Genomic DNA, 221507 nt, shown 5'->3' with positions numbered 1-221507 from the left:
ACTGCGCGGCCTCGGTGCACCTGTCGTTCTCGCGCTTCCTGCATCTGTTCAAGCAGGAGACCGGCATGGCGTTTCGCGCCTTCCGGGCCTGGAAGCGCGCGCGCAGCCTGCTGCGCTACGTGCGCCAGACCGGCACGCTGACCGACATCGCGCTGGACACCGGCTACCCCGACTCGACGCACTTCAGCCATTCGATCCGCCAGGTCTACGGCCTCAAGCCCAGCGACATCGTGGCCGGATCGCGCCGCCTCGCGCTGCACGACGCGGCGGGCAGCTTCAGGCAGTAGGCGCGACGAGGCCCCATGCAGATCCTCCAACTCCTGCTGTCGGGCATTGCGCAAGGTTGCATCTACGGCCTGATCGCGCTGGGCTTCGTGCTGATCTACAAGGCCACCGAAACCGTGAGCTTCGCGCAGGGCGACCTGATGATGCTCGGGGCCTTCGGTGCGTTCGCGGGCATGTCGCTGTTCGGCCTGCCGTTCTGGCTCGCGGCCATCCTTGCCGTGGTGGCGATGGCGGCTTTCGGCGTGCTGCTCGAACTGGTGGTGATCCGGCCGATCCTCGGGCAACCGCAGTTCTCCATCGTGATGCTCACGATCGGCATCGCCTACGTGGCGCGCGGGCTCATCACCATGGTGCCGGGCATCGGCACCGACACCCACACGCTTCCCGTGCCCTACAAGGACCAGATCTGGAAACTGGGCGAGCTGGTGGTCAACCTCGAGCAGCTCGCGATCATCGTCGCCACAGCCATCCTTTGCGCCCTGCTGTTCGCGATGTTCCGCTACAGCAAGCTCGGCATCGCGATGCAGGCCTCGTCGCAGAACCAGCTGGCGGCCTACTACATGGGCATTCCGGTGAAGCGGCTCAATGGGCTGGTGTGGGGCCTGGCGGCGGCGGTCGCGGCCATCGCGGGCATGCTGCTCGCGCCCATCACCTTCGTGCACGCGAACATGGGCTTCATCGGGCTCAAGGCCTTTCCGGCGGCGGTGGTGGGCGGTTTCGGCAGCCTGCCGGGTGCCATCGTCGGCGGGCTGGTCATCGGCATCGTCGAGTCGTTCGCGGGCTTCTATCTGCCCGATGGATTCAAGGACACGGCGCCGTACATCGTGGTACTGCTGATGCTCATGATCAAGCCGAACGGTCTGTTCGGCGAGAAGCTGCGCAAGAAAGTTTGATTGTTCATGCGCTTCATTTTCAAGACCAGCTACGACCAGGACATCCGCCTCGCGCGGCATGGTGGGCATGTGTTCTGGTACAGCCTGCTGGTGGCGTTCCTGGTCGTCGCACCATGGGTGATCGACGAATACTGGCTCGCGCAGCTGACCTTCGTGCTGATCTACGGGATCGTCGGCCTGGGGCTGATGCTGTTGGCCGGGTTCACGGGGCAGTTCTCGATCGGGCACGCGGCGTTTCTTGGCGCGGGCGCTTACACGCAGGGCGTGCTGACGAACGCCGGTGTGCCGTTTCCGATTGCGCTGATTGCGGCCGCTGCGCTGTCGGCGGCCGTGGGCGTGGTGGTCGCGCTGCCGGCCTTGCGCGTGAAGGGCATCTACCTCGGCATCGCGACGCTGTCGTTCGGCTTCATCGTCGAGGAGGTGTTCGCGCGCTGGGAGAGCGTGACGGGCGGCAATGCCGGCCTGCATGTGAAGGCGCCGGAAATCTTCGGCTGGTCGCTGGGCTCGGGCGATGGTTTCTACTTTCTGTGCCTGGTGGTTGCGGTGATTTCCACCTTGGGCATCCTGAACCTGCTGCGTTCGCCGACGGGGCGCGCCTTTGTCGCGATCCGCGACTCGGAGATTTCGGCGCAGAGCATGGGCATTCATCTTGCGCGCTACAAGACGATGTCGTTCGCGATCTCGGCCGCGCTCGCGGGGCTGGGCGGGGCCTTGTATGCGCACAAGCTCAGCTTCATCTCGCCGGACCAGTTCAGCATCCTGCAGTCGATCGACCTGCTGCTGATGGTGGTGATCGGCGGGCTCGGCTCGGTGCACGGCGCGTTCCTTGGTGCGATCTTCCTGATCGCGATGCCGCAGCTGATTTCGATCGGAAAGGACTGGCTGCCCGAGGCCATCGGGCAGGCGCCGGGGTTGCAGGGGCTGGTGTACGGGCTGGTGCTGATCGCGTTCGTGCTGTTCGAGCCGCTGGGCTTGTACGGGCGCTGGCTCAAGGTGCGCACATGGCTGCAACTCTTCCCGTTCTATCGCAGGGGGCTGTTCAAGCGGCAGAAGTCGTTCACCAAGTCGGATCGGCTGAGATGAGCAACGACATTCTTCTTTCCGCGAAGGAGTTGAGCGTGCGCTTCGGCGGCGTGCTGGCGGTCAACAAGGTGAGCTTCGAAGTGCGGCGTGGCGAGGTGTTCACGCTGATCGGGCCGAACGGGGCGGGCAAGACGACGGTGTTCAACCTGATCAGCCGCATCTACACGCCGACCATGGGGGAGATCACGTGGCATGGCGAGGAGGGCGGCGCCATCGCGCTGACGCAGCAGGCCCCGCATGCGATTGCCGCGCTGGGCATTGCGCGCACCTTCCAGAACATCGAACTGTTCGAGCACGCGACGGTGCTTCACAACCTGCTGATCGGCCGCCACACGCACCGGCAGACGGGTTTCTGGAGCGAGGTGTTCTTCACGCCCGCCACGCGGCTCGCGGAGATCGAGGCGCGCGAGAAGGCGGAGCAGGTGATCGAGCTGCTGGACCTGCAGCACCATCGCGACTCGATGGTGGCGGGGTTGCCCTATGGCGTTCGCAAGGTCGTCGAGCTGGCGCGCGCGCTGTGCACGGAGCCGAAGCTGCTGCTGCTCGATGAGCCTTCTTCGGGGCTCAATGTGGAAGAGACGGCGGACATGGCGTTCTGGATCCAGGACATCCAGCATGAGCTGGGCGTGTCCGTGCTGATGGTCGAGCACGACATGTCGCTTGTTTCCAAGGTGTCCGACCGGGTGCTGGCGATGAACATGGGCGAGGTGCTGGCTACCGGCTCACCTCGCGAGGTGCAAGCCGATGCGCGGGTTGTCGAGGCCTATCTTGGGACCGTGGACGACGTGAGCAGCTTGAGGAGGAGCGCGGCATGAGCGACGCAGTCCTTCAGCTTCTCAACGTAGAGAGCGCCTACGGTCCGATCAAGGCGATCCGCGGCGTCAGCCTGAAAGTCAGGCAGGGCGAGATCGTGACCGTGCTCGGTTCGAATGGCGCAGGCAAGACGACCATCCTCAAGACCATCTCCGGAATCATCGACCCCCGCAAGGGCAGCATCGAATTCCAGGGCAGGAACATCACTGCCAAGGACCCGGCCCACATCGTCCAGCAGGGCCTGAGCCACGTGCCCGAAGGCCGCGAGGTGTTCCCGCTGCTGTCGGTGAAGGACAACCTGCTGATGGGCGCCTACACCCGCAAGGACCGCGACGGCGTGGCGCGGGACATGGAGACGGTCTACACCTACTTCCCGATCCTGCGCGAGCGGGCCACGCAGGACGCTGGGCTGCTGTCGGGCGGCCAGCAGCAGATGCTCGCCATCTCGCGCGCCATCATGGCCGCGCCGCATCTGATTCTTCTGGACGAACCGAGCCTCGGGCTGAGCCCGAAGCTGACGAAAGAGATCTTCGAGATCGTCGTGCGCATCAACCGCGAGCGCGGCACCACCATCCTGCTGGTGGAGCAGAACGCCAACATGGCGCTCAACGCCGCCGACCACGGCTACGTGCTCGAGAACGGCCGCATCGTGATGGAAGACACCTGCGAACGCCTGCGCGAGAAGGAAGACATCAAGGAGTTCTACCTCGGCGTGAAGGACGACGGCGTACGCGGCGAGCGGCGCTGGAAAAAGAAGAAGACCTGGAGATAGCCGCCATGCAAGGACTCTGGGACCTCGGCACCTTCGCACCCCGGCTCGACGTCGTCGTGCCCGGCGACACCATCCCCGCGATGTTCTGGAACGCCGTGAAGCAGCGCGGCGACAACATCTGGATGCGGCAGAAGGAACTGGGCATCTGGCGCAGCTGGAGCTGGCACCAGACCGCCGACGCGGTGCGCGAGATCGCGGCCGGCCTCCAGTCCATCGGCTTTGCGCCGGGCGAGTGCGCGTCGATCCTGTCCAACACCGTCATCGAATGGGTGCTCGCCGATCTCGCGGTGCTGAGCTGCGGCGGTGTCTCCAATGGCATCTACCCGACCGACGCGGCCTCGCAGGTGCACTACCTTTGCGAAGACTCGGGCACCACCGTGCTCTTCGTGGAAGACGACGAGCAGCTCGACAAGGCGCTCGAGGTGCGCGCCGGCCTGCCGGGCCTGCGCTGCGTGGTCGTGTTCGACATGGAAGGCCTGCGCGACCTCGACGATGCGGCGGTGATGAGCCTCGACGCGCTGCGTGCGCTCGGGCGCCAGCACCTGGCCGCCGATCCGCAGGCGGTCGAGCGCACGGTTGCCGCCTGCCGCCCCGAAGACCTCGCCATCCTCGTCTACACCTCGGGCACCACCGGCAAGCCCAAGGGCGCCATGCACAGCCATGCCGGGCTCGTGTACACCGCGCGCGGCTACAACACGCTCGTCGCGCAGGACCAGACCGACGAGCGCATGTGCTTCCTGCCGCTGTGCCACATCGCCGAGCGCATGGGCGGCGAGTACTTCGCGATGTACACCGGCGCCATCCTCAACTTCGTCGAGAACCCCGAGACCGTGCCGGAGAACGTGCGCGAGATCGCACCCACGGTGTTCACGGCCGTGCCACGCGTGTGGGAGAAGTTCTATTCGGGCGTGATGATCGCGCTGAAGGAGGCGAGCCCGCTGCAGCAGGCTGCCTACAGGTGGAGCATCGGCGTGGGCGAGGAGATCGCCAACCGCGTGCTGGCGGGCGAACCGGTGAGCTCGTCGCTGAAGTTCAGATTCAGGCTCGCGCGCGTGCTCGCGCTGGACAACGCGCGCAAGCTCATCGGCATCCACCGCGCGCGCTTCCTGGTGACGGGCGCGGCGCCCATCTCGCCCGAGCTGGTCAAGTGGTATCTCGCGCTGGGCGTGCCGATGCTGGAGGTGTGGGGCATGACGGAGTCGTGCGGCGCCTCGACCGCGGTGCCGGCCACGCGCATCAAGCCGGGCTCCATTGGCCCGGCCACCGGCTACAACGAGGTGCGCCTCGACCCCGCCACCGGCGAGATCCTAGTGCGCGGCCCCAATGTCTTCATGGGTTACCTCAACCTGCCCGAGAAGACGGCCGAGACCATCGACGCCGACGGCTGGCTGCACACCGGCGACGTGGGCACGATGGACGAGGACGGGTATTTCCGCATCACCGACCGGATGAAAGACATCATCATCACGGCGGGTGGGAAGAACGTGACGCCCAGCGAGCTGGAGAACGAGCTCAAGTTCAGCCCCTACATCACCGATGCCGTGGTCATCGGCGACAAGCGGCCCTACCTCACGGTGATCGTCATGATCGATCAGGAGAACGTCGAGAAGTTTGCGCAGGACCACGACGTGCCGTTCAGCAACTACGAGAGCCTGACGCGCGCGAAGGAAGTGCAGGATTTGATCCAGGGCGAGATCGATCGCGTCAACGCCAGGTTCGCGCGCGTCGAGCAGATCAAGAAGTTCTTTCTGCTCGAAACGCAGCTCAGCGCCGAGGACGAGGAGCTCACGCCCACGATGAAGCTGAAGCGCAAGCTGGTGCAGACCAAGTACGCCGGCCGCATCGACGCCATGTACCGCTGACCTCTTTTTTGCCAACCCGAGGAGACAACGCTATGACGAAGCTCAAGACACTGACGACGCTGGCCGTGCTGGGCCTGATCGCGACGCTTGCGTCCGCGCAGCAGCAGGGCGTGAGCAAGGACGAGATCCGCATCGGCACGATCCAGGACCTGTCGGGTCCGCTCGCGGGCTTCGGCAAGCAGGCGCGCAACGGCATGCAGCTGCGCGTGGACGAACTCAACGAGCAGGGCAGCCTCAACGGGCGCAAGCTCAAGCTGTTCGTGGAAGACTCGGGCTACGACCCGAAGAAGGCCGTGCTGGCGGCGCAGAAGCTGGTGAACCAGGAAAAGATCTTCATCATGGCCGGCCACATCGGCACGGCGCAGAACATGGCGGCGATGCCGGTGCAGTTCGAGAAGAACATCGTCAACTTCATGCCGATCACCGCAGCGCGCGAAATGTACGAGCCGCTCAATCGGCTGAAGTATTCGTTCGCAGCCACCTACTACGACCAGATCCGCCTGGCCCTGCCCAAGATGATCAAGGAGAAGGGCGCCAAGAAGGTCTGCACCATCTACCAGGACGACGAGTTCGGCCTCGAGGTGCTGCGCGGCGCCGAGGCGGGCCTGAAGACCGCCGGCATGGAGCTGGCCGAGAAGACCTCGTTCAAGCGCGGCGCCACCGACTTCAGCTCGCAGGTCGCCAAGATGAAGGCCGCCAACTGCGACCTCGTGGTGCTCGGCACCATCATCCGCGAGACCATCGGCACCGTGGGCGAGTCGCGCAAGACGGGTTTCAACCCGACCTTCCTGGGCTCGAGCGCGGCCTACACCGACCTGATCCACAAGTTGGGCGGCAAGGCGATGGACGGCATCTACGCCACCATGACGGTGCAGAACCCGTACACCGACGAGCAGTCGCAGCCGCTGCGCTTCTGGGCCAACAAGTACAAGACCAAGTTCAACGAAGACCCGACCGTGTTCTCGGTGTACGGTTACGTGATCATCGATTCGTTCATCAAGGCGGCGACCAAGGCCGGGCCGAACCTCACGACCGACAGCTTCATCAAGGCGATGGACAGCATGACCTTCGAGCCCGACATGTTCGGCAGCCCGAAGAGCAGCTACACCGCCACCAAGCGCCTGGGCAACGACCTGTCGCGCCTGTCGCAGATCAAGGATGGCAAGTGGGTGGTCGTTTCCGACTATGTGACACCGTAATCCGTGTCGCTTCGCAATCCCCCTCGCCGGGGGCAACACCGGCGGCCCGGCAAAGCCGGTTCCGCGGTGTTCCGCGATGAAGGTGCGCGGCCTGGTGCAGGTTTATATTTGCGGCGAATTTCTCTGGTGAAGAGACCGCAATGCCACAGTACTGGTTGATGAAATCCGAGCCCGACGAGGTCTCGATCGACGACGCGCTCGCCGCGCCCGGCGCCACCGTGCCCTGGACCGGCGTGCGCAACTATCAGGCACGCAACTTCATGCGCGATGGCATGAAGGTCGGCGACGGCGTGCTGTTCTATCACTCGAGCTGCCCGGAGCCCGGCATCGCCGGCATTGCGCGCGTGGCCTCGGGCATCAAGCCCGACCCGACGCAGTTCGATCCGAAGTCGCCTTACTACGATGCGGCCTCGAAGAAGGACGATCCGCGCTGGCTGCTGGTGGACGTGCAGGCGCTGCGCAAGACGCGGTTGCTGGCGCTGACCGAGCTGCGCGCGAATCCGGAACTGGCCGACCTGGTGGTGCTGCGCAAGGGCAACCGGCTGTCGATCACGCCGGTCGAACCCGCGCACTGGAGAGTCATCGAGAAGATGCTGGGCTGAATGAATCAGCCCACGCGCTGCAGGATCGGAAACAGCTTCCCCAGCCCATCGGCCATCACCTCGACCGCTAGCGCCGCGAGGATCAACCCCATGAGCCGCGTCATGATGTTGATGCCCGTCTTGCCGAGCACGCGCGCAATGGGTTGCGCGAGCGAGAAGGCCACCGCGGTGGCCAGCGCCACCACCACGCCGTAGCCAACCAGCACCGCCAACTCCCACAGGTGCTGCGTCTTGTCCGCGTAGATGACCACGGTGGAAATGGTGGCCGGCCCGGTGAGCAGCGGGATGGTGAGCGGCACCACCGCGATGGACGCGCCCATGGAGGCCTTCACTTCGGTGGCGCGCAGCTCCTCGACGTTGGTCTTGCTCTCGGCCGGCTTGGCATTCAGCATCGAAAGCGAGCTCATGAGCAGCAGCAGGCCGCCGCCGACCTGGAAGCTCGCGATCGAGATGCCGAAGAAGGACAGCAGTTGCAGCCCGAGCAGCGCGCTCACCGCGATCACCACGAACGCGCTGAACGCCGACATGCGCACCGTGTGGCGGCGCTGCGCATCGCTGTAGCCCTGCGTGTAGTGGATGAAGAACGGCACGATGGCCAGCGGGTTGACGATGGCCACCAGCGTGACCAGCGGCTTGATCAGGTCCATCGAGGTGCTCATGGTCAGCGGCCTCCGGCGACGTCGAGCAGGGCCATGGTGGTGTAGCTGGCCTCGGCGGACAGCAGCCACAGGATGGCGCCCGCGACTTCCTCCGCGCTGCCGGTGCGCTGCATGGGCACGGTGGGCGCGAGATCGAAGGCGCGGTCCGGCATGCCGCCCGAGGCGTGGATTTCGGTATCGATCAGTCCGGGGCGCACTGCGTTCACGCGAATGCCTTCGGCCGCCACTTCCTTGGCCAGCCCGATGGTGAAGGTGTCGATGGCGCCCTTGCTCGCGGCGTAGTCGACGTACTGGTCGGGCGAGCCCAGCCGCGCGGCGGCGCTGGAGATGTTGATGATGGCGCCACCCGCGCCGCCGTAGCGCGTGCTCATGCGCCGCACGGCCTCGCGCGCGCAGATGAAGCTGCCGATCACGTTGATGCGGAACATGCGCTCCAGCCGGGCCACGCTCATCTCGTCGACGCGCGCCTGCACGTCGACCACGCCGGCGTTGTTGACCAGCGCCGTCAACCGGCCGAACCTGGCGTCGACCTTCTGGAACATGGCGAGCACCTGCGCCTCGTCGCCCACGTCGGCCTGCACGGCCATGGCGGTGCCGCCGCCCGCGCGGATGGTGCGCACCACCTCGTCGGCGGCCAGCGAGTTGCTGGCGTAGTTGACGGCCACCGCGTAGCCGCGCTGCGCGGCGAGCACGGCGGTGGCGGCGCCGATGCCGCGTCCGCCGCCCGTGATCAAGAGCACTTGGTCCAAAACCTACCTCCTGCAGAGAAACTGCGTGTCAGTTAAAACCGTTGGCTTGGATTACATCATCGGGGGCACGCGCATGAGCACCAACAGGACCATCGACTACTACTTTGCGCCACAGAGCCCATGGACCTATCTGGGGCATTCCCGCTTCGCGGCGATTGCCGCGGCCGCCGGTGCCGAGGTGCGCGTGCGGCCCATCGACATGGGCAGCGTGTTCCCTGTGTCGGGCGGGCTGCCGCTGGGAAAACGCGCACCGCAGCGCCAGGCGTACCGGCTGGTCGACCTGGCGCGCTTCTCGCGCCACCTCGGCCTGCCGCTGAACACCAGGCCGAAGTTCTTTCCCGTGGCCAGCGACGATGCGGCCCGGCTCATCATCGCGGTCGACATGCACGACGGCACCGAGGCCGCCATGCGCATGTGCGCGGCGGTGTTCGCGGCCGTGTGGGTGCAGGAGCGCAACATCGGCGACCCGAAGGTGCTCGATTCGCTGGTCATCGAATGCGGGCTGTCGCCCAAGCGCGCCGAGCAGTCGCAGAGCCAGGCGGTGCAGGAGCGCTACGAGGCCTACACGCAGGAGGCCATCGACATCCAGGTGTTCGGCGCGCCGAGCTACGTGATCGACGGCGAAATCTTCTGGGGCCAGGACCGCCTCGACTTCGTCGAGCGGGCGCTGCGCCCTTGACCCCCGGCGTTCATTCATTCATTCATCTATTTGCCATCAAGGAGCAAGACAACATGGGTCAATTCATCGATCTCAAGGCCAAGGACGGCTTCACCTTTCCCGCCTATGTGGCCGAGCCGGCGGGCAAGCCGCGCGGCGCGGTGGTCGTTGTGCAGGAAATCTTCGGCGTGAACTCGCACATCCGCGCGGTGGCCGACGGCTACGCGGCGGAGGGTTACCTCGCCGTGGCGCCGTCGACCTTCCACCGCGTCAAGCCGGGCGTGGAGCTGGGCTATTCGGAAGACGACATGAAGAACGGCTTCGGACTGAAGACGGCGGTCGAGGCGCTGCCGGCGCCGGGCGTGCTGCAGGACATCGAGGCGTCCATCGCCTACGCGTCGAAGGCCGGCAAGGTCGGCATCGTCGGCTACTGCTGGGGCGGCCTGCTGGTGTGGCGCGCAGCGGCGCTGCTGCCGGGCCTGGCTGCAGCCGCGCCCTACTATGGCGGCGGCATGACCACGCCCGAGGAAACGGCGCGCCAGCCCAAGGTGCCGGTGCTCGCGCATTTCGGCAACCAGGACCACTGGATTCCGCTGGACACCATCGAGTCGTTCAAGAAGGCGCATCCGGAGGTGGAAGTGCACGTGTACCCGGTCGGCCACGGCTTCAACTGCGACCAGCGCGGCTCCTACGACGCCGACGCGGCAAAGCTGGCGCGGGAACGCACGCTGGCGTTCTTTGCGAAGCACGTCGGCTGAAGCAGCGCCTCGGCGCTCTTATTTGCTTCTTCGCGCCGATTCCGGACCCACGCGCGTCTGCAGGAAGTCGAGCAGCGCGCGCAGCGCGGCGCTGTTGTGGCGCCGCTGCAGGTAGGCCGCCGACAGCCACATGTCCTTGCGCGCGTAGTCCTGCAGCACGGGCACGAGTTCGCCCTGGTCGAGGTGGGACTGCACGAGGATCGACGGCAGGTAGATCACACCGAAGCCGTGCATGGCCACGCGGATCAGCGGTGCGGCCTCGGTGCAGTCCATGCGGCTTTTCACCTGCACGTCGAGCGGCGTGCCGTTGTCGTCGAAGCGCCATACCGGCTGCTGGCCCAGCAGCGAGAACGTGAGGGCGTCGTGGCCCGACAGGTCGCGCGGATGCTCGGGCTTGCCGTGCTTCTTCCAGTAGATCGGCGAGGCGCAGACCACCATGTTCATCAGGCGCAGCTTGCGCACGATGAGGTTGGCGTCTTCCACCGGGCCGCTGCGCAGTTCGACGTCGATGCCTTCCTCGGCGAGGTCGACGGTGCGGTTGGTCAGCTGCAGGCTGATCGTCACGTCGGGGTAGTAGCGCATGAAGTCGGCCAGCAGGTTCGGAAACTCGCCGTTGCCCATGCCGTGCGGGGCCGAGATGCGCAGCCGGCCGCCGGGCTGGCTGGCGCGGTCCTGCAGTTCCGACTGGGTGAGCTCGACCATCTCGAGCATCGGGATGCTGCGCTCCAGCAGCAGCTGGCCGGCGTCGGTGAGGCTCACGGAACGCGTGGAGCGGTTGAGAAGACGCACGCCGAAGCGGGTTTCCAGCTCGGCCACGTACTTGCTGACGGTGGCCTTCGACATGTCGAGCCTCTTGGCTGCCTGGGAAAAACTGCCTTGCGAGGCGACTTCCCGAAAGGTTCTGATCAGGTCGAGACTGTCCATGTGAATGAGCCCATTGTTTCCGTTTTGGGAACGTGATGGTTCGATTCTCCGGGGTTTTTCTTAGCCGACTCCCGCGACACTGTGGTGCACGCCGACGTTGCCAGCCACGGCTGGATCGTTCCGGAACCGGCCGTCTTCTTCTACTGGCATGCCTTGATGTTCGTATTGTTTCAATAGAGGAAACACGGTGTCTCTGATCCGAGTGTTCTGGCAAGGCAGTTCGCCCGGAAACTCGCCGCACAGGCAAGCGAACCAGCAAGCCTGGTGGACGAACCATCCGACGAACACACTAGGAGAACTGAACATGAAGACCTCGCAAATCCTCGCCGCTGCCGCTCTGACCCTGCTTGCCGCTGTTGGCGCTGTTGGCGCTCAAGCCGAAACCTACCAAGGCGTGAACGCCGCCGTCTCGACCAAGAGCCGCGACGACGTCAACGCCGAAGCCGCACGCACCGCGTCGGCTCCGAACCAGAACGTCGTGCGCGGTTCGCGCGGTGCGGAAACCGTCGCCGTGTCGAAGGACCGTGCGATCGTCGAAGCCGAAGCCGTTCGCACCGCCTACGCTCCCGACCAGAACGTGAGCTCGGGTTCGCGCGTCAACAGCAAGGTGATCTCGACGATGGCCAACCCGGCTGACGCACTCCAGGCGCAGCAAGGTTCGGGCGCTATCGCCAAGTAATCGAAGCGGCCCCTCGGGGTTGCCCAAATGCAAAAGGGCCACGCGAAAGCGTGGCCCTTTTGCATTTGCCGCTGATATATGGGGGAGTCAGCGCGTGCGGGCGAGGTAGCGCTTGCGCCAGAAGATCAGCACCAGCAGCACGGCGATGACCAACATCGACGTCATCGCGATCCAGAAACCGTCGGCCTTGTGCACCAGCGGGATGAACTCGAAGTTCATGCCGAAGATGCCTGCGATGAGGTTGAGCGGCAGGAACACGGCGGTGAGCACCGTCAGCACCCGCATGATGTCGTTGGCGCGGTGGCCCTGGACGCTGAAGTGCATCTGCACGGCGGTCTCGGCGTTCTGCTCCAGCCGGTGCACGTGGTGCACCACGCGCTCGATGTGCTCGAGCACGTCGCGGCTGCGGATCATGATGAGTTCGCGCTCGCGCCGCTCGGTCTCGCCCTTGGGCACGGGCAGGGTCTCGAGCGAGTCGATCCAGTCCTGCATGGCGGCGCGCTGGTCCTCGCAGATCTCGTCCAGGTGGTGCAGCGACTGGCGCGCTTCCATCAGCGCCCCCCAGTTGGTGAAGCGGCTGCGCGGGTCGATCAGCTCGGTCTGCCAGTGGTCGAGCTGCTTGGTGAGTTCGCGCCGCAGGTCGAGGTAGCCGTCGACGATCTGGTTGATCACGCGCAGCATCAGGTCCGAAGGGCTGGCCGGCACGCGGGCCGAGGTGGCGCGCACGTCGAGTGCCGGCGCGCCGCGGTCGTCGGGCGAGCCGGCCGCCAGCAGCCGCGCGGCGAAGGCGTCGCGCACCGCGCCGTCTTCCGGGTGCACCGACAGCAGCACGCGGTCGAACGCCGCGAAGCCGACCGGACGGGTGTCGACGCGGCGCAGCACGGGCGGGCCGCTGCGGGGCAGGCGCGGCGCCGCGCCTCCCGCCGGGGCCTCCTGGCCCTGCCCGTTTCCATTGGCAAGGCGCCGGAACACCAGCACGTCGTATTGGGACGTGTAGTCGTAGTGCGAAGGCAGCTGATCGTTGAGCAGGTCGGCCACGTGCAGGTCGACCAGCTGCGTGAGGCACAGGGTCTGCAGGATCTGCTGCACCTCGGCCAGCGAGGCCCGGAATTCCTCGCGCGTGAGCGAGATCCACAGGTAGCCGCCTGCGCCGCACGCGCCCGGCACGGTCAACGGCGTCAGTGCGGAGTGCTCGCTGACCTGCGAGCGATTGATTTCGAAGATGCGCATGCCAGTGCGCGCTACTTCTGGAGCAGGCGCGCGGCGTCGAGCGCGAAGTACGTCAGCACGCCGTCGGCGCCGGCGCGCTTGAAGGCCAGCAGGCTTTCGAGCACCACGGCGTCGTGGTCGAGCCAGCCGTTCTGGGCGGCCGCCTTGAGCATCGCGTACTCGCCGCTCACCTGGTAGGCGAAGGTCGGCACGTGGAACTGGTCCTTCACGCGGCGCACGATGTCGAGGTAGGGCATGCCGGGCTTCACCATCACCATGTCGGCGCCCTCGGCGATGTCGATGGCCACTTCGCGCAGGGCCTCGTCGCTGTTGCCGGGGTCCATCTGGTAGACCTTCTTGTTGCTCTTGCCGAGCGTGGCGGCCGAGCCCACGGCGTCGCGGAAGGGGCCGTAGAAGGCGCTGGCGTACTTGGCGCTGTAGGCCATGATGCGCGTGTGCACGTCGCCGCGGGCCTCGAGCGCGGTGCGGATGGCGCCTATTCGGCCGTCCATCATGTCGCTGGGCGCCACAATGTCGACGCCGGCTTGCGATTGTGTGAGCGCCTGCTTCACCAGCACTTCAACGGTCGCATCGTTGAGGATGTAGCCGGTGTCGTCGAGCAGGCCGTCCTGGCCGTGGCTGGTGTAGGGGTCGAGCGCGACATCGGTCATCACGCCCAGTTCGGGGAAGCGCGCCTTGAGGGCGGCCACCACGCGGGGAATCAGCCCGTCGGGGTTGAAGGCCTCGTCGCCGCTGGGTGTCTTGAGGCTGGCGTCGATCACCGGGAACAGCGCCATCACCGGGATGCCGGCGGCAACGCACTGCTCGGCCACGGGCAGGAGCAGGTCGAGACTCAGGCGATCTACGCCAGGCATCGAAGGCACGGCATCGCGGCGCTTTTCGCCTTCCTGCACGAACACCGGGTAGATCAGGTCGTTGGCCGTCAGCGCGTGCTCCCGCACGAGGTTGCGGGTGAAGGCATCGCGGCGCAGGCGCCGTGGCCGCCCGGCGGGGAACATGGCCAAGGGGGAAGATGATGACGTCATATATCCAAAATTGTGCCTGAAGCGACATTTCGCGGTGCCTCCCTCGAAGAAGGCGGTTGTCTGACAACTACGGAATATCGTAGAACCAAGGTTCTAAGTTTTTTGCCTCAAATGTCAAAGAAAGTGCCTCAGTCGCTTGAAACCTTGTTTCGTCTTTGTTAAATTCTGAAGCGGGCGGCTTGCCGCTCCCCGCTTTTCCTCCCTGAGCGGGTGCCTTGATGTGTGACAGCAAAAGGGCTTCCCAGCCCGACGTGAAGACGTCGGGCTTTTTTTTGCCCGCCGTGCGGAGGCAGTGCCGCAAAACCCGGGGCCGGCGAGAGGGCGCCACTAAACTGCCGCCATGCTCTGGGTCAAATCTCTTCACATCGTCTTCATTGCAAGCTGGTTCGCGGGGTTGTTCTACCTGCCCCGGATCTTCGTCAATCTGGCGATGGTGCCGCCCGAGTCGGTGGCCGAGCGCGAACGGCTGCTGCTGATGGCGCGCAAGCTGATGCGGTTCACGACTTTCCTGGCAGTTCCGGCGCTCGGCTTCGGCCTGTGGCTCTGGCTGGGCTACGGCATCGGGCGCGGCCCGGGCAACGGGTGGATGCATGCCAAGCTGGCGCTGGTGCTGGTGGCCATCGGCTATCACCATGGTTGCGGCGTGCTGCTGCGCCGCTTCGTGGCGGGCGAGAACCGGCGCAACGACCGCTGGTTCCGCTGGTTCAACGAGCTGCCGGTGCTGCTGCTGCTGGGCATCGTGATCCTGGTGGTCGTCAAGCCGTTCTGAAACCCGGTGCACATGGTGGAGAGGCCGCACAAGTCAACCGCGCTCCCCCTGGCGCTCGCCTATGCGGCGCTGATCGTCTACGCCAGCCTTTATCCGTTCGCCGACTGGCGCGACCAGGGGATCGCGCCCTGGGCCTACCTGTCGGCGCCCTGGCCGAAGTACTGGACGGGTTTCGACTTCGCCGTCAACGTGGTGGGCTACATGCCCTTCGGATTCCTCTGCGCCCTGGCGGCGCTGCGCACGGGCCGGACTGCCGCCGTCTGGCATGCCGTGCTGCGAGCCGCAGTAGCGGGCGCGGCGATCGCCTTCGCCATGGAGACGCTGCAGAGCTACCTGCCTGCGCGCATTCCTTCCAATGTGGACCTGGGGCTCAACACGGCGGGCGCCGTCCTCGGCGCGGTGCTGGCGGCGGGGCTGGAGCGGCTGGGCGCGGTTGCGCACTGGAGCCGCGCGCGTTCGCAGTGGTTCGTCGAGGAGTCGCGCGGCGCGCTGGTGCTGCTCGCGCTGTGGCCTTTCGCGCTGCTGTTTCCGGCCGCCGTCACCTTCGGGCTCGGGCAGGTGTTCGAGCGGCTCGAAGTGGCGATTTCCGAATGGCTGCTCGACACGCCCTTCATCGACTGGCTTCCGCTGCGGCAGTTCGAGCTCGAACCGCTGGTGCCCGCGGTGGAACTGCTGTGCGTGATGCTCGGCGCGCTGGTGCCGTGCCTGCTGGGCTACCTGGTGGCGCGCTCCGTGGCCCAGCGCGCGGTCCTGCTGCCGCTGACGCTGCTGACCGGCATCGCGGCCTCGGCGCTGTCGGCGGCATTGAGCTACGGGCCCGAGCACGCATGGGCATGGCTGGACCTGCCGGTGCAGGTCGGCATGGCCGCGGCCTTGTTCGCCGGCGTGTTGCTGCTTTTCGCGCCGCGCCGCCTCTGCGCGGCACTGCTGCTGGTGGGGCTCGTGCTGCAGCTGAGCCTGCTGAACCAGGCGCCCGAGAGCGCGTACTTCGCCCAGACCCTGGCCACCTGGGAGCAGGGGCGCTTCATCCGCTTCCACGGGTTGGCGCAGTGGCTCGGCTGGACCTGGCCATTCGCCGTGCTGGCGTACGTGGTGGCCGCCTTGTCGCGGCGGAGCCGGCCCGCCGCCGCGACGGCCTGAGCGTCCGGGCAGCGGCGCCGGGAGGCGGTCACTAAAATCTGCCGATGCCCAGCTCCTCTCCCGCCAAGCCGTCCGGCTATTACGGTCGCCACATCTTCTTCTGCCTCAACGAGCGCAAGAACGGCGAAGACTCCTGCGCCATGCACAACGCACAGGAGGGCTTCGACCGCTGCAAGGCGAAGGTCAAGGAGCAGGGGCTCGCAGGGCCTGGCAAGGTGCGCGTCAACAAGGCCGGCTGCCTCGACCGCTGCGCGGGCGGGCCGGTGGCCGTGGTGTACCCCGAAGCCGTCTGGTACACCTTCGTCGACAGCGAGGACATCGACGAGATCGTCGAGTCGCACCTGAAGAACGGCCAGGTCGTCGAGCGGCTCGTGCTGCCTTCCGATGTCGGACGCTGAACTTTTCCACCGGCCCTCCGCTCGTACCCTGCGCCAATGAACTCCCAGACCGAAAAGATCAGCCTCCAGGGCGCCGCCGGCGCGATCGAGGTTCAACGCGACCAGCCTGCCGGTGCTGCGCGCGGCATTGCCGTGATCGCCCATCCGCACCCGCTGTTCGGCGGCACGATGGACAACAAGGTGGTGCAGACGCTGGCGCGCGCTTTCGTCGCCTGCGGCTGGACCACGGTGCGCTTCAACTTCCGTGGCGTGGGTGCCAGCGAAGGCGTACACGACGAAGGACGCGGCGAGCTGGAAGACATGCTGAATGTCGTGGGCCAGCTGGCGTCCGAAGGTCCGTTGGCGATCGCCGGCTTTTCCTTCGGCGCTTTCGTCGCGAGCGGCGCCGCCGCAAGACTCTGGGCCGAGCGCGACATCCGGCAGATCGTGCTGGTGGGCACGGCCGCCGCGCGCAACACCGTGGCCACGCTGCCGGCCGAGGCGCACGAGCGCACGCTGGTGGTTCATGGCGAAGCCGACGACACCGTGGCGCTCTCCGCCGTGATGGACTGGGCGCGGCCCCAGTCACTTCCTGTCACAGTCGTTCCCGGGGGCGGTCATTTCTTTCACGGACAATTGCCGCTGCTCAAAAGTCTCGTGGTCCGCCATCTGCGCGCGGACATCGCGTGAAAGCCTCGCAGGCTTGTTTTCGTCTCTTTCCGAACTCCCCATGAATCGTTTTCTTGGCGCGCTCCGCGCGCTGGTCCTTACCGCCGCTGCATCCGTCAACCTGATCGCCGTCGCCCAGGTGCCGACGCCGCCCGAAATCGCCGCGCGCAGCTACCTGCTGCTCGACGTGACCGCGAACCAGATCCTGGCGCAGAAGGACATCGACAGCCCGGTCGAGCCGGCCTCGCTCACCAAGCTGATGTCGGCCTACGTGGTGTTCGACGCGCTGCGCGCCAAGAAGATCACGCTGACCCAGACGATGCCGGTCAGCCCGCGCGCATGGAAGATGCCCGGCTCGCGCATGTTCATCGACCCCAAGATGCAGGTGCCGGTGGAAGACCTGATCAAGGGCCTGATCGTGCAGTCCGGCAACGACGCCACGGTGGCGCTGGCCGAAGGTGTGGGCGGCACCGTGGAGCACTTCGTCGAAATGATGAACGCCCAGGCCAAGGCCCTGGGCATGAAGAACACCAGCTACAAGAACCCCGAAGGCCTGACGGCCCCCGGCCACACCACCACGGCCCGCGACCTGAGCATCCTGGCGACCCGCCTGGTGCGCGACTTCCCCGAGGAAGCCAAGTACTACGCCATCAAGAAATACCGCTATCCGGGCACGCCGTCGACCAACGACACCAACCGGAATCTGCTGCTGTTCCGCGACCCGACCGTCGACGGCCTGAAGACCGGCCACACCGAAGCGGCCGGCTACTGCATGATCGCCACCGCCAAGCGCGACTTCCCGAACCTGACCGGCGGGCGCCGCCTGCTGTCGATCGTGCTGGGCACCACCGGCGAGACCGTGCGCGCCAACGAGTCGCAGAAGCTGCTGAACTGGGGTTACACGGCCTACGACGCGGTCCGCCTGTTCGACGCAGGCCAGCCGGCTGCCACCCCGGCCGTCTGGAAGGGCAAGGCCAACATCCTGAAGCTGGGCCGTCCGGAGGCCATCGTGGTCGCGGTGCCGGCCGGCACCGCCGCCAAGATCAAGACCCAGGTGTCGCGCCCCGATCCGCTGGTGGCGCCGTTCGCCAAGTACCAGCCCGTCGGTTCGCTCAAGGTCACCCTGGACGACCAGCCGGTCGCGGATGTGCCGCTGGTCGCCCTGGAGCCCGTCGAGCAGGCAGGGATATTCGGCCGCGCCTGGGATGCCGTGCGGCTCTGGATCAAGTAAATCAGTGGGATTGCAAGGCCGCCGGCAGCCAGCCGCCGCGGCTGACCTTGCTGTTTCATGCTCGTTTGCTATACTCGTGGGCTTTTCGGAAATTTCCGAAGGGTTTCACGTTTTCGTTATTCCCGGCTTCCCTGCCTTGCGTCACGACAAGGACAAGGACGGTTTCACAGCCAAGGCCGGGGCGTTTTGGGACTAATTCATTCATGCCAACCATCAATCAACTGGTGCGTCAGGGTCGAACGGTCGAAAAGATCAATTCGAAGAGCCCTGCCATGCAGAACTCGCCGCAACGTCGCGGTGTCTGCACCCGCGTCTACACCACGACGCCAAAGAAGCCCAACTCGGCGCTTCGTAAAGTTGCCAAGGTCCGTCTGACCAATGGCTTCGAAGTCATCTCCTACATCGGCGGCGAAGGCCACAACCTGCAGGAACACAGCGTGGTGCTGGTTCGCGGCGGTCGTGTCAAGGACTTGCCCGGTGTGCGTTACCACATCGTGCGCGGTTCGCTCGACCTGCAAGGCGTGAAAGACCGCAAGCAGTCGCGTTCCAAGTACGGCGCGAAGCGTCCCAAGAAGGCTTAAGCCTTCCTGTTGTCAAAAAACAAGCGGTGTTCGATGGCCTTGGCGGGCTTGTCGAACGAAGTGACCCAATCCCGGGTCGAGTAAGTGAGAGTCCTGACTGGCTCTCGCGGTATCGGAAACGATGCCAACTGAAGCAAAGAGGTTAGAAAAATGCCACGTCGTCGCGAAGTCCCCAAACGTGAAATCCTGCCGGATCCCAAGTACGGCAATGTCGAGCTGTCCAAATTCATGAACGTGATCATGGAAGGCGGCAAGAAGGCTGTTGCCGAGCGCATCATCTACGGTGCCCTCGACTTCATCGAAAAGAAGAACCCGGACAAGGACCCTCTCGAGGCTTTCACCGTTGCCATCAACAACGTGAAGCCGATGGTCGAAGTGAAGTCGCGCCGCGTTGGCGGTGCGAACTACCAGGTGCCGGTCGAAGTCCGTCCTGTCCGCCGCCTCGCCCTGTCGATGCGCTGGATCAAGGAAGCTGCCCGCAAGCGCGGTGAGAAGTCGATGGCCCTGCGTCTGGCCAACGAACTGATGGAAGCCACGGAAGGTCGTGGCGGCGCCATGAAGAAGCGCGACGAAGTGCACCGCATGGCAGAAGCCAACCGCGCATTCAGCCACTTCCGCTTCTAAAAATCAGACACAGCTTGGGCGTTGGATCTTGAGTGTCGGGCGATGTCGTCCGTACTCGAGAACCAGCGCTCAACGCATTTAACCCGAAAGTAAATCATGTCCCGCAAGACCCCCATCGAGCGCTACCGCAACATCGGTATCTCCGCGCACATTGACGCTGGCAAGACCACGACGACCGAACGTATCCTGTTCTACACCGGTGTGAACCACAAGATCGGTGAAGTGCACGACGGTGCCGCCACGATGGACTGGATGGAGCAAGAGCAAGAGCGCGGCATCACGATCACGTCGGCTGCCACCACCTGCTTCTGGAAGGGCATGGCTGGCAAGTTCGAAGAACACCGCATCAACATCATCGACACCCCCGGCCACGTGGACTTCACCATTGAAGTCGAGCGCTCGATGCGCGTGCTGGACGGCGCCGTCATGGTGTACGACGCCGTCGGCGGCGTGCAGCCCCAGTCGGAAACCGTCTGGCGCCAGGCCAACAAGTACAAGGTGCCCCGCCTCGCGTTCGTCAACAAGATGGACCGCACCGGCGCCGACTTCCTGCGCGTGCGCCAGATGATGGTCGACCGCCTGAAGGCCAACCCCGTCGTGATCCAGATCCCGATCGGTGCCGAAGAGCACTTCCAGGGCATCGTCGACCTCGTGAAGATGAAGGCCATCATCTGGGACGAAGACAAGGGCGTGACCTTCACCTACGGTGACATCCCCGCGAACCTGACCGATGTCTGCAACGAATACCGCGAAAAGCTCGTCGAAGCGGCTGCCGAAGCCAGCGAAGAGCTGATGAACAAGTACCTCGAAGGCAACGAGCTGACCGAGGAAGAAATCAAGAAGGCCATCCGCCAGCGCACCATCGCCGGGGAAATCCAGCCGATGCTGTGCGGCTCGGCCTTCAAGAACAAGGGCGTGCAGGCCATGCTCGACGCCGTCGTCGAATACATGCCGGCACCGACCGACATTCCGCCGGTCAACGGCACCGACGAAGACGAAGCGCCCGTCACCCGCAAGGCTGACGACAACGAGAAGTTCTCGGCGCTGGCATTCAAGCTGATGACCGACCCGTTCGTGGGCCAGCTGACCTTCGTGCGCGTCTACTCCGGCGTGCTGACCAAGGGCGACAGCGTCTACAACCCGGTGCGCGGCAAGAAGGAACGTATCGGCCGTATCGTGCAGATGCACGCGAACAACCGCGAAGAAGTCAACGAAATCCGCGCCGGCGACATCGCTGCCTGCGTGGGCCTGAAGGAAGTGACCACGGGCGAAACCCTGTGCGATCCCGCAGCCGTCGTGACGCTCGAGCGCATGGTGTTCCCGGAATCGGTGATCTCGCAGGCCGTCGAGCCCAAGACCAAGGCCGACCAGGAAAAGATGGGCATCGCCCTGCAGCGCCTGGCTCAGGAAGACCCGTCGTTCCGCGTCAAGACCGACGAAGAATCGGGCCAGACCATCATCGCCGGCATGGGCGAGCTCCACCTCGAAATCATCGTGGACCGCATGAAGCGCGAATTCGGCGTGGAAGCGAATGTCGGCAAGCCGCAAGTGGCCTACCGCGAAACGATCCGCAAGACCGTCGAAGAAGCCGAAGGCAAGTTCGTTCGCCAGTCGGGCGGCAAGGGCCAGTACGGTCACGTGATTCTGAAGCTCGAGCCGCAGGAAGCGGGCAAGGGCTTCGAGTTCGTCGACGCCATCAAGGGTGGTGTGGTTCCTCGCGAATACATCCCTGCGGTGGAAAAGGGCGTTGTCGAAGCGCTGACGCAAGGCGTGCTGGCAGGCTACCCCGTCGTCGACGTCAAGGTCACGCTGCACTTCGGTTCGTACCACGACGTCGACTCGAACGAAATGGCGTTCAAGATGGCCGCGATCTTCGGTTTCAAGGAAGGCGCCCGCAAGGCCAGCCCCGTGATCCTGGAGCCGATGATGGCCGTGGAAGTCGAAACGCCCGAAGACTACGCCGGCAACGTGATGGGCGACCTGTCCTCACGCCGCGGCATGGTGCAGGGCATGGACGACATGATCGGTGGCGGCAAGTCCATCAAGGCCGAGGTGCCGCTGTCGGAAATGTTCGGCTACTCGACCACGCTGCGCTCGATGTCGCAAGGCCGCGCCACGTACACGATGGAGTTCAAGCACTACGCCGAAGCTCCGCGCAACGTTGCCGAAGCCATCGTGGCTGCTCGCGCAAAGTAAGTTTTCAAGAATGCAGGGCCGCGCGGTGCGTGGCCCTCGTTGTCTGCGATCCGGTGCCGCCACGTTCCCGTGCGAGGCGAACCAGCAATCGGATGCAGACATAAAACCAACACACGGGACTGCTCTTTCAAGGATTGAAAAATGGCAAAAGGTAAATTCACCCGCACCAAGCCGCACGTGAACGTGGGCACGATCGGTCACGTCGACCACGGCAAGACCACGCTGACGGCGGCGATCGCCACGGTGCTGTCGGCCAAGTTCGGCGGCGAAGCCAAGGCCTACGACCAGATCGACGCGGCTCCTGAAGAAAAGGCTCGCGGCATCACGATCAACACCGCGCACGTCGAGTACGAAACGGCCAACCGCCACTACGCACACGTCGACTGCCCCGGCCACGCCGACTACGTGAAGAACATGATCACCGGCGCTGCCCAGATGGACGGCGCCATCCTGGTGTGCTCGGCCGCCGACGGCCCGATGCCCCAGACCCGTGAACACATCCTGCTGGCTCGCCAGGTGGGCGTGGGCTACATCATCGTGTTCCTGAACAAGTGCGACATGGTTGACGACAAGGAACTGCTCGAGCTGGTCGAAATGGAAGTCCGCGAACTCCTCGACAAGTACGAATTCCCCGGCGACGACACCCCCATCATCCACGGCTCGGCCAAGCTCGCCCTCGAAGGCGACAAGGGCGAACTGGGCGAAGGCGCCATCATGAAGCTGGCCGAAGCCCTCGACACCTACATCCCGACGCCCGAGCGCGCCGTGGACGGCACCTTCCTGATGCCCGTCGAAGACGTGTTCTCGATTTCGGGTCGCGGCACCGTCGTGACCGGCGCTGTCGAGCGCGGCGTGATCAAGGTCGGCGAGGAAATCGAGATCGTCGGCATCCGCCCGACCGTCAAGACCACCTGCACCGGCGTGGAAATGTTCCGCAAGCTGCTGGACCAGGGCCAGGCTGGTGACAACGTCGGCGTGCTGCTGCGCGGCACCAAGCGCGAAGAAGTCGAGCGCGGCCAAGTGCTGTGCAAGCCCGGCTCGATCAAGCCGCACGTGCACTTCACCGCCGAGGTGTATGTCCTGTCGAAGGACGAAGGCGGCCGTCACACGCCGTTCTTCAACAACTACCGTCCGCAGTTCTACTTCCGCACGACGGACGTGACCGGCGCGATCGAGCTGCCCAAGGACAAGGAAATGGTCATGCCCGGCGACAACGTCAGCATCACCGTGAAGCTGATCAACCCGATCGCGATGGAAGAAGGCCTGCGCTTCGCCATCCGTGAGGGCGGCCGCACCGTAGGTTCGGGCGTCGTGGCGAAGATCCTCGACATCTAAGCCGGACGCAAAGGAATCACCATGGCTACCAAGCAAAAAATCCGCATCCGCCTGAAGGCATTCGACTACAAGCTGATCGACCAGTCGGCCGCTGAAATCGTGGACACCGCCAAGCGCACTGGCGCGATCGTCAAGGGCCCCGTGCCCCTGCCGACCCGCATGAAGCGCTTCGACATCCTGCGTTCGCCGCACGTCAACAAGACGTCGCGCGACCAGCTGGAAATCCGTACGCACCAGCGCCTGATGGACATCGTCGACCCGACCGACAAGACCGTGGACGCGCTGATGAAGCTCGACCTCCCGGCCGGCGTGGACGTCGAGATCAAGCTGCAGTAATCCATTCGGCTTCGCGCCGCGGTTACTGATGAAGCCCGCCTGCAGAAATGCAGGCGGGCTTTGTTTTTTGTCTCACGAATGTGGCATCCTCGCCGGTCTGCGGCCCCCACGGGGCGGAGCGCCATGCAGCTGAAACGAGGGCAGCACAGCTATGAGACAAGGCATCTCTTTTGCGTCCGGTTTGATGGCGTGCATCGCGGCGGTGTTGTTGACCGCCTGCGGCGGCGGTGGTGGGGGAGGTGGCGGCGGTCTTCCCTTTCTGCCTGTACTTCCTGTGCCAACGACACCGGTCGCCCTGAGCGGTACGGCCACCTACGAGTCCGTGCCCAATCCCGGCGGGCGACTCGTGTACGCCGACACCTCGGTCAAGCCGGTGCGTGGCGCCTTTGTCGAAGTGCTCGATGCCACCAGCGGCAGCCAGTTGGCCACGACCTCCACAGATGACGGTGGCGCCTATGCCGTGAACGTTCCGGCGAACACGGCAATCATCGTCCGGGTGCGGGCCCAATTGACCCGCACCGGTTCGGCGCCGAGCTGGGATGTCACCGTGCGCGACAACACCCAGTCGAACGCGATCTATTCCATGCAGTCGTCGGCGTTCTCCACGGGAGGCGCGGCACTCACCCGCGATCTGCGCGCCGGCAGCGGCTGGGGTGGATCGAGCTACACCAGCCAGCGCGTGTCCGGGCCGTTCGCCGTAATGGACACGATCTACACCGCGATGCAGAAGGTGCTGTCGGTGGCGCCGGCTACGGCATTTCCGTCGCTGAAGGTGTTCTGGAGCGTGAACAACACGAACGCCAGCGGGAGTATCGCGCTGGGACAGATCGGCACCACGTTCTTCATCGGCAGGAGTTCGGGTGCGGAAATCTATGTGCTCGGCAAGGAGGATGTGGACACCGACGAATTCGATTCGCCGGTGATCGCGCACGAGTGGGGGCACTACTACCAGGCCTCCTTCAGCCGGGACGATTCGACGGGCGGCGCCCATTCCACGAGCGAACTCATCGATCGTCGGCTTGCCTTCTCCGAAGGATGGGGCAACGGCTGGTCGGGCATCGCGCTGGGGCGGAGCAACTATGTCGATTCGGGTGGACCCGGCCAGGCTCAGGGCGGCAGCCTCGACCTCACGAGGGGGCCGGCATCCAACCCGGGTTGGTTCCGCGAATCCTCGATCCAGTCGATCTTCTGGAATCTCAACCAGCAGGTCGGGTTCAGGCCGATCCACGACACGATGACAGGGTTCCAGTTCCGCAGTGGTGCGCCAGTCACGTCGATCCATCCGTTCGCGGCGGCATTCAATGCGACAGCGCCAGGCAATGCACAGGCGCTGGCCGCGCTGCTGGCTGGGCAGAACATTGCGGGCGGCAGCGATGCCTATGGCTCATCGGAAAGCAATGATGGCGGCTTGCCGATCGTGCTGCCGATGTACAAGCCGGCAGCGATCGGTGGCTCGGTTACACAGGCTTGTGTGACGAATGCCGCCGATCCGCAGCGCGATGGCAACAAGCTGGGCAGCTTTGCGTATCTGAGGTTTACGGCTCCAGCCAGCCGCAGTTACCAGTTCGTGGTCTCCCCGCCGGTGGGTGCCAGCGCCAATTTCGCGATCTATAAAGGTGGTGTGGTGAGCCGCAATACCAGTTCGGTCAACCTTTCGGCCGGCGACTATGTTCTGGTTGTCAACGATCTCAATAACTCCGCTGCTAGCACGTGTTTCAACGTAACCATTCAATAGCAGTGAGGAAGGCCACCATGAACCCTCTTTCCAGCTCGATGATTGCCGCTGCGGCATGGCTGACGCTCGCTGCCACGTCGGCGCCGGTTTTTGCGGACGGCGTGCCCGCGCCCCGAGCGGCCAAGCACGCTGCTTCTTCGCGCCATGCGCCCATGACGGTCGCGGCGCGCAAGCCCAATGATTCCGGTGTCGTGATCCAGTACAGGCTCGACGGCACGGCCCAGGTCGGCCGGCCGATTTCTGTCGTTCTGCAGTTCGACGGCGTGAGCGATCCGGCCGGGGCCACCGCGCGCCTGACGACGGATGCCGGCCTGACCCTGACGACGAGCAGCAGCCTGGCTCTCCCGGCCGGCCAGCGTACGACCGCCACCGCCACGGTGACGAGCGACCGCGAGGGCCTCGCCTACCTGAATGTCTTTGTCACGCAGAACGGCGCCATGAGCATCGTCGCGATCCCTGTGACGACCGGATCGGCGGTGCCGGCCATGAAGGGTGCCGGCGAGGTGAAATCGTCCGACGAGGGCGAAAAGATCATCTCCTTGCCCGCCAAAGAGCCAAAAGAGCCCAAATAGGGCCCCAAACGGGCGCAACAATCGCCCTTGCAACGGGCCCGCATCGCGGGCTATAATCGCTGGCTCTGCCCTTGGTGCGTCCATGCGGGCGTAGTTCGGGCAGAGATTTATCAACCTTCTTTCGCAGGCCGGGAACCTTGGGGAATCGGCCAAACGCTGTCGCCAATTGAAGTGGCAGCGGCGAAGGAAGTCTTCCATTTTTGGAGAAAACAAATGAGTCTGAGCAACTCCCTCGGGTTGCTGGGCCGCAAGGTGGGGATGATGCGTCTCTTCACCGATGACGGGGACGCAGTTCCTGTCACGGTGGTAGATGTGTCCAACAACCGTGTGACCCAGATCAAGTCCCAAGAGACCGATGGCTACGTCGCCCTGCAGGTGACGTTCGGTTCGCGCAAAGCATCGCGCGTGACCAAGCCCGAAGCCGGCCACCTCGCCAAGGCGGGTGTCGAAGCTGGCGAAATCATCCAGGAATTCCGCGTTACCGCAGATACCGCAGGTCAGCACAAGGCTGGCGGCGTGATCGCGGCCAGCAGCGTGTTTTCCGTGGGCCAGAAGGTGGACGTGCAAGGCACCTCCATCGGCAAGGGCTACGCTGGCACGATCAAGCGCCACAACATGAGCTCGCAACGCGCGTCGCACGGTAACAGCCGTTCGCACAACGTTCCCGGCTCGATCGGCATGGCACAAGACCCCGGTCGCGTGTTCCCCGGCAAGCGCATGACGGGCCACCTCGGCGACGTCACGCGCACGACGCAAAACCTCGACGTGTTCCGCATCGACGAAGCACGTCAACTGCTGCTCATCAAGGGCGCGATTCCGGGTTCGAAGGGTGGCTTCGTCACCGTGCGTCCCGCCATCAAGGCCAAGCCGCAAGCGGCTGAAGGAGCGAAGTAATGGAACTCGAACTCCTGAACGAACAAGGCCAGGCCGCGTCGAAGTACGACGCCCCCGAGACCGTGTTCGGCCGCGACTACAACGAAGACCTGGTCCACCAGATCGTCGTTGCATTCCAGGCCAACGCCCGCCAAGGCACGCGCGCCCAGAAGGACCGCGAGCAGGTCAAGCACTCGACCAAGAAGCCTTTCAAGCAAAAGGGAACGGGCCGCGCCCGTGCCGGTATGACGTCCTCGCCGCTGTGGCGTGGGGGTGGCCGCATTTTCCCGAACATGCCTGACGAAAACTTCTCGCAGAAGATCAACAAGAAGATGTACCGCGCCGGCATGGCCGCCATCTTCTCGCAGCTCGCTCGCGAAGGCCGTCTGGCCGTGGTGGATTCGCTGACCGTGGATTCGCCCAAGACGAAGCCGCTGGCAGCCCGTTTCAAGGCGATGAATCTCGAGTCCGTGCTCGTGATCGCCGAAGAAGTCGACGAAAACCTGTACCTTGCCTCGCGCAATCTGGTGAACGTTCTCGTGGTCGAACCCCGCTACGCCGATCCGGTGTCGCTGGTTCACTACAAGAAGGTGCTGGTCACCAAGGGTGCCGTCGACAAGCTCAAGGAGATGTTCGCATGAGCCGCGTGAACCCTACCGCCGCTGAACGTACGTTCGAAGAAGGCCGCCTGATGGCGGTGCTGGTCGCCCCGATCGTGTCCGAAAAGGCAACGATGGTCGGCGAGAAGTCGAACGCTGTCACTTTCAAGGTGCTGCAAGACGCCACCAAGCCCGAGATCAAGGCCGCTGTCGAACTGATGTTCAAGGTCGAAGTCCAGGGCGTGTCGGTGCTCAACACCAAGGGCAAGACCAAGCGCTTTGGCAAGTCCATCGGCCGCCGCGACAACGTTCGCAAGGCCTATGTGACCCTGAAGCCCGGTCAAGAGCTCAACCTCGTCGGGGAAGGCGCTTAATCATGGCCGTCATCAAGATGAAACCCACTTCGCCGGGCCAACGCGGCGCGGTGAAGATCTCGCGTGACCACCTGTTCAAGGGTGCTCCTCACGCTCCCCTGCTGGAACCCCAGTTCCAGAAGGCCGGCCGCAACAACAACGGCCACATCACGATCCGTCATCGTGGCGGCGGTGCCAAGCACCACTACCGCGTTGTCGACTTCGTGCGCAACAAGGACGGCATCCCGGCCAAGGTCGAACGCATCGAATACGACCCGAACCGTACCGCCCACATCGCTCTGGTCTGCTACGCCGACGGCGAGCGCCGCTACATCATCGCCCCGCGCGGTCTGGAAGCTGGTGCAACGCTGCTGTCGGGCGCCGAAGCCCCGATCCGCGCCGGCAACACCCTGCCGATCCGCAACATCCCGGTCGGCTCGACGATCCACTGCATCGAACTGCAACCTGGCAAGGGTGCGCAGATCGCGCGTTCGGCCGGTACGTCGGCAACGCTGCTGGCTCGCGAAGGCGTCTACGCTCAGGTCCGCATGCGTTCGGGTGAGGTGCGCCGCATCCACATCGAATGCCGTGCAACCATCGGCGAAGTGGCCAACGAAGAGCACAGCCTGCGCCAACTCGGCAAGGCCGGTGTGAAGCGTCACATGGGTATCCGCCCGACCGTTCGCGGCGTGGTGATGAACCCGGTCGACCACCCGCATGGTGGCGGCGAAGGCAAGACTGGCGAAGGCCGCCATCCTGTCGACCCATGGGGCAATCTGACCAAGGGCTATCGCACCCGTAACAACAAGCGCACGCAGGTCTTCATCGTGTCGCGTCGCAAGAAGTAAGGGATAGCCAATGACTCGCTCTCTCAAAAAGGGTCCTTTCGTCGATCACCACCTCGTGGCCAAGGCCGACAAGGCCGTGACGACCAAGGACAAGAAGCCGATCAAGACTTGGTCGCGCCGCTCGATGGTTCTGCCCGAGTTCATCGGTCTGACCATCGCTGTGCACAACGGCAAGCAACACGTGCCCGTGTACATCACCGACCAGATGGTCGGCCACAAGCTCGGCGAATTTGCGCTCACGCGCACGTTCAAGGGGCACCCCGCGGACAAAAAAGTCCAGAAGAAGTAAGGAACGACCATGTCTGAAACACGTGCAGTCCTCCGCGGTGTCCGCCTGTCGGTCGACAAGGGCCGTCTGGTCGCGGACCTGATCCGCGGCAAGAAGGTCGATCAAGCGCTCAACGTTCTGCAATTCACGCAGAAAAAGGCCGCTGTGATCATCAAGAAGGTGCTCGAGTCGGCCATCGCCAACGCCGAGCACAACGACGGTGCCGACATCGACGAGCTGAAGGTCAAGACCATCTACGTCGAGCAAGGTGCAACGCTCAAGCGCTTCACCGCTCGGGCCAAGGGTCGCGGCAATCGCATCAGCAAGCCCACGTGCCATGTGTACGTGACGGTCGGCAACTAAGAAGGCCTGGAAGAAATATGGGACAGAAAATCCACCCAACCGGGTTCCGCCTTGCGGTCACCCGTAACTGGTCCAGCCGCTGGTACGCAAGCGACCGCGATTTCGCGGGCATGCTGGCCGAAGACATCAAGGTTCGCGAATACCTGAAGAAGAAGCTGAAGAACGCTTCGGTCTCGCGCGTCATGATCGAACGTCCCGCCAAGAACGCACGCATCACGATCTACTCGGCACGTCCGGGCGTCGTGATCGGCAAGAAGGGCGAAGACATCGAGAACCTCAAGCGCGAACTGGGCAAGCAGCTCGGCGTGCCGGTTGCAGTCAACATCGAAGAAGTGCGCAAGCCCGAAATCGATGCGCAGCTGATCGCCGACAGCATCACGCAGCAGCTCGAAAAGCGGATCATGTTCCGCCGCGCCATGAAGCGCGCCATGCAAAACGCCATGCGTCTGGGTGCCCTGGGCATCAAGATCATGTCGGCTGGCCGCCTGAACGGCATCGAAATCGCACGTACCGAGTGGTACCGCGAAGGCCGCGTGCCGCTGCACACCCTGCGCGCCGACATCGACTACGGCACCTCGGAAGCCAAGACCACCTACGGCGTCATCGGCGTCAAGGTCTGGGTCTACAAGGGCGACACGCTGGGTCGCAACGACCTGCCGGCCGTCGAAACGCCGCGTCCTGAAGAAGAACGTCGTCCGCGCGGTCCGCGCCGTGATGGCCGCCCGGGTGGCGACCGTCCGGGTTCGGACCGTCGTGGCCCCGGCCCGCGCGCCGGTGCCCGCGGCCCGATCGGTGGCAACACCGCTCCGGCCGATGGCAGCGACAAGCCTGCAGAAGCAACCGGCGGTGCCGGTGACTCGAAACCCGCCGTTAAGCGCGTCCGCAAAGCCGCGCCAGCTGCAGCAGCTGACGGTGCCAAGACCGAGTGATCGGTCTTAGAACTACGGAGTAACAAAACATGCTGCAACCTGCACGCAGAAAGTTCCGCAAGGAACAAAAGGGCCGCAACACCGGCATCGCAACCACGGGTAACTCGGTTGCGTTCGGTGACTTCGGTCTCAAATGCACCGATCGCGGCCGCCTCACGGCACGCCAGATCGAAGCCGCTCGCCGCGCGATTTCGCGTCACGTGAAGCGCGGTGGCCGTATCTGGATCCGCGTGTTCCCGGACAAGCCGATCTCTACCAAGCCCGCTGAAGTGCGGATGGGTAACGGTAAGGGCAACCCCGAGTACTACGTCGCCGAAATCCAGCCCGGCAAGATCGTGTTCGAGATCGTCGGCGTGCCCGAAGAACTCGCCCGCGAAGCGTTCCGCCTGGCCGCCGCCAAGCTTCCGCTGCGTACGACCTTCGTCGCTCGCCAGCTCGGCGCCTGAGAGGAGAACACTGATGGCAACCCGTAAGAAAAAAGAAACCGCGGCTTCGGCCAAGGTGACGAAGGCTGCAACCCTGCGCACGAAGGACGTCGCAGGCCTGCAAGCCGAAATCAAGGATCTGCAGAAGGCCCATTTCGGTCTGCGCATGCAGAAGGCCACGCAACAGCTGTCGAACACCTCGACGCTGCGCGTGACGCGTCGCGACATCGCTCGCGCAAAGACCATTCTTGCTCAGAAGCAGCAAGAAACCCCCGCCGCCAAGTAAGGAGTGAACATGACGGAACCTAAAAAATCCCTCAAGCGCACCTTGATCGGCAAGGTGGTCAGCGACAAGCGTGCCAAGACCGTGACCGTGCTGGTCGAGCGCCGTGTGAAGCATGAGCTCTACGGCAAGATCGTGGCCAAGACGAGCAAGTACCACGCCCATGACGAAAAGGGCGAGTACAAGCTGGGCGACACCATCGAGATCACGGAAAGCCGTCCGATCTCGAAGACCAAGAACTGGGTCGTGACCCGTCTGGTCGAGAAGGCCGTTCTGGTCTGATCTCCCCGGCTCGCTACAGCCCATCCGGAAACGGCCCACAATGTGGGCCGTTTTTCTTTTTCAGGAGCACTTTCAATGATCAAAGTCGGCGACACCCTTCCCTCGGCCACCCTGCAGGAATATTCCGAAGTCGAGGGCGAAGGCTGCAGCATCGGCCCGAACGCCGTGGACGTGGCCAAGGCTTCGGCGGGCAAGACCATCGCGCTGTTCGCGCTGCCCGGCGCCTTCACGCCCACCTGCTCGGCCAAGCACGTGCCGGGCTACGTGCAGCACTTCGACGACTTCAAGGCCGCTGGCGTGGACGAGATCTGGTGCGTGAGCGTGAACGATGCCTTCGTGATGGGTGCCTGGGCGCGTGACCAGAAGACTGGCACCAAGGTGCGCATGCTGGCCGACGGCAGCGCCGACTTCGCCAAGGCCACCGGCCTCACGCTCGACCTGACCGGTCGCGGCATGGGCCTGCGCAGCAACCGCTACTCGATGCTCGTGAAGGACGGCAAGGTCGCGACGCTCAACGTCGAAGGACCGGGCAAGTTCGAAGTCAGCGACGCCGACACGCTGTTGGCCCAAGCACGCGGTTAATAAACCCGGATCCTTCGAGGGGGCCGCCGCGCACGGCCGCTCGGAGCCGCAGCCGGGGGCGAGCTAAAGCTCCACCTTCAGGTAGTGGGCCCCGGCAACGGGGTTGTGATAGTAGGGCGGTACCTCTGCGAAGCCCAAGTCTTCGTAGAGGGCGCGCGCCGATTCCATGTCGTCGAGGGTGTCGAGCAGCACGCAGCCATACCCCGCGCTGCGTGCGGCATCGAGGATCGCCTCGGCCAGTTGCCGGCCCAGGCCCAGGCCGCGAAAGCCGGGGCGCACGTACAGGCGCTTCATCTCGGCGGCGTTCGCGTAGTCCGCGCTGTCGAGCGGGCGCAGCGCGCAGCACCCCGCCACATGCGCCAGAGTGCCGTCGGCGCGCCGCAGGGTCGGCGCCTCGCGCCCGGCGTCTTCCTTCACGTTGGCCGGATCGACCAGCGCCAGCAGCAGCAGGCCGCGCGGTTCGGCGTATTCGCCCGGCAGTTGCGCCAGTTCGCCGTCGAAATCCTGAAAGTCCAGGTCGATGTCCAGCGAGGCCGCGTAGTCGCGGAAGATCGCGCGTGCGGCCTCGATCTCGTGAGCTTCTTCGGGCGTGAGCAGCACGACCGCCGGCATGTCCGACAGCGGCAGGGGGCGTGAAACAGAAAAGCTCATACGCGTAGCGAGGAAACCCAGTACGCCACGCCCGCGCACAGTGCGAACAGCACCAGCGCCAGCCAGCGCGACGCCGCGTCGTCGCGGCTCGGCGCCACCTGGCCGTTCTCGGCGGAAACCAGCTTGTCGCCCGTCACCATCGGCCGCACCAGTCGGTGCCGCTTGATCAGCACGTAGAACAGCACCGCCAGCAGGTGCAGGCTCACGAGGGCGATCACGATCCACTTGCCCTGCGCCTTGTGCCAAGCGGTGGCCAGGCTCACGAGCTCACCCGAGACGAAACGCGTGAGCGGCCCCGATGCCGAGATTTCGTCGTCCGCCATCAGCCCGGTTGTCACCTGCAACGCCAGGATCGCCAGCACCGCGAACACCGACAGTGCGCCCAGAGGCGTGTGCCCGACCAGATGGTCCGGGTGCGCTCGTCCGCGCAGATAGGCCGCCATCGACCCCGGGCCGTAGACGAAGGCCGCAAAGCGCGACCAGCGTCCGCCCACGAAGCCCCAGAGCAGCCGGAACAACAGCAGTGCGAGCACCGCGTACCCCAGGCGGAAGTGCCATTCCATGGCATCGTTCAACCCGGTGCCGATCATGCCGATGACGGCTGCGGCCAGCGCCCAGTGGAAAAGGCGTGTCGGCAGGTCCCAGACCCGCGTGCGGGCGCTGGAGCCTGAGGCGGCCGGGAAGGCAGCCACGGAAGAATCGGTCATCGAGGAAGGCGCGGAGCGCAATGCTGCGGAAGGCGCAGATTAGCAAAGTCCAGGCCCCGGCCTGCTTCGGGTTGTTGCTATGCGGCTGTCGCAGGCAGCCCCTACACTCGGCCGCAGCGCCGCGCTCGACGGCGTTTTCCCCACAACGAGGACCCCGATGACCCGACTTGCTCCGTTCGCCCTTGCAGCCGCCTGCGCTGCCCTGTCCCTGCCCGCCGCAGCGCAGTTCGCCAAGCCCGAGGACGCCATCAAGTACCGCCAGAGCGCGCTGTTCGTGATGAGCCAGCATTTCGGCCGCCTCGGCGCCATGGCCAACGGACGCGCGCCCTACGACGCCTCGGCTGCTGCGGCCAACGCCGAAATGGTCGCCGACATGGCAAAGCTGCCGTGGACGGCCTTCGGCGCCAGCACCGAGGGCGGCAAGGCCAAGCCCGAAATCTGGAAGGAAGACGCCAAGTTCAAGGAGCGCCAGGAGAAGCTAATCGCCGAAGCCGCCAAGCTGGTGACGGCCGCCAAGGCCGGCAATCTCGACGCCCTCAAGGCCCAGTTCGGCCCGACCGCAGCGAGCTGCAAGGCCTGCCACGACAGCTTCCGCAACCAGTAAGCCGTCGCTTCGCGAAAAAACAAAGGCGCTCTTCGGGAGCGCCTTTTTGCGGGAGGAGCGGAAGATCAGGCCTCGGCCAGCAGCTTCTCGATCAGCTTGTGGAGTTCGGCAAAGTCCGGCTCGCCCACATAGCGCTTCACGATTTCGCCGCGCTTGTTGACCAGGTAGGTGGTCGGCGTGAGCTTCACATCGCCCCAGGCCTGTGCCACGCTGCCGGTGTTGTCGATCGCCACCTTGAACGGCAGCTTGCGCGTTTGCGCGAAGTTGACGACATAGCTCGGCGGGTCGTAGCTCATGGCCACTGCCAGGGTGTCGTAGCCCTGCGCCTTGTACTTGTCGTAGGTCGCGATGACCTTGGGCATTTCGCCGACGCAGGTCACGCAGCTCGTGGCCCAGAAATTGACCAGGGTGACCTTGCCCTTCAGGTCTGCCGTGCTCTTTTGCGTGCCGTCGAGCAGCACGAAGGTCGAGGCCGGTGCGGCCGTGGCACCGGAGCCGAGGTACACGCCCACGCCGGCGGTCAATGCGAGGACGACGGCGGCAGCGGCGATGTATTTCTTCATGGCAACACGGAAGACAAGGGCGGCGCGATTTTAGTTCCGCCCGCCGGATCGTGCTCGCGGCCCGGCCGCGGCTCGATAATCGTTACCCGATGCCGTTTCCCGTCCTCCATTTCCGGTTCGTACTGGCAGCGGCAGCCTTGGTCGCCGCCTGCAGCCCGACCTTCAACTGGCGCGAAGTGCCGGTCGCCGAATCCGGCCTGATCGTGCTGCTGCCCTGCAAGGCCGACCGCGCGAACCGCGCGCTGCCGCTGGGTGCCGAATCGGTGCAGGTCGATATGACGGGCTGCAACGCCGGCGGTGCGACCTTTGCCATCGCGCATGCCTCCGCCAGCGGCCCCGAGCAGGCCGAGGCCTGGCTCCGCGCATGGCACGCCGCCACCCGTGGCCAGCTGGGCGAGGCGCAGGTGGCGGAAGCGCCCGCCAGCGTCCAGCGCGCGACCGCCGCGCCGGCGCCGCTGCGGCTCGATGCCCAGCCGCGGCAGCAGCAGGGCGCATCGGCGTCGGCGCCGGTACAGGTGCTCTGGTTTGCCCAGTCGCAGAAGGACGGCACCGTGGCGCTCTATCAGGCCACCGTGCTGGGCAAGCCTTCTTCGCCCGAAGCATCGAAGACCTTCTTCGAGAGCTTGCGGCTTCCATGAAGGCCGATCTGCTATGGTTTTGATAGCTACCGGGCTGACGGCACTGTCCGTCTTTCGGGGCTGCTGCGTTGTGTCGTATATCTACTTCCCCTGGGCGCCCCCGCATAATCGATGCGTCGCCCTCCGCCCCGCATGAACAGCATCCTCATCATCGCCCACTCACCGTTCGCGCACGCGCTGCGGCAGTGCGCGCTGCATGTGTTTCCCGATTGCGAGCAGGCCATCGTCGCGCTCGACGTCCTGCCCAACGTGTCGCCCGAAGAAACGCTGGCCGCCGCGCGCATCACGCTCGCGCAGCAGCTGCACACGCCGCGCTCGCAGGTGCTGGTGCTGGCCGACGTGTTCGGCGCCACGCCCTGCAACGTGGCGCAGAAGCTGGTGGACGGTGCCCGGTCGCGGCTGGTGGCGGGGGTCAATCTTCCGATGCTGCTGCGCGCCGTCACCTATCGGCACGAGCCCCTGGATACGCTGGTGCAGCGCGCCCTTGCGGGCGGCACCGCGGGCGTCATGCAGGTGGCGGTGGCGGCTCCCCAGAACCAGGCAAAAAGAAAGCACAGTGATCAAGAAATCCGTGACCATCAGCAATAAGCTGGGCTTGCATGCACGCGCATCGGCCAAGCTGACCAAGCTCGCAGGCAGCTTTCCCTGCGAGGTGTGGCTCTCCCGCGGCGACCGCCGCATCAACGCCAAGAGCATCATGGGCGTCATGATGCTGGCCGCCGGACTGGGCAGCACCGTCGAGCTCGAAACCAACGGCGAGCAGGAAGATGAAGCAATGAACGCCATCGTGCTCCTGATGGACGACAAGTTCGGCGAAGGCGAATAAGGACCGCCCCATGACTTTTGCAGTCCACGGCCTTCCCGTCGCCCGTGGCATTGCCATCGGGCGCGCGGTGCTGGTGGTGTCGAGCCGCATCGACGTGGCCCACTACTTCATCAAGCCTGAAGAAATCGAGACCGAGATCGACCGCGTGCGCACCGCGCGCAACGCGGTGGCCGACGAGCTCACCAAGCTGCAGGCCAACGTTGCGCAGATGGGCCCGAACGACACGCCGCACGAACTCTCGGCGCTGCTCGAGGTGCACCAGATGCTGCTGCAGGACGAGGTCCTCACCGGCGGTGTGAAGCACTGGATCACCGAGCGGCTCTACAACGCCGAATGGGCGCTGACCACGCAGCTCGAGATCATCGCGCGCCAGTTCGACGAGATGGAGGACGAGTACCTGCGCGAGCGCAAGGCCGACCTCGAGCAGGTGGTCGAACGCCTGCTGCACCGCATGAAGGGCACGGCCGCCGTGCTCGCGCCGAGCCCGCCGCGGCGCAAGCGCGCCACCTCCCAGGACGACGACAACGATAACGACGATCCCACCGCGGGCGACGGCATCGACGTGCCGCTGGTGCTCATCGCGCACGATCTCTCGCCGGCCGACATGCTGCAGTTCAAGAAGAGCGTGTTCGCCGGCTTCGTCACCGACGTGGGCGGGCGCACCTCGCACACCGCCATCGTGGCGCGCAGCATGGACATCCCGGCCGTGGTCGGCGCGCGCACCGCGAGCCAGCTGGTGCGCCAGGACGACTGGGTCATCATCGACGGCGACGCCGGCGTGGTGATCGTCGACCCTTCTCCGATCATCCTGGCCGAATACGGCTTCAAGCAGCGCCAGGGCGACCTCGAACGCGGCCGGCTCGCGCGGCTGCGCCACAAGCCCGCCGTCACGCTCGACGGCCAGCGCGTGGAACTGCTCGCCAACATCGAGATGCCCGAGGACACCTTGGGCGCCGTCAAGGCCGGCGCGGTGGGCGTGGGCCTGTTCCGCAGCGAATTCCTGTTCATGGGCCGCGAGTCGACCACGCGCCAGACCCGCCTGCCCGACGAAGAGGAGCAGTACCAAGCCTACAAGCGCGCGGTCGAGGGCATGCAGGGCATGCCCGTCACCATCCGCACCATCGACGTGGGCGCCGACAAGCCGCTGGACGGCAAATCGGCCAACAAGCAGGAGCACCTGAATCCGGCGCTCGGCCTGCGCGCCATCCGCTGGAGCCTGGCCGACCCGGCGATGTTCCTCACCCAGCTGCGAGCCATCCTGCGCGCCGCGGCGCACGGCGAAATCCACCTGCTGATTCCCATGCTCGCGCACGCGAGCGAGATCCGCCAGACGCTGTCGCTGATCGACTTCGCGCGTACCGAACTCGACAGCCGCGGCGCCGTGCACGGGCCGGTGAAGCTCGGCGCCATGATCGAGATTCCCGCGGCGGCGCTCACGCTGCGCATCTTCCTGAAGCACTTCGACTTCCTGTCGATCGGCACCAACGACCTGATCCAGTACACGCTGGCCATCGACCGCGCCGACGAGTCGGTGGCGCACCTCTACGACCCCGCGCACCCGGCGGTGCTGCGCCTCGTGGCCGACACCATCGCCGAGTGCCGGCGGCAGGGCAAGGGCGTGGCCGTGTGCGGCGAGATGGCGGGCGACGTGGCCTTCACGCGGCTGCTGTTGGGGCTGGGCCTGCGCAGCTTCTCGATGCATCCCTCGCGCATCCTCGCGGTCAAGCAGGAGGTGCTGCGCGCCGACACCGGCAAGCTTGAAGCCTGGGCCCAGAGCGTTCTCGACTCCGACGACCCCGCCGCCGCAATGGCGGGCTGATTCGGCTGCTCATTCGGGAAACACCGCGGAACCGGCTTTGCCGGGCCGCTGGTGTTGCCCCCGGTAGGGGGTTGGAGAAGCGACACGAAGTGCGCGCAGCCTGGGGGCGAGCTGAAACTTAACGAAACACGCCGAAACCGCGGCGAAAGGACTTGCGGCAGCGCCGCAAGCACGATCAGGTCTTCTCTTCAACCCCGAAAGAAAGACCTGCATCATGAAATCTCTCTCCCTGACTCAGCTCGTTGCCGTCGGCTCCTTCGCCATGCTCGCCGCCGCGGGCGCCAAGGCTGAAAGCTACGAGGGCGTGCAGCCCGCCGTGTCGGCCAAGAGCCGCGCCGACGTCAACGCCGAAGCCGTGCGCACCGCATCGGCACCCGACCAGAACGTGGTGCGCGGCTCGCGCGGCGCAGAGGGCATGGCCGTGTCGACCGAGCGCGCACGCATCGTCGCCGAAGCAGTGCGCGCCGCCGCCGCACCCGACCAGAACGTGACGTCCAGCTCGCGCGTGAACAGCCAGGTCGTCTCGACGATGCAGAACCCTGTCGACGCGCGCGCCGCAGCCGCCAACGCCAAGAGCAGCCGGCTGTAAGACCTCCCCCCAACGATGCCCTCGGGCGACTCGAGGGCGAGCAAGGAATCATCATGAAGCACTGGATCAAACGCACTCTTTTCGGATTCGCGGGCGCCGCGATGGTCGCCGGCAGCATTGCCGGCTGCGCCGGCCAGCGACATGGCTGGGGTGGCGACAGCGCCGACTTCCGCGCGAAGATGGTCGAGCGCGTGGGCAGCAAGCTCGAACTCGACGCCAACCAGAAGCAGAAGCTCACCGTGCTCGCCGAGAAGCTGCAGGCGCAGCGCGAAGCCATGCGCGGTGCCGGCGGCTCGGGCGACCCGCGCTCGCAGTTCAAGGCGCTGTTCGCGGGCAACAAGCTCGACCAGGCCGGCGCCGCACGCCTGGTCGACGAAAAGACCACCGCCGTGCGCAACGGCAGCCCCGAGATCATTGCCGCCGCCGCCGACTTCTATGACAACCTGAACGCGGCGCAACAGCAGAAGGTGCGCGACTTCATGGAGCGCGGCGGTCGGCGCTGGAGTCACCGTGGCTGAACCCGGCTCACCCCAAGGCTTTGCGCACTTCGTGTCGCTGCGCCACCCCCCTCTCCGGGGGCGACACCAGTGGCCCGACGAAGCCGGTTCCACGGCGTCTCCCGAAGAGGCCGCAGCGGTAGCCGCGGGCGGCGTGCGCACCCTGCTGCGCCTCGAGGGCGCAGTGGTGCTGGGCGTGGCGCTCGCCGCCTACGCCCAGTTCGGTGCGGGCTGGGGCGTGTTCGCGCTGTGGCTGCTCGCGCCCGATCTCTCGCTGCTGGGCTACCTCGCGGGACCGCGCACGGGGGCGGCCCTCTACAACGCGGCGCACTCGTACGTCGGCCCGGTGCTGCTGCTGGCGCTCGGCGTGCTCGCGGCGATGCCATGGGCGGTGGCCGGCAGCCTGATCTGGCTGGCCCACATCGGCATGGACCACGCGCTCGGCTACGGGCTCAAGTACGCGACCGGCTTCGCCGCCACGCACCTGGGCCGCATCGGCAAGGCTGATCCATGGTGAGCCGCGACGACAGCGCTTCCCATGCCGTGCACGCGCCTGCCACGCGCGCATGGATGCTGACAGAGGCGCTCGCGCTGGGCATCGCGTCGATGGTGCATGCCGGGTTCCTCGTGCCCGGCTACGCGCACCCGGCGGCCCGCACCGCCGAGGCGGTGATCGCCACCGTGCTGGTGCTGGCCTCGGTCGAAACCTGGCTGCGCCCGCACCATGCGCGCCGCGCGGCCATCTTCGGCCAGGGCTTCGCGCTGCTGGGCACGCTGGTCGGGCTCGGCACCATCATCGCGGGCATCGGCCCGCGCACGGTGCTCGACGTGGTCTATCACGCGCTGCTGCTTTCCATCCTTGTGACGGGCCTGACCTGGGCGGTGCGATGCCGGCGGGTCTGATGGTCAGCGAGGTCATCCGCCACTTTCTTGTCAGGAGGCACAATCCCGCCATGCCGCGCATCCTGCTGATCGACGACGACGAACATCTCGCCGCGCCGCTGACCACCTACTTCGCACGCTTCGGCTGCACGCTCGAAAGCGCCGTGCGCCCGAGCGAAGGCCTCGCAAAGTTGCGTGCAGGCACCTACGACGCGGCCATCCTCGACGTGATGCTGCCCGAGATGGACGGCTTCGCGCTGTGCCGCGAGATCCGCAAGGAAAGCGACATTCCCATCGTGATGCTCACGGCGCGCGGCGAGGTCATGGACCGCGTGGTCGGCCTCGAACTCGGCGCAGACGACTACGTGCCCAAGCCCTTCGAGCCGCGCGAGCTGGTGGCGCGCGTGCAGACCATCCTGCGCCGCCAGCGCAGCGCCGCGCCGCAGGCAGTGGCCAGCGGCACGCAGCACCGCGTGTTCGACGGCCTGACGATCGACCTCGACCGGCGCCAGGTGCTGCGCCACGGCGAGCGCGTGGAGCTCACCGGCACCGAGTTCGAGCTGCTCGCGCTGCTGGCGGCCGAGCCCGGCAAGGTGTTCAGCCGCGACGACATCCTCAACCGCCTGCGCGGCCACGAGGCCGAGCTCTACACGCGCGCGGTCGACATCGTGGTGAGCCGCCTGCGCAAGAAGCTGGAGCCGCTGGACTGCATCAAGACGCTGCGCAACGCCGGCTATGCGCTGGCGGTTGCGCGCAGCGAGCCTGCATGAGCGCAGTGCGAATCGCGGAGCCTTTGGCATGAACCTCGGTCGAAGGGAGCCTCGCAGGATGCGGTGGCGCGGCGAGGAGTGTCGCGACGAAATCGCACGCAGCGACTGGCACGCGAAGTGGCACGCGCGCTGGAACGAGAAGGTGCAGGGCAAGCGTCGCTGGCGCCGTTCGCTGCGCGTGCGGCTGGTGCTGATGTTCGTGCTGCTCGCGCTGGTGATGGCGGCGGTGTTCATGGGCGGCATGAAGAAGTCGTTTTCCACCGGCTGGGCCGAGGCCGCCAAGCCGATGCTGACCGACTACGCCGACCGCCTCGTGGCCGAGATCGGCACGCCGCCCGACGTGGCGCGCGCGCAGGCGCTGGTGGCGCGGCTGCCGATCACCATCCGCATCGTCGGCCCCAAGGTCAACTGGGATTCCAACCCCGGCGGCGCGAACAGCCCCGGCGGCTGGATGCACGACCGGGAAGACGTGTTCGGCGGCGACAAGTGGTTCATCCGCCCCACGGCCGACGGGCACCGCGTGATCTTCGGCTGGGCGCCCAAGCTCTGGCAGCTCGCGCCGCGCGTCATCGGCTGGGCCACGCTGGGCCTGCTGCTGTCGTGCGTGCTGCTGGGCTACGCCTACGTGAGCCGGCTGCTGCGTCCGTTGATCGACATCCGCGAGGGCGCGCAGCGCTTCGGCCGCGGCGAATTCACGCAGCCCATTCCGGTGCGCCGCAACGACGACCTCGGCGACCTCGCCGAGCGCATCAACACCATGGCCGAGGACATCCAGGCCATGCTCGACGCCAAGCGCGGGCTGCTGCTGGCGCTGAGCCATGAACTGCGCTCGCCGCTCACGCGCGCCCGACTCAACGCCGAGCTGCTGCCGAGCACGCCCGAGGGGCAGGCCGAGCGCGACGCGCTGCTGCGCGATCTGAACGAGATGCGCGACCTCATCAGCGACCTGCTCGAAAGCGAGCGCCTCGCGAGCCCGCACGTGGCGCTGCAGCGCGAGCCGGTCGACCTGGCGGCGCTGATCCGCGAGATCGCCACCGAGATGCCCGGCGCGGATCACGTGCACCTCGACCTCGCCGAAGGCTTGCCGCCGCATGGCGTGGACCGCATGCGCATCCGGCTGCTGGTGCGCAACCTGCTGGACAACGCGCTGCGCTACAGCGCCGACGCGCCCCGGCCGCCGTGCGTGTCGCTGCGCGCGGTGATCGAGGGCGAGGGCAGCCGGCAGGGCGTGGAGATCGAGGTGCGCGACCACGGCCCCGGCGTGGACGAGGAGCAGCTCGAGCGCCTGACCGAGCCCTTCTACCGCACCGACGGCGCCCGGGCGCGCGCCACCGGCGGCGTGGGGCTGGGCATGTACCTGTGCCGGCTGATCGCCGAGGCGCACGGCGGCAAGCTGACGGTGCGCAACGCGGGGCCGGGGCTGCAGATCGTCGTCAGGCTGGCTTAGAAAGAAGGGCGGCCAAAGGGCCGGCGGGTGCTGTCGCCTGCGCTACCTGCCTGCCGGGAGGGCGCCGCTACGATGCGCCTGCGCGCCAGCCCCCCTCATTCAAGGTCAAGGAGACAGCCACCATGAGCAGCCCAATCACCAACCACCAGGTCCGCCTCGCCAAGCGCCCCGAGGGCGCGGCCACGCGCGAGAACTGGAAATTCACCACCGAACCCGTCGGCGAGCCGGCCGAGGGCGGCGTGCTGGTCAAGACGCTGTCGCTGTCGCTCGACCCTGCCATGCGCGGCTGGCTCAACGACGCCAAGAGCTATATCCCGCCCGTGGGCATCGACGAAGTGATGCGCGCCGGCGGTGTCGGCCGCGTCGTCGCCTCGAAGAACCCGCAGTTCGCGGTGGGCGACACCGTCTACGGCACGCTGGGCGTGCAGGAATACATCCTCATCCCCGAAGACCAGATCAAGCGCAACGGCCTGGTGAAGATCGACCTGCGCGTGGGCACCATCACCCAGTGGCTCAACGTGCTGGGCATGCCCGGCATGACCGGCTACTTCGGCCTGATGGACGTGGGCATGCCCAAGCCGGGCGAGACGGTGGTGGTTTCCGGCGCGGCCGGCGCGGTCGGCCAGACCGTGGGCCAGCTGGCCAAGATCAAGGGCTGCCGCGTGGTCGGCATTGCCGGCGGCGCCGCCAAGTGCGACTGGGTGGTCAAGGAGCTGGGCTTCGACGCCTGCATCGACTACAAGGCCGGCGCCGGTGCGGTGCGCGAAGGCCTCAAGACCCACTGCCCGAAGGGCGTGGACATCTATTTCGACAACGTCGGCGGCGAGATCCTCGACATGGTGCTGGCGCGGCTCGCGCGCAAGGCCCGCATCATCATCTGCGGCGCCATCAGCCAGTACAACAACGCCAACAGCATGCCCGCGGCCGGCCCGAAGAATTACCTGAGCCTGCTGGTGAACCGCGCGCGCATGGAAGGCATCGTGGTGTTCGACTACGCCGACCGCTATCACATCGCCATCGCCGAAATGGCCGGGTACCTGAAGGACGGACGCATGAAGAGCAAGGAAGACGTGGTGAAGGGCCTGGACACCTTCCCCGAATCGCTCAACAAGCTGTTTGCCGGAGAGAACTTCGGCAAGCTGGTGCTGCAGGTGGCCGACGAATAGTTTCCCGAAGCCGGGTGTGGTGCTTTATTTCACGGGTATTCGAAGAAGACTATTAACTATAGTTAATCGCCACTAACTTCGTTCATTTTGCGTCCTTGAGTCAATAGACTGCGCCTGCCTTGCCGAAAAGCAGGTAGTCAATCAGTCATATCAACACTCAGGGAACGCAAAATGCAAAAGACCATCTTCGTCAAACTCGCAACGCTGGCCGTGGCCGGCATGCTGTCGCAAGGCGCTTTCGCCGCCGACGGCACCGTCAACTTCACCGGTGAAATCGTCGACGCGCCCTGCTCGATTTCGCCCAACAGCCAGAACCTGACCGTGCCGCTGGGCAAGGTGTCGCGCACCGTGTTCGGCACCGTCACCGGCACGCCGCCCGTGAGCACCGCGACGATCGGCAAGAAGTCCACGCCCGCCAACTTCACGATCGACCTGCTGGGTTGCGGCGCGACCGCCAAGGGCGCGACCGTGACCTTCTCGGGCACCGCCGACCTCGACGACGCCAGCTATCTGCGCGTGGCCAATGCCGGCCAGGTGGGCGTGGGCGCGGCTTCGGGCGTGGCGATCGAGCTTGGCGATTCCGCCGGCACCAAGATCGCGCTGGGCTCGCCGTCCGGCGAGTACGTCCTGGGCCTCGGTGACAACTCGCTGAAGTTCCAGGCTGCGTACGTCGCGACCCGGACGGCCGTGACGGTCGGCCCGGCCAACTCGGTCGCGCAGTTCACGGTTGCCTACAAGTAAGTAGCGCCCTTCGCCGGCGCCGAGCCCGGACCCCGCGTCCCCGGCCGGCGCCGGCATTTCCCTCTTTCCAGTTTTTTCCGGCGGTGCCGCGATGCGCCGCCGTGCCGGGGTGCGCGTGTTGCGCACCTCGCTCGCGCCAAGGACTTTTTCTCATGTGCAGCAACAATCGCTTCCGCTGGGCTCTTGCCGTCCTGCTGATGCTGGGTCTCCAGTGGCCGGCCGGCGCGGGCGTGATGCTCGGCGGCACCCGCGTGATCCTCGGTGAAAAGGACCGCGAAGCTTCCATTCCGGTGAAGAACACCGGCACCACGCCCTACGTGGTCCAGACCTGGATCGATGCCGGCGAAGGCAGGAACAAGACCCCGCTGCTCGTCACGCCGCCGCTGTCGCGGCTCGACCCCGGCATGGAAAACATCCTGCGCATCATGCGAGTGGGCGGCGAACTGCCGGCCGACCGCGAGTCGGTGTTCTGGCTCAACGTGAAGGAGATTCCCGAGAAGCCGAAGGAAGAAAACGTGCTGCAGATTGCGGTGCGCAGCCGCATCAAGCTGTTCTACCGGCCTTCGAAGCTCGCGGGCAAGCCCGAGGAATCGCGCGCCCAGCTCAAGTGGGCGGTCGGCGCCGGCGCGCAGGGGCAGGGCGCCGTGCTCAAGGTAGGCAACCCCACGGCCTATCACGTGACCTTCACCGCGCTGAACGTCAACGACGGCCAGCAGCTGATCAATGCCGACATGGTGCCGCCGTTCGGCGAAATGGCGTACCCGCTGAGCGCGGTGAAGACGCCGCAGGCGGTCCAGGTCAACTTCACCACGCTCAACGACTACGGCGGCGAGTCGCCCGAAGAATTCGTCAAGGTGCCCGCAGGTGCCGAGCCGGTGGCCGTGCAGGCCGAGCCGGTCCCGCTGCCCGCACGCAGTGCGAAGCCTTGAGACGCGAGGGACGAACCGCCATGCGTTGCTCACTCGCTTTCCACGCGCCGTTCCGGCTGACGATATGCGCCGCCTTGCTGGGCGCCATGGGCCTGCCCGGCCATGCGCAGCAGCAGGTGGCTGGCTCCAGCTTCAACGAAGAGTTCCTCGGCATCGGTGGCGACCAGCCGCATGCGGACCTGTCGCTTTTCTCCTTCGGCAACCGCGTGCTGGCCGGCAAGTACATGGTCGACGTGTCGCTCAACGAACGCGGCGCCGGACAAACCGAAATCCGCTTCGTCGAGAAGGACGGCAAGAACGACGCCGTGCCCTGCCTCACGCGCCCCATGCTCGACGACTGGGGTGTCAACGTGGCGGTGTTCCCCGCGCTGGCGAGCGCCGCGGACGATGCCTGCGTCGATCTGGCTGCGACCATTCCCGATGCGGCGTTCACCTATGACGGCGGCAAGCAGCGCCTGTTCGTCAGCATTCCGCAGGCGGCGCTGAAGCGCTCGGCGCGCGGCGCGGTCGGTCCCGAGAAATGGGACAGGGGCATCACCGCCGGCATGTTCGACTACCAGCTGAATTTCGCGCGCTACAGCGGCAACCGCTACCGCAACGATGCCAACCCCTTTGCGGTGCCGCAGAACGTGTTCGACGGCAACCCCTTTGCCGATCGCAACAGGAACACCCTCCAGCGCAACACCCTGTTCGCGGGCCTGCGCGCCGGCTTCAACCACGGCGACTGGCGCTTGCGCCACTTCTCGACCTACAACCGGGGCATCGATGGCCGCAGCCGCTGGCAGGGCATCAGCACCTACGCGCAGCGCGACCTCGCCTCCATCAACGGCCGGCTGTTGATCGGCGACGGCAACACGCCGGGCAACTTCTTCGACAGCCTGCCGTTTCGCGGCGTGCAGCTGTCGTCCGACGACGCAATGCTGCCCGACAGCCAGCAAGGCTATGCGCCCACCATCCGCGGCGTGGCGCAGACCAACGCACGCGTCACGGTGCGCCAGAACGGCTATGTCGTCTACAGCACCTTCGTGGCGCCGGGCCCGTTCGTCATCGACGACCTCTATCCGACCGCGTCGAGCGGCGACCTCGAGGTGACCATTGCCGAGGCCGACGGCCGGCAGACCCGGTACACCCAGGCCTTCTCGGCCGTGCCCACGCTGCTGCGCGAAGGCACCTGGCGCTATTCGGCCACCGCGGGCAAATACCGCAACGGCTATCACGGCGGCACACCGGGCACGCGGCGTTCCCTCTCGCAGCCGGCTTTCATGCAGGCGACGCTGGCGCGCGGCCTGGGCAACGAGTTCTCGCTCTACGGCGGCGCGCTGATGGCGAACATGTACCAGTCGCTGCTCGTGGGCGTCGGCAAGAACCTGCGCGATTTCGGGGCCGTGTCGGTCGACCTGTCGAGCGCGCGCACCACCGACCGCACCCCCGCCCACGGCGTGAGGACCTACGACGGGCAATCGCTGCGCTTCCTCTACTCGAAGGCCTTTCTCGATTCGGGCACCAATTTCCGCGTGGCCGGCTACCGCTATTCGACCAGCGGCTACCGCACCTTCCAGGAAGCGGTGCAGATGCAGGACCTGCAACCCTTCGAGTCGTTCAACAGCCGCCGCAACGAGGTGCGCTTCGAGCTGTCGCAGCAACTCGGCGACCAGGGCACGGTGTACGCGTCCGCACGCCAGCAGAGCTACTGGGGCACCACTGCCAAGGACCGGCTGGTGCAGCTGGGCTACTCGGGCAACTACAAGCAGTTCGGCTACAGCGTGTTCTACAACTACACCACCAGCCTGAACCGGCCGGCAAGCCGCCAGATCATGTTCACGCTGACCGTTCCGCTCGGCGACACCCGCGCCAGCGCCCAGTACGCCGTGACCCGCGACGGCGGCGGCCGCGTCAACCAGCAGGCCAGCGTCTATGGCTCGGCCTTCGACGACAGCCGCCTGACTTACAACGTGACGGCCGGCCATGCGAACCGGGGCGGCAGCGACAGCGGCAGCGCGGGTGCGAGTTACCTGTCGCCGGTCGGGCGTTTCGACGTCGGCCACTCGATGGGCCGCGGCTATGGCCAAAGCACCTTCGGCATGGCCGGTGGGGTGCTGATCCATGGCGGCGGTGTCACGCTGTCGCAGCGGCTCGGCGAAACCGTGGCGCTGGTGCAGGCGCCAGGGGCGCAGGGCGTGGGTTTCGAGTCGCAGCCCGGCGTGGCGACCGATTGGGCCGGCAATGCCGTCGTTCCCCACCTGACGCCGTACCGCCTGAACCGCCTGGCCGTCCGCACGGCCGATCTCGGCGACACGGTGGAGGTGAAGAACGCCGCGACCGAGGTGGTGCCCACGCGCGGCGCCGTGGTGCGCGCGAAGTTCGAGACCTCGGTGGGCTTCCGCCTGCTGATGACGCTGACCGACCCGGGAGGCCGCATGCTGCCCTTGGGCTCGAAGGTCGAGAACGAGGCGGGCCAGGAGGTCGGCATCGTCGGTCCCGAGGGGCAGGCTTTCGTCACTGGCGCAGGCAGCACCGGCCGCCTGACCGTGCGTTGGGGGACTGGCAAGACCGACCAGTGCGTCGTGCGCTACAGCCTTCCCGAAGAAAAGAACCCACCGCCGATCCACGAGCTGAGCGGCCAATGCGACGCCACCGCCACAGCCGCCCCCACGCCAAACGACAAACAACCAAAGGGAACGGAATGAGCCACAGCATTTCTTCTGGCCTCATGCGTATCGCCGTTGCGGCAGCGGTGGCGCTGCTCGGCGCGCAAGGCGCCTGGGCGGCGTGCACGCGCTACCCAGGCACGGCGGAGAAGTTCATCACCATGGACATGGGCAAAGTGATCATTTCCAATGATCTGCCTGTCGGAGCCGTGATTGCGAGGAAGGTGTTTCCTATTCCAACCAGGGGCACCGCGGAGTACATGTTCGACTGCACCCGTGGCGGCGGCACGCTCATCGGGGAGATGCTGCAGGGAGCACCCATGCCGAGCGATCCGACGACCTACTCGACGGCGGTGCCAGGTATCGGCATCCGCTTGTCGCGAGTGATCGACGCAACGCTGACCGTGAACTACCCGCACCGGCTTCCGCGTGGACCCGTCTACATCTACTTTCCGCTGGGAACGCAGTTCCAGGTCGAGCTGATAAAAACAGCGGCCGCTACCGGAAACGGGCCACTGGCCTCGGGGACCTATACCCGCTACCACGGTGACGGCGACGGTGTGTCGATGCTGACCACCGTGCTCTCCGGCAATGGCATCACCATCGTCACGCCGTCATGCTCGGTGGATCTGGGCTCCCGGAACATTTCGGTGCAGTTCGGAAGGGTGCCCCAGAGCAACTTCAAGGGCAGGGGCTCCACCACCGGAGACCGCAACTTCAACATCAAGCTCAACTGCCAGGCGGGGCAGAACATGCAGAACACCGTCCACCTGCGCATGGATGCCACGCCGGACCCGTCGAACGAACGAGGCGTGCTGAAGATCACGCAGGGCGGCACAGGCACTGCCACCGGCGTCGGCATCCAGGTGGTCGACAACCAGAGCCTGCCGGTCGCGTTCGGCGAAGACACGCTGGTCGGCCCATCGAAGAATGGCGACTATGTGCTGCCGTACACCGCGCGCTACTACCAGACGGGCAACAAGGTGACACCAGGGCGTGCGGACGGCACGGCCACCTTCACCCTCGACTACAAATAGCCAGCGCTCAGTTTTCGTCGGGGCGCATGGGAATGTCGCCCATCGCCTCGTCCTCGCGCAGGCCGCGCGCGGCCTTCAGCAGCTCGATCGACAGCCCTTCGCCGTGGCCCGCGAAACCCTTGGCGATGCCTTCGAGCACCGTCGACAGGCCGGTCTCGCCGTCGCTGCGCGCGTCCATGCTGATGTTCAGCACCCGGGCCGCCATCTGGCGGTAGGTGACGGCGCCCGCGCCCTCCAGCGCGGCCACGAGGTCGAGGTACAGCGCCAGGTTCAGGTCAAACACCAGCTTGGGCGTGATCTCGAAATCCTCGCTCTTGCTCTTGCTGTCCATGGGAATTGGCTCCTTTTTTTCCTTGGCCCCCACTCTAGCCAGAAAAATGCGGGCAATCCGTCGGATACAGCCTGATTCAGCGTGCGCGCGTGCCCATGATCGCGGCCAAGATGATGAGCCAGGCCGCGAGCGCGATGGTCCAGGTCAGCGGCCTGCCGGTGACGAGCAGCAGCAGCGCGGTCGAGCCCAGCGGCGTGATGTAGCTCAGGATGCCGATCTGCCGTGCGTCGCCGCGCTTGAGCGCCATGTCCCACACGAAGAAGGCCGCGCCCAGCGGACCGAGGCCGCACAGCACGAGCAGCAGCCAGTCGCGGCCCGACAGCGCCACGGAAGGTTCGAGCACCGCATGGCAGGCCAGCGAGAGCAGGCCCGAGACCAGCCCGAACAGGCCGATCGCCGAGGTCGGGAAGGCCGCGACGCGCTTCGTCCACAGCGAGTAGCTGGCCCAGACGAAAGCCGAGGCCAGCGCCGGCAGGAAGCCCCAGTAGCCGGCGACGGCCGTGGCGCCAACCCTTGCGCCGAGGATCGCGGCAGCCGCGCCCGCGAAGCCCAGCAAGCCCGCCACCAGGTGCAGCGGCCGCAGCGACACGCCCGGCAGCAGCACCGGCGCCAGCACCACCATGAGCAGCGGCCACAGGTAGTTGACCAGGTTGGCCTCGACCGGCGGGGCGTAGCGCAGCGCGATGAACAGCAGGAAGTGATAGCCGAACAGCCCGTAGATGCCCAGCGCCAGCGTGCGCGGCGGCACCTTCCATGCGCGGCGGTCGCGCAGCACGAGCGGCCAGCTCGGCACGCTGCCGATGATGAGCGCGAGGCCGGTGAGCAGGAACGGGGGCAGGTGGGACAAGGCCGTGCCGAGCGAGGCGAGGGTGGTCCAGAGCGCGATGGCGAGAAGGGCGTAGACGGTCGACGACATGGAGGCCGAGGCTATGCGATGAGGTCGTCGTGCAATGACGGTTCGTCGTCGCGCAACGACGGTATTGGGTCTTGCTCCTTCCCCCTCTGGGGGAAGGTCGGGATGGGGGCAGGCCTTGGAGCAGGTGCTGCGCCGTTTTCGACGCCGCCGTGCCCCCACCCCGGCCCTCCCCCAGCGGGGGAGGGAGAAATGCCGAAGTCAGCGCCGAAGCGCTGCCGTGAGCGCCGATGGCGAGCGATAGCCCGTTAGGCGCGCCGTTTCGGCCACGCTCATTCCGCCGAGCCGCAGCTCGCGCGCATGCGCCAGCCGCAGCGAGCGCAGCCAGTGCATCGCGCCCATGCCCTGTTCGTCGCGGCAGCGCTGCGCGAACTGGCTCGGGCTGAGGCAGGCGGCACCGGCCAGGTCGGCCACGCCCAGCGGTTCGTGCCAGCGGGCGCGGGCCCAGTCGGCGAGCACAGGCCAGTCGATGCGACGGCGGCGTGAATCCGAATGAGAGAGCGGCGCGGGGTTCCAGGCCTCCAGCAGCAGCGCGGGCCCGTTATGCAGGGCCAGGGCCGAGGCCTGCGGCTGCCGCAGGCATTGCGCCAGGTAGCGCGCCAGCGTGTGCAGCTGCGGCGCGTCGGGCGGTGCGCGCTCGGTGCAGCGGGCCCATGCCGTGTGCGTGGTGTCGAGCACCAGGCACACGCTGCCTTGCTTGCGCGCGCTGAAGTCGTGCCGTTCGCCGGGTGCGACCACCTGCGCCTCGCCCACGCCGACGCCGGCACCGCGGCCTTCCACTTCGATCTCCAGCACGCCGTCGAGGCCGATCAGCACCTGGAAATGGTCGTGCGCGTGGCTGCCGTGCGAGTCGCCGTAGTTGCGCAGCGAGAGTGCGTGGCTCGTCGGCAGGGAAGAGGCAGGGGTGTACATGTTCTTGCGTATTGTCCGCGCAGCCTCTTCGAGGCGGACAACTGCCGGCCTTCAGGCTCCTGAAGGCGCGCGCGGCGCCATCAACCGAGCCGCAGCAGCACCGCCGACGCCGCGCACACGATCAGAAACGGAATGCTGATGCGGTGGAACTCGCGCAGCCCGTGCGGCACCTTGGCCAGCCGCAGTGCGATCAGGTTGGCCAGCGAGCCCAGCACGCAGCCGAAGCCGCCCACGCTCACGCCGGCCGCGAGCGCGGGCAGGTCGTGCACGTAGCGGTCCAGCAAGATGGTGGCCGGCACATTGCTGATGAATTGCGAGGTGACGATGGCCGCGAAGTACGCGCGCCAGCCTTCGGCAATCGGCCACTGTCCCACGGTCGCGGCCACGGCCGGCAGCTCGGCGAGCTGGCGCAGGTCGACGAACATCAGCGCGATGATCGCCAGCAGCGCCCAGTCGACATCGCGCAGCACGCGGCGCTGGAACAGCAGGTAGGCGCCGAACACCACCGCCAGGCCCGCCAGCAGCCAGTGCCGGTCGAGCGCGACGACGAAGCCCACGAACAGCACGCCCGACAGCGCCAGCAGTTGCGGCCGTACCGCGGTGGGCTCGGCGGCGGGCTTGAGCGCGATCGGCGTTCGCGGCGCCAGCAGCCACACGGCCACGACCAGCCAGAGCAGCATGACGAGCACCGTGGGCGCCATCATGGCCATGAAGCCGCCGAAGCTCTCGCCGGTGCGGTGCCACAGGTACAGGTTCTGCGGATTGCCGATGGGCGTGAGGGCAGAGCCCGCGTTCACCGCCAGCGCTTCCAGCACCACCAGCCGCGCCAGCGGCAGGTGCGCCTGCGTGGCCAGCACGCGCGTGAGCGGCACCAGCAGGAACAGGCTCACGTCGTTGGTGACGAGCGCCGACAGCACGACGGCGGTGGCGGTGAGCAGCAGCGCGAGCTGGCGCAGGTCGGTGGTGCGTGCGAGCAGGCGCTGCGCGGCCGATTGCAGCATGCCGCTCCTCTCCACCCCCTGTGTGATCGCGAGCAGCCCGGCCAGGGCTCCCACGGTCTGCCAGTCGACCAGCTGGAGCCAGTCCATCGGTGCGCGCGGCCGCAAGAAGGCGAACACCACAGCCACCACCAGCAGCACCCAGAGCAGGCCATTGCCGCCGCTTTCGTGCGGCAACGGGGCGTTGTCGTCGGGGGAGGCAGGAGGCAGGGCGGGCGCAGTGTCTTTGGTCATGGGGCGGTGGTGGTCAGGGCGGAGGCGGCCGGCGCGTTCGCGGGAGAAGAACGAGGCCGGTGGCGAGTTTCGGGCATTGCCAGGGCAAACAGCGTCAGGGCACCGGCCGCAATGCCCGCGAGCATGACAAATGCGGTGCCTTAGCGGGCCTGGTGCGCGACCGTGCCCGCGACCAGGTTGCTGAGCGCAGCGCCCAGCCCCACGCAGGCCCCACCGAGGCCGAGCGCAAAGTTGAAGTGGCCGCTGCCGCGCGTCAGGTCGCCGATCATCAGTGTGAACATGGCGCCGAAGATGGCCGCGCCGATGCCGTCGAGCACCTGCAGCGCCAGCAGCACGGCAGGGCTGTCGGCCAGCAGGTAGAGCAGCCCGCGCACCGGCAGCACCGCGAAGCCGACCAGGAAGATCGGCTTGCGCGCGAGCCGCGGCGCCCAGCGCCCGACCGCGAGGCCGATCGGGATGGTCACCAGCTGCGTGACGATCACGCCGCCCGAGAGCCACAGCGTGGCCGAACTGCCGGACTGCTTGCCGACCTTTTGCGCCACCAGCGTGAGCATCGCGGCATTGGCCAGGTGGAACAGGAAGGCGCAGGCCAGCAGCACGAAGAGGCGATGGTCGTGCCAGCGCGCCGTGGAGGGTGCACCGCCGGCCTGCGCATCGGCGCCGCGCGCAAGGCGCAGGTCGATGTCCCGGTGGCGGATGGCGAGCGCCGCCGCGATGGTCGGCAGCGCCATCGCCACCGCATAGAAGAACATCGCATGCGGCCCGAAGGCATGGCCCACCCAGCCGGTGCCCAGCGCCCACAGCACCGTGCCGGCCGCCGTGATCGCGACGTTGCGGCCGACGCGGGCGTCCAGCCCCGCACGGCCCACCATGCCCAGGCTGGTGGCGGCGATGGCGGGCGCAACCAGCGTGCCGGCCGCGCCGATCAGCGACTGTCCCGCGAGGATGACGCCGTATCCCGGCCAATTCGCCATGACCACGAGGCAGCTCGCGATGAGCGCGATGGCCCCGGCGATCCAGCGCGGCTTGTGCCGCACGCTGTCGATCAGCGCGCCGGCCGGCGCCTGCATCGCCAGCCCGACCAGCGCCGAGACGAACATCACGGTGCCGATGCGCTGCGGATCCCAGGCCAGCGTGCCGGCCATGAAGACGATCAGGAACGGACCGACGCCGCCCTGGATGTCGGGCGCGAAGAAGACGAGCGCGTCGAGGGCGCGCAGGCTGCGGCGGGAGGGAGCGGTGGTGGTCATGGCGGGCCGGTGCGAGGGATCAGGAAGCGGGCGCCGGCGCCGGCGGAGGCGGCATCATCATCGGCGCGGCGGGCGGCATGGGACCGGCGCCGCGCGGACCCCAGGGGACACCGGCCCCGCCGAACACTTCGCGCACCGTGTCGGCGCTCGGGCCGAGGCTCGTCGCTTCCAGCGCGGTGCCTTGTGCGCCGCGCGTGCCCCAGCCGCGCGCATGCAGCTGCGCGCCGGGTTGCAGCTGGGCGCCGTACATCGCGCCGATGTGCGGCGGGAAGCGCACGATGGTCTTGTCGGCGAGCACCACGCCGTGCACGTCGCCGCGGTCGGTGTACAGCAGGCGCTCGATGCGGCCCCCCGCCGACATGGCGACGAGCGTGCCCGGGTCGCGCAGCGGCGGCGGGGCCATGCCCGGCATCGGCGGCTGGTCGGTTACGCTGCGGCCGTTGGCGCCGATGGTCTGCGCGCGCACCACCGGCACGCTGGGGGCGCGCCAGCCGCTGACCTGCACCGTGTCGCCGGGCCTGAGCATCTGCATCATGGCGGCCGAGAGGTGCGGTGGAAAGGCGACCTGCGTGCCATCGGACAGCAGAAGGCCATCGGCCTCGCCGTTCGGGTTGATCAGCCATTGCTGCACGCGGCCGGTGGCAACCATCTCGGCCTGAAATGCGATGGCGCCGTGCGGCGGGGGCATGGGTCCGTGCGGCGGCGCGGGTGGCCGTTGGGCGAAGGCGGCGCTGCCGGCCAGCAGGCAGGCGGCGGCGGTGAGGGCGAGGCGGGAGGTCATGAGCGGTTCCTTGTGGAATGGAGACCCCATGGACATCTCACACAACGTGCCAGCGCATGAACCCTTTGAAATCAATGACTTGCGCGCGCCGTGTGGGCGGCAGCCGCATGATCCGGGGACACCAGGCGTCCGCTTTCCGGACGCTTCGCCTCAGTCGATCCCGTACTGCGTCAGCTTGCGATAGAGCAATTGACGGTGAATGCCCAGGCGGCGTGCGGCCTCGGCACGGTTGCCCTGCGTCTGGGCCAGCGCGTGGGCGATCAGCAGGCGCTCGAGCTTTTCGACGGCGGCGGGCAGTTCGCCTTCGAGCCACTCGGCCGGCACGGTGTCGGACGCTTCGCCGCGTGGCGCGGCCCCGGGTCCGATGGCCAGGTCCGCCGCGCCGATCACGCGGTGCCGTACCAGCGCATGGCAGCGCTCCATCACGTTGCGCAGTTCGCGCACGTTGCCGGGCCATGGGTGGCTCAGCAGCCGTTGCGCGGCCTCGGCCGACAGCGCCTTCGGCGCATCGGATGCGGCCGCGCGGCGCAGGAAGTGCTCGGCCAGCGGGATGATGTCGGCCAGCCGCTCGCGCAGCGGCGGCATGCGGATCGACAGCACGTCGAGCCGGTACAGCAAGTCTTCGCGAAAGCGCCCCTCGCGCACGGCGGCGGCCAGGTCGCGGTGCGTCGCGGCGATCACGCGCACGTCGACCTTCACCGTCCGGTGACTGCCCAGCGGCGTGACCTCGCCCTCCTGCAGCGCGCGCAGGATCTTGGCCTGCACGTCCAGTGCCATGTCGCCGATCTCGTCGAGCAGCAGCACGCCGCCATCGGCCGCGCGAAAACAGCCGGGGCGCTCGCCGGTCGCGCCGGTGAAGGCGCCGCGCACGTGGCCGAAGAGTTCGCTTTCGAGCAGCTCCTTCGGAATCGCCGAGCAGTTGACGGCCACGAAAGGCCGGTCGGCGCGGGCCGAATGGCGGTGCAGCGCGCGCGCCACCATTTCCTTGCCGGTGCCGGTTTCGCCGAGGACCAGCACCGGCATCGCGCTGGCGGCGGCCAGGCCGATGCGCTTGTGCACCTCGCGCATCGCGTGGCTCGGGCCGATCAGGTCGCTGCCGTCGTCGTCCTGCGGCACACCGGAGGGCGACGCTGCCGCGTGCTGCTGCAGCGCGCGTTCCAGCACCTCGCGCACCGCCTCGCGGCTGATCGGCTTGGCCAGGTGATCGAAGGCGCCCAGGCGCATCGCCTCGATGGTGTTGCCCGCGCTCGCGAACGCCGTGAGCACGATCACCGGCGGCAGGCGCACTAGGGTGGCCTGCATGGCCGCGAGCGTCTGCAGGCCGTCCATGCCGGCCATGCGGTGGTCGAGGAACACGGCGTCGAAGCCCTCGCGCGATGACGACAGCGTTTCCAGCGCCTCGGCGCCGCTGGCCGTCGCCACCACGCCGTGGCCGAGGCCTTGCAGTGTTTCGGCGAGCGTGTCGCGGAAGGCGTTGTCGTCGTCGACGATCAGGAGGTGCGCCATGGAAGCTCCAGTTCGAAGCGGGTGCCCGGTTGCATGGGCACATGATGCAGCTCGCCGCCGTGCGCCAGCGCCACTTCGCGCGCCAGCGCCAGGCCCAGCCCGGTGCCGTCGGCGCGGCCGGTGGCAAAGGGCTCGAAGAGGCTGGCCTGCAGCGATTCGGGTACGCCCGGGCCGTCGTCGTCCACGCGGATGAGCAGCATGCGCGCATCGGGCTGCACGACGGACAGCACCACATGGCCGCCGCGCGGCGCATGGCGCACGGCGTTGTCGAGCAGGTTGTCGACGGCACGCGCAAGGTGCACCGGGTCGAACACGGCACTGGCGGGCAAGTCGTGATGCAGCGAGATCTGCACGCCGCCCGCCGCTGCCTTCGGCGCGACGGCGGCCACGCGCTCTTCGAGCCAGCGATGAAGCGCCACCTCGGCCGGTGCGAGGGCCACCGGCTGCACCAGCGCGAGCAGGCTTTGCACGAGGCCGTCGAGCCGGTCGATCTGCCCGACGATGACCTGCAGCGCCTGGCCCTGCCGCTCGGGCGCGGCGGCCAGTGCGTTCTCGGCCTTCAGCCGCATCGTGGCGATCGGGTTGCGGATCTCGTGGGCGATACCGCCGGTCATGCGGCCGAGTGCCGCCAGGCGCTGGTCGCGGCTGTGCTGCTGCGCGGCCGCGCGCACGTTCATGCGCGCCTCCTCGAAGCGCAGGCGGTAGCGGTTGAAGCCGTCGACGATGCGGTCGAGTTCGCGCACGCCGGTGCGCGGCAGCTCGGGCATGGCATCGCCGTCCGCATCGGCCTGCGCGAGCCGGGTTTCGAGGCGCTGCACATGGCGCAGCCCGCGTCGAAGGATGAAGCCGAGCCAAAGGCCCGACGCCAGCACCAGCGCCAGCAGGACGCCCAGGCCGGTGCGCAGGCTGTCCTGCGCGGCCAGCGCGCCGCTGCTGGTGCGAGTCATGGTCCACGCCGCCAGGTCGTTGCCCGGCGCGGCCAGCGGGCAGGCCGAGACGATCAGTGCCTCACGGCTGCCGCGCACCACATCGGTCTGCGGCTGCCGGGTGCGCGTCGCGAGCTGCGCCAGCTCGGCGATCAGCGGCTGCTCGGCCGCGGGCACGTCGCGCTTGACGCCGCTGCCTTCGTAGGTGGGGTAGGCATAGGCCAACTGCCCGCCGGCGGCCTGCCACACGCCGCCCTCGACATGGGGCGCCTCGATCAGCACCAGCTGCAGCAGCACCTGCAGCAGATCGACCTGCGGCTGCGCCGAGGAAGGTGCGGCCGCCGACCTGGCATAGCGCGCCGCGATCGCGCGGCACGACTGCTCGGTCGCAGCGCGCCCCGCAGCCACTTGCGCGCCGGCACTGCTGCGGTAGAGCGTGAGCATCACCACGGCCAGTGCGGCGCACATGCCGAACAGAAGCACCCAGAAAAAGACCAGCTGACCGCGAAGGGATTTCATCCACCGCGTTCACGCAGTTCGCGCTTGAGCACCTTGCCGATGGCGCTGCGCGGCAGCTCCTCGATGAAGGAGAGCCGTGCCAGGCGCTGCGTCTTGCCGAGCTGGGCGTTGGTCCATTGCAGCAGCGCGTCTTCGGTGGTGCTGTCGCCCTCGCGGCGCACCACGAAGGCCACCGGCGTTTCGCCCCATTGCTCCGACGGCACGCCGATCACGGCCACATCGGCCACCGCCGCATGGCCGCGCAGCACGGACTCGAGGTCGCTCGGGTAGATGTTGAAGCCGCCGCTGATGATCATGTCCTTCTTGCGGTCGAACAGCGTGAGAAAGCCGTCGGCGTCGAATCGGCCCACGTCGCCGGTGCGGATGAAGCGCTTGCCGGTGGCATCGAACCATTCGGCCTCGCGCGTCTTCTCGGGCTGGCGGTGGTAGCCGGTCATCATGCCGCCCGAGTGGCCCACCACCTCGCCGGCCACCTCGGTGTTGCCGCGCGGCAGTTCGTTGCCTTCCTCGTCGATCAGGCGGATGTCGCTGCCCTCGGCGGGCTGGCCTACCGTGTGCAGCTTGGTCGGGTTCAGGTGTGCTTCCAGGATGCAGGTGCCGCCGCCCTCGGTCATGCCGTAAAACTCGATCAGCCCGCCGGGCCAGCGCTTGAGCACGTCGGCCTTGAGCGCGGCGTTGAAGGGCGCGCTGGTGCTGAACTTGAAGCGGAACGACGACAGGTCGTGCGCGTCGAAGCGCGGATGCGCCATCAGCCGCTGGTACTGCACCGGCACGAGCATGGTGTGCGTCACGCGGCGTTGCTCGGCCAGCTGTAGGTAGCCGAGCGCGTCGAACTTGGGCATCAGCACCACGCAGCCGCCGAAGGCGATGGTGGGGAAGAACACCACCAGCGTGGTGTTGGAGTACAGCGGCGTCGACAGCAGCGTGACGGTGTCGGGACCGTATTCATATTTGGCGCCGCGCTGCACGTGGGCCCAGCGCATGCCGTGGCCCTGCACGATGCCCTTGGGCTCGCCCGTGGTGCCCGACGAATAGATGATGTTGAAGGGCCACGAAGGCTGCGTCTCCACAGCCTTGGGTTGCGCACCTGCCGGCGCGAGCCAGCTTTCGATGTCGCGGCCCACGTTCGAGCCGTCGAGCGCGACGCGTGCAATGCCGCCTTCCTTCGCCGGCCCGATCACCTCGGCGGCCGAGGCGTCGCTGAACAGGATGCGCGCATCGGCGTCCTCGATCATCCGGGCCAGGCTGGCGGGCGTGGAGCCGGGCGCCAGCGGGGCCACCGCGACGCCCGCGCGCAGCGCGCCCAGGAACACCGCCGCGTAGTTCACCGACGACGAGGCGCAGATGGCGATGGCATCGCCGGGCTGGAGCCCGTCGCGCTGCAGGCTGGCCGCGACGCGGTCCATGAGCGCGTCGAGTGCGCGGTAGTCCAGCGTGCGCCCGGCATCGGCCAGCGCGGCGTGGTCGGGCGTGTGTTGCGCATGGAGGCGGACCAGATCGGCAATGGCGCCGAAAGCGTGTTCCATTTCGGCTTGAACGGCAGGGTGCGTTTGCAAGGTCATTCCTTCTTCTTGAGCAGCCGGCAGGATAGCGAAATGCTGCCGCTTTCGGCCAGCTCCTTGGCGACCGCGCGGCTGTCGGAGGGCGTACCGTCAGGCCGCGCTCAGGATGGGCGGGCAACGATCCCGCGTCATCTTTTTTCAATAGACAGGGAGTCTCTCTTGCACATCATCTGGACCATCTTGATCGGCTTCATCGCGGGGCTGATCGCCCGCGCCATCCTGCCGGGCAACAACTCCATGGGGTTCATCCTCACCGTGATTCTGGGCATTGCCGGGTCGCTGGTGGCGACCTATGCAGGACAGGCCCTGGGGCTGTACGCTGCGGGCGCGGGCGCCGGCTTCATCGCCTCGGTGATCGGCGCGGCCCTGCTGCTCGGGGTCTGGCATCTCGTGACCCGGTAACAAGGAGATCTCCATGGGTTTACTCGACATCCTCCAGCAGGCCATCGGCGGCAACGACAGCCCCGAGGCCCACCTCGACAAGGTCACGCAGCAAGCATCGACCGACGAAGTCGGTGCGGGGCTCGCCGCTGCCATGCGCTCCGACCAGACGCCGCCTTTCGGCGACATGGTGGGCAAGCTGTTCGGCCAGTCGTCGCCGCAGCAGCAGGCCGGCGTGCTCAACCAGATCCTGGCCACGCTGGGCCCGGCAGCGGCCTCGGCGCTGGCCGGCGGCGTGCTCGGCCGCATGCTGCAGCCGGGGCAGACGCAGGTCACGCCCGACCAGGCCTCGCAGCTGTCGCCTGCGCAGGTGACCGAAATCGCCGCGCATGCCGAGCAGCAGCACGCGGGCTTGATCGACGAGGTGAGCCGGTTCTATGCGCAGCACTCGGGGCTGATCAAGACGCTGGGTGGCGCGGCGATTGCCATCGCGCTGGCGAAGATGAAGGAAAACGCCACGCGCGGTTGAGGCCGCGCGGCCCGGTCAGCGGGACGACGCAGGGGGCTCGGGCTGCGCCGTGTCGCCGCCGCGCTCATGCGCATCGCGCGCCAGGCTGCGCTGGTTCCAGAAGTGCATGGATGCCGCACGCTGCGGCGTCAGCTGCGTCGGGAAATGCACGAAGTGGCTGTCGGTGGTCGCGTAGATCGCAGGCGCGTCCAGCGACAGCGTGTCCACCACCTGGGCTTCGGTGACGAGGCCGTGAGCATTGAAGACATTCGCGAAGTAGGTCTGGTCGCCGCCGTTGGCGTGCACCGACGAGCGGTCGGGCGCGGCCTCGATCTGCCGGCAGACGTCTTCCACCAGCGCGTGCATCGCGGGCGTGTTGCGCACGCCGACCACGCTGGAGTTCATGTTCCAGGCCGTGTGGTCGTTGCCCACCAGCGCCTGCCGGCCGTCGACCAGCGGCTCCATGCGCAGCGACTGGTTCATGGCCAGGATGTCCGCATCGATCCACAGCAGGAACTCGTGCTCCGCGAGGTGGCGCCGCATGACGTGCGGCTTGGCCCACGAGCCCGTCAGCCCGTTGGCAAAGTCGGGCACCTTGCGGTAGAGGTGGTAGCCGTAGCCATGGCGCAGGCAGTAGCGCGCGAGGCTTTCTTCGTGGATGCGGCCATAGCTGGCGATGTGGTGCGTGTAGATGCTGACGAAGGCGATGCGCGCACCGGGGTTCAGGTGCAGGTCGTCGCCGGGCGGTGGCGCGGTCTCGGCGAGCACGAGGAAGGGCGGGCGTTCGCCGGCGGCCAGGGCCGCGGCGTCCTCGACGAGGTTCTGCACGCCGCGGAAGTCGTAGTCCAGCGCCGGCGTCCACTGGTTTGCGGCGCCTGTGCGGCGCCAGGTGGGCGCGTCGCTGGCCACCAGCGGGCGCACACCCTGGATCGATTCGTAGTAGCTGCCCGCGGGCCAGTTGGCCTGCACGTTGGCGTGGATGCCGTTGGGCAGGGGAAGGGCGCAGGGGCGGGGCGGGAAGACATGGGCGACCAGCGCGTTCTCGGGCTGCTCGTTGTCCTCCAGGATGCGCACTGACCAGTGGGAGACATGATCGACCAACTGGCGCACCTGCTCGCGCACCGCAGCCGTGTTGCGCAGCAGCAGCATGCTGGTGTTGCAGAGCGCGTCGTCGTCGGGTTGCGCGCAGACCAGCGCGTCGATGCCGTCGAACGCCTCTTCCAGCGGTCGGGGCCAGTAGACGACCGCGAACTGGTCGAGCACCAGCAGCAGGCTGCCCTCGTCGGCTTGCGCCAGGTGCTGGTAGATCGCGTGATAGCGGAAGAAGACCGGCTGGCGCGGACCCCACACGTGGGTGCTGTCGGCGATGCGGTGCGCGTAGCCGTACCGGCGCGCATAGGCTGCGTGGTTCTCGACCAGGCCCTCGACGGGGCGTGTGGCCAGCGTGGTCAGGATGGTGGCCATCTGATCCGTTCTCCCTTTCGATGTGGTCCCGCGGCGTTGGCCGCCGCTATGCGCCGGAAGCTTGCCGTACGACGCCGATGATGTACTCGATTTCCTCGTCGCCGAGCATCGGATAGAGCGGCAATGCGAGCGAACAGCCGGCCAGTTTTTCGCTGTGCGGCAGGGCGCCGGTGCCGTGCCAGGGCCGCAGCGCCTCGTGCCGGTGCAGCGGTTGCTCGTAGTAGACCCGGGTTGCGATCCCGGATGCGGCCAGCCGCGCCGCGAAGGCCGCGCGTTCGCAGGGGCCGGGCAGGGTGACGACGAAATAGTTCCACGCGTGGCCCGCCGAGTCTCGCGGCAAACCGATCGGACAGTCCGCCCAGGCCGCCATGTAGCGCGCTGCGATGGCGCGCCGTCGCGCGATGTTGTCCGGAAAGTCGTCCAGTGCGGCATTGAGCAGGCAGGCCTGCAATTCGTCCATGCGGCTGTTGTGCCCGAGGCAGTGGTGCCGGCCGTCGGCGTAGCCGTGGTTGCGCAGCAGCCGGGCCTTGCGGGCGTGCTGCGGATCCCTGAAGGCCAGCGCACCGGCGTCGCCGGCGGCGCCGAGGGTCTTGGTCGGATAGAAGCTCATCGCCGTGGCGTCGCCCCAGGTGCCGGCGGCATGGGCGCCCAGGCATTGCGCCACGTCTTCGATCAGCCACAGCTTCTCGTCGCGGCAGTAGGCGGCCAGTTCGGGCAGGCCGCTCGGGTCGCCGAAGAGGCCGACCGCGAGGATCGCGCGGGTGCGTGGCGTGCGGGCGTCGCGGAAATGCGCGAGCGTCGGCAGGAAGTCGTCCGGCGCGCTGTCGACGAAGACCGGCCGCGCGCCCGCAGCGAGCACCGCTTCCGCGCAGGCGACGAAGGTGTAGCTCGGCAGCAGGACCTCGTCCAGCGCGGCCCCTCCGCCCGCGCTTCCGATGCCGAGGCTCTTGAAGGCCAGCAGAAGCGCTTCGGAGCCCGATCCCACGGCCACGGTCTCGCGGCCTTGCAGCAGGCCGGACAGCCGTGCCTCGAAAGCCTCGGCTTGCGGACCGAGGATGTACACGCCGCTGCGCAGCACTGCGGCGAGGGACTGGGCCAGGTGCGCCGCTTTCGGCTCGGCAGATGCGGCCGACCGGAACAGCGGGATCTTCATGCGTGCAGTACCTGGCAAGCCCGGGTCACGGCCGCCAGGCCATCGGCACCCGAGGCGACGCGGCTGGCCTGGCCCAGGATGGCGCGCCTGAAGCCGTGGTACTGCCGTGCCAGGGCGTCGTCGCCGGTCGTCGTTGTCGTCGAACGCGCGCCGCTGCGCAGGTCCAGCAACTGCTCCCGGTGGCCATCGCACACCTGCAATTGAGCGATCGCCGGCGTGCTGGCGTAGCCGCTCTCGAATTCGGCGACCAACGTGCCCAGCCGCACGCGCGCGCGCACGCTGTGCACATCGATGTGCCGTGCGAGCACTTCCATTGGCGCTTCCGCGGGAATCGCGCACAGCCAGGCGAACAGGTCGAGGTCGTGCACCATCAGGTCCAGCACGCTCTCCCTGGCCATGGCAATGCGCGTCGAATAGCGGCGAAACCGCATGAACGGACGCTGGTCCTGGCGGTGGCTTGCCGCGGCATTGCGCAGCCGGGCGAGGAGCACGGCGTCGAACACGGGGTTGAAGCGCTCGATGTGGCCGGTGCTCAGGGTCACGCCGCATTGCCGCGCCGTGCGGATCATCAGGGCACCGTCGTGCCGGTCGATGCAAAGCGGCTTTTCGACCAGCACGTGGCAGCCACGCCGCATCAACGACAGGGCAAGCTCGGCGTGCGCGTCGTCGCTGGTGGCAACGGTGGCCGACGCGATGCCCGGCGGTAGGTCGTCAAGGCTGGACAGCAATGGCAGCGCCGCGAGTTCCGCGCCGGCGCGGGCCGACGACGAGCAATCCACGAGGGCGCGCAGCTGGAAGCCGCGCAGGGCGAGGAGCTTTCGGGCGTGGATGCTGCCGAAGCGGCCAAGGCCCACGATCGCATGGGCCAGTGCGGCGTCGGCCGGGCTCGCGGCTGCCGTGTCGGCGGCGATGGCGGTCGGGCTGTCGTCGCTGGCGGGCGTCGTGAAGGTCATCGAGGCATCGATGGATGTGTCATCGCATCGCGTCGCGCAGCCGATCCGCCACGGCCTGCAGATGCGCGCCGCGGATGACGTGCTTGTAGACGCCGGCCGCGACGCGTTCCTCTCCGAAGATTTCGAAGGCGGGTTTGGTGGCGGGCGCCTCCGCCAGTTCATAGCGCGTGGGCTGCGCGGCGAAGAGGCATTCCCGGCCATAAGCCTGGGCGCCGAACTCGGCGATGAAGCCCGCCAGCTCGCGCTCCAGCTGGCCGCCGAAGCTGCGCGCGTAACCGTGCATGTCGTCGAGCTTGGCCTGCAACTCGGGGCCGTCGAGCTCGACCATGACATGGCGCTCGGAAGCCAGCCGTGCCGGTGGACTCGGATGGCCCACGGTGGGATAGCCGAGCGAAACGACCGTGCGGCCGCGCGCCGCGGCGTGCGCGGCGACCTGGTTGGCCAGCAGGCGGCACAGGTCGTGCGAAGGGTTGTAGTCCTCGGCTTCGTCGGCGACGATGCAGTCGATGCCTTGTTCGACGACATGCGTCGTCAAGGCGTGCACCCACTGCGTGAACAGGCGCGTGTCGCCTTCGAGCAGCGCCCGGTAGATGTCGGCATCGGCAACCGGTTGCACCACATCCGCAATCCAGCGGGCCCCCGCGCGTGCGAGGTTGTCGATCGTCGGTTCGAGCCGCGGCACGCCGCTCGAACCGGCGCCGTTGGTCAGCACCACGAAGTCCGGCCGCTCGTTGCGCAGCCACTTCCACAGCAACAGTTCGTGCCCCGAATGGGCGGCGATCACCAGCGCCTTCATGCGCGTGGACCGCCGGGCCGGACGAGGGTTGACACCCGCCGCAGCGGTCCGGTCACACGCCACGAACGGCTGGCGTAGACCTCGCGCAACTGCGCCTGGAGCAGGGCGAGTTCGGTGCGCGCCTGCCGGGTCTGCTGCTCGGCTTCGGTCAGCCGTGCGTTGCAGTCGGCGTTCGATTGCGCCGCCTGTGCGGCCTGCGCGGCGGTCTGCATGGCGGCGAGCTCCGTCTGCCGGCGTGCCTCTTTGGCCTGGCGTTGTAGCTCTGCCTGCAGCGCGTCGATTCGAGCTTGATGCATGCGTTGATGGTCGTTGAAGGACTGCTGGATCCACCCGATGTGCTGCTGCAAGGACGCAACAGCCAGATGCGCCGCCGACGGGTTGCCGCGCCGGATCCAGTCCTCCATGTAGCGGGCCACCTCGTTCGCCCGCTGGCTCGCGGGCACCTCGATCACGGGATGCTGCAGGGCCATGCCCTGCGCGCAGCGCTCGAGCGCGCCGAGCGTTGCGTCGAGGCCGCCATGCGCACGCATCCATTCGCCGGCCTTGCCTGCATCCTCGGCGTCGTAGCGGTCGAGCTCGGCGCCCACGTTCTCCCGCGTGATCGGCCGGATCAGCAGCGCCCGGCCAAAATTCCAGCGCCGCGCGTGGGCCGCGGTGGCCGCCGTCACCATCTCGCCCATGCCCGCGCTCGGATCGAGCACCACCACCGCGTTGCCGGTGCACAGTGCCTCGGTGGCGCAGCGCCCCTTGCCGAAGACGATGTCGTAGCGGCCGTGTGCCTCGGCCGGGTCGGGCAGGTGGTTGCCGGTGCCGCTGCCGATCACGTCCAGCGACAGTCCGCGCTGCACGCAGGCGGCGCGGATCTCCTCGAGCTGCGCGTCGTGCGAGGCGTAGTTGCTGAAGACCAGCGCCGTCCGGGGCCGGGCCGGCAGCTCGCTGCGCCGCGGAAAGCGCGAAAGATCGACCCCGTTCTGGATCAGCTCGATGCGCTCGCGCGCGATGCCGAACTCGTGCACCAGGCGCTCCGCGCAGTTCTCGTCGACGGCCACATGGCATACGACCTGGGTGAACTGCGCCGGGCGTCCGTGTTCGGCGCTTCGGTCGTGGCAGATCGTGAGGACCGGCACGTCGTGGAAATGCAGCAGCGCGCGAACCGTCTCGTGGTGGGTGTTGCCGATGATCACGTTCGGCCGCGCCGCGATGTCGCTCAGTTCGGTGACGCAGGCAATCGAGGCAAAGCGCAGTTCGTCGGCCATGTCCCCGAAGGCCGTTGCAAAGATCGTGACGGCGTGGCCGCGGCGGCGCAGCCACAGCGCCAGGTCGCGGGTGAACATTTCCGCGCCTGTTCGATGCACCAGGAAGCACATGGCCAGCAGGAAGTGCATCGGCCTGCCTGACTGCGGCGCGTCCGCCGCTGGGACGGTCGCCGCGGCGTTCAATCGAGCGAGGGCGCGCCGGCCAGAACGTGTCCTGCCTGCTGGTCGGCGTGGTAGCTGGAGCGCACCATCGCGCCCACGGCCGCGTGGCTGAAGCCCATCTTGTAGGCCTCTTCCTCGAACATCTTGAAGGTGTCTGGGTGCACGTAGCGGCGCACCGGCAGGTGCGAACCCGACGGCGACAGGTACTGGCCGATGGTCAGCATGTCGATGCCGTGCGCGCGCATGTCGCGCATGACCTGCAGGATCTCCTCGTCGGTCTCGCCGAGGCCCACCATGATGCCGCTCTTGGTCGGCACGTCGGGGTGCAGCGCCTTGAACTTCTTCAGCAGGTTCAGGCTGAACTGGTAGTCGCTGCCGGGACGCGCTTCCTTGTACAGGCGCGGCGCGGTCTCGAGGTTGTGGTTCATCACGTCCGGCGGCGCGGCCTTGAGGATTTCAAGGGCGCGGTCGTCGCGGCCGCGGAAGTCGGGCACGAGGATCTCGATCTGCGTCATCGGCGAGAGCTCGCGGATGTTGCGGATGCAGTCGACGAAGTGCTGGCTGCCGCCGTCGCGCAGGTCGTCGCGGTCGACGCTGGTGATCACCACGTACTTCAGGCGCAACTTGGCGATGGTCTTCGCGAGGTTGAGCGGCTCGTCCTTGTCGAGCGGGTCGGGGCGGCCATGGCCCACGTCGCAGAACGGGCAGCGGCGCGTGCACTTGTCGCCCATGATCATGAAGGTGGCCGTGCCGTTGCCGAAGCATTCGCCGATGTTCGGGCACGAGGCCTCTTCGCAGACCGTGTGCAGGTTGCTCTCGCGCAGGATCTGCTTGATTTCGTAGAAGCGCGTGGTCGGGCTGCCGGCCTTGACGCGGATCCACTCGGGTTTCTTGAGCACCTCGCCCTGCTGCACCACCTTGACGGGGATGCGCGAGAGCTTGGCCGCGGCCTTCTGCTTGGCCAGCGGGTTGTAGTTTTCGGCGCTTTGGGCGTCGCGGACGACTTCTGTGGTGCTCATTGGTGTGTCAAGGCGCCAGGAAGGCGCCGAGCTTCTGGCTCAGCACCGTGGCGGCTTCTTCCCATGTGGTTTGGATGCCGATTGTAGAAAGGTCGACCGTCTGCAGCCCCGCATACCCGCATGGGTTGATGCGGGAGAAGGGTTCGAGGTCCATCTCGACATTGAGCGCCACGCCGTGGTAGGTGGCGTGGCGGCTCACCTTGATGCCCAGCGCGGCGATCTTGCCGAGACCGCGAAACGGGTCGCCCGCGGGCAGAGGACCAGCGAGGGCCGAACCGTTTGAAGGCGATGCTTTCAGCATCGCGTGCGAGAACGGGTCGTCGAGCCGCACATAGATGCCCGGCGCGCTCGCCACGCGGTGGCCGGTGACGCCGAAGTGAGCCAGTGTGCGCAGCACCGATTCCTCGATGCGATAGACGTATTCCTTGACGAAGTAGCCCGCGCGGCGCAGGTCGATCAGCGGGTAGGCCACCACCTGGCCGGGGCCGTGGAAAGTGACCTGGCCGCCGCGGTCGGTCTGCACGACGGGAATGGCGCCGGGGTTCAGGATGTGGTCCTGCTTGCCCGCGATGCCTTGCGTGAAGACCGGGGCGTGTTCGCAAATCCACAGCGCATCGGGCGTGTCCGCTGTGCGCTCCTGCGTGAACTGCTTCATTGCCGCGAAGGTGTCGGCGTAATCGACGCGGCCCAGCGGGCACAGCTCGATGGCGGGGACGGTCGCGGCGGCGTCTGTCATGGAATGGCCTGCCGTGCGGACAACTCGCGGCTCAAAGCACGACCTTGACCATCGGGTGCGCCGACAGCGCGCGGTAGATGTCGTCGAGCTGCTCGCGGCTGGTGGCCGTGACGGTGATGGTCACGCCGAGGTAGTTGCCGGCCTTGCTGTCGCGCAGCTCGACGGTGGTGGCGTCGAAGGTGGGGTCGAAGCGCTCGGCGATCTGGGTGATGGCGTGCACGAAGCCGTCGACCTTGGCGCCCATCACCTTGATCGGAAACGGCGAGGGGTACTCGATCAGCGATTCCTTGCGCGGATCGGGGATCGAGGTGGTTTCGGTGGTGGTCGTGTTGTCGGTCATGCCGGGGCTCCGTGTTTCTGTGCGTTGTGTTGCTTGGCCTGCTGGTAGGCCGCATACAAGCTCTGGTAGATGGGGCCGGGGCGGCCATTGCCAATAGCCTGCCCGTCGAGGGTGACGACGGGCAGCAGCTCCTTGCTGGCCGATGAGATCAGCAGCTCGTCGGCGGCGAACACTTCCTCCCGGGAGATGCGCCGCAGTTCGAATGGAATGTCCAGCGAGTTGCTCAGGCGCTCGAACAGCCCGTAGCGGATGCCGGTCAGCACCAGATTGTTCTTCGGCGGGCCCATCAGCTTGCCGTCCTTCACGATCCACACGTTGCTCGACGAGGCCTCGCTGAGCCATTCGTCGCGGAACATGATGGTCTCGGTCGCGCCGGCTTCCACGCTGATCTGGCGCGCAAGCACGGCGCCCAGCAGGCTGGTGCTCTTGATGTGGGCCTTCTGCCAGCGGAAGTCGGCCGCGGTGACGCAGGCCACGCCCTTGGCGCGGATGGCATCGGAGATGGGCGGCAGCGGGTTCACCATCACGAACACCGTCGGGCGGATGCCGCGCACCATCGCGTGGTCGCGCGGGGCCACGCCGCGCGTCACCTGAAAGTAAACGGATTGGGGTGCATCGCCGCCGGGCGCGACCAGCCGCATCACGATCTCGCGCCACTGGGCGAGCGACAGCGGGTTTTCTATCTGCAGTTCGGCGAGCGAGCGGTCGAGGCGGGCCATGTGCTCCTCGAAGCAGAAGGGCTGGCCGAAGTAGACGGGGACGTATTCGTAGATGCCGTCGCCGAAAATGAAGCCTCGGTCGAGGACGCTGATCTTCGCGTCGCGCAGGGCGGTGTATTCGCCATCGAGGTAACAAAGCGTGGCGGGCAGGGCATCGGTGATAGGGTGCATGCCGGAATTATGGTTGCGTGCGCCGCGTCGGGTTCGCGTCAGGGAATGCGGCATCGATTTGCATGCGCGACAGCGCAGGTGGCGGGACAGGCTGGGTTTTTACTTATAATCAATGGCTTTGTAGAAATTCTGGGTCGTCATCCGGGCTTCATTCGAAATGAAAAAAATCGCCCGTCAAGACTCGGAGGTCGCTGAAGACCTCGACGCAGAATTCAAGCCGTTGACCGCCGATGAGGCGCGTGAACTGCGGGCAAAGAACCCTTCGGTCTCCCCATGGCGGGTGGTCGCGGGGCAGTTGGTTGTCGGTCTGGTGGTGGCTCTGGCCGCCTGGGGACTGACGGGGAGGCAAAATCTGGGTTGGTCCGCCGCTTACGGCGCGATCGCGGTGGTCATTCCGGCGGCGGTGTTCGCACGCGGGTTGACCGGCAGGTTCTCTTCCCTGAATCCAGGCACTGCGGTGTTCGGGTTCTTCCTCTGGGAAATGGTCAAGATGGCCTTGTCCGTGGCGATGCTGATCGCCGCGCCAAGGCTGATAACGGCGCTGAGCTGGCCAGCAATGCTGATCGGCCTGGTGGTGACAATGAAGGCGGCCTGGTTGGCGGTGATGTTCTCGCCCCGGCGCCGGCAACAACGAGACGAGTAACGGAATGGCTGCTGAAAACGCTGCGGAACATGGTCAGACCGCTGGTGAATACATCGTTCACCACTTGACGCATCTGCAAAGCTCCAAGCCTGCAGGTGTGGCCGATCTTTCGGTCTTCAACTTCGATTCGCTGTTTTTCTCCATCGCTCTGGGTATCCTGGGCTGCTGGTTGCTCTGGCTGGCTGCACGCAAGGCCACGTCGGGCGTTCCGGGGCGCTTCCAGGCCGCCGTCGAACTGCTGGTTGAAATGGTCGACCAGCAAGCCAAGGGCATCGTGCACAACGCCACGAGCCGCAAGTTCGTCGCACCGCTGGCCCTCACCATCTTCGTGTGGATCTTCCTGCTGAACGCAATGGACCTGTTCCCGGTCGATTTGTTCCCGGCGATCTGGGCCAAGGTCTTCGGCATCGCGGGCGAAGACCCGCACCACGCCTACCTGCGCGTCGTGCCCACCGCCGACCTCTCGGTGACGATGGGCATGTCGGTGGCCGTGCTGCTGATCTGCATCTTCTACAACATCAAGATCAAGGGCGCCGGCGGCTGGATCCACGAGCTGTTTACCGCACCCTTCGGCAACCACTGGGCGCTGTATCCCTTCAACTTCGCCATGCAGATGATCGAGTTCATCGCAAAGACCGTCTCGCACGGCATGCGGTTGTTCGGCAACATGTACGCCGGCGAACTGATCTTCCTGCTGATCGCCCTGATGGGCGGTGCCTGGTCCGTGTCGGCCACCGGCATCGGCCTGGCCATCGGCCACATCATCGCGGGCACGGCCTGGGCCATCTTCCACATCCTGATCATCACGCTGCAAGCCTTCGTGTTCATGATGCTGACGCTGGTCTACATCGGCCAGGCCCACGATCACCACTGATCATCCGCTTTCGTTTTTTGTTTTTCGTTTTCTCTTCAACCAAAGTCCTCTAGGAGTCATCATGGAAGTTATTAGCTTTGTTGCACTGGCCGCCGGCCTGATCATCGGTCTGGGCGCTGTGGGCGCATGTATCGGCATCGGCATCATGGGCAGCAAGTACCTCGAGTCGGCCGCACGTCAGCCTGAACTCATGGGTGAACTTCAAACCAAGATGTTCCTGCTGGCTGGTCTGATCGACGCCGCTTTCATTATCGGCACCGGTATCGCTCTGTGGTTCGCAACGGCCAACCCGTTCCTGGCTCAGATCGCCAACCTGCCGAAGTAAGTCTTTCTCGTCGGACCTGCGTCGTCGTTCCCTAGTCCCCTAGCGAATGGCTTCGATTCAATCCCAAAGAGAGGGTGAAAAGTGAGCATTACCGGTACCCTGATCGTTCAGATGATCGTGTTCCTGATCCTGGTCGGGTTCACGATGAAGTTCGTGTGGCCGCCGATCGCGAAAGCGCTGGACGACCGCGCTGCGAAGATCGCCGAAGGCCTCGCTGCCGCCGACAAGGCCAAGTCCGAGCTGTCCGCCGCCAACAAGCGCGTGGAAGCCGAACTGGGCCAGGCACGCAACGAGTCCGCACAGCGTCTTGCCGACGCCGAACGTCGCGCCCAGGCCATCGTTGAAGAGGCCAAGGCCCGCGCGACCGAGGAAGGCAACAAGATCGTTGCTGCCGCACGCGTCGAAGCCGACCAGCAGGCACTGAAGGCCCGTGAAGCCCTGCGCGAGCAGGTTGCCGCGCTGGCCGTCAAGGGCGCAGAGCAGATTCTGCGCAAGGAAGTGAATGCGGGCGTTCACGCCGATTTGCTCGCCCGCCTGCAGACCGAACTCTGATAGAAGCCATGGCTGAACTCGCCACCATTGCACGCCCCTACGCCGAGGCGCTTTTCAAGGCGTCGTCGTCCGACGTCGCCGGAACCAGCGTCTGGCTCGAAAAGGTTGCCGCCATCGGGGCCAACCCGGAGCTCCAGCAGCTCGCCGACAACCCCAAGGTTACGGCCGAGCAGGTTCTCGGCGTGGTCGCCGGTGCATTCGCTGCGCCGTTGCCCGCCGCGGCCCAGAACTTCCTGGCTGCGCTCCTCGAGAACGGGCGTTTCTCGGTGCTGCCGGAAATTGCGAAGCAGTTCCGGGCACTGGCCAACGCGAAGAGCGGCTCGTCCGACGCCGTGGTCTACAGCGCCTTTCCGATCGAAGTCTCGGCTCTGGCCGGTGTGGCGGCCGCGCTCGAAAAGCGCTTCGGTCGCAAGCTCCAGGTCACGGTCCAGCAAGAGCCGGAACTGATCGGTGGCATTCGTGTGGTGGTCGGCGACGAGGTGCTCGACACCTCCGTCAAAGCGCGCCTTGAACAAATGAAAGTTGCGCTGGCGGCCTGACCGGTCTCCATCGCCTTACAAAGAAAGAAGGAAAGAGTCATGCAACTCAATCCCGCAGAAATTTCCGAACTGATCAAGAGCCGCATCGAGGGCCTCGGGGTCAGCGCCAACATCCGCAACGAAGGCACCGTGGTTTCGGTGACCGACGGCATCGTGCGCGTGCACGGCCTGTCGGACGCGATGCAAGGCGAAATGCTTGAATTCCCGCCGAGCGCAGACGGCACGCCGTCGTTCGGCCTCGCACTGAACCTCGAGCGCGACTCCGTCGGCGCCGTGATTCTGGGCGAGTACGAGCACATCTCCGAAGGCGACACCGTCAAGTGCACGGGCCGCATCCTGGAAGTGCCCGTGGGTCCCGAACTCATCGGCCGCGTGGTGAATGCCCTGGGCCAGCCGATCGACGGCAAGGGTCCGATCAACGCCAAGATGACCGACGTGATCGAAAAGGTCGCTCCCGGCGTGATCGCACGGAAGTCCGTCGACCAGCCGATGCAGACCGGCCTGAAGTCCGTCGACTCGATGGTGCCCGTCGGCCGTGGCCAGCGCGAGCTGATCATCGGCGACCGCCAGACCGGCAAGACGGCCGTCGCCATCGACGCGATCATCAACCAGAAGGGTCAGAACATGACCTGCGTCTACGTTGCGATCGGCCAGAAGGCTTCGTCGATCAAGAACGTGGTGCGCGCACTCGAACAAGCCGGCGCGATGGACTACACCATCGTGGTGGCGGCATCGGCTTCCGAATCGGCGGCCATGCAGTACGTGTCGGCCTACTCGGGCTGCACGATGGGCGAATACTTCCGCGACCGCGGCCAGGACGCGCTGATCGTCTATGACGACCTGTCCAAGCAAGCCGTGGCCTACCGCCAGGTCTCGCTGCTGCTGCGCCGCCCGCCGGGCCGCGAAGCCTACCCTGGCGACGTGTTCTATCTCCACAGCCGCTTGCTCGAGCGCGCAGCCCGCGTGAACGCCGACTACGTCGAAGCCTTCACCAAGGGTGAAGTCAAGGGCAAGACCGGCTCGCTGACCGCACTGCCGATCATCGAAACGCAAGCCGGCGACGTGTCCGCTTTCGTGCCGACCAACGTGATCTCGATCACCGACGGCCAGATCTTCCTGGAAACCAACCTGTTCAACGCCGGTATCCGCCCCGCCATCAACGCCGGTATTTCGGTGTCGCGCGTGGGTTCGTCGGCTCAGACCAACCTGGTGAAGAACCAGTCCGGCGGTATCCGTACCGACCTGGCGCAGTACCGCGAACTCGCGGCCTTCGCACAGTTCGCCTCGGACCTCGACGAAGCCACCCGCAAGCAGCTCGACCGCGGTGCCCGCGTGACCGAACTGCTCAAGCAGACCCAGTACAGCCCGCTGCCCATCTCGCTGATGAGCGCCACGCTGTTCGCGGTGAACAAGGGCTTCATGGACGACATCGACGTCAAGAAGGTTCTCTCGTTCGAACACGGCTTCCACCAGTTCCTCAAGTCGAGCCACGCACCCCTGCTGGCCACGATGGAAAAGAACGGCGCCAAGTGGGACCCGAAGCCCGCCAAGGCCGACGACAGCGACGAGAAGAAGGCTTTCAAGAAGGTCTGCCAGGACGCGGAAGCCGAACTGCTGGCCGCCGCCACTTCGTTCAAGAAGTCGTTCGCCTGATCGACGCCTTGATCGACGCAAGAAGGAGCTCTCATGGCAGCTGGTAAGGAAATCCGCGGCAAGATCAAATCGGTGGAAAACACCAAGAAGATCACCAAGGCCATGGAAATGGTCTCGGTTTCCAAGATGCGCAAGGCGCAGGAACGCATGCGCGCCGCTCGCCCCTACAGCGAAAAGATCCGTAACATCGCGGCCAATCTTGGCAAGGCGAACCCGGAGTACACCCACGCGTTCATGAAGACGACCGAGGCCAAGGGCGTCGGTTTCATCATCGTGACCAGCGACAAGGGCCTGTGCGGCGGCTTGAACACCAACCTGCTGCGTGCCGTGACGGCCAAGCTGCGCGAAGCGCAGGCGGCGGGCAACGTGGTCGAGTCGGTTGCCATCGGCAGCAAGGGTCTGGGTTTCCTCAACCGCATCGGCGCCCGCGTGGTGGCCCATGTGACGCACCTGGGCGACACGCCGCATCTCGACAAGCTCATCGGGCCGGTCAAGACGCTGCTCGACGCCTATGCCGAAGGCAAGCTGTCGGCCGTGTACCTGTGCTACACGAAGTTCATCAACACCATCAAGCAAGAGCCGATGGTGGAGCAACTGCTGCCGCTGAAGGCCGAGACGCTGCAGGTCGAGTCGGGTCATCACTCGTGGGACTACATCTACGAGCCCGACGCGCAAAGCGTGATCGACGAACTGCTGGTGCGCTACGTGGAGTCGCTGGTGTACCAGGCCGTGGCCGAAAACATGGCGTCCGAGCATTCGGCGCGCATGGTGGCCATGAAGGCTGCGACCGACAACGCGGGCAACGTGATCAGCGAACTGAAGCTGGTCTACAACAAGACCCGTCAGGCCGGCATCACCAAGGAGCTGTCCGAGATCGTGTCCGGCGCGGCTGCGGCCGCAGGCGTTTGATCGAGGCAATGCAACAGGCCGCGTTGCTGATCGGATGCGCTCTGCGCGTTCGTTAACCCAAGGCCTATTTTTAGGGGACTCTGCGCAAAATGAAGAAGATTCTTGCCCTGGTGGCGGTTGCCGCCGCCCTGACTGCCTGCTCCAAGAAGGAAGAGGCGCCCGCGCCTGCACCGGCTCCCGCCGCTGCACCCGCAGCGCCCGCTCCGGCCCCCGCTCCCGCAGCAGCGCCGGCCGCTCCCGCCGCCGCCCCGACGGCATCGGCCGACCTGCCGCAGGAGTGCAACGACTACCTCGCCAAGGTGCAGGCATGCGTTTCTTCGCAAAGCGGTGCTGCCGCCGACGCGATGAAGGCCAACCTCGACCAGACGAAGGCCACCTGGGCTTCGATGGGCGCGGACAAGGCTGCGCTGGGCCAGGCCTGCAAGGCTGCTTCGGACGCCTTCGCTGCGCAAGCAACGGCCATGAAGTGCTGATGAGCTGACGACGACAAGAAACTCAAGGGTGCCGGCCCGTCCGGCATTCTTGCAAAAGCGGCCCGTTTCGGCACCAGGACGCTTCTGCAAGAACCTGTCGCAAATTTATTGAGATCCATCCAGAAGGAAACGCCATGGCTGAAGGAAAAATTGTCCAATGTATCGGCGCCGTGGTCGACGTGGAGTTCCCGCGTGACCAGATGCCCAAGGTGTACGACGCCTTGAAATTCGAAGGCAGCGCGCTGACTCTCGAAGTCCAGCAACAGCTCGGCGACGGCGTGGTGCGCACGATTGCGCTGGGCTCGTCCGACGGCCTGCGCCGCGGCATCATCGTGAAGAACACCGGCGCACCCATCACGGTGCCCGTGGGCAAGGCCACGCTCGGCCGCATCATGGACGTGCTGGGCGCGCCCATCGACGAACGCGGCCCGGTCGGCCAGGAGCTCACCGCTTCGATCCACCGCAAGGCTCCCGCGTACGACGAACTGTCGCCTTCGCAAGACCTGCTGGAAACCGGCATCAAGGTGATCGACCTGGTGTGCCCGTTCGCCAAGGGCGGCAAGGTGGGTCTGTTCGGCGGCGCCGGCGTGGGCAAGACCGTGAACATGATGGAACTCATCAACAACATCGCCAAGGCTCACTCGGGTCTGTCGGTGTTCGCCGGTGTGGGTGAACGTACCCGCGAAGGCAACGACTTCTATCACGAGATGGCCGACTCCGGCGTGGTGAACCTCGAGAAGCTCGAAGACTCGAAGGTCGCCATGGTCTACGGCCAGATGAACGAACCCCCGGGCAACCGTCTGCGCGTGGCGCTGACCGGCCTGACCATTGCGGAGTCGTTCCGCGACGAAGGCCGTGACGTGCTGTTCTTCGTGGACAACATCTACCGCTACACGCTGGCCGGTACCGAAGTGTCGGCTCTGCTGGGCCGCATGCCTTCCGCCGTGGGCTACCAGCCGACGCTGGCCGAGGAAATGGGCCGTCTGCAAGAGCGGATCACGTCGACGAAGGTCGGCTCGATCACCTCGATCCAGGCCGTGTACGTGCCAGCCGACGACTTGACCGACCCGTCGCCCGCAACGACCTTCGCCCACTTGGACTCCACCGTGGTGCTGTCGCGTGACATCGCTTCGCTCGGTATCTACCCCGCCGTGGACCCGCTGGACTCGACCTCGCGCCAGCTCGACCCGAACGTGGTCGGCGAAGAGCACTACAACGTGGCCCGCGCCGTGCAAGGCACGCTGCAGCGCTACAAGGAACTGCGCGACATCATCGCCATCCTGGGCATGGACGAACTGGCTCCCGACGACAAGCTCGCCGTGGCCCGCGCCCGCAAGATCCAGCGTTTCCTGTCGCAGCCGTTCCACGTGGCCGAAGTGTTCACGGGCTCGCCCGGCAAGTACGTGCCCCTGGCCGAAACCATCCGTGGTTTCAAGATGATCGTGAACGGCGAAGCCGACCACCTGCCGGAACAAGCGTTCTACATGGTGGGCAGCATCGACGAGGCGTTCGAAAAGGCCAAGAAGGTCGCTTAAGAAGGAATCACCATGGCAGGCACCATTCATGTGGACGTGGTCAGCGCGGAAGAGTCGATCTTCTCGGGCGAAGCCAAGTTCGTCGCGCTGCCCGGTGAAGCCGGTGAGCTCGGCATCTACCCGCGCCACACCCCGCTGATCACGCGCATCCGCCCCGGCGCCGTGCGCATCGAAACGGCCGACGGCGGCGAAGAGTTCGTCTTCGTGGCCGGCGGCATTCTCGAAGTGCAGCCCAATGCCGTCACCGTGCTGTCCGACACCGCGATCCGCGGCAAGGACCTCGACGACGAAAAGGCCAATGTGGCCAAGGCCGCAGCCGAGGAAGCGCTGAAGAATGCGAAGAGCGACATCGACATCGCGATGGCGCAATCGGAGCTGGCCGTGATGGCCGCCCAGATCGCTGCGCTGCGCAAGTACCGCCAGAAAAAGTAAATAGGCACACCCCCAGGCTGCGCGCACTTCGTGTCGCTACGCCAACCCCCTTGCAGGGGGCAACACCAGCGGCCCGGCAAAGCCGGTTCCGCGGTGTTTTTCGAATAAGCCGCCTTCGGGCGGCTTTTTTGCGCCTGGACCGCTCCGCCATCGTCGCTTCTTTGATCTGAATTTGGTCGAAGTTCAGCCTTGTCCGGCTAAAGACCTCCGCCTAGTATTCGCCTTCGCCCCAACCAGGGTGCGGCGAAGACAAGAACACCGGAGACAAGACGCGTGGCACGTTGGAGTGGCATCACTGCGGACGAGATGCGGCTGCTGGAGACGACCTTCTGGTCGGCCGGCGGATCGCGCCATGCCATGGCCGAGCAGCTCGGCTTTTCCAAGAGCAAGGCCAACGGGCTGATCGCCGGCCTCGTCGACCAGGGCCTGCTTGCCGAAGCCGGCCTGCAGCGCTCCTCGGGCGGGCGCCGCGCCGAGAACCTCCAGCTGAATGCCGGGCTCGGCGTGCTCGTCGGCATCGACATCGGCGCCACCAGTCTCGATGTGGCCGTGCTGCGGCCCAACCTCACCGTGCTCGCGCAGCACGACGAACCCGCCGACGTGCGCGAAGGCCCGGCCGTGGTGCTGGCGCGCGTGCGCACGCTCATGCGCGAACTGCTGGCCCGCTGCAATGTAGGCGCCAGGGACGTGCTCGGCATCGGCATTGGCGTGCCCGGCCCCGTGAACTTCGAGATCGGCCAGCTCGTGAATCCGCCACTGATGCCGGCGTGGGACAGCTTCTCGATCCGCGACTACCTGCGCGAGGACTACGCGGCGCCCGTCTTCGTCGACAACGACGTGAACCTGATGGCGCTCGGCGAACTCTGGCGCCTCAAGCGTTCGCTGAGCAACTTCCTCGTCATCAAGATCGGTACCGGCATCGGCTGCGGCATCGTCTGCCACGGCGAGGTGTACCGCGGCGCGGCCGGTTCGGCCGGAGACGTGGGCCACATCTGCGTCGACCAGGAAGGCCCGCGCTGCCACTGCGGCAATCTTGGCTGCGTCGAGGCCATGGCCGCCGGCCCCGCGATCACGCGCATGGCGATGCAGGCGGCCGAAGCCGGCGAAAGCGCGGCGCTCGCCGAGTGCCTGCGCGTGCACGGGCGCATCGACGCGATCGATGTGGGCCAGGCCAGTCGCGGCGGCGATACGGCGGCTAACGCCATCATCCAGTGCGCGGGCAGCCTGATCGGGCAGATGCTCGCGTCGGTCGTCAACTTCTTCAATCCGTCGCACGTGTTCATCGGCGGCGGCATCACGCGCATCGGCCCGCTGTTTCTTGCGGCCGTGCGGCAGAGCGTGTACCAGCGCTCGCTGGCACTTTCCACGCGGCACCTCGAGATCCAGTACACGCCGCTCGGCACGCAGGGTGGCCTCGTCGGCGCGGGCGTGCTCGCGATGCACGAGACGCTGAAGGTCCGGGGAGTGGCGCCATGACGGCGGCCGGCATCGGCAAGGGCAGCGTGGCCGTCGAGTTCGACGGCGTGGTGAAGGCCTTTGGCCCCGTGCAGGTCTTGCACGGCGTGAGCTTCGCGCTCGCGCCCGGCCGCGTGTACGGGCTGCTCGGCGAGAACGGCGCGGGCAAGTCGACGCTGATGAAGATCCTCGCGGGCTATGAATCGCTGAGCGGCGGCACGCTGCGCATCAACGGACAGCCGCAGCGGTTCGGGAGTTCGCGCGACGCCGAGGCGCTGGGCATCGTGCTCATCCACCAGGAGTTCAACCTCGCGGAAGACTTGAGCGTGGCGCAGAACATCTTCCTGGGCCATGAAAAGAAGAAGGGCTGGCTGCTCGACGACGCCACGATGGAGCGCGACGCTGCCTCCGCGCTCGCCGCCGTCGGTCTGAACATCGACCCGCGCACCAAGGTGCGCCGCCTCATCGTCGCCGAGAAGCAGCTCGTCGAGATCGCCAAGGCCATCGCCCGCCGCGCGCGCCTGCTCATCATGGACGAGCCCACCGCGACGCTGACGCCGGGTGAAACCGAGCGCCTGTTCAAGCTCATCGCGCAGTTGCGTGCCGACGGCGTGACCATCGTCTACATCTCGCACAAGCTCGACGAAGTGGAGCAGGTCACCGACGAAGTGATCGTCATGCGCGACGGCCGCTTCGTCGCGCGCGCGCCCACGGCCGAGGTCACGCGCCAGCAGATGGCCAACCTCATGGTGGGCCGCGAGCTGGCCGACCTGTACCCGCCGCGCGACGTGGTCGTGGCGGCCGATGCACCCGCCATGCGCGTGCGCAACTTCAGCGTGCCCGGCTGGGCGCAGGACGCGAGTTTCGAGGTGCGCCCCGGCGAGATCCTCGGCTTCGCGGGCCTCGTCGGCGCGGGCCGCACTGAACTCTTCGAAGGGCTGCTCGGCCTGCGCCCCGCGAGCGGCAGCGTCGAGGTGCTCGGCAAGCCCGTGCCCGGCGGCAAAGGCTGGCGCAACCCGCGCGATGCCGCGAGGCACGGCCTCACATACCTCAGCGAAGACCGAAAGGGCAAGGGCCTGCACGTCAACTTCGGCCTGCGTCAGAACCTCACGCTGATGGCGCTCGAGCGCTATGCACAGCCATGGCTCAAGCCCGAGGCCGAACGCGGCGCGCTGGCCGAGGCGGTGAAGGACTACGGCATCCGCACCGGTTCGCTCGACGTCAAGGCCTCGTCGCTGTCGGGCGGCAACCAGCAGAAGCTCGCGCTCGCCAAGGTGCTGCAACCTCGTCCCAAGGTGGTGGTGCTCGACGAGCCCACGCGCGGCGTCGACGTGGGCGCCAAGCGCGACATCTATTTCCTGATCCAGCGACTCGCCCGCGAAGGGCTCGCGGTGATCGTCGTCTCGTCGGAGCTGATGGAGCTGATCGGCCTGTGCCACCGCGTCGCGGTGATGCGCGCGGGCCGGCTCGTCACCACGCTCGATGCAGGCCATCTGACAGAAGAGGAGCTCATCGCTCATGCCACCGGAACCGCAAACTCCCCCGCAGTCGCTTGAGGCCGCGCAACAGCAGCACCGCAGCGAGGCGGCGCCGCGCTGGACGCAGCGCCTGCACGGGCTCGGCCCGGTCATCGGACTCGCGCTGCTGTGCATTGCCGGCACGCTGCTGAACGGCGACTTCGCCACGCTCGACAACGCGATGAACGTGCTCACGCGCACGGCCTTCATCGGCATCATCGCGGTGGGCATGTGTTTCGTGATCATCTCGGGCGGCATTGACCTGTCGGTGGGCTCGATGGCCGCGCTCATCGCGGGCAGCGTGATCATGTTCATCAACTGGGCCGGCCCGGCGTCGGGCTCGCCGCTGCTGGCGGTGGTGATGGGCGCGGTGCTGGCGGTGGTGCTCGGCGCAGTGTTCGGTCTTGCGCACGGCCTGCTGATCACCAAGGGACGCATCGAGCCCTTCATCGTGACGCTGGGCACGCTAGGCATCTTCCGCGCCTACCTCACGTACTTCGCCGACGGCGGCGCGCTCACGCTCGACAACGAGCTGTCGGACCTCTATGCGCCCGTGTACTACGCGAGCCTCGCGGGCATCCCGGTGCCGGTGTGGGTGTTCGTGATCGTCGCGATCATCGGCGGCGTGATCCTGAATCGCACGGCCTACGGACGCTACGTGCAGGCCATCGGCTCCAACGAGCAGGTGGCGCGCTACGCGGCCGTCGACGTCGACCGCGTGAAGATCCTGACCTACGTGCTGCTCGGCGTGTGCGTGGGCATCGCCACCCTGCTGTACGTGCCGCGCCTCGGTTCGGCATCGCCGACCACCGGCCTGCTGTGGGAACTCGAGGCCATCGCGGCCGTGATCGTCGGCGGCACCGCGCTCAAGGGCGGCGTGGGCAGCATCACCGGCACCGTGGTGGGCGCGATCCTGCTCTCGGTCATCAGCAACATCCTGAACCTCACCAGCATCATCAGCGTGTACCTGAATGCGGCGGTGCAGGGCTTCGTGATCATCATCGTGGCCTTCCTGCAGCGAGGGCGCCGATAGGCCCTTTTGTTTGTTCCAGTTCCATTAACCACAAGGAGACACCCAGCATGACGACTTTCACCCGACGCATCGCACTCACGGCAGTTGCCGCTGCTGCATTCGCCAGCCTGCCCGCGCTCGCCGCGGAGAAGGTCAACCTCGGCGTTTCGATTCCCGCGGCCACGCACAGCTTCATGGGCGGCATCAACTACTGGGCCAACCAGGCGAAGAAGGACCTCGAGAAGGAACACAAGGACCTGAAGATCACGATCAAGACCGCGGCGAACGCGCCCGAGCAGGCCAACCAGCTGCAGGATCTTTCGACGGTCACCAAGATCAACGCGCTGGTCGTGTTCCCGTTTGAATCGGCTGCACTGACGAAGCCGGTCGCGCAGGTTAAGGCCAAGGGGGCGTACGTCACCGTGGTCGACCGAGGCCTGACCGACACCAGCGCGCAGGATGCGTACGTGGCCGGCGACAACACCGCCTTCGGCAAGATCCCGGCCGAGTACATCGTCAAACAGCTCGGCGGCAAGGGCAACGTGGTGGCACTGCGCGGCATCGCCACCACGCTCGACAACGAGCGCATGGACGCCTTCAACGCCGTGCTCAAGGGCAGCCCCGACATCAAGCTGCTCGACGCCAAGTACGCCAACTGGAACCGCGACGACGCCTTCAAGGTCACGCAGGACTACCTGACGCGCTTCAAGAACATCGACGCCATCTGGGCGGCCGACGACGACATGGCCGTGGGCGTGCTCAAGGCCATCGAGCAGGCCAAGCGCGACGACATCAAGATCATCTTCGGCGGTGCGGGCGCCAAGGGCATGGTCAAGACCATCATGGACGGCAAGGACAAGCGCATCACCGCCGACGTGAGCTACTCGCCGAAGTTCATCTACGACGCGATCAAGCTGACGGCCGAGGCGCGGCTGAAGGGCGAGAAGCTGCCGGCGACGACGATCATTCCTTCGGTGCTGATCACCAAGGAAAACGCAAAAGACTTCTATCACCCCAACTCGCCTTTCTGAGGGCGTCTTGCTCCCTCTCCCCTCGGGGAGAGGGCTGGGGTGAGGGCCGGCGGCGATGGCAAAGACCGTGCGCGTGCAAACGCCAATGCCCTCACCCTGACCCTCTCCCAGAGGGAGAGGGAAAAGTTTCCGGAAATGCCGAGACGATCGATGACAGACACACCTACTCGCAAACTCCGCTACGCCATGGTCGGCGGCGGCCGAGACGCCTTCATCGGCGCCGTGCACCGCAAGGCCATGGCGCTCGACGGACAAATCGAGTTCGTCGCGGGCGCGTTGTCGTCGAACCCGGACAAGGCGCGCGCCTCGGGCCGCGACCTCGGCCTGGCCGACGATCGAAACCACGGCGACTGGCAGTCGCTGCTGGCCGACGAGTTGAAGCGCCCGCTGGAAGAGCGCATCGACTTCGTGTCGATCGTCACGCCCAATCACGTGCACTTTCCGGTGGCGCAGGCCTTTGCCGAAGCCGGCTTTCACGTGGTGTGCGACAAGCCGCTGGTGCACACGCTCGAGCAGGCCGAGGCGTTGGTCGCCGCCGTGGCGAAGCAGGGCACGGTGTTCGGCGTTACCTACAACTACACCGGCTATCCGATGGTGCGGCAGGCGCGCGAGATGGTGCGCTCGGGCGAGATCGGCGAGGTGCGCAAGGTCGTCGTCGAATACAACCAGGGCTGGCTCGCCAGCCACGTCGAAGGCGGTACCAACAAGCAGGCCGACTGGCGCACCGACCCCGCACGCAGCGGCGCGGCGGGCGCCATCGGCGATATCGGCTCGCATGCCGAGAACCTCGTCGCCACCGTCACGGGGCTGCAGATCGACAGCTTGTGCGCGGACCTGAGCGCGCTGGTGCCGGACCGCTTGCTCGACGACGACGGCAGCCTGTTGCTGCGCTTCAAGGACGGCGCACGCGGCGTGCTGATCGCCTCGCAGATCAACACCGGCCTGGAGAACGACCTGCGCCTGCGCGTCTCCGGCACGCTGGGCACGCTCGAGTGGCGCCAGGAGCAGCCGAGCCAGCTGATGCATCTGCCGCACGATGGACCGAAGCGCGTGTTGACGCGCGGCGCGCCCTGGCTGTGCGAATCCGCGAAGCGCGCGAGCCGGCTGCCGGCGGGGCACCCCGAAGGTTTCATCGAGGCCTTCGCGAATGTCTACGCGGGCGTGGCGGCGGACATCCGCGCGCGGCTGGCGGGCCAACCGGCCGACCCGCTGGACGCCGACTACCCGCGCGTGGAAGACGGCGCGCGCGGCGTGCGATTCATCGAGCGCACTGTGGCCTCGGCGAAAAGCGAATTAAAGTGGACGCCCTGGTAGCGCGCTGCGCGCTGCACAGGCCTCCATGACACCTTCCGCCTCCGACGCATCTTCTTCATCGACGGCACAGCAGCCCTGGGTGGCTGCCCTGTGGCGGCGCTGCATCACACTGTTTCCGTTGAAGCTGGTCGGCAACACGGTCGCCACTCTCGGCTTCTTCCCCCTGTACTTCTGGATCATGAAGCACGCCGGCCAAGCCTGGGTGCTGCCGCTCACGGCCGTCGACCATCTCATCGCCTTCTGGCCAGCGCTGCTGCCGGTGTACCTCTCGCTCTGGGGCTACATCGCGCTGCCCGTGCTGCTGGCCAAGGACAAGCGCGAGCTGTCGAGCTTTTCCTTCGGCTGCGCGGCGATGACGGTCTTCGCGCTGCTCGTGTTCTGGTTCATGCCCACGGCGATTCCGAACTTCGCGGTCGACACCGTGCCGGGCACCTCGCTGCAGTTCCTCAAGATGGTCGACTCGGCGGGCAACGCCTTTCCTTCGCTGCATGTGTCGTTCTCGGTGTTCACTTGTGTCGCTCTCGCGCGGCAACTGCGCGAGGTGGGAGCGCCGGCGTGGCTGCGCATCGTCAACGTGGCCTGGGCCGTCGGCATCGTCTATTCGACGATGGCGGTGCGCCAGCATGTGTTGGTCGACGTGCTGGGCGGCCTGGCGCTGGGCGTGGCGCTCGGTGTCGCCACACGGCAGCGCGGCCCGGCGCTCGCACCGGTACACGCGCGACCGGCGTAGGCCGATTGCGGTATTCCGCCGCGGCGGGGTGCGCGGTACAACCCGGGCATCGTCGCCACCGGTGCGGGAGTCCGCCATGAAGATTCGTTTGTCCTCCCTCGCAGCCTGCATCGCGGCCAGCGCCGTCGCATGCCCTGCGTTCGCCCTCGACTTCCCCTCGCGCAAACCCGGCCTGTGGGAAATCCAGACCGGGGACGGCACGGGCAAGGGACCCGGCGCCGGCCACACCGTGCAGCAGTGCATCGACGCGGCCAGCGACAAGGCGCTGCGCGACATGGGCCAGGGCATGGGCAAGGACATGTGTTCGAAGCAAGAGCTGCGCTCCGACGGCGGCAAGCTGGTGATGGACTCGGTCTGCAAGATCGGCAACACGGTCGCCACCTCGCATGCCGTGTTGAGCGGCGACTTCGGCACGTCCTACCGCATGGAAAGCAAGTCGACCTACAACCCGCCGCTGATGGGCCGTGCCGAAGGCGCGAGCGTCATGGAGGCCAAGTGGATCGGGCCTTGCAAGGCCGACCAGAAGCCGGGCGACATGGTCATGTCCAACGGCATGAAGATGAACGTGCTCGACATGGCGAAAAACCGGCCGAAGAAGCCGTAGCCCGCCGCACGCCGGGTAGGCGCCGGCCCACAGCGCTTTGCGCCCGCCGTGGCGCGGCGGGAAACCGCCGCTGCGCCTACGATGGCGTGCCATGCCCGCACAGCAGGAAGAAGACCTCCTCGTCGTCGCCCGGCCCGAGGGCCTCTATTGCCCACCCGGCGACTTCTACATCGACCCGTGGCGGCCGGTGGCGCGCGCCGTCATCACGCATGCGCATTCGGACCATGCGCGCGCCGGACACGCGCACTACCTGGCCCACACCGACAGCGCCGGCACGCTGCGCGCGCGCCTTGGCAGCGACATCGACCTGCAGACGCTGGCCTACGGCGAGGCCGTCGAGCACCGTGGCGTGCGCGTCTCGCTGCATCCGGCCGGCCACGTGCTGGGCTCGGCCCAGGTGCGGCTCGAACACGGCGGCCGCGTGTGGGTGGCCTCGGGCGACTACAAGACCGAGCCCGACGGCACCTGCGCGCCCTTCGAGCCCGTGCCTTGCGACACCTTTATCACCGAGTCGACCTTCGGCCTGCCGATCTACCGCTGGCCCACGCAGGCCGTGCTGTTCGCGGAGATCGACGCGTGGTGGCGCGCCAATGCGCAGGCCGGGCGCGCGTCGGTGCTGTTCTGCTATGCCTTCGGCAAGGCGCAGCGCATCCTGCATGGCGTGGACGCCTCGATCGGGCCGATCGTGGTGCACGGTGCGGTCGAGCCGCTCAACGCGGTGTACCGGGCGGCGGGCGTCTCTTTGCCGCCCACCTTGCGTGCGGACGATGAGGGCGTCGACGCCGCATTGCTGAAGCGTTCGCTGGTGCTCGCACCGCCATCGGCGCAGGGCTCGCCGTGGATGCGCCGCTTCGGCAACTATGCCGATGCGTTCGCCAGCGGGTGGATGCAACTGCGCGGCACGCGCCGCCGAAGAGGCGTGGACCGCGGCTTCGTGATGTCCGACCATGCCGACTGGCCCGGCCTGCAGCAGGCGATTGCCGGCACCGGCGCAGAGCGCGTGTTCGTCACGCACGGCAGCGTGCAGGTGATGGTGCGGTGGCTCTCGGAGAACGGCCTCGATGCGCAGGGCTTCAAGACCGAGTACGGCGACGAAGACGATCAGGAAACTCCCTCCCCTTCCGGGGGAGGGCTGGGGAGGGGGCTCGTGGCGCTCGATGGAGGCGCCGAGAGCCCCCATTCCAACCTTCCCCCAAAGGGGGAAGGAGAAATACCGTGAGAGCGTTTGCCGCGCTGTACCGCGAGCTCGACGCGAGCACGTCTAGCCTCGCCAAGCAGGCCGCGCTGCAGCGCTACCTGCGCGAGGCCGACGCGGCCGATGCTGCATGGGCGGTTTACTTCCTGGCCGGCGGCAAGCCGCGCCAGCTCGTGCCTACCAAGCTGCTGCGCCTGCTCGCACAGGAGGCGGCGGGCCTGCCCGAATGGCTGTTCGACGAAAGCTACGACGCCGTGGGCGACCTCGCCGAGACCATCGCGCTGCTGTTGCCGCCGCCGAGTGAGGTGCACGACGTCGGTCTCGCGGGTTGGGTCGAGCAGCATCTGCTGCCATTGCGCGACGCCGCCAAGACGGCACCCGAGCAGCTCGCCGACCGGCTGCGCGCGCAGTGGCGCCAGCTCGCGGCCGAAGAGCGGCTGGTGTACTTCAAGCTCATCACGGGTGCATTCCGCGTGGGCGTGTCGAAGCTGCAGGTGACGCAGGCGCTCGCTGCGGTCGGCGGCATCGATGCCAAGCGCGTCGCGCAGCGGCTCATGGGCTACACGCACATCGGGGCACGGCCCCGGGGCGACGACTACCGCACGCTCATCGCACCCGAGTCGAGCGCCGAGCAGGTGCAGAAGACCAGCGGCCAGCCGTACCCCTTCTTCCTCGCGCATCCGTTCAACATTCCGCTCGAGCAGTTCGATGCCGTGCTGGGGCCGCCGTCCGGCTGGATCGTCGAGTGGAAGTGGGACGGCATCCGCGCGCAGCTCGTGAAGCGCGCGGGCGCCGTCTGGCTGTGGTCGCGCGGCGAAGAGCTGGTGACGGAGCGCTTCCCCGAGCTTGCCGTGCTGGGCGAGGCCTTGCCCGACGGCACGGTGCTCGACGGCGAAATCGCCGTGTGGCGCGAAGACAAGGTACAGCCCTTCGCCGAGCTGCAGAAGCGCATCGGCCGCAAGACGCTCGGCGCCAAGTTGCTGCGCGACATTCCCGTGGTGCTGCTGGCCTATGACCTGCTCGAATGGGAAGGGCGCGACCTGCGTGCGCTGCCGCAGTCGGAGCGCCGCGTGTTGCTCGACGAGCTGATCACGCGGATGCAGCATCCTTCGCTGCTGCCGAGCCCGATGCTCACCGGCACCGGCTGGCCCGATCTCGCAAGGCAGCGCGAGGCCGCGCGCACCATGGGCGTCGAAGGCATGATGCTCAAGCGCCGCGATGCACAGTACGGCGTGGGTCGCACCAAGGACGTTGGCGTGTGGTGGAAGTGGAAGATCGACCCGCTCAGCGTCGACGCGGTGCTGATCTACGCACAGCGCGGCCACGGCCGGCGCGCGAGCCTCTTCAGCGACTACACCTTCGCGGTGTGGGACGGCCCGCCCGGGCAAGCCGACCGCAAGCTCGTGCCCTTCGCCAAGGCCTACTCGGGCCTCACCGACGCCGAGATGGCGCGCGTGGACACGATCATCCGCAAGACCACGGTGGAAAGCTTCGGCCCGGTGAAGAGCGTGAAGCCGACGCTGGTGTTCGAGCTGGGCTTCGAGGGCATCGCGCGCAGCACGCGGCACAAGAGCGGCATCGCGGTGCGCTTTCCGCGCATGCTGCGCTGGCGGGAGGACAAGCCCGTAGCGGAAGCAGACACCTTGCAGACGCTCGCTGCGTTGCTTCCCTCATGACCGACCCAATGGATCCCGAATTTCTCCCTCCCCCTTTGGGGGAGGGCAGGGGTGGGGGCAAGCGGCGTATCCGGAGCCAGCGGCCTGTCGAAGGCCGCTTGCCCCCATCCCAGCCTTCCCCCAGAGGGGGAAGGAGCAAATCCAAGTCCGTGAAGCCTGCGCTCGACGCGTGGTTCGCGGCGCGCGGGTGGAAGCCTTTCAAGTTCCAGCGCGAGGTGTGGAAGGCCATCGGCGAAGGCAGGTCCGGCCTGCTTCACGCGACCACCGGCGCGGGCAAGACCTACGCCGTATGGCTCGGTGCGCTGCAGGCTTTCTCTCAGGCGCGCAAGGAAACGGCACGCCCCGCCGCCCCGCCGCTCACCGTGCTGTGGCTCACCCCGATGCGCGCGCTCGCGGCCGACACGCTGCGTGCCCTGCAGCAGCCGCTCGAAGCCCTCGGCGCCGATGTGCATCCGTGGAGCGCGGGCGCACGCAGCGGCGACACCTCGTCGGCCGAACGCAGCGCGCAGAACCAGCGCCTGCCCACCGTGCTCGTCACCACGCCTGAAAGTCTGTCGCTGCTGCTCTCGCGCGCCGATGCGAGTGAAGTGCTCGGCCATGTGCGGATGGCCGTCGTCGATGAATGGCACGAGCTGCTCGGCAACAAGCGCGGCGTGCAGGTGCAGCTCGCGCTGGCACGGCTCAAGCGCTGGAACCCCGGCCTCGCGATCTGGGGCATGTCGGCCACGCTGGGCAACCTGCACGAGGCGATGCATTCGCTGCTGGGCCATGCGGACGGCGTGCTCGTGCAGGGCCAGGTGCCGAAGAAGCTCGTCATCGATTCGCTGCTGCCCGGCACCGCCGAGCGCTTTCCCTGGGGCGGCCACCTCGGGCTCACGATGCTGCCCCAGGTGATCGCGGAGATTGCCGCGAGCAAGACCGCGCTGGTCTTCACCAACACGCGCTCGCAGGCCGAGATCTGGTACCAGGCCATGCTGGAGGCGAAGCCCGAGTGGGCCGGCCTCATTGCGCTGCACCACGGCTCGCTCGACCGCGAGGTGCGCGAATGGGTCGAGCTGGGCCTCAAGAGCGGCGAGCTGAAGGCGGTGGTCTGTACCTCGAGCCTGGACCTGGGCGTCGACTTCCTGCCGGTCGAGCGCGTGCTGCAGATCGGTTCGCCCAAGGGCGTGGCGCGGCTGCTGCAGCGCGCGGGCCGTTCGGGCCATGCGCCGGGGCGGCCGTCGCGCATCACGCTCGTGCCCACGCACAGCGTCGAGATGGTCGAAGGCTCGGCCGCGCGCGCGGCCATCGCGGCGGGGCATATCGAGGCGCGCCATTCGCCTGACCAGCCGCTCGACGTGCTGGTGCAGCACCTGGTGACGGTGGCACTCGGCGGCGGCTTCATGCCCGACGATCTGTACGAAGAGGTGCGCGACACGGCCGCCTACGAAGGCCTCTCGCGCGAGAGCTGGCAGTGGTGCCTCGACTTCGTTTCGCAAGGCGGCCCCTCGCTCGCGGCCTACCCGGACTACAGGCGCGCCGTGCCCGACGCCGAGGGTGTCTGGCGCGTGCCCGACGCGCGGCTCGCGCGGCGGCATCGCACGAACATCGGCACCATCGTGAGCGATGCGAGCATGTCGGTGCAGTACCTCGGCGGCTCGAAGATCGGCAGCGTCGAAGAGAGTTTCGTCGCGCGCATGAAGCCCGGCGACTGCTTCCTGTTCGGCGGCCGGCTGCTCGAGCTCGTACGCATCCACGACATGACCGCCTGGGTGCGGCGCGCGAGCGGCAAGCGGCCCGCGGTGCCGCGCTGGAACGGCGGGCGCATGCCGCTGTCGAACACGCTGGCCGACGCGGTGGTGCAGCAGCTGGCGCTGGCCGGCGAGGGGCGCTACGACTCGCCCGAGCTGCAATGCGTGCGGCCGCTGCTCGAGACACAGCAGCAGTGGTCGGCGCTGCCGACGCCGCAGACGCTGCTGGCCGAGACACTGGACACGCGCGAAGGCTCGCACCTGTTCCTCTATCCGTTCGCGGGCCGGCATGTGCATCTCGGGCTGGCGAGCCTGCTGGCCTGGCGTGTCGCGCAGCACGAGGCGCGCACCTTTTCCATCGCGGTCAACGACTACGGTTTCGAGCTGCTGAGCGCGACCGAGGTCGATTGGGTTGCGCTGCTGCCGCAGGTGCTGAGGCCGCCGGAAGGCGACGCGCCCGAGGCGCTGCTGCACGAGGTGCTGGCCTCGCTCAACGCGGGCGAACTCGCGCAGCGGCGCTTCCGCGAGATCGCGCGCGTGTCGGGCCTGATCTTCCAGGGCTACCCGGGCGAGAAGCGCAGCAGCAAGCAGCTGCAGGCCTCGTCCTCGCTGTTCTGGGAGGTGTTCCGCAAGTACGACCCCGGCAACAGGCTGCTGCAGCAGGCCGAGCAGGAGCTGCTCGCGCAGGAGCTCGAGATCGGCCGCCTGCGCGCCAGCCTCGCGCGCATGGCCACGCAGCAGCTCGTGCTGAAGCCCCTTGCGCGGCCGACGCCGTTTTCGTTTCCGCTGATGGTCGAGCTGTTCCGCGAGAAGCTGTCGAACGAGAACGTGGCCGACCGCATCGCGCGCATGGTCGAGCAGCTGGAAAAGGCCGCGGGCGGCGTGGTCACGGCCGGCGGCGTCGAGCGCGTGAAGGGCACGCTGGCCTTCGGCCAGGAAGGGCCGGGCAAGCCGCCGAAGCCCGTTGGGCAGCGGCGCGACCGGCGCAGGCCGTCACGCCCGTTGCCGCCGCTGTGAGCCGGTCAGCCTGCGCCGTGCGCCTTCACCCAGCGCACGATGTCCGCCGCGCCCATCGCGCCGGCCTGCCGCGCCACCTCGCGGCCGCCCTTGAAGAGCGCCAGCGTCGGAATGCTGCGGATGTTGAAGCGCGCACCCAGGGCAGGCAAGGCCTCGGTGTCGACCTTGGCGAGCCGCACCCGCGGTTCCAGCTGGGCCGCGGCCTGTTCGTAGCCCGGCGCCATCTGGCGGCAGGGGCCGCACCAGGGCGCCCAGAAGTCGACCAGCACCGGGATCTCGTTGCGCGCGATGTGGCGATCGAAAGTGGCTTCGTCCGGCAGCGCGGTGGAATGGCCGGCGAACAGCGGGCGGTGGCAACTGCCGCAGTCGGGCGCGCTGTCCAGCTGCGCCGCGCGCACGCGGTTGGTCGTATGGCAGTGCGGACAGACGATGTGCAGCGGGGGCGATTCGGTCATATGCCGGAACTGGGGACGGCCAGGGCCGATTGCAAGGCGGCCGCGGGGACCTGCGTCTTTTGCGACACTTCCAGCCCGTGAGCCATTCCGATTCTTTCCCATCGCCGTTCCCGGTCCGCTGGGCGGGCGAGCTGCTGCAGCTTTTGCCCGAGCGGGCGCTGTGGTGGCCCGATGCGCGTGTGCTGTTCGTGGCCGACCTGCATCTGGGCAAGGCCGCGACCTACCGCGCGCTCGGCCAGCCGGTGCCGGGCGGCACGACGCAGGAAAACCTTGCGCGGCTCGACGCGTTGATGGCCAGGCTAACCCCGCATCGCATCGTGTTCCTCGGCGACTTCCTGCATGCGGCGCAGGCGCGCACGGTGCTCGCCACGGTGGAGGCCTGGAGGGCGCGCCATGCCGGCGTCGCGATGACGCTGGTGCGCGGCAATCACGACAGCCGTGCGGGCGATCCGTCGGACGCGCTCGGCATCGACGTGGTCGACGAACCTTTTCTGCTCGGGCCGTTCGCCTGCTGCCACCATCCGCAGGCGCACGCCACGCACTTCGTGCTCGCGGGGCATCTGCACCCCGTTTGCAGGCTCCACGGCCCGGGGCGCGACAGCGTGCGGCTGCCGTGTTTCGTGAGCGATGCGCAGCAGGCGGTGCTGCCGGCTTTCGGCGAGTTCACGGGCGGGTGGTTGATGGAGCAGGCGCCGGGGCGGCGCTTTCATGCGGTGGGCGGTTCAGCCGTGTGGGCGCTCCCCGCCTTGGACTGAGTTTGGCTCCTTCCCCCTCTGGGGGAAGGCCGGGATGGGGGCAGGCAGGGCGCCAAGTGCGGGCGCCGCGTGCCCCCACCCCAACCCTCCCCCAGCGGGGGAGGGAGAAAGAGAAAGTCAGAGCACGACGGGCTCGTCCGGCAGTTCGTTCACGTCGATTTCGTTCTCGCCCAGCGGAAAGTGCTGCACCAGCAGGGCCGAGATTTCTTCCAGCGCCTGCGTGATCCCGTCCTCGAAGCGCCCTTCGCGAAAGGCGGCGCCCATGCGCTGCGCCATCGCGGCCCATTCGGCATCGTCGACGCGCGCATTGATGCCGCGGTCCGCCACGATCTCGATCGCGTGCTCGGCCAGCAGCAGGTAGATCAGCACGCCGTTGTTGTGCGCGGTGTCCCACACGCGCAGCTTGCCGAACAGCGTGACGGCGCGCTCGCGCGGCGGTGCATGGCGCCACAGGTACGACATCGGCAGGCCGGCCTCGACGCAGATGCGGATCTCGCCGCTGTGGCGCCGCTCGCTCGCGGCGACGCGGCCCGTGAGGCGCTCCAGCGCGGCCGCGGGCAGCGCGCGGCGAACCTCGGACTCGTCGATCCAGCGGTGGCGCCAGATGCGGCCGAGCTTCGAGAAGAAGGTTGCGTCGGTTGCCGCCATCGTGTTCACCAGTCCCCCGACGCACCGCCGCCGCCGAAATTGCCGCCGCCGCCGGAGCTGAAACCTCCGCCTCCGCCTCCGCCGCCACCGCCGCTGCTCCAGCCTCCACCGCCACCGGAACTCCAGCCGCCCCCACCGCCGCCGCCCATCCGCCCGGCACCTGCGACCAGCGAGACGATGAGCGCGACAAGCGCCGCGATCACCGCGATGACGATGCTGGTGGTGATGAGGAACACGACCACGCCGACGCCGCCCCCCACGACCACCGTGCCCAGCTTCTTGCCGAGGATGGCGCGCGCGATCGGCGCGCCGATGAAGACGCCGACGAACAGGAAGATCGCGAGGTTCTCCCAGTCGAAGCCACCGCCGCCTCCGCCGCCGTGGCTGCCCGTGTCGCGCGTGGGTTCGGGCAGCGGCTCGCCGTCGACCAGCCCGATGAGCCGGTCCACCGCCGCGTTCAGCCCGCCCGCGAAGTCGTTGCCGCGAAAGCGCGGCTTCATCTCCTCGTCGATGATGCGCACGGCCGCAAGGTCGGGCACCGCGCCTTCTAGCGCCTTGGCCGTGGCGATGCGCATCTTGCGGTCGTCCTTGGCCACGACCACCAGCAGGCCGTCGCCGACGTCCTTGCGGCCGATCTTCCAGGCGTCGCCCACGCGCTGCGTGTAGCTGGCGATGTCCTCGGGCGCGGTGGTCGGCACCATCAGCACCACGATCTGCGAGCCCTTGCGCTGCTCGAAGGCCGCGAGCTTGGTGTCGAGGCCGTTGCGCTGCGCGGCATCGAGCGTGCCGGTCTGGTCGATCACCCGCGCCGTGAGCGCGGGCACCGGCAGCAGGCCTTGCGCGAATGCGCCGCCCATCGTCAGCAGCATGAGTGCCGCCAGAAGGCGCGCGCCCCATTCCAGAAACACCGCGGAACCGGCTTTGCCGGGCCGCCGGTGTTGCCCCCGGCGAGGGGGGAGGCGCAGTGACACGAAGTGCACGAAGACTGGGGGAGTTACTTTTTCGGCGTGCTGAAGTCGACCGTCGGCGGCGTGGAAATCTGCGCCTCGTTCTGCACCGAGAAGTTCGGCTTCGGCGCGTAGCTGAAGATCTTGGCCGTGATGTTGGTCGGGAAGCTGCGTGCGAGCACGTTGTACTCCTGCACGCTCTCGATGTAGCGGTTGCGCGCCACGGTGATGCGGTTCTCGGTGCCTTCGAGCGTCACGCGCAGGTCGCGGAAGGCCTGGTTGGCCTTGAGCTCGGGGTAGCGCTCCGCCACCACCATCAGCCGCGACAGCGCCGACGAGAGCTCGCCCTGCGCCTGCTGGAACTTGTTGAAGGCCTCGGGGTTGTTGAGCGTCTCGGGCGAGACCTGGATCGAGGTGGCCTTGGCGCGTGCCTCGATCACCTTGGTGAGCGTGTCCTGTTCGAAGCTGGCCTCGCCCTTCACGGTGGCCACGATGTTGGGCACGAGGTCGGCGCGCCGCTGGTACTGGTTGAGGACCTCGCTCCAGGCCGACTTGCTGGCCTCGTCGAGGGACTGGAACTGGTTGTAGCCGCAGCCGCTCAGGGACACGACAGCCGCAAGGATCAATAGCCAGCGCTTCATCATCATTTGCATTACCTCCGCAGAAGATGCGGAAGGTAGCATAGGTGGCTCGATGTCCCTCGATCCCCTCCATGCCCTGCAGGCCGCCAACCGTGCGGTATTGCCCGTTGCTTCCGACGCCTTCGGCACGCTGCTGGTCGCCGGTGCGACCGGCGCGTTGGGGGCGGAACTGCTGCGGCGGCTCGCGGGCAGCCACCGCCATGCCCACGCGCGCGTGCTGGCGCGCGAGCCGATCCGCGACGGGCTGCGCGGCGTCGAGACCTACCTGAGCCCGGCCGAGCCGATCGCGCAATGGCCGCTCACCTCTGCCCACACGGCCATCGTCGCCTTCGACCCGCCGCGGCTGTACCACGACCGCGAGCGCGCGCTGTGGGTGCCCGAGCCCTCAGACCTGCCCGCGCTGGCGCGCTGGCTGCGCGCCAGCGGCGTGCAGACGCTGGCCATCGTGCAGCCGCACGACCAGGGCCGGCTGCCCGGGGCGCTCAAGCGCGGGCTCGCGAGCCTCGACGAGCAGGCGGTGGTGGCCTGCGGCTTCGAGCGCGTGATCCTCCTGCGCTCGGCGCGCAAGCCGGCGAACGCGAAGTTCGCCAATCCCCTCGAGCGGCTGGCCGCATGGATGCTGTCCGTCGTGCGCTTCATGGTGCCGAGCAGCGAGCAGCCGGTGCGCGCGTCGAAGGTGGCGGAGCTGGTCGACGTGGCGCTGCGCATCGCGCCGCCGGGCGTGCACGTGGCCGCGCCCGAGATGGTGTGGCGGGCCGCGCAGGGCGACATGCTGGCGGTGGCCGAGCGCTGGCTCAGTCCTGCTGCTTCAGCCGCGCCATTGGCGTAGCAGCTGCGCCGAATCGACCACCAGCCCGAGGTGCAGCGACACCATCGCCAGCGCCGCGCCTTCCAGATGCGGGTCGGTGCCGCGCACGAGGTCGCGCAGAACGATCACGCGGTAGTTGTGGTTGTTGGCGTCGAAGGCCGTGTTGAGCACGCAGCAGTCAGTGAAGCCGCCGTTGAGCACCACCGTCTCGATGCGCTGGTTGCGCAGCAGAAAGTCGAGGTCGGTCGGGTAGAACGCCGACAGCCGGCGCTTGCTGTCCACGCGCATGTCGCCGGGCTCGACGCGCGTGACCCACTCGGTCCACTTCGAGCCTTCGATGGCATGCGCGTCGGCGTTCGGAATCTCGCCCACGTGCAGCGGAAAGGTGCGCCGCCACGCTGACGGAATGCCGTGGATGTCGTCCACGCCATCGGGGCGCAGCACCGACTTGATGTGCACGATGCGCACGCCCAGCGCGCGCACCTCGTCATGAAAGCTGTCGATGGGCGCCACCACGTCGCGCGCCCGTGGCGCGGGGCAGGGGCAGTCGGGGCTGTCGTCGAGGTGGCCGCGGTGCATGTCGATGGAGACGACTGCCGTGGTCGCGGGGTTCAGGTAGTCGGCGAACTGCGCCGCGTCGAGTTCGCGCTCTTCGTTGTAGACCCAGGCCTTCATCGCCGTTCTTCTCTCACATAGGGTTGGCCCAGCGCACCGGGCTCTTCATCGGCGCCGCGCCGCGAGAGAGCGACCCACACCATCACGCCGAGCGTCACCGCATACGGCGTCATCATCACGAAGTACTGAGGCAGTTGCACGCCGGCCGCGGCCAGCTGGGGAATCAGCGCTTCGATGCAGCCGAACAGCACGGCGCCCGCCAGCGCCTTCCACGGCGACCAGCGCGCGAAGATCACCAGGCCCACCGCGATCCAGCCGCGCCCACCCGTCATGCCCGCGATCCACAGCTTGGTGCTGACCACCGAGATGTACGCGCCCGCCAGCCCCACGAGGGCCGAGCCTGCGAGCACGGCTGCGAAGCGCCATGCCGTCACTCGAATGCCGGCCGCGTCCGCTGCCTGCGGGTTCTCGCCGACCGCACGCAGCCGCAGGCCGGTGGAGGTGCGCGTGAAGAACCACGCCACCGCGCCGAAGATCGGCAGCGTGAGCCACACCATCGCGTTCTGCTCGAAGAGCCTGCCCACGCCCGGCAGCATCGACAGCGGCCACAGGCCCATTGCGCCGATGCCTTCGGTCGCGTGGTTGGTCCAGTCGGCCATCGAGCCCACCAACGCCGTGAGCCCCTGGCAGAAGAACACCAGCGCCAGCCCGGCAATCACCTGGTTCACGCGCAACCAGATCACCATCACCGCGAACAGCACCGACACCATGCTGGCCGCCAGCATCGCGAGCACCAGCGACACCGCCGGCTGCCCGATGGCGATCTGCGCGCCGATGCCGGCCAGCGCGCCGACCAGCATCAGCCCTTCGGCGCCGAGCGAGAGCACGCCCGCGCGCTCGCTGATGATCAGGCCCAGTGCGGCCAGCGCGTACGGCACGGCGAAGTCCGGCGTGCTCGCGAGCCAGTTGAGAACGATGCTGCCGCTCATGCTGCGGCCTCCCCGCCCACCCGGCGCAGCCGGTGGCGAATGAAGAAGTCGCTCGACGCCACGCACACCACGATGACCGCCTGGATCAGTTGCACCATGGAGAACGGCACCTGGTAGAACACCTGCAGGCTGCGGCCGGTGACGAACAGCGCCGCCACCAGCAGCGCCACCACCGTGGCCGCAAGCGGGTTGTTGCGCGCGAGAAAGGCGATCAGGATGCCCGAGAAGCCGTAGCCTTGATAGAAGGCCTGCGTGAGCCGCCCTTCCTGCCCCGCGACCACTGCGAAGCCCGCGAGCCCGGCCATCGCGCCCGACAGCAGCACCGCGCCATAAATCGTGCGCCGCACCGGTACGCCGTTGGCATGCGCCACGCGCGGGTTCGCATCGACGAAGCGCAGATACAGCCCCACGCGGCTCACGCTCACCAGCCACCACGCCAGCAGCGCGACCACGCCCGCGAGCAGGATCGAGCTGCCCACGCCGGCGCCCAGCTCGGGCAGGCGCTCGAAGGCGCGGAACTGCGGCGAGTAGGGGAAGTTGTCCTTCGGGTCCTTCCAGCTGCCATAGACCAGATGCAGCAGGAAGTTGGCCGCCATGTAGTTGAGCATCAGCGTCGAGATGATCTCGTTCACGCCGAGCTTCAGCTTGAGCCACGAAGGCCCCAGCACCCACAGCAGGCCGCAGCCGATGGCAGCCGCGAACATCAGCGGCAGGCGCAGGTTTTCGGGGCCGATCTGCCACATCGAGACGGTGGTCGCGCCGATGGCGCCCCAGATCATCTGGCCTTCGAGCCCGAGGTTCCAGAAGCGCGCGCGGAAGGCGATGGAGCCCGCGAGGCCGACGAGGATCATCGGCGCGGCCTGGAACAGCACGGCGCGGAAGTTCTGGCCGTCGAAGAAGGTCTGCATGACGAACTCGTTGGCGAGTTCGTCGGCTGGTACGCCCGCCGCCACGAGGATCGCGGCGGAGATGGCGAAGCCCACGAGCAGGGCAGCCGCGAGGATCAGCGCCTGCCAGCGCCAGGCCATGTGCTGGCGGATTTCGAGCGCGTAGCGGCGGCCGGCGAGCGGTGGGGTCTTGGGAGGGTGTGCCACGTCGGCTGCCAACGCCGCTTCAGCCATGGTCCACCATCGCCTGCCCGATGGCTTGCCGGTCGGCGGGCTGCGCGAATTCGCCGGCGATGCGACCGCGCGTCATCACGCCCACGCGATCGGCCAGCTGCAGCACCTCGTCGAGGTCTTCGCTGATCAGCAGCACGGCGGCGCCGCTGTCGCGCGCGGCGCGCAGCCGCGCATGCACCTCGGCGCTGGCGCGCACATCGAGCCCGCGGCTCGGGCTGTGCGCGAGCACCAGCGTGGGCGACTTGCCGAACTCGCGCGCCAGCACGAGCTTCTGCGCATTGCCGCCCGACAGCAGTGCGGCCTTCTGCGCGACCGAGCGCACACCCTGCACGTCGAAGGCGCGCACGGCTTCCTGCGTGTCGCTCTGGATGCGGCCGCGGCGCAGGCGCCACACGGGGCCGTAGCGGCCGGTGTGCACACGGCCGATGGCGTAGTTCTCGGCGACGGAAAGGCCGCCCGCGAGCGCAAGCCCGTAGCGGTCGGCCGGAATGGCGGCAATGCCAATGCCCCGGCGCGCGGATGCGGCCATGGTCTTCAGGTCGCCATGGCCTTCGAGCCGGATCTCGCCTTCGGTGGCTTCGCCCGGCAGGCCCATGATCGCGCCCGCCAGCTCGCCTTGTCCGTTGCCGCCGACACCGGCGAGGCCGTAGATTTCACCGGCGTGCAGTTCGAGATCCACGCCGTCGAGCACGCGCCGGCCTTCGGGTGAGGCCGGCGTGCGCAGTCCGCGCACGGACAAGCGCACGGGGCCACGCGATGTGGCCGAGGCCTGGAAGCCTTGCGTTGCAATCGACTCACCCACCGTGAGCTTCACCAGATCGGCAACAGAGGCTTCGTCGGGCCGCAGCGTGGCCACCGTGCGCCCGCCGCGCATCACCGTCACGCGGTTGGCGTATGTCTTCACGTCGGCCATCTTGTGCGTGACCAGCACCACGGCCGCCCCGGCGCGCGCCAGCCCTTGTACCGTCTGCAGCAGGCGCGAGGCCTCCTGGTCGGTCAGCACGGCCGTGGGCTCGTCGAGGATCAGGATGCGTGCGCCCGCGAGCAGCACCTTGAGGATCTCGACGCGCTGTTGTTCGGCAATCGACAGCGCATCGATGCGCTTCGACGGATCGATGTCGAAGCCCAGCTCGGACGCCTTGTTGCGGATGTCGCGTTCGATCTCGCGCAGCCGCTCGCCGTGGCTCTGAAACTCGGCTGGCGGCGGCGCAGTGAGCAGGATGTTCTGCGCCACCGTGAACGGCCGCACCAGCTTGAAATGCTGATGGACCATGCCGATGCGGTGCTTCGCCGCATCGCGTGGCCCGGCGAAGCGCACCGCGTTGTCGTCCACCAGCAGTTGCCCGGCCTCGGGCGCATAGAGCCCGGCCGCGATGTTCATCAGCGAGGACTTGCCCGCGCCGTTCTCGCCCAGCAGTGCATGCACCTCGCCCCAGCGCGCGGAGACGTGGGCTTCGGTCAGCGCCGCGAAGCCGTCGAAGGACTTGCGTATGCCGGTAAGTTCGAGCGCGTTGGGCATGAGGTGCGTGGCTCCGGCTTACTTCTGCGTGACCACGCCCTTGACGAACCAGTCCATCTTCCACAGGTCCGCATCGGACAGCACCGCGCCCTTGGCCACGCGCTCCTTGCCGTCGCGGTCGGCGAGCGGGCCGGCGTAGACCTGCTTGCCCTTCATGATCGCGTCGCGCTCGGCGGTGATGAGCGCGGCCTTGTCCTTGGGCACCGCAGGGCCGAAACCCGCAATGTCGGTGCCGCCGTCCTTCATCTCGATGAAGGCGCCGTATTGCGCAGGCTTCCATCCACCCGCCATCACTTTCTTCAGTTCGGGCGTCAGGAAGCGGTCCCACACCCACACCGACGAGCACAGCGTGGCCTTGGGCGCGAACTGGCGCAGGTCGCGGTGGTGGCCGGTGCCGTACACGCCGCGTTCCTGCGCGACGATCTGCGGCGTGGGGCTGTCGACGTGCTGGCCGATCACGTCGGCGCCCTGGTCGATCAGCGCGGCGGCGGCGGCGCGCTCCTTCACCGGGTCGTTCCAGGCGCCGGTGTAGATCACGTTGACGGTGGCGTTCGGGTTCATCTTCTGCGCGCCGAGCGCGAAGGCGTTGATGGTCCAGTTCACCACGCCGAAGGGATTGGCCGCGACGAAGCCGAGCTTGCCGGTCTTCGACGCCGCGCCGGCCGCCATGCCGCAGAGATACTGGCTCTCGTAAGTGCGGCCGTAGAACGATTCGAGGTTGCTGCCGTTGGTGGTGCCCGAGCCGTTGAGGAAGGCCACGTCGGGGTATTTGGCCGCCAGGTCCTTGAAGCTGTCGGAGTAGCCGAAGGCCGTGCCGATCACGATGTTGGCGCCGCGCTGGATGAACTTCTCCGCCGCGGGCTTGATGGCCGATGCATCCTCGGGCACGTTCTCCACGAACTGGATCTTCTGGCCGATCTCCTTCTCGATCTTCACGCGGGCCTCGTCGAAGGCCTGTGTCCAGCCGCCATCGTTCTTCGGGCCGAAGTAGAGCATCGCGATCTTCGGCTTGTCCTTCAGCGTGAAGCCATCGGCGGCCGCGGCGGGCAGCGTGGTGAAGAACGCGCCGCCGGCCGCGATGGTCATCGCGAGGCCCAGGCCGGGAGTGAGGGTGCGCAGCTGCTGCATGGAACTACCTTTGGTGAGGGGCTTTGAAGAAAGGGAGGGACGAGAAAATCGGAACGAGCAGTGCGCGTCACATCATGAAGTTGATGCGGAACACATTGCCCTCGGGGTCCAGCAACACCGACTGGTACCAGTTGTAGTAGGTGACGTACGGCGGCTTGACGAGCGTGGCACCCGCTTCGAGCGCAACGGGGACCATGCGGTCGACGTCGGCCCGGCTGTCGACGTCGATGTTCAGCAGGAACTTGACACCGCGCGTGTCCGAAAACTCGCTCAGGTGCAGCAGTTCGTAGGCATCGAGCGCGTTGAAGCCCAGGCTCGACTTGCCGGTGTCCAGCCCGCGGAAGATCGGCGAGCGGATCGCCTCGATCTCGGCGAAGCCGAACACGCGCTGGTAGAAGCCGCTGAGTGCGACCACGTCCTTCGCGAAGACGTTGACGTAAGACAGGTGGGCCATGCCTCAGGCCGTCACTTTGGTGCCGCCGAAGGTCGTCTGCTTGACGAACTTCGATGTGAGGTGGTCGCCCGAGGAGATGGGCGCGTACTTCGCCTCTTCGCCCGGCGCGAGGCAGCTCGGCAGGCACTCGACCATCGCGTCGTAGTTGGGCTGATGGAAGAACACCAGCGACTGCCGGCGATTGGTGCTCGCCACCTCGAAGGGCGGGTTGATCACGCGGTGCAGCGTGGACACCCACTGGTCGTTGGTCCACTGCATCATGAGGTCGGCGATGTTGACCACCAGGCCGCCTTCGACCTGCGGTACGTCGACCCACTGGCCGGCCTTGTTGAACACCTGCAGGCCCTTGTCGTCGGGCAGCACGATGGTGAGGCTGCCGTAGTCGCTGTGCGCGCCCGCACGCAGCTGGCCGGGCAGTGGCTGTTCGCGCTGCGGCGGATAGCTCAGCACGCGGAACATGCTGATGTGCCTGTCGATCTTGTCGTCGAAGAAGGTCTCGGGCAGCGAGAGGCCGAGCGCGAAGACACGCATCAGCGAGCGCGAGAGATCGCTCATCGCCTCGAAGTAGCCCTCGTAGGATTCCTTGAAGCCTTCGATGGACGGCCAGCTGTTGGGCTCGAAGTGCGGGCCGGCCGCGGGGCCGCGGTGGTAGTCGTCGTCGGGCACGTTCGAGGGACCGATGGAGAACGACTCCTTCAGGTCGCCGGGCGCGGCCTCTTCGAGGCTGTAGGAAAGGCCTTCCTCGCCCACCGCGCTGTAGCCGCGCACCGCGTCTTCGCGCGGGCGATCGACCTTGCGCTTCTCGCCCAGCGGCATGTCGAAGAACCTGCGCGAGAGCGATGACACGCGGGAGATCAGGTCCGGCGAAATGCCGTGGTTGGTGATGACGAGAAAGCCGATGCTGCGGCAGGCTTCGTCGACTTTCTTTGCGACCTCCGCCTTGCCCTCGGCGGTGCCGGCGAAGTAGGGCGCGAGATCGATGATGGGCACGGACAGCAGGGTCATGGCAGGTTCCTCATGCTTGGCATGCCTTTCGCCATGCAACGTCTGTGCCAGTTGGACCAAATGGACAAAACGCATTCGTCGCGTCAGCATGGTGCGCAACCTCGCGCCGCGAAGGCAACTGCGGCGCAAGGCGATGCACCGTGGCCTTACAGTGGTGCGCCGTTTGCCGATTCATGAACAAGAGCGAGGGAAGATGCCGAAGACCAAAGCGCTGGCCGCAAGCGCCAGCAAAGAGAGCCCGGTGCGCAAGCGCGCCAAGCCCGCGGTGCGCAGCGCGTCCGCGGTGAATCGCCGGCTGCGCCAGATCGAGGACAAGCGCAGTGCGATCCTTGGTGCGGCGCTGGGGTTGTTCTCGCGCTTCGGCCTGCACGGCACGTCGATCGACCAGGTGGCGGCGCGCGCCGATGTGTCGAAGAGCAACCTGCTCTATTACTTCGCGAACAAGGAAGAGCTTTACGTCAACGTGCTGCGCGACCTGCTGGCGCTGTGGCTCGAACCGCTGCGCGGCTTCAGCGCCGAGCAGGACCCGGGCGAGGCCATCGGCGGCTACATCCGCCGCAAGCTGGTGGTGTCGCGCGACCGGCCCGATGCGTCGCGGTTGTTCTGCCTCGAAATGATCCAGGGCGCGCCGCTGCTGCGCGACGAACTTGACCGTGAGCTGCGCACGCTGGTGGAGAAAAAATCGGAAGTGATTCGCGCGTGGATCGAGGCCGGCAAGCTGGCGCCGGTCGACCCGCATCACCTGATCTTCGCGCTGTGGGCGGTGACGCAGCACTACGCGGACTTCGGCGTGCAGGTGCAGGCGCTGACGGGCCACACGCTGGACGATGCGGCGTTCTTCGAGCAGACCGTGGAGAACGTTCAGCGCATCGTGCTGCAGGGCATTGCGCCCCGCTGAATCTTGCCTTGCTCCCTCCCCCTCTGGGGGAGGGTTGGGGTGGGGGCAAGCAGCGTGTCCATCGAGCGCTCTGCCTGCCCCCATCCCAGCCTTCCCCCAAAGGGGGAAGGAGCAATTCAAAGGCAATGCCTGCGAATGCAGAAGGGTAAGAAGCGTCAGTGCTGCGGTGGCGCAGCGATCTCGTGATAGCGCCGGTCGAAGTAGATCAAGCCTTGCGCCGCGCCGCCGATGGCGATGGCCACCGCTTCGCAGAACAGCACGTCATGCGTGCCCGCGCTCGTTGAATGCACCACGCGGCAGTCGAAGGAAACGGCCGCGTTGTCGAGCATCGGCGAGCCCGTGGTCTTGTGGCTCCAGTTGCCGGCGGCGAAGCGTTCGTCCATCGGCGTCTTGCCGCCGAACAGCGCGGAGAGCGACTGGTGCCCCGCGGCCAGCACGTTCACGCACAGCACGCCGTTGGCCTTGAACGCCGGATACACCGAGGCCGAGCGGTTCAGGCACACCAGCAGCGTCGGCGGTTCGTCGGTCACGCTGCACACGGCCGAGTCCGTGAAGCCGGCGCGGCCTGCGGGGCCGTCTGTGGTGATGATGTTCACCGCGGCGCCCAGGCGCGCCATCGCATTGCGGTAGTCGGCCTTCGGCAGGCCCGTAGGCAGGCCGGGTGGGTTCGATGCTGCGGGGTGGGAGGCCATGGCGTTCAGCATGTCGTGACTCTTTCAGGCCAGCACACAGGCCTCGTCGAAGGGCAGCCGCGCCAGGCGGCCGAACACCTTCGACGCATCGCCGTGGCCCAGGTTGATGAGGAAGTTGGTGGTCCAGTCGGTGCCCTCGAAGAAGGCGGCATCGACCTTCGCCTTGTCGAAGCCCGACATCGGCCCGGCGTCGAGGCCGACCGCGCGCGCGGCGAGCAGCAGGTAGCCCGCCTGCAGGCTGGCATTGCGGAAGGCGGTCTCGTGCGCGGCCTCGGGGCTGCCGGTGAACCAGCTGCGCGCGTCGGCATGCGGGAACAGTGTGGGCAGCTTGTCGTAGAACTTGCGGTCCCACGCGGCGATGACCGTGACGGGTGCGGTCATTGTCTTGTCGAGGTTGCCCTTGGAGAGCGCTGGTGCGAGGCGCTGCTTGCCTTCAGGCGTGCGCACGAACACGAAGCGGGCAGGCGAGCAGTTGGCCGAGGTCGGGCCGAGGCTTGCGAGCGTGTAGATCTGCTGCAGCTGTGCATCGGTGACCGGTTCGTCGGTCCAGCCGTTGTGGCTGCGCGCGCCGGTGAAGAGCAGCGACAGCGCGGCGTCGTCGAGTGTGGTGGAAAGCGTTTTGGTCATGCGGGAACGGCGGGTGCGCTGACCCGGGAAAGAAAGTCGAGCAGGCTGCGGTTGAAGGCTTCGGCCTCGGTCACGCTGTGGGCATGGCCGCCGTGCGGCATGAAGTCGAGCGTGACGTCGCGCAGGCCATCGGCCAGGCGCTGCGAGCAGGTCCAGGGCACGAGCGCGTCGTCCTTGGCTGCGGCGACCAATGCAGGGGCGGCGATGTCGGCGAGGCGCGCGTCGATGTCGAAGGCCCGCAGCGCGGCGATGCGCGCGCGCATGTTGGCTTCGCCGGGGAAATGCGCGAAGGCGTGGTCGACTTCGTCGGCGACGCGCTGCGCGTGTTCGGCGCACCAGGCAGCGGGGTACAGGAAGATCGGTTGCGCTTCCACGTATGCGCGCGGGCCGCAGGCGCCGAGCAGCGCGAGCCGCGCGTCGAAGCAGCGCGCCGAATGCGGATTGGGCCGGGACCATGCATTGATGAGCACGAGGCTCGCGATGCGCGAGGGCGCATCCAGCGCGAGCTGCAGGCCCACGAGGCCGCCGATCGCATGGCCCGCGAAGTGGCATTGCGAAGTCTTCGTGGCATCGAGGATGTCGAGCACGTCCTGCGCCATGTGTTCGATGGCATACGCATCGGGCAGCGCGGCGGGGCTGCTGCCCGTACCGCGCTGGTCGTATGCGATGACGCGGTGCCCGGCGGCGACCAGTGCGCCGAGCTGCGGCTGCCAGAAGCCCGCCGAGCCACCGAGGCCGGACGACAGCAGCACGGTGGCCGCCGCATCGGCCGGCCCATGCACTTCGTAGTGCAGCGACGGCATGAGTGTCAGGCCTTCTTGCCGACGTGTGCGATCGAGGCGATCTCGATCAGCGCATCGGGCTTCACGAGGCCGCACTGGATGCAGTAGCGCGCGGGCTTGGTGCCGGGAAAGAACTCGGCATACACCGCGTTGATCTTCGCGTAGTCGGCCCAGTCCTTGAGCATGATCTGGTTGAAGGTCACGTCGTCCATGGTGCCGCCCGCGGCTTCGACCACGCCCTGGATGATGGTGAGCACATGCCTTGCCTGTGCGCTCGCGTCGCCGACGTGGACCACGTTGTTGTCCTTGTCGAAGGGTAGCGTGCCCGACACGTAGAGCACGCCGTCGGCGAGCGTGCCGGGGACGTAGGGGGCGAGCGGCACGCCGGTGCCGGGCGGGATGATGGCTTGCTTGGGCATGAGGGGAGGCTCCTTGAAGTGAATCAGGCGATGGCCGTTTCGGCCGGTGCGGGTTGGGTGATCGATGAAGGCGCGAAGGTGCGGCAGAAGTCGTCGACCGTGGAGACCCATCCGAAGAAGGTTTCGACGTTGTAGACCGAGGCCTTCTGGATCGCAGGTCCGCCGAGTTCGTGCGTCGCGTCTTCGAGCATCACGGCGAAGTATTCGAGGTGGAAGGCATCGCGCAGCGTCGATTCGACGCACACGTTGGTCGCGATGCCGGTGAACACCAGGTGGCGGATGCCGCGTGCACGCAGCGTGCTGTCGAGCGTGCTGTTGAAGAAGCCGCTGTAGCGCGTCTTGGGCACGACGATGTCGCCGGGCTGTGGCTTCATCTCTTCGATGAGTTCGTAGTCCCAGCCGCCCTTGGCGAGGAACTTGCCCCGCAGCTCGGGCCTGGCGCGCATGGTCTTGAGCGCGTTCGACTTGTGCCAGTTCGGCGAGCCGGGGCCGCCGGCTTCGATGTACGCCGCGTCCCAGCCGTTCTGCAGGAATACAACGAGCATGCCGGCCGCGCGTGCCGCTGCGATGGTGCGCACGATGTTCGCGATGGTGCCTTGCGCGCCGGAGATGTCGAAGCCTGCCGAGTCGACATACCCGCCGATGGAGGCGTAGGCGTTCTGCATGTCGACGACGATCAGCGCGGAGTCGGTCGCGTGCAGCGCCAGCGGCTCGGGGCGCGCGGGCAGCACCTGCGGTGCGGGGGCGCCGGGCAGCCGCGGTGCGCCAACGGGGATGTTCGATGTGAGAGTCGTGTTGCGTGCGGGAGTGCTCACGTGGTGCTCCTGCTCAGGCCGCGAGGCGCTCGGGCTCGGCCTGCGAAGGCACGGGGCTCTGCACATGCGCGCGGCTCTTCATGAGCGGCTGGATGCGCTCGCCGAAGGCTTCGACGCCCTGCACGAAATCGTCGAAGGTCAGCAGCACGCCTTCGGTGCCGGGCACCTCGGCCATTTCGTCGAGCAGGCGCGCGACGGTGGCGTAGGAGCCCACCAGCGTGCCCATGTTGATGTTGACGGCGGAGGTCGGGTCGGTCATCTGGCGCACGTTGGTGTCGGCGCCCGACTTGGTGTCGGCTGCGCCCTGCTGGCCCAGCCATGCAATCGCTTCATGGTCGGCGCCGGCCTTGTAGTGCTCCCACTTGGCGCGCGCGGCCTCGTCGGTCTCGTCGGCGATCACCATCATCAGCACGTAGGTGGTGACGCTGCGGCCGGTCTTCGCGGTGGCCTCGATGAGCTTCTCGGCCGCGGGCGCGAAGGCCTTGGGCGTGTTCACGCCCTTGCCGAAGCAGAAGTTGTAGTCGGCGTATTTGGCCGAGAACTCCATGCCCGCGTCGCTCTGGCCGGCGCAGATCACCTTCATGTCGGCCTGCGGCTGCGGACTCAGGCGACAGTCGTCCATCTTGAAATGGTCGCCCTTGAAGTCGGACTGGCCGGTGCCCCAGAGGTCGCGCAGCACCTGGATGTATTCGCTGAGGTACTGGTAGCGCGTGCCGAAGAACTGGTCGCCGGGCCACATGCCCATCTGCGAGTACTCGGGCCGCTGCCAGCCGGTGACGAGGTTGAGGCCGAAGCGGCCATTGGAAATGGAGTCGATGGTCGACGCCATGCGCGCCACGATGGCCGGCGGCATCACCAGCGAGGCGGCCGTGGCAAACAGCTTGATCTTGCTGGTGACGGCGGCGAGGCCGGCCATCAGCGTGAAAGATTCGAGGTTGTGGTCCCAGAACTCCGTCTTGCCGCCGAAGCCGCGCAGCTTGATCATGGACAGCGCGAAGTCGACGCCGTAGCGCTCGGCCTTCAGCGTGATCTGCTTGTTGAGCTCGAAGCTGGGCTTGTACTGCGGCGCGTTTTCGGAAAGCAGCCAGCCGTTGTTGCCGATGGGAATGAAGATGCCGACGTTCATGGAAGCGCTCCTGTTGCGAGGTTGCGAAGCTCCTTGCATGCGCCGTGCCAGTTGAATAAGTTGTTTTGAATCAATGGGTTGGAGAAAAATCGCATCCATGTTTTGACCATTTGGTCCAAAGTGGAGCAGGCGTTCCGCCGGAATTGCGGCAGCACGGTGCGGCACGGACCAAAGCGGTGCAGTGCCGCCGTCACGCACGGCGCGGCAAAATCACACCATGCCCAAGACCCCACTCCGCGCCGCCGCGGCCATCGGCGGCACTGCCGACGACGTCGAAGCGGCCTTCTACGAAGCGCTGCAGCGCGGCGACATCGACGCGCTGATGGCCTGCTGGGCCGACGAGGACGAGGTTTTCTGCGTGCATCCCGGCGGCCCGCGGCTGGTGGGGGCCGTGGCGATCCGCGCGGCCTTCGAGCAGATGTTCGGCAACGGCGCGATCCACGCCACGCCGGCGCGGGTGCGCAAGATCGAGTCGCTCGCCAGCGCCGTGCACAACGTGCTCGAACGCATCGAGGTGCTCACGGCCGAGGGCCCGCGCCATGCCTTCGTGCTGGCCACCAACGTCTATCACAAGACCGTCCAGGGCTGGCGCATGGTGGCGCACCATGCGAGCCCGGGCAGTGCGCGCGAACCGGACGAAGCGAACGATCCGCCCCAGGTCCTGCACTGATGTCTTCCTTCGCCGCCACCTCCGGTCCCGTTTCCGCGCCCCAGCCGCTGGACTACGTGGCGCCGCGCTGGCTGCCCGGCGGCAACCTGCAGACCATCTGGGCCGCGCTCTATGCGAAGCGCTTCGACGGGCCGGCCCCGGTCTACCGGCGCGAGCGCTGGCCCACGCCGGACAGCGACTTCATCGACGTCGACTTCGTCGATGCGCCAATGCCGGGCCCGAGGCCGTTGCTGGTGCTGTTCCACGGGCTCGAAGGCTCGTCGCGCAGCCACTACGCCGAAGCCTTTGCCGCATTCGCCGCCTCTCGCGGCATGGCCTTCGCGGTGCCGCATTTCCGTGGCTGCAGCGGCGAGCTGAACCTGGCGCCGCGCGCCTACCACTCGGGCGACTTCGAGGAGATCGGTTGGATCCTCGCGCGCATGCGCGACCAGCATGCACGCAAGGGCGGCGGGCCGGTGCTGGCGGCGGGCGTGTCGCTCGGCGGCAATGCGCTGATGCGCTGGGCCTCGGAGGCGGGCGAGAGCGCCTCCGGCGTGGTGAGCGCCGTGGCATCGGTCAGCGCGCCGCTCGACCTCGCGGCGGGCGGCGAAGCCATCGGGCAGGGCTTCAACCGGCTGGTCTACACGCGCATGTTCCTCGCGACCATGAAGCCCAAGGCGCTGGCCAAGCTGGAGCAGTTCCCGGGCCTGTTCGACCGCGAGCGGCTGATGTCGTCGCGCAACCTCTACGAGTTCGACAACGTCTTCACCGCCCCGCTGCACGGCTTTCGCGATACCGAGGACTACTGGACGCGCGGCTCGGCCAAGCCGCACCTGGCCTCGGTGCGCGTGCCCGCACTGGTGGTGAACGCCCGCAACGACCCGTTCATTCCCGCGGCGAGCCTGCCGAAGCCCGGCGAGGTCGGCGCGCACGTCACGCTGTGGCAGCCCGCGCACGGCGGGCACGTCGGCTTTCCGATGGGGCTGCCGCCGGGGCATGTGCGCGGCATGCCGGAGCGGGTCGGCGGCTGGCTGGCCACGCACGTCTGAGGGCGAGCAAAATAGCGCGATGGACGACATCGTCAAACAAGCCCTCGCCAAATGGCCCAACGTGCCGCACTGCTACGGCTGGCTGGGCCTGGACGCGCGCGGCAACTGGTACATGCGCGACGACCGCACCCAGGCCATGGGCCCGTTCCGCGCGGCCAAGGGCTCGATGCTCAAGCACGACAAGCTGATCGACTTCATCCACCGCAACTACGAGCACGACGACGAGGGCCAGTGGTTCTTCCAGAACGGGCCGCAGCGCGTGTATGTGGAGCTGGAGGCCGCGCCGCTGGTGTGGCGCGTGGCCGAAAAGGAGGGCGGTGGGTTCACCGTCACGTCCCACACCGGCAAGGCGGTGGAGGTATCGGGCTGCCTGCTCGATGAGGAAGGCCGGCTCTATCTGGTCTCGCCCCTGGGGCTGGGACTGGTGCACACGCAGGACGTGGGCATCGCCGCCGAGGCGGTCGAACGAGGCCTGTGGGCGCCGGAGGCGGTGCAGGCCAGCGAACTGCCCGACCGCTTCGGCCATGTGCTGAGCCCGGCGCAGCGCCATGCCGGCACGGCTTCCGCGCCGGCGAAGCCCTGAACTCCGCAGTCTGCCGACCCGCCAATGAAGAAAGCCGGCGCAGGGCCGGCTTTTCGTGTGACCAGGGAAAACGCTTACTTGGCAGGAGCACTGGCCGCAGAGGCCGCGCCTTCAGCGGGGGCTGCGGCTGCCGGGCGGTCGGGCACCGGGAACTTGGCGCCGCCGGCATTGGCCATGTAGACCACGGCGCGGCCCACTTCGAGGTCTTCGAAGTCGCCGCCGCCTTGGGCTGGCATGGCGCCCTTGCCCTTCAGGGCATGTTCGAGGAGGGTGGCATAGCCTTGGCCGATGCGCGGGCCCCAGGCAGCGGCGTCGTTCAGGTGAGGTGCGCCGGGAATGCCGGGCGCGCCGTGGCAGGCGACGCACTGGGCCTTGAAAACGGCCTCGCCTGCAGCGAGTGGGCGGTTGGCGTCGCGGATTTCGATGGTGCCAACCTTCCTGAGGCGCTCGGCCACTTCGCGGTCGCGCGCTTCCTTGGTCACGCCGTAGAGCGCCATGTTGTCGCCTTCCGCGGTGCCGGCGGGCTTGGTGCCCGAGACCACGTAGGAGACAAGACCCACGATGATCAGGATCGGGGCAATGAAGGAGAAAAATACCGCGAGCAGCAGTTGCTTCGGGTTCTTGATCGGCCCGGTGTGGGCTTCTTCTGTGGCCTGGTAATGCGGGTCTGCGCTCATTGGCGTCCTCAATAACGGGGGCTCGTCGGGGGGCTTTTCCTAACCAACCGGCGATTATAGAGAGGCCCCTTGCCCGAAGGGACAAGGGACCACCCTTATCGAGCGCCTCGGCGCATCAACCCTTGTCGCGCGCGGCCCAGCCGCCGCCCAGCGTCTTGTACAGCGTGACCTGGTTCTGCAACTGCAGCAGGCGTGTCGTCACGGCCGATTGCTGCGCGGTGAACAGCGAGCGCTGCGCGTCGAGCAGATCGAGCGCGCTGGCGATGCCGTTGCGGTAGCGCAGGTCGGAGAGCTTGAAGCGCACGGCTTCCGCGTCGGCCTGCGCACGCTGCGCGCGCACTTGCTCGCCCAGGGTGGCGCGGCCCGCGAGCGCATCGGCCACTTCGCGGAATGCCGTCTGGATCGACTTCTCGTACTGCGCCACCGCGATCTCGCGCCCGGCCTTGGCCGAGTCGAGCGTGGCGATGTTGCGGCCGGCATTGAAGATCGGCAGCGTCACCGACGGCGCGAACGACCAGGCCTTGGAGCCGCGGTCGAACAGGCCCGAGAACTCGCTGCTCGCGGTGCCGATGGAACTCGTCAGCGACACGCGCGGGAAGAAGTTCGCGCGCGCCGCGCCGATGTTGGCGTTGGCCGCGATCAGCTGCTGTTCGGCCGAACGGATGTCGGGCCGCTCGGCCAGCAGGTCCGAAGGCAGGCCGGCCGGCACGTCGGGCATTGGCTTGATGCCGTCGAGACCCTTGACCCCGCCCGCCGTGGCTTCGGCCGGCACCGGTGCGCCCAGCAGCAGGGCGAGGGCGTTCTCGTCCTGCAGGCGCGCACGCTGCTGCTGCGCATAGGAAGCGCGCGCCGTTTCCAGCAGCGAGTTCGCGGCCTGGAAGTCGAGCTCCGACGACACGCCGTTGTCGAAGCGCATCTTCGTGAGGCGCACCGACTCCTCGCGCGTGACCATCGTCTGGCGCGTGATCTCCAGCAGCTCGTCGTCCGCCAGCAGCGTGAGCCAGCCGTTGGCGACCGACGCGATCAGGCTGATCTGCACCGCCTTGCGGGTCTCGTCCGTGGCGAGGTACTGCGCCAGCGCCTGGTCCTTCAGCGCGCGGATGCGGCCGAAGAAGTCGATTTCCCAGGACGTGAAGCCGACGCTGACGCTGTACTGCGAGGCCACGCTGCCGGCGCTGCTGTTGTAGACCTGAGCCGGGTTGGGGCTCGAGCGCGAGCCGCTGCCCGTCAGGCCGAGCGCCGGGAACAGATTCGAGCGCTCGATCTGGAACTGCGCGCGCGCCTGCTCGATGTTGAGCACCGACACCCGCAGGTCGCGGTTGTTCGTGAGCGCCGTCTGGATCAGGCCTGCGAGACGCGGGTCGGTGAAGAAGTCCTGCCAGGGCAGGTTGGCCGCGGCCTGGCCGGGCGGCTGCGCCGGGTCGCCCGGGAAGGTGGTCGGCACCGGCGCCGCGGGGCGCTCGTAGGTCGGAATCAGCGAGCAGCCGGCCAGCAGCATTGCCGCGGCGAGGGCTGTGGAAATCAGTTTCTTAGTCATGTGCTTTCTCTTCCGTGATGCCGGCGGCTTCCGCATGCCGCTTGTCGACCTCGTGCTGGCGCGCACTGCCCTTGAACAGCGTGCGCACCACGACGAAGAACACCGGCACGAAGATCACGGCAAGTGCCGTACCCGTCACCATGCCGCCGAGCACACCCGTGCCGATGGCGCGCTGGCTGGCCGAACCGGCGCCCGAGGCGATCACCAGCGGTACCACGCCCAGGCCGAAGGCCAGCGAGGTCATGATGATCGGGCGGAAACGCAGATGGGCTGCGGCCAGAGCCGCTTCGACGACGCCCTTGCCCTGCGCCTGCAGATCCTTGGCGAACTCGATGATCAGAATCGCGTTCTTCGCCGAGAGGCCGATGATGGTGATCAGCCCCACCTGGAAGTACACGTCGTTCGAATAGGCGCGCAGCATCGTGGCCAGCAGCACGCCCAGCACGCCGAGCGGCACCACCAGAATCACCGACAGCGGGATCGTCCAGCTTTCGTACAGCGCGGCCAGGCACAGGAACACCGCCAGGATCGCGAAGCCGTACAGGATGATGGCCTGCGAACCCGCGAGCTTTTCCTCACGCGACTGTCCCGTCCATTCGAAGCCGAAGCCTTGCGGCAGCTGCTTGGCGAGCTTTTCCATCTCGGCCATGGCGGCACCCGTGCTGAAGCCCGCGGCGGCGGAGCCGCTGATGCGAATCGCGGGATAGCCGTTGTAGCGCACCGTCTGCGTGGCGCCCGTGACCCACTTGGTGGTCGCGAAGGCCGACAGCGGCACCGGCTGGCCCTGCGTGTTGCTGGCGTTCAGCTTGAGCAGGTCGTCGGGCTGCATGCGTGCGGGCGCATCGGCCTGCACCACCACGCGCTGCAGGCGGCCGCGGTTCGGGAAGTCGTTGATGTAGCTCGAACCCAGGCCCGTCGACAGCGTTGCGTTGATTGCATCGAAGGTCACGCCCAGGGCGCTGGCCTTGTCGCGGTCGATGTCGATCTGCAGTTGCGGCGCGTCTTCCAGGCCGTCGGGGCGAACCTGCGTCAGGATCTTGCTCTGCGAAGCCATGCCCAGCAGCTGGTTGCGTGCGTTGATCAACGCCTCGTGGCCTGCGCCCGAGCGGTCCTGCAGCCGGAAGCTGAAACCGCTCGCGTTGCCCAGTTCGGGAATGGGCGGCGGGCTCAACGGGTAGATGAAGGCGTCGCGGATGCCCGAGAGCGCCCCGAAGGCACGTCCGGCCCGCGCGCTGGCCGAGTGGGCCGGATCCTTGCGTTCTTCCCAGTCCTTGAGCGTCACGAAGGCGAGGCCCGCGTTCTGGCCCTGGCCCGAGAAGCTGAAGCCCATCACGCCCACCATGCTCTGCACTTCGGGCTGCTTGAGGATGAAGCCTTCGACCTGCTGCATGACCGACAGCGCGCGCTCTTGCGTCGCACCCGGTGGCAGCTGCACGTTGACGATGATGTTGCCCTGGTCTTCTTCCGGCAGGAAGGAGCTCGGCAGGCGCGTGTAGGTGAACACCACCGCGCCGATGATCGCGACGTAGATGACCAGGTAGCGCGCGGCGCGGCGCAGGATGCGCGCGACCACGCTCTCGTAGCCCTTGGCCGTGCGCGTGAAGCCGCGGTTGAACCAGCCGAAGAAGCCGGTCTTCTCATGGTGGTGGCCTGCTTCCACGGGCTTGAGCAGCGTGGCGCACAGCGCCGGCGTGAGCGACAGCGCCATGAAGGCCGAGAAGCCGATCGACGTCACCATCACCGCCGAGAACTGGCGGTAGATGTTGCCGGTCGAACCCGCGAAGAACGCGAGCGGCACGAACACCGAGATCAGCACCACCGTCACGCCGATGATGGCGCCGGAGATCTGCCTCATGGCCTTGCGCGTGGCTTCGAGCGGCGAGAGCCCCTCCTCGCTCATGATGCGCTCGACGTTCTCCACCACCACGATGGCATCGTCCACCACGATGCCGATCACCAGCACCATGCCGAACATGGTCAGCACGTTGATCGAGAAACCGAGGGCGAGCAGCGAGGCGAAGGTGCCCAGCAGCGCGATCGGCACCACGATGGTCGGGATGATCGTGTAGCGCCAGTTCTGCAGGAAAAGGAACATCACGATGAACACCAGCGCCACGGCTTCCAGCAGCGTCTTGACCACTTCGGTGATCGAGATCTGCACGAAGCGCGAGCTGTCGTACGGAATGTTCCACTTCACGCCCGGCGGAAAGAAGCGCTCGAGCTCGGTCATCTTGGCGCGGATCGCCTTGGCCGACTGCAGCGCGTTGCCGTTCGGCGTGGGCTGCACGCCGATGCCGACCGCGGGCACGCCGTTCAGGCGCGCCGAGGTCGCATACGACTGGCCGCCGAGCTCGACGCGCGCCACGTCCTTCAGCCGCACGGTCGAGCCGTCGGTGTTGGCGCGCAGCACGATGTTCTTGAACTGCTCCACGTTGGCGAGCTGGCCGTTCACCACCACGGTGGCCGCGATGGCCTGGCCGGGAATGTTGGGCAGGTCGCCGATCGTGCCGGAGGACACCTGGGCGTTCTGCGCCTTGATCGCGTTGTTCACGTCGGTGGCCGACAGGTTGAAGCCCTGCAGCTTGGCCGGATCGATCCACACGCGCATCGCGTTCTCGGTGCCGAACAGCTGGGCCTGGCCCACGCCCACCACGCGTTGCAGCTCGGGCACGATGTTGCGCGAGGCGTAGTCGCCGAGCGCGACGGGGTCGAAGTTCGGGTTGTCCGAAGACAGCATCGCGAACAGCAGGAAGTTGTTGCGCGACTTGTCCACGCGCACGCCCTGCTGCGTCACGGCGGCCGGCAGGCGCGGCGTGGCGCGCGAGAGCCGGTTCTGCACATCCACCTGCGCGAGGTCGGGGTTGGTGCCGGCCTCGAAGCTGATCGTGATGGAGCCGGTGCCGTCGGCCTGGGCCACCGATTCCATGTAGATCAGGCCCGGCGAGCCGTTCATCTCGCGCTCGATGACGGACAGCACGCTGTCCTCCAGCGTCTGCGCCGAGGCGCCGGGATAGGCTGTGTTGATGACGATGGCGGGCGGTGCCACCGGCGGGTACTGCGAGATCGGCAGCTGGGTGATTGCCACGCTGCCCATCACCAGGATGAACAGCGCGATCACCCACGCGAAGATCGGGCGGTCGATGAAAAATTTGGCCATTTGCGGGCGCTTTCCTGATTACTTCTTGTCGGTCTTCTCGGCCGTGGCAGCCGCCGCCGGTGCGGCCCCCGCAGCGGCGGGCGTGGCCGCGCCGTTCGGGTTCGGCTTGGTCCATGGCACCGCCTTCACCGGCGTGCCGGGCGGCATCATCTGCAGCTTCTGGAAGCCGTCGACCATCACCTGCTCGCCGGCCTTCAGGCCATCGAGCACCACCCACTGGTTGTCCTTGGCGGCGCTGATCTTCACGGTGCGCTTGCTGATCTTTCCGTCCTTGTCGACCACCGACACCGTGTCGCCCTGCTGGGTGCGCGTGACGGCCTGCTGCGGCAGCGTGATCGCGTTGGTGGCCTGCGCCTGTTCGAGCTTCACTCGCACATACAGGCCGGGCAGCAGTTCGCCCTTGGGGTTGGGCACTTCGGCGCGCAGCGTGACCTGGCCAGTGGTGGAGTCGACCGTGAGGTCGGAGAACAGCAGCTTGCCTTCCAGCGGGTAGTCGCTGCCGTCTTCCAGCACCACGCGGATGGTTGCGGCGTCCTCGCCGCTCGCGCGCTTGTACTGGCCGGCGGCCACCGCGCGGCGCAGCTTCATCGCGTCGGAGGCCGACTGCGTGAAGTTCACGTACAGCGGGTTGATCTGCTGCACCACCGCGAGCTCGGTGGCGTCGCCCTGGCCCACCAGCGCGCCTTCGGTGACGAGGGCGCGGCCGATGCGGCCCGCGATGGGCGAGGTCACGTCGGCATAGCCGAGGTTGATCTTGGCCGTCTGCACCGCGGCGCGGCCGGCGGCCACGTCGGCTTCGGCCGTTTTCTGCGAGGCCACGGCCGTTGCGTATTCCTGCTTGCTCACCGCGTTGGCTTCGACCAGCGGCTTGTAGCGGTCGGCCAGGGCCTTGGCCTGCACCGCGTTGGCTTCGGCGCGGGCCAGCGTGGCCTGCGCGTTCTGCGAAGCGGCCACCAGCGGCGCGGGGTCGATGCGGAACAGCAGCTGGCCGGCCTTCACGTCGCTGCCTTCGCGGAATTCGCGCTTCAACAAAATGCCGGAGGCGCGGGCGCGGACCTGGGCCACGCGAGAGGCCTCGAGGCGGCCGGGCAGTTCGGTGACGAGGCCCACATCGGTCGGGGCCGCGACCACCACGCCCACCTCGGGTGCGGGGGATGCCCGCCGCCGCCAGCGCCCGGGCCAGCGGGTGCATCGCTCTTGCCGCAGCCCGCGAGGACCAGCAGGACGACGGCTGCCACGGTCGCGAGACGCGGCGAAAAGGACGAATGACGCGAAACATGCAGAAGAGGCATGCGATTCCTTTGAAGCGAAAACAGGAGATGGCGCATTCGCGGGCGAACCGGAAACCTGTACAGCCAGGCGGGCCATCGGGAAAGCCGGCTAGTTTACATACATTCATGGATGTATAGTGACAGCCGAGCAATGGCCCCACGATACAGAGAGGGCGTTGCCTTTACAAATCTGGAGATTTAGTGGCACGTCGTACGAAGGAAGAAGCACTGGCCACGCGGCATCGATTGCTCGATGCCGCGGAGCTGCTGTTTCAGGCGCAAGGCGTTTCGCAGACCACGCTGCAGCAGATCGCGCAGCAGGCCGGCGCGACGCGCGGCGCCATCTATTGGCATTTCAAGGACAAGGCCGACCTCTTCAACGCGATGATGGAACGCGTCATCCTGCCGCTGGAGGCCTTGCCGAAGGCGGCTATCTCTCCCTTCATCGACGACCCCCTGGCCGAGATCGAGGACGGCATGGTTCACGCGCTGACCCTCATGACCACCGACCCCCAGGTGCGCCGCGTGTTCGACGTGGCGACCCACAAGGTCGAATACACCCACGACATGGCCTCGGTGCAGCAGCGCCACCTCGACGCCCGCAACGCCTGCGTGAGCGACTTCGAGAAGGCCCTGCGACTGGCCGCGCGCCGCAACCACGTCAAGCTGCCGGTGCCGGGCCACGCGGCGGCGCAAGGGCTGCATGCGCTGATCAGCGGGCTCATCCAGAACTGGCTGCTCGACCCCGAGGCCTTCGACCTCGTGCTGACCGGCAGGCGCACGTTCCGGGTCTACCTGGCGGGGCTCGGGTTCGCCCGGCCGCTGCCGGGAACCCCCGCCGTGAACGAAGCCGAAACAGTCGGCGCCTGATAGGCGATAATGTGTGGCTCCGGTGCATGCCGGACCCCAATTCCTCGCTGTATTTCAACGGATAGAATTCGGCCCTCCGAAGGCTGAGATCCAGGTTCGATTCCTGGCGGCGGGACCAAACACTGAGATCACAGCGTCTCACAAAGCCTCAAACCCGCACGTCTTCCCCAGCGTAGCGGGTTTTTCTTTGCCTCATATCGGATCACGGCGTAGCGTGACAACGACTCGCGTCGCGCGCCTTCCTCGTGCAAGGTGACCTGCGGGTCCTTCATGGCAATCACCTTGCCATTGCGCATCTGTCCATCGCGCCAGTCGAGGAAGCGCGCCGTCTGGCCGAGGTTCATATTTGTGCGCACGGCAATGATCCGTCGCAGGTCGCCCAGCATGCGTTCGATGATGGCGCCCGGTCGGAACAGCTCCAAGCTCTGCTCGCGCGATTGAGCGCATCGATCGGCTGCGGATCGGTGCCTTGCGGGTTCACATCGAGCGCCACGACCGCAGCCACACTTCTAGGGGTTTGCATTGACAAGATGAAGGTCAAACCCTGTTCCGGAGCACAGCAAGAATTACGTAAGATTCGCGCCCACGCCTCAACCAAGGTACCCATGCTCGACGTCGACTTGCCAGCGCCCGCTGCGGCCGTTCGCAGCCTTCTTGCCAGCCGCGGGATCGTTCCGGCGCTGGCCTTGCTCAACGATAGGACGTCCTTTCGGTTCACGGCGATCTACAAATTGAACGGCGACGTGATGCGCGCGGCGCATGCGTTCGACCGCGACTCTGAATACCGCACCTGGCTGAAGGTGGTGCCTCTGGGCAAGAGCTTCTGCCAGTACGCGCTCGAGCACGGCGAGTTCATGACCAGCCATGCCTCCAAGGATCAGCGCCTGACGAACCGACCTTATGCCGGCATGGTCGAGTCGTACTACGGCCGGCTGCTGACGCGAGGATGCGGCACGCCCTATGGCACCTTCATCCATTTCGACTTGGAGCCACGCAGCATTCCCACAGAGGAAATCCGCTTCCTGCGCGAGGTGATCCCGCAGTTCATTGACTACTTGGAATGAACAGGCGGCAACAAGGGCCCATCAAACGAACGACTGGTGTTGAGGCCGAATCCGGCTGTCGACGGGCGATCAGGGCTGAACCGGGCACCCGGGCTCCTGCTGGCGTCATGGATTACGGAGATGGTGCTGGGCGCACGGGTCGCCACGGGGGCGTGCAGCTGGTGCCCAGGAGCCCCGCCAGGGCCGGCATGACATCGCCGGCCTAGCGATCCAGGCTTTCGCCGCTGCGAACGCCTGTGGATCGCCCCATTGCGTGGCTTTTGCGCCGCGGTCTTCGGGCCTTTCTTGCGCTGGATGCCGCAGCGCTCCCGGTTTCAGTATCTGCTCTTGCGTGGCACTGCAGCTGGCGCAGAACGCTGAGTTGCCGGGCTTCTTCGGCCTTGAGCAGGCTCCGGGCGGTGCGGGCGGCCGAATACACGACGAAGAGCGTGTTGATGGCGTGGGCCCATTGTTTGGCGGCCGTGTCCGGACCCATGCCGGCTTGAGGGTTCGTCCTGCTGCCTGGTGCGGCATCGTGTTGCCATTGCTGCCGCCAGAGAGCCCCGGGAGAGGGAAAGGCTGGTGTGGCGACACCCGCCACGCGAAGGATGGCTTCTTTTTGATCGGTGGTGAGCATGTCTGTCTCCTGCGAATTCGTTACGGCCCTTGTAGTTCCGTCCGGCATTCGACACCGTCGGCGATTTTCCGATTTGCATGCCGGATGGCATTGTCCTGCGCATAGCGAAACACGCTCGGCCTCAGGCGTTCAGTTCCGAGAAGGCCAGATCCCGCGGCAACGGCCGCGCTCGGGGTGAACGAGTACGGCGTCCCTTCCAACTTTTTGCCGTTGATCATCGCGTCCGTCCTTGCGCGCGAGTAGCTTCACGTTCAGTTGATGAGCAGGGCCGCAAGCAGCAGGGGAAAATACAAAGACACCACGATCGCACTGATGACAGCGAACTCCGTGAACCCCATGCCCGCGTTTTCACGCAGCAGGTTCATGAAGAATTTTCCCAGCAGCAGGTTGCGCAGTTCCATGTGCGTTCTCCAGTGAGGTGGTCAACTGGCGCCGCTTGTTACCTTTGGGACAAGGCGTATCGCCGTGAAGTCACTGTAGAAATTGCGCCGCATGCGCACATGAGCGGTGCGCACCTTCTCGGGGGAGACAATTGCCCTGCCCCCTCCCTGCTACCGCCCATGACAAAGCGCCTCCTACGAAAGCAGTATTGCGCGCGGCGAAACCTTGGGATTCACTGGCGCATCAAAAACGCCGAGGGGAACATGGATGGGCAAAGCCACTTATCACATGGCGACGGTGACCTTGAAGCTGCCATTCGAGATCACCCACGATGCAGAACTGGCAGCTCTCCGAGCTGCCGGCATTCCGGTCGACGATCGGGGCGTTGCGGCGTCAGGTTTTCTGCACATGAGGACAACCAGCGACTACCGTTCCCACATCTTTCGATGGTTCGCCAGCAGGGGGCCGGCGGACGGCTTGGGTCGCGTCGGCGCGCCGAATACGACGAATCCCAGGCGGAGAGGTCACACCAACGCGGAGACCATCGGCGAGTTCAAGCATATGGGCGTGCTCAGCGAGAGCTTCGAAGCACGCCCGGCGTGATGGTGGCTGAAGACGTGGGGCAAGGTCGTCAAGGAGGCAGGGATCCAGCCGGAGTGAGGCCGCCGCACGATTTCAGGGCAAGCTGCCGCGAAGCGGAAGACTGATCCAGAAGGTCGTGCCCGCGCCGGTCGCACTCGCAGCCTCGATGTGCCCGCCATGGCGCCGCAGCACCGTGCGCACCACCGCAAAGCCCAGTCCCATGCCCCGGCGCCTGATGGGCGCATGGGGTTCATCGGCCGAACCATGCGTCACCTCGTCGTTGCTGCGCGGCGGCCGCGTTCCGTTCAGGAGGCTGTTCAGTTGTGCATAGGGCATGCCCTCGCCGTCGTCGCTGACCGCGATGAAGGCCCGCGCATCTTCCTGCGCCCCGGCGCCGGGCTCGGCCGCGAGGCAGAGCGTGATGCGCCCGCCCGCGGCGCTGTGGCGAATGGCGTTGTTCAGCAGGTTCACGATCGCGCGAGTGAGCAGCACACCGTCGGCATGCATGGCGAGTTCGTCGGCGTCGCTGATGCGGGTCTCGATCTGCACCTGGCTGGCGCGCGCATACGGCCAGACCTGGTCGCGCGCGTCGAGCAGCACGGTGCCGAGGTGGGTGTCTTCCATGCTGTAGTCGTCGGAGCCTGCTTCCACGAAGTCCATGAATCCTTCCGCCAGGCTCACGGTGCGCTCGGCTTCGCGACGCACCGCGTGCAGCAGCACGTCGATGCTTTCCGTGGGCCTGTACATCGACAGCAGGCTGAGGATCGTCATCTGGGGGCTGCGCAGATCGTGCGACAGCAGGCGGCGCCATTCTTCCCGCTGGTTCTGCGCTTCGCGCTCGGCGGTCATTTCGGGCAGCACGACGATCCAGTTGCGATCGCCGGCTTCGGTGGTGCCGAAGGCTTCGGCTTCGAGCTGAAAGATGCGACCGTCGGATGTCCGGTACTCGCGCCGCAGATCCTCGCTCCAGTGGGCATCGATGGCTTCGATGGCCTCGCTCGCAACGCCGCCAAGGCTGCCGAGCAAGGTCGGCAGGTGCATGCCATGGGGTGGTCCTGCCGGGGCGTGCATGGTGGCGCGCAAGGTTTCGTCGAGCAGTCGCCCCGCCGCGGCATTGCTCGACCCGATGTAGCCGGTGTCATCGCAGATCAGCACCGCCGCCGGCATGATCTGGAGCGCTTCGTCCATCAGCGTCTGCATGCGGCCGATTCGCGCGATCGCGCGGTCGAGCGCCTGCTGCGGATTTGCCGGCGGAGCCTGCATCGGGATGGCCAGGGCCGCCAGCGCCTGGAAAGCGCTCGCTGGCAGGCTGTCGAGCGTTCTCGCGCGCTGCCGGAAGTAGACGAACTGCGATTCGAGCCGGCGCCAACTCCACAGCAGGTAGAGCGCCAGCATGCCGAGGATGGGGGCCGCCGGCGGCAGCCACCAGTGCAGCAGCGGCATGGCCAGCACGCAGAGCAGCAGCCACGAGAGCGCGAGGCCGGAAATGAACACCAGCGCATGGCGCCTGGCATGCACCAGGAGAAACAGCACCAGCCAGATCGGCAAGGTGGTCCATGCGGCATATGCGAGCGGTGCCGGCATGCGCACGTTGCGGCCGTGCAGCAGTCCGTCGATCAGGTTGGCATGCACCTCGATGCCCGGCAGTGCGGCGACGCCTGCGTTCGGCGTCGGCACCTGGCCGCCCAGGCCGTGCGCCGTGGCGCCGACTAGCAGCAGCTTGCCCTGCAGCAGCGCGGCCGGCACCTCGCCACGCAGAACGCTCGCATAGGACACCGTGCGGTAGCTGCCCCGTGCCCCGGCGAAGAACATGCGCACGGGCTGCTCGTGCTTCCAGTCGCCAGGCGCGATCGCTGCAGGCTCGGCCTCGGGCTCGACCGCCGACCCGTACCCCGCCATCAGGGCGCCCACGTAATATTGACCGCGGCCAGCCGGACCTTCGCGCAGATACAGCGTGCGCGACACGCCGTCCCCATCGAGCGCCAGCTCCGCATGGCCGACACCGCGCGCATGGGCGGCGAACACCGGCAAGGGCGGCAGGAAGCCCGGCGCAGTGCCGCTGTCGCGCAGCATCGGCAGGTAGACGGGCAAGCGATCCATGGCCCGGGCCAGTTGCTCGTCGTCGCCGGCATCGGGGCTGGGTTCTGTCAGGAACAGGTTGAGCAGCACTGCTCGAGGTGCTGCCGGTGCGAGTTGTTCCAGAAGCCGTGCATAGATTTCGCGCCGCCAGGGCCAGCGTCCCAACTCGCGCAAGCTTCGCTCGTCGATCGCAATGATCAGGATGTCCGGCGACGCCGGGGGCGCGGCGAGCGGCAGCACGGAGTCGTAGACCATCGTGTCGAGCATCTGCAGCCAGCCGGGCCGATCGACGAGCCACAGCATGGCGGCGGGCAGCAGCAGCGCAATCAGCAGCCGCGCGACCATTGCACGTGCGCGCGTGCGGGTGGGGAGGCGCTCGCGATCACTCGATCGCCGCATCGAGTTTCGCGGGTCCACGGTTCAGGCGGCCGCTTCCTGCGTGGCGTCGAGGCAATAGCCTCGACCGTAGACCGTGCGCAGGGTGAGTCCCTGTGCGGCTTCGAGCTCGAGCTTGTTGCGCAGCCGGTAGATGTGCATGTCCAGCGTGCGCGAGGGCAGGTCTCCGTCGTAGCCTGCGCTTTCGAGCAGGTGCGCGCGCGAAACCACGTGGCCGATGTTCTGGAACAGCATCAGCGCGAGCTTGAACTCGCGGCTCGAAAGTTCCTGGCGCCGCGGCGGTGCGCCGTCGTCGTGCTCCGGATGGATCAGAACGCTGTGCGAAACCTGGTCGAACTCCCAGCGCCCGAAATGTCTCCGGTCGGACGGCTCGAGCGAGTGGCTTCTCTTCAGCAGGCGCTGCAGGCGCGCCCGCAGTTCCAGCAGGCGCACAGGCTTGACCATGTAGTCGTCGGCGCCGAGGCCCAGGGCTTTTGCCACGTCGCGCTCCGAAGACCGCGAGCTCAGCATCAGGACGGGCACTGGGCTCTTCTGCCAGGTGCGCAGCCACTGCAGCAGCTCGGCGCCGTCAAGCCCCGGCACGTTCCAGTCCAGCACGATCAGGTCGAAGGTTTCGCGGCGCAGCGTTCTCTGCAGCGAAAGCCCGTCGGCGAACGCAACGCAGGTGCTGGTGACGTCTCCCTGCGTGAACTGCTCCTGCAGCACGCGGACCAACTGAGCCAACTGGTCGGGCTCGTCTTCGAGTACGGCGATACGCATGGGTTCGGTTGTCGGTGTCCGGTACCGAATGCGGAGCCTCGACTGCGAGCGGCTGCAGCCTTGGCGCCCACGAAGACTGGCGGTGACCAGGCAAAAGAAGTGAGTGGTAACAACTGTTAATAGTTTATCACCAAATCTCACATTTGTAAGACGAACGAAATCGGTCTTGAGACTATCCAGGCATGGGAAGCCATTGGATCACTGAGAGATGATGAAGATGTCTTTAAATGATGTTGACGTTCGAGCCGAAAATCCTAATTCGAAGTCGAGCGCGCAGGATTTGATATTGCCGGATGTCCGCCTTTTCGTGAAAGCGGTTGAGGCCGGAGGCTTGACGCACGCGGCCGCGGCGCTGGGAATTCCCAAAGCCACCGCATCCAGACAGCTCAAAAGACTTGAATCGACGCTCGGGCATTTATTGATGCACCGCAGTGCGCATCGATTTGGATTGACCGACGAAGGGCGCTCTTTTTTATCGGCTGCGCGCGACATTCTTATCGCGGTCGACGATGCAATGGCGCAGCGCGCGAGCACGAGCGACGACCTGAGGGGGCGGCTTCGCGTCTCGGCCTCCAGCTATTTCGGCCGGGCTCTGCTGGCGCCGCATCTTCCCGCTTTCATGGCCGCGCATCCCCGGCTCGAAATCACGGTGCGCCTGGGGTCTCACAAGGTGGATCTTTCCCGCGAGGAAGCCGACGTGCTCATCCGGGCGAGCCGCGAAGGGTGCGAAGACCTCGTGGCGCGCCGCGTCGCGAGCGAGCCGCTCGTGCTGTGCGCAGCGCCGTCCTACCTCGAGCGGCGTCCCGAAATCAAGAATTTGGAAGACCTCGCGCGGCACACTTTCCTGACTTGCGACGCCGAGCGCGCCGGCCAGGAAATGATCATTCCGACTGTTTCCGGGGAGCACGGCGTGCAGCCCAAGGGCCTGTTTCGCTCCAACGATTCGGAATTGCTTTTGAGGCTAGCCTGCGCGGGCCAGGGCATCGCCTTGATTCCCCTGATGCTGGCAAAACCAAAAATAGAAGACGGATCGCTTCAGGTTGCATTTCCGGCGCTCGAATTGAAGCCGATGGAATTCGATCTCATGTATCTCCCGGGCAAGCGCAATTCGCGGAAGGTCAGGGCCTTTGCCGATCACCTGCTTGGCGCCCTGAAGCAACCGGCCGGTCGCCAGTCGTTGGCCGCCTGAAATAAATGCGCTTTTTTCACATTTTCCGTTGACTGCTATTCCGTACGCGTTGTTGTGCGTTTGCGTCAGCCTGCGATGCTGTGACCGACGTCGCCCAATGATGAGTTTTGGGTGGAAAAGCGAGGAAATCAGTGGAATTTAGCCCGATTTTCTGAAGATCTGTCCTTGGTTGTTCCGTCTGGAACCATGAGTCTCGATCCAAAAGTGGAACTTTTCTAGTAGAAAAATGGTAGACCACTTACATAATTAACAGTTGGAAATAAATGTATCAACTGGGGCGAAAGCGAGCCCTTCCTGCCCCCTGAATCGCAAAGAAATTCCCGTCCCCTGCAGCCCGAGCTGCTGATTCCCTCGCCGGCGATGGACCGGCATGCCTGTGACTTTCGAACCCGGAGCAAGCATTCGTGCCAACTGAAAAATCTACTCAATCCTTTTCCCGCCCCCGCATGGGCGGTTTCCCCGGGCTTGCCGTCCGCATGGCGGCCGGCGTGCTCATGGCGGCCGGCCTGATGGCGTCTGCGGCGGCGCAGCGCGTCGCCTCGCCGGAGGCTGGTGCCGGCAGCAAGACCGTTGCCGTGGCGCTCACGCAGCACAAGGTCGTGAAGACCGCCGACGGCAAGGAGCAACTGCTGGAAGCCTCCTCGGTGAAGCCGGGCGACATCCTCGAATACCGCGCCACGTACACCAACAACACCGGCAAGGCGGTTTCCGGCCTGGTCGCCGACCTGCCGATTCCGGAGGGGCTCGAGTACCTGCCCCGCAGTGCCAAGCCCGGCGCGGCGCTGGTCAAGGCGGCCACCAAGGACGGCGTCTACGGGGCCGAGCCGTTGATGCGCAAGGCCGACGGCAACAAGACCGAACCGGTGCCCTACAGCGACTACCGCGCGCTGCGCTGGACGCTCGGCCAGCTGCCCGCCAACGGCGTGACTGCCGTGAGCGCACGCGCCAAGGTCGAGGTCGTCGTGCCGCCTGCTCCCAAGGCCGCCGCCGCGGCAGTGCAGGCACCCGCCGTCACGGTGCAGCCCGCTCCCGCGCGCTGATCACCAGGACAGCGGTCTCTTTCTTGGGTTCATTCCGCTGATCACACGCAACCCGGCTGATGTTCCGTTCGCGGACGGGGCCGGGATTTTTTTGTTCCTTTTTTTGACAACAACCGAGGAGAAACCACGTGAGTCCCATCTCGCCAGCCAAGGGCGTCGGCTTCAGGCCGAACGCCACCTGGGCGGGCGCCGCAGTTTTGTCGCTGGGCTTCCTGTTCGGAAGCTCGAGCGTCTTTGCCGCGCCGCCGCCCGCCAACACCGTCATCGGTAACCAGGCTTCGGCCACCTATTCGGATTCCGCCGGGACCACGCAACTGGCAACCTCCAACCTGGTGCAGACCACGGTGCAGCAGGTGGGCTCCTTCACGCTGGACACGGTCAACCAGGTTACGACCACGGTCGTCAACACCAAGCTGGGTGCCGCGGGCTCGGTGGTCTACGCGCCACACACCCTGACCAACACCGGCAACGGCACGGACAGCTTCACCATCACGGTGGACGCCGATACCAACGCTTTCTCGAAGGTCGAGGTCTATCCCGACACCAACGGCGACGGCGTACCCGACGGCACCACGCCGCTGTGTACCGCCACCTCTGCCGCGGTCTGCAGCGTGCCAGCGCAGAACGTGCCGGGCAACAACGGCACCTTCCAGTTCGTGGTGGCGTACACCATTCCCGGCACGGCCACCACGCCGACGACGCCTTTCGACACGGCCACCATCACTGCCGTTCCCGGCACGCCGGCCCTGTACACGGCGCCGAACACCTCGGCGGCGGACAAGGACCAGGTGAACCTGACCATCGCGGCGGCGTTCAATGCCACCAAGTCGATCGGTGCTCCGGCTGTCGCCGGTCCCGGCGGCGCGGCCTGGCCGCTCGCGAGCACCGGCGGTCCGCGTTCCTCGTCGGCTAGCTGCTCGACGACGTGGGCGGCCGGCCTGGCTTCGAGCGCCAACTGCAAGTACACGGTCTACACGCTCAGCTTCAACAACACCGGCGGAGCGCCCGGCAAGTTCGCCCTGTCGGACACGCTGCCATCGGGCCTCACGTATGTTGCGGGCTCCGCCGTCTGGAGCAGTGCACCAGGCGTCGCGCTGGGTGACGGTGCCGCCGGCGATCCGGCCGGCATCGACTTCCAGGTGACCGGCAATACGCTGAACGCCGTGGTCGCTTCGCTGGGCCAGAACGTCACGCAGACGATCAGCTTCGTGGTGCTGGTGAACAACACGGCAGTGGTCGGCACCTCGACCACCACCAACGTGGGCCAGTACAACCCGACCGATTCCCCGGCCGCCACGGCCGCGGCCATCGGCACCCTGGGCTCGAGCACCAATCCGGCGGCCTACACGGTCACGGCCAGCTACGGCATCGTGCTGGGTACCAACCCCTCGACGGCCGCGACGGCAGTCGACACGGTGGCTGGCACGCCCAACGGCACCGCGGCGGACACCACCACGCGGCCTTCGGTCGTTGCCGGCGGCAGCGTCAAGTTCGCGCAGACCGTGTTCAACGCCGGCAGCGGCGTGGACAGCGTCAACCTGAGCATTGCGAACGGGACTTTCCCGGCAGGCACGACCTTCCTGCTGTTCGCGGCCGACGGCGTGACGCCGCTGCTCGATACCACGGGCGACGGCGTTCCCGACACCGGCCCGATTCCGGTCGGCGGCAGCGTCAACATCGTCGTGCAGGCCAATGTGCCGGCCAGCGCCACGGTAGGTTCCGGTCCGTTCGACGCGGTCGTCACCGGCCGCTCCGCGGGCGATGCGACCAAGCTCGATGCGACGCTCGACCGCGTCACGGTGGTTGTCGGTTCGCTCGTCGACCTGACCAACAGCGCAGCGGGTACCGGTTCCGGTTCGGTCGGTGGCGGTGACCTTGGCCCGGGCCCCAGCCCGCAGCCGACCACGACCAACACCACGCCAGCGGGCACCGGCACGATCTTCACGCTGTTCGTCAAGAACAACGATGGAACCGGCCCTGCAACGCAGACCTACAGCCTGGCAGCCAGCCAGTCGACCAGCTTCCCGGGCACCCTGCCGGCGGGCTGGAGCGTGAAGTTCGTGGCCGCGGGCGGTACCTGTACCGCTGCTGCGATCACCAGTGTGTCCGTGGCTGCCGGCGCGCAGCAGCAGGTCGACGCCTGCGTGACGCCGCCTGCAACGCAGACGCCGGTGACCGCCCAGGCGATCTACTTCCGCGTGCAATCCACTGCCGTGGCATCGACCGGCGTGCTCGTGTCCGACGTCAAGCTCGACGCCGTGACCGTGACCACCGCACAGACGCTGGGCGCAACGCTCACGCCTAACAACGTCGGCCAGGTCGCTCCCGGCGGCACGGTCGTCTATGCGCACACGCTGACCAACACCGGCAACCAGAGCTGCGGCGCGTACCAGCTCACGGCCACCGTGCCGGCGGGCGATGCCACGCTGGGCTGGACCACCGCGATCTACCTCGACGTCAATGGCGACGGCCAGATCAATGCGGGCGACACCCTGGTCACCGGCCCGATCGCAGGGCCGCCCGCGGCCGGTGCAACGCAGAAGCTGCTGGTGCGCGTGTTCGCACCGGGCGGTGCCAGCGCGGGCGCGACCGACACGGCGACCGTGACGGCGACGTTCACGGACCCGGCCCCGAACTGCGGCGCGCCGTCGGCCACCGACGTCAGCACCGTGATCACGGGTCAGCTGCGCGTCGTCAAGACGCAGGCCCCCGACGTCGCCTGCGACGGCACGGCGGACGCCGCCTTCGCCGCGACGCCCCTGTCGCTGAAGCCCGGCCAGTGCATCGTCTACCAGATCGTTGCCACCAACGAAGGCAGCGCGCCGGTCACCAACATCGCGATCAACGATGCGGCGCCCGCCTACACCACGATGAGCCCCACGCAGCCCCCGGTGGCTACGCGGTGCGTCTCCACGGGTGTGAGCGGAACGGCCCTGGCCTACGCGCAGACCGCCACCGCGGTGAGCTGCGGCAGCGCGGCCAACACCGTGGCCCCGAGCGGCACGGCCACCCTGACCTTCGCCGTACGGATCAACCAGTGATGCGCGATTGAGTCGCCGGCGGGCCTCGGGGTCCGCCGGCTTTGAGCGAGGCGCCGCCCTGTCGGCCGCGCTTCGCCTTTTCCCCTGCCGCTTTCGTGCGCCGTGCATGCGCATCGGCGCGGAAGCGGCAGCGGAAAAAGATCCAGTCATTCACGGCCCGGAGGGGCCGACGGAAGGTTTCACGGAGTGCAATTCTTGTCTGATTCAATGAGCGTGAGCGGCAGCTCGCATCGATGGCGCCGCGCCCGCGCCACGCTCGCGATCGGGCTGGCATTGCTCCTTGCTCCGGCTGCGGTGCTGGCAGCCCCCGCCCCCGGCGGCACCGCGATCCGCAACGTGGCAACGGCCACCTACGTGCCGGCCGGATTTGCCCAGACCGAAACCTCCAGCTCCAACAGCGTGGTGGCAAACGTGCTGCCGGTCGAGGCGCTGGTGCTGACACAGGACCAGACCGTCACGCGTCCGCCCGCTACCGTCGTCACGCTGAGCCACCTGCTCACCAACACCGGCAACGTGCCGTCGAGCTACATGCTGGGCTTTGCCAACAACGCCGGCGGCTGCGCGGCCGACACGTTGGACCTTTCGGCGCTGCGGGTGGTCCGCGACACCAACAACAACGGCGTGGTGGACCCCGCCGATCCGGTGCTTCCGCTCGGCGCCGGCGGTGCGCTGGCGCTGCAGCCCGGCGAGACGGCCGCGCTGCTGGTGCAGGGAACGATCCCGGCGAGCGCGAACGGCGTCGCCTGCGCCGCATTGACGGCCACCACCGCACTGCAGAACCTGAGCGCCACCAACCGCGACGTCGTGACCGTCGGCGACGTGGCGGTGATCTCCATCACCAAGGCCGCGAGCTATCCCGGCATCGTCGTGCCGGGGCAGACGCGCATCGACTTCACTGTTTCCGGCACCAACATCGGCGCCCGCGATGCGCAGCCCGCCAACAGCGCCGCGCCGGCCGGCACGCCGGTGCTGGTGAACGGCGCGCCGGCCAGCCTCTTGCTGGTGCGCGACCTGGTGCCAGCCGGCACGCAGTACATCGCCGGCACGCTGCAGAGCACCGCCGCGGGCGCGGTGCGCCTGTTCCGCCTGCCGGGCGACCCGGCCTTCAGCTACCGCACCGCGGACGATGCTGCCGCGATCGAGGTGGCGATCGGCGTGCCCACTCCCGTGTCGCGCAATGCATCGATCGCGATGCAGTTCGCCGTGCGGGTCCGGCCGGACCAGACCGGCGACATCCGCAACACCGCGCAGAGCTACTACAACGACGGCGTCGCGCTGGCGGTGTCGCCGTCCAACACGGTGCTCATCACCACGAGCCAGAGCCGCATCGGCGTTGCCAAGGCCGCGTCGGTGCCGCGCCCGAACCGCGGCGCCGATGGCCTGCTCGACGGAACCGCCACGGTGCGCTTCAGCGTGGACATCCGCAACTACGGCGCCGTGTGGCTCTACGGCGTGCAGGCGGCCGACCTGCTCGAAGGCAGCGGTGCCGCTCAGTTCGGCAGCTACACGACCGCGGCGGTACCAGGGCCGAACCAGTACACGGTGGTGGCCGGCTCGATGGGCATCGCGAGCAACCAGGGCAATGGCGTGAGCGGCACCGTGGCTGCGGCCAACGCTGCCTTCACCGGCACGCCGGCCGCGCAGAACCTGCTGGCACCCGGAGCCGTGCTGCCGGTCGGGGCGCGGTTCACCGTGCAGTTCGACCTGCGCATCAACCTCAGCGGCCGCACCGGCACGCTGCTGAACAGCGTGCGCGCACAGGGCGCACTCACGCCCGGCGGCGCGCCCGTGGCCTTCGACGATTCGGTGGATGGCGCCGACCCGGACCCGGACGGCGACGGCAACCCGAACAACAACAGCTCGCCGACGCCGGTGTCCATGGAGCTTCCCTCGCTCACGCTCGTGAAGAGCGTCTCGCTGCCGCGGCGCATCGGGCAGGGCGTGTACGAGCTCGACTACCGGCTGCTGGTCACCAACACCGGTGTCGCCCCGGCGCCGCACGTGCGCGTGATCGACAACCTGAACTGCACCTTCGACATGGACAAGCCGGACGGCTCGGTCGCGTCCTGGGAGCTGGTCGGTGCGCCCAAGGCGCGCAGCGGACTGCTCGACGTCGCGGGAAGCTTCACCGGCCGCGCTACCTGCAACCGCGGCGCGCTCGCCAGCAGCGATCCCTTCCAGCTGCCGACCGAGGCGGTGCTCAGCCTGAGCGACGGCAACCGCGGCCTGGCGCCCGGCCAGAGCGAAGAGATCGGCTTCACGGTGCGCATCACCGAGAAGGCCGGTGCGGTGGGCAGCCGCGTGGCGGTCACCAACAAGGCCTGGGCCGCGGCCTTCGACCAGAACACCATCAACGTCACGCCCGCCATGCTGGTGGCGGCCAGCGCGAGCTCGGTGCAGTCGCTGCTGGCCGATCCGGCGGGCACGGTCTACAACGCCGTGACGCGCGAGCCCGTTGCCGGCGCGGTCGTCACCTTCACGCGGCAGTCCTGCAGCAGCGGGGCCGCGACGCCGATCACAGCGGGGGAGATCTTTGGCGGCTCGTCGGGCGCCTATACGTTCAATACGAACGGCAGCGTCTCGATGACCACGGGCGCCGACGGCAGCTACCAGTTCTTCCTGCAGTCGCCGCCGGTCACCAGCATGTGCACCTACTCGCTCGGCGTGGTGCCGCCGGCGGGCACCGGCTATGTCTACCCGTCGCAGCTGATCCCGGTCACGGCCGGCACTTTCTCGAGCTGCGGCCAGATCGCGCCCAACGCCACGCCGCCCAAGGGTGCCGATCCGACGACCCACTACTTCTCCGTCAACGCCGGCTTCAATGCCTCGGGCGCGGCCTGCGACATCGTGCACAACCACATCCCGCTCGACCCGGGCAACGTGCTCGGGCTGGTGCTGCGCAAGGACGGCAGCAAGCGCCAGGTGGAGTTCGGCGACTTCATCGACTACGCCCTGACCGTGACCAACAAGACCGGATTCCCGGTCACCGGCGTGCGCTTCAGCGACAGCCTGCCGCCGGGCTTCGCCTATGTGGCCAACAGTGCGCGCCTCAACACCGCCGCGGCCGGCAACCCGGCGGGCGGCGCGGGCCCGCAACTGGTCTTCGACTACCCGACGCTCACCCTCGGTATCGACCAGGCGGCCGTGGTGCGCTACCGCGTGCGCATCGGCGTGGGTGCGCCTACCAACGGCGACGCCATCAACCGTGCGCGCGCCTATTCGGGGCCGCTGCAGTCCAACCTCGCGAACTGGACGGTACGCGTCACGGGCGGCGTGTTTTCCGACGATGCCTTCCTGTTCGGCAAGGTCTACATGGACTGCAAGGCGGACGGCAGGCAGGAAGGTGCTGACGAGATCGGCGTGCCCGGCGTGCGCCTGTTCATGGAGGACGGCACCAACGTCGTCACCGACGTGGAAGGCAAGTGGAGCCTCTACGGCCTCAAGCCGCTCACCCACGTGCTGCGCCTGGACCAGACCACGCTGCCGATCGGCGCCCGCCTGGAGCTGCTGGACAACCGCAACGCCGGCCGCCCCGAGAGCCGATTCGTCGACCTGAAGAAGGGCGAGTTCCACAAGGCCAACTTCATCATCGGCAATTGCGGCGACCAGGCTGTGGTGGCCGACGTGGTGGCGCGCCGCGCCGCCATTGCCGCGATCCCGGACACCGAGGCCGAGGCCCAGGTGCGGCTGCGCCTGAATCCGGAAGGACAGATCGTTGCAGTGGGCGACCTCCGCTCGCTGCCGGCCAGCGGCCAGGCGCTTGCGAGCGGCAGCAGCGGCTCGACCACGATATCGTCCGCGCCGCTGATCGCGATGCCCGATGCGCCGGCCAACGCCAGCAGCTTCGTCGGCGCTGCTTCGGGCAGCATGAGCGGCACGCTGGGCGCCACCGCGCCGGCGGCCGCGACCCCGGCCGGAAGCCTGTTCGCCGCGCTCAACGGCCTGCCTGCCGCTGCGCAGGGCGCGTCGGCCGCGGGTGGCACGGCGGCCGGCATCGGCGCCTTCGCCAGCCGGCCCGTCAACACCTCCGCCGCCATGCTGTCGCCGCGCAGCGCGCCGCTGCTGCCGCAGGCCGCGCCCAGCCCGATCGAGCTGGAAGTGCTGCTGCCCGAGCTCGACGGCAACGCCCTCGGCTTCCTCGACCTGAAGGAAGGCGACACCGTTCCCGGCCAGTCGATCAACGTGCGCGTCAAGGGCGAGTCCGGTGTGGCGCTGCGCCTCTCGGTCAACGGCCAGGCCATCGACGAGCGGCGCGTCGGCAAGAAGACGCAGCTGCCGTCGAAGAACCTCGGCGCCTGGGAATACATCGGCGTGGTGCTGCAGCCCGGGGCCAACCGCCTGCAGCTCGATGCGGTGGACGATTTCGGCAATGTGCGCGGCAGCGAACAGATCGGCATCGTTGCGCCGGACAAGCTGGCAGCCATCCAGATCGATCTGCCCGAGACGGCGTACGCCGATCTGCGCACACCCGTGATCGTGAAGGTGCGCCTGACCGACGCGGCCGGCGTGCCGGTGACCGCGCGCACCCAGCTCACCCTGGAGACGGACCGCGGCCGCTGGCTCGACGAGGACCTGAACCCCGCCGAACCCGGCACGCAGGTCTTCATGGACGGCGGCGCGGCGGAGTTCCGCCTGCTGCCGCCCGGCGAGCCGGGCGATGTGCGCCTGCGCGTGAGCGCCGGCAGCTTCGTGAAGGAAGTGCGGCTGGCGTTGCTGCCCGAGATGCGGCCGATGCTCGGCGTGGGCATTGTCGAAGGCGTGCTGGACTTCACCAGGCGCGGCAGCGTGCCGCTCGGCGCCATGCCTGCCGGTGCCGCGTTCGAGGCCGAGTTGACGGGCCTTTCCGACGAGCGCAACAACCGCCGCGCCGGCGCCCGCGCCGCCTTCTTCTTCAAGGGTGCCGTCAAGGGCGACTACCTGCTCACCGCCGCCTTCGATTCCGACAAGACGCGCAACGACCGGCTGTTCCGCGACATCCGGCCCGACGAGTTCTACCCGGTGTACGGCGACTCGTCGGTCAAGGGCTTCGACGCGCAGAGCACGCAAAAGCTCTACGTGCGCATCGACAAGAACCGCTCCTTCCTGCTGTACGGCGACTTCACTACCGCGAGCAGCACCGAGGTGCGCAACCTGAGCCAGAACAACCGCTCGCTGACCGGCCTCAAGCACGTGTACGAAGACCGCAACGTGCGCGCGACCAGCTATGTCTCGCGCACCGCGCAGACCCAGCAGGTGGAGGAATTCCGCGCCGTCGGCACTTCCGGCCCCTACTACCTGAGCGCCACCGGCGGCGAGTTCGTCGACAACAGCGAGCAGGTCGAAGTCGTGGTGCGCGACCGCAACCAGCCTGACGTCGTGCTGCAGCGTACGCCGGTCACGCGCTTCGTCGACTACACGGTCGAGCCGCTCACGCGCCGCATCCTGTTCACCCATGCGATCGCGTCGGCCGATGCCAACCTGAACCCGCAGTCGATCCGCGTCACGTACGAAGTCGACAGCGGAGGCCCCAAGTTCACGGTGGCCGGCACCGACGTGCAGGTCAAGGTGGCGGAGCGCCTGCAGCTGGGCGTGGTCGCCAGCACCGACCAGAACCCCGAGAACCACCGCAACATGCGCGCCCTGACGGCGGTGGCCCGCATCGGCGACAACACCACGGCCGCGGCCGAGCTGGTTCGCACCGATTCCGATGAGAAGGGCAAGGGCGAGGGCACCCGCCTCGAAGTGCGTCACCAGGACGAGAAGCTCGCGGTCGTGGCGCTGGCCGGCAAGACCAGCGCGGGCTTCGACAACCCCGGCGCCAGCTTTTCCGCAGGCCGCACCGAAGCCTCCGTACGCGCCGAATACAAGGTCGACGCGAGCACCGCAGTGCGCGCCGAAATGATCTACAGCAAGGACGCCTTGCTCGAAGGCGACCGCAAGGGCGCCACCGCGAGCGTGCAGAAGAAGTTCGGCGACACCCTGGTCGCCGAAGTGGGCCTGCGCCAGGGCCAGCGCAGCAGCGGCCTCGCCTCCGGCTCCGGATTCGACTACGGCGAGGTCTCCACCTCCAACGGAAGCCTCGGCAGCCGCGTGGGTGCCAACAACGTGACCGCGCTCGGTGCGGCAGCCACCGCCAATGCCGACAGCGAGAGCCTGACCACCGTGCGCGCACGCCTGTCGGCGCAGGTGCCTGGCGTGCCGCTGGCCCAGGTCTTCGTCGAAGGCGAGCAGGACCTGCACGATTCCGGTCGCCGCACGCTGGCCGTTGGCGGCAACTACGCCATCACCGACAAGACCCGCGTCTACGGCCGCTACGAACTCGTCTCCAGCCTCTACGGCACCGACGGGCTGAGCGCGACGCAATCCAACAATGTCGGCATCCTGGGCATCGAGAGCAACTACATGGAGGGCGGCCGCGTCTACAACGAGTTCCGGCTCGCCGACAGCATCGACGGCCGGGCCGCGCAGGCGGCGACCGGCGTGCGCAACACCGTGAAGCTCACCGACCGCTTCAGCGTGACCGGCGGGCTCGAGCACACCCGCCAGCTGGGCGGCTACGCCAACAGCGCGAACAGCGGCACCGGCTATGCGGGCGGTCTAGGCCAGTCCACTGCCATCACCGCCGGGGTCGAGTACCTCACCGACACCTACAAGCTCAGCGGCATCCTCGAAGGACGCAAGGGCGACGACGCCGACACCCGGCTCTTCAGCGCCGGCTTCGGCTACAAGATCAGCCCCGCCTGGAGCCTGCTGGCGCGCAGCGTGGTGAGCGACAGCGAAGGGCAGGGCACCAACGCAGGCAACGAGCGCCACCTGCAGCGCCACCAGATCGGCCTCGCCTACCGCCCGGTGGACACCGACAGCTGGAACGCGCTGCTGCGCTACGAGCGCCGTTCCGAGCGCATCGTGGGGGGCGGCAATGCGGCTGGCGCGTTGAACGGCGGCAGCGCCTTCGGCAGCGACTCCGGCCACAGCAGCCTGCCGGGCAGCACCAGCGCCGACATCGTCTCGGCCCACCTGAACTACAACCCGCAGCGCGGCAGCGTTCTCAGTGCGCGCTACGCGGGCAAGATTTCGCGCGCCGACGACGGCTTCCTGGCGAGCAGCTACTGGGCCCATCTGCTGCATGCGCGCTACACGCGCGACATCAACAAGGACTGGGACTTCGGCGTGCAGGCCGGCGTGCTCTACGGCAAGGGCGGCGCTCTGCAGAAGACCGCGGGCGTCGAGCTCGGCTACCAGGTGGCCAAGGACCTGTGGGTCTCGGCCGGCTACAACTTCGTCGGCCTGCGCGACCGCGAGCTGACGGCCAACGAATACACCAGCAAGGGTGCCTACATCCGGCTGCGCTTCAAGTTCGACGAGACGGGGCTGGGCTTCGCGTCGGCCAGCGCCCCCGCCGCATCGGCCTCTCGGAAAAACACGGATCAGGCAAGCGAACATGCAAAGACTCAAGATTAGGCTGCGCTCGCATGTGGCCAGCGCGCGGCGATGGCTCCTGCTCGCGGCCTGGCTGCTGGCCTTTCCGCTTCTCGGGCATGCGCAGCAGGTGCTCGTGCCGCAGGGCGCGGTAAGGCTCAACGGCACAGTGGTGGGCACCAACGCCGGCCAGGTCGTGCAGACGGTTTGCGCCAACGGCTTTCCCACAGGACTGACCATGTGGGAGCGCATCAACGGCCCCGAGGTCAGCGGCACCTTCGCCAACCTGACCGGCGGGTTGCGCGCGGTCGAATTCGGCTGCACGCCATTCACCGTGAGCGAAGGCGCTGGGGCGGCGACCATCGCGTTCGGCTCGTCGGCCTCGGCAGGATGGTGGGGCCGCCCGATCAACGGCATGACGCAGCGCGGTCCCCAGGTCTGTCCGGCCGGCACCGTGATCGCCGTGCTCGGCGGCTTCGACCGCATGTTCAACGGCGCCTCGGGCAACATCTATCCGACGCAGATCACCTTCGTCTGCCGCCCGGTCATGGTCACCGCGGGCGACTGGTTCCAGGCGGCGTCCAGCGGGGGCGCGAACTTTACGCTGGGCCTTACCTCGGACGACGGCGGCACGGGGCCAGGCTCCGCGGTGCCCGGGCCCGTGAACGCCGAAAAAACGGTCTGCCCGTTTTCCGCGACGGGCACCTGCAGCGGCCTGGTCGATACCGGCGGCGGTGAACTGATCGACGGCTTCTCCGGCGTGAGCGGCAAGTTTCCCGATGCACGCGTTTCGCAGCGCATCAGTTTCGTCAACTACGCGTGGGACCAGACGCTCGGCAGCAGCACGAACACGGCCGCCTGGCGCCCGAGCGTTGCCGGCGTGGTCTTCTATCCGCCGGGCGTTTCCAACAACACGGCGCGCTACCAGCAGACCTACGAGACCTACACCTCCGCGGGCACCAATTACAGCGGCAACGCCCTGCCGCCGACCGGGACCAGCACCAACAGCTACTCGAAGTCCGGCACCTGCGCGACCGCGCACGCGCTCGGCACCAACGAGGACTACACCTGCTCGAACATCATCACCGGCCGTCCGGACCTGCAGGTGCAGGTGGTCGTGCCGAGCGATGGCTGGACCAGCTACGGCCAGCAGCGCAACGTCAGGCTCATCGCCAAGAACTTCGGCCCCGCGCCGACCACGGGCTCGGACAATTCGACCGCGGTGCTGACCCTTCCGACCGGATGGGACACGGGCACCTTGCCCGCCAACTGCGCGAAGGCCGGTTCGCCCGTGGTGGTGACCTGCCAGGTGAACCCCACGCCGCTGGCTGCTTCCAGCGGCCCGAACCTGACCGACGGCGGCGAGGTCGGCTTCGACATTCCCGTGTTCCCGCAGCCCAGCGTGGCGACCGGCAGCTACTCGGTTCCCAACGGCGCCAAGGTGTGCGTGCAGGCCGCGACGCCTGGCGCCACGCACTTCTGCACGGTGCCCAACGACGCGAATCCGAACAACGACGACGGCGTGAACGTCAACGAAACGGCGACCCTCGTGCTCGCCTACAACACGCCGCCCAAGGTGGCGCCCAGCATCACGACCACCGTGGTCTCGAACGGCGGCGTGGGGTCGTTCAGCTACCTCGGCAACAACGGCGCGGCCGCCAGCCCCATCGTCACGACTTCGCCAGGGGTCGGGGCCTCCGGACCCGCCAAGTTTCTGAACACGCCCGCAACCTCGACGTTCATCCTGCAGAGCTCCGCGCCAGCCGGCTTCGTGCTGACCGGCATCAGCTGCACCGGCATGGCGCCGGGCGGCACCGCGACCTACGATCTCTCGACCCGAAGAGTGACCTTCGATGCGGCCGCCACCGACTACGGCGCCACCATCCTCTGCACCTTCACCTACACCCGCGTGGCCGTGACCGTGAGCAAGGTCACCCAAGGCGGCACGGGCAGCTTCGGCTTCAGCGGCACCAATGGCTTCACCGCGCAGAGCATCGCAACCACCGCGGCCGGCACGCCCGCGGCCGGTGAGCAATCGGGCCTCACCACCGTGGGGGCAGCCACCACCATCACGGAAGACGCGCCGCCCGCCGGCTGGAAGCTCAAGAGCATCGTCTGTACCGGCATGGGCGCCGGCGGCACGGCCACGCCGGACCTCGCAACGAGGTCCGTCGCGCTGAATGCCGCTGCCACTGCGGCGGGCAGCAACATTGCCTGTACCTTCACCAACTCGATCGAGCCGCAGCTCAATCTGACCAAGACCGCCAGCGCGCCGAGCTTCGCGGTCGGCACGCCGGCCAGCTACACGCTGACGCTCGCCAATACCGGCCCGGTCGCCACGACGGCCGTGACCACCATCAGCGATACGGTGCCTGCGACGCTGACGCTCGGCACCATGCCCGCCGGCTGCACCGCCACCGGACAGGCCGTGAGCTGCACGGTGCCCGCGGGGCTCGCGGCCACCACTGGCAGCGTCTCCTTCGTCATTCCGGTCACGCCGCTGGCCGGCGCGGTGCCGAGCGTGGACAACACCGCGACCGCCAGCGGCGGCGGCGATACGGCCTGCAACGCCGCGGGCAACTGCACGAGCAGTGTGACGACCCCGGTGCTCGCGCAGCCCCGCATCACGGTGCGCAAGACCAAGACCAACGTGACGGGCACCCATACCTTCGGCTACACGCTCACGGGTGTCACCAATCCGGCGGACAGCATCGACGTGACGGCGCTTTTCACGCCGCAGGCCTCGGCCACGGTCCATCTCGGCACGGCCGGCATCGCGGCGACGGTGCAGGAGTCGAGCGTGCCTGCGGGCTGGCCAGCCAATCCGGTCTCGGCGTCCTGCCTGGACTCGGCGGCCGCGACCAGCGGCAATCCCGCGACCGAGCTGGCGACGTTCGCCGGCAACACCGCGACCCTGCCCGCGAGCGCGATGCGGTCCGGTGCGGTCATCACCTGTACCTTCACCAACACCGCGGCCCCGGTGATTGCCGTGGACAAGACCGCGCCCGCGACCGTGGCAGCCGGCGGCAACATCGCCTACGGCCTGAACCTGGCCAACACGGGCGCGGTGGACTCGGGCACCTCGCTCGTCGTGAGCGAGCAATTGCCGCCGGGCGTGGTGGCCACGTCGGCCGTGGCCGGCGCCGGCGTCACCTCGGTGAACTGCGGCACGCTGCCCAGCGCCGCCGGTGCACTGCTCAGCTGCACGATGACGCTGCCTGCCGGCGGCATTCCGGCCTCCACCGGTGTGCGCGGCTTCACGCTGAACGCGACCGCACCGATCGCGGCAACCGGCACGGTGCTCACCAACTACGCCAGCACCAGCACGAGCGGCGTGGGTGCGCCAGCCACGGCAGCGGGCGCGGGCTGCGTGTCCGGCAACGGCGTGAGCTGTGACAGCGCCCAGACGAGCATCGTCGTCGGCTCCGGCACCGCCAGCCAATCGGGCCTGCGCATCGTCACCGACAACCAGCTCGCCAACGGCGCGGCGCAGGACGTGCTCGAGGTCTTCATCCGCGACGCGGCCGGCAACCCGGTCCAGGCCGGCACGGTGGTGAGCTTCGGCGCGACGCCGAACGTCGCCTTCAACGGCGGCGCGGTGGGCGCCGCCGGCAGCTGCACGACCACGGCGGCCGCGACCTGTCAGGTGACAGCCACCTCCACCGTGGCCGCCGTCTACAGCGCGACACAGGTGACGGTGGGCGGCGCGGTCCTGAGCGGCAGCTTCAGCGTCGGCGCCAACAGCTACCTGCCGAGCCCACAGCCCTACAGGTTCGGAACCATGCCGACGGTGACCATCCGCAAGACCTCGCTCGGCGGCACCGGCACCTTCAGCTTCACGGGCACCAACGGCCTGGCGGCGACCCAGAACATCACGACCACGGTGGACGGTACGCCGGCCAGCGCGGCGACGCGTCCGCTCGCGGCAGCCAACACCGCAACGACCATCACCGAGGGCGTGCCGCCGGGGACCTATGCACTGGTCGATGCCTCCTGCACCGGCATGGGCGCCGGTGGAACGGCCTCGCGCAACGGACGCGTGCTCACGCTGGACGCAGCTGCGACCGCGCCCGGCAGCAACATCGTCTGTACCTTCACCAACACCGCCGACACCAATCCGCCTTCGCCGCCCATCGCGCCGACGGTGATGTGCTCGACCAATGCGGCGATCTTCAACACGGGCTTCGACGGCCCGGTCGGACCGCCGCTGACGACCGGCCGCGATCCGGTGTGGGAGTCGGGTATCGGCGCGGCGACGGGCGGACCCGGCACCGTCGCCACCTGGGCGCGCTCCTACGTCGGCAACAAGGCGCCGACGGCCTGGATCGCCTCGCCCTTCGGCAATGCCAACTGGATCTCGCAATACCAGACCACGCACGTCGGCAATGTCGACATCTACCACCGCTTCACCTTCAATATGGCGGCGTCGGTCAACCCGGCGAGCTTTTCTCTGAAGCTGGACTTCTATTCCGACAACTCGGTCGCGGAGATCTACGTCAACGGCGTGCTGCAGAGCGTTGGAGGCGTGCCGCAGGGCGGGGCGACCCCGTACACCTTCCGCGGCTTCGACCCGGGTACCGCGGCCAGCGCCACGCTGGCGAGCAACTGGCAGTCCGGCTCGAACACAGTGGTCGTCCACATCAAGAGCGGCGCCCCCTACCAGGGCTTTCTCGCCCAGGCGACCACCAGCGCACTCTGTTCGCCGGCCACGGTCACCTTGCAGAAGACCACGACCGGCGGCACCGGCGGCCCCTTCAGCTTCACGTTGACCAACACCACCCAGGCAGCCGGCAACGTCAGCACCGTGGCCGCCGGCACGCCAGCGCAGGTGGACGGCAACACGGCAGCTGCGGGCACGCAGGCCTTCACCGCCAGCGCGAACGGCGCGGTCATCAGCATCACCGAAGCCGCGGTGCCCGGCTGGAACCTGGCCGGTGCGACCTGTACCGACGCGGGCACGCCGGTGGGCAGCCTCGGCACCGGGGCGAGCGGCCGGACCTACACGATCCCTGCGGCCAGTGTGCAGCTGGGCAAGTCGCTGCAATGCGTGTTCACGAATGCCGCATCGGCGAGCGTGACCATCCGCAAGGTTTCCGTGGGCACCACAGGCACCTTCGGCTTCACGGGCGACAACGGCCTGGCGGCACAGAGCATCACCACCACGGCCGCCGGCACGCCCGCCGCGGGCGCGACCCAGACCCTGACCACGCCCGGCGTGGCGACGACCATCACGGAAGATCCGCTGCCGGCCGACTACGTGCTGACGGGCATCAGCTGTACCGGCCTGGGCGCCGGCGGAGCCGCCACGCCCGATCTGCCGAACCGCAAGGTGACGCTGAACGCCGCCGCCACCGCAGCGGGCAGCAACATCGCGTGTACCTTCACCAACACCTATTCGCCGCCGTTTCCCCGGGTCCAGATCGTCAAGACCACCGTCGGCGGTGTCGGCGCCAATCTCTTCGGCTTTGCGCTCAGCGGCCTTTCAACGGCGACCGACAGCATCACCGTGACGGGCGAAGGCAGCGCGAACGGCGCCGCCAACATCACGGGCACGGCAGGAACCGGCGTCACCATCCGGGAAAGCTCGCCGGACGGCTGGCCCGCCGATCCGATGAGCGCCAGCTGCGTGGACGTGAACAGCGCCACGCCGACCGCCAAGTTCGGCACGCTCACGGGCAACCAGCTGACCATTCCTGCCGCCAACATGGTGGCCGGGGCGGCCATCACCTGCACCTTCGTCAACGGCTATCCCAGGAGCGTGACCGGCCGGGTGTTCCTGGACAACGGCGTGGGCGCCGGAATCGCCAACGACGGCCTGATCAACGGCGGCGAGGCCGGCATCCCCGGCATCACCGTGCGCTTGACCGATTGCGGCGCCACCACGCTCGCAACGACGACCACGAACGGCAGCGGGCAGTACGCGCTGGGAGCGCCCCTCGGCCTCGGCTTGAACGATCCGGTGTGCGTGGAAGAGACCAACGCCGCTTCGCGCATCTCCACGGGCGCCTCGCTGGGCAGCGTCCCGCTGCGCTCCGGCCAGGCCGTCGCCATCGCCGGCATCAGCTACACCTACACCCGCAGCGGCACGCCGGATCGCATCGCCTTCACCTGGAACGGCACCGGCCACGCGGGGCTCAACTTCGGCGACGTGGACCGCAACACGCTCGCGGCCGACGGCGCGAAGACCGGCCAGCCCGGCAGCACCGTGAGCTATCCGCACACCTTCATGGCCCGGACCGCCGGCGCCGTGAGTTTCGACATCCCGAGCTCGATCGACACGCCTGCCGTCAGCGGCTGGAGCGGGAAGATCTTTGCCGACGTGGGTTGCACCGGTTCGCTGCAGGCGGGCGCCGCGCTGCTGTACCCGCCGGCCGCGCCGGTGAACGTCGTGGCCGGGCAGAGCGTCTGCATCCTGATGCAGGAGTTCATTCCCGCCAACGCGGCGACCGGCAACGGCAACGCCAGCGTCGTGCAGGCCAGCTTCGTGTTCACCAATGCCGGCCCGGCCTTGAGCGCGACCTACACGGTGACCGACACCACGACCGTCTCGACCAGCGCGCTGGAGCTCAAGAAGGAAGTGCGCAACGTGACGCAGGGCGGCAGCTTCGGCATCAACAACCAGGCGAAGCCTGGAGAGGTGCTGGAGTACCGCATCACCTACACCAACAACGGCTCCAGCCCGATCAGCGGCATGACGGTCAACGACACCACGCCGCAGTTCACCGCCTTCGTCACGGCGCAGGCGGGCACGACGCCGGCGACGCTCACGAACTGCCAGAAGCGCACGCCCGCCAATCCGATTCCGGCGCCCACGGAGGCCTGCGCAACGGCGCAGACCGCGGGAGGCACGGGGGCGCTGAGCTGGCAATTCACGGGACCGCTGGACCCGGGTGCTTCGGGGGCTGTTCTTTTCACGGTCAAGGTGAACTGAGGCCGAAGAGATGCGGGCCGAATAATCCGACGCCGCCGGCGGGCGCAAGCGGTTGCAGCCGCCCCGGCCTCATGACACCATGCCCCGCATGCCCTACCAACTGCATTACTGGCCCACCATCCAGGGCCGCGGCGAATTCGTGCGGCTCGCGCTCGAGGCGGCCGGTGCCGACTACGTCGACGTGGCGCGCCTGCCTGAAGCCGAGGGCGGCGGCGAGTCCGCGCTGGGCCGGCGGCTGGGCGACCCCGACAGCGCACGGCCCGCGTTCGCGCCGCCCTTCCTCGTCGACGGCGACATCGTGGTCGGACAGACGGCCGCGATCCTGCTCTACCTCGGGCCCCGGCTCGGGTTGTCGGGCGTGGGCGAATCAGACGGACTGTGGACGCACCAGTTGCAGCTCACCATTGCCGACGTGGTCGCCGAGGCGCACGACACGCACCATCCGATCTCGACCGGCGCCTACTACGAAGACCAGCGCGACGCGGCCGTGCTGCGCGCACGGGCCTTTCGCGACGAGCGCATCCCCAAGTTCCTGAACTGGTTCGAGCGCGTGCTGCAGCGCAACCCCGCGGGCAGCCTGCACCTGGTGGGCGACGTGCTGACCTATGCGGACCTGTCGCTGTTCCAGCTGGTGGACGGCCTGCACTACGCGTTCCCGAAGGCCACGGCGCGGGCGCTGGCTGCAACGCCCGCGGTCGAGAAGCTGCATGCCAACGTCAGGCGCCGGCAGCGCGTGCACGACTACCTGCAGAGCCCGCGCCGCATCGCGTTCAACGAGGACGGCATTTTCAGGCGGTATGCGGAGCTGGACGGCTAGCGCCGGGCAGCACATGAGCAAGTGCTGCCTGGACGAAGCCGCCTCTTTCGGGGGGCTGATCGCGCGACAACGCCGGCTTCCGTCACTGATCCGGAAGCCGGGCATCAAGCCGGCCTGAAAGAAGTTCCCCCCAGGCGCGCTTACCCCTTCCTGTGCAGCAGCTCCAGGAACTGCTGTGCCGGAATGCTGAGCGGCCGGTCGCTGCGCACGATGCTGCCGTAGGTGGAGAGCTTGTGCCGGATCGCGTAGTGCACGATGCTGAGCACGCCGTGCTCGGCGTCCCGCCGCGCAACCGTTGCCGGAATCACGCCGATCATCGACGACTTGCGGATCAGGTTAATGGTCGTGAGTATCGAGCCGGTCTCGATCAGGCCGGGCGGCATCACCGCGTGGTGCACCTGGAACTCGCGCTCGATCACGTCGCGCATGGGGCTGTGCGCCGGCTGCAGGATCCACGTGTAGTCCAGCAGATCGGCGAAGGCCACGCGCGAGCGCCCGGCCAGCGGATGCTCGTTGCCGACGACCACCGCCAGGGATTCGTCCTCGATGGCCCTGAAGGTGCAGGCCGCCGCTTCGGGGCCCATGGGGCGCCCCACCACCACCTCGAGCACGCCCTCGTGCAACTGGGCGAGCAGCTTGTCGCTGGTGTCCACCGCAATCTCGATGGCCAGCAAAGGATGGGCTGTCTTGAGCTCGGTGAGCGCATCGGTCAGCCGGCCGGGCGAGGCCGCCATGATGCTGCCGAGCGAGAACTTGCCGACGCTGCCGAGCTGGAGTTCGTGCAGTTCGCGATTGAGCGCCTCCATGCTGCCGCGGATGCCCCTGAAATACCCCATCACGCGCTCGCCTGCCGCATTGAGCCGCAGCCCGCGCCCGACCCGCTCGAACATCGGCTGGCCCAGTGCGCTCTCGAGCTCGTGGAGCATCTTGGTGGCGGCCGGCTGCGTCAGGCCGAGCTGATCGGCAGCGGCGCGCAGGGTGCGCCGTTCTTCGACTGCCAGCATCAGCGCAACCTGCCGCATGCGAATGCGGTTGAGCAGCCGAGGGGTCGAATCCTGCCTGTCGATGGAGCCCACGATTGATTACCTCAGGATATTGATCGATCAAGAGCTTTCAGTTTACGTGCATCAATCGCCTGCCTACGATTGCCGCCGACGATTCCTCGAAACAGACCGGAGACAAGCAGATGAAAAAGCTCATGGCGGCCGCGGCCGCCGGGCTGCTGGCGTTCGCAGCCAGCGCCGTGCAGGCCCAGGAATGGCCCACCCGCCCGATCAGGATCATGGTCGGCTCGGCGCCCGGAGGCGGCACCGACGCGATGGCCCGCGCGGTGGCCGACCGGCTGGGCCCCTTGCTCAAGCAGCCGGTGGTGGTCGAGAACCGGCCCGGCGCTTCCAACACCCTGGCAGCCGATGCCACGGCCAAGTCCGGCGACGGTCACACCATGGTGATGGGCGTGGTCACGGCCCATGCGATCGCGCCGCACCTGCTCAAGCTCAACTACGACAGCAACCGCGACCTGGTGCCGGTGGCCTTCGTCGGCGCGGTGCCCAACGTGCTGGTGGTGAGCAACAGCGTGCCGGCCGACTCGGTGCAGGCGCTGGTCAAGCTGGCCAGGCAGGAGCCCGGGAGGCTCAACTACGCCACCAGCGGCTCGGGCAGCACCCAGCACATTGCGGCCGAGCTGTTCAAGGACGCGACGGGCGTCGACATCGCGCATGTGCCCTACAAGGGCAGCGGCCCGGCGCTGGTCGACCTGATCGGTGGCCAGGTGCAGCTGAGCTTCGACACCCTGCCCTCGGTGATCGGGCAGATCAGGAACAGCAAGATCCGCGCGCTGGCTGTCACCACGCCGAAGCGCAACCCGCAGCTGCCCAACGTACCGACGCTGGCCGAAGCCGGCGTGCCCGGCATCGAGATGAGCGCCTGGTACGGCATCTACATGCCGGCAGGGGCATCCAAGGCGGTGCAGGACAAGGTGCACGACGCGGTCAACCAGGTGCTTGCGATGCCCGAGACCAAGACCCGCCTCGACGCCATCGGCGCCGAGATCACGCCGATGACCCAAGCGCAGTTCGCGCAGTTCCACGCCGCCGAATACAAGCGCTTCGGCGAGGTCATCAAGAAAAACCACATCCGCCTGGATTGACATGACGAGTTCATCTTCTCTTCCCGTTGTCGCGCTCACCCTGGGCGACCCCGCCGGCATCGGCCCCGAACTGATCGCCAGGCTGCTGGCCAAACCCGAGGCTGCCGCCACGGCCAACATCGTGCTGATCGGCGACCGCTGGCTGTGGGACGAAGGCCAACGCATCGCCGGCGCTTGCGTCGCGACCGAAGAGGTTCGCTCGCTGGCTGAAGTGCGCGGCCGTGCGAACACAGCGCGCCCTGCATTCCTCGCCGTGCACAGCATCGACCCCGCGATGGTGCAGCGCGGCCAGGCCGCTGCGCCGGGCGGGCGCTCGGTGCTGCAGGTGCTCGACCTGTGCATGGACGCGACGCTGGCCGGCGAGGTCGACGCGATCTGCTTCGCGCCGCTGAACAAGCACGCCATGAAGATCGGCGGCATGCAGCACGAGGACGAGTTGCATCATTTCGCGCAGCACCTGGGCGTGACCGGCTATTTCTGCGAGTTCAACACGCTCGGCGAGCTCTGGACCTCGCGCATCTCCTCGCATGTGCCCCTGAAGGACGTGGCGAGCTACGTGAGCGTGGAGCGCATCGAGCAGGCGGCCGAGCTGATCTACCGCTCGCTGCTGGCCAATGGTGTGGCACAGCCCAGGATCGCAGTCGCGGCCTTCAACCCGCACGGCGGCGACGGGGGGCTTTGCGGACGCGAGGAGGTCGACGTCATCATCCCCGCCGTGCAGCGCCTGCAGGCGCGCGACTGGCCGACCGAGTCGCCTTTCCATGGCCCTTTCCCGGCCGACACCATCTTCCTGAAGGCGCAGGCGGGCGAGTACCAGGCCATCGTGACCATGTACCACGACCAGGGCCAGATCGCGATCAAGCTGATGGGCTTCAGCCGCGGCGTCACGGTGCAGGGCGGGCTGCCGATTCCCATCACCACGCCGGCGCACGGCACGGCCTACGACATCGCAGGCCAGGGCAAGGCCAGCGTCGAAGCCATGTGGCAAGCCTTCCGCATTGCAGGCCGCATGGGCGCTGCGCACCGCCTCGCCAACCACGCACCCGCTTGAATACACCTCAACACCAGAGAGACACCATGAAGATCAAATCCGTCCGCGCCCGTGTTTTCGAGTGGAAGGGCAAGACCGTTCCGCCACAGGGCAACTTCTGCTCCAACGCGATGGACCTGCTGTACGCGCCGCAGGAAACCATGAGCACCTTCCGCTTCCATTCGTGGACAGTGGTCGAGATCGAGACCGACGACGGCATCGTGGGCCTGGGCAACGTGGCGCTGGCGCCGGCCATCGCCAAGGCCATCATCGACCAGTACCTCGCGCCGCTGGTGATCGGCCAGGATCCGTGGGACTACGAGTACCTGTGGCAGCGCATGTACCGCGCCACCCAGGCCTGGGGCCGCAAGGGCGTGACCATGGCCGCGATCTCGGCGGTCGACCTCGCGATCTGGGACATCCTGGGCAAGTCGGTGAACAAGCCGGTGTTCAAGCTGCTCGGCGGCCGCACCAAGGAAAAGATTCCTTGCTACTACTCCAAGCTCTACCGCACCGACCTGAAGGAAATGCAGGCCGAGGCGCAGAAGTTCCTCGACCAGGGCTTCACCGCCTTCAAGATGCGCTTCGGCTACGGGCCGGCGCACCTGCAGAAGGGCGTGGCGGAAAATCTGAAGTCGGTCGAGGCCGTGCGCGAAGTCATCGGCTACGACAACGACCTCATGCTCGAGTGCTACATGGGCTGGAACCTCGAGTACGCCAAGCGCATGCTGCCCAAGCTCGAGAAGTTCCAGCCGCGCTGGCTCGAGGAGCCGGTGATCGCCGACGACATCGACGGCTATGCCGAGCTGAACCGGCTGACGAGCATTCCGATTTCGGGCGGCGAGCACGAGTTCTCGCTGTACGGCTTCAAGCAGCTGCTGGACCGCAAGGCGGTGTCGGTGGTGCAGTACGACACCAACCGCGTCGGTGGCATCACGGCTGCGCACAAGATCAACGCGCTGTGCGAGGCCCACAGCGTGCCGGTGATCCCACACGCGGGCCAGATGCACAACTACCACCTGACCATGAGCACGCTGGCCTCGCCGATGAGCGAGTACTTCCCGATGCACGACGTCGAAGTGGGCAACGAACTCTTCTACTACATCTTCGACGGCGAGCCGGTGGCCGAGAACGGCTTCCTGCAGCTCGACGACCACAAGCCGGGGCTCGGCCTCACGCTGAAAACGGAGTACCTCAAGGACTTCAACATCGTCGAATGACGGCGGCTGCCATGTTGTCCCCAACGCCCCCGCCGAACGCCCGCGTGATACGCCTGCACGCCCAGGACGATGTCGTGATCTCGCTCGACCAGCTGGTCTCGGGCACGCACATCGAAAGCGAAGGCATCGCCGTGGCCGGCCTGATTCCGCCCGGCCACAAGATGGCCACGCGTTCGGTCGAGCCGGGTGCGGTCGTGCGCCGCTACGGGCAGATCATCGGCTTTGCGACCCGGCCCATTCGTGCGGGCCAGCATGTGCACACGCACAACCTCGCGATGAGCGACTTCACGCGCGACCATGCGCATGCGGCCGATGCACGCCCGACGGCGCACGCTGCCGAACCGGCGAGCTTCGAGGGCATCGTGCGGGAGGACGGCCGCGTCGCCACGCGCAACTACATCGGCATCCTCACCTCTGTGAACTGCTCGGCCACGGTGGCGCGCGCCATCGCCGATCGCTTCCGGCGCGATATCCATCCCGAGATGCTGGCGCCGTTCCCGAACGTCGACGGCATCGTGGCGCTCACCCACGGAGCCGGCTGCGCGGTCGACCCCGAGGGCGAGGGGCTCGCCATCCTGCAGCGCACACTGGGCGGCTACGCCTGCCACCCCAACTTCGCGGGCGTGCTGGTCGTCGGCCTGGGCTGCGAGACCAACCAGATCCGGCAGCTGCTGGCGACCCAGGGCCTGCAGCACAGCAATCGGCTGCACAGCTTCACGATCCAGGACACGGGCGGCACCACGCGCACCATCGCACACGGCATCGAGCGCATCCAGGCGATGCTGCCGCAGGCCAACGACGTGCGGCGCCAGACCGTTCCCGCCAGCCACCTGGTGGTCGGCCTGCAGTGCGGCGGCTCCGACGGCTACTCCGGCATCTCGGCCAACCCGGTGCTCGGCGCGGCGGTCGACCTGCTGGTGGCGCACGGCGGCACGGCCATCCTTTCGGAAACGCCGGAGATCTACGGCGCCGAGCATCTGCTGACGCGGCGTGCGCAAACACCCGAGGTCGGACGCAAGCTGGTCGAGCGCATCCGCTGGTGGGAGGCCTACTGCGCGCGCAACGGCGCAGCGATGGACAACAACCCCTCGGCCGGCAACAAGGCGGGCGGGCTGACCACCGTGCTGGAAAAATCGCTCGGCGGCATCGCCAAGGCCGGCTCGACCAATCTGGTGGATGTCTACGAATATGCGCAGCCGGTGAGGGCGCGTGGCCTGGTGTTCATGGACACGCCCGGCTACGACCCGATCTCCGCCACCGGCCAGGTCGCGGGCGGCGCCAACCTGATCTGCTTCACCACCGGACGCGGTTCGGCCTACGGCTGCGCGCCGTCGCCTTCCTTCAAGCTGGCCACCAACACCACGCTGTGGCAGCGGCAGTCCGACGACATGGACCTCAACTGCGGCGAGGTGCTCGATGGCACGCGCAGCATCGAGGAACTCGGCGAGCGCCTGTTCCGGATGCTGCTGGCCACCGCCTCGGGCCAGCCTTCGCGCAGCGAACTTCACGGCTACGGGCAGCAGGAGTTCGTGCCCTGGCAAATCAGCGTGATCACCTGACGCGCAACTTCTTTCACCACACCATGACAACCACTCGCCCCGTCCGCTTTTGCGGCATCTTCCCCGTCGTGCCGACGCCGTTCGCCGAGAACGGCGAACTCGATCTCGAAAGTCAGAAGCGCTGCGTCGACTTCATGATCGATGCCGGCTCTGATGGCCTGTGCATCCTGGCCAACTTCTCCGAGCAGTTCCTGCTGTCTGACGACGAGCGCGAGCTGCTCACGCGCACTGTGCTAGAGCACGTCGCGGGCCGGGTGCCGGTGATCGTGACCACCACGCATTTCAGCACCGAGGTCTGCGCCGCGCGCAGCCGCCGCGCGCAGGACATGGGCGCTGCCATGCTGATGGTGATGCCGCCTTACCACGGCGCCACCTTCCGCGTGCCCGAGCCGCAGATCCGCGCGTTCTATGCGCGACTGTCCGATGCGGTGGACATCCCCATCATGATCCAGGACGCCCCGGCCGCCGGCACGCCGCTGTCGGCCGCGTTCCTCGCGCAGAGGGCGCGCGAGATCGAGCACGTCGCCTATTTCAAGATCGAAACGGCGGGTGCTGCATCGAAGCTGCGCGAGCTGATCCGCCTGGGCGGCGACGCCATCGAAGGCCCGTGGGACGGCGAGGAGGCCATCACGCTGATGCCCGACCTCGATGCCGGTGCGACCGGCTCCATGACCGGCGGCGGCTACCCCGACGGCATCCGGCCGATCATCGAGGCGCATCGCGCGGGCGACCGCGACAAGGCCTTCGCGCTCTACCAGCGCTGGCTGCCGCTCATCAACCACGAGAACCGGCAATCCGGATTCCTCGCAGCCAAGGCGCTGATGAAGGAGGGCGGCGTGATCGCCTGCGAAGCGCCGCGCCATCCCTGGCCCACGATGCATCCCGAGACCCGCAAGGGTCTGATCGAGACCGCACGGCGGCTCGATCCGCTGGTGCTGCGCTGGGCACGCTGAACAAGGGCCCCTCATGCAAAACTTCGACAACCTGATCGGCGGCGAATGGCGTGCCGGCGCAAGCTACAGCCCCAACCTCAACCCCAGCAACCTGTCCGACGTGCTCGGCCAGTACACGCAGGGCGACGCATCGCACGTCGAGGCTGCCGTTGCTGCCGCCACTGCCGCTTTCCCGGCCTGGGCCACGGGCAGCATCCAGGCGCGCTCCGACGCGCTCGACAAGATCGGCGCCGAAATCCTCGCGCGCAAGGAAGAACTCGGCACGCTGCTGGCCCGTGAAGAAGGCAAGACCCGCGCCGAAGGCATCGGCGAAGCCACGCGCGCCGGCCAGATCTTCAAGTTCTTCGCCGGCGAATGCCTGCGCCTGTCGGGCGAGGTGCTGCCTTCGGTGCGGCCCAACATCGGCGTGGAAATCACGCGCGAGCCGGTCGGTGTGGTCGGCCTCATCACGCCGTGGAACTTCCCCATCGCCATCCCGGCCTGGAAGATCGCGCCCGCGCTCGCTTTCGGCAACTGCGTGGTCCTGAAGCCTGCCGACCTCGTGCCTGGCTGCGCCTGGGCGCTGGCCGAAATCATCAGCCGCTCGGGCATCCCGGCCGGCGTGTTCAACCTCGTGATGGGCCGCGGCAGCGTGATCGGCAACGCGCTGGTCAACCATCCCGGCATCCATGCGATCAGCTTCACGGGCTCGGTCGGCGTGGGCCGCAACATCGCCGTGCAGTGCGTCACCAACCACAAGAAGGTGCAGCTCGAAATGGGCGGCAAGAACCCGCAGGTGATCCTGGATGATGCCGACCTCGCGCAGGCCGTGGAGCTCAGCGTGCAGAGCGCCTTCTACTCGACCGGCCAGCGCTGCACCGCGTCGAGCCGCCTCATCGTGACCGAAGGCATCTACCCCAAGTTCATCGAGGCGATGAAGGCGCGCATGGCCAAGATCAAGGTCGGCGATGCGCTCGCGCAGGGCACCGACATCGGCCCCGTCTCGTCCAAGTCGCAGCTCGACCAGGACATGGAGTACGTCGCCATCGGCAAGGGCGAAGGCGCCACGCTGGCGGCCGGCGGCGAGCTGCTGAAGCTCGACACCGACGGCTACTACATGTCGCCCGCGCTCTTCAGCGAATCGGCCGCCGCGATGCGCATCAACAAGGAAGAGATCTTCGGGCCGGTCGCAAGCGTGATCCGCGTGAAGAACTACGACGAGGCGCTGGCCACGGCCAACGACACCGAGTTCGGCCTCTCGGCGGGCATCGCGACCACGAGCCTGAAGTACGCCACGCACTTCAAGCGCCACAGCCAGGCCGGCATGGTGATGGTCAACCTGCCGACGGCGGGGGTGGACTACCACGTGCCGTTCGGCGGCCGCAAGGGCTCGAGCTACGGTCCGCGCGAGCAGGGCAAGTATGCGCAGGAGTTCTTCACCACTGTGAAGACGGCTTACACCGCCGCCGGTTGAAGAGCCATGACCCATCGCTACGCCTGCTTCATCGCGCTGATGGGCCTGTCGGCCATGCCGGCAGCCGCTCACGCAGCGCTGGCACAGCCGTCGGATTGGCTGCTGGCCTCGCTCTCCGGCGCCATCGAGCACCACATTGCCGGCCACACAGCTTGGCATGCGCGGCTGATGGTGCTCGGCTGGGGCATCCTGTTGCCGCTCGGCGCGTTGGCGGCGCGCTTCTTCAAGATCATGCCGGGCCAGGACTGGCCGCAGCAGCTCGACAACAAGGCGTGGTGGCATACGCATCGCGTGTTGCAGTACGCCGGCGTACTTGCGATGACCGTCGGGCTCGGGCTCGCGTGGGGCCTCGGCGGTAGACGCGATACAGCGGCGCAGGTGCATGCGTGGCTCGGCTGGAGCCTGTGTATCGCGGGGTGGGCGCAGGTTGCCGGCGGCCTGCTGCGCGGCAGCAAGGGCGGCCCTGCCGATGCCCGGCTTCGCGGCGATCACTACGACATGACTCGCTGGCGCATCGGCTTCGAGCGACTGCACAAATCGCTGGGCTGGCTGGCCATCGCCCTGGCGGTGATGACCATCGCTCTCGGGCTCGTCATCGTCGACGCGCCGCGCTGGATGGCCGCCGTTCTGGCCCTCTGGTGGTGCGCCTTTGCTGCGGCCTTCATCCGGCTCCAACGCCAAGGCCGCTGCATCGACACCTACCAGGCCATCTGGGGACCGAGTGCCGTGCACCCGGGAAATCGACGGCCCCTCATGGGTTTGGGGGTTCGCCGCTACACGGTGGCCGCCTGGCGAGCCCGTTGCGGCCGACCCTGACCCTTCCTTCAAAAACCAACTTCAAAGAGACAAGATGTCAGGACTGGAATTGAACAACGTGGTCAAGCGCTTCGGCGAGGTGACCGTGGTGCAGCAGATGGACCTCACCATCGGCGATGGCGAGTTCATCGTGCTGCTGGGTGAATCGGGCTGCGGCAAGAGCACGACATTGCGCATGATCGCCGGGCTCGAGGAAGTCAGCGAAGGGCACATCACCATCGGCGGGCGCGACGTCACGCGCGTGGCGCCGATGGCGCGCGACATCGCAATGGTGTTCCAGAACTACGCGCTGTATCCGCACATGGACGTCGGGACGAACATGTCGTTCGCATTGCGCCTGGCGGGCCGGCCAAAGGCGGAAATCGACAGCAAGGTGGCTGCAGCCGCCAAGGTGCTGAACATCGGGCACCTGCTTGCGCGCAAACCTAAGGAGCTGTCGGGTGGCCAGCGCCAGCGCGTGGCGATCGGCCGGGCCATCGTGCGCGAGCCCAAGGTCTTTCTGTTCGATGAACCGTTGTCGAACCTCGATGCCAAGCTGCGCGGCCACATGCGCGCCGAGCTGGCGTTGCTGCACGAGCGCCTGGGCAAGACCACGGTCTACGTGACGCACGATCAGGTCGAGGCCATGACCCTGGCCTCGCGCATCGTGATCTTCGACAAGGGCCGCATCCAGCAGGTGGGCACGCCGTCGGAAGTGTTCACGCGGCCGGCGAGCCTGTTCGTGGCGGGCTTCATCGGAACGCCCACCATGAATTTTTTCAAGGCCCGCTATGTCGAGGAAGACGGCCGGTGCGTGCTGCGCGGCGAAGGTTTTGCCTGGCAACCGCCCGCCTGGCTTGCGGCCAATCCGCCCGACCCAGAGCAAGGTCTGACGCTGGGCCTGCGCCCGCAGGCGCTGCGAACCAGCCCTGCCGCGGCGCAGTTGACCGTCAAGGTGGAAGTGGTGGAGTACCTCGGCACCGAAAGCCAGATCGTCGGCCACATGGTCACGTCCTCGGGCCAGCGCGTGGCCGCGATGCTGCCGGGCGATGCCCATGCGCAGTTGCACCGCAACGTCCACCTGGGATTCGACAGCGAAGACCTGCACGTTTTCGACAGCGACAGCGGACGCTCCCTGCGCCGCTGATTCCGCTCTCATCCATCAACAAGAAATGAGACAGTCATGAAGAGAAGAGATTTCGTCAAGAGCAGTGCGATGACGGTGTTCGGCGCCGGCCTGCCTGTTCACGGGGCGCTCGCGCAGAGCCGCTACGCCAGGTACGCGGGCCAGACCGTGACCTTCAGCATCCCGGCGCATCCGCACTACGACGCGATGCTGAAGATCCTGCCCGAATTCACCAAGGAGACCGGCATCAAGGTCGACGTGGACAAGCTGGCCATGGGCCGCATGAAGGAAAAGCAGTTGCTCGAAATGGCCAAGTCGCAAGGGGACTACGACCTGGTGAGCTACGTGGTGATGTGGAAGGGCGAATATGTCGCCAAGAACCTCATCCATCCGCTGGAGCGCTTCTTCAGGAATTCTGCCCTGGCCGATCCCGCGTACGACCTGAAAGACATCATCCCGATCTACCTGGAGAACCTGGGCATGGTCGGTGGCCCCAAAGGCTACCTGGCAGGCCCCGGCGCCCAGCTCTACGGCCTGCCCTATGGTGCTGAAACCTCGGTGCTGGCCTACCGCCGCGACATCTTTGCCAAACACAACCTGCAGCCGCCCGGCAACTACGACGATTTCGCCAAGCTCCTGCGCGTGTTGAAAGACAAGGAAGGCATTGGCGCATTGGCCTCGCGCGGACAGGCCGGCCACCAGTGCGTGCACGCCTGGCTGTTGCACCTGAACCCGCTCGGAGGCAGCATCTTCGACGAGGAATGGAAGGTGCGCTTCAATGACCAGGCGGGCGTCAAGGCGCTCAAGTTCCTGCAGGAGGTGGTGGCCACCGGCCCGGCCGGCATCCCGGCCTATGGGCAGGGCGAGAGCAATACGGCCTTCCTGCAGGGCCAGGCTGCGATGTACCTCGACTCCACCTCGCTCGCCGGTCTGGTCAACGACCCCTCCAAGTCGAGGATCGCTGGCAAGGTGAGCTGGGCGCTGCACCCCATGGGCACCAGGCGCGCATCGCAGTCGGGCGGCCTGGGCTTGGCGATCCCGAAGAACGCGAAGAATGCCGATGCCGGCTTCCTGCTGATGCAGTGGCTCACCTCGAAAGCACAGGACAAGGCCTGCGCCCGGGCCGGCGGCACGCCGGTGCGCAACTCCACGATGCTCGATGCCGAACTGGTGCGCCAGTACCCGGAATTCATCACGTTCAGGGAGGCATTGAAGTACTCCAATCCCGATTGGCGACCGATCATCCCGGTGTGGGACAAGATCAACGTGCAGGCGCTGGGCGTCGGCATCTCCGAGGCACTCACCGGCAGGAAGACAGCAGAGGCCGCGCTCAATGACCTGGTGGGTCCGGTCACGCAGATCATGCGCGAAGCGAACTACAAGGTCTGATCGCGATGCGCACATCTCCCTGGATTCCGGCCTTCTACCTCGGCCCGGCTGTCCTCATCATGGTGGCGGCCTGCCTCTACCCCGTTCTGTCGGCCTTTCAACTCGGCTTCTTCGACTGGAGCATGGGCACTCCGTGGAGTGACGCCCGCTGGGTCGGGCTCGACAGCTTCGTCTCGGCACTCTCCGATCCACGCGTCTGGTCGTCGCTGTGGACCACCCTGCAATTCGCAGCGGTGAGCGTCAGCGTGGAGATGGTGGCGGGCATCGCCTTGGCGCTGGCGCTGGAACGCCCGGTGCGCGGCACGGCGTTCTTCCGCACGCTGTTCATCCTGCCGATGATGATCGCGCCCATTGCGGTCGGCTTGGCCTGGCGTTACCTGTTCGACGCGCAGTTCGGCCTCGTCAATGCAGTCCTGGGCTTGTTCGGCATCGCCGCACGAGGCTGGTTGGCGGACCCGACCCTGGCCTTCGCCGCAATCGTCGTCGCCGACATCTGGCAGTGGACTCCCTTCGTCTTCATCATGATGGTGGCGGCCCTGGCCAACGTGGACGCGGCGGTGATCGAGGCCTCGCGCATCGATGGTGCCAAATGGTGGCAGATGACCTTCATGGTCAAGCTGCCGATGGTGATGCACGTGATCGCCATCACGCTGATGATGCGGCTGATAGATGCCTTCCGCGTGCTCGAGGTGATCTACGTGCTGACCTTCGGCGGTCCTGGCGATTCGACCGAAATTCTCGCCCTGCATATCTACAAGACGGCCTTTGTCGGTCAGCAGCTTGGCGCTGCGGCGGCGATCTCGGTGCTGTTGCTGGTAGTGGTCGTGGCTCTCTCCTGGGGCGCGTTGCGGCTGTCGAACCCGCTCAAGAACGACAGGTGAGACGACAAGCATGAAACGGCATTCCCCTCTTTTCGCGGCACTGCATTACGCGATGCTGATTGCGCTCGCGGTGCTGTGCATCGCACCGATCGCGGTGATCTTCACCACCAGCCTGCGTCAGCAGGTGCAGATTTTCGCCGAGCCCCTGAACTTCATCTTCACGCCCACGCTGGAGAATTACCGCGCCGTGCTGGAAGAAGACAAGTTCAGCAGCTACCTGATGAACAGCCTGTTCGTCGGCATTGTCTCCACGGCCGTCACACTGGTGCTCGGCTGCATGGCTGCTTACGGCCTGGCCCGCTTCCGCTTTGCGGGGCGCAACATGGTGGCCTACACCACGCTGCTGCTGCGCACCGTGCCGCTGGCCGTGCTGGCCATTCCGGTCTTCATGATCTGGAACCAGTGGCACCTGGTCAACAGCCTGTGGGGCCTGGTCCTTCTGTACGTGGCGGTCAACCTGCCCTTCACCATCTGGCTGCTCTACGGCTTCGTGCTGCAGGTTCCGATCGAACTGGAAGAAGCCGCGGCCATCGATGGCTGCGGTCCGATCAAAGTGTTCATGAAAGTGCTGCTTCCGCTGATGGCCCCCGGCTTGGCCGCGGCTTCGATCTTCACCTTTCGCATCGCGTGGAACGAGTTCATCCTGGCCCTGGTGCTGACCGACCGCCACACCCGCACGCTGCCCGTGGCGGCCTCATTGTTCATCACCGACATGGGCGTTGATTGGGGCAAGGTGATGGCGATGGGCAGCCTGATCGCGATCCCGCCGCTGATCTTCACGTTCGTCGCCGCGCGCCAGATCATCACCGGGCTCACTGCGGGTGCGGTCAAGGGATGATGGCCCTCGACTGCAACCACGCGGTGTCACACCTGTCGGGCATGGCGATGCCGATGGCACCTGAAATGACCAGCTTCGCAGGCAACGTTCGCACCGGCACCGTGCTCAGACTGAGTGATCGGGCGGCCCTTGTTTGCGATCTCCCAACTATCAGGACTGTCGAGGAAGCATGCTGAAGGATCGATCTTCGATTGGCCGACGGACGCTGATACAGGCTGCAGGCGCATATGGCGCCGCTTGCTGGGGGCTCGGTGCCCGCGCACAGAACTCGAGCCAGCGTGCCTGGGACAAGCTGCGCGGCCAGACCATCCGCGTGAGCTATCCCGGCCCGCACCCACACTACGATGCAGCCGAAGGGCTCTTCGACGATTTCACACGCGAGACGGGTATCAGGATTGAGCGCGACCGGACACCCTACCTCGAGATGAAAGACCGCCAGCTCGTGGGAATGCGAAAGCCCCAAGGCGACTATGACGCCATCACCTATCTGGTGGTGTGGAAGGCCGGGTACATCAAGGAGGGCCTGCTTCGGCCGCTGGACGAGATGCTGGCCGACCCATCGCTGGCCATGCCGAACTACGACTTCAAAGACCTGATTCCCGCCTATGTCCAGGCTATCGGCGTGGCTGGTGGTCCGAAGGCGTCTCTGCCCGGTCCGGACGCTCGGCTGTACGGACTGCCCTATGGCGCGGAAACCAGCGTGCTGGGCTTTCGGCGTGACATCCTGGAGCGACAGAAGCTGCAGGTGCCGTCCACCTACGGAGAATTGCTGCACGCTTGCGAGGTGATCCGCGACAAGGAAAAGATCGGCGGCGTAAGCTCGCGCTCGCAGGCGGGCCATCAAATCACGCATGCCTGGCTGCTGCACCTTTCGCCATTCGGCGGTCAGGTGTTCGATGCCGGCTTCAGGCCTGTGCTGCACGAGGATCCAGGCATCAAGGCTGCCGAGACACTTCGCCGCCTGGTCGAGACGGGTCCGGTCGCTGCCGGCAAGGCCGGTTTCGATGAGATGCAGGCCGCGTTCCTCCATGGCGAATGCGCGTTCTATCTCGACACGCTGGCCGTCATGGGGCCGGCCAAGGATCCGAGGCGTTCGAAGGTGGTGAACAAGGTCGCCTACGCGATGCATCCGAGCGGCACCCGCCTGTCGGGGCAGACCGGCGGCTTTGGGCTTGCGATTCCGAAGAACGCGCGCCATCCCGAAGCCGCCTGCGTGTTCATCCAGTGGTTGACCAGCAAGGCAAACGATCTGCGTGTGGCAACGCTCGGTGGCAACGCGGGCCGCTGGTCGACATTGGCCAATGTCGATTTCAAGCTCAGGAATCCCGAGCAAGGCATGCTGCCTTTCGTGCTGCGCGCTGCCAACCCCGACTGGCGACCGTTGATCCCGGAATGGGACGAAATGAGCAAGAACGTCATCGGGCAAGTCCTGCCCGACGTGTTGACAGGCAAGCGCACGGCGCGCGAGGCCCTCGCTTCCACTGTGCCGCAGCTCGAGTCGCTGCTGCGAAGCGGTGGTTGGATAGGCAAGGCCGTACCCACGGGTGCTGCAAAAGGATGAAACGCATGGATACCCGGATCGAAATCTTCGATGCTCGCCTGTCCCCCATCGTCGAGGGGAGCCGGCTGGAGCGACTGTGTACCGGCGCCCGCTGGAGCGAAGGTCCGGTCTGGATGCACGAGGACGAAGCCGTGCTTTGGAGCGACATTCCCAATGACCGCATGCTGCGCTGGAGTGCGCGCGACGGCATGACGGTCTGGCGAACCGGCGTCGAGTTCACCAACGGCCACACGCGCGATCTCACCGGTGGCCTGCTCCACTGCTCGCACGGCCTGCGCGCCATCGTGCGCACGCGCGCCTTGGCCGGAGGCGTGCATGCCGATACGCCCGACGAGATCGTGGTCGACCGCCACCTCGGCAAGCGCCTCAACTCGCCCAACGACGTGGTCGTGAAGCGCGACGGCACGATCTGGTTCACCGACCCTCCTTATGGCATTGCCAGTGACCGGGAAGGCCATCGTGCGGAACGCGAGCAGCCGGCCAACTTCGTGTTCCGCTTCGATCCGGCGAGCGGCCGCCTCGACGCCATGACCGACGCGGTGCAGGAGCCCAACGGCCTCGCCTTCTCGCCCGACGAATCGCGGCTTTACGTGAGCGATACCTCGGCCGCGATGCGCAGCGACGGCAGCGGCCACCACCACCTGATGGTGTTCGACGTCCGCGGCGATGCGCTCGCCAACGGCCGCGTGTTCGCCGAGGTGAATCCCGGCCTGCCCGACGGCTTCCGCCTCGACGCCCAGGGCTGGCTCTACACCAGCAGCCTCGACAGCGTGCAGGTCTACCACCCCGACGGCAGCCTGCTCGGGAAGATCCATGTGCCGGAGAAGGTGGGCAACCTCTGCTTCGGTGGCACGGGGCGCAACCAGCTCTACATCGCAGCTAGCACCTCGCTCTACCGGATCGCCCTTCATACCGAAGGGGTCCAGCATCCATGACCAAAGAGACCCTGCTCCTGGTGGAAAAGTGCAGCCACTGCTTCAGCTACTACGACATCGAAAGCGGTGAACGGCTGCACAGCATCGCCCTCGAGGAGTTTCCGCACGAGTTCGTGGTGGACGCAGCGAAGCGTTTCGCCTACGTGGGCCACTACGGCGTCGAGACCTCAGGCCATCTGGGCCACGGCGGCACTCGCATCTTCCAGATCGACATCGCGGCGCGCAAGCTTGCACGCACCATCGACATCGCCCCCTTCAACCGGCTGCACGGCATGCAGATGGACGAACAGGGCCGCCTCTACGTGCTGAGCGAGGAGCGCGCGCAGCTGGTGGTGCTCGACCGTCCGGAGACCGACACCACGCCGCGCCGCGCAGTGCCCACCGGCGGCATCAAGAGCCACCTGTTCGCGCTCACCCGCGACGGACAGACTGCCTACGTGATGAACCTGCTCTCGCACACCGTGACCAGGGTCCGGCCATACGAAGCCACGGTCGCGCCGGTGCCCTGCGCGCCCGGCGAGAAGCCCGAGGGCTGTGCGCTCTCGGCTGACGAGAAGACGTTTTACGTCACCAACCGGTGGAGCAACACGCTGGCGGCCATCGACACCGCCACCATGAAAGTGCTGCGCGAAGCCCCCTCGCGCGAGGACGCGACGCGCCTCTACCCGTATCGCGACGGGCGTCTGGTGGTCACCAACTACGGCGATCGCAGCCTGTCGATAGTCGACCCGGCGAACCTGAAGGAACTGGCCTGCATTCCGATGGAAGCGCGTGCGATTGCGCTGAGCTTCCATCCGACCCGGCCGCTCGCTTTCGTGAGCCAGGACAACGACCGGCTCGGCTACTTCAACATGGAAACGCTGGCCTTCGAACGCTTCATCAGCACGCAGCGCGAGCCGGACGTGTCATGTGTGGTGCTCCTGTGAACGCGGCAGCGACTGCATCGCGTTCAACGAGGACGGGATCTCCAGGCGGTATGCGGAGCGGGACGGCTAGGCTTCTTCGGCCTCGTTGCGTATGCGCAGCGCCAATTCATACAGCGTGTTGCGCGGTGCGCCGCTGATCTCCGCAGCCAGCTTCACCGCCGTCTTCACCGGCAGTTCCGCCAGCAGCAGTCGCAGCACGCGTTCGCCTTCCGCGCCACCGTCGCCGCTCACCGCCACCGGGTGCAGCACCAGCGCGAACTCGCCGCGGATGCGGTCGCGGTCGGCGCCGAACCAGTCGGGCAGGGTGCTGGCCGCCACCGTCGCGATTTCCTCGAACTGCTTGGTGAGCTCTCGGCCCACGGTGATGCGGCGCTCGCCCAGCGTGGCCAGTGCGCGTGCGAGGTTCTCGATGCGGTGCGGCGCTTCGAGCAGCACCACGGCGCGCGGCTCCTGCGACAGCGCCTGCACGGCCGTGTCGCGCTCGCCGGCCTTGCTCGGCAGGAAGCCCGCGAAGACGAAGGCACTGCTGCTGGCGTTGGCGTCGCCGCCTTCGGCCACCAGGCCCGCCGCGCCCACCAGGGTGGTCACGCTGCTTGCACCGGGCAGCGGCAGCACGCGCTGCCCGGCCGCGCGCACGGCCGCAGCGAGCCGCGCGCCGGGGTCGCTCACGCCGGGCGTGCCGGCGTCGCTGACGTAGGCGATGCGCTCGCCCTGCGCGAGCCGCGCGACCACGGCCTGCGCGGCCTCGGCCTCGTTGTGCTGGTGCACCGCCAGCAGTTGTGCGCCGGGGCGATCGATGCCGTAGGCGCGCAGCAGGCTTTGCGTGTGGCGCGTGTCCTCGCAGGCGATGGCGTCCACCAGCTGCAGCACATGCAGCGCGCGCAGCGTGATGTCGGCCAGGTTGCCGATCGGCGTGGCGACCACGTAGAGCGTGCCCTGCGGATAATGCTGCGCACCCGCGGCGTCGCGCGCGGCCGCGAGGGCGGCGCCGAATGAAGCAGGGGCGAGTGAAGCCAAGAGGTTTCTCCGTCAGAACGAACAAGAAGATTGCAGGCAGGGAGCCATGAAGACAGACACCACAACGAAGCATCGCGGCGATGCGGCGGAAGACGCCGCGCTCGACCATCTGCAGGACGCCGGCCTCGTGCTGGTCGCGCGCAATTATCGGACGCCCGGGCGCGGCGGGGGCGAGATCGACCTGATCATGCGCGATCCGCGCCATTCGCCGCAGGGCACCCTGGTGTTCGTCGAGGTCCGCCAGCGCAGCACCGGCACGCACGGCGGCGCGGGCGGCAGCATCACCGGACTGAAGCAGCGGCGCATCGTGTTCGCCGCGCAGCATTACCTGAGCCGGCTGCGCACGGTGCCGCCATGTCGTTTCGACGTGGTGCTGGTCGAGGAGACAATCACCTGGCTCCCGGGCGCCTTCGACGCGAGTTGATCCGCTCGAACGCCCGTGGAGCAACCCATCCCATGCCGGGCACCCGTAAGCGACACGAAGTGCGCGGAGATTCGGGGTGGGACATTCCAAAACGTCTTGTTTCACAACCCCCAGTTATCATCCCGCCTCATGCTCGAGCAACGGATTCAGCAGCACTTCATCGACAGTGCCGACCTCAAGTACCAGACCGGACCGGTCCTCAGCAAACCCATCTCTCAAGCGATGCAGGCCATCCTGGCCTGCGTGACCAGCGGCGGCAAGGTGCTCGCCTGCGGTGCTGGCGTGTCGGGGCTGCTGGCGGCCCAGTTCGCCGCGCAGTTCGTGGGCCGCTTCGAACGCGAGCGGCCCGAGCTCGGCGCCATCGCGCTGCCCGGCGACACCACCGACCCCGAGGCCGACAGCGCGAGCGCGACGGACGTCGACCGCTTCGCCCGCCAGGTGCGCGCGCTCGGCCAGGCCGGCGACGTGCTGCTGGCACTGAGCGCCAGCGGACAGTCGGCGTCGGTGCTGGCTGCTGTGGCAGCCGCGCACGAACGCGACATGACCGTGGTCGCGCTGCTCGGCAACGCCGTCTCGGGCGCGTCTTCGGCGCCGGGCGCGGGCAGCAGTGGTTCGGGCGGCGCCATCGGCCGTGCGCTGCGCGAGACCGATGTCCAGATCAGCGTGCCGCACGAGCGTGCGGCGCGCATCCACGAAATCCACCAGATCGCGCTGCATTGCCTGTGCGACGGCGTGGATGCCCAGTTACTCGGAGAACAGGAAGCTTCCTCATGACCATGACGACCATGACGATGACATCATCGACCCGGCGTTTCGCCCTGGCCCTCACCCTGGGTGCCGCACTGGTCGCCGGCCTTTCCGCCTGCGTGCCGCTCGTCGTGGGCGGTGCGGCCGTGATGGGCGTGGGCATGGTGGCCACCGACCGCCGCAGCTCCGGCGCACAGCTGGACGACCAGGGCATCGAGTTGCGCGCCGCGGCCCGCGTGCGCGACATCGCCAACGACCAGATGTACGTGAGCGTCACCAGCTACAACCGCCAGGTGCTGCTGACCGGCGCCGTGGGCAGCGAAGCCGACCGCCGCCGCGTCGAGGAGGAAGTGAGCCGCATCGTGAACGTGCGATCGGTGGTGAACGAGCTGACCGTCGGCTCCTCGAGCACCTTCCAGGACCGCTCGAACGACCTCTACATCACCGGCAAGGTGAAGGCCTCGCTGCTCGACGCCAAGGACATCTTCGCCAATTCCTTCAAGGTGGTGACCGAGCGCGGCGTGGTCTACCTGATGGGCATCGCGACGCGGCGCGAAACCGACCGCGCCACCGACATCACGCGCGGCGTCTCGGGCGTGGTGAAGGTCGTGCGCGTGGTCGAGGTCGTGAGCGAGGCGGACCTGGCGGCCAGCCAGGCGGCAAACCAGGCTGCGGCGCAGCGCGGCGGCACGGGTCCGGCTCCGGTGACGTCGGCGACGCCGTCCGCGCCTTCGCCATCGTCAGCGCCTTCTTCCTCCAGCTCGCGCGTGCCGCTGCCGCCGATGGAGCCGCTGCCCGCAAGCGGCGTGACGACGTCGCCGATCCGCTGAAGAACGAGCGCGAACAAAAATGCCCGCTGCCTTAGCGGGCATTTTTTCGTGGAACACCGAGGATCCGGCTCCGCCGGTCCTCAGGTGTTGCCCCCGGTAGGGGGAAGGCGAAGCGACACGAAGTGCGCGCAGCCTGGGGGCGAGCCTATTTCAATCGGATGATGAGGCTCGACGTGTCCCAGCGCCGCCCGCCGGCCTGCTGCACATCGGCGTAGAACTGGTCGACGAGCGCCGTCACCGGCACGCGCGCGCCATTGCGCTTGGCTTCGTCGAGCACCAGGCCCAGGTCCTTGCGCATCCAGTCGACCGCGAAGCCGTAGTCGAACTTGCCTTCGATCATGGTCTTGCCGCGGTTTTCCATCTGCCAGCTCTGGGCCGCGCCCTTGCTGATGACGCCGAGCACCGCCTCCATGTCGAGCCCCGCGCGCTGGCCGAAGGCGATGGCTTCCGACAGGCCCTGCACCAGGCCCGCGATGGCGATCTGGTTCACCATCTTGGCGAGCTGTCCGGCGCCGCTGTCGCCCAGCAGCGTGACCGCGCGCGAGAACGCCATGGCCACCGGCCTGATGCGCTCGAACACAGCCGCATCGCCACCGCACATCACGGTGAGCGCGCCGTTCTGCGCGCCGGCCTGTCCACCCGAGACGGGCGCGTCGATGAAGTGCAGGCCCAGCGCCTGAGCGGCCTTGGAAAGCTCGCGCGCCACGTCGGCGGAAGCGGTCGTATGGTCGACGAACGCCGCGCCCTTCTTCATGCCGGCGAAGGCGCCGTCGTCGCCCAGCACCACGGAGCGCAGGTCGTCGTCGTTGCCGACGCAGCAGAACACGATGTCGGCGCCGGCTGCGGCCTCGCGCGGCGTCGGGGCGTGGCGTCCGGGTGCGCCGAATTCGGCGGCCCAGGCCTGTGCCTTGGCGGGCGTGCGGTTGTAGACCGTGACCGTGTGGCCGGCCTTGGCCAGGTGTCCGGCCATGGGCCCGCCCATGACGCCGAGGCCAAGGAAGGCCACCGTCTGGGCGGGAACGGATTCGTAGGTGCGGAGTTTGATGCTGCTCATGGCCGACAGCTTAAAGCCAAGAAACCCGATCCCCTCGGGTCCTTCCGGACGCTGCGCCTTGCGCGCGCGACATGAAACCGGCGCAAGCCAGTCGCGAGACACCGCGGAACCGGCTTTGCCGGGCCGCTGGCGTCGCCCCCGGTAGGGGGTAGGAGAAGCGACACGAAGTGCGCGAAGCCTGGGGGCGAGCTATACGATTGCGAAGTGCTCCGTACCTGCCGCCAGGTCGGTGCTGCGCGCACGCTGGCTGTTGAGCTTGATCTGCAGCCGCAGGTCGTTCGCCGAGTCGGCGTTGCGGATGGCGTCCTCGAAGGTGATCGAGTGGCTCTCGAACAGGTCGAACAGCGCCTGGTCGAAGGTCTGCATGCCCAGGTTGCGGCTCTTGCGCATGATCTCCTTGATCTCACCCACCTCGCCCTTGAAGATCAGGTCGGAAATCAGCGGCGTGTTCAGCAGCACTTCCACCGCCGCCACGCGGCCCGTGCCGTCCTCGGTGGGCACCAGGCGCTGCGACACCAGCGAGCGCAGGTTCAGCGACAGGTCCATCAGCAGCTGCGCGCGGCGCTCTTCGGGGAAGAAGTTGATGATCCGGTCCAGCGCCTGGTTGGCGCTGTTGGCGTGCAGCGTGGCCATGCACAGGTGGCCGGTTTCGGCGAAGGCCACCGCGTGCTCCATGGTCTCGCGGTCGCGGATTTCACCCATCAGGATCACGTCGGGCGCTTGGCGCAGCGTGTTCTTCAGCGCGGCTTCCCAGCTGTCGGTGTCGATGCCCACCTCGCGCTGCGTCACCACGCAGTTCTTGTGCGGGTGCACGAACTCGACCGGGTCCTCCACCGTGACGATGTGGCCGTACGAATTTTCGTTGCGCCAGTCGATCATCGCGGCCAGCGTGGTCGACTTGCCCGAGCCGGTGGCGCCCACCAGGATGCACAGGCCGCGCTTGGTCATCGACACGTCCTTCAGGATCTGCGGCATGCCCAGCCCGTCGATGGTCGGCAGCTTGGCGGGAATGGTCCGCATCACCATGCCGACCTTGCCCTGCTGCACGAAAGCGTTCACGCGGAAGCGGCCGATGCCGGTCGGCGAGATCGCGAAGTTGCACTCCTTGGTGCGCTCGAACTCCGCCGTCTGGCGGTCGTTCATGATCGAGCGCGTGAGCGCCAGCGTGTGCTGTGCACCCAGCGCCTGCTGCGACACCTTGGTGACCTTGCCGTCGACCTTGATGGCCGGCGGAAAGTCGGCGGTGATGAACAGGTCGCTGCCGCTGCGGCTCACCATGAGCTTGAGCAGGTCGTTGATGAACTGGCTGGCTTGATCGCGTTCCATGATTGCGACTCCTTCAGCCGGGGAAGTTTTCTGGGATCTTTGCCTTACCCCGGGCTTCGGCAGCGGAGATCGTATTGCGGCGCACCAGTTCTGTCAGGTTCTGGTCGAGCGTCTGCATGCCCGAGCCCTGGCCGGTCTGGATGGTGGAGTACATCTGCGCGACCTTGGCCTCGCGGATCAGGTTGCGGATGGCGGGCGTGCCCAGCATGATCTCGTGCGCCGCCACGCGGCCCTGGCCGTCCTTGGTCTTGCACAGCGTCTGCGAGATCACCGCCTGCAGCGACTCCGACAGCATGGCGCGGATCATTTCCTTTTCCTCGCCCGGGAACACGTCGATGATCCGGTCGATGGTCTTGGCGGCGGAAGAGGTGTGCAGCGTGCCGAACACCAGGTGGCCGGTCTCGGCCGCCGTCATCGCGAGGCGGATGGTCTCGAGGTCGCGCAGCTCGCCCACCAGGATGGCGTCGGGGTCTTCGCGCAGTGCGGAGCGCAGCGCGTTCGAGAACGACAGCGTCATCGGCCCCACTTCGCGCTGGTTGATCAGGCACTTCTTCGACTCGTGCACGAATTCGATCGGGTCTTCCACCGTGAGGATGTGGCCGTACTCGTTTTCGTTGAGGTAGTTGACCATGGCGGCGAGCGTGGTCGACTTGCCCGAGCCCGTGGGGCCCGTCACCAGCACGAGCCCGCGCGGCTTGAGTGCGAGTTCACCGAAAATCTTCGGGGCGTTCAGCTGCTCGAGCGTGAGGATCTTCGAGGGAATGGTCCGGAACACCGCGGCCGCGCCGCGCGCCTGGTTGAATGCATTCACGCGGAAGCGCGCGAGGCCGTCGATCTCGAACGAGAAGTCGACTTCCAGGAACTCTTCGTAGTGCTTGCGGTGCGTGTCGCTCATGATGTCGTACACCATGGCGTGAACGCCCTTGTGATCGAGCGCATCGACGTTGATGCGGCGCACGTCGCCGTTGACGCGGATCATGGGCGGCAGTCCTGCGGAAAGGTGCAGGTCGGAGGCTTTGTTCTTGACGCTGAACGCCAGCAATTGGGTGATGTCCACGGGGCTCCTCGGCTCGGTTTTGGTGACGTTTTGATACGATTTTGGACGATTATGACGATGATTGGCGACGACCTCCAGCAAGTAAACAACCGGATCGCAAAGGCATGTGTAACGGCCGGCCGCGCGCCCGGCGAGGTGAGGCTGCTGGCGGTGTCCAAGACCTTCGGGCCGCAGGCCGTGCGCGAGGCGCATGCGGCGGGCCAGTCGGCCTTCGGCGAGAACTACGTGCAGGAAGGCCTCGACAAGATCGAAGCCCTCGCCGACCTGCGCGCTTCCCTCGAGTGGCACTGCATCGGCCCCCTGCAAAGCAACAAGACGCGGCCCGTGGCCGAGCACTTCGACTGGGTCCACAGCATCGACCGGCTGAAGATCGCCGAGCGACTTTCTGCCCAGCGGCCGGCGCACCTGCCGCCGCTCGATGTATGCCTTCAGGTTAATGTGGACGGCGGCGCGAACAAGTCCGGCGTGCCGCCCGAAGAGGCGCTCGCGCTCGCGCGCGCTGTGGCGGCCTTGCCACATCTGCGGCTGCGCGGGCTCATGGCGATCCCCGAACCGGCGGCCGATTTCGAATCGCAGCGCGCGTTGTGCCTGCGCGCGCATGCGGTGTACCAGTCGATCCGCGAGGCGGGCATCGCGCTCGACACGCTGTCGCTCGGCATGAGCGCCGATCTTGAAGCAGCGATCAGCGCCGGCAGCACGATGGTGCGCGTCGGCACGGCCATTTTCGGCGGCCGCGCATACGGCAAGCCGGCCTGACCGGCCGCGTCAAATTCCCAGCGGCAGGCGCGCGCTGCTCTTCACTTCTTCCATCACCGCATAGGTCCGCGTCTCGCGCACGCCGGGCAACTGCCACAGCACGGTGCCGGCGAACTCGCGGTAGGCGGCCATGTCGGCCATGCGGGTCTTGAGCAGGTAGTCGAAGCCGCCCGCGACCATGTGGCATTCCATGATCTCGTCGCGCACCTGCACGGCCGCCTTGAACTGGTCGAACACGTTGGGGGTGGTGCGGTCGAGCAGCACCTCGACGAAGACGGTGAAGCCGCGGCCCAGCTTGTGCGGATCGAGCCGTGCCTCGTAGCCCTGGATGAAGCCGTCGCGCGTGAGCCGCTGCACCCGCGCCAGCACCGCGGTGGGCGAGAGCGCCACCGCCTCGGCCAACTTGAGGTTGGTGATGCGGCCGTCCTCCTGAAGGATCTTCAGCAGCCGGAGATCGATGCGGTCCAGGTCGAGCATCGGAGGATTATCCGGCTCGAACGTCGATTTCTTGCAGAAGATGCGGCCTATGGGTGCTGGCCATAGGAAATAGAACCAGGGAGTGCCGGCGGCCTACCCTTGCCTACCCAACGCGCCGCATCTGCGGGTCGATGAGCCGCGGCGCCTACCGCTCGCCGGACGGAATCGTTCCCTCCCGCATGGCCTTGATGGCCTCGGCCTCCACGGCTTCGCGCGTGGCGGGCTGGCCGGTGCGCGCCACGGGCCAGGGTGCGCCGCGGCTCACGGCGCTCCATGCGGGCTGGTTGCGCGCCGTCTCCAGTTCGGCGACGACCCGATCGCGCGACGGATCAAGCCTAGCGTGGTCGGGGTGGCGCGTCACGCCGGCCTCGGTCGGCGCGAAGTGGTATTCGCTCGCAGCCGAAGCGGCCAGGGGCGCCAGCGCGGCAGCCGAAGCGGCCACGGCGAGAAGAGGGGAAAGAAGTGTGCGGTGCAGCATGGTGATGGATGTCCCTTGGTTGTTCGCCGTCGCCGACATGGCGCCAGCCATGCCGGGCCTGGGCCGGCATGCCGGTCGAATCTAGGGAGGCTGGCCGTCAGGCGCCGCACGCCGCGATTACTTCGGCGCAATGCGTGGTCCCAACGTCTCTTGCATAACCGTCAGCGCGGCGCGCATAAGCCATGGCGCGACGCGCGGTAGAGGTCTATCGTTGCGCCCACCCGAACAAACCAAGGGATATCCCATGAGCGAAAAACTCTCCTTCGTCAGCCCGACCGCGAACAGCCCGTGGGGCACGTATCTTTCGCAGGTCGACCGCGTCGTGCCGTACCTCGGCCCGCTGGCCCGCTGGGTCGAGACACTCAAGCGCCCCAAGCGCGCGCTGATCGTCGACGTGCCGATCGAGATGGACGACGGCACCATCGCCCACTTCGAGGGCTACCGCGTTCAGCACAACATGAGCCGCGGCCCGGGCAAGGGCGGCGTGCGCTTCCACCCCGACGTCACGCTGGAAGAAGTGATGGCGCTGTCGGCCTGGATGACCATCAAGACCGCAGCCGTCAACCTGCCGTACGGCGGCGCCAAGGGCGGCATCCGCGTCGACCCGAAGAAGCTCTCGCTGCAGGAGCTGGAGAAGGTCACGCGCCGCTACACCAGCGAGATCGGCATCATCATCGGCCCGCACACCGACATTCCCGCGCCCGACGTGAACACCAACGCGCAGATCATGGCGTGGATGATGGACACCTACTCGATGAACGTCGGCGGCACCGCCACCGGCGTGGTCACCGGCAAGCCGCTGCACCTGGGAGGTTCGCTGGGCCGCGTGAAGGCCACCGGCCGCGGCGTGTTCGTCACCGGCCGTGAAGCCGCTCGCCGACTGGGCATGGACCTGCGCGGCGCGCGCATCGCGGTGCAGGGCTTCGGCAACGTGGGCTCGGTCGCGGCGGAACTCTTCGCCGAAGCCGGCGCCAAGATCGTCGCGGTGCAGGACCACACCGGCACCATCGTCAACAGCAACGGCCTCGACCTGGCCAAGCTGGTGCCCATCTCGCGCACCGACGGCGTGGTCGGCTTCAAGGCCGGCGGCGACATCGTGCCGAACGAGGACTTCTGGGAAACGCCCTGCGACATCCTCATTCCGGCCGCGCTCGAAGGCCAACTGACGGCCGAACGCGCACAGAAGACCACCGCCAAGCTGGTGCTCGAAGGCGCCAACGGCCCCACGGTGCCGATCGCCGACGACATCCTCGCCGAGCGCGGCGTGCTGGTGGTGCCCGACGTGATCTGCAACGCCGGCGGCGTGACGGTGAGCTACTTCGAATGGGTGCAGGACTTCTCGTCCTTCTTCTGGGACGAGGACGAGATCAACGTGCGCCTCGACCGCATCATGATGAACGCGCTCAACCACATCTGGGACACGGCGGACAAGCACAAGATCACGCTGCGCACGGCGACGTACGCGGTGGCTTGCGAACGCATCCTGATGGCTCGCCAGGAACGCGGCCTGTATCCGTGATTTCCTGACGCGCGAGGACGCTACGCTCGGGGGATGACCACCATCCCCGCGCAGCAAATCCCCTCTCTCCCAGCGGACAGCCTCGCCCGCCTGCAGGCCCTGATGGCCGGCGGGCAGCGCAGGCTGCTGGGGCTGGTCGGTGCACCCGGCGCGGGCAAGTCCACGCTCGCGGCGGCGCTGCTCCGATCGGTGGGCGCCGACTGTGCCCAGGTCGTCCCCATGGACGGCTTTCACCTTGCCAACGTCGAGCTGCAGCGGCTCGGCCGCGCTGCCCGCAAGGGTGCCCCCGACACCTTCGACAGCGCCGGCTATGTCGCGCTGCTGCAGCGCCTGCGCGAGCAGCGGCCCGACGGCGGCATCGTCTACGCGCCCGAGTTCCGCCGCGAGATCGAGGAGCCGATCGCCGGCGCCATCGCGGTGCTGCCGTCGACGCAGCTGGTCATCACCGAAGGCAACTACCTGCTGCACGACGACGGCCCCTGGGCCGGCGCGGCGGCGATGCTCGACGAGGTCTGGTACGTGGACATCGACGACGCGGTGCGCGAAGAGCGTCTGGTGCGGCGCCACCAGCAGTTCGGCCGCAGCGCCGAGGAAGCGCGCGCCTGGGTGGCGAGCACCGATGCACCCAATGCGCGGCTGATCGCGGCGACGCGGATGCGCGCGCACCACGTGCTGCCCTGGTCCTGAAAATCCTGCGCGGCAGGGAACGCCGGCGCGGCGGCGCGCTCGAAGCCATGCCGGCGAGCCGCCGGTTAGCATTCGCCGCTCCATGCCGTCCACGCACCCCACCTGCTTCTCTCTTGCCCGCGCCCCGGTCCTCGTGCTGGGCCTGCTTTCCGCCTTCGTGCTCGCCGGCTGCGGCAGCGCTTCGCACCGCGTGTCGTACGAGCCCGAGGCCTTCGGCTCGACCACCACCCACACCCGCGACTACGAGGCCACCGAGGCCCAGACCTGCGAGGCCGCGCGCCGCGCGCTGCTGAGCCAGGGCTACATGATCACGGCCGCCAACACCGACCTCGTCACCGGGCGCAAGAGCTTCCAACCTGCGGCCGAGGTGCACGTCGAGGTCGAGTTCCGCGTGGTCTGCGCGCGCGAGAACACGAGGGGCGGCAAGGCCAGCAAAAGCACCGTGGCCTTCGCGACCGCGCTGCAGGACCGCTACGGCATCAAGAAGGTGAACAACTCCGCCAGCCTCGGCGTGGGCGCGATCGGCTCGCTCTCGCTGCCGTTCTCGAGCAGCGACGACGCGATGGTGAAGGTCGCGAGTGAGACGCTGACCGACGAGCGCTTCTACGACCGCTTCTTCGCGCTGCTCGACCGTTTCCTCGACGGCCCGGTGGGAGAGGACGAAGCCGCGGCACCCGCGGAAACGCCGGTCGCTTCACCGCCTGCCGCAGCGCCCACCGTCACGCCTGCCGCGGTGCCCGCCGTCACGTATCCCGTGAGCTCGTCACCCAACCGGGGCTGACGCCGGGACGCCAAAGTACCAAGATGAGTCTTACAATCTGGGCATGGCTTCCCCCATCCCGGATCCGGCGCAATGCGCCTCGCGCCTGCGCACCTCGGTGTCGCTGCTGTCGCGCCAGCTGCGCAGCGGCAGCGCCGCGCCCGACGGCCCGAGCGTGGCCAAGCTCAGCGTGCTCGGCCAGCTGCATCGGTACGGGCCGTGCACGCCCACCGCGCTGGCGGGGCTCGAACGCGTCAAGCTCCAATCGCTGACCCGGCTGCTGGCCGAGCTGGAGGCCGAAGGCTGGATCGGCCGCACACCTCACCCGAGCGACGGGCGCCAATGGCTGCTGTCGCTCACGGCCGAGGGCGTGCGCCGTCTCAAGGCGCTCATGCGCAGGCGCGAGGCGGCGCTGGCCGAGGCGATCGGCGCCACGCTGGATGCCGGCCAGCGCGCCTTGCTGCTGCAGGCCTGCGGGCTCATCGACGGCATCGCCGCCGCGCTGGACACCGATCCACCGGCTGGCAGGTCATGATCGGCGCCCCGGCTCTCCAGCGCCTGACGGATCCCTGGCGCCACGGCCGCTGGCGTCCCGGCGTGCAACTGGCAGCGGCAGTGGCCATCGCCTGGGGCGTGGCGGTCGTCCTGCATCTGCCCGAAAGCTTCTGGGCGGTGATGAGCGTGCTGATCGTCATGCGCCCGAGCGCCGGGTCCACGCTCGATGCCGGATGGAACCGGGTGCGCGGCACGGCAGCCGGCGCGCTGTGCGGCCTGATCGGCGTCTGGATGCAGCACCACGGCACACCGGCGCTCGCGAGCACGCTGGCCGTCGTCATGCTGCTGTCCTTTGCCAGCGCGGCCGCGCCGGGCCTGCGCAGTGCGCCGGTGGCTGCGTTGATCATCCTTTCGGCCGGCGGCATCCCCGGCCATTCGGCGTTGCAGGTGGCGCTGCTGCGCATGGCGCAGATCGGCATCGGGGTGGGGGTGGCGTTGGCGGTCTCCACGGTCGTGTCCGAATACCACGCGGGTGCGCGTTTCGACGAGAGCTGCGCCGCGCTGCTGCACGGCATCGCGAAGCGCATGGCGGCCGCGCGGCAGCCCGCCGATGCCGAGGCCGAGCGCATCCACGCAGGCACGCGCGCCGCGCTGGGCCGGCTGGCCGTGCTGGCCGGCGGCGCGGACCTGGAGGCGCGGTGGTGGCGCCGCGGTGGCGCCACCGCGCGAGGCGCCTATCGCGACAAGGTCCGGCTGGCGGCGCGCATCTTCCAGGACGCCGTGGTGCTCGACCGCGTGTTCCGGCAAGCGCAGGACACGGAGACCGACGCCACGTGGCGAGAAGCCGCACAGGCTGCCGGCACCGCCATCGCCGGCATGGCCGATGCGCTCGCGGGAAGGAGCACGCCGCCCGATCTGGGCGGGCTCGACCGCTGCGCGCAGGCGTCGCGCGGCGTGCCGTCGAATGCGCTCCTGGCCGCACCGCTGAGCCTGCTTTTCGACGACTTGCGCCGCCTGCAGCAGGTGCTCGGTGCCCGCTCGCCGTCATCCGCCTGACGGACCCAAGCCCTAGAATCTTCCGAAAATCAATCGTTTCGGAGAGGGACGGGCATGGAAGACCAGTCGCAGGACACGCGCTACGCGCCTCCGCAAGCCCATGTGGAAGACGTGGTGCAGCCGGGCGGGGCGCAGTCGGGGGAACTCGCATCGCGCGGCACGCGCTTCCTCGCCGCGATGCTGGACGCCGGCATCTCCATCGCCGTGATCTGGCTTCTAGCGAAATTCACGCCCATCAACCTCTGGGAAGACGACGGCCTCGGGCTCTGGGAGCCCCGCATCTCCAGCGCGGCCTCCGGCGTCGTTCTCTATCTCGTGCTGCATGGCTATCTGCTGGCCACCCGCGGCCAGACCATCGGCAAGGCGCTCTTCAAGATCCGCATCGCACGGCCCGACGGATCGCAGGCGCAGATCGGGCGCATCCTCGCCCTGCGCGACGGCCCGATGTTCTTCCTGACCATCTGGCCGCTGCTCGGGCCGATCTACCTGCTGGTGGATTGCCTCTTCATCTTCCGCGCGTCGCGCCGCTGCCTGCACGACCAGATCGCCGACACCGTCGTGCTGCAGGCCTGAGCCGGGCGCCACGCCAGTGCGCCTCGACACGCTCTACACCGCCGAGACCCCGGAAGGCATTGCGCTCTCGCTGCGCCCGGCCGGCCTCGTCGCGCGCGGGCTGGCGTACCTCATCGACTTCGCGATCCGGCTCGGCATCTTCTTCGCGATCTCGATCACCGCCGGCATGCTGGGCAAGATGGGTGTCGGCATCCTGCTGATCAGCTACTTCTGCCTCGAGTGGCTCTACCCGGTGGTTTTCGAGCTCACGCGCGCCGCGGCCACGCCCGGCAAGCGCGTGATGGGGCTGCGCGTGGTGATGGACTCGGGCCTGCCGGTGACGCCCGCCGCCGCGCTGACCCGCAACCTGCTGCGCGCGGCCGACTTCGTGCCGTCCTTCTATGGCGCGGGCATCGTGTCGATGCTGTGGCGGCGCGACAGCAAGCGGCTGGGCGACCTCGCCGCGGGCACGCTGGTGGTGTTCAGCGACCAGGTGAGCCTGCATGGCAGCGTGCCCGCGGCCGAACCGCAGGCGCCCGCGCGGCCGTTGACGGCGCGCGAGCAGGTGGCCATCGTGTCGTGGGCCGGGCGCGCGACGCGCCTGACCCCGGAGCGTTTCGACGAACTCGCACGCGTCGCCGAACCGGTGCTGGGCCCCGACACCTCCGGCGCTTCCGCGTCGCAGCGCCTGCTCGGTGTGGCGCAATGGGTGCTGGGCCGCCGCGCCGGCGCCGATGCGCGAGGAGCAGCAGAAGGAAGAGGGCCATGACGCCGATCGATTTCGAAGCCGCCTATGCGCCGCTGTGGGCCGAACTCGAAGCCGTCGTCCGCGTCGCGGAGACCCGACGCAAATTCGACGGCGCGCGGCTCGCCACGCTGTACCGCCGCGTGTGCGAGCACCTGGCGCTGGCGCAGGCGCGCGCCTACCCGATCCACCTCACGCAGCGGCTCGAGGGCTTGACGCAGAGCGCGCACCGGCTGATCTACCGGCAGCACGACTACGGCCTGGCACGCTTCGCCCGGCTGGCGCTGGTCGACTTTCCCGAGGCGGTGCGGGCGCATCGCGGCTACCTGCTGGTGTCGGCACTGATGTTCGTGCTGCCCCTGCTGGCCGCCGGATGGGCGGCCTACCGCGACCCGGGCTTCATCCTGCACCTGCTCGACGCCAGCGCCGTGCGGCAGTTCGATTCCATGTACGGCGATGGCGCCGAGTCGCTGGGCCGCACGCGCAATGCAAGCGACGACTGGCAGATGTTCGGCTTCTACGTGATGCACAACATCGGCATCGGCTTTCGCTGCTTCGCGGCCGGCATCTTCGCCGGCGTGGGCAGCGCCGCGGTGGTGGTGTTCAACGGCGTCCAGATCGGAGCGGTCGGCGGCCACCTGATCGCCTCGGGGCATGCCGGGAACTTCTGCTCCTTCGTGGTCACGCACTCGGCCTTCGAGCTCACGGCGATCGTGCTGGCCGGCGCGGCCGGCCTGCGGCTCGGCTATTCGTGGGTCGCGCCCGGAAGGCACACGCGGCTCGAGGCCCTGCGGCTGGCCGCGCACCACGCCGTGGTGATCGTCTACGGCGTCATCGGGCTGCTGCTGATCGCTGCCGCGGTCGAGGCTTTCTGGTCGTCGGCGCGCTGGATCGCGCCGGCCGTGAAGTACGGCGTGGGCGGCGCCTGCTGGGCGCTGGTGCTGGCGTACCTGGGCTGGCAGGGCCGGCCGCGCGCCGCTGCTGCAGCAGCTGTCGCAAAGGCCGATGAACATGCAGGTTGACGGCCTCGCCATTGCGCTGCGGCCGCGCCCCATGGCCGAGGCCGCCGACCTGGGCGTCCAGCTGGTGCGCAACCATGCGCGCTCGGTGTGGCGCACCTTCCTGCCGGTGTATGTGGTGACCGTGCTGCTGGCCTTGTGCACGTTCGAGATCGCCGGCTGGCTGCCCAGCCTGCTGATCTTCTGGCTCAAGCCCTGGTTCGACCGCAGCCTGCTGTTCGTTCATTCGCGCGCCGTGTTCGGGCAGGAGACGCGCTGGGCCGACCTGTGGCACAACCGCCGCGCCGTGTGGGGCGGGCAGCTGCTGCGCACGCTGGTGTGGCGGCGCTTCTCGCCCTGGCGCTCGTTCACCCAGGCGATCGAGCAGCTCGAAGGCCAGCGCGGCAGCGCCCGGCGCAAGCGGCGCACGCAGCTGCTGCGCGGGCGGCGCGGCGCGGCCACGGGAATGCAGCTGGTGTTCGCGAACGTGGAAATGTCGCTCGACATCTGCCTGCTGTCGCTGCTGTTCTGGTTTGCGCCGGAAGGCAGCGTGAGGGACCTGTTCGGCTGGCTCACGCAGTCGGACAGTTCGCTGCAGAGCCTGCTGACCGCGGGGGCCTATGCGTTGGTCGTCGGCGTGCTGGAACCGTTCTACGTGGCGGCGGGTTTCGCGATGTACCTCAACCGCCGGGTGGAGCTCGAGGCCTGGGACATCGAGCAGGAGTTCCGCCGTGGGTTCCGGTGACTCCCGGAGCCGGCTCCCCGGCGTTGCACCGTGGATGCGCGCGGCGCTGCTGGCTACGTGGTGCGTGCTCGGCGCGGTCGTGCCGATGGCGGCCGCCGCAGCCGAGGCGCCAACGCGCGAGCAGGTGAAGGCCGCGGTCGACAAGGTGCGCGCCGACCCGAACATGCCCGGCACCAAAACCGAGAAGAAGCTCCGCTTCAAGGAACGGGATGACGAGGAAGACGAAGCCGAGAAGAAGACCGGCAGCCTCGACTGGCTGCGTGATTTCGTGAAGGCGGTGGCCGAAGGAGCGCGCTGGCTCGTCTGGGGGCTGGGCGCGCTGGCGCTGGCCTGGCTGGCGATTCGCCTGCACCGCTGGATGCAGGTGCGTGCCGGCGGCGCGCGGCCCGGCAAGGCGCCGCTGCCCAGCCATGTCGGCAGCCTCGACATCCGGCCCGAAAGCCTGCCCGACGACATCGGCAATGCCGCGGCCGCGCTCTGGCAGCGTGGCCAGCACAGGCCCGCGCTGTCGCTGCTGTACCGCGGTGCGCTGTCGCGCCTCGTGCACGCGCACGGAGTGCCGGTGCGTGCCGCGAGCACCGAGGGCGAATGCGTGCAGCTCTCCGCGACCCGGCTGGCGGCGGACTCGCAGGCTTTCTTCGTGCGGCTGGTCGGGGCCTGGCAACTCGGGGCGTACGGCGGACGGCTGCCTTCCACCGCGCAGGTGCTGGCGGTCTGCGGCGAGTTCGACCTGCACCTGCCCGCGGCCGCGCCGGCCGGCAGTCCGAAAGGCGTGGCCGCATGAGCGCCTGGCTGGTCCGCATCGGCTCGGTGCTCGTGCTGGCGCTGATCGGCTTCTGGCTGGTCTGGGCCACCGAATGGGCCGACACCGAGGTGCCGACACCCGCGAGCGGCGAGGCCAAGACGAATTCCTTCTATGCGGCGCAGGCGATGCTGCGAGAACTCGGCATGCAGGTGGTCAAGCGCGACGACCTGGACGCCATGCCTCCCGCGCAGGCACGGCTGGTGCTCGCCTCCGGTCACTGGGACATGTTCCCCGAGCGCGAGCGGCGCCTGCGCGAGTGGGTGGAGCAGGGCGGGCACCTGGTGATGCCCAGCCATCTCGTCGACAGCGACCTGCTGGAAAGCTGGATTCCGCTGGTCAAGGAAAAGCCGGCGGCGGCGGACGAGAAGAAAGAGAAAGAGCCACCCGTACCGAGGAGGAGACTGCCCAGGTCGCAATTCGCCGAACCCGCCAGGGACGCGGATTGCCGCGCGGTGACCGAGCCCGAGACCGTGCCCGCGAGCTTCGTCGGCGGCCGCGGCTTCCGGATCTGCACCTGGGCGTCCGCGGCGCGCTACCGGCCCGCCGACAAGCAGCCGCCGCCGCTGTGGGCGGTGGTGGGCAAGCGCGGCACCGAGGCGATCCGCGTTCAGGTCGGACGCGGCACCGTCACCGTGATGCCCCTGGGCCTGTGGCACAACGAGGGCCTGACACGCGCCGACAACGCGCTGTTCATGGCCGCCGCGGTGCAGGCGCGCAGCGGCGCCGAAGTCTGGTTCGTCGCCGAGGAAACGCGCGAACCCTTCCTGCGCTGGCTCTGGCACAAGGGTTGGGCGGCACTGATCGTGGGCCTGCTCGCGCTGGCCGCCGCGCTCTGGCGCGCGGCTGTGCGCTTCGGGCCGCTGATGCCCTCGGCCGGCACGCACCGGCGCTCCATGGCCGAACAGGTGCGCGGCACGGCCGGCTTCCTGCACATGCATGGCGCGGACGCGCTGCATGCGGCGCAGCTGCGCGCGCTGCACGAGTCTGCCGGCCGCCAGCTGCGCGGCTACGCGCGCCGCGATGCGTCGGCACGCGCCGCGGCCGTCGCCCAGGCCACCGGCCTGGAGCCCGCGATGCTCGTGCGGGCGATGGCCGCGCGGGCGTGCCATGTCGGCGCCATGTCGGTCGACCTGGAGGTGCTGGAAACCGCGCGCCGCCGGCTCGATGCCCGCGGGCCGTTCGTGCCTTCATCCGATTCTTCCTCTTCTTCCTCCACATCCTGAACCGAGAGACGTCCATGCAAGCCATCCAACCCGAAGAACTCACGCGCGCGGCCCAGTGGCTGCAGACGCTGCGCGCCGAGGTCGGCCAGGCCGTGGTCGGCCAGATCGAGGCGGTCGACCAGACGCTGGTGGCGCTGGTCGCCTCGGGCCACGTGCTGATCGAAGGCGTGCCGGGGCTCGGCAAGACCCTGCTCGCGCGGGCGCTCGCGCAGGCGATGACGCTGCGCTATGCGCGCGTGCAGTTCACCCCCGACCTGATGCCTTCAGACATCACGGGCCACGCGGTGCTCGACCTCGCCACGCGCGGAGAAAGCAGCCTCGGCACGCTGCGCGTGCACCAGGGGCCGGTGTTCACCAACCTCCTGCTGGCCGACGAAATCAACCGCGCGCCGGCCAAGACCCAGAGCGCGCTGCTCGAAGTCATGCAGGAGTACCAGGTCACGCTCGAAGGCACGGCCATGCCGCTGCCGAAGCCCTTCATGGTGATGGCCACGCAGAACCCGATCGACACCGAGGGCACCTACCCGCTGCCCGAGGCGCAGCTCGACCGTTTCCTGCTGAAGATCGACATCGGATTTCCGAGCCACAGCGAAGAGAACGCCATCGTGCAGCTGACCACGCGGCACCGCGCCGGCAACCAGTTTCCGCTCGAGGCCGTGCGCCCTTGCCTCGACGAGGCGCAGGTGCTCGAGCTGCAGCGGCTGGCCTGCCTGGTGCAGGCCGACGAGCGTGTGATCGACTACGCGGTGCGCATCGCGCGCGCCACGCGCGACTGGCCGGGCCTTTCTTCCGGCGCCGGGCCGCGCGGCGCCATGGCCCTGGTGCGCGCCGCCCGCGCCGCCGCGCTGATGGCCGGGCGCGACTTCATCACCCCCGACGACGTGGCGCGCCAGGCGCTGCCCGCACTGCGGCACCGCGTGATGATCTCGCCCGACGCGCAACTCGAAGGCCTGGGCGTCGACACCCTGCTGCGTGCCGCGCGCGACAGCGTGGAAGCCCCGAGGTTATGACGCTCGCCCCCAGGCTTCGCGCACTTCGTGTCGCTTCGCCAACCCCCTGCCGGGGGCAACACCTGCGGCCCGGCAAAGCCGGCTCCGCGGTGTTTCCCGAAGGGGCGGTGCTCCGTTGATGCGCCTGCTGCCAATCCCCGCGCGCGCGGCCGTGCTGGCGCTGGCCGGCCTCGCCGCGGCCGCCTCCGTGGCGCTGCTGCTGGGCGCGCCGGTGGGGTACGTCGCCGTCGTGGCGGGCGTGCTGCTGGCGGCGGGGCTCGTGCTTGCGGGCGTCGACCTCTGGCACAGCCTGCGCCTTTGGCGCGCCGCGCCGCTGCGCATCGAGCGCAAGCTGCCCGGTGCGTTCTCGCTCGGCGTGCCCACGGTGCTCACGCTCACGCTGGTGAACGAAGGCGCGCGGGCCTGGCAGGTGTCGGTGTTCGACGAGCTCGACACGCACTTCGCCTTCGAGGGCCTGCCCCAGACGGTCACCGTGCCGGCGCTCTCGCACGTCGCACTGCGCTACACCGCCACCGCGACGCAGCGCGGCGTTGCGCAGTTCGGCGCCACCCAGCTGCGCTGGCGCACGCGCTTCGGCTGCTTCGACATGCGCCAGACGCTGGGCGAGCCGCGCCGGCTGCGCGTGTACCCCAACTTCGCCGCACTGGCGCGCTACGCCTGGCTGTCGGGCGACCGGCGGCTGGCGCAGATCGGCATCAAGACCTACGCGCAGCGCGGGCTCGGCACCGACTTCCGCCAGCTCGCCGACTACAAGACCGGCGACTCGCTGCGCCACATCGACTGGAAGGCCACGCAGCGCCAGCGCCGCCCGATCGTGCGCGAGTTCCAGGACGACCGCGACCAGTGCGTGCTGTTCCTGCTCGACTGCGGCCGCCGCATGCGTGCCGACGAGGGCGCGCTGGCGCAGCAGGCCGGCAGCCATTTCGACGAGGCGCTCAATGCGCTGATGCTGCTGAGCTACGTGGCGCTGAAGGAGGGCGACGAGGTCGGCGCCATGACCTTCGGCTGCCCCGCCGAGGAGCGGCGCGACTTCGCCCCGCGCAAGGGCACCGCCACACTCAACGCGCTGATGAACCGGCTGCACGACATCCAGCCCGGCGCTACCCATTCGGACTACCTGCTGGCCGCGCAGGAACTGCTGCGCGTGCAGAGACGGCGCGCGCTGGTCATCGTGCTGACCAATTTCCGCGACGAAGATTCCGCCGAGCTGCGCCCCGCAATCAAGCTGCTGCGCCGCAAGCACCTCGTGCTGGTCGCGAGCCTGCGCGAGCGGGTGCTCGGGCGCATCGCCAATCAGCCGCTGGTGCATGCGCGCGACGCGGTCGACGTGGCTGCGGCGCACCTCTTCGAGCAGTCCAGGCGCGACGCCTTCGCGCGCGTGGTCGGCAATGACCCGCTGTCGGTCGACGTGGAGCCGGCCGACCTTGCGGTGGCGTTGGTGAATCGCTATCACGCAGTCAAAAGGGCTGGCCTTTTGTAGGCACCCTTTTCACAATGTTCGTTCAACAACAGAGGAGAAGTGCATGACAGAGATGGTGAATCCCTATGCCGCGCCGAGGGCGGAAGTGGCCGATGTGTATGACGGCGAAGCCCGCGAGCAGCCCGTGAAGCTGTTTTCCTCCAAGGGGCGGATCGGGCGGCTGCGCTATCTGTCTTACAGCCTCGTGGGCTACTTGCTGATCGCGATCGTGGTCGGCGTGATCGTTGCGATCTTCGCAAGCTCGTTGGGTTCGACCCTCGCGTCGCTGTTGCCGCTGCTGATCGTCGTTCCCTATTTCTTGTTCTTCACGTTGCTCTCGATCCAGCGCAGCCATGACATGGGATGGACCGGGTGGACCGTGCTGCTGTGCCTCATTCCGCTCGTGAGCCTGATCTGGGTGTTCAACCCCGGGACAAAGGGCGTCAATCGCTTCGGCGCGCCGCCGCCGCCGAACGGCGTCGGCGTCATCATCGGCGCCTTGCTTCTTCCCGTCATCGCGGCGATCGGCATCCTCGCGGCCATCGCGATTCCGGCCTACCAGCAGTACACGGTTAAGGCCAAGGCCGCGCAGGCGGCACAGGCGGTCAAGCCCTAACGCACCAGCGTCGACTTGCCGAACAGGCTCTCGATGAGTTCGACCGCCACCTCGGCCGTCTGGTTGCGCACGTCGAGCGCGGGGTTCAGCTCCACCACGTCGAGCGAGCCCAGCCGTCCGGTGTCGGCGATCATTTCCATGCACAGCTGCATCTCGCGGTAGGTCGGCCCGCCGCGCACGCCGGTGCCCACGCCGGGCGCGTCGGCCGGATCGAGGCAGTCGAGGTCGAAGCTCACGTGCAGGTGCGTGTCGTCGTCCACGTCCTGCAGCGCCTCGGTCATGGTCGTGCGCATGCCGTGCTCGTCGATGTGGCGCATGTCGAACACGCTCAGGCCCAGCGTGCGGATGGCCTCCTTCTCGTCGCTGTCGACGCTGCGAATGCCGATGAAGCGGATGGCGTCGTGGTGCAGCGCTGCGCGCTCGCCGCTCCAGCCCGTGAGCACCGAAGGCCCGTGGCCCAGCAGGCACGACACCGGCATGCCGTGCAGGTTGCCGCTCGGGCTCGTGGTCTCGGTGTTGACGTCGGAGTGCGCGTCGAGCCACAGCACGCGCAGCTTCTTGCCGCGCTTGCGCGCATGCCACGCCACCGCGCTGATGGAGCCGATGGCCAGGCAGTGGTCGCCGCCCATCATCAGCGGCACATGGCTGGCGCCCAGCGCGGTGTCGATGGCCGCGTACACCGAGCGGTTCCAGGCGATCACCTCGTCGAGATGGCGCAGCCCGTTGGCCGGCGGCGCCCACGGCGTGGCCGGGCCGGCGAGGTTGCCGCGGTCGACGACGACGTAGCCCTGCCGCGCCAGCGCTTCCGGCAGGCCCGCCACGCGCAGCGCATCGGGGCCCATGCCGGCACCGCGCACGCTGGCGCCGACGTCGGTCGGCGCGCCGATCAGTTCGAGGGTGACGTTGGCGTAGCTCATTTCAACTCCTCAGGTGGTGCCACAGGTACGCATAGCCCAGCGCGTCCATGAAGGCGGACTCCTTGTTGTCCGCGGCCGCGCTATGGCCGCCTTCCATGTTCTCGTAGAAGCTGCTGGCGTACCCCAGTGCGGACAGCTTCGCGTGCATCTTGCGCGCATGCACCGGGCCCACGCGGTCGTCGCGCGTGGAGGTGGTAAACAGCGCGGGCGGATAGGCCTGGCCCGGCTTCGCGTTCTCGTAGGGCGAGAAGGTCTTGATCCATTCCCATTCCTCGGGCTGGTCGGGGTCGCCGTATTCCGCGATCCACGAGGCGCCCGCCGACAGGTGCGTGTAGCGCCGCATGTCGAGCAGCGCCACCTCGCTCACGATGGCGCCGTAGAGCTGCGGGTACAGCGTGAGCATGTTGCCCATCAGCAGGCCGCCGTTGCTGCCGCCCATCGCGCCCAGGTGCGCGGGCGAGGTGATCCCGCGCGCGAACAGGTCCTGCGACACGGCAGCGAAGTCTTCGCAGGTGCGCAGCCGGTTTTCCTGCAGCGCGGCCTGGTGCCAGCGCGGGCCGTACTCGCCGCCGCCGCGGATGTTGGCGATGACGTACACGCCGCCCTTGTCGAGCCACGCGCGGCCGATGCTGCCGCTGTAGCTGGGCTGCAATGAAATCTCGAAGCCGCCGTAGGCGTACTGCAGCGTGGGGTTGCGGCCGTTGGCCTGCAGGTCTTTCGCGGCGATCTCGAAGTAGGGCACGCGCGTGCCGTCCTTCGAGGTCGCGAAATGCTGGCTCACGCGATGGCGCGAGGCGTCGAAGAAAGCGGGGCTGTCCTTCAGCACCTGAGGCTCGCCCTGGCCAACGGTGCCGATGTAGAGCGTGGTCGGTTGCAGGAAGCCGCTCACGGTGAGGAAGTAGTCGTCGTTCTCGTCCTCGTCGATGCCGCCCGCCGCGATGGTCGAGAGCGCGGGCGCGCCGCCGAGGCTCTCGCGCTTCCAGGCGCCGGTGCCGTTCGATGGGGGCGTGAGCACCTCGAGGCGGTTCACCACGTCGTGCATCACGTTGACGATCAGGTGATGGCGCGTCCACGAGTGGCTGTCGAGCGCGGTGGTGTCGTCGGGCTCGAACAGCACCGTGAGCTCGCGGCGGCCGGCCATGTAGTCGTCGAACTTCGCAGCCAGCAGCGAGCCCGACTTGTAGGTGGTGCCGCCCACAGTCCAGTCGGTGCGCGGCTCGATCAGCATCCATTCGCGCGTGATCTCGGCCAGCGAGTCGTCGGGCACGTCGATCTTGGCGAGGGTGCCGTCGGCGCCGCGCAGCCAGGTTTCGCTCTCGTAGAAGTCGATCTGGCGCGAGACGAAGTCGCGCTCGAAGCCGGGCGTGTTGTCGCGGTAGGCGCTGATGGACATGTCCTCGTGCAGGCCTTCGTACACCGTGGCCGCGCTCGCGAGCGGCGTGCCGCGCCGCCACTCCTTCACGATGCGCGGATAGCTGGAGCTGGTCATCGAGCCGGGGCCGAAGTCGGTGGCCACGTAGAGCTGGTCGATGCCTTTCCAGCCCACGTGGTTCTTGGCCTCGGGCAGCGAGAAGCCGCCTTCGACGAACTGCTTCGATTCGAGGTCGAACTCGCGCACCACGTCGGCATCGGCGCCGCCGCGCGACAGCGAGACCAGGCAGCGCTTGTAGTCGGGCTCCAGGCAGTCGGCGCCGTGCCAGACCCAGTTCTCCTTGTCGGCCGCGGCCAGCGCGTCGAGGTCGAGCACGCTCTCCCACGCAGGCTGCGGCTTGCGGTACTCGTCCAGCGTGGTGCGGCGCCACAGGCCCTTGGGGTGCTCCTTGTCGCGCCAGAAGTTGTAGAAGAAGGGACCGATCTTGCGCACCATCGGAATGCGGTCGTCCGAGTCAAGCACCTCGAGGATGCCCTGCTGGAGCGCCTCGAACGCGGGCGACTGCGCATAGGCCTGCACGGTGAGCGCGTTCTGCTCGCGGGCCCAGGCGAGCTGCTTCTCGCCGTCGATGTCTTCGAGCCAGAGCTGCTCGTCTTGCGGATGCTGCGGGGGGAGGCTGGATGTCATGGCCTCAGTGTACGGAGCCCGTGTGAAAGAGGGCCTTGAGCAGTTGCCGCATGCCCGCCGGACGTCCGACACTTTTTCGCTACTCCGGGCAAACCCCTGTCGCGCCGGTGCCTTCCCCCCGGTGGAAACACTGAAGAAGCCGGGGCCCACGAATGCAATGCCCGCGCTATCCTGCCGGATGGCGCATGCCCCACCAAGGAGAGACAACACATGAAACACCTGAGCGGTCTTGATGCCACCTTCCTGCACATGGAAACGCCGGAAATGCCGATGCACGTGGGCTCCCTGAACGTGCTCGACCTGCCCAAGGGCTACAAAGGCGACTTCTACGAAGACGCCAAGAGCTTCATGGCCAGCCGCATCCACCTGGCCGACGTGTTCACGCGCAAGCTCGCGCTGATGCCCTTCGACATGAGCAACCCGGTGTGGGTCGAGGACGACGACATCGACCTCGACTACCACGTGCGCCACATCACGCTGCCCAAGCCCGGCACCAACCGCCAGCTGCAGCAGTACGTGGCGCGGCTGCATTCCTCGCTCATCGACCGCAGCCGGCCGATGTGGGAGTTCTACATCATCGACGGCCTCAAGAGCGGGCAGGTGGCGCTCTACACCAAGGTGCACCATGCAGGCATCGACGGGCAGGCCGGCGTGGAAGTGGGCAAGGCCATCTTCGACCTCGAGGCCACCGGCCGCGTGGTGAAGCCGCCGCGTTCGCGCCCGCGCGGCAGCGGCTACCAGCTGGGCATGGCGGAGCTTGCGACCGCGGCGCTGCGCAACACCGCGCAGCAGTACGTGAAGCTCTTCAAGATGGCGCCGGCCATCGCTCGCGCCATCGGCGGGCTGGCCAAGCCCGACGAGAAGGCGGCCGAGAAGGACACGGCCGCCGCGCCGAAGAAGTTCAACCTCTTCGCGCCGCGCACCTCGCTCAACGTGTCGATCACCAACCAGCGCACCTTCGCCGGGCGCACCATCTCGCTGGCCGAGACCAAGTACATCGCCAAGCACTTCGGCGTGTCGCTCAACGACGTGGTCATGGCTACCGTGTCCGGCGCGCTGCGCCACTATCTGGCCGACAACAACGAACTGCCGGCCAAGCCGCTGGTGGCCGGCGTGCCGGTCAGCCTGCGCGAGGCCGGCGACCAGACGGCCAACAACCAGGCCAGCATGATCCTGGTGAGCCTGGCCACCGACATCACCGACCCGGTGCAGCGGCTGAAGGCGATCAACGCATCGTCGACCTCGTCGAAGTCGACCATGAACCGCTTCAAGGCGGTGATCCTCGACGATTTCCCGACCTTCGCCGCGCCCTGGCTGATGTCGGGCATCGCCTCGATGGTGGGGCGCTCCGGCATCGTCAACCTGCTGCCGCCTGCGGCCAACGTGGCCATCTCGAACGTGGCCGGCGCGCCGTTCCCGATGTACTTCGCGGGCGCGCTGGTCACCTGCTACTACCCGGTGTCGATCGCCAGCCACGGCACGGCGCTCAACGTGACGGTGCAGAGCTACAACGGCCGCATGGACTACGGCCTGATCGCCTGCCGCCGCGCCGTGCCCGACATCACCGAGATCGGCGACTACATGCTGGCCGAGCACAAGCTGCTGATGGAGCTGACGCAGAAGCACCCGGCGGCCGCGGGGGCGGCGCCCGCGCCGGTACCGGCGAAGATGGCTGAAGACCCGTCGGACGAGGCCGAGCCCGCGCCCGCGCCCGTTGCCGCGAAGAAGAAGCCTGCCGCGCGCAAGAAGGCGCCGGTCAAGGCCGTGGCGAGGAAGGCTCCCGTGAAGGCTGCCGTGAAGAAGGCGCCCATCAAGGTCGCGCCCAAGCCACCGGCCCGCAAGGCCGCTCCGGCCAAACGTTCCGGCACCCCCCGGGCCGCTGCGGCATGATCGGCGCACGGGCCCCGGCGGCCTGCTGAAAATTGGGGCAGTTGGACTAGTTTTCCGACCGTTCTAGTTTTTCAGGCCTAGGCCCCGCGGAAGAAGATAGGCCCATCGCGACAGACACACCCGTTTCCTTCGCGAGCCCATCAACTTCAAGGAAATCACTCTCATGTCCACGCAAACCACCATCGCTTCCGCAGCCGTTCACGTCGTCGGCCAGTACAACGACGCCGGCAAGACCCTGGTCGGCGCCTACCGCACCGGCGTGCATCGCCTCCTGGGCGGCGCCGCTTCGCGCTACAGCGAGTTCCTCGGCAGCCGCCAGATTCCGCTGGTGAGCGAGCAGGTCAAGGCCAACCTGATCGGCGCGCAGGAAAAGATCAATGGTTTCCTGGCCAACCGCCTGGACATCGACACCAGCCGCATCGTGTCCGTGATGGACCGCGTTGCAGCCGGCACCACCAGCGGCATCGAAGCCGTTGCTGGCCGCGTGGCCCGCGTCGAATCGCCGGTCGCCACCTCGGTGATCAACGCACTGGGCGCGCTGAACCAGCCGATCGCCGCCGTCTCGGTGCAGATCGCCGACAAGATCGCCGCCGGCACGAAGCAGATCGAAGCCCGCGTGAGCGGCGCCGAAGAAGCCAGGCCGGTTCGCACGGTGAAGGCCAAGGCCGCCGCCGCCAAGAAGCCGGTTCGCCGCGCTGCTGCCCGCAAGGCGGCCTGACCCCGGGGCGCGTGAAAGCGCCCTTTTTACTTTTTTACGGCATCTGGAGCACTGCATGGCGACCCGTCCTGACGAAACTGCAAAGTTGAAGAAGAGGGCGGCGCCTGCGAAGAAGATGCCGGCTGCCAGGAAGGCGCCCGCGGCAACCAGGAAGCCCGCGGAGCCCGGCAAGGCTGAAGTCTTGCTGCGCGCCGGCCTGAAGGCGCTGGACAACGTGCGCAACGACGTCGCCAAGCGCCAGGCCAACGTGATCGAAGGCCTGCTCGGCATCGGGCAGGGCAAGGTCCCCGGGCTCGACAGCTTCGGCATCCGCAAGTTCGAGGACGTGTTCGACCAGCGCGTCGCCACCGCCATGCAGCGCCTGGGCATGCCCGGCGCAGAAGAAGTGCAGGCCCTGCGCGACGAGGTCGCGCAACTGCGCGCACGCGTCGCGCAACTCGAAGGCACCGGCGCCGCCGCCCCCCGTGGCCGCGCCAAACGCTGAGCGACAACCCGACAAGCCGGTTGTGGCCAGTTCCAACACCACACGCGACCGCATCCTGCAGGCCAGCCTCGCGCTGTTCAACGCGCAAGGCCTCGCGGCCGTGTCGACCCACAAGATCGCGGCCGAGCTCGGCATCAGCCCGGGCAACCTGCACTACCACTTCAAGGCCAAGCAGCTGATCGTCGAATGGCTGTTCCGGCGCTTCGAGCAGCGGCTCGAGGCCCTGAACGGTTCGTCGGCATCGATCGCAGCCATCGACGACCTCTGGCTCGCGCTGCACCTGCGCTTCGAGGCCATCGACGAATACCGCTTCATCTACCGCGACATGGCCTTCCTGGCCAGCGAGTACCCCGCGCTGGGCCAGCGCGCGCAGGCCATGACAGCGCAGAACCTGCTGGCCGCGCAAACGCTGTGCGAAGGCCTGGTGGCCTCGGGCGTGATCGAGACCAGTGCCGAGCAGGCCCGCATCCTGGCGCTGCAGATGGTCTTCACCACCACCTGCTGGCTGTCGTTCGAGCGGCTCGTGCCGGGGCGCGACGCGCTGGCGCAGGCCGACCCCGGTTTAGCGGCTTTCTACACGCTCACGCTGGTTTCTCCGTATGTTTCCAACGAATCGAGGGCTTACCTTGATTACCTGAGGCGCAAATACCTCGGTTAAATGTCGCTGTCGTCCGACGGGGCATTCGTTCTACCGGCCTCATGTTCGTCTTGAAGCAGATAAAAACCACAAAGGAGCCATCCATCATCATGACCACTGCCACCTACGCCAAGGAACCTGTCGCGCCGCCGTCGCGCCTGCTGCTGCTGGCCGAAGCCCGCGCGCTCTGGGAAACCGGCGCAGGCATCGCCATGTGGCCGCTGCTGCAGCTCACGCCGCGCGGCGATGGCCACCCGGTGCTCGTGCTGCCGGGCCTGGTGGCGGGCGACGGTTCCACGCTGCTGCTGCGCCGCTATCTGTGCAGCCGCGGCTATGACGCGCACGGCTGGGGCCAGGGGCGCAACTTCGGTCCGCGCGAAGGCGTGGAAGACGCCATGGTCGAGCTGCTGAAGACCTTGCACGACAACAGCGGCCAGAAGGTCAGCGTGATCGGCTGGAGTCTGGGCGGCGTGTATGCGCGGCTGCTGGCGTCTTCCTATGCGCCCATGATCCGCAACGTCATCACGCTGGGCAGCCCCTTCTCAGGCAGCCCGCGCGCCACCAACGCATGGCGCGTGTACGAAGGCGTGAGCGGCCAGAGTTCGCACGACCCGCGCCGCATGAAGTTCGTGCAGCCCACGCCGCCGGTGCCGACCACCTCGATCTTCAGTCGCACCGACGGTGTCGTTGCCTGGCGCTGCAGCATCGAGAAGACCGGGCCGCAGTCCGAGAACATCGAAGTCGTCGCCAGCCACCTGGGACTGGGCGCGCACCCTGCGGTGCTCTATGCGGTAGCCGACCGGCTGGCGCAGCCCGAGGGCGAGTGGAAGCCCTTCAATCGCGGGCTGCTGGGGCCGCTGGTCTATCCGGATCCCGATCGCGATATCTGAGCCCCAGCGGGCTTCTCAGCTTCCGGCCCACACGTCCAGCACGTAGCGCTGGTCGGCGATCATTTTGTCCATCCACGCCTTGCTGTCGTGCCCGTGCTCGCGCGCGAGGTCGCTCAGCGTGCGCCGCACGTCGGGCTCCATGCGTGAGCCGTCGCCGCACACGTAGACCACCGCGCCCGCTTCCAGCAGCTTCCACACATCGGCGGCCTGCTCGCGGATCAGGTCCTGCACGTAGACCTTGCGCTCGCCCGCGCGCGAGAACGCGGTGTGCAGCTTCATCACGCCGCGATGCGCCCAGGCCTGGAGTTCGTCGGCATAGATGAAGTCCTGCTCGGGATGGCGGCAGCCGAAGAACAGCAGCGCCTCGCCGAGCGGGTTACCTCCTTCGATCTGCGCCGCGCGCTCCTGCAGGAAGCCGCGGAACGGCGCGAGGCCGGTGCCTGGTCCGACCATGATGAGCGGCCGGGCCGCATCATCGGGCAGCCGGAAGCCCTCGGCCGTGGTCTCTCGCACCACGCCGTGCACCGTGTCGCCGGCTTCGGCGCGCGCCAGGAAGTTGGAGCACACGCCCTCGAAGGTGCCGCTGCCCGACCTGGCGGGGCCGCTCACCACGCCCACCGTCACGCTGCACTTGCCCGGCGTCATCGTCGGGGAAGAAGAGATCGAGTAGTAGCGCGGCGACAGCGGCGACAGCATTTCGAGGAACACCGCGAACGGTACCTGGCAGGCACGGTGCTCTTCCAGCAGATCGAGCAGCGACTTGCGCTTGTGCAGCACCTCGGTCTTGTACGCTGCCTGCGAAGCCTCGTCGCTGCCCGACAGCGCCGCGAGCTTGGGTTTGGTGAACGGACACTCGGTATACGCCGCGAGCGTGGCGATCTGCTTGCGCGTGGCCACGTCCTGCAGCTCGACGTAGTCGCCCAGCAATCGGTCGACCGCGATCACCTGCTCCACCGGCAGCGCCGCCTTGCGGCCTGAGCCGGCATGCAGGCGCACATGCGCGTCGCGGTCGAAACCGAATCGCGCCATCGCGCGCTCGACCTGCGCCGGACTGTTGCGCGGCACCACGCTCAGGTGATCGCCGGCGCGGTAGACCAGGCCCTCGGGCAGCATCAGCTCGACGTGGCGCGTGGAGCGGCCCGCTTCGCCGTTGCCGTTGTTCTGCAGCTCGCGGTTCTCGATCACCCGCAGCGCCACCGCGCCCAGCGCATCGACGATCGCGTTCTTCTGCGGCGGCGGCAGCTCCTCGAGCGTGTAGAGCGGCTCGCTCTGCGCCGGCGCATCGGCGCCGGTCTTGATGCCGAAGGCCTTCACCAGCTCGGGCCACAGCGCATCGCTCCAGTCCTGGAAGGCGCCGTCCATGTCCTCGCGCGCATCGCCTTCGCCGCGCGGATGCACGCGCGTGGCGCCGAGCGCCTCGAGCCGTTCGTCGATGCGGCGCGGCACCGCCTGGTAGGTGGCGGCCCAGTCGGTGTTGCCGCAGCCGAACACGCTGAAGCGCACGCCGTTGAGCGAATCGTCGGCCTTGTCGAGCCAGCGATGGAACTCGGCCGCGTTGTCGGGCGCCACCCCGTTGTACGAGGCGCAGACGATGGCGACCACGCCGTTGGCCGGCAGCCGCTCGGCATAGTCGTCGAGCGAGGCCAGCTGGGTGGAGAAGCCGCGCATCTCGCCCGCCTCGGCCAGCTGCCGCGCGAGGTCTTCGGCCGTGCCGAGGTTGGAGCCCTGCAGCACCAGCAGCGAGGTGCCGTGGCGCGCCGCCTGCGGCTTGCGCTGTGCAGGCTGCGTGGGCTGCACGGGCGCGGCGGCCGCGTCGCTCATGTTGCCGCGCGGGCGCGTGGCGGGGTCGCGCAGCAGCGCCTTGATCTTGAAATTCTCCGGCTTGATCGTCAGCGCTTCCTTGATCTTCAGCTTGTAGCCCGTGTGGTCCACGAGGTTGAAGCGCTGCAGGATCATGCCCAGCGTGAGCACCGCCTCCTGCAGCGCGAACTGCCGTCCGATGCAGGCGCGCTGCCCGTTGCCGAAGGGCTTGAAAGCGTTCACCGGCCGCTCGCGCTCGGCTTCGCGGCTGAAGTGGTCGGGGTTGAACCGGTCGGCATCCTCGCCCCAGATGCCCTTGTCGCGATGCAGCGCGAGCGCATGCATGATGACCATGTTGTTCTTCTTGATCGTGTACAGCCCGCCGATCTTCGTGTCTTCCTTGGCGCGCATCGAGATCGCGGGCGCGGTCGGATACAGGCGCAGAGATTCCTTCAGCACCTGCATCACGTACTGCAGCCGGTTGACCTGCGCGTAGGTCGGCTTCTGCGTGGTGTCGGGGCCGAACACGTTGTCCACCTCGGCCTGCGCCTTGGCCATCGCCTCGGGGTTGTTCAGCAGGAAGTAGATGGCGAACGAGAGCAGGCCGCTGGTGGTCTCGTGCCCCGCGATGAGGAATTCGATGCACTCGTCGCGGATCATCTTGTCGGTGAGCTGCTCGCCGCTCTTCTTGTCCACGCCCGCGATCATGTAGCTCAGCAGGTCGGGCTTGGTGGCGATGTCGGCCCCGCTCGCGCGCCGCTCCTCGATGATGTCTTCCACCATCTTGTGCATGAAGCGGATGTCCTTGCGCTGCTGCGCGAGCTCCTTCTTCAGCATCAGCTCTTCCAGCGGCAGGCCGCGGCGGTTCTGCACCGTCTCCAGCGTGCGCACCATCGCGTCGACGAAAGGATGGAAGCCCTCGCGGTAGAACGAGTTGAAGCGATAGCCGAAGCCGCACAGGCCGATGGTGTCGAGCGTGAGCGCGGTCATGTCGCGCACCACGTCCACCTCCTCGTCGAAGTTCAGGCGCTCCCACTTGGTGACCAGCTGCCCCGCGATGTCCAGCATCATCGGGTGGTAGGCCTGCATCGCGCGCTGGCTGAAGTTGGCCAGCAGGATGTTGTGCGGCTTCGACCAAGTTTCCTCGTGCGTGTCCGAAGTGAAAAGTCCGTGCGACGCGGCACGCAGCCGGCGCAGCGCGCCGCGCGTGCTCTTGTCGAAGCGCGCTTCCTCGCAGAGTTCGTCCACCAGCGCGGGCGACGACACCACGATCACCGGCATGCCCGGCATGTCCAGCCAGTAGATGCCGCCGAGGTCCTGCGCGATCTTCCACATGTCGAGCACGGGGGAGTCGGAGCCGATCGACAGCAGGTTGCCGACGAAGGGCTTCTTCGCCGGATGCGGGATCGGGTGGAGCGAGTTTTTGCCTGCCATGGTCTTGTTGTGCCTTTGGAGTGGACCCGCTTCGGATACCGGGGTATGGAAGCCGGAGTATCCCGACGGCACGGGAGGTGGGCAGGACGGGGTTTCCCTTAGGACTTTCGGGCGGGGGGCTTCGGGGCGCGATCCCGCCGACGCGGTGACCTTTTTCGCGAATGTCCCCCGCCCTTCGGGCTCCTCCTTTATTTCGCGAAAAAGGCCCCCGCATCAGCGTGATCGTTCAGAGCACTGGTTGATCGGACACGCACCAGCGGCGTGTCCCCGTGCGCAGGACACCGGGTGCTCCCCGCAGCGAAATAAAGGAGGAGGCCGCAGGCCGGGGGACATTCGCGGAGGGGAGTACCCGGTGGCCTGTGCACGCGTCCCCGGAGAAAATCAGGGCCGAACCATCTTGCACTCAGTACCCTGCGCCAGCTCGTTCCCGGTATACACCGCGTCGGTGCGAAAACCGTAGTTAGTGCCTTCCCAGCCCGTCTTCACCGTCTTGCCATCCACCGGCACGATGGTGTTGACCACCTGCGGCAGCAGCAACTGGTGGTCTTCGGCACGCATGCGTACCGGACCAACCACCGACTCGAAGTTCAGGTCTTCGAGCGCACGAGCCACCTTGACGGTGTCTGTCGAACCGGCCTTGTCGATGGCGGCAGCCAGCAGGCGCGGCGTCATGTCGATGCGCGGCGCGAGGAAGTCCTTGCCGGTCTTGGCCTTGTAGGCCTTGGCCAGTGCGTCCACCTTCGGCGTGCCGGCCTCGCCCGGGTGCCATTCGGCCACCCAGGTCAGCTGCCCCAGCTTCGCCTGCGACACCGCCGTGACCGTGCCCGGCACCGAGCCCGCGCTGTGGTTGAAGTAGCGCAGGTTGTAGCCCGCGTCGCCCGCGGCCTTCAGCAGCAGCGTCATGTCCTGGCCCCAGTTGCCGGTGATGACCGAGTCGGCGCCGCTCTGCTTCACGTTGGCAATGTAGGGCGCGAAGTCCTTCACGCGGCCGATGGGGTGCAGCGCCTCGCCGACGAACTGGATGTCGGGCCGCGCCAGGCCCACCAGCTGCCGGCCGTAGCTGGCCCACTGCTTGCCGTGCGCGTAGTCCTGGTTGAGCAGGTAGACCTTCTTCACGTCGGGCGTCTTCTTGATGTAGTTGGCCAGCGCCTTCATCTTCATCGCCGTGTTGGCCTCGGTCTGGAAATGCCAGAAGCTGCAGCCCTTGCCCGTCATCTCGGGGTCGATCGAGGAGTGGTTCAGCACGATCAGCTCCTTGCCCGGGTTGCGCTGGTTCCAGCGCGCCACCGACTGCACCAGCGCCGTGACCACCGACGAGCCCGAGCCGCCCGTGACGATCGCCTTCGCGCCCTGGTCGATGGCCGCCTGCAGTGCGCTCTGGCTTTCCTGCGCCGAGAGCTTGCTGTCGAACTGCAGCAGCTGCAGCTTGGTGCCGCCGAGCACGCCACCCCTGGCGTTGATGTCCTCGATGGCGTACTGCGTGTGCATCAGCATCAGCTCGCCGACGTTGGCGAAGGGACCCGAGAGCGGATCGATGTAGGCGACCTTGTAGGTCTGCTGCGCGTGAGCGGCGCCGGCGGTGGCCAGCAGGCAGGCAAGGGCGATCCGCGCCAATGGCGCACGGTTGAGCTTCATGGTTTGTCTCCGGGGATGGTTGTCGGTCAGTTCTTCGCTTGCAGCCCGATCACGCGGCTGGCCAGCTTCGTGAGTTCGGCCACCACCTCGTCGGGCGAGAGGCGCCCGTTCGGGCGGTACCAGCTGTAGAGAAAGCCCGGCAGGCTGCATGCCGCGAGCGCGGTGAGCTTGGTCTCGGCGAAGTCGAGATCACCGTCGCGCCGCGCTTCTTCGAGCAACGGGCACAGCAGGTCGTAGAAGTGGTGGGCGAGCTTCTTTTGCGCCGCGATGTATTCGGGCCGGTACACCTGCGGCTCGCGGTAGGGAAAGAAGGCGACGGGGTGGTGCGTGATGGTTGCGCGAATCAGCCGCTCGATGCCGTCGATCACCTTCTCGCTGGCGCGGCGCGGGTCGGTGGCCGCGAAGTCGAGCGCGGTGAAGCAATCGACAGCCGGGCGCCAGGATAGCGTCTCGAAAATCTCCTGCTTGTCGCGGAAGTAGTAGTACACGAAGGGCTTGGTCACGCCCAGCGCGCGCACGATCTGAGCCATCGTGGTGTTGGCATAGCCCTGCGCCGCGAAGAGCTGCGCGGCCGCCTGCAGGATGCGCTCGCGCTGCAGATCGGTGCCCTGCGTGGCCGCGCGCTGGCGGCCCGTGCCTTGCGGCAGGTGCGGCTGTGCAGTCGTGTCGCTCTGGCTTCCAGAGGGTTTGTGCCGTGTCGCGGAAGTTATACCCATGGGTAGGATTGTTCGTGCACCATGCACCATTGGCAAGCGCCAGCCCGGTGCGTGCGGCTATCGATAACCCTGAGGAAGTGACGCCATGGAGACATTGCCCGACCGCCCGCAGCAGCCCCTGCACGAGTACCTGCGCACCCACGCACGCGAACGCGGCGGCAGCACCGCCTGCCTCTGGTACGGCCATGCAATGAGCTGGTCCGAGCTCGATCGCGCGAGCGACGCCTTCGCCGCGCGTCTGCAGGCGCTCGGCGTGAAGAAGGGAGAGCCCGTGGTGCTCTTCCTCAACAACTGCCCGCAGTATCTGGTCGCGCACTTCGGCATCCAGAAGATCGGTGCCATCGTCTGCCCGAGCGGGCCGCTCAACAAGGAGCACGAGCTGGCCTACCAGGTCGACGACCTGAAGGCGCGCGTGATCGTCGCGGCCGCGCCGCTGTTGCCGGTGGTGCGCAAGGTGCAGCCGCAGAGCGCGCTCGAACATGTGTTCGTGGTGCACTACGCCGATCTGCTGCCCGCCGATCCCGCGCTTGACCTTCCGCTCGAACTCGCCGCGGAGCGCAAGTCCGAACGCACCGTGCCCGAAGGCTGCGAAGACTTCCTCGCCGTGATGAAGGCCGGCGCGAAGCCGCAGGCCGTCGCCATCGGCATGGACGACGTTGCGCTCATGACCTACACCTCGGGCACTACCGGCCTGCCGAAGGGCGCGATGCTGAGCTATGGCAACGCGCTCTTCAAGACGCGCGCCGCGGCCGACTGCAATGGCGTGGGGCCCGATGACGTGCTGCTGTCCATCGCGCCGCTGTATCACATCGCGGGCATGCTGATGGGCGTCAACGTGCCGGTGCTCAGCGGCGCAACCTCGGTGCTGATGCACCGCTTCGATCCACGCGCCGCGCTGCAGGCCATTGCCGCGTACAAGGTGAGCTGGTGGTACAGCATCGCGCCGATGAACGTGGCCTGCATGCAGGTGCCCGACATCGCGAGCTTCGACCTGGGCAGCCTGAAGATGAACCCGGTGACGAGCTTCGGCATCACCTTCACCGAACCGCTGGCGCGGCAGTGGCGCTCGCACGCACCCAACTGCACCTCGTTCGAGGCGGCCTACGGCCTGAGCGAAACGCACACCTGCGACACCTACACGCCGCACCATGCGCCGCGCTGGGGCACGCAGGGCATCGCGGTGCCGGGCGTGACGATCCGCATCGTCAATCCCGACAAGGATGGTGACACGCAGGCCGACATGCCCACGGGCGAGGTCGGCGAGATCGTGCTGACCAGCCCCGGCGTCTTCAAGGGCTATTGGAACAAGCCCGAGGCCACCGCCGCCACGCTGCGCAACGGCTGGGTGCACACGGGCGACATGGGCAAGCTCGACGCCGATGGCTACCTCACCTTCATCGGCCGCTTCAAGGAAATGATCAAGGTCTCGGGCTACAGCGTGTTCCCCGAGGAGGTCGAGACCATCCTCATCAAGCACCCGGCGGTCGCGCAGGCGGCCGTCATCGCGCAGCCCGATGCCGAGAAGGGCGAGGTCGTGAAGGCCTTCATCGTGCGCAAGCCTGGCGCCGCGCTCGAGGCCGATGCGCTGATTGCCTGGGCGCGAGACAACATGGCGAGCTACAAGGCGCCGCGCGCCGTGAGCTTCATCGATGCATTGCCGACCACCGGCGCGGGCAAGGTGCTGCGCCGCCTGCTCAAAGACCAAAGCTGAGAGGTTCCGTTTGTTCTCCCAAGTCCTGATTGCCAACCGCGGCGAGATCGCCGTGCGGCTGGTGCGCGCCCTGCGCGACCTGGGCATCGCCAGCGTGGCGGTGCATGCGCGCGACGACGCCTCGGCGCTGCACGTGCAGCTGGCCGACACGGCCGTCGCACTCGATGCGACCGGGCCTTCCGCGTACCTCGACGTGGCTGCGCTGATTGCCGTTGCAAAGGCGCAAGGATGCGATGCGGTGCATCCCGGCTACGGCTTTCTCAGCGAGCGAGCCGATTTCGCGCAGGCCTGTGCCGAGGCAGGCCTCGTCTTCATCGGCCCGACGCCCGAGCAGCTGGGCCTGTTCGGCGACAAGGCACGCGCACGCGCTCTGGCCACGCAATGCGACGTGCCGGTGATGCCCGGCAGCGCCGGTGCGGTGACGCTCGCGCAGGCGCAGGCCTTCTTCGCCGAGCAGCATGCGCAGGGCGCGGGCGTGATGGTCAAGGCCATCGGCGGCGGCGGCGGGCGCGGCATGCGCGCGGTGCTGAATGCGGACGAACTGCCCGAGGCGCATGCGCGCTGCATGTCCGAAGCCAGGGCGGCCTTCGGCATCGAAGGCGTGTACGTCGAACGGCTGATGCGCAATGCGCGGCACATCGAGGTGCAGGTGCTGGGCGACGGGCAGTCCGTGGCCAGCCTCGGCGAGCGCGAATGCACGCTGCAGCGGCGCTTCCAGAAGCTGGTGGAAATTGCGCCGAGCCCCTCGCTGCCCGATGCCCTGCGCTCGCAGGTCACGCAGGCTGCCCTGCGCATGGCGAAGGCGGTGGGTTATCGCGGGCTGGGCACGTTCGAATTTTTGGTCGATGCCGGATCGACGACGCTGCCCTTCGTCTTCATCGAGGCGAACCCACGGCTGCAGGTCGAGCACACGGTGACGGAAGCGGTGACGGGTCTCGATCTGGTGCAACTGCAGATCGCTGTCGCAGCGGGCCAGCCCCTGGATGAACTGGGCGTGGACGCCGATCGCACCGCGCCGCAGCGCGGCTTCGCGGTGCAGTGGCGCATCAACGCCGAGACGCTCGATGCGCAAGGCAACGCGCGGCCCTCGGGCGGCACGCTCGCGCGCTTCGACCTGCCGGCCGGGCCGGGCGTGCGCGTCGACACGCACGGCTATGCGGGCCTTGCGCCTTCGCCGCACTACGACACGCTGCTCGCCAAGCTCATCGTGCATTCGCCGTCGCCGCGTTTCGCAGATGCATTGCGTCGTTCGCTGCGGGCGCTGGACGAATGCCACATCGACGGCATCGCCACGAACCTGTCGCTGCTGCGTGCCATCGCAGCGCGGCCCGAGTTCGAGACGCAGGCGGTGCACACGCGCTTCGTGGAGGCGCATCTAGGCGATCTGCTGGCCGCCGCGGCTTCGTTTGAAAAGCATGCGAAGAAGACGACGGCCGCGCCGGCTGCGCAACCCGTCGTCGAGGACGACGGCTCGGACGAACTGACCGTCAAGGCGCCGATGCCGGCCCGCCTCTTGCAGTTCGAAGTGGACATCGGCGACGTGCTGCCCGCCGGCGCGCAACTCGGCGTGCTCGAGGCCATGAAGATGGAGCACCTGCTGCACGCGCCCGTGGCCGGCCGCGTGGTCGCGCTGCTGGCCGCGCCCGGCGACTACCTCGTCGAAGGCCAGTCGCTGGTGCAGCTCGAAGCCGTCGATGCGCAAGCCGTCGAGGCCGAGGCGCGCGCCGAGTACGACCTCGACGCGATCCGCCCCGACCTGCGCAAGGTCATCGACCGCCACGCGCCCACACTCGACATCAACCGCAAGGCCGCCGTCGACAAGCGCCACGCGCAGGGTGGCCGCACCGCGCGCGAGAACATCGCCGACCTGTGCGACACCGCTGCCGACCCCGGCAACTTCATCGAGTACGGCGCACTCGCCATCGCCGCGCAGACGCGCCGCCGCACGCTCGAGGACCTTGTCGCCAACACGCCCGCCGACGGCATGGTCACGGGCCTGGGCAGCATCAACGCGAAGCAGTTCGGCCCCGAGGCGTCGCGCTGCGCCGTGCTGGCCTACGACTACACGGTGCTGGCCGGAACGCAGGGCATGCGCAACCACCACAAGACCGACCGGCTGCTGGCGGTCGCGCATCAGCTGAAGCTGCCGGTGGTGCTGTTCGCCGAGGGCGGCGGCGGTCGTCCCGGCGATACGGACATGCCGATCGTCGCGGGGCTCAACAACCACACCTTCAGCCAGTTCGCGGCGTTGTCGGGCAAGGTGCCGGTGGTCGGCATCGTGCATGGCCGCTGCTTCGCAGGCAATGCGGCGCTGCTGGGCTGTGCCGACGTGATCATCGCGACCAGGAGCAGCAACATCGGCATGAGCGGCCCCGCGATGATCGAAGGCGGCGGCCTCGGGACCTTCGCGCCCGAGCAGATCGGCCCGAGCAGCGTGCAGTCGCGCAATGGCGTGATCGACATCCTCGTGGAAGACGAAGCCGCCGCAGTGGCCGCGGCGAAGCAGTACCTGTCGTACTTCCAGGGCGCGACCACCGGTTGGCAATGCGCCGACCCGCGCATGCTGCGCCATGTGGTGCCCGAGAACCGGCTGCGCGTGTACGACGTGCGCGCGGCGATGCGCGGCGTGGCCGACACCGGCTCGCTGCTCGAACTGCGCGCGGGTTTTGGTGCGGGCATCGTCACGGCGCTCGCGCGCATCGAGGGCAGGCCGGTGGGCCTGATGGCCAACAACCCGCACCACCTCGGCGGCGCGATCGACGTGGAGGCGGCCGACAAGTCCGCGCGTTTCATGCAGCTGTGCAATGCGCACGGCCTTCCAATTGTTTCGTTGTGCGACACGCCCGGCTTCATGGTCGGGCCCGAAATCGAGGCGCAGGCGCAGGTGCGCCACGTGTGCCGCATGTTCATGGTGGCCTCGCACCTGCGCGTGCCTTTCTTCGCCGTGGTGCTGCGCAAGGGCTATGGCTTGGGCGCGCAGGCGATGACGGCGGGCGGTTTCGACGCACCCGTATTCACCGTGGCCTGGCCTACTGGCGAGTTCGGTGCGATGGGGCTCGAAGGTGCTGTGCGCCTGGGCTTTCGCAAGGAACTGGCGGCCGTCCCCGAGGGCGCCGAGCGCGATGCGCTGTTCAGGAAGCTCGTGGCGCAGCAGTACGCGAACGGCGAGGCGATCCATATGGCGCAGACGCTGGAGATCGATGCAGTGATCGATCCGGCCGAAACGCGCACCTGGCTGGTGCGTGGGCTGTCCTCCGCGACGAAGGCGCCTAGCGCGGCCGCTGCCTATGTAGACACTTGGTAACCGGTCTTTAGACCTCGTCACGCGCGGGAGATCATGGCTTCGTAAACTGCGTCGCTTTGCGCGAATGAAACTGGTTTCTCGTTGGGCAGCCCACCTCCGCGACGTGGCCACGGCGCACTGGGTGGCAGCCCTCTGCCTCGCAGTGCTGGCCGTGGGCGTGCAGGCCGTCACTCCCGGCAACCATCCCCGCCAGCCCGCCGAGGCGCACTGGGTGGCGAGCTGGGCCGTTGCGCCGGTCGAGTTCGGCGAGCTGGCCGCAAGCCCCGGCGGCGCGGGCTATTCATCCCCCGCGGGCAATGACCTGCGCGGGCAGACGCTGCGCCAGCAGGTCGAACTGTCGCTGGACGGCCAGCGCATCCGCATCCGCTTCTCGAATCGCTTCGGCAAGACGCCGCTGCGCATTGCCGCCGCGAGTGCGGCACGCGGCACCGGCGCCGACGCGTTCTCGCCGGCCACGCTGCGCGTGCTGCGGTTCGGCGGGCGCACCAGCCTCACGATCGCCCCCGGCGCGGACGCCTGGAGCGATGGCGTCGACCTGCCGGTGCAGGCGGGGCAGACCGTGGTCGTGAGTGCCTTCTTCGATCGCGCAGCGCCGTTCTCCACGGTCTCCATGCTCGAGCCGGGAACGACGTGGGTGACTGCCGGCAATGCCGTGATGGCGCCGAAGCTGAAGAGCCCCACGCCGCTGGTGCTGAACCAGATCGTGACCGGGCTCGACGTGCTCACCACGAAGTCCGTGCGCACCGTCGTGGCTTTCGGCGACTCCATCACGTCGGGCACCGCGGAGGCCAAGTTCGGGGCCTATCCCGACATGCTGGCCACGCGCCTGCGCGATACGCAGGGCGCCGGAAACGACATAGCGGTGCTCAATGCCGGCATCGGCGGCAACCGCCTGCTGGCCGACGGCATGGGGCCCAGCGGCCTCTCGCGTTTCGAGCGCGACGCCTTGCGGCAGAGCAGCGTGACGCACGCGATCGTCCTGCTCGGCACCAACGACATCGGCCGCACCCTGTTCGCCAACGTGCCCGGCGCCGAGATCAAGCCCCGCGACATGCCGACCGCCGAGCGCATCACCGATGGGCTGGAGCAGCTGGTCAAGCAGGCTCGCGCCAAGGGCGTGAAGGTGCTGCTCGGCACGGTGCCGCCATTCAGGAACACGCCTTACTGGAACGAGGCCAACGATGCCATGCGCGAAGCCGTCAACCGCTGGATTCGCGGCCGGCAGGACATCGACGGCGTGGTCGATTTCGATGCGGCGCTGCGCGACCCCGCGGACCCGAAGGCATTGAACCCGCTGTTCGATTCGGGCGACCACCTGCACCCCAACAAGGCCGGCCATGCCGCGATGGCCGCGGCCATCGACCTGCACGAATTGCAGGAGTGAGTGCTCGCAAGGGCTGTGGGAGCAGCGAAAGGCGGGTCACAGCTCTACACAAGATTTCGTGCAGCGCTTACAGGCGCTTCACATGGGCTGGGCAGCATGAAGGCTCCTGTAACTCATGAGGGGTACTTCATGAAAAAGATCGCATTGGCTCTTTCCATCGGCGCTGCTTCGCTTCTGTCGGTGGGCACGTTGGCTGTTCCCACGGCCGCGCAGGCGCAGCCCGTCACCATCCAGGTGGCGCCGCCCCCGCCGCGCTTCGAACAAATGCCGCCGCCGCGCCGCGGCTATGTGTGGGCGCCGGGACACTATGAATGGCGCGGTGGCCGCCACGTGTGGGTCCGCGGCTACTGGGTGCGCGCGCGTCCGGGCTATGCCTACCGTCCGCCGGAATGGCGCCAGGACGGCGACCGCTGGCAATACAACAGGGGTGGTTGGGACCGCGATGGCGACGGGGTGCCGAACCGCTACGACCGTCGGCCGGACAATCCGAACCGAAACTGACGGGTTTCGGGGGCTGCCCCCGTGCGGCAGCCCCTGCTCGGCAGTCCGCTTCTGCTAGCGGATGCTGACCAGTTCGAGGGCTTCGCGGACTTGGAACGCCCCGCCGCTCTGGCCTCCGCGCGTCTGCACCTCGAAGCGGACCACGCGGCCCAGTTCCTGCGAGAACCACACGTCCGCACGGTAGCGGCCATACTGGTTCCCGCCCACGGCACCCGCATTCGCGAACCGTTCCGTGTATCCCCTGTATTCGATGTGCACGACCTTGAGTTCCTTGCCGGCGACGGTCAGCGTGGTGTCTTCCATCACTGACGCGCTCAGGTCCATGTTGATGCGCGTGCCACCGGGTGCGGAGCTGTAGCGCGCCCGCCATGCCCCCTGCTCCTTGAGGTTTTCCTTGACCCAGCCCCCCGGCGGCATGACCGAATCGAACTCGCCCGCGATGGCAGAAGTGACGCTGACAACTTCGCCGTTCGGCTTTTCGATCCAACCGCCGTTGTTGAAGCTGATCTGCTCGTCCGTCGGCGGGTCGATCCTGTAGAGCACCTTGCGGTAGATGTTGGTGAGGCGGTCGTGCAGCTGGTATTCGATGACGCTCGGCCGGCCCGTCGCAAAGCTCGCCTGGCTGGCAGTGCCAGCCGTACCGCCTTTGCCCGAAGCCGTGGCAGGCAGCGAGGCCAGCCGCTCGACTGCCTGCCTGCCGCGCTCGGGCAGTTGCGCGATCCAGGATGCCGGCATGGCCAGGTTTGTCGTTGCTGCGCCGGCGGTCGATGGCGGCATCAGGCCCACGAGACGGCCTTGCGCATCGAACACGCCAGAGCCGCCGAGCCCCGCCTCGGGCACGGCAGTCAATTGCAGGGCTTCGAGTTCGCCCGAGCTGCCGCGGCGGATGCCGCCCAGCATGCCGGTGCCGAGCGTGAGCTCCCTGCCGCGCGGCGCGCCGATCACGTAGAGCGGCATGCCGACCTGGAGCGCATTCGCCGAAGCCACCTCGGCGATGGGCGAAGGCAGATTCGGGATGCGCAGCTGGCACAGATCGCGCTCCACGTCCGGCAGCGCTAGCGTAGCGCCGTAGCTCACGTTGTCGCGCTTCAGTGTCACCGCGCTGGCCTTCGCGAGCAGCTGGCAGCTGGTGACGGCGGTGCCCGCGCCGGTGGCGACCGCGCTGCCGGTAGCGAGCACCTTGCCTTGGGCGTCGCTGGCCTGCACGACCCAGACGCTGGGCGAGACGCGGGCAAAGAGCGCGTCGGGGGCGAGCGCGGTGGTGTTGCGCGAATCCTGCGCGGATGCCGTCAGGACGGGCAGAGCGATGGCGAGCGTTGCAAGCACCGGGGAAGACAGGTATTTCATCGCGCGCGTCTCAACGGTTGGCCTGCAGGAGCAAGCGCAGATCGTTCAGGGAAGTCTTGGCAAAAGGAGTGGCTTCGGGCGCTGCCGATGCCGTGGCACGGGCGGAAGGCGTTGGTGCCACTGCTGCTGTCGCCGTTGGAGGCTGGGCGGGCACGAGAGGCGTGGTGGCCACCGCCGCTGCGGGGGCTACGGGTTTACTCACCACCGCAGGGGCTGTGGAGACTGCTGCTCCGCCTGCGGGTTGCGCAGCAGCGGAAGCCTTGACTATCCGGGCCGAGGCAAAGGCATCGTCAAAGGCTAGCGACTGCAGTTCCTTCCGGCCCTCGGCCTCGGAAACGCGTTCGAAATTCGGATGCCCGACGAGAAGGCCCATGCTGATGCTCATCGAGACATAGGCGGTCTGCTTCGGTCGCAGCACGACGTCGATCGTGCCTTCGGCCTCGGTCCTGGCACTGGCCCGATAGGTGCCGGCCGGGCGGTCGATGTAGAAGAAGCTGCTGGGCCGGGACGTGCCCACCACCTGGCCGTTGACCGAGACATCGGGCTGGACCGCCATGCCAACGATGGAATTTCGATAGAAGTAGATCCGCCCCTCGTTCTCACCCAGCGACGGCATGCTGCCCGCCATCTCCGAGAACCGGGGCCCGCTGGCCGAACACCCGAACAGGCCGGCGGCAAGCACGGCCAGCAACACCCCACCGATCCAACGTCGCATCGCACCTTCTCCTCTTTCTTGTGGCGCGAGATGCTACACCCGCCTCCCGGCGGGCTTCCTTCAGCGGAAGACCACGGTGCGGTGGCCGTTCAGCAGCACGCGGTGCTCGCTGTGCCACTTCACCGCCCGCGCCAGCACCTGGCTCTCCGTGTCTCGGCCGCGGGCCGTGAGGTCTTCGACCGTGTCGGTGTGGTCGGCGCGTTCCACGTCCTGCTCGATGATCGGGCCTTCGTCGAGGTCGGCCGTCACGTAGTGGGCGGTGGCGCCGATCAGCTTCACGCCGCGGTCGTGGGCCTGGTAATAGGGCTTGGCGCCCTTGAAGCTGGGCAGGAACGAGTGGTGGATGTTGATCGCGCGGCCAGCCAGGCTGCGACACAGGTCGTTGCTCAGGATCTGCATGTAGCGCGCGAGCACCACGAGCTCGGCGCCCTCGGCCTCGATGATTTCCAGTTGCTTCGCCTCGGCCTGCGCCTTGGTCGCGCCCGTCACCGGGATATGGTGGAACGGCACGTTGTAGCTCGCGGCCAGCTGGTAGAAGTCGCGGTGGTTCGAGATGATGGCGCGCACGTCGATGGCCAGCAGGCCGCTTTTCCAGCGGAACAGCAGGTCGTTGAGGCAGTGGCCTTCCTTGCTGACCAGGATCACGGTCTTCATGGGCTCGGCGGCGGCATGCAGCTGCAGTTTCATGCCGAAGCCGGCGGCGAAGGTCTTCAGTTCCTCGCGCAGCGTGGCTTCGCTGTGCTCGCCGCAAGCGAAGCGCACCCGCATGAAGAACAGGCCCGTGTCGTGGTCGTTGTACTGGGCGGCCTCTTCGATGTTGGCGCCCCGGTCGAGCAGGAAGCCCGACACGGCGTGCACGATGCCCGTACGGTCGGGGCAGGAGAGGTTCAGGATGTAGGCGGGCGAGGTGGGCGTAGTGGTCGTCATCAGGGGCGTGATTGTCGCAGGGGTGCCAGAATCGCGATTTTCCTCGACCACATAACCGCAGGAGCGAGACATGGCCCAGCAGGACTTCAACATGGACAACCAGTGGTTGCCCTTCACTCCCAACCGCCATTTCAGGAAAGACCCGCGCGTCTTCGTGGCGGCCGACGGCATGGAGTTCACCACGCACGACGGCAAGAAGGTGATCGACGGCATCTCCTCGCTGTGGTGCGTGGGCGCGGGCCACAACCGCAAGCCCATCAACGAGGCGATCAAGAAGCAGCTCGACACGCTCGACTACGCCACCGCCTTCCAGGTGAGCAACGACAAGGCGTTCAAGGCGGCCGAGATGATCGCTTCGCTCGCCCCCGGCGACCTCAACAAGGTGCTGTTCTGCAACTCCGGCTCCGAGGCTGCCGACACCTCGATGAAGGTCGCGCTTGCCTATCACCGCGCGCGCGGCGAAGGCCACCGCAACGTGTTCATCGGCCGCGAGAAGGGCTACCACGGCGTGGGCTTCGGTGGCATGTCCGTGGGCGGCATTCCCGGTAATCGCAAGGTGTTCGGCTCGGCCTTCCTGCCGCGCGTGGACCACATGCGCTTCATCCACGATCCGGTGAACCATGCCTACATCCGCAACGAGGAGCCGGTGTGGGCCGAAGACCCGCTGGTCGAGCTCGAAACGCGCATCCTGCCGCTGCACGATGCGAGCAACATCGCCGCGATCATCGTCGAGCCGGTGGCCGGGTCGGCCGGCTGGTACCTGCCGCCCAAGGGCTACCTGAAGCGCCTGCGCGAGATCTGCGACAAGCACGGCATCCTGCTGATCTTCGACGAGGTCATCACCGGCTTCGGCCGCATGGGCACCAACTTCGCGTCCGACTATTACGGCGTGGTGCCCGACATGCTGAACTTCGCCAAGTGCGTGACCAACGGCGTCATTCCGCTCGGCGGCGTGATCTGCCGCGACAAGCTCTACGACGCGATGATGAAGACCGACGCGCCCGAGCACGTGGTCGAGTTCTTCCACGGCTACACCTACTCGGGCCACCCGGTGGCCTGCGCCGCGGCCATCGCCACGCTCGATCTCTTCAAGCAGGAGAACCTGTTCGCGCGCGCCGGCGAGATGGGCAAGGTGCTGGGCGATGCCTTCCACAGTGCCTTCAAGGGCCTGCCGAACGTGATCGGCATCCGCAGCCTGGGCCTCGCCGCCGCGGTGGAGCTCGCGCCCATCGCGGGCACGCCGGGCAAGCGCGCCTACGACATCTTCCTGGACTGCTTCCACAAGGGCGCGCTGGTGCGGCCCGCGGGCGACGTGCTGGTGATCGCGCCGCCGTACATCGTGGAAAAGTCGCACATCGACACGCTGGTGAATACGCTGGCGGATTCGATCAGAAAGCACGCCTGAGCGGGATGGCGGCCCTTGCGCAAGCCGGCGACGCGAAGGCCGTTCGGAGGATCGCGGCGCATGGAAACCATGCGACTTTCGTTTTGAACTGACGGTCGACGAAGCATTTTTACCGCTTTGACAGGAGTCAGCGGGAGCCTCATTCTTCAGCCCGCATCACAAGGCTGGAGATGAGGACTTCAAAAAATATCGAATCCTGGACGAATCAACCGCTTCACGCGGGCCGCCAGATTCTTCTCGTCCTGATGACGCTCGGCTCTGTCAGCGCCTGGTTGTTGTTCTGGTTCGGTGACTAGGTTCGACGCGCTCACGCCTTCGGCTGCGGCCTGGCCAGCCTCTTGAACTCGGCGCAATAGTCTTTCTCGGGCAATGGCGGCGTCTGCCATGTGCTGTCGTAGTCGCCCGCTGCCACGTCCGCCGGAGCGGGAGCGGCGCGCATTTGCACCGTGGCAACCTTGACGTCGTCGGGCAGATGCTGCGGCACTCCGAGCGTGCGCACGACGTGGCCCGCGCCGGCGATCAGCAGCACCGTCTGGCCCGGCCGCCTCGCCTTGACGATGGCCTGCGCCATTGCACGGTCGCGGCCCACTTGGATGCGCGTCATCGGGACGATCTGGGACTCGGGCAGCATCTGGCAGTGGCCCTCCCGCACGGCGTCCTGCTGCACGGCATAGGCCTCGCCGTTGAGCTGCACGTCGAGCGAGACGTCGGCCATGGCGTCCTTCATGCGCGTGCGCGGCAGGTTGGCGCCGACCACGGGCACGCCCGCGCGCACCGCCACCATCACGGTGGGGCCGTAGTTGGCCCAGGGCCAGGCCTTGTCGCTCCAGTCGAGGGCCGCCTGCACCTGCGCTTCGGTGGCGGTGGGGGCGATGCGCGCGGTGCTGCGGCCTTCCTCGGCCATTTCGAGCGCAAGCGCGGCGAGATGGCCGCGCGCGACCAACGCCTCGACGGCTTCGCGCTCGATGGCGTGGTGCTCGGGGGCGTCGTGTTGCTCGCCGAGCAGCAGGGCGTCGACCGGCTGGAGTGCTGCGATGCGGCGCGCGATGGGCGCATCGGCGCCGGGAGGCAGCGCCGAACAGCCCCCGAATGCGGTGGTGGCGAGCAGGGGAAGAAGCAGGCGCCAGGGAGTCCGCAGGGGCCGGTTTGGAGGGGGCATCACGCCATACTATGCCTCGGCACGCGCCCGCCGTGCCGTCCATTTCCGCTTTTCCTTGTCGTCTCTTTCGGTCTCTTCGCTGACCCGAGATTCAGGGGATCCGTTGCCCGGTGCTTCATGAAAAAAGCGCCCGGGCAGGGCGCTTTGTCATTGGAGGCCGAAATTGCGTCAGTGCACCAGCACCGGCGTGTGGGCCAGCTCGGCGTAGCCTTCGAGCGTGTCCTCGACTTCTTCCTGGGTGGGGGTGTTGAGCTGCCACGCGGCGATCTGCTGCTGGAACAGCTCGGCCCAGGAGCCGTCGAGGTAGACCTCCTTGCCCGAACGCTTGTCCACGATCTCGAAGCCGTGACGCTCCAGAACCGGCACGTTGGGTTGCGCGGGTTCGTCGCCTTCATTGGGTTGCACGTGGACGACGACGAAAGACTCCGAGTCATAAAGCATGTTCATGGCGGGCCCTGTGAGGATGTCGATGGCGTTCATGGAGGTTACATAGCAATCAACGCGCCAGTTTCAAGACAGGTTGTCATTCTTGTAAAACCAACGGGCTAATTTTCTTGGCTTTTGCTCCGATGGAATGACTCTCCTCAGTTCGGGGCGGCCGCGGGTAGGGGTTTGCGCAATTGGGCGTCAGCGAAGTCCCCGTTGGGTTCCGTCTGCCGGATGCGCACGGGCAGGTAGCCGTACGCTGGCGCAAGCCAAAGCTCGAGTTTTCGGTCGAACTCCCGCCGAGGGGTGCGGGTGAGCTTGCGCGTGACGTATTCGCCGGCCGGAAGGCTCACGTTTTCTTCGTCACCGACCACGAAGACCCAGACGTCGGCATCGCGCGGCCCCACGGTCTGGACCGAAATCCGGGTGCCTGCCGGATAGCGCCCGGGGCTGGCCGCCAGCAGGCCTCCGAGCTGCATCATCACGCTCATGCGGTCCTGCGCGCCGGCCAGCAGGGGCACGGGTGGCGCGTTGTTGCTGAACACGATCTGCCCCTGGTCGCGTACGAAATGAGAAGCCACCTCTGACTTGCGGCTTTCGGAGTACCGCTCGGGCTCCAGCCCCGAGGGACCGATGCGGCCGGTGCTGTGCCAGTTGAGCAAGGTGAAGAACACCGCCTTGAGCGTCAGCCGCCCGTCGTAGCGGCTGCCGTCCTGCAGCCAGACCAGTTCGCCGAACACGCCCCGCTGCGGCGAGGCGCCGGACTGGCCGGTGGCCTCGAAGTCCAGCGTGACCGAGCCGGGGATCTTCATCGCCTGCGTGCCGGCGATGGTGCCCGAGGCCTCGCCGCCGGCCGCCGCAGCGGTGCCGGTTCCGGTGCCGCCGGAGGGCGATGTCGCGCCAGCCGGGGCACTGGCCGCCGCTTCGGGCGGTGTTGCTCCTGAATTGGTAGCGGCCTGGGTTGTCGGGTCGGGCGTTTCGGGGGGCGGCAGCGTGGTTGCGTCCGGCTCCCGCGAGGACGCCGGTTCGACCGGGGCCGGCTTCGGTTTCGGCTTGGGCACCGACGCCTCGCGCGGGCGCTTCGGCTTGGGCGGAGGCGGCGGCTTGGCCTCGGCGGGTGCGGCCGCCGGAGCGGGCGCCTCGGACGCCGGTGGTGCGATCACGATGGTGCGCGTGCTGAACTTGCTCGCCAGCGGCGAGGGTTCCGGCCCGACCGCCATCGGCGCCAGCCCGAGCAGCAACAGATGGACCAGCCCCACCAGCAGCGTCAGCCCGATCAGAACCCGCCACGACGGACGCCCCGGCAGCCCGGGAGGCAGCGATGGCGAGGAAGAGGGGGCGACGAGCGTCGGCATCGGTATGTGGAGTGAGGCGCCGGCCCGGAGGTTCACGAAAGACCACCTCGGTAAACTGCCGCCCGTTCAACCAGTTTAAGTGGGAGCGGCGACCGGCCCGTGCCGGCGCCCGGTCCCTGCTCTCACGCACGCACCGCATCATGAAACTCGCCACCTTGAAGGACGGCTCGCGCGACGGCCAGCTCGTCGTTGTCTCGCGCGACCTCACGCTCGCCCACTACGCCACCGGCATCGCGAGCCGGTTGCAGCAGGTGCTGGACGACTGGGGCTTCATGAGCCCGCAGCTGCAGGACCTGTACGACGCCGTCAATACCGGCCGTGCGCGCCATTCCTTTCCCTTCGATCCGGCCATGTGCATGGCCCCGCTGCCGCGCGCCTACCAGTGGGCCGATGGCTCGGCCTACCTGAACCACGTCGAGCTGGTTCGCAAGGCGCGCAACGCCGAGGTGCCCGAGAGCTTCTATACCGACCCGCTGATGTACCAGGGCGGCAGCGACGACTTTCTCGGCCCGACCGACGACGTGGTCGTGCCCAGCGAAGCCATGGGCATCGACTTCGAGGCCGAGATCGCGGTGATCACCGGCGACGTGCGCATGGGTGCCACGCCCGACCAGGCGCTCGACGGCATCCGCCTCGTGATGCTGGCCAACGACGTGAGCCTGCGCAACCTCATTCCGGCCGAACTGGCCAAGGGCTTCGGCTTCTTCCAGAGCAAGCCCGCCACCGCCTTCAGCCCCGTAGCTGTGACGCTCGACGAGATCGGCGAGGCGTGGCAGGACGGCCGCGTGCACCTGGCGCTGCAAAGCAGCTGGAACGGCCGCAAGGTCGGCCTGTGCGATGCGGGCCCGGAGATGACTTTCCACTTCGGTCAGCTCATCGCCCACATCGCCAAGACCCGCAACGTGCGCGCCGGCAGCATCGTCGGCAGCGGCACCGTGAGCAACAAGGGCGTCGAGAAGAAGGACGGCCAGATGGACTGGCCCAAGGGCTATTCGTGCATCGCCGAGAAGCGCTGCATCGAGACCATCCAGGTCGGCCAGCCCTACACCGAGTTCATGAAGTTCGGCGACACCATCCGCATCGAGATGAAGGGGCTGGACGGGCGCTCGCTGTTCGGCGCCATCGACCAGGAGATCGTGTCCACGGCGGGGCGGCCGAAGGAGGCGCCGGTGTCGCTGGTGAAGCCGCAGCAGGGCGATGCGCCGGACGGGGCGCAGCCGGAGCAAGAAGCTTCCGAAGACTGAGGGGCTGGCTCAGTGCGGCCCCGCGCCGCGCAGCAACTCCTTCTGCGACCGTATCCCCAGCCGCCGGAACGCCCGGTACTGGTGGGTGCGCACCGTCGTCAGCTCCACGCCGATCTGGCGCGCGGCTTCCTTGGCCGTCCGGCCCGCCATCAGGTGGCCGATAACCTCGCGCTCGCGCAGGCTCAGCTTCAGCAGCCGCGAGGCGAGGACGGGCTCCACCGGCTCCCGCGCGGCCACTGCGCTGCGGCCGTGCGCGGCGGTGGCATCGGCCAGGAGCGTGGCGTGCGCCTCGATGCGCTCGAAGTCGGCCGCGCCGAATTCCGGCTGCGCGAGGCTGCGGTAGAAGCTCACGGCCACGCGCTGGCCCGTGGGCTGCAGCAACAGCACCGAGGCGCGCTCGCGAATGCCCACGTCGCCATAGCAGGCGGCGCGATACACCGGGTCGGCCACCTCGTCGGCGCGCTGGTGGCCCATCCAGAGTTGCGCGCGCTTGGGCAGCTTGCGCGCCGCCAGCCAGGCCATGTTCGGGTCGAGCAAATCGAAGCGCTGCGCCACGTAGCGTTCGGACGTGCGCTCCGCCGTGCTGCCATAGCTGCTGGCGGCGGACACGAGCTCGATGCGCCCGGCGGCATCGACCACGAACACCGTGCAGAAGGTCACCGGCATCACGCGCTGCATGGCCTTGAGATAGCTGGTCGCCAGCAGCGGCGTGCCCACGCCGGAGAGCACGTCGCCGACCACGGCGGCGGCCAGCGTGGTGTCTTCGGCGGGGTGGATGCGCCAGCGTCTCATGCGTGGGGAAAGAAGAAGGAAAGGGCGCGCATACGGGTAACTACCTCGTACGAAGTTATGACATTGCCGCTCCTCGCGCATCGGGACAATCCCGCCGGATGACGAACTCCCCCGCTGCCACCCTCGGCGATGCCGCGAGCGGCCCCGTGCCGCCGAAGTCCGGCGCCGACGCCGGACTGCCGCCCTCGGTCGGCGCCTTCCACTACACGCGCTACGAATCCCGAACGCCCGCGCTCGGCCCCGGCGGCGCCGAACCCGGCCGCCACCCCGTGGTGATTGTCGGCGGCGGCCCGGTCGGCATGGCGCTCGCGCTGGGGCTCGCGAACCACGGTGTGCGCTGCGTGATCCTCGAGGCCGACGACACCGTGTGCGTGGGCAGCCGCGCGGCCTGCATCTCGCGCCGCAGTCTCGAGATCATGGAGCGCCTGGGCGTGCTGCCCGGCTTCATGGGCAAGGGCCTGCCCTGGACCGGCGGCCGCAGCTTCTACAAGACGGCCGAGGTGTTCTGCTTCGAGATGCCGCACGACGCGCAGCAGAAGCTGCCGCCGATGATCAACCTCGAGCAGTACTACGCCGAGCACTACCTGCTCGAAGAGATCTTCCGCCGCAACGAGGCGACGCCGGGGCTCATCGACATCCGCTGGGGCACCGAGCTCACCGGCCTCGCGCAGGACGACGACGGCGTGACGCTCGACGTTCGCAATGCCGAAGGCGCATACCGGCTGCACGGCCAGTGGCTCGCAGCCTGCGATGGCGGCCAGAGCTTCGTGCGCAAAACGATGGGGCTCGCGCTCGAAGGCACGGGCTACGAAGGCCGCTACGTGATCATCGACATCGAGCTCAAGAGCGGCCACCCGACCGAGCGCCGCGCGTGGTTCGACCCGCCGTGGAACCCGGGCTCGACCGTGCTGATGCACCGCCAGCCCGACGACATCTGGCGCATCGACTACCAGCTGCGCCCCGGCCAGAGCACCGAGGAGGCGCTGCAGCCGCCAGCCGTGGCCGAGTTCGTGCAGCGCCACCTCGACGCCATCGGCGAAGGCCATCTGCCGTGGAAGACGGTGTGGACTTCGGTCTATCGCGCCGGCGCGATGACGCTCGACAGCTACCGCCACGGCCGCGTCGTGTTCGCGGGCAACGCGGCGCATGCGATGCCGATCTTCGGCGTGCGCGGGCTCAACTCGGGCTTCGACGACGCGGACAACCTCGCGTGGAAGCTGGCGTTCGTCGCCAAGGGCCTGTCGGATGCGGCGCTGCTCGATTCGTACTCGCAGGAGCGCATCGCGGCTTTCCACGTGAATGCCGAGAACGCGATGCGCAGCACCGAGTTCATGTCGCCGCCGTCGCGCGGCTTCGACCTGCTGCGCGAGGCGGCGCTGTCGCTGTCGGAAAAACACCGCGGCATCGCGCAGCTGATCAACCCGCGCCAGACGCAGGCCGTGTGCTACGTCGATTCGCCGCTGTCGTCGGGCGAAGGAGATGCATTGACGGCTGGCCCGCTGCCGGGCGAGGTGATGCCGGAGCAGCAACTCGAACAAGGCCATCTCACCGACTGGATCGCGCCGACTTTCACGCTGCTGGTGCTGCGGCCCGAGGTGGCCGCGCCGCCCGCCGCCGACGTCGCGCAGGCACGGCAGGGCGCGCTGCCCTTCGTCGTTCGCAGCATTGCGAGCCTGGGCTCCGGCGGCGCCGATGCGCATGCATCCCCCGCCGTCTTCGAAGTGCTCGGCGCACAGGACGGCGCGGTCTACCTGCTGCGCCCCGACGGCCACGTGGCCGCGCGCTGGCATCGCCTGCCGCCCGGCGCCCTGCAACCCGCACTGGCCCGCGCGGCCCAGGAGCTCCCCGCATGAGCACGACACCGCTGAACCCCGACGCCCGCGACCGCCTCTACGCCGAGTGCGCGCGCGCCATCACCGAGGCGGGCGCCGAGCGCGAATCGCTGTTTCTCGCGCGGCTTGCGCTGCTGCTGTTCGAACAGGTCGGCGACGAGGCGCGCTGCCGCGCCGCGCTGGCCGACGCGTTGCACGCGCTGCCCGTACCATCGCTGTCCGCTTCCGAATCACAAACAACGACTGGAGACTGATCCATGGATCGCCGCACCCTTCTCGCCACGCTCGCTTCCGGCGCCGCCGTGGCCGCCACGCCTTTCGCCCATGCGCAGGAGTACCCCGCGCAACTCGTCAAATGGGTGGTGCCGTATCCGGCGGGCGGCGGCACCGACGTGATCGCGCGCGTGCTGGCCGAATCGATGCGCCAGACGCTGGGCCAGCAGATCGTGGTCGACAACCGCCCCGGTGCCTCGACCAACATCGGCGCCGACATCGTCGCCAAGAGCAAGCCCGACGGCTACACGATCATGTCGGCCGACAACGCCGTGCTGGCCTTCAACGAGCACCTGTTCAGCAAGCTGCCGTTCAACCCCGAGAAAGACTTCACCTACATCGGTGCGATCGGCAAGTTCCCGCTGGCACTGGTCGTGCATCCGGACTTCCCGGCGAAGAACTTCAAGGAGTTCCTCGCCTACGTGAAGGCCAACCCCGGCAAGGTCAACTACGCCTCGCCAGGCAACGGCTCGCCGCACCACCTCGCGATGGAGATGTTCAAGGTGCGCACCGGGACCTTCATCACCCACATTCCGTACCGCGGCGCGGCGCCGGCCATGGCCGACGTGATGGGCGGACAGGTGCCCTGCATGTTCCTCGACCTGGCTTCGGGCCTGTCGATCATGCAGGGCAACAAGGTGCGCGTGCTGGCCATCGGCTCGGGTGCGCGCAGCAAGCTGCTGCCCAACGTTCCGACGCTGGCCGAAGTGGGCGTGCCCAACACCGAGGTGTTCGCGTTCCAGGGCATCCTGGGCCCGGCGGGCCTGCCGCCGGCGGTGGTGAACAAGCTCAACGGTGACCTGAACAAGGCCTTCGGCACGCCGACCGTGCAGAAGCGCTTCGACGATTTCGGCATGGAAGCGATGCCCGGCACGCCGGCGCAGTTCGCGGCGCTGTCGCGCGCCGAGTCCAGGCGCTGGGGCCCGATCATCAAGCAGGCCGGCATCAAGCTGGACTGAAGCCGCAAAAGGGACTCTCCCCCTTCGTGAAACACCGAGGAACCGGCGTTGCCGGGCCTCTGGTGTTGCCCCGGGAGGGGCGCGAGCCTATTTTTTCGAGCCGTCCTCGACGACCTCGTCGTCGCGCAGCAGATCGCCGTTCTCGTCCCAGGCACGCTCGCGCGTCACGCGGCCCTTGGCGTCGAATGTCGATTCGGCCAGCAGCGTTCCCTTTTCGCTGAAGCGCTGGTGGGTGCCCACCGGAATCTGCCGGCCGCGGCCCACCACCTGGTAGCGGCCCTGCGCGGCGCGCTGGCCGCTGTCGTAGAACTCGGTGATCTCCACCGTGCGCGTGTCGCCGCTGCCGCTGTAGGCGGATTTGCTGCTCGGCTGGCCGTTGAGGTGGTAGCTGTCGTCGACGATCGGCTCGCCCGCGCTGTTCCAGCGCTGGTCGCGCACCAGCGCGCCTTTTTCGGAGAAGGCCTGCTCGCGCAGGCGCACGCTTGCGCGCTCGATCAGCAGGTACACCGCCTCGCGGCGCTTGACGCCTTCGGACGAGTAGTTCTGCTCGGTGCGCTGGTTGCCGACGATTTCGTCGATCGCCGCGGTCTTGCCGTTGTCGTAGAAGCTCTGCGAGCGCACCCGCTTGCCCGACACGTACGACAGCCGCGAGCGCAGGGTGCCGCGCGAGTCGAACAGTTCGACCTGCGACGGGCCGGTGCCTGTAAAGCCGCAGAGCCTGGCGTCATCGACCACCGGGGCCAGCGTGGGCGCGTCGGCGCAGCGCAGCGCCGACAGCTGGCCGTGCTCGGTGAATTCGACCGACGCGCGTTCGCTGCCGCTGCCGGTGTCGGGATAGAAGATGGCGCGCCGCAGCCGGCCGTCGGGGTAGAAGCTGCGCACCAGCCCACGCTCCTGGCCGTCCTCGTAGGTGGCGTCGCGCAGCACGCGGCCCGTGGGCGAGAACTCGCGGGCGCGGCCCTGCAGGTTGCCCTTGGCATTGAGCGTGTGCTCCTTGGCGAGCCTGCCCTTCTCGTAGATGCGCACCAGACCCATCGACACGCCGTTCTGCACCTGTTCCTCGCGCTGCAGCTCGCCGGTTGCGCGGTCCTTGCAGCGCAGCAGGCCGGTCTTGCCCGCGGTGCTGCTGCCGTCGGCCGGGTTCACGCTGCGGCCGTTCAGCTCGCAGTCCGGCTGCGCGTGCGCCGTCGCGGCGCCGAGCAGCGCGAGCAATGCGGCGGCGCCGCGGAGGGCGGTCCGGCGCGGGGTCATGTCACTTGTCGTAAAGCGTGTCGAGCGAGCGGAAACCCTTGACCTCGATCGGATTGCCGAACGGGTCGAGGAAGAACATCGTCCACTGCTCGCCCGGCTGGCCCTCGAAACGCACCTGCGGCTTCAGCACGAACTCGGTGCCGGCGGCTTCGAGCCGTGCGGCCAGCGCCTGCCAGTCGGGCAGGGCCAGCGCGAGGCCGAAGTGCGGCATCGGCACCATCACGTCGCCGACGCGGCCGGTGCGGGCGGTGGCGAAGGGCTCGCCGAGGTGGAGCGAAACCTGGTGGCCGAAGAAGTCGAAATCGACCCAGGTGTCGGTGCTGCGGCCCTCGGCGCAGCCGAGCACGCCGCCATAGAAGCGGCGGGCGACGTCGAGGTCGCGAACATTGAAGGCAAGGTGGAAGATGCTCTGCATGGTTTCGGATTATGGGCAGCGGTGCTGTGAGAATGCCGGACTTTCTTTCATCGTGGAGCAAGCCTTGCGGATACTCCGGACCCTCGCCGCGCGGATGTGCGGCATCGCTCTTCTGCTCACCTTCGCGGCTGCGCACGCCGCCTGCCCGCCCTCGGCCATCGCCAGCCTCGAAAAGCCGGGCATGGGCGTGCGCAACGGCATCGACCGCGGGGTGCTCTGGCGCATCGAGCGCGACGGGCGCAGCTCGTGGCTCTACGGCACCATCCATGTCGGGCGCGGCGACTGGGTGCGGCCCGGCCCGGCTATCCAGAAGGCGCTCGCGGAGAGCGATGTGCTCGCGCTGGAGCTGGACCTGCACGACGAAGCCACCGCCCGGACCATGGGCCAGCCGGCCGATCCGGCATTGCTGGCGCGCATGCTCAGCGGCGAGCGTGCCCGCCGGCTGGAGCGCCAGAACGCCGAGGCCTGCGTGCCGCCTGGCACGTTGTCGAAGCTGCAGCCGATCCTGCAGGTCACGGCACTGGCCGGCCTGGCGGGACGGGCCGACGGGCTGTACCCGGAATTCGGCGTGGACGAGACGCTGGCGGTTTCCGCCCGCAACGGCAACAAGCCGATCGTCGCGCTCGAAAGCGCGGCCGAGCAGCTGAAGGCGCTGACCGGCGAATCCGAAGCCGAGGAGGCAGAGCAGGTCGATGCGGCGCTGGACGAACTGGAATCGGGCAAGCTGCGCGGCCAGCTCAAGGAGCTGGCCGACGTCTGGGCGCGCAGCGACGCGGCCAAGCTCGCCCGCTACCCCGAGTGGTGCGACTGCCTCAAGACGACCGCCGAGCAGCGGCTGATGAAGCGCCTGCTCGACGACCGCAACCCGAACCTGGCCGACGGCATCGAGCGCCTGCACTTCGGTGGCAAGCGCGTGTTCGCGGCGGTCGGTGCGCTGCACATGATCGGCCCGCAGGGACTGCCCGCGCTGATGGCAGCGCGCGGCTTCACCGTGACGCCGGTGCTGACCGATGCACAGGCGCAAACGGCGGTGCCGATGCCGGCGCTTGCGGCGCCTTCGCCAGCGCCGAAGGCCGTGCGCGGCGGCAAGGCCGCCAAGGGTCAACGTGGTCAGAAGGGTGCGCCTGCTGCCGCAGCAAAGGGCGGTAGATCGGCAAAGGCTGCGCCTGCCGCCAAAGGGGGCAAGGCGCCTGCCAAGGGCAAAGTGCGCAGATAATCGCGACCGCCATGCACACGCTGCGCCACCCCACCCGCTTCCTCGGCCTCGTCGGCCGCTGGGTGCTGCTGTGGTTCGTGCTGTCGCTGGGCGTGGCGGTGGCGTCGCCGCTGGTGAACCCGCAGGCCATGGAGCTGGTGTGTTCCAGCGCCGGCTCGATCAAGGTGGTGGTCCACACCGAAGACGGCGCGCAGGAAATGGGCGCCTCGCAGATGGACTGCCCGCTGTGCGTGCTGACCGGCGCACCGCCGCCGGCCGTGGCCGCTCCCGTGTTCGATCTTCCCTTGCCGCTGGGCCGCGTGGTCCAGGCCATTCCCGCCGCGCGCCTGGCCGCGGCCACCGCGGCGCCGCTGCCGGCGCGCGGGCCCCCGGCTTTCTCCTGACGCTCTCAAAACCGTAGCTGCACGCGCGCGACCGAAGCGCATGTGCGGCCTGTCCGGCTTGAAGTTTCGTGGAGAATTCCTCTTGAAAAAGCATTCCCGCGCCCTGGCGATCGCCATGGCATTTCCCTTTGGCGCGCCTGCGCTGGCGCAGCAGTCCGCCGACACGCCTGAAGGCGGCACCGGTGGCCGCGCGCTCGGCACCATCACCGTGACCGGCGGTCGCCCGACCTCGCTGCCGACGCAGATCCCGACCACCATCGAAGGCGTGACGCACGAGCAGGTCGTCGAAACCGTCAACGCCACCGACAGCGAAGACGCGCTCAAATACCTGCCGAGCCTGGTGGTGCGCAAGCGCTACATCGGCGATTTCAATCACGCCGTGCTCGCCACCCGCGCCTCGGGCACGGGCAACAGCGCGCGCTCGATGGTGTATGCCGACGGCATCATGCTGTCGAACCCGCTGGGCAACGGCGCCACCTACGCGCCGCGCTGGGGCATGGTGTCGCCGGAAGAAATCGAGCGGGTCGACGTGCTGTACGGGCCGTTCTCGGCCGCGTACCCGGGCAACTCGGTGGGCGCGGTGGTCGACTACGTGACGCGCATGCCCACGCAGCTGGAGGCGCACGTCAAGCTCAGCGGCTTCGCGTCGAACTTCGACCTGTACAACAGCCATTCGTCGCCGGCTGGCCAGCAGCTCGACCTGTCGCTGGGCAGCCGCAGCGGTGACTGGTCGTGGTGGCTCAGCGCGTCGCGCACCCACAGCAAGGGGCAGGCGCTGGTGTTCGGCAACCGGCTGGTGAGCGCGGGCACGGTCGGCAGTGCGGGCACGCCGGTGACCGGCGCGGTGCTCGGGCTGAATCCATCGAACCAGCCGTGGTGGCTGGTGGGCGGTTCGACTATCTACGACACCACGCAGGAGCAGGCCAAGCTCAAGGTGGCCTACGACTTCTCGCCCACGGTGCGCGCCACCTACACGCTGGGTGCATGGAACAACACCACGCACGGCAGTGTCGACACCTGGCTGCGCGACGCCCTCGGCCGGCCGGTGTACGGCGGGCGCGTGAACATCGGCGGGCGCACTTACAACCTCGATTCGCCGAGCGCCGCGCTCGCGCCGACCGAGACCGCGCTCACGCACTACATGCACGGCCTCTCGGTGAAGAGCCACACCGGCGGCGTGTTCGACTGGGAGGTGGCGGCGAGCCTGTTCGACTATTCGCGCGACACCTCGCGCACGCCCACCACACCGCTGCCCGGCGCCTTCAACGGCGGCCCGGGCCGCACCACCGACATGGGCGGTTCCGGCTGGAACACCTTCAAGGCGGCCGGCACCTGGCGGCCCACCGGCTCGGCCGAAGGCGTGGGCGCGCACGTGGTCGACTTCGGCTTTCAGCAGGACACTGCGCGCCTGCGCACCAGCGTCGGCAACACGCTCGACTGGATCGACGGCTCTCCCGTCTCGCCGTTTTCGGCCTTCAACGGCAACACCCGTCTGCAGTCGCTCTACGCGCAGGACACCTGGCGCTTCGCGAAGGACTGGAAGACCACGCTCGGCCTGCGCCACGAGCGCTGGCAGGCCTACGGCGGCCAGCTCGGCAACGTGAGCACGCTGCTGAACTTCACGCCGCGCAAGAACAGCTACGACTCGCCCAAGGCCGCCATCGCGTGGCAGGCCACGTCCGACTGGCTCTTCAAGGCCTCGACCGGCCGCGCGGTGCGCATGCCGACGGTGAGCGAGCTCTACCAGGGCTCGATCGACGGCAACCGCATCGTCAACACGAATCCGAACCTGCGCCCCGAACGCTCGTGGACCTCCGAGCTCAGCGCCGAGCGCGACATGAAGGGTTGGGGGCTCGACGGCGTGCTGCGCACCACGCTGTTCTTCGAGAACACCAAGGACGCGCTCTACACCCAGGCACTCACCAACCTCGTAAGCACGGTGCAGAACGTCGACGCCATCCGCACGCGCGGGCTCGAAGTGGCGATGAACGCGGTCGACGTGGGCGTGCGGGGGCTCGACCTGAGCGGCAGCCTCACGCTGACCCGCTCGAAGATCACCGCCAACAGCGGCTTTGCGGCCAGCGTCGGCCGCGACCAGCCGCGCGTGCCGAAGGTGCGTGCCACGCTGCTCGCCACCTACCGGCCGGACGCCCGCTGGAGCTACACCGTCGGCGCGCGCTACAGCGGCAGGCAGTACGGCACGCTCGACAGCAGCGACCCCAACGGCGCCGCATACATGGGCTTCTCGAAGTTCTTCGTGGTCGACGCGCGCGTACGCTACCGGATCGACCGGCAGTGGAGCGCGTCCTTCGGCATCGACAACCTGAACAACAACAGGTACTGGGCCTTCCACCCATACCCGCAGCGCACCTATGTGGCCGAACTCAAGTTCGACCTTTGACCCTCTTCCACTTCAAGGATCTTTCGCCATGAATGCCTCGACCACTCTCAAGACTCTCGCTGCCTGCGCCATGCTGACGGGCGTTGCTGCCGCCTCCGCGCATGTCTCGCTGCCGCCGGGCGGCGCCACTGTGGGCAGCGACTACAACGCGGCCTTCCGCGTCGGCCACGCCTGCGAAGGCGCCAAGACCACCACCGGTCTCGCCGTGCGCCTGCCAAAGGGCTTCGTGCTGAGCGACGCACAGGCGCGCAAGGGCTGGAAGCTCGACGTGCAGAAGGGCGGAGCGGGCGGCGATGGCGAAGTGCGCTGGACCGCCGAGAAGCCCGAGAACGCGCTGCCCGGCAGCGAGCGCGCCGAGTTCGTGCTGCGCGGCAAGGTGCCCGCGGCACCGGGCACGCTGTGGTTCAAGGTGCTGCAGACCTGCGACGTCGGCGTGGCCGACTGGGCCGAGGTGCCGGCCTCGGGCAATTCGACCAAGGGGCTGAAGAGCCCCGCCGCGAAGCTCGAAGTGGTGGCGCAGGGCGTGGCCACCGTCGACGTACGCGATGGCTGGGTGCGCCAGTCGGTGCCGGGCCAGAGCGGCACTGGCGCCTTCATGAAGCTCACCGCACCCACCGGCACGAAGCTGGTCGGCATCTCGACCCCGGCAGCCGGCATTGCCGAAGTGCACGAGATGAAGATGGAAGGCGACACCATGAAGATGCGCGAACTCACCGGCGGCCTCGACCTGCCCGCGGGCCAGACCGTCGAGCTCAAGCCCGGTGGCTATCACGTGATGATGATGGACCTGAAGGGCCCGCTGGCCAAGGGCGCGAGCGTGCCGATGACGCTGAAGTTCGAGGACACCAAGGGCGTGAAGACCGCGCTGGACCTGGCGCTGCCGGTGGGCGCGCCCGAAGGTGCCGATGCCGCCGGCCCAGCGCATCAGCACAAGCACTGAGCCTCTTCAAAGCAGCTGGTCGGGCGCCAGCGGCCCGAAGAGCTTGAGCATCAGCCGCAGCATGGCGCTGGCGTCGGGCTCGGTGCGGGTGTCCTTCAGGTCGCTGCCTTCGGGCGCGTGCCACAGCAGCGATCCGTCCACCAGATCGACGTGCCAGGAGCGCTCGCGCATGCCGCGCTCGATCTGCTCCGACGCCGCGCGCGAGAGTTCGTTGCTGCGGATCAGCAGCGCGAGCTCGGTGTTCTGCAGCTGCGAGCGCAGGTCGAGGTTCATCGAGCCGACCACCAGCAGCCGGCCATCCATCACCAGCACCTTGGAGTGCAGCATCGCGCGCGATTGACCGGGGGTGCTATCGCCCTCCGAGGAGCCGAAGACGTTGCCGAGGCTCGCCTGCTCGCTGCGCAGTTCGTAGAGCTCGACGCCCATCCTGAGCAGTTCCTCGCGGTGGCGCGCGTAGCCCACGTGCGCCACTGGTGCGTCGTTCGAGGCCAGCGAGTTGGTCAGCACGCGGATGCGCACGCCCCGCCCGCGGGCTTCGGAAAAAGCCCGCAGCATGTCCTTGCCGGGCACGAAGTAGGGCGAGATGATGACCAGGTCGGTGCGCGCCTGGCCGATCAGCTGCAGGAGGCCCTCGACCACCGTGTCGCCGTTGGCCGCCCGATCTGAGGCGGCTTCCAGCGATGCCGCACCGCGCGAGGTGCCGGCCTTGTCGTCGGGCCGGCTGACCACGAGGCCCGGTGCCTTCGCATTGCTGGGATCCGAGTCGGCGGGGATCTTGCCGGGCTTGTCGGCCAGCATCACGGCCGGGGCCCAGACGAAGGTGGCAGTGCGCAGGTCCAGCGGTTTTTCGTCCCAGGCGCGGGCGCGCTGGGCGGCGGTGGGAGGCGCGTTGGGGAGCGGCTCGCCGTTCGGTGGTTTCGGGTTGCCGTTCGCGTCCTGGGCGCGAGCCGATTCCTCGGCCAGTTCCTGGTCGGCCTTGCGCGCGCGGTCGCGCATGGCCTGCAGCTTCTCGCGCGTGATCAGCGATTGCACGGGGTAGGCGCGCTCGTTGTTCCAGTAGCTGTCGAAGCTGCGCGAGAGATCCTGCACGATGGGACCGGCCGCCAGCACGTCGACGTCGATGAAGTTGCCGTTGGTCGCGTTGCCGAAATACGCATCGCCGAGGTTGCGCCCGCCCGTGACGGCGAGCACGTTGTCGGCAATGAACAGCTTGTTGTGCATGCGCTGCTGGATGCGCGAGGCGTCGTCGATCGAATTGAGGAAGCGGCTGATGCGGGAGTCGCGCGAGCCCGCGAGCGGATTGAACAGCCGCATCTCGATATTGGGAATGAAGGCCAGCCCCAGCACCGCCGCGTCGCGGCCGGTCGTGTGGAAGTCGTCGAGCAGCACGCGCACCCGCACGCCGCGCTCGGCGGCTCCCCGCAGGCCGCGCATGAGGCGGCCGGTGCTGGCATCGGCGTGGATGGCGTAGTACTGCAGGTCCAGCGTTTTCTGGGCACCCTCGATCAGTGCCAGCCGGCTGCCGTACGCCGCTTGCGGCCCCCCCATGAGCATGAAGCCGGATTCATAGCGGGCCTTGTCGGCCTGCCGGCGCTGCTGCACCAGGTCGGCCAGCGCGGTGCCGCTGGCTGGCGAGGTGATCGCGGTCGAGACGGGGCGCTCGACGTTCTGCGGCAATTGCGCGCAGCCGCAGAGGAACAGGAGCGCCAGGAACGCGCCGAGCGCGGGAAGCGCGGCGGATCGGCGGCAGAACGCCTGGAAGGAGGAAGGCATGCGGCTTCTCCCGGTGATGAGATAAGCAGCATGTATAGCCTAGTCGGCGCCTGCCGCGCGTCGGACAGGCGGACGACCGGCATGGGCGTCAGCGCCCGGCGACCAGCTCTTCCTGGCGCTCCAGGGCGGCCAGCAGTTCGTCGTCGATGTTGGCGTGGCGCTCGGCCAGCTCGGCGGCGCGAGAGGCATCGGTGGCGTAGATGGCGCCGCCGTCGAGTTCGAGCATCTCGGTAATGCGCTTCTGCTCGGCTTCGAGGGCTTCGATCTGCGCGGGGAGAGCATCCAGTTCGCGCTGCTCCTTATAAGAGAGCTTCTTGCGGGCGACGGCTGTCCGGGGGGCTGCCCCGGGTTCCGCGGCCGGGGCGGGCGCAGGTGCTGGAGCGGGTGCCGCGGCAAGGCGCTGCTCGGCGATCTCGCGGGCGCGCCTGGACTGGATCAGCCAGTCCTGCACGCTGCCTTCGTACTCGCGCCAGCTGCCGTCGCCTTCGTAGGCAATGGTGCTGGTCACCACGTTGTCGAGGAAGGTCCGGTCGTGGCTCACCAGGAACACCGTGCCGTCGTAATCCTGCAGCAGGGTTTCGAGCAGTTCGAGGGTGTCGATGTCGAGGTCGTTGGTGGGTTCGTCCAGCACCAGCACGTTGGCCGGTCGGGCGAACAGGCGGGCCAGCAGCAGGCGGTTGCGCTCGCCGCCGCTGAGGGAGCGGACCGGGGAGTTGGCACGCGCGGGGGAGAAGAGGAAGTCCGAGAGGTAGCTCTTGACGTGCTTCTTCTGGCTGCCGATCTCGATCCACTCGCTGCCGGGGCTGATGAAGTCTTCCAGCGTGGCGTCGAGGTCGAGCTTGTCGCGCATCTGGTCGAAGTACGCCACCTGCAGGTTGGTGCCGCGGCGGATCTTGCCGGTGTCGGGCTCGAGTTCGCCCAGGATCAACTTCAGCAGGGTGGTCTTGCCCGCGCCGTTCGGCCCGAGCAGGCCGACCTTGTCGCCGCGCAGGATGGTGCTGCTGAACTTGCGGATGACGGTCTTCTCGCCGAAGGACTTGGTGGCATCGGTGAGCTCGGCCACGATCTTGCCGCTGGACTGACCCGAGGCCACGTCCATGTTGACGCTGCCCTGCACGTTCCGGCGGGCGGCGTGCGTGGCGCGCAGTTCCTGCAGGCGGTTGATGCGGCTCTGGCTGCGGGTGCGGCGTGCTTCGACGCCCTTGCGGATCCAGATTTCTTCCTGCGCCAGGAGTTTGTCGGCCTTGGCGCTGATTACGGCTTCCTGGGCGAGCTGCTCTTCCTTCTGCAGGAGGTATTGCTCGAAGTTGCCGGGGTAGGAACCCAGCTTGCCCCGGTCCAGCTCGACGATGCGGGTGGCGACGCGGTTCAGGAAGCTGCGGTCGTGGGTGACGGTGACGACGCTGCCCTTGAAGTCGATCAGCAACTGCTCGAGCCATTCGATGGAGTCGAGGTCCAGGTGGTTGGTGGGTTCGTCCAATAGAAGCACATCGGGCGCGGCCACCAGCGCCTGGGCCAGTGCGACGCGCTTGCGGGTGCCGCCGGAGAGCGA

Annotated in this window: 212 protein-coding genes, 1 tRNA gene and 1 pseudogene (2 of these 214 running past the window's edge); 138 read left to right on the top strand and 76 right to left on the bottom strand. The window is 67.5% G+C overall.

The features are described from left to right. The 8 genes from ACEOAB_RS27480 to ACEOAB_RS27445 form a co-directional block, all read left to right on the top strand. Positions 1-287, top strand: the end of a protein-coding gene (locus ACEOAB_RS27480; RefSeq protein ID WP_056597984.1) for a helix-turn-helix domain-containing protein. 544 nt of this gene lie to the left of the window's left edge; only the last 287 of its 831 coding nucleotides appear in the window; its start codon lies off the left edge, out of view; the stop codon is at positions 285-287. 15 nt (positions 288-302) lie between these two features. After that, positions 303-1178, top strand: coding sequence for a branched-chain amino acid ABC transporter permease (locus ACEOAB_RS27475; protein WP_007829636.1), 876 nt, complete (start codon positions 303-305; stop codon positions 1176-1178). Positions 1179-1184: 6 nt separating this feature from the next. Beyond that, a complete protein-coding gene (locus ACEOAB_RS27470) occupies positions 1185-2261 on the top strand; it encodes a branched-chain amino acid ABC transporter permease (protein WP_413750323.1) in 1077 nt (358 codons plus the stop codon). Further along, on the top strand, positions 2258-3076 hold the full coding sequence (locus ACEOAB_RS27465) for an ABC transporter ATP-binding protein (RefSeq protein WP_413750322.1): 819 nt from the start codon (positions 2258-2260) through the stop codon (positions 3074-3076). Before ACEOAB_RS27470 ends, ACEOAB_RS27465 begins: the two co-directional genes overlap by 4 nt. After that, entirely contained in the window at positions 3073-3846 is a 774-nt protein-coding gene (locus tag ACEOAB_RS27460; protein WP_007829626.1) for an ABC transporter ATP-binding protein, read from the top strand. The genes ACEOAB_RS27465 and ACEOAB_RS27460 overlap by 4 nt, the downstream gene beginning before the upstream one ends. Before the next feature lie 5 nt (positions 3847-3851). Then, entirely contained in the window at positions 3852-5708 is a 1857-nt protein-coding gene (locus ACEOAB_RS27455) for an AMP-dependent synthetase/ligase (RefSeq protein WP_413750321.1), read from the top strand. A gap of 32 nt (positions 5709-5740) precedes the next feature. Beyond that, positions 5741-6907, top strand: coding sequence for an ABC transporter substrate-binding protein (locus tag ACEOAB_RS27450; RefSeq protein ID WP_007829622.1), 1167 nt, complete (start codon positions 5741-5743; stop codon positions 6905-6907). 140 nt (positions 6908-7047) lie between these two features. Beyond that, positions 7048-7509, top strand: a complete 462-nt coding sequence (locus ACEOAB_RS27445; RefSeq protein ID WP_413750320.1) for an EVE domain-containing protein — start codon at positions 7048-7050, stop codon at positions 7507-7509. A gap of 5 nt (positions 7510-7514) precedes the next feature. On the opposite strand, the gene ACEOAB_RS27440 is transcribed toward ACEOAB_RS27445, so the two are convergent. Both ACEOAB_RS27440 and ACEOAB_RS27435 read right to left on the bottom strand, forming a co-directional pair. Then, positions 7515-8168: a MarC family protein gene (locus ACEOAB_RS27440; protein WP_007829619.1), complete on the bottom strand. Its 654-nt coding sequence runs from the start codon at positions 8166-8168 to the stop codon at positions 7515-7517. Positions 8169-8170: 2 nt separating this feature from the next. Beyond that, positions 8171-8917 carry an SDR family oxidoreductase gene (locus tag ACEOAB_RS27435; protein WP_056597748.1) on the bottom strand — a complete coding sequence of 249 codons (747 nt, stop codon included), beginning with the start codon at positions 8915-8917 and terminating at the stop codon, positions 8171-8173. A gap of 73 nt (positions 8918-8990) precedes the next feature. Here ACEOAB_RS27435 and ACEOAB_RS27430 point away from each other — a divergent pair, with 73 nt between their 5' ends. After that, complete coding sequence (locus ACEOAB_RS27430; RefSeq protein WP_056597746.1) at positions 8991-9596, top strand: 2-hydroxychromene-2-carboxylate isomerase; 606 nt, start codon at positions 8991-8993, stop codon at positions 9594-9596. A 53-nt stretch (positions 9597-9649) separates the two neighbouring features. Continuing rightward, a complete protein-coding gene (locus ACEOAB_RS27425) occupies positions 9650-10333 on the top strand; it encodes a dienelactone hydrolase family protein (RefSeq protein ID WP_056597744.1) in 684 nt (227 codons plus the stop codon). A gap of 18 nt (positions 10334-10351) precedes the next feature. Here ACEOAB_RS27425 and ACEOAB_RS27420 read toward each other — a convergent pair whose 3' ends face one another. Next, positions 10352-11257, bottom strand: coding sequence for a LysR family transcriptional regulator (locus ACEOAB_RS27420; protein WP_056597742.1), 906 nt, complete (start codon positions 11255-11257; stop codon positions 10352-10354). Positions 11258-11561: 304 nt separating this feature from the next. On the opposite strand from ACEOAB_RS27420, the gene ACEOAB_RS27415 reads away from it, so the two are divergent. Next, positions 11562-11936, top strand: a complete 375-nt coding sequence (locus ACEOAB_RS27415; protein WP_413751165.1) for a DUF4148 domain-containing protein — start codon at positions 11562-11564, stop codon at positions 11934-11936. Between the two features lie 87 nt (positions 11937-12023). Here ACEOAB_RS27415 and ACEOAB_RS27410 read toward each other — a convergent pair whose 3' ends face one another. Together ACEOAB_RS27410 and hemB are read right to left on the bottom strand one after the other, a co-directional pair. Beyond that, positions 12024-13166, bottom strand: coding sequence for a magnesium transporter CorA family protein (locus tag ACEOAB_RS27410; RefSeq protein ID WP_495653240.1), 1143 nt, complete (start codon positions 13164-13166; stop codon positions 12024-12026). A gap of 11 nt (positions 13167-13177) precedes the next feature. Then, positions 13178-14164, bottom strand: coding sequence for a porphobilinogen synthase (gene hemB, locus ACEOAB_RS27405; RefSeq protein WP_413750890.1), 987 nt, complete (start codon positions 14162-14164; stop codon positions 13178-13180). A 367-nt stretch (positions 14165-14531) separates the two neighbouring features. Here hemB and ACEOAB_RS27400 point away from each other — a divergent pair, with 367 nt between their 5' ends. The 23 genes from ACEOAB_RS27400 (at position 14532) to ACEOAB_RS27290 (ending at position 31561) form a co-directional block, all read left to right on the top strand. Then, a complete protein-coding gene (locus ACEOAB_RS27400) occupies positions 14532-14960 on the top strand; it encodes a CopD family protein (protein WP_056522085.1) in 429 nt (142 codons plus the stop codon). 12 nt (positions 14961-14972) lie between these two features. After that, a complete protein-coding gene (locus ACEOAB_RS27395; RefSeq protein ID WP_413750889.1) occupies positions 14973-16100 on the top strand; it encodes a VanZ family protein in 1128 nt (375 codons plus the stop codon). 44 nt (positions 16101-16144) lie between these two features. Further along, positions 16145-16498 carry a (2Fe-2S) ferredoxin domain-containing protein gene (locus tag ACEOAB_RS27390; protein ID WP_413750888.1) on the top strand — a complete coding sequence of 118 codons (354 nt, stop codon included), beginning with the start codon at positions 16145-16147 and terminating at the stop codon, positions 16496-16498. 36 nt (positions 16499-16534) lie between these two features. Further along, positions 16535-17167, top strand: a complete 633-nt coding sequence (locus ACEOAB_RS27385; RefSeq protein ID WP_413750887.1) for an alpha/beta hydrolase — start codon at positions 16535-16537, stop codon at positions 17165-17167. 40 nt (positions 17168-17207) lie between these two features. Next, positions 17208-18377, top strand: a complete 1170-nt coding sequence (locus ACEOAB_RS27380) for a D-alanyl-D-alanine carboxypeptidase family protein (RefSeq protein WP_056597731.1) — start codon at positions 17208-17210, stop codon at positions 18375-18377. A 203-nt stretch (positions 18378-18580) separates the two neighbouring features. Beyond that, positions 18581-18958 (top strand): 30S ribosomal protein S12, encoded by a 378-nt coding sequence (gene rpsL, locus ACEOAB_RS27375; RefSeq protein WP_013543948.1) that lies wholly within the window; start codon positions 18581-18583, stop codon positions 18956-18958. 150 nt (positions 18959-19108) lie between these two features. Next, entirely contained in the window at positions 19109-19582 is a 474-nt protein-coding gene (gene rpsG / locus ACEOAB_RS27370) for a 30S ribosomal protein S7 (RefSeq protein ID WP_007829591.1), read from the top strand. 96 nt (positions 19583-19678) lie between these two features. Continuing rightward, positions 19679-21778 carry an elongation factor G gene (gene fusA, locus ACEOAB_RS27365; RefSeq protein ID WP_007829590.1) on the top strand — a complete coding sequence of 700 codons (2100 nt, stop codon included), beginning with the start codon at positions 19679-19681 and terminating at the stop codon, positions 21776-21778. Positions 21779-21919: 141 nt separating this feature from the next. Then, a complete protein-coding gene (gene tuf / locus ACEOAB_RS27360; protein WP_108143266.1) occupies positions 21920-23113 on the top strand; it encodes an elongation factor Tu in 1194 nt (397 codons plus the stop codon). Positions 23114-23134: 21 nt separating this feature from the next. Then, the gene (gene rpsJ, locus ACEOAB_RS27355) at positions 23135-23449 is read left to right on the top strand and encodes a 30S ribosomal protein S10 (RefSeq protein WP_007838118.1); all 315 of its coding nucleotides are present in this window, start codon (positions 23135-23137) and stop codon (positions 23447-23449) included. A gap of 151 nt (positions 23450-23600) precedes the next feature. Then, positions 23601-25184 (top strand): hypothetical protein, encoded by a 1584-nt coding sequence (locus tag ACEOAB_RS27350; protein ID WP_495653239.1) that lies wholly within the window; start codon positions 23601-23603, stop codon positions 25182-25184. Between the two features lie 17 nt (positions 25185-25201). Next, positions 25202-25756 (top strand): hypothetical protein, encoded by a 555-nt coding sequence (locus tag ACEOAB_RS27345; RefSeq protein WP_056589468.1) that lies wholly within the window; start codon positions 25202-25204, stop codon positions 25754-25756. Between the two features lie 213 nt (positions 25757-25969). Continuing rightward, positions 25970-26650 carry a 50S ribosomal protein L3 gene (gene rplC, locus ACEOAB_RS27340; RefSeq protein WP_056589466.1) on the top strand — a complete coding sequence of 227 codons (681 nt, stop codon included), beginning with the start codon at positions 25970-25972 and terminating at the stop codon, positions 26648-26650. Beyond that, positions 26650-27270 carry a 50S ribosomal protein L4 gene (gene rplD / locus ACEOAB_RS27335; RefSeq protein WP_007838126.1) on the top strand — a complete coding sequence of 207 codons (621 nt, stop codon included), beginning with the start codon at positions 26650-26652 and terminating at the stop codon, positions 27268-27270. The genes rplC and rplD overlap by 1 nt, the downstream gene beginning before the upstream one ends. Next, the gene (gene rplW, locus ACEOAB_RS27330; protein WP_007838129.1) at positions 27267-27602 is read left to right on the top strand and encodes a 50S ribosomal protein L23; all 336 of its coding nucleotides are present in this window, start codon (positions 27267-27269) and stop codon (positions 27600-27602) included. The genes rplD and rplW overlap by 4 nt, the downstream gene beginning before the upstream one ends. Positions 27603-27604: 2 nt before the next feature. Next, the gene (gene rplB, locus ACEOAB_RS27325; protein WP_007838130.1) at positions 27605-28429 is read left to right on the top strand and encodes a 50S ribosomal protein L2; all 825 of its coding nucleotides are present in this window, start codon (positions 27605-27607) and stop codon (positions 28427-28429) included. Positions 28430-28439: 10 nt separating this feature from the next. Beyond that, positions 28440-28718 (top strand): 30S ribosomal protein S19, encoded by a 279-nt coding sequence (gene rpsS, locus ACEOAB_RS27320; protein WP_007838132.1) that lies wholly within the window; start codon positions 28440-28442, stop codon positions 28716-28718. A 9-nt stretch (positions 28719-28727) separates the two neighbouring features. Then, the gene (rplV, locus tag ACEOAB_RS27315) at positions 28728-29060 is read left to right on the top strand and encodes a 50S ribosomal protein L22 (protein ID WP_007838134.1); all 333 of its coding nucleotides are present in this window, start codon (positions 28728-28730) and stop codon (positions 29058-29060) included. A gap of 17 nt (positions 29061-29077) precedes the next feature. Continuing rightward, entirely contained in the window at positions 29078-29989 is a 912-nt protein-coding gene (gene rpsC, locus ACEOAB_RS27310) for a 30S ribosomal protein S3 (protein ID WP_007838135.1), read from the top strand. A gap of 29 nt (positions 29990-30018) precedes the next feature. Then, complete coding sequence (gene rplP / locus ACEOAB_RS27305; protein WP_007838137.1) at positions 30019-30435, top strand: 50S ribosomal protein L16; 417 nt, start codon at positions 30019-30021, stop codon at positions 30433-30435. Positions 30436-30490: 55 nt separating this feature from the next. Then, positions 30491-30700: a 50S ribosomal protein L29 gene (gene rpmC, locus ACEOAB_RS27300; RefSeq protein WP_056589463.1), complete on the top strand. Its 210-nt coding sequence runs from the start codon at positions 30491-30493 to the stop codon at positions 30698-30700. 9 nt (positions 30701-30709) lie between these two features. Continuing rightward, positions 30710-30979, top strand: coding sequence for a 30S ribosomal protein S17 (rpsQ, locus tag ACEOAB_RS27295; RefSeq protein WP_007838145.1), 270 nt, complete (start codon positions 30710-30712; stop codon positions 30977-30979). Positions 30980-31054: 75 nt separating this feature from the next. Beyond that, positions 31055-31561: a peroxiredoxin gene (locus ACEOAB_RS27290; protein ID WP_007838146.1), complete on the top strand. Its 507-nt coding sequence runs from the start codon at positions 31055-31057 to the stop codon at positions 31559-31561. A 63-nt stretch (positions 31562-31624) separates the two neighbouring features. On the opposite strand, the gene ACEOAB_RS27285 is transcribed toward ACEOAB_RS27290, so the two are convergent. Continuing rightward, complete coding sequence (locus tag ACEOAB_RS27285; RefSeq protein WP_413750118.1) at positions 31625-32212, bottom strand: GNAT family N-acetyltransferase; 588 nt, start codon at positions 32210-32212, stop codon at positions 31625-31627. After that, positions 32209-32919, bottom strand: coding sequence for a cytochrome b/b6 domain-containing protein (locus ACEOAB_RS27280; protein ID WP_413750119.1), 711 nt, complete (start codon positions 32917-32919; stop codon positions 32209-32211). Before ACEOAB_RS27280 ends, ACEOAB_RS27285 begins: the two co-directional genes overlap by 4 nt. Positions 32920-33076: 157 nt before the next feature. Here ACEOAB_RS27280 and ACEOAB_RS27275 point away from each other — a divergent pair, with 157 nt between their 5' ends. Continuing rightward, positions 33077-33523: a c-type cytochrome gene (locus ACEOAB_RS27275; protein ID WP_413750120.1), complete on the top strand. Its 447-nt coding sequence runs from the start codon at positions 33077-33079 to the stop codon at positions 33521-33523. A 65-nt stretch (positions 33524-33588) separates the two neighbouring features. On the opposite strand, the gene ACEOAB_RS27270 is transcribed toward ACEOAB_RS27275, so the two are convergent. Then, complete coding sequence (locus ACEOAB_RS27270) at positions 33589-34086, bottom strand: TlpA disulfide reductase family protein (protein WP_413750121.1); 498 nt, start codon at positions 34084-34086, stop codon at positions 33589-33591. 89 nt (positions 34087-34175) lie between these two features. On the opposite strand from ACEOAB_RS27270, the gene ACEOAB_RS27265 reads away from it, so the two are divergent. From ACEOAB_RS27265 to ACEOAB_RS27195, 15 genes are all read left to right on the top strand, one after another. Further along, complete coding sequence (locus ACEOAB_RS27265) at positions 34176-34724, top strand: hypothetical protein (protein WP_495653238.1); 549 nt, start codon at positions 34176-34178, stop codon at positions 34722-34724. A gap of 132 nt (positions 34725-34856) precedes the next feature. Further along, on the top strand, positions 34857-35312 hold the full coding sequence (locus tag ACEOAB_RS27260) for a PTS sugar transporter subunit IIA (RefSeq protein WP_056589449.1): 456 nt from the start codon (positions 34857-34859) through the stop codon (positions 35310-35312). Then, positions 35281-35550 carry an HPr family phosphocarrier protein gene (locus ACEOAB_RS27255; protein ID WP_007838156.1) on the top strand — a complete coding sequence of 90 codons (270 nt, stop codon included), beginning with the start codon at positions 35281-35283 and terminating at the stop codon, positions 35548-35550. Before ACEOAB_RS27260 ends, ACEOAB_RS27255 begins: the two co-directional genes overlap by 32 nt. Positions 35551-35560: 10 nt before the next feature. Then, positions 35561-37369 (top strand): phosphoenolpyruvate--protein phosphotransferase, encoded by a 1809-nt coding sequence (ptsP, locus tag ACEOAB_RS27250; RefSeq protein ID WP_413749782.1) that lies wholly within the window; start codon positions 35561-35563, stop codon positions 37367-37369. A gap of 214 nt (positions 37370-37583) precedes the next feature. Continuing rightward, positions 37584-37958, top strand: a complete 375-nt coding sequence (locus ACEOAB_RS27245; protein WP_056589443.1) for a hypothetical protein — start codon at positions 37584-37586, stop codon at positions 37956-37958. 53 nt (positions 37959-38011) lie between these two features. Next, a complete protein-coding gene (locus ACEOAB_RS27240) occupies positions 38012-38476 on the top strand; it encodes a Spy/CpxP family protein refolding chaperone (protein ID WP_007838159.1) in 465 nt (154 codons plus the stop codon). After that, positions 38469-38972 (top strand): DUF4260 domain-containing protein, encoded by a 504-nt coding sequence (locus ACEOAB_RS27235; protein WP_495653237.1) that lies wholly within the window; start codon positions 38469-38471, stop codon positions 38970-38972. The genes ACEOAB_RS27240 and ACEOAB_RS27235 overlap by 8 nt, the downstream gene beginning before the upstream one ends. Next, positions 38966-39358 carry a hypothetical protein gene (locus ACEOAB_RS27230; protein ID WP_495653236.1) on the top strand — a complete coding sequence of 131 codons (393 nt, stop codon included), beginning with the start codon at positions 38966-38968 and terminating at the stop codon, positions 39356-39358. Before ACEOAB_RS27235 ends, ACEOAB_RS27230 begins: the two co-directional genes overlap by 7 nt. Before the next feature lie 50 nt (positions 39359-39408). Next, the gene (locus ACEOAB_RS27225; RefSeq protein ID WP_413749779.1) at positions 39409-40107 is read left to right on the top strand and encodes a response regulator transcription factor; all 699 of its coding nucleotides are present in this window, start codon (positions 39409-39411) and stop codon (positions 40105-40107) included. Between the two features lie 28 nt (positions 40108-40135). Then, entirely contained in the window at positions 40136-41554 is a 1419-nt protein-coding gene (locus tag ACEOAB_RS27220; RefSeq protein WP_495653235.1) for a HAMP domain-containing sensor histidine kinase, read from the top strand. Between the two features lie 122 nt (positions 41555-41676). Beyond that, positions 41677-42720 (top strand): NADP-dependent oxidoreductase, encoded by a 1044-nt coding sequence (locus ACEOAB_RS27215; RefSeq protein ID WP_413749777.1) that lies wholly within the window; start codon positions 41677-41679, stop codon positions 42718-42720. 171 nt (positions 42721-42891) lie between these two features. Then, positions 42892-43461, top strand: coding sequence for a fimbrial protein (locus tag ACEOAB_RS27210; protein WP_056589424.1), 570 nt, complete (start codon positions 42892-42894; stop codon positions 43459-43461). A 152-nt stretch (positions 43462-43613) separates the two neighbouring features. Further along, entirely contained in the window at positions 43614-44390 is a 777-nt protein-coding gene (locus ACEOAB_RS27205) for a fimbrial biogenesis chaperone (protein ID WP_056589421.1), read from the top strand. A 20-nt stretch (positions 44391-44410) separates the two neighbouring features. After that, complete coding sequence (locus ACEOAB_RS27200; RefSeq protein WP_495653234.1) at positions 44411-47077, top strand: fimbria/pilus outer membrane usher protein; 2667 nt, start codon at positions 44411-44413, stop codon at positions 47075-47077. Beyond that, positions 47074-48075 (top strand): fimbrial protein, encoded by a 1002-nt coding sequence (locus tag ACEOAB_RS27195; RefSeq protein ID WP_413749775.1) that lies wholly within the window; start codon positions 47074-47076, stop codon positions 48073-48075. The genes ACEOAB_RS27200 and ACEOAB_RS27195 overlap by 4 nt, the downstream gene beginning before the upstream one ends. A gap of 7 nt (positions 48076-48082) precedes the next feature. On the opposite strand, the gene ACEOAB_RS27190 is transcribed toward ACEOAB_RS27195, so the two are convergent. The 9 genes from ACEOAB_RS27190 to ACEOAB_RS27150 form a co-directional block, all read right to left on the bottom strand. Continuing rightward, complete coding sequence (locus ACEOAB_RS27190; RefSeq protein ID WP_056589413.1) at positions 48083-48406, bottom strand: hypothetical protein; 324 nt, start codon at positions 48404-48406, stop codon at positions 48083-48085. 76 nt (positions 48407-48482) lie between these two features. Beyond that, entirely contained in the window at positions 48483-49322 is an 840-nt protein-coding gene (locus ACEOAB_RS27185; protein ID WP_495653233.1) for a DMT family transporter, read from the bottom strand. 198 nt (positions 49323-49520) lie between these two features. Continuing rightward, positions 49521-50231 (bottom strand): helix-turn-helix domain-containing protein, encoded by a 711-nt coding sequence (locus ACEOAB_RS27180; RefSeq protein WP_495653232.1) that lies wholly within the window; start codon positions 50229-50231, stop codon positions 49521-49523. 80 nt (positions 50232-50311) lie between these two features. Next, the gene (locus ACEOAB_RS27175) at positions 50312-51463 is read right to left on the bottom strand and encodes an SLC13 family permease (protein ID WP_413751288.1); all 1152 of its coding nucleotides are present in this window, start codon (positions 51461-51463) and stop codon (positions 50312-50314) included. A gap of 140 nt (positions 51464-51603) precedes the next feature. After that, positions 51604-52713 (bottom strand): MFS transporter, encoded by a 1110-nt coding sequence (locus ACEOAB_RS27170; protein ID WP_495653231.1) that lies wholly within the window; start codon positions 52711-52713, stop codon positions 51604-51606. Positions 52714-52732: 19 nt separating this feature from the next. Continuing rightward, positions 52733-53494 (bottom strand): hypothetical protein, encoded by a 762-nt coding sequence (locus ACEOAB_RS27165; protein WP_495653230.1) that lies wholly within the window; start codon positions 53492-53494, stop codon positions 52733-52735. A 150-nt stretch (positions 53495-53644) separates the two neighbouring features. Next, positions 53645-55000: a sigma-54-dependent transcriptional regulator gene (locus ACEOAB_RS27160; protein WP_413750841.1), complete on the bottom strand. Its 1356-nt coding sequence runs from the start codon at positions 54998-55000 to the stop codon at positions 53645-53647. Further along, complete coding sequence (locus tag ACEOAB_RS27155) at positions 54985-56445, bottom strand: sensor histidine kinase (RefSeq protein WP_056589390.1); 1461 nt, start codon at positions 56443-56445, stop codon at positions 54985-54987. The genes ACEOAB_RS27160 and ACEOAB_RS27155 overlap by 16 nt, the downstream gene beginning before the upstream one ends. After that, positions 56442-57971: a class I adenylate-forming enzyme family protein gene (locus ACEOAB_RS27150; RefSeq protein ID WP_413750839.1), complete on the bottom strand. Its 1530-nt coding sequence runs from the start codon at positions 57969-57971 to the stop codon at positions 56442-56444. The genes ACEOAB_RS27155 and ACEOAB_RS27150 overlap by 4 nt, the downstream gene beginning before the upstream one ends. A gap of 195 nt (positions 57972-58166) precedes the next feature. On the opposite strand from ACEOAB_RS27150, the gene ACEOAB_RS27145 reads away from it, so the two are divergent. Both ACEOAB_RS27145 and ACEOAB_RS27140 read left to right on the top strand, forming a co-directional pair. Further along, the gene (locus ACEOAB_RS27145; protein ID WP_056589387.1) at positions 58167-58409 is read left to right on the top strand and encodes a GlsB/YeaQ/YmgE family stress response membrane protein; all 243 of its coding nucleotides are present in this window, start codon (positions 58167-58169) and stop codon (positions 58407-58409) included. 13 nt (positions 58410-58422) lie between these two features. Then, complete coding sequence (locus ACEOAB_RS27140) at positions 58423-58917, top strand: hypothetical protein (RefSeq protein WP_495653229.1); 495 nt, start codon at positions 58423-58425, stop codon at positions 58915-58917. 15 nt (positions 58918-58932) lie between these two features. On the opposite strand, the gene ACEOAB_RS27135 is transcribed toward ACEOAB_RS27140, so the two are convergent. The 9 genes from ACEOAB_RS27135 to ACEOAB_RS27095 all read right to left on the bottom strand — a co-directional run bounded on the left by ACEOAB_RS27135 (position 58933) and on the right by ACEOAB_RS27095 (position 67665). After that, positions 58933-60360 (bottom strand): glycosyltransferase family protein, encoded by a 1428-nt coding sequence (locus ACEOAB_RS27135; RefSeq protein ID WP_413749727.1) that lies wholly within the window; start codon positions 60358-60360, stop codon positions 58933-58935. Positions 60361-60406: 46 nt separating this feature from the next. Next, positions 60407-61513, bottom strand: a complete 1107-nt coding sequence (locus ACEOAB_RS27130) for a DegT/DnrJ/EryC1/StrS family aminotransferase (RefSeq protein WP_413749726.1) — start codon at positions 61511-61513, stop codon at positions 60407-60409. After that, positions 61510-62466, bottom strand: coding sequence for a Gfo/Idh/MocA family protein (locus ACEOAB_RS27125; RefSeq protein WP_413749725.1), 957 nt, complete (start codon positions 62464-62466; stop codon positions 61510-61512). Before ACEOAB_RS27125 ends, ACEOAB_RS27130 begins: the two co-directional genes overlap by 4 nt. A gap of 19 nt (positions 62467-62485) precedes the next feature. Continuing rightward, complete coding sequence (locus ACEOAB_RS27120) at positions 62486-63262, bottom strand: hypothetical protein (protein WP_413749724.1); 777 nt, start codon at positions 63260-63262, stop codon at positions 62486-62488. Further along, positions 63259-64596 (bottom strand): glycosyltransferase family 4 protein, encoded by a 1338-nt coding sequence (locus ACEOAB_RS27115; RefSeq protein WP_495653228.1) that lies wholly within the window; start codon positions 64594-64596, stop codon positions 63259-63261. Before ACEOAB_RS27115 ends, ACEOAB_RS27120 begins: the two co-directional genes overlap by 4 nt. 101 nt (positions 64597-64697) lie before the next feature. Beyond that, entirely contained in the window at positions 64698-65699 is a 1002-nt protein-coding gene (gene lipA / locus ACEOAB_RS27110; protein WP_056589367.1) for a lipoyl synthase, read from the bottom strand. A gap of 7 nt (positions 65700-65706) precedes the next feature. Next, positions 65707-66435 (bottom strand): lipoyl(octanoyl) transferase LipB, encoded by a 729-nt coding sequence (gene lipB / locus ACEOAB_RS27105; protein ID WP_413749722.1) that lies wholly within the window; start codon positions 66433-66435, stop codon positions 65707-65709. Between the two features lie 31 nt (positions 66436-66466). After that, positions 66467-66775, bottom strand: a complete 309-nt coding sequence (locus ACEOAB_RS27100; RefSeq protein ID WP_413749721.1) for a YbeD family protein — start codon at positions 66773-66775, stop codon at positions 66467-66469. Next, entirely contained in the window at positions 66772-67665 is an 894-nt protein-coding gene (locus tag ACEOAB_RS27095) for a D-amino acid aminotransferase (protein WP_413749720.1), read from the bottom strand. The genes ACEOAB_RS27100 and ACEOAB_RS27095 overlap by 4 nt, the downstream gene beginning before the upstream one ends. A gap of 157 nt (positions 67666-67822) precedes the next feature. On the opposite strand from ACEOAB_RS27095, the gene ACEOAB_RS27090 reads away from it, so the two are divergent. From ACEOAB_RS27090 to ACEOAB_RS26995, 20 genes are all read left to right on the top strand, one after another. Beyond that, on the top strand, positions 67823-68308 hold the full coding sequence (locus tag ACEOAB_RS27090) for an ATP synthase subunit I (protein ID WP_007830187.1): 486 nt from the start codon (positions 67823-67825) through the stop codon (positions 68306-68308). Between the two features lie 4 nt (positions 68309-68312). Next, positions 68313-69182, top strand: coding sequence for a F0F1 ATP synthase subunit A (atpB, locus tag ACEOAB_RS27085; protein ID WP_413749719.1), 870 nt, complete (start codon positions 68313-68315; stop codon positions 69180-69182). A 61-nt stretch (positions 69183-69243) separates the two neighbouring features. Beyond that, positions 69244-69507 (top strand): F0F1 ATP synthase subunit C, encoded by a 264-nt coding sequence (gene atpE / locus ACEOAB_RS27080; RefSeq protein ID WP_007830191.1) that lies wholly within the window; start codon positions 69244-69246, stop codon positions 69505-69507. 81 nt (positions 69508-69588) lie between these two features. Then, positions 69589-70059, top strand: a complete 471-nt coding sequence (locus ACEOAB_RS27075) for a F0F1 ATP synthase subunit B (RefSeq protein WP_007830193.1) — start codon at positions 69589-69591, stop codon at positions 70057-70059. 8 nt (positions 70060-70067) lie between these two features. Beyond that, complete coding sequence (locus ACEOAB_RS27070; RefSeq protein ID WP_413749718.1) at positions 70068-70598, top strand: F0F1 ATP synthase subunit delta; 531 nt, start codon at positions 70068-70070, stop codon at positions 70596-70598. 39 nt (positions 70599-70637) lie between these two features. After that, positions 70638-72251: a F0F1 ATP synthase subunit alpha gene (gene atpA / locus ACEOAB_RS27065; protein ID WP_007830199.1), complete on the top strand. Its 1614-nt coding sequence runs from the start codon at positions 70638-70640 to the stop codon at positions 72249-72251. A 33-nt stretch (positions 72252-72284) separates the two neighbouring features. Next, on the top strand, positions 72285-73160 hold the full coding sequence (gene atpG / locus ACEOAB_RS27060; RefSeq protein ID WP_007830201.1) for a F0F1 ATP synthase subunit gamma: 876 nt from the start codon (positions 72285-72287) through the stop codon (positions 73158-73160). Between the two features lie 89 nt (positions 73161-73249). Beyond that, complete coding sequence (locus ACEOAB_RS27055) at positions 73250-73633, top strand: hypothetical protein (RefSeq protein ID WP_495653227.1); 384 nt, start codon at positions 73250-73252, stop codon at positions 73631-73633. Positions 73634-73767: 134 nt separating this feature from the next. Next, on the top strand, positions 73768-75168 hold the full coding sequence (gene atpD / locus ACEOAB_RS27050; protein ID WP_007830203.1) for a F0F1 ATP synthase subunit beta: 1401 nt from the start codon (positions 73768-73770) through the stop codon (positions 75166-75168). Positions 75169-75180: 12 nt separating this feature from the next. Next, complete coding sequence (locus ACEOAB_RS27045) at positions 75181-75600, top strand: F0F1 ATP synthase subunit epsilon (protein WP_007830205.1); 420 nt, start codon at positions 75181-75183, stop codon at positions 75598-75600. A gap of 306 nt (positions 75601-75906) precedes the next feature. Beyond that, the gene (locus ACEOAB_RS27040) at positions 75907-77076 is read left to right on the top strand and encodes an ROK family protein (RefSeq protein WP_413749896.1); all 1170 of its coding nucleotides are present in this window, start codon (positions 75907-75909) and stop codon (positions 77074-77076) included. Further along, positions 77073-78611: a sugar ABC transporter ATP-binding protein gene (locus ACEOAB_RS27035; RefSeq protein WP_056589342.1), complete on the top strand. Its 1539-nt coding sequence runs from the start codon at positions 77073-77075 to the stop codon at positions 78609-78611. Before ACEOAB_RS27040 ends, ACEOAB_RS27035 begins: the two co-directional genes overlap by 4 nt. Then, a complete protein-coding gene (locus ACEOAB_RS27030) occupies positions 78574-79605 on the top strand; it encodes an ABC transporter permease (RefSeq protein WP_413749894.1) in 1032 nt (343 codons plus the stop codon). Before ACEOAB_RS27035 ends, ACEOAB_RS27030 begins: the two co-directional genes overlap by 38 nt. Before the next feature lie 47 nt (positions 79606-79652). Beyond that, the gene (locus tag ACEOAB_RS27025) at positions 79653-80615 is read left to right on the top strand and encodes a substrate-binding domain-containing protein (RefSeq protein WP_056589335.1); all 963 of its coding nucleotides are present in this window, start codon (positions 79653-79655) and stop codon (positions 80613-80615) included. Between the two features lie 150 nt (positions 80616-80765). Next, positions 80766-81929, top strand: coding sequence for a Gfo/Idh/MocA family protein (locus ACEOAB_RS27020; protein ID WP_413749893.1), 1164 nt, complete (start codon positions 80766-80768; stop codon positions 81927-81929). Positions 81930-81954: 25 nt separating this feature from the next. Further along, positions 81955-82659, top strand: coding sequence for a phosphatase PAP2 family protein (locus ACEOAB_RS27015; RefSeq protein ID WP_413749892.1), 705 nt, complete (start codon positions 81955-81957; stop codon positions 82657-82659). A gap of 76 nt (positions 82660-82735) precedes the next feature. Beyond that, positions 82736-83263, top strand: a complete 528-nt coding sequence (locus ACEOAB_RS27010; RefSeq protein ID WP_413749891.1) for a DUF3617 domain-containing protein — start codon at positions 82736-82738, stop codon at positions 83261-83263. A gap of 91 nt (positions 83264-83354) precedes the next feature. Then, entirely contained in the window at positions 83355-84482 is a 1128-nt protein-coding gene (locus ACEOAB_RS27005) for a ligase-associated DNA damage response exonuclease (protein WP_495653226.1), read from the top strand. Continuing rightward, positions 84479-86134, top strand: coding sequence for an ATP-dependent DNA ligase (locus ACEOAB_RS27000; protein ID WP_413749889.1), 1656 nt, complete (start codon positions 84479-84481; stop codon positions 86132-86134). The genes ACEOAB_RS27005 and ACEOAB_RS27000 overlap by 4 nt, the downstream gene beginning before the upstream one ends. Beyond that, on the top strand, positions 86131-88881 hold the full coding sequence (locus ACEOAB_RS26995; RefSeq protein ID WP_495653225.1) for a ligase-associated DNA damage response DEXH box helicase: 2751 nt from the start codon (positions 86131-86133) through the stop codon (positions 88879-88881). The genes ACEOAB_RS27000 and ACEOAB_RS26995 overlap by 4 nt, the downstream gene beginning before the upstream one ends. A gap of 5 nt (positions 88882-88886) precedes the next feature. Here the strand turns inward: ACEOAB_RS26995 and trxC are convergent, their stop codons facing one another. After that, positions 88887-89336, bottom strand: coding sequence for a thioredoxin TrxC (trxC, locus tag ACEOAB_RS26990; RefSeq protein ID WP_413751146.1), 450 nt, complete (start codon positions 89334-89336; stop codon positions 88887-88889). Between the two features lie 77 nt (positions 89337-89413). On the opposite strand from trxC, the gene pdeM reads away from it, so the two are divergent. Beyond that, positions 89414-90091 carry a ligase-associated DNA damage response endonuclease PdeM gene (gene pdeM / locus ACEOAB_RS26985; RefSeq protein ID WP_413751147.1) on the top strand — a complete coding sequence of 226 codons (678 nt, stop codon included), beginning with the start codon at positions 89414-89416 and terminating at the stop codon, positions 90089-90091. Between the two features lie 117 nt (positions 90092-90208). Here pdeM and ACEOAB_RS26980 read toward each other — a convergent pair whose 3' ends face one another. From ACEOAB_RS26980 to ACEOAB_RS26970, 3 genes are all read right to left on the bottom strand, one after another. Continuing rightward, on the bottom strand, positions 90209-90739 hold the full coding sequence (locus ACEOAB_RS26980; RefSeq protein ID WP_495653224.1) for a TPM domain-containing protein: 531 nt from the start codon (positions 90737-90739) through the stop codon (positions 90209-90211). 5 nt (positions 90740-90744) lie between these two features. Beyond that, the gene (locus ACEOAB_RS26975) at positions 90745-91647 is read right to left on the bottom strand and encodes a TPM domain-containing protein (protein ID WP_414930039.1); all 903 of its coding nucleotides are present in this window, start codon (positions 91645-91647) and stop codon (positions 90745-90747) included. An 86-nt stretch (positions 91648-91733) separates the two neighbouring features. Beyond that, entirely contained in the window at positions 91734-92333 is a 600-nt protein-coding gene (locus ACEOAB_RS26970) for a LemA family protein (RefSeq protein ID WP_007838488.1), read from the bottom strand. Positions 92334-92379: 46 nt separating this feature from the next. Here ACEOAB_RS26970 and ACEOAB_RS26965 point away from each other — a divergent pair, with 46 nt between their 5' ends. Beyond that, the gene (locus tag ACEOAB_RS26965) at positions 92380-93156 is read left to right on the top strand and encodes a hypothetical protein (protein WP_495653223.1); all 777 of its coding nucleotides are present in this window, start codon (positions 92380-92382) and stop codon (positions 93154-93156) included. Here the strand turns inward: ACEOAB_RS26965 and ACEOAB_RS26960 are convergent. The 7 genes from ACEOAB_RS26960 to ACEOAB_RS26930 all read right to left on the bottom strand — a co-directional run bounded on the left by ACEOAB_RS26960 (position 93136) and on the right by ACEOAB_RS26930 (position 99966). Then, positions 93136-93810: a cysteine hydrolase family protein gene (locus tag ACEOAB_RS26960; protein ID WP_413748382.1), complete on the bottom strand. Its 675-nt coding sequence runs from the start codon at positions 93808-93810 to the stop codon at positions 93136-93138. The genes ACEOAB_RS26965 and ACEOAB_RS26960 overlap by 21 nt on opposite strands. Beyond that, a complete protein-coding gene (locus ACEOAB_RS26955; protein ID WP_413748383.1) occupies positions 93807-94739 on the bottom strand; it encodes an ABC transporter permease in 933 nt (310 codons plus the stop codon). The genes ACEOAB_RS26960 and ACEOAB_RS26955 overlap by 4 nt, the downstream gene beginning before the upstream one ends. Continuing rightward, positions 94736-95860 (bottom strand): ABC transporter permease, encoded by a 1125-nt coding sequence (locus ACEOAB_RS26950; protein ID WP_413748384.1) that lies wholly within the window; start codon positions 95858-95860, stop codon positions 94736-94738. The genes ACEOAB_RS26955 and ACEOAB_RS26950 overlap by 4 nt, the downstream gene beginning before the upstream one ends. Beyond that, on the bottom strand, positions 95853-97379 hold the full coding sequence (locus tag ACEOAB_RS26945; protein ID WP_413748385.1) for an ABC transporter ATP-binding protein: 1527 nt from the start codon (positions 97377-97379) through the stop codon (positions 95853-95855). The genes ACEOAB_RS26950 and ACEOAB_RS26945 overlap by 8 nt, the downstream gene beginning before the upstream one ends. A gap of 18 nt (positions 97380-97397) precedes the next feature. Next, positions 97398-98507 (bottom strand): BMP family ABC transporter substrate-binding protein, encoded by a 1110-nt coding sequence (locus tag ACEOAB_RS26940; protein ID WP_413748386.1) that lies wholly within the window; start codon positions 98505-98507, stop codon positions 97398-97400. 67 nt (positions 98508-98574) lie between these two features. Then, positions 98575-98961, bottom strand: coding sequence for a VOC family protein (locus ACEOAB_RS26935; RefSeq protein ID WP_413748387.1), 387 nt, complete (start codon positions 98959-98961; stop codon positions 98575-98577). Between the two features lie 3 nt (positions 98962-98964). Further along, positions 98965-99966: an isopenicillin N synthase family dioxygenase gene (locus tag ACEOAB_RS26930; protein ID WP_413748388.1), complete on the bottom strand. Its 1002-nt coding sequence runs from the start codon at positions 99964-99966 to the stop codon at positions 98965-98967. A 193-nt stretch (positions 99967-100159) separates the two neighbouring features. Between ACEOAB_RS26930 and rutR the strand changes: the two genes are divergently transcribed. After that, positions 100160-100864 (top strand): HTH-type transcriptional regulator RutR, encoded by a 705-nt coding sequence (gene rutR / locus ACEOAB_RS26925; protein ID WP_056589289.1) that lies wholly within the window; start codon positions 100160-100162, stop codon positions 100862-100864. Positions 100865-101019: 155 nt separating this feature from the next. Here the strand turns inward: rutR and rutF are convergent, their stop codons facing one another. Genes rutF through rutA form a run of 6 tightly spaced genes read right to left on the bottom strand, consistent with a single transcriptional unit; the run spans position 101020 to position 105325 of the window. Beyond that, positions 101020-101568: an NADH-dependent FMN reductase RutF gene (gene rutF, locus ACEOAB_RS26920; protein WP_495653222.1), complete on the bottom strand. Its 549-nt coding sequence runs from the start codon at positions 101566-101568 to the stop codon at positions 101020-101022. A 12-nt stretch (positions 101569-101580) separates the two neighbouring features. Continuing rightward, positions 101581-102183, bottom strand: coding sequence for a malonic semialdehyde reductase (locus ACEOAB_RS26915; protein ID WP_413748389.1), 603 nt, complete (start codon positions 102181-102183; stop codon positions 101581-101583). Next, positions 102180-102986 carry a pyrimidine utilization protein D gene (rutD, locus tag ACEOAB_RS26910; RefSeq protein WP_413748390.1) on the bottom strand — a complete coding sequence of 269 codons (807 nt, stop codon included), beginning with the start codon at positions 102984-102986 and terminating at the stop codon, positions 102180-102182. Before rutD ends, ACEOAB_RS26915 begins: the two co-directional genes overlap by 4 nt. A 5-nt stretch (positions 102987-102991) precedes the next feature. Continuing rightward, positions 102992-103384 (bottom strand): pyrimidine utilization protein C, encoded by a 393-nt coding sequence (gene rutC / locus ACEOAB_RS26905; protein WP_007837393.1) that lies wholly within the window; start codon positions 103382-103384, stop codon positions 102992-102994. A 23-nt stretch (positions 103385-103407) separates the two neighbouring features. Further along, entirely contained in the window at positions 103408-104199 is a 792-nt protein-coding gene (gene rutB, locus ACEOAB_RS26900; protein ID WP_082571985.1) for a pyrimidine utilization protein B, read from the bottom strand. 13 nt (positions 104200-104212) lie between these two features. Further along, a complete protein-coding gene (rutA, locus tag ACEOAB_RS26895) occupies positions 104213-105325 on the bottom strand; it encodes a pyrimidine utilization protein A (RefSeq protein ID WP_413748391.1) in 1113 nt (370 codons plus the stop codon). Between the two features lie 217 nt (positions 105326-105542). Here rutA and ACEOAB_RS26890 point away from each other — a divergent pair, with 217 nt between their 5' ends. From ACEOAB_RS26890 to ACEOAB_RS26880, 3 genes are read left to right on the top strand one after another with little or no spacing between them, the layout of a single operon-like run. Continuing rightward, on the top strand, positions 105543-105995 hold the full coding sequence (locus ACEOAB_RS26890; protein ID WP_007837388.1) for a YybH family protein: 453 nt from the start codon (positions 105543-105545) through the stop codon (positions 105993-105995). After that, complete coding sequence (locus ACEOAB_RS26885) at positions 105995-107023, top strand: YheT family hydrolase (RefSeq protein ID WP_413748392.1); 1029 nt, start codon at positions 105995-105997, stop codon at positions 107021-107023. The genes ACEOAB_RS26890 and ACEOAB_RS26885 overlap by 1 nt, the downstream gene beginning before the upstream one ends. A gap of 19 nt (positions 107024-107042) precedes the next feature. Continuing rightward, positions 107043-107606, top strand: a complete 564-nt coding sequence (locus ACEOAB_RS26880; protein WP_413748393.1) for a DUF2946 family protein — start codon at positions 107043-107045, stop codon at positions 107604-107606. A 74-nt stretch (positions 107607-107680) separates the two neighbouring features. On the opposite strand, the gene ACEOAB_RS26875 is transcribed toward ACEOAB_RS26880, so the two are convergent. The 4 genes and pseudogenes from ACEOAB_RS26875 to ACEOAB_RS26860 all read right to left on the bottom strand — a co-directional run bounded on the left by ACEOAB_RS26875 (position 107681) and on the right by ACEOAB_RS26860 (position 114269). Beyond that, positions 107681-108283: a c-type cytochrome gene (locus ACEOAB_RS26875; protein WP_056589265.1), complete on the bottom strand. Its 603-nt coding sequence runs from the start codon at positions 108281-108283 to the stop codon at positions 107681-107683. Positions 108284-108398: 115 nt separating this feature from the next. After that, the gene (locus ACEOAB_RS26870; RefSeq protein ID WP_413748394.1) at positions 108399-109820 is read right to left on the bottom strand and encodes an efflux transporter outer membrane subunit; all 1422 of its coding nucleotides are present in this window, start codon (positions 109818-109820) and stop codon (positions 108399-108401) included. After that, positions 109813-112977 (bottom strand): efflux RND transporter permease subunit, encoded by a 3165-nt coding sequence (locus tag ACEOAB_RS26865; protein WP_495653221.1) that lies wholly within the window; start codon positions 112975-112977, stop codon positions 109813-109815. The genes ACEOAB_RS26870 and ACEOAB_RS26865 overlap by 8 nt, the downstream gene beginning before the upstream one ends. 18 nt (positions 112978-112995) lie before the next feature. Further along, positions 112996-114269, bottom strand: a pseudogene (locus ACEOAB_RS26860) (efflux RND transporter periplasmic adaptor subunit). Positions 114270-114449: 180 nt separating this feature from the next. On the opposite strand from ACEOAB_RS26860, the gene ACEOAB_RS26855 reads away from it, so the two are divergent. Together ACEOAB_RS26855 and ACEOAB_RS26850 are read left to right on the top strand one after the other, a co-directional pair. Further along, positions 114450-115118, top strand: coding sequence for a TetR family transcriptional regulator (locus ACEOAB_RS26855; protein WP_413748397.1), 669 nt, complete (start codon positions 114450-114452; stop codon positions 115116-115118). 43 nt (positions 115119-115161) lie between these two features. Further along, positions 115162-115236 (top strand) — tRNA-Arg (locus tag ACEOAB_RS26850). A 10-nt stretch (positions 115237-115246) separates the two neighbouring features. Here ACEOAB_RS26850 and ACEOAB_RS26845 read toward each other — a convergent pair. Further along, positions 115247-115540, bottom strand: a complete 294-nt coding sequence (locus ACEOAB_RS26845) for a hypothetical protein (RefSeq protein ID WP_413748398.1) — start codon at positions 115538-115540, stop codon at positions 115247-115249. 183 nt (positions 115541-115723) lie between these two features. On the opposite strand from ACEOAB_RS26845, the gene ACEOAB_RS26840 reads away from it, so the two are divergent. After that, positions 115724-116182 carry a hypothetical protein gene (locus ACEOAB_RS26840; protein ID WP_413748399.1) on the top strand — a complete coding sequence of 153 codons (459 nt, stop codon included), beginning with the start codon at positions 115724-115726 and terminating at the stop codon, positions 116180-116182. A gap of 202 nt (positions 116183-116384) precedes the next feature. Here ACEOAB_RS26840 and ACEOAB_RS26835 read toward each other — a convergent pair whose 3' ends face one another. The 3 genes from ACEOAB_RS26835 to ACEOAB_RS26825 are packed head-to-tail and all read right to left on the bottom strand — an operon-like array spanning position 116385 to position 117199. Then, a complete protein-coding gene (locus ACEOAB_RS26835; RefSeq protein WP_413748400.1) occupies positions 116385-116798 on the bottom strand; it encodes a hypothetical protein in 414 nt (137 codons plus the stop codon). A gap of 20 nt (positions 116799-116818) precedes the next feature. After that, on the bottom strand, positions 116819-117016 hold the full coding sequence (locus ACEOAB_RS26830; RefSeq protein ID WP_157609989.1) for a hypothetical protein: 198 nt from the start codon (positions 117014-117016) through the stop codon (positions 116819-116821). Between the two features lie 33 nt (positions 117017-117049). Beyond that, positions 117050-117199 (bottom strand): hypothetical protein, encoded by a 150-nt coding sequence (locus tag ACEOAB_RS26825; protein ID WP_200955399.1) that lies wholly within the window; start codon positions 117197-117199, stop codon positions 117050-117052. A 247-nt stretch (positions 117200-117446) separates the two neighbouring features. Here ACEOAB_RS26825 and ACEOAB_RS26820 point away from each other — a divergent pair, with 247 nt between their 5' ends. Then, positions 117447-117782 carry a hypothetical protein gene (locus ACEOAB_RS26820; RefSeq protein ID WP_495653220.1) on the top strand — a complete coding sequence of 112 codons (336 nt, stop codon included), beginning with the start codon at positions 117447-117449 and terminating at the stop codon, positions 117780-117782. Positions 117783-117854: 72 nt separating this feature from the next. On the opposite strand, the gene ACEOAB_RS26815 is transcribed toward ACEOAB_RS26820, so the two are convergent. Together ACEOAB_RS26815 and ACEOAB_RS26810 are read right to left on the bottom strand one after the other, a co-directional pair. Next, positions 117855-120257, bottom strand: a complete 2403-nt coding sequence (locus tag ACEOAB_RS26815; protein ID WP_495653219.1) for a CHASE2 domain-containing protein — start codon at positions 120255-120257, stop codon at positions 117855-117857. A 3-nt stretch (positions 120258-120260) separates the two neighbouring features. Further along, positions 120261-120995: a response regulator transcription factor gene (locus ACEOAB_RS26810; RefSeq protein WP_413748403.1), complete on the bottom strand. Its 735-nt coding sequence runs from the start codon at positions 120993-120995 to the stop codon at positions 120261-120263. A 208-nt stretch (positions 120996-121203) separates the two neighbouring features. Here ACEOAB_RS26810 and ACEOAB_RS26805 point away from each other — a divergent pair, with 208 nt between their 5' ends. From ACEOAB_RS26805 to ACEOAB_RS26780, 6 genes are all read left to right on the top strand, one after another. After that, on the top strand, positions 121204-122184 hold the full coding sequence (locus ACEOAB_RS26805; protein WP_235507875.1) for a LysR family transcriptional regulator: 981 nt from the start codon (positions 121204-121206) through the stop codon (positions 122182-122184). Positions 122185-122630: 446 nt separating this feature from the next. Beyond that, a complete protein-coding gene (locus ACEOAB_RS26800) occupies positions 122631-123224 on the top strand; it encodes a hypothetical protein (RefSeq protein WP_413748404.1) in 594 nt (197 codons plus the stop codon). A gap of 128 nt (positions 123225-123352) precedes the next feature. Beyond that, the gene (locus tag ACEOAB_RS26795; RefSeq protein WP_495653218.1) at positions 123353-126265 is read left to right on the top strand and encodes a beta strand repeat-containing protein; all 2913 of its coding nucleotides are present in this window, start codon (positions 123353-123355) and stop codon (positions 126263-126265) included. Between the two features lie 207 nt (positions 126266-126472). Then, positions 126473-133705 carry a hypothetical protein gene (locus ACEOAB_RS26790; RefSeq protein WP_495653855.1) on the top strand — a complete coding sequence of 2411 codons (7233 nt, stop codon included), beginning with the start codon at positions 126473-126475 and terminating at the stop codon, positions 133703-133705. After that, positions 133686-140594 carry a prealbumin-like fold domain-containing protein gene (locus ACEOAB_RS26785; protein WP_413749954.1) on the top strand — a complete coding sequence of 2303 codons (6909 nt, stop codon included), beginning with the start codon at positions 133686-133688 and terminating at the stop codon, positions 140592-140594. Before ACEOAB_RS26790 ends, ACEOAB_RS26785 begins: the two co-directional genes overlap by 20 nt. Before the next feature lie 88 nt (positions 140595-140682). Continuing rightward, on the top strand, positions 140683-141411 hold the full coding sequence (locus ACEOAB_RS26780) for a glutathione S-transferase (protein WP_413749953.1): 729 nt from the start codon (positions 140683-140685) through the stop codon (positions 141409-141411). Between the two features lie 140 nt (positions 141412-141551). Here ACEOAB_RS26780 and ACEOAB_RS26775 read toward each other — a convergent pair whose 3' ends face one another. Beyond that, a complete protein-coding gene (locus ACEOAB_RS26775) occupies positions 141552-142487 on the bottom strand; it encodes a LysR family transcriptional regulator (protein WP_413749952.1) in 936 nt (311 codons plus the stop codon). 110 nt (positions 142488-142597) lie between these two features. Between ACEOAB_RS26775 and ACEOAB_RS26770 the strand changes: the two genes are divergently transcribed. The 14 genes from ACEOAB_RS26770 to ACEOAB_RS26705 all read left to right on the top strand — a co-directional run bounded on the left by ACEOAB_RS26770 (position 142598) and on the right by ACEOAB_RS26705 (position 158226). Beyond that, a complete protein-coding gene (locus tag ACEOAB_RS26770; protein ID WP_495653217.1) occupies positions 142598-143560 on the top strand; it encodes a Bug family tripartite tricarboxylate transporter substrate binding protein in 963 nt (320 codons plus the stop codon). A gap of 1 nt (position 143561) precedes the next feature. Further along, positions 143562-144611, top strand: a complete 1050-nt coding sequence (locus ACEOAB_RS26765; RefSeq protein WP_413749626.1) for a 4-hydroxythreonine-4-phosphate dehydrogenase PdxA — start codon at positions 143562-143564, stop codon at positions 144609-144611. A 26-nt stretch (positions 144612-144637) separates the two neighbouring features. Continuing rightward, the gene (locus tag ACEOAB_RS26760) at positions 144638-145810 is read left to right on the top strand and encodes an L-rhamnonate dehydratase (protein WP_056589218.1); all 1173 of its coding nucleotides are present in this window, start codon (positions 144638-144640) and stop codon (positions 145808-145810) included. 11 nt (positions 145811-145821) lie between these two features. After that, positions 145822-147369 carry a UxaA family hydrolase gene (locus tag ACEOAB_RS26755; RefSeq protein WP_413749625.1) on the top strand — a complete coding sequence of 516 codons (1548 nt, stop codon included), beginning with the start codon at positions 145822-145824 and terminating at the stop codon, positions 147367-147369. A gap of 23 nt (positions 147370-147392) precedes the next feature. After that, positions 147393-148322 (top strand): dihydrodipicolinate synthase family protein, encoded by a 930-nt coding sequence (locus ACEOAB_RS26750; protein ID WP_495653216.1) that lies wholly within the window; start codon positions 147393-147395, stop codon positions 148320-148322. Between the two features lie 13 nt (positions 148323-148335). Beyond that, on the top strand, positions 148336-149775 hold the full coding sequence (locus tag ACEOAB_RS26745; protein WP_413749623.1) for an aldehyde dehydrogenase family protein: 1440 nt from the start codon (positions 148336-148338) through the stop codon (positions 149773-149775). Positions 149776-149781: 6 nt separating this feature from the next. Continuing rightward, entirely contained in the window at positions 149782-150591 is an 810-nt protein-coding gene (locus ACEOAB_RS26740; RefSeq protein ID WP_413749622.1) for a cytochrome b561 domain-containing protein, read from the top strand. Between the two features lie 34 nt (positions 150592-150625). Next, the gene (locus tag ACEOAB_RS26735) at positions 150626-151717 is read left to right on the top strand and encodes an ABC transporter ATP-binding protein (RefSeq protein WP_413749621.1); all 1092 of its coding nucleotides are present in this window, start codon (positions 150626-150628) and stop codon (positions 151715-151717) included. A 36-nt stretch (positions 151718-151753) separates the two neighbouring features. Further along, positions 151754-153085: an ABC transporter substrate-binding protein gene (locus ACEOAB_RS26730; protein ID WP_056591308.1), complete on the top strand. Its 1332-nt coding sequence runs from the start codon at positions 151754-151756 to the stop codon at positions 153083-153085. A gap of 5 nt (positions 153086-153090) precedes the next feature. After that, positions 153091-153966: a carbohydrate ABC transporter permease gene (locus tag ACEOAB_RS26725; protein ID WP_413749620.1), complete on the top strand. Its 876-nt coding sequence runs from the start codon at positions 153091-153093 to the stop codon at positions 153964-153966. A gap of 10 nt (positions 153967-153976) precedes the next feature. Further along, entirely contained in the window at positions 153977-154804 is an 828-nt protein-coding gene (locus tag ACEOAB_RS26720; protein WP_056591304.1) for a carbohydrate ABC transporter permease, read from the top strand. Positions 154805-154973: 169 nt separating this feature from the next. Continuing rightward, entirely contained in the window at positions 154974-156365 is a 1392-nt protein-coding gene (locus ACEOAB_RS26715; RefSeq protein WP_413749619.1) for an ABC transporter substrate-binding protein, read from the top strand. Positions 156366-156370: 5 nt separating this feature from the next. Beyond that, the gene (locus tag ACEOAB_RS26710; protein ID WP_413749618.1) at positions 156371-157300 is read left to right on the top strand and encodes an SMP-30/gluconolactonase/LRE family protein; all 930 of its coding nucleotides are present in this window, start codon (positions 156371-156373) and stop codon (positions 157298-157300) included. Beyond that, positions 157297-158226 carry a YncE family protein gene (locus tag ACEOAB_RS26705; RefSeq protein ID WP_056591296.1) on the top strand — a complete coding sequence of 310 codons (930 nt, stop codon included), beginning with the start codon at positions 157297-157299 and terminating at the stop codon, positions 158224-158226. Before ACEOAB_RS26710 ends, ACEOAB_RS26705 begins: the two co-directional genes overlap by 4 nt. A gap of 66 nt (positions 158227-158292) precedes the next feature. On the opposite strand, the gene rsmI is transcribed toward ACEOAB_RS26705, so the two are convergent. After that, positions 158293-159243: a 16S rRNA (cytidine(1402)-2'-O)-methyltransferase gene (gene rsmI / locus ACEOAB_RS26700; protein WP_495653215.1), complete on the bottom strand. Its 951-nt coding sequence runs from the start codon at positions 159241-159243 to the stop codon at positions 158293-158295. A gap of 46 nt (positions 159244-159289) precedes the next feature. On the opposite strand from rsmI, the gene ACEOAB_RS26695 reads away from it, so the two are divergent. The 3 genes from ACEOAB_RS26695 (at position 159290) to ACEOAB_RS26685 (ending at position 161244) form a co-directional block, all read left to right on the top strand. Beyond that, positions 159290-159667, top strand: coding sequence for a YraN family protein (locus tag ACEOAB_RS26695; RefSeq protein WP_007837338.1), 378 nt, complete (start codon positions 159290-159292; stop codon positions 159665-159667). A 129-nt stretch (positions 159668-159796) separates the two neighbouring features. Then, entirely contained in the window at positions 159797-160441 is a 645-nt protein-coding gene (locus ACEOAB_RS26690) for an SIS domain-containing protein (protein WP_495653214.1), read from the top strand. Further along, positions 160438-161244, top strand: coding sequence for a BON domain-containing protein (locus ACEOAB_RS26685; RefSeq protein ID WP_495653213.1), 807 nt, complete (start codon positions 160438-160440; stop codon positions 161242-161244). Before ACEOAB_RS26690 ends, ACEOAB_RS26685 begins: the two co-directional genes overlap by 4 nt. Before the next feature lie 145 nt (positions 161245-161389). Here ACEOAB_RS26685 and ACEOAB_RS26680 read toward each other — a convergent pair whose 3' ends face one another. The 3 genes from ACEOAB_RS26680 to ACEOAB_RS26670 all read right to left on the bottom strand — a co-directional run bounded on the left by ACEOAB_RS26680 (position 161390) and on the right by ACEOAB_RS26670 (position 164681). Then, positions 161390-162298, bottom strand: coding sequence for an NAD(P)-dependent oxidoreductase (locus ACEOAB_RS26680; protein ID WP_413750398.1), 909 nt, complete (start codon positions 162296-162298; stop codon positions 161390-161392). Positions 162299-162487: 189 nt separating this feature from the next. Then, complete coding sequence (locus ACEOAB_RS26675; protein ID WP_056591284.1) at positions 162488-163624, bottom strand: PilT/PilU family type 4a pilus ATPase; 1137 nt, start codon at positions 163622-163624, stop codon at positions 162488-162490. A 13-nt stretch (positions 163625-163637) separates the two neighbouring features. Beyond that, positions 163638-164681: a type IV pilus twitching motility protein PilT gene (locus ACEOAB_RS26670; RefSeq protein ID WP_007833310.1), complete on the bottom strand. Its 1044-nt coding sequence runs from the start codon at positions 164679-164681 to the stop codon at positions 163638-163640. Positions 164682-164732: 51 nt separating this feature from the next. Between ACEOAB_RS26670 and ACEOAB_RS26665 the strand changes: the two genes are divergently transcribed. Continuing rightward, the gene (locus tag ACEOAB_RS26665; protein ID WP_056591281.1) at positions 164733-165437 is read left to right on the top strand and encodes a YggS family pyridoxal phosphate-dependent enzyme; all 705 of its coding nucleotides are present in this window, start codon (positions 164733-164735) and stop codon (positions 165435-165437) included. Between the two features lie 9 nt (positions 165438-165446). Here the strand turns inward: ACEOAB_RS26665 and ACEOAB_RS26660 are convergent, their stop codons facing one another. Together ACEOAB_RS26660 and ACEOAB_RS26655 are read right to left on the bottom strand one after the other, a co-directional pair. Beyond that, complete coding sequence (locus ACEOAB_RS26660) at positions 165447-165914, bottom strand: Lrp/AsnC ligand binding domain-containing protein (RefSeq protein WP_056514219.1); 468 nt, start codon at positions 165912-165914, stop codon at positions 165447-165449. Between the two features lie 145 nt (positions 165915-166059). Next, positions 166060-166392 carry a DUF4148 domain-containing protein gene (locus ACEOAB_RS26655; RefSeq protein ID WP_413750397.1) on the bottom strand — a complete coding sequence of 111 codons (333 nt, stop codon included), beginning with the start codon at positions 166390-166392 and terminating at the stop codon, positions 166060-166062. A gap of 244 nt (positions 166393-166636) precedes the next feature. Here ACEOAB_RS26655 and ACEOAB_RS26650 point away from each other — a divergent pair, with 244 nt between their 5' ends. From ACEOAB_RS26650 to ACEOAB_RS26585, 14 genes are all read left to right on the top strand, one after another. After that, positions 166637-167911: a Glu/Leu/Phe/Val family dehydrogenase gene (locus ACEOAB_RS26650; protein WP_007833298.1), complete on the top strand. Its 1275-nt coding sequence runs from the start codon at positions 166637-166639 to the stop codon at positions 167909-167911. A gap of 33 nt (positions 167912-167944) precedes the next feature. Continuing rightward, positions 167945-168598, top strand: coding sequence for a nucleoside/nucleotide kinase family protein (locus ACEOAB_RS26645; protein WP_413750396.1), 654 nt, complete (start codon positions 167945-167947; stop codon positions 168596-168598). Positions 168599-168680: 82 nt separating this feature from the next. After that, on the top strand, positions 168681-169379 hold the full coding sequence (locus ACEOAB_RS26640; protein ID WP_413750395.1) for a DUF2242 domain-containing protein: 699 nt from the start codon (positions 168681-168683) through the stop codon (positions 169377-169379). Between the two features lie 43 nt (positions 169380-169422). Continuing rightward, a complete protein-coding gene (locus ACEOAB_RS26635; RefSeq protein WP_495653212.1) occupies positions 169423-169893 on the top strand; it encodes a MarR family winged helix-turn-helix transcriptional regulator in 471 nt (156 codons plus the stop codon). Next, complete coding sequence (locus ACEOAB_RS26630) at positions 169890-170909, top strand: FUSC family protein (RefSeq protein ID WP_495653211.1); 1020 nt, start codon at positions 169890-169892, stop codon at positions 170907-170909. Before ACEOAB_RS26635 ends, ACEOAB_RS26630 begins: the two co-directional genes overlap by 4 nt. A gap of 54 nt (positions 170910-170963) precedes the next feature. Next, entirely contained in the window at positions 170964-171482 is a 519-nt protein-coding gene (locus ACEOAB_RS26625) for an RDD family protein (protein ID WP_413751456.1), read from the top strand. 16 nt (positions 171483-171498) lie between these two features. Then, complete coding sequence (locus ACEOAB_RS26620; protein ID WP_495653210.1) at positions 171499-172230, top strand: RDD family protein; 732 nt, start codon at positions 171499-171501, stop codon at positions 172228-172230. Then, positions 172227-173228: a stage II sporulation protein M gene (locus ACEOAB_RS26615; protein ID WP_413751303.1), complete on the top strand. Its 1002-nt coding sequence runs from the start codon at positions 172227-172229 to the stop codon at positions 173226-173228. The genes ACEOAB_RS26620 and ACEOAB_RS26615 overlap by 4 nt, the downstream gene beginning before the upstream one ends. Further along, the gene (locus tag ACEOAB_RS26610) at positions 173212-173949 is read left to right on the top strand and encodes a hypothetical protein (RefSeq protein ID WP_413751304.1); all 738 of its coding nucleotides are present in this window, start codon (positions 173212-173214) and stop codon (positions 173947-173949) included. The genes ACEOAB_RS26615 and ACEOAB_RS26610 overlap by 17 nt, the downstream gene beginning before the upstream one ends. Further along, positions 173936-174733 (top strand): DUF4129 domain-containing protein, encoded by a 798-nt coding sequence (locus ACEOAB_RS26605; protein WP_495653209.1) that lies wholly within the window; start codon positions 173936-173938, stop codon positions 174731-174733. Before ACEOAB_RS26610 ends, ACEOAB_RS26605 begins: the two co-directional genes overlap by 14 nt. Then, positions 174730-175977: a DUF4350 domain-containing protein gene (locus ACEOAB_RS26600; RefSeq protein ID WP_495653208.1), complete on the top strand. Its 1248-nt coding sequence runs from the start codon at positions 174730-174732 to the stop codon at positions 175975-175977. Before ACEOAB_RS26605 ends, ACEOAB_RS26600 begins: the two co-directional genes overlap by 4 nt. Before the next feature lie 14 nt (positions 175978-175991). Then, positions 175992-176987: an AAA family ATPase gene (locus ACEOAB_RS26595; protein WP_495653207.1), complete on the top strand. Its 996-nt coding sequence runs from the start codon at positions 175992-175994 to the stop codon at positions 176985-176987. 118 nt (positions 176988-177105) lie between these two features. Next, entirely contained in the window at positions 177106-178467 is a 1362-nt protein-coding gene (locus ACEOAB_RS26590; protein ID WP_495653206.1) for a DUF58 domain-containing protein, read from the top strand. Between the two features lie 43 nt (positions 178468-178510). Further along, positions 178511-179062, top strand: coding sequence for a DUF805 domain-containing protein (locus ACEOAB_RS26585; RefSeq protein WP_413749971.1), 552 nt, complete (start codon positions 178511-178513; stop codon positions 179060-179062). Here ACEOAB_RS26585 and rocF read toward each other — a convergent pair. Both rocF and ACEOAB_RS26575 read right to left on the bottom strand, forming a co-directional pair. Continuing rightward, entirely contained in the window at positions 179059-179979 is a 921-nt protein-coding gene (gene rocF, locus ACEOAB_RS26580; protein WP_495653205.1) for an arginase, read from the bottom strand. The genes ACEOAB_RS26585 and rocF overlap by 4 nt on opposite strands. A gap of 1 nt (position 179980) precedes the next feature. Beyond that, positions 179981-182038 (bottom strand): prolyl oligopeptidase family serine peptidase, encoded by a 2058-nt coding sequence (locus ACEOAB_RS26575; RefSeq protein ID WP_413749973.1) that lies wholly within the window; start codon positions 182036-182038, stop codon positions 179981-179983. A gap of 210 nt (positions 182039-182248) precedes the next feature. Between ACEOAB_RS26575 and ACEOAB_RS26570 the strand changes: the two genes are divergently transcribed. The 5 genes from ACEOAB_RS26570 (at position 182249) to ACEOAB_RS26550 (ending at position 186657) form a co-directional block, all read left to right on the top strand. Continuing rightward, positions 182249-183928 (top strand): WS/DGAT/MGAT family O-acyltransferase, encoded by a 1680-nt coding sequence (locus ACEOAB_RS26570; RefSeq protein ID WP_056591232.1) that lies wholly within the window; start codon positions 182249-182251, stop codon positions 183926-183928. 163 nt (positions 183929-184091) lie between these two features. Beyond that, positions 184092-184646, top strand: a complete 555-nt coding sequence (locus tag ACEOAB_RS26565; protein WP_007835996.1) for a hypothetical protein — start codon at positions 184092-184094, stop codon at positions 184644-184646. A 55-nt stretch (positions 184647-184701) separates the two neighbouring features. Beyond that, positions 184702-185130, top strand: a complete 429-nt coding sequence (locus ACEOAB_RS26560) for a phasin family protein (protein ID WP_056591229.1) — start codon at positions 184702-184704, stop codon at positions 185128-185130. A gap of 22 nt (positions 185131-185152) precedes the next feature. Then, entirely contained in the window at positions 185153-185788 is a 636-nt protein-coding gene (locus ACEOAB_RS26555) for a TetR/AcrR family transcriptional regulator (protein WP_413749974.1), read from the top strand. 89 nt (positions 185789-185877) lie between these two features. Then, positions 185878-186657, top strand: a complete 780-nt coding sequence (locus ACEOAB_RS26550) for an esterase/lipase family protein (RefSeq protein WP_056591222.1) — start codon at positions 185878-185880, stop codon at positions 186655-186657. A gap of 15 nt (positions 186658-186672) precedes the next feature. On the opposite strand, the gene ACEOAB_RS26545 is transcribed toward ACEOAB_RS26550, so the two are convergent. From ACEOAB_RS26545 to ACEOAB_RS26535, 3 genes are all read right to left on the bottom strand, one after another. Then, on the bottom strand, positions 186673-189891 hold the full coding sequence (locus ACEOAB_RS26545; protein ID WP_413749975.1) for a bifunctional cytochrome P450/NADPH--P450 reductase: 3219 nt from the start codon (positions 189889-189891) through the stop codon (positions 186673-186675). Between the two features lie 381 nt (positions 189892-190272). Continuing rightward, complete coding sequence (locus ACEOAB_RS26540; RefSeq protein WP_413750540.1) at positions 190273-191526, bottom strand: branched-chain amino acid ABC transporter substrate-binding protein; 1254 nt, start codon at positions 191524-191526, stop codon at positions 190273-190275. A 26-nt stretch (positions 191527-191552) separates the two neighbouring features. After that, positions 191553-192242 (bottom strand): TetR/AcrR family transcriptional regulator, encoded by a 690-nt coding sequence (locus ACEOAB_RS26535; protein ID WP_413750539.1) that lies wholly within the window; start codon positions 192240-192242, stop codon positions 191553-191555. 85 nt (positions 192243-192327) lie between these two features. On the opposite strand from ACEOAB_RS26535, the gene ACEOAB_RS26530 reads away from it, so the two are divergent. The 4 genes from ACEOAB_RS26530 (at position 192328) to ACEOAB_RS26515 (ending at position 199142) form a co-directional block, all read left to right on the top strand. Continuing rightward, positions 192328-193953, top strand: coding sequence for an AMP-binding protein (locus tag ACEOAB_RS26530; RefSeq protein WP_413750538.1), 1626 nt, complete (start codon positions 192328-192330; stop codon positions 193951-193953). A 10-nt stretch (positions 193954-193963) separates the two neighbouring features. After that, positions 193964-197257, top strand: a complete 3294-nt coding sequence (locus ACEOAB_RS26525) for a carboxyl transferase domain-containing protein (protein ID WP_413750537.1) — start codon at positions 193964-193966, stop codon at positions 197255-197257. A gap of 64 nt (positions 197258-197321) precedes the next feature. Further along, positions 197322-198641, top strand: coding sequence for an SGNH/GDSL hydrolase family protein (locus ACEOAB_RS26520; RefSeq protein WP_495653204.1), 1320 nt, complete (start codon positions 197322-197324; stop codon positions 198639-198641). A gap of 129 nt (positions 198642-198770) precedes the next feature. Further along, the gene (locus ACEOAB_RS26515) at positions 198771-199142 is read left to right on the top strand and encodes a YXWGXW repeat-containing protein (protein WP_413750476.1); all 372 of its coding nucleotides are present in this window, start codon (positions 198771-198773) and stop codon (positions 199140-199142) included. Between the two features lie 54 nt (positions 199143-199196). Here ACEOAB_RS26515 and ACEOAB_RS26510 read toward each other — a convergent pair whose 3' ends face one another. From ACEOAB_RS26510 to purU, 3 genes are read right to left on the bottom strand one after another with little or no spacing between them, the layout of a single operon-like run. Next, positions 199197-200489, bottom strand: a complete 1293-nt coding sequence (locus ACEOAB_RS26510) for a S1 family peptidase (protein WP_413750475.1) — start codon at positions 200487-200489, stop codon at positions 199197-199199. Positions 200490-200499: 10 nt separating this feature from the next. Beyond that, a complete protein-coding gene (locus tag ACEOAB_RS26505; protein WP_413750474.1) occupies positions 200500-201204 on the bottom strand; it encodes a DUF2846 domain-containing protein in 705 nt (234 codons plus the stop codon). A gap of 60 nt (positions 201205-201264) precedes the next feature. Continuing rightward, positions 201265-202131, bottom strand: coding sequence for a formyltetrahydrofolate deformylase (gene purU / locus ACEOAB_RS26500; protein ID WP_413750473.1), 867 nt, complete (start codon positions 202129-202131; stop codon positions 201265-201267). Positions 202132-202201: 70 nt separating this feature from the next. Between purU and aptA the strand changes: the two genes are divergently transcribed. Next, on the top strand, positions 202202-203536 hold the full coding sequence (gene aptA, locus ACEOAB_RS26495; protein ID WP_413750472.1) for an omega-aminotransferase AptA: 1335 nt from the start codon (positions 202202-202204) through the stop codon (positions 203534-203536). 307 nt (positions 203537-203843) lie between these two features. Here aptA and ACEOAB_RS26490 read toward each other — a convergent pair whose 3' ends face one another. The 3 genes from ACEOAB_RS26490 to ACEOAB_RS26480 form a co-directional block, all read right to left on the bottom strand. Then, positions 203844-204695, bottom strand: coding sequence for a ChaN family lipoprotein (locus ACEOAB_RS26490; protein WP_413750478.1), 852 nt, complete (start codon positions 204693-204695; stop codon positions 203844-203846). Between the two features lie 168 nt (positions 204696-204863). Then, positions 204864-205175, bottom strand: a complete 312-nt coding sequence (locus ACEOAB_RS26485; RefSeq protein ID WP_007835970.1) for a BTH_I0359 family protein — start codon at positions 205173-205175, stop codon at positions 204864-204866. Positions 205176-205279: 104 nt separating this feature from the next. Next, positions 205280-206476 (bottom strand): DUF3108 domain-containing protein, encoded by a 1197-nt coding sequence (locus ACEOAB_RS26480; protein WP_495653203.1) that lies wholly within the window; start codon positions 206474-206476, stop codon positions 205280-205282. A gap of 140 nt (positions 206477-206616) precedes the next feature. On the opposite strand from ACEOAB_RS26480, the gene ACEOAB_RS26475 reads away from it, so the two are divergent. Beyond that, positions 206617-207720 carry a fumarylacetoacetate hydrolase family protein gene (locus ACEOAB_RS26475; RefSeq protein WP_413751296.1) on the top strand — a complete coding sequence of 368 codons (1104 nt, stop codon included), beginning with the start codon at positions 206617-206619 and terminating at the stop codon, positions 207718-207720. Between the two features lie 9 nt (positions 207721-207729). Here ACEOAB_RS26475 and ACEOAB_RS26470 read toward each other — a convergent pair whose 3' ends face one another. Continuing rightward, complete coding sequence (locus ACEOAB_RS26470) at positions 207730-208512, bottom strand: helix-turn-helix transcriptional regulator (protein ID WP_056591174.1); 783 nt, start codon at positions 208510-208512, stop codon at positions 207730-207732. 98 nt (positions 208513-208610) lie between these two features. On the opposite strand from ACEOAB_RS26470, the gene ACEOAB_RS26465 reads away from it, so the two are divergent. Genes ACEOAB_RS26465 through ACEOAB_RS26455 form a run of 3 tightly spaced genes read left to right on the top strand, consistent with a single transcriptional unit; the run spans position 208611 to position 211576 of the window. Next, complete coding sequence (locus ACEOAB_RS26465; protein WP_056591171.1) at positions 208611-210365, top strand: FAD-dependent monooxygenase; 1755 nt, start codon at positions 208611-208613, stop codon at positions 210363-210365. Continuing rightward, positions 210362-210598: a hypothetical protein gene (locus ACEOAB_RS26460; RefSeq protein WP_007835963.1), complete on the top strand. Its 237-nt coding sequence runs from the start codon at positions 210362-210364 to the stop codon at positions 210596-210598. Before ACEOAB_RS26465 ends, ACEOAB_RS26460 begins: the two co-directional genes overlap by 4 nt. A 3-nt stretch (positions 210599-210601) precedes the next feature. Next, a complete protein-coding gene (locus tag ACEOAB_RS26455) occupies positions 210602-211576 on the top strand; it encodes a Bug family tripartite tricarboxylate transporter substrate binding protein (RefSeq protein ID WP_056591169.1) in 975 nt (324 codons plus the stop codon). An 87-nt stretch (positions 211577-211663) separates the two neighbouring features. On the opposite strand, the gene ACEOAB_RS26450 is transcribed toward ACEOAB_RS26455, so the two are convergent. Together ACEOAB_RS26450 and ACEOAB_RS26445 are read right to left on the bottom strand one after the other, a co-directional pair. After that, entirely contained in the window at positions 211664-212827 is a 1164-nt protein-coding gene (locus tag ACEOAB_RS26450; protein ID WP_056591166.1) for a toxin-antitoxin system YwqK family antitoxin, read from the bottom strand. A 1-nt stretch (position 212828) separates the two neighbouring features. Continuing rightward, positions 212829-213242 (bottom strand): VOC family protein, encoded by a 414-nt coding sequence (locus tag ACEOAB_RS26445; RefSeq protein ID WP_056591163.1) that lies wholly within the window; start codon positions 213240-213242, stop codon positions 212829-212831. A 64-nt stretch (positions 213243-213306) separates the two neighbouring features. On the opposite strand from ACEOAB_RS26445, the gene ACEOAB_RS26440 reads away from it, so the two are divergent. The 4 genes from ACEOAB_RS26440 to ACEOAB_RS26425 all read left to right on the top strand — a co-directional run bounded on the left by ACEOAB_RS26440 (position 213307) and on the right by ACEOAB_RS26425 (position 218182). Continuing rightward, entirely contained in the window at positions 213307-214458 is a 1152-nt protein-coding gene (locus ACEOAB_RS26440) for a TraB/GumN family protein (protein WP_056591161.1), read from the top strand. A gap of 11 nt (positions 214459-214469) precedes the next feature. Continuing rightward, positions 214470-214841, top strand: coding sequence for a DUF2946 family protein (locus ACEOAB_RS26435; RefSeq protein WP_056591155.1), 372 nt, complete (start codon positions 214470-214472; stop codon positions 214839-214841). Between the two features lie 115 nt (positions 214842-214956). Beyond that, the gene (locus ACEOAB_RS26430; RefSeq protein ID WP_495653854.1) at positions 214957-217242 is read left to right on the top strand and encodes a TonB-dependent receptor; all 2286 of its coding nucleotides are present in this window, start codon (positions 214957-214959) and stop codon (positions 217240-217242) included. Positions 217243-217270: 28 nt separating this feature from the next. Next, on the top strand, positions 217271-218182 hold the full coding sequence (locus ACEOAB_RS26425; RefSeq protein ID WP_413750528.1) for a copper chaperone PCu(A)C domain-containing protein: 912 nt from the start codon (positions 217271-217273) through the stop codon (positions 218180-218182). Between the two features lie 6 nt (positions 218183-218188). Here ACEOAB_RS26425 and ACEOAB_RS26420 read toward each other — a convergent pair whose 3' ends face one another. Continuing rightward, a complete protein-coding gene (locus ACEOAB_RS26420; protein ID WP_413750529.1) occupies positions 218189-219955 on the bottom strand; it encodes a phospholipase D family protein in 1767 nt (588 codons plus the stop codon). A gap of 88 nt (positions 219956-220043) precedes the next feature. After that, positions 220044-221507, bottom strand: partial view of an ATP-binding cassette domain-containing protein gene (locus tag ACEOAB_RS26415; RefSeq protein ID WP_495653202.1) — the 3' portion only. It continues 435 nt past the right edge of the window; 1464 of the gene's 1899 nt are visible here — the last part of the coding sequence; its start codon lies beyond the right edge, outside the window; the stop codon is at positions 220044-220046.

Source organism: Variovorax sp. Varisp53 (genome assembly GCF_059491555.1).
The sequence above is the reverse complement of the archived record's forward strand: the minus strand, read 5'-3'. Positions and strand labels throughout refer to the sequence as shown.

Excerpts from the sequence above, each read along its gene's own strand:
- ACEOAB_RS26880 (WP_413748393.1), top strand. The coding sequence starts at position 107,043 with ATGGACGACATCGTCAAACAAGCCCTCGCCAAATGGCCCAACGTGCCG.
- ACEOAB_RS26730 (WP_056591308.1), top strand. The coding sequence starts at position 151,754 with ATGAAGAGAAGAGATTTCGTCAAGAGCAGTGCGATGACGGTGTTCGGC.
- ACEOAB_RS26425 (WP_413750528.1), top strand. The coding sequence starts at position 217,271 with ATGAATGCCTCGACCACTCTCAAGACTCTCGCTGCCTGCGCCATGCTG.
- ACEOAB_RS26625 (WP_413751456.1), top strand. The coding sequence starts at position 170,964 with ATGGAAGACCAGTCGCAGGACACGCGCTACGCGCCTCCGCAAGCCCAT.
- rplC (WP_056589466.1), top strand. The coding sequence starts at position 25,970 with ATGAGTCTGAGCAACTCCCTCGGGTTGCTGGGCCGCAAGGTGGGGATG.
- hemB (WP_413750890.1), bottom strand. The coding sequence starts at position 14,164 with ATGTTCCCCGCCGGGCGGCCACGGCGCCTGCGCCGCGATGCCTTCACC.
- trxC (WP_413751146.1), bottom strand. The coding sequence starts at position 89,336 with ATGACCGAATCGCCCCCGCTGCACATCGTCTGTCCGCACTGCCATACG.
- ACEOAB_RS27045 (WP_007830205.1), top strand. The coding sequence starts at position 75,181 with ATGGCAGGCACCATTCATGTGGACGTGGTCAGCGCGGAAGAGTCGATC.
- ACEOAB_RS26980 (WP_495653224.1), bottom strand. The coding sequence starts at position 90,739 with ATGGCGGCAACCGACGCAACCTTCTTCTCGAAGCTCGGCCGCATCTGG.
- ACEOAB_RS26715 (WP_413749619.1), top strand. The coding sequence starts at position 154,974 with ATGCTGAAGGATCGATCTTCGATTGGCCGACGGACGCTGATACAGGCT.
- ptsP (WP_413749782.1), top strand. The coding sequence starts at position 35,561 with ATGACTTTTGCAGTCCACGGCCTTCCCGTCGCCCGTGGCATTGCCATC.
- ACEOAB_RS27260 (WP_056589449.1), top strand. The coding sequence starts at position 34,857 with ATGAACAGCATCCTCATCATCGCCCACTCACCGTTCGCGCACGCGCTG.
- rpsQ (WP_007838145.1), top strand. The coding sequence starts at position 30,710 with ATGACGGAACCTAAAAAATCCCTCAAGCGCACCTTGATCGGCAAGGTG.
- ACEOAB_RS27140 (WP_495653229.1), top strand. The coding sequence starts at position 58,423 with ATGGGTTTACTCGACATCCTCCAGCAGGCCATCGGCGGCAACGACAGC.
- ACEOAB_RS26955 (WP_413748383.1), bottom strand. The coding sequence starts at position 94,739 with ATGAGCGGCAGCATCGTTCTCAACTGGCTCGCGAGCACGCCGGACTTC.
- ACEOAB_RS26470 (WP_056591174.1), bottom strand. The coding sequence starts at position 208,512 with ATGAGACGCTGGCGCATCCACCCCGCCGAAGACACCACGCTGGCCGCC.
- ACEOAB_RS26875 (WP_056589265.1), bottom strand. The coding sequence starts at position 108,283 with ATGAGCGCAGACCCGCATTACCAGGCCACAGAAGAAGCCCACACCGGG.
- rpsG (WP_007829591.1), top strand. The coding sequence starts at position 19,109 with ATGCCACGTCGTCGCGAAGTCCCCAAACGTGAAATCCTGCCGGATCCC.
- ACEOAB_RS26725 (WP_413749620.1), top strand. The coding sequence starts at position 153,091 with ATGCGCACATCTCCCTGGATTCCGGCCTTCTACCTCGGCCCGGCTGTC.
- ACEOAB_RS27240 (WP_007838159.1), top strand. The coding sequence starts at position 38,012 with ATGAAGCACTGGATCAAACGCACTCTTTTCGGATTCGCGGGCGCCGCG.
- ACEOAB_RS27410 (WP_495653240.1), bottom strand. The coding sequence starts at position 13,166 with ATGCGCATCTTCGAAATCAATCGCTCGCAGGTCAGCGAGCACTCCGCA.
- ACEOAB_RS27475 (WP_007829636.1), top strand. The coding sequence starts at position 303 with ATGCAGATCCTCCAACTCCTGCTGTCGGGCATTGCGCAAGGTTGCATC.
- ACEOAB_RS27090 (WP_007830187.1), top strand. The coding sequence starts at position 67,823 with ATGAAAAAAATCGCCCGTCAAGACTCGGAGGTCGCTGAAGACCTCGAC.
- ACEOAB_RS27280 (WP_413750119.1), bottom strand. The coding sequence starts at position 32,919 with ATGACCGATTCTTCCGTGGCTGCCTTCCCGGCCGCCTCAGGCTCCAGC.
- ACEOAB_RS26995 (WP_495653225.1), top strand. The coding sequence starts at position 86,131 with ATGACCGACCCAATGGATCCCGAATTTCTCCCTCCCCCTTTGGGGGAG.
- ACEOAB_RS26705 (WP_056591296.1), top strand. The coding sequence starts at position 157,297 with ATGACCAAAGAGACCCTGCTCCTGGTGGAAAAGTGCAGCCACTGCTTC.
- ACEOAB_RS27055 (WP_495653227.1), top strand. The coding sequence starts at position 73,250 with ATGAAGAAGATTCTTGCCCTGGTGGCGGTTGCCGCCGCCCTGACTGCC.
- rutR (WP_056589289.1), top strand. The coding sequence starts at position 100,160 with ATGCCGAAGACCAAAGCGCTGGCCGCAAGCGCCAGCAAAGAGAGCCCG.
- ACEOAB_RS26865 (WP_495653221.1), bottom strand. The coding sequence starts at position 112,977 with ATGGCCAAATTTTTCATCGACCGCCCGATCTTCGCGTGGGTGATCGCG.
- ACEOAB_RS27465 (WP_413750322.1), top strand. The coding sequence starts at position 2,258 with ATGAGCAACGACATTCTTCTTTCCGCGAAGGAGTTGAGCGTGCGCTTC.
- ACEOAB_RS27440 (WP_007829619.1), bottom strand. The coding sequence starts at position 8,168 with ATGAGCACCTCGATGGACCTGATCAAGCCGCTGGTCACGCTGGTGGCC.
- ACEOAB_RS26655 (WP_413750397.1), bottom strand. The coding sequence starts at position 166,392 with ATGCTGCACCGCACACTTCTTTCCCCTCTTCTCGCCGTGGCCGCTTCG.
- ACEOAB_RS26650 (WP_007833298.1), top strand. The coding sequence starts at position 166,637 with ATGAGCGAAAAACTCTCCTTCGTCAGCCCGACCGCGAACAGCCCGTGG.
- ACEOAB_RS27445 (WP_413750320.1), top strand. The coding sequence starts at position 7,048 with ATGCCACAGTACTGGTTGATGAAATCCGAGCCCGACGAGGTCTCGATC.
- ACEOAB_RS26950 (WP_413748384.1), bottom strand. The coding sequence starts at position 95,860 with ATGGCTGAAGCGGCGTTGGCAGCCGACGTGGCACACCCTCCCAAGACC.
- ACEOAB_RS26550 (WP_056591222.1), top strand. The coding sequence starts at position 185,878 with ATGACCACTGCCACCTACGCCAAGGAACCTGTCGCGCCGCCGTCGCGC.
- ACEOAB_RS26645 (WP_413750396.1), top strand. The coding sequence starts at position 167,945 with ATGACCACCATCCCCGCGCAGCAAATCCCCTCTCTCCCAGCGGACAGC.
- ACEOAB_RS27100 (WP_413749721.1), bottom strand. The coding sequence starts at position 66,775 with ATGACCGACAACACGACCACCACCGAAACCACCTCGATCCCCGATCCG.
- ACEOAB_RS26810 (WP_413748403.1), bottom strand. The coding sequence starts at position 120,995 with ATGCGTATCGCCGTACTCGAAGACGAGCCCGACCAGTTGGCTCAGTTG.
- ACEOAB_RS27215 (WP_413749777.1), top strand. The coding sequence starts at position 41,677 with ATGAGCAGCCCAATCACCAACCACCAGGTCCGCCTCGCCAAGCGCCCC.
- ACEOAB_RS26790 (WP_495653855.1), top strand. The coding sequence starts at position 126,473 with ATGAGCGTGAGCGGCAGCTCGCATCGATGGCGCCGCGCCCGCGCCACG.
- ACEOAB_RS27400 (WP_056522085.1), top strand. The coding sequence starts at position 14,532 with ATGCTCTGGGTCAAATCTCTTCACATCGTCTTCATTGCAAGCTGGTTC.
- ACEOAB_RS26890 (WP_007837388.1), top strand. The coding sequence starts at position 105,543 with ATGCCCAAGACCCCACTCCGCGCCGCCGCGGCCATCGGCGGCACTGCC.
- atpA (WP_007830199.1), top strand. The coding sequence starts at position 70,638 with ATGCAACTCAATCCCGCAGAAATTTCCGAACTGATCAAGAGCCGCATC.
- ACEOAB_RS27380 (WP_056597731.1), top strand. The coding sequence starts at position 17,208 with ATGAATCGTTTTCTTGGCGCGCTCCGCGCGCTGGTCCTTACCGCCGCT.
- ACEOAB_RS26590 (WP_495653206.1), top strand. The coding sequence starts at position 177,106 with ATGCGCCTGCTGCCAATCCCCGCGCGCGCGGCCGTGCTGGCGCTGGCC.
- ACEOAB_RS26535 (WP_413750539.1), bottom strand. The coding sequence starts at position 192,242 with ATGGGTATAACTTCCGCGACACGGCACAAACCCTCTGGAAGCCAGAGC.
- ACEOAB_RS26800 (WP_413748404.1), top strand. The coding sequence starts at position 122,631 with ATGGGCGGTTTCCCCGGGCTTGCCGTCCGCATGGCGGCCGGCGTGCTC.
- rplB (WP_007838130.1), top strand. The coding sequence starts at position 27,605 with ATGGCCGTCATCAAGATGAAACCCACTTCGCCGGGCCAACGCGGCGCG.
- ACEOAB_RS27015 (WP_413749892.1), top strand. The coding sequence starts at position 81,955 with ATGACACCTTCCGCCTCCGACGCATCTTCTTCATCGACGGCACAGCAG.
- ACEOAB_RS26750 (WP_495653216.1), top strand. The coding sequence starts at position 147,393 with ATGACAACCACTCGCCCCGTCCGCTTTTGCGGCATCTTCCCCGTCGTG.
- ACEOAB_RS27165 (WP_495653230.1), bottom strand. The coding sequence starts at position 53,494 with ATGACCTCCCGCCTCGCCCTCACCGCCGCCGCCTGCCTGCTGGCCGGC.
- ACEOAB_RS27395 (WP_413750889.1), top strand. The coding sequence starts at position 14,973 with ATGGTGGAGAGGCCGCACAAGTCAACCGCGCTCCCCCTGGCGCTCGCC.
- ACEOAB_RS27005 (WP_495653226.1), top strand. The coding sequence starts at position 83,355 with ATGCCCGCACAGCAGGAAGAAGACCTCCTCGTCGTCGCCCGGCCCGAG.
- ACEOAB_RS27285 (WP_413750118.1), bottom strand. The coding sequence starts at position 32,212 with ATGAGCTTTTCTGTTTCACGCCCCCTGCCGCTGTCGGACATGCCGGCG.
- ACEOAB_RS26770 (WP_495653217.1), top strand. The coding sequence starts at position 142,598 with ATGAAAAAGCTCATGGCGGCCGCGGCCGCCGGGCTGCTGGCGTTCGCA.
- ACEOAB_RS27210 (WP_056589424.1), top strand. The coding sequence starts at position 42,892 with ATGCAAAAGACCATCTTCGTCAAACTCGCAACGCTGGCCGTGGCCGGC.
- ACEOAB_RS26740 (WP_413749622.1), top strand. The coding sequence starts at position 149,782 with ATGACCCATCGCTACGCCTGCTTCATCGCGCTGATGGGCCTGTCGGCC.
- ACEOAB_RS26830 (WP_157609989.1), bottom strand. The coding sequence starts at position 117,016 with ATGATCAACGGCAAAAAGTTGGAAGGGACGCCGTACTCGTTCACCCCG.
- ACEOAB_RS26445 (WP_056591163.1), bottom strand. The coding sequence starts at position 213,242 with ATGCAGAGCATCTTCCACCTTGCCTTCAATGTTCGCGACCTCGACGTC.
- ACEOAB_RS27035 (WP_056589342.1), top strand. The coding sequence starts at position 77,073 with ATGACGGCGGCCGGCATCGGCAAGGGCAGCGTGGCCGTCGAGTTCGAC.
- lipA (WP_056589367.1), bottom strand. The coding sequence starts at position 65,699 with ATGAGCACCACAGAAGTCGTCCGCGACGCCCAAAGCGCCGAAAACTAC.
- ACEOAB_RS26455 (WP_056591169.1), top strand. The coding sequence starts at position 210,602 with ATGGATCGCCGCACCCTTCTCGCCACGCTCGCTTCCGGCGCCGCCGTG.
- ACEOAB_RS26640 (WP_413750395.1), top strand. The coding sequence starts at position 168,681 with ATGCCGTCCACGCACCCCACCTGCTTCTCTCTTGCCCGCGCCCCGGTC.
- rplD (WP_007838126.1), top strand. The coding sequence starts at position 26,650 with ATGGAACTCGAACTCCTGAACGAACAAGGCCAGGCCGCGTCGAAGTAC.
- ACEOAB_RS26735 (WP_413749621.1), top strand. The coding sequence starts at position 150,626 with ATGTCAGGACTGGAATTGAACAACGTGGTCAAGCGCTTCGGCGAGGTG.
- ACEOAB_RS27040 (WP_413749896.1), top strand. The coding sequence starts at position 75,907 with ATGCGGCTGCTGGAGACGACCTTCTGGTCGGCCGGCGGATCGCGCCAT.
- ACEOAB_RS27150 (WP_413750839.1), bottom strand. The coding sequence starts at position 57,971 with ATGGAACACGCTTTCGGCGCCATTGCCGATCTGGTCCGCCTCCATGCG.
- ACEOAB_RS27275 (WP_413750120.1), top strand. The coding sequence starts at position 33,077 with ATGACCCGACTTGCTCCGTTCGCCCTTGCAGCCGCCTGCGCTGCCCTG.
- ACEOAB_RS26675 (WP_056591284.1), bottom strand. The coding sequence starts at position 163,624 with ATGGAACGCGATCAAGCCAGCCAGTTCATCAACGACCTGCTCAAGCTC.
- ACEOAB_RS26530 (WP_413750538.1), top strand. The coding sequence starts at position 192,328 with ATGGAGACATTGCCCGACCGCCCGCAGCAGCCCCTGCACGAGTACCTG.
- ACEOAB_RS26660 (WP_056514219.1), bottom strand. The coding sequence starts at position 165,914 with ATGCTCGACCTGGACCGCATCGATCTCCGGCTGCTGAAGATCCTTCAG.
- rocF (WP_495653205.1), bottom strand. The coding sequence starts at position 179,979 with ATGAGCTACGCCAACGTCACCCTCGAACTGATCGGCGCGCCGACCGAC.
- ACEOAB_RS26595 (WP_495653207.1), top strand. The coding sequence starts at position 175,992 with ATGCAAGCCATCCAACCCGAAGAACTCACGCGCGCGGCCCAGTGGCTG.
- ACEOAB_RS26680 (WP_413750398.1), bottom strand. The coding sequence starts at position 162,298 with ATGAGCAGCATCAAACTCCGCACCTACGAATCCGTTCCCGCCCAGACG.
- rutA (WP_413748391.1), bottom strand. The coding sequence starts at position 105,325 with ATGAACGTCGGCATCTTCATTCCCATCGGCAACAACGGCTGGCTGCTT.
- tuf (WP_108143266.1), top strand. The coding sequence starts at position 21,920 with ATGGCAAAAGGTAAATTCACCCGCACCAAGCCGCACGTGAACGTGGGC.
- ACEOAB_RS26540 (WP_413750540.1), bottom strand. The coding sequence starts at position 191,526 with ATGAAGCTCAACCGTGCGCCATTGGCGCGGATCGCCCTTGCCTGCCTG.
- ACEOAB_RS26745 (WP_413749623.1), top strand. The coding sequence starts at position 148,336 with ATGCAAAACTTCGACAACCTGATCGGCGGCGAATGGCGTGCCGGCGCA.
- ACEOAB_RS26435 (WP_056591155.1), top strand. The coding sequence starts at position 214,470 with ATGCACACGCTGCGCCACCCCACCCGCTTCCTCGGCCTCGTCGGCCGC.
- ACEOAB_RS26960 (WP_413748382.1), bottom strand. The coding sequence starts at position 93,810 with ATGAAGGCCTGGGTCTACAACGAAGAGCGCGAACTCGACGCGGCGCAG.
- ACEOAB_RS26805 (WP_235507875.1), top strand. The coding sequence starts at position 121,204 with ATGATGAAGATGTCTTTAAATGATGTTGACGTTCGAGCCGAAAATCCT.
- ACEOAB_RS26765 (WP_413749626.1), top strand. The coding sequence starts at position 143,562 with ATGACGAGTTCATCTTCTCTTCCCGTTGTCGCGCTCACCCTGGGCGAC.
- ACEOAB_RS27225 (WP_413749779.1), top strand. The coding sequence starts at position 39,409 with ATGCCGCGCATCCTGCTGATCGACGACGACGAACATCTCGCCGCGCCG.
- ACEOAB_RS26420 (WP_413750529.1), bottom strand. The coding sequence starts at position 219,955 with ATGCCTTCCTCCTTCCAGGCGTTCTGCCGCCGATCCGCCGCGCTTCCC.
- ACEOAB_RS27245 (WP_056589443.1), top strand. The coding sequence starts at position 37,584 with ATGAAATCTCTCTCCCTGACTCAGCTCGTTGCCGTCGGCTCCTTCGCC.
- ACEOAB_RS26690 (WP_495653214.1), top strand. The coding sequence starts at position 159,797 with ATGCTCGAGCAACGGATTCAGCAGCACTTCATCGACAGTGCCGACCTC.
- ACEOAB_RS27230 (WP_495653236.1), top strand. The coding sequence starts at position 38,966 with ATGGTGAGCCGCGACGACAGCGCTTCCCATGCCGTGCACGCGCCTGCC.
- rplP (WP_007838137.1), top strand. The coding sequence starts at position 30,019 with ATGCTGCAACCTGCACGCAGAAAGTTCCGCAAGGAACAAAAGGGCCGC.
- rutD (WP_413748390.1), bottom strand. The coding sequence starts at position 102,986 with ATGCCGTCGCTGCACTACGAAGTGCATGGGCCGGCCGATGCGGCGGCC.
- ACEOAB_RS26785 (WP_413749954.1), top strand. The coding sequence starts at position 133,686 with ATGCAAAGACTCAAGATTAGGCTGCGCTCGCATGTGGCCAGCGCGCGG.
- ACEOAB_RS27450 (WP_007829622.1), top strand. The coding sequence starts at position 5,741 with ATGACGAAGCTCAAGACACTGACGACGCTGGCCGTGCTGGGCCTGATC.
- ACEOAB_RS26755 (WP_413749625.1), top strand. The coding sequence starts at position 145,822 with ATGTTGTCCCCAACGCCCCCGCCGAACGCCCGCGTGATACGCCTGCAC.
- ACEOAB_RS26465 (WP_056591171.1), top strand. The coding sequence starts at position 208,611 with ATGACGAACTCCCCCGCTGCCACCCTCGGCGATGCCGCGAGCGGCCCC.
- ACEOAB_RS27020 (WP_413749893.1), top strand. The coding sequence starts at position 80,766 with ATGACAGACACACCTACTCGCAAACTCCGCTACGCCATGGTCGGCGGC.
- fusA (WP_007829590.1), top strand. The coding sequence starts at position 19,679 with ATGTCCCGCAAGACCCCCATCGAGCGCTACCGCAACATCGGTATCTCC.
- ACEOAB_RS26565 (WP_007835996.1), top strand. The coding sequence starts at position 184,092 with ATGTCCACGCAAACCACCATCGCTTCCGCAGCCGTTCACGTCGTCGGC.
- ACEOAB_RS27125 (WP_413749725.1), bottom strand. The coding sequence starts at position 62,466 with ATGACCTTCACGACGCCCGCCAGCGACGACAGCCCGACCGCCATCGCC.
- rutC (WP_007837393.1), bottom strand. The coding sequence starts at position 103,384 with ATGCCCAAGCAAGCCATCATCCCGCCCGGCACCGGCGTGCCGCTCGCC.
- ACEOAB_RS26820 (WP_495653220.1), top strand. The coding sequence starts at position 117,447 with ATGGGCAAAGCCACTTATCACATGGCGACGGTGACCTTGAAGCTGCCA.
- ACEOAB_RS26460 (WP_007835963.1), top strand. The coding sequence starts at position 210,362 with ATGAGCACGACACCGCTGAACCCCGACGCCCGCGACCGCCTCTACGCC.
- ACEOAB_RS26780 (WP_413749953.1), top strand. The coding sequence starts at position 140,683 with ATGCCCTACCAACTGCATTACTGGCCCACCATCCAGGGCCGCGGCGAA.
- rpsL (WP_013543948.1), top strand. The coding sequence starts at position 18,581 with ATGCCAACCATCAATCAACTGGTGCGTCAGGGTCGAACGGTCGAAAAG.
- ACEOAB_RS27175 (WP_413751288.1), bottom strand. The coding sequence starts at position 51,463 with ATGACCAAAGACACTGCGCCCGCCCTGCCTCCTGCCTCCCCCGACGAC.
- ACEOAB_RS26615 (WP_413751303.1), top strand. The coding sequence starts at position 172,227 with ATGACGCCGATCGATTTCGAAGCCGCCTATGCGCCGCTGTGGGCCGAA.
- rpsS (WP_007838132.1), top strand. The coding sequence starts at position 28,440 with ATGACTCGCTCTCTCAAAAAGGGTCCTTTCGTCGATCACCACCTCGTG.
- ACEOAB_RS26430 (WP_495653854.1), top strand. The coding sequence starts at position 214,957 with ATGGCATTTCCCTTTGGCGCGCCTGCGCTGGCGCAGCAGTCCGCCGAC.
- ACEOAB_RS26480 (WP_495653203.1), bottom strand. The coding sequence starts at position 206,476 with ATGCCGACGCTCGTCGCCCCCTCTTCCTCGCCATCGCTGCCTCCCGGG.
- rpsC (WP_007838135.1), top strand. The coding sequence starts at position 29,078 with ATGGGACAGAAAATCCACCCAACCGGGTTCCGCCTTGCGGTCACCCGT.
- ACEOAB_RS27160 (WP_413750841.1), bottom strand. The coding sequence starts at position 55,000 with ATGGCGCACCTCCTGATCGTCGACGACGACAACGCCTTCCGCGACACG.
- ACEOAB_RS27130 (WP_413749726.1), bottom strand. The coding sequence starts at position 61,513 with ATGAAGATCCCGCTGTTCCGGTCGGCCGCATCTGCCGAGCCGAAAGCG.
- ACEOAB_RS27115 (WP_495653228.1), bottom strand. The coding sequence starts at position 64,596 with ATGTTCACCCGCGACCTGGCGCTGTGGCTGCGCCGCCGCGGCCACGCC.
- ACEOAB_RS27095 (WP_413749720.1), bottom strand. The coding sequence starts at position 67,665 with ATGCACCCTATCACCGATGCCCTGCCCGCCACGCTTTGTTACCTCGAT.
- ACEOAB_RS26970 (WP_007838488.1), bottom strand. The coding sequence starts at position 92,333 with ATGATGATGAAGCGCTGGCTATTGATCCTTGCGGCTGTCGTGTCCCTG.
- ACEOAB_RS26710 (WP_413749618.1), top strand. The coding sequence starts at position 156,371 with ATGGATACCCGGATCGAAATCTTCGATGCTCGCCTGTCCCCCATCGTC.
- ACEOAB_RS27120 (WP_413749724.1), bottom strand. The coding sequence starts at position 63,262 with ATGAAGGCGCTGGTGATCGCCGCCCATTCGGGGCACGAACTGTTGCTG.
- ACEOAB_RS27135 (WP_413749727.1), bottom strand. The coding sequence starts at position 60,360 with ATGGCCACCATCCTGACCACGCTGGCCACACGCCCCGTCGAGGGCCTG.
- ACEOAB_RS26485 (WP_007835970.1), bottom strand. The coding sequence starts at position 205,175 with ATGAACGCCATCGACATCCTCACAGGGCCCGCCATGAACATGCTTTAT.
- ACEOAB_RS26570 (WP_056591232.1), top strand. The coding sequence starts at position 182,249 with ATGAAACACCTGAGCGGTCTTGATGCCACCTTCCTGCACATGGAAACG.
- ACEOAB_RS27010 (WP_413749891.1), top strand. The coding sequence starts at position 82,736 with ATGAAGATTCGTTTGTCCTCCCTCGCAGCCTGCATCGCGGCCAGCGCC.
- ACEOAB_RS27195 (WP_413749775.1), top strand. The coding sequence starts at position 47,074 with ATGAGCCACAGCATTTCTTCTGGCCTCATGCGTATCGCCGTTGCGGCA.
- ACEOAB_RS26450 (WP_056591166.1), bottom strand. The coding sequence starts at position 212,827 with ATGACCCCGCGCCGGACCGCCCTCCGCGGCGCCGCCGCATTGCTCGCG.
- ACEOAB_RS26545 (WP_413749975.1), bottom strand. The coding sequence starts at position 189,891 with ATGGCAGGCAAAAACTCGCTCCACCCGATCCCGCATCCGGCGAAGAAG.
- ACEOAB_RS26505 (WP_413750474.1), bottom strand. The coding sequence starts at position 201,204 with ATGCGACGTTGGATCGGTGGGGTGTTGCTGGCCGTGCTTGCCGCCGGC.
- ACEOAB_RS26915 (WP_413748389.1), bottom strand. The coding sequence starts at position 102,183 with ATGACCAAAACGCTTTCCACCACACTCGACGACGCCGCGCTGTCGCTG.
- ACEOAB_RS27415 (WP_413751165.1), top strand. The coding sequence starts at position 11,562 with ATGAAGACCTCGCAAATCCTCGCCGCTGCCGCTCTGACCCTGCTTGCC.
- ACEOAB_RS26560 (WP_056591229.1), top strand. The coding sequence starts at position 184,702 with ATGGCGACCCGTCCTGACGAAACTGCAAAGTTGAAGAAGAGGGCGGCG.
- ACEOAB_RS27430 (WP_056597746.1), top strand. The coding sequence starts at position 8,991 with ATGAGCACCAACAGGACCATCGACTACTACTTTGCGCCACAGAGCCCA.
- ACEOAB_RS27025 (WP_056589335.1), top strand. The coding sequence starts at position 79,653 with ATGACGACTTTCACCCGACGCATCGCACTCACGGCAGTTGCCGCTGCT.
- ACEOAB_RS26940 (WP_413748386.1), bottom strand. The coding sequence starts at position 98,507 with ATGCAGCAGCTGCGCACCCTCACTCCCGGCCTGGGCCTCGCGATGACC.
- ACEOAB_RS27205 (WP_056589421.1), top strand. The coding sequence starts at position 43,614 with ATGTGCAGCAACAATCGCTTCCGCTGGGCTCTTGCCGTCCTGCTGATG.
- ACEOAB_RS27470 (WP_413750323.1), top strand. The coding sequence starts at position 1,185 with ATGCGCTTCATTTTCAAGACCAGCTACGACCAGGACATCCGCCTCGCG.
- ACEOAB_RS27390 (WP_413750888.1), top strand. The coding sequence starts at position 16,145 with ATGCCCAGCTCCTCTCCCGCCAAGCCGTCCGGCTATTACGGTCGCCAC.
- atpE (WP_007830191.1), top strand. The coding sequence starts at position 69,244 with ATGGAAGTTATTAGCTTTGTTGCACTGGCCGCCGGCCTGATCATCGGT.
- ACEOAB_RS26840 (WP_413748399.1), top strand. The coding sequence starts at position 115,724 with ATGCTCGACGTCGACTTGCCAGCGCCCGCTGCGGCCGTTCGCAGCCTT.
- ACEOAB_RS27070 (WP_413749718.1), top strand. The coding sequence starts at position 70,068 with ATGGCTGAACTCGCCACCATTGCACGCCCCTACGCCGAGGCGCTTTTC.
- ACEOAB_RS27425 (WP_056597744.1), top strand. The coding sequence starts at position 9,650 with ATGGGTCAATTCATCGATCTCAAGGCCAAGGACGGCTTCACCTTTCCC.
- ACEOAB_RS27265 (WP_495653238.1), top strand. The coding sequence starts at position 34,176 with ATGCCGTTTCCCGTCCTCCATTTCCGGTTCGTACTGGCAGCGGCAGCC.
- ACEOAB_RS26945 (WP_413748385.1), bottom strand. The coding sequence starts at position 97,379 with ATGCCCAACGCGCTCGAACTTACCGGCATACGCAAGTCCTTCGACGGC.
- ACEOAB_RS26870 (WP_413748394.1), bottom strand. The coding sequence starts at position 109,820 with ATGACTAAGAAACTGATTTCCACAGCCCTCGCCGCGGCAATGCTGCTG.
- ACEOAB_RS26600 (WP_495653208.1), top strand. The coding sequence starts at position 174,730 with ATGAGCGCCTGGCTGGTCCGCATCGGCTCGGTGCTCGTGCTGGCGCTG.
- ACEOAB_RS26825 (WP_200955399.1), bottom strand. The coding sequence starts at position 117,199 with ATGGAACTGCGCAACCTGCTGCTGGGAAAATTCTTCATGAACCTGCTG.
- aptA (WP_413750472.1), top strand. The coding sequence starts at position 202,202 with ATGGCCCAGCAGGACTTCAACATGGACAACCAGTGGTTGCCCTTCACT.
- ACEOAB_RS27220 (WP_495653235.1), top strand. The coding sequence starts at position 40,136 with ATGAACCTCGGTCGAAGGGAGCCTCGCAGGATGCGGTGGCGCGGCGAG.
- atpG (WP_007830201.1), top strand. The coding sequence starts at position 72,285 with ATGGCAGCTGGTAAGGAAATCCGCGGCAAGATCAAATCGGTGGAAAAC.
- ACEOAB_RS26490 (WP_413750478.1), bottom strand. The coding sequence starts at position 204,695 with ATGCCCCCTCCAAACCGGCCCCTGCGGACTCCCTGGCGCCTGCTTCTT.
- ACEOAB_RS26510 (WP_413750475.1), bottom strand. The coding sequence starts at position 200,489 with ATGAAATACCTGTCTTCCCCGGTGCTTGCAACGCTCGCCATCGCTCTG.
- lipB (WP_413749722.1), bottom strand. The coding sequence starts at position 66,435 with ATGACAGACGCCGCCGCGACCGTCCCCGCCATCGAGCTGTGCCCGCTG.
- rplV (WP_007838134.1), top strand. The coding sequence starts at position 28,728 with ATGTCTGAAACACGTGCAGTCCTCCGCGGTGTCCGCCTGTCGGTCGAC.
- ACEOAB_RS27180 (WP_495653232.1), bottom strand. The coding sequence starts at position 50,231 with ATGTACACCCCTGCCTCTTCCCTGCCGACGAGCCACGCACTCTCGCTG.
- ACEOAB_RS26665 (WP_056591281.1), top strand. The coding sequence starts at position 164,733 with ATGACGATGATTGGCGACGACCTCCAGCAAGTAAACAACCGGATCGCA.
- rplW (WP_007838129.1), top strand. The coding sequence starts at position 27,267 with ATGAGCCGCGTGAACCCTACCGCCGCTGAACGTACGTTCGAAGAAGGC.
- ACEOAB_RS26720 (WP_056591304.1), top strand. The coding sequence starts at position 153,977 with ATGAAACGGCATTCCCCTCTTTTCGCGGCACTGCATTACGCGATGCTG.
- ACEOAB_RS26635 (WP_495653212.1), top strand. The coding sequence starts at position 169,423 with ATGGCTTCCCCCATCCCGGATCCGGCGCAATGCGCCTCGCGCCTGCGC.
- ACEOAB_RS26515 (WP_413750476.1), top strand. The coding sequence starts at position 198,771 with ATGAAAAAGATCGCATTGGCTCTTTCCATCGGCGCTGCTTCGCTTCTG.
- purU (WP_413750473.1), bottom strand. The coding sequence starts at position 202,131 with ATGACGACCACTACGCCCACCTCGCCCGCCTACATCCTGAACCTCTCC.
- ACEOAB_RS26585 (WP_413749971.1), top strand. The coding sequence starts at position 178,511 with ATGACAGAGATGGTGAATCCCTATGCCGCGCCGAGGGCGGAAGTGGCC.
- ACEOAB_RS26965 (WP_495653223.1), top strand. The coding sequence starts at position 92,380 with ATGTCCCTCGATCCCCTCCATGCCCTGCAGGCCGCCAACCGTGCGGTA.
- rutF (WP_495653222.1), bottom strand. The coding sequence starts at position 101,568 with ATGCTGAACGCCATGGCCTCCCACCCCGCAGCATCGAACCCACCCGGC.
- ACEOAB_RS26575 (WP_413749973.1), bottom strand. The coding sequence starts at position 182,038 with ATGACATCCAGCCTCCCCCCGCAGCATCCGCAAGACGAGCAGCTCTGG.
- ACEOAB_RS26935 (WP_413748387.1), bottom strand. The coding sequence starts at position 98,961 with ATGGCCCACCTGTCTTACGTCAACGTCTTCGCGAAGGACGTGGTCGCA.
- ACEOAB_RS26520 (WP_495653204.1), top strand. The coding sequence starts at position 197,322 with ATGAAACTGGTTTCTCGTTGGGCAGCCCACCTCCGCGACGTGGCCACG.
- ACEOAB_RS26760 (WP_056589218.1), top strand. The coding sequence starts at position 144,638 with ATGAAGATCAAATCCGTCCGCGCCCGTGTTTTCGAGTGGAAGGGCAAG.
- ACEOAB_RS26885 (WP_413748392.1), top strand. The coding sequence starts at position 105,995 with ATGTCTTCCTTCGCCGCCACCTCCGGTCCCGTTTCCGCGCCCCAGCCG.
- ACEOAB_RS26835 (WP_413748400.1), bottom strand. The coding sequence starts at position 116,798 with ATGCTCACCACCGATCAAAAAGAAGCCATCCTTCGCGTGGCGGGTGTC.
- ACEOAB_RS27170 (WP_495653231.1), bottom strand. The coding sequence starts at position 52,713 with ATGACCACCACCGCTCCCTCCCGCCGCAGCCTGCGCGCCCTCGACGCG.
- ACEOAB_RS26695 (WP_007837338.1), top strand. The coding sequence starts at position 159,290 with ATGAAGACAGACACCACAACGAAGCATCGCGGCGATGCGGCGGAAGAC.
- ACEOAB_RS27345 (WP_056589468.1), top strand. The coding sequence starts at position 25,202 with ATGAACCCTCTTTCCAGCTCGATGATTGCCGCTGCGGCATGGCTGACG.
- ACEOAB_RS26610 (WP_413751304.1), top strand. The coding sequence starts at position 173,212 with ATGAACATGCAGGTTGACGGCCTCGCCATTGCGCTGCGGCCGCGCCCC.
- ACEOAB_RS27420 (WP_056597742.1), bottom strand. The coding sequence starts at position 11,257 with ATGGACAGTCTCGACCTGATCAGAACCTTTCGGGAAGTCGCCTCGCAA.
- ACEOAB_RS27350 (WP_495653239.1), top strand. The coding sequence starts at position 23,601 with ATGAGACAAGGCATCTCTTTTGCGTCCGGTTTGATGGCGTGCATCGCG.
- ACEOAB_RS27270 (WP_413750121.1), bottom strand. The coding sequence starts at position 34,086 with ATGAAGAAATACATCGCCGCTGCCGCCGTCGTCCTCGCATTGACCGCC.
- rpsJ (WP_007838118.1), top strand. The coding sequence starts at position 23,135 with ATGGCTACCAAGCAAAAAATCCGCATCCGCCTGAAGGCATTCGACTAC.
- ACEOAB_RS27455 (WP_413750321.1), top strand. The coding sequence starts at position 3,852 with ATGCAAGGACTCTGGGACCTCGGCACCTTCGCACCCCGGCTCGACGTC.
- ACEOAB_RS27200 (WP_495653234.1), top strand. The coding sequence starts at position 44,411 with ATGCGTTGCTCACTCGCTTTCCACGCGCCGTTCCGGCTGACGATATGC.
- ACEOAB_RS27190 (WP_056589413.1), bottom strand. The coding sequence starts at position 48,406 with ATGGACAGCAAGAGCAAGAGCGAGGATTTCGAGATCACGCCCAAGCTG.
- atpB (WP_413749719.1), top strand. The coding sequence starts at position 68,313 with ATGGCTGCTGAAAACGCTGCGGAACATGGTCAGACCGCTGGTGAATAC.
- ACEOAB_RS27185 (WP_495653233.1), bottom strand. The coding sequence starts at position 49,322 with ATGTCGTCGACCGTCTACGCCCTTCTCGCCATCGCGCTCTGGACCACC.
- ACEOAB_RS27290 (WP_007838146.1), top strand. The coding sequence starts at position 31,055 with ATGATCAAAGTCGGCGACACCCTTCCCTCGGCCACCCTGCAGGAATAT.
- ACEOAB_RS27460 (WP_007829626.1), top strand. The coding sequence starts at position 3,073 with ATGAGCGACGCAGTCCTTCAGCTTCTCAACGTAGAGAGCGCCTACGGT.
- ACEOAB_RS26630 (WP_495653211.1), top strand. The coding sequence starts at position 169,890 with ATGATCGGCGCCCCGGCTCTCCAGCGCCTGACGGATCCCTGGCGCCAC.
- ACEOAB_RS27155 (WP_056589390.1), bottom strand. The coding sequence starts at position 56,445 with ATGAAATCCCTTCGCGGTCAGCTGGTCTTTTTCTGGGTGCTTCTGTTC.
- ACEOAB_RS26475 (WP_413751296.1), top strand. The coding sequence starts at position 206,617 with ATGAAACTCGCCACCTTGAAGGACGGCTCGCGCGACGGCCAGCTCGTC.
- ACEOAB_RS27030 (WP_413749894.1), top strand. The coding sequence starts at position 78,574 with ATGCCACCGGAACCGCAAACTCCCCCGCAGTCGCTTGAGGCCGCGCAA.
- atpD (WP_007830203.1), top strand. The coding sequence starts at position 73,768 with ATGGCTGAAGGAAAAATTGTCCAATGTATCGGCGCCGTGGTCGACGTG.
- ACEOAB_RS27385 (WP_413750887.1), top strand. The coding sequence starts at position 16,535 with ATGAACTCCCAGACCGAAAAGATCAGCCTCCAGGGCGCCGCCGGCGCG.
- ACEOAB_RS26930 (WP_413748388.1), bottom strand. The coding sequence starts at position 99,966 with ATGACCCTGCTGTCCGTGCCCATCATCGATCTCGCGCCCTACTTCGCC.
- ACEOAB_RS26685 (WP_495653213.1), top strand. The coding sequence starts at position 160,438 with ATGACCATGACGACCATGACGATGACATCATCGACCCGGCGTTTCGCC.